This is a genomic window from Gordonia sp. 34D (assembly GCF_056682775.1).
Genome location: NZ_CM155293.1, coordinates 343,046 through 573,731, shown reverse-complemented (window position 1 = coordinate 573,731; position 230,686 = coordinate 343,046). Strand labels below are relative to the sequence as shown.

General features: G+C 62.3%; 192 protein-coding genes and 4 tRNA genes (2 of these 196 cut by a window edge). 82 read left to right on the top strand and 114 right to left on the bottom strand.

The window, feature by feature from the left end; all coding sequences use genetic code 11:
• Both AC1L34_RS02650 and cobC read right to left on the bottom strand, forming a co-directional pair.
• Nucleotides 1-961 carry the 5' portion of a Nif3-like dinuclear metal center hexameric protein gene (locus tag AC1L34_RS02650; protein WP_424325915.1) on the bottom strand. It extends 170 nt beyond the left edge of the window, so only the first 961 of its 1,131 coding nucleotides appear in the window; the start codon lies at nt 959-961; its stop codon lies beyond the left edge, outside the window.
• A gap of 19 nt (nt 962-980) precedes the next feature.
• Nucleotides 981-2,042, bottom strand: coding sequence for an Rv2231c family histidinol phosphate aminotransferase CobC (cobC, locus tag AC1L34_RS02645; RefSeq protein ID WP_424324161.1), 1,062 nt, complete (start codon nt 2,040-2,042; stop codon nt 981-983).
• Here cobC and AC1L34_RS02640 point away from each other — a divergent pair.
• Genes AC1L34_RS02640 through AC1L34_RS02630 form a run of 3 tightly spaced genes read left to right on the top strand, consistent with a single transcriptional unit; the run spans nt 2,041 to nt 4,238 of the window.
• Entirely contained in the window at nt 2,041-2,775 is a 735-nt protein-coding gene (locus AC1L34_RS02640) for an HAD hydrolase-like protein (RefSeq protein WP_424322526.1), read from the top strand. The two genes, cobC and AC1L34_RS02640, sit on opposite strands and share 2 nt — an antisense overlap.
• Nucleotides 2,768-3,256, top strand: coding sequence for a low molecular weight protein-tyrosine-phosphatase (locus tag AC1L34_RS02635; protein WP_424296740.1), 489 nt, complete (start codon nt 2,768-2,770; stop codon nt 3,254-3,256). The genes AC1L34_RS02640 and AC1L34_RS02635 overlap by 8 nt, the downstream gene beginning before the upstream one ends.
• A gap of 34 nt (nt 3,257-3,290) precedes the next feature.
• The gene (locus tag AC1L34_RS02630) at nt 3,291-4,238 is read left to right on the top strand and encodes an SURF1 family cytochrome oxidase biogenesis protein (RefSeq protein ID WP_424296742.1); all 948 of its coding nucleotides are present in this window, start codon (nt 3,291-3,293) and stop codon (nt 4,236-4,238) included.
• Between the two features lie 81 nt (nt 4,239-4,319).
• Here the strand turns inward: AC1L34_RS02630 and AC1L34_RS02625 are convergent, their stop codons facing one another.
• Nucleotides 4,320-5,270, bottom strand: coding sequence for a cobalamin biosynthesis protein (locus tag AC1L34_RS02625; protein WP_424325916.1), 951 nt, complete (start codon nt 5,268-5,270; stop codon nt 4,320-4,322).
• 35 nt (nt 5,271-5,305) lie between these two features.
• Here AC1L34_RS02625 and AC1L34_RS02620 point away from each other — a divergent pair, with 35 nt between their 5' ends.
• From AC1L34_RS02620 to AC1L34_RS02610, 3 genes are all read left to right on the top strand, one after another.
• Complete coding sequence (locus tag AC1L34_RS02620; protein WP_424322529.1) at nt 5,306-6,124, top strand: spermidine synthase; 819 nt, start codon at nt 5,306-5,308, stop codon at nt 6,122-6,124.
• Between the two features lie 58 nt (nt 6,125-6,182).
• Nucleotides 6,183-6,257: transfer RNA gene (locus AC1L34_RS02615), tRNA-Cys, on the top strand.
• 243 nt (nt 6,258-6,500) lie between these two features.
• The gene (locus AC1L34_RS02610) at nt 6,501-6,749 is read left to right on the top strand and encodes a hypothetical protein (protein WP_424296747.1); all 249 of its coding nucleotides are present in this window, start codon (nt 6,501-6,503) and stop codon (nt 6,747-6,749) included.
• 101 nt (nt 6,750-6,850) lie between these two features.
• Here AC1L34_RS02610 and AC1L34_RS02605 read toward each other — a convergent pair.
• A tRNA-Val gene (locus AC1L34_RS02605) sits at nt 6,851-6,925 on the bottom strand.
• Between the two features lie 139 nt (nt 6,926-7,064).
• On the opposite strand from AC1L34_RS02605, the gene AC1L34_RS02600 reads away from it, so the two are divergent.
• From AC1L34_RS02600 to AC1L34_RS02590, 3 genes are all read left to right on the top strand, one after another.
• On the top strand, nt 7,065-7,877 hold the full coding sequence (locus tag AC1L34_RS02600) for a maleylpyruvate isomerase family mycothiol-dependent enzyme (protein WP_424296749.1): 813 nt from the start codon (nt 7,065-7,067) through the stop codon (nt 7,875-7,877).
• Between the two features lie 130 nt (nt 7,878-8,007).
• A complete protein-coding gene (locus tag AC1L34_RS02595; protein WP_424324158.1) occupies nt 8,008-8,868 on the top strand; it encodes an SGNH/GDSL hydrolase family protein in 861 nt (286 codons plus the stop codon).
• Between the two features lie 176 nt (nt 8,869-9,044).
• Nucleotides 9,045-11,432, top strand: coding sequence for an acyltransferase family protein (locus AC1L34_RS02590; RefSeq protein ID WP_424325917.1), 2,388 nt, complete (start codon nt 9,045-9,047; stop codon nt 11,430-11,432).
• Nucleotides 11,433-11,556: 124 nt separating this feature from the next.
• Here the strand turns inward: AC1L34_RS02590 and AC1L34_RS02585 are convergent, their stop codons facing one another.
• The 3 genes from AC1L34_RS02585 to AC1L34_RS02575 form a co-directional block, all read right to left on the bottom strand.
• Nucleotides 11,557-12,021, bottom strand: a complete 465-nt coding sequence (locus tag AC1L34_RS02585) for a peroxiredoxin (RefSeq protein WP_424294256.1) — start codon at nt 12,019-12,021, stop codon at nt 11,557-11,559.
• A gap of 5 nt (nt 12,022-12,026) precedes the next feature.
• Entirely contained in the window at nt 12,027-12,413 is a 387-nt protein-coding gene (locus AC1L34_RS02580; protein WP_424294258.1) for a DUF3052 domain-containing protein, read from the bottom strand.
• A 205-nt stretch (nt 12,414-12,618) separates the two neighbouring features.
• Nucleotides 12,619-13,194: a hypothetical protein gene (locus AC1L34_RS02575; protein WP_424294257.1), complete on the bottom strand. Its 576-nt coding sequence runs from the start codon at nt 13,192-13,194 to the stop codon at nt 12,619-12,621.
• A 242-nt stretch (nt 13,195-13,436) separates the two neighbouring features.
• Here AC1L34_RS02575 and aceE point away from each other — a divergent pair, with 242 nt between their 5' ends.
• The 7 genes from aceE to AC1L34_RS02540 all read left to right on the top strand — a co-directional run bounded on the left by aceE (nt 13,437) and on the right by AC1L34_RS02540 (nt 22,901).
• The gene (aceE, locus tag AC1L34_RS02570) at nt 13,437-16,205 is read left to right on the top strand and encodes a pyruvate dehydrogenase (acetyl-transferring), homodimeric type (protein ID WP_424294259.1); all 2,769 of its coding nucleotides are present in this window, start codon (nt 13,437-13,439) and stop codon (nt 16,203-16,205) included.
• Nucleotides 16,206-16,398: 193 nt separating this feature from the next.
• Nucleotides 16,399-17,676 carry a PucR family transcriptional regulator gene (locus AC1L34_RS02565; RefSeq protein ID WP_424322387.1) on the top strand — a complete coding sequence of 426 codons (1,278 nt, stop codon included), beginning with the start codon at nt 16,399-16,401 and terminating at the stop codon, nt 17,674-17,676.
• A gap of 194 nt (nt 17,677-17,870) precedes the next feature.
• The gene (locus AC1L34_RS02560) at nt 17,871-18,779 is read left to right on the top strand and encodes an ACP S-malonyltransferase (RefSeq protein WP_424296170.1); all 909 of its coding nucleotides are present in this window, start codon (nt 17,871-17,873) and stop codon (nt 18,777-18,779) included.
• A 103-nt stretch (nt 18,780-18,882) separates the two neighbouring features.
• Complete coding sequence (gene acpM, locus AC1L34_RS02555) at nt 18,883-19,185, top strand: meromycolate extension acyl carrier protein AcpM (protein WP_424296172.1); 303 nt, start codon at nt 18,883-18,885, stop codon at nt 19,183-19,185.
• Nucleotide 19,186: 1 nt separating this feature from the next.
• Nucleotides 19,187-20,452 (top strand): KasA/KasB family beta-ketoacyl-ACP synthase, encoded by a 1,266-nt coding sequence (locus tag AC1L34_RS02550; protein ID WP_424296173.1) that lies wholly within the window; start codon nt 19,187-19,189, stop codon nt 20,450-20,452.
• A gap of 25 nt (nt 20,453-20,477) precedes the next feature.
• Nucleotides 20,478-21,929 (top strand): acyl-CoA carboxylase subunit beta, encoded by a 1,452-nt coding sequence (locus AC1L34_RS02545; RefSeq protein ID WP_424296175.1) that lies wholly within the window; start codon nt 20,478-20,480, stop codon nt 21,927-21,929.
• Nucleotides 21,930-22,382: 453 nt separating this feature from the next.
• Complete coding sequence (locus AC1L34_RS02540; RefSeq protein WP_424296177.1) at nt 22,383-22,901, top strand: DUF3145 domain-containing protein; 519 nt, start codon at nt 22,383-22,385, stop codon at nt 22,899-22,901.
• An 11-nt stretch (nt 22,902-22,912) separates the two neighbouring features.
• Here AC1L34_RS02540 and AC1L34_RS02535 read toward each other — a convergent pair whose 3' ends face one another.
• From AC1L34_RS02535 to AC1L34_RS02515, 5 genes are all read right to left on the bottom strand, one after another.
• On the bottom strand, nt 22,913-23,722 hold the full coding sequence (locus AC1L34_RS02535) for a serine hydrolase domain-containing protein (protein WP_424322388.1): 810 nt from the start codon (nt 23,720-23,722) through the stop codon (nt 22,913-22,915).
• Nucleotides 23,723-23,818: 96 nt separating this feature from the next.
• Nucleotides 23,819-24,709 (bottom strand): hypothetical protein, encoded by an 891-nt coding sequence (locus AC1L34_RS02530; protein ID WP_424325187.1) that lies wholly within the window; start codon nt 24,707-24,709, stop codon nt 23,819-23,821.
• Between the two features lie 142 nt (nt 24,710-24,851).
• A complete protein-coding gene (locus AC1L34_RS02525; protein WP_424293598.1) occupies nt 24,852-25,982 on the bottom strand; it encodes an NDMA-dependent alcohol dehydrogenase in 1,131 nt (376 codons plus the stop codon).
• 141 nt (nt 25,983-26,123) lie between these two features.
• Nucleotides 26,124-27,722 (bottom strand): fatty-acid--CoA ligase FadD5, encoded by a 1,599-nt coding sequence (gene fadD5, locus AC1L34_RS02520; RefSeq protein WP_424293599.1) that lies wholly within the window; start codon nt 27,720-27,722, stop codon nt 26,124-26,126.
• Nucleotides 27,723-27,762: 40 nt separating this feature from the next.
• Nucleotides 27,763-28,563: an enoyl-CoA hydratase-related protein gene (locus tag AC1L34_RS02515; RefSeq protein ID WP_424293601.1), complete on the bottom strand. Its 801-nt coding sequence runs from the start codon at nt 28,561-28,563 to the stop codon at nt 27,763-27,765.
• A gap of 176 nt (nt 28,564-28,739) precedes the next feature.
• Between AC1L34_RS02515 and AC1L34_RS02510 the strand changes: the two genes are divergently transcribed.
• Nucleotides 28,740-29,927: a TetR/AcrR family transcriptional regulator gene (locus AC1L34_RS02510; protein WP_424323920.1), complete on the top strand. Its 1,188-nt coding sequence runs from the start codon at nt 28,740-28,742 to the stop codon at nt 29,925-29,927.
• Between the two features lie 4 nt (nt 29,928-29,931).
• On the opposite strand, the gene AC1L34_RS02505 is transcribed toward AC1L34_RS02510, so the two are convergent.
• Nucleotides 29,932-30,702 carry a hypothetical protein gene (locus tag AC1L34_RS02505; protein ID WP_424325607.1) on the bottom strand — a complete coding sequence of 257 codons (771 nt, stop codon included), beginning with the start codon at nt 30,700-30,702 and terminating at the stop codon, nt 29,932-29,934.
• A gap of 139 nt (nt 30,703-30,841) precedes the next feature.
• Here AC1L34_RS02505 and AC1L34_RS02500 point away from each other — a divergent pair, with 139 nt between their 5' ends.
• The 4 genes from AC1L34_RS02500 (at nt 30,842) to AC1L34_RS02485 (ending at nt 34,582) form a co-directional block, all read left to right on the top strand.
• Nucleotides 30,842-31,981: an acyl-CoA dehydrogenase family protein gene (locus AC1L34_RS02500; protein ID WP_424295751.1), complete on the top strand. Its 1,140-nt coding sequence runs from the start codon at nt 30,842-30,844 to the stop codon at nt 31,979-31,981.
• Entirely contained in the window at nt 31,971-32,687 is a 717-nt protein-coding gene (locus AC1L34_RS02495; RefSeq protein ID WP_424324749.1) for a GntR family transcriptional regulator, read from the top strand. Before AC1L34_RS02500 ends, AC1L34_RS02495 begins: the two co-directional genes overlap by 11 nt.
• 71 nt (nt 32,688-32,758) lie before the next feature.
• A tRNA-Asn gene (locus tag AC1L34_RS02490) sits at nt 32,759-32,830 on the top strand.
• Nucleotides 32,831-33,007: 177 nt separating this feature from the next.
• Entirely contained in the window at nt 33,008-34,582 is a 1,575-nt protein-coding gene (locus tag AC1L34_RS02485) for a class I adenylate-forming enzyme family protein (RefSeq protein WP_424325608.1), read from the top strand.
• 69 nt (nt 34,583-34,651) lie between these two features.
• Here the strand turns inward: AC1L34_RS02485 and AC1L34_RS02480 are convergent, their stop codons facing one another.
• A complete protein-coding gene (locus AC1L34_RS02480; RefSeq protein WP_424323748.1) occupies nt 34,652-35,257 on the bottom strand; it encodes an HdeD family acid-resistance protein in 606 nt (201 codons plus the stop codon).
• A 186-nt stretch (nt 35,258-35,443) separates the two neighbouring features.
• Here AC1L34_RS02480 and AC1L34_RS02475 point away from each other — a divergent pair, with 186 nt between their 5' ends.
• Nucleotides 35,444-35,938, top strand: a complete 495-nt coding sequence (locus AC1L34_RS02475; protein WP_424325609.1) for an FBP domain-containing protein — start codon at nt 35,444-35,446, stop codon at nt 35,936-35,938.
• Here the strand turns inward: AC1L34_RS02475 and AC1L34_RS02470 are convergent.
• Nucleotides 35,924-37,093 (bottom strand): NAD(P)-binding domain-containing protein, encoded by a 1,170-nt coding sequence (locus AC1L34_RS02470; protein WP_480035084.1) that lies wholly within the window; start codon nt 37,091-37,093, stop codon nt 35,924-35,926. The two genes, AC1L34_RS02475 and AC1L34_RS02470, sit on opposite strands and share 15 nt — an antisense overlap.
• A gap of 97 nt (nt 37,094-37,190) precedes the next feature.
• Here AC1L34_RS02470 and AC1L34_RS02465 point away from each other — a divergent pair, with 97 nt between their 5' ends.
• Nucleotides 37,191-37,799 (top strand): TetR/AcrR family transcriptional regulator, encoded by a 609-nt coding sequence (locus AC1L34_RS02465; protein WP_424325846.1) that lies wholly within the window; start codon nt 37,191-37,193, stop codon nt 37,797-37,799.
• The gene (locus AC1L34_RS02460) at nt 37,796-39,436 is read left to right on the top strand and encodes an MDR family MFS transporter (protein WP_424322055.1); all 1,641 of its coding nucleotides are present in this window, start codon (nt 37,796-37,798) and stop codon (nt 39,434-39,436) included. Before AC1L34_RS02465 ends, AC1L34_RS02460 begins: the two co-directional genes overlap by 4 nt.
• 7 nt (nt 39,437-39,443) lie before the next feature.
• On the opposite strand, the gene AC1L34_RS02455 is transcribed toward AC1L34_RS02460, so the two are convergent.
• From AC1L34_RS02455 to AC1L34_RS02440, 4 genes are all read right to left on the bottom strand, one after another.
• Complete coding sequence (locus AC1L34_RS02455; RefSeq protein WP_424296304.1) at nt 39,444-40,814, bottom strand: ABC transporter permease; 1,371 nt, start codon at nt 40,812-40,814, stop codon at nt 39,444-39,446.
• Complete coding sequence (locus AC1L34_RS02450) at nt 40,811-41,575, bottom strand: ABC transporter ATP-binding protein (RefSeq protein WP_424296303.1); 765 nt, start codon at nt 41,573-41,575, stop codon at nt 40,811-40,813. Before AC1L34_RS02450 ends, AC1L34_RS02455 begins: the two co-directional genes overlap by 4 nt.
• Nucleotides 41,576-41,678: 103 nt before the next feature.
• Nucleotides 41,679-42,320 (bottom strand): response regulator, encoded by a 642-nt coding sequence (locus tag AC1L34_RS02445; protein WP_424296301.1) that lies wholly within the window; start codon nt 42,318-42,320, stop codon nt 41,679-41,681.
• Nucleotides 42,317-43,513 carry a sensor histidine kinase gene (locus AC1L34_RS02440; protein WP_424296299.1) on the bottom strand — a complete coding sequence of 399 codons (1,197 nt, stop codon included), beginning with the start codon at nt 43,511-43,513 and terminating at the stop codon, nt 42,317-42,319. The genes AC1L34_RS02445 and AC1L34_RS02440 overlap by 4 nt, the downstream gene beginning before the upstream one ends.
• 166 nt (nt 43,514-43,679) lie before the next feature.
• On the opposite strand from AC1L34_RS02440, the gene AC1L34_RS02435 reads away from it, so the two are divergent.
• Nucleotides 43,680-45,719 (top strand): hypothetical protein, encoded by a 2,040-nt coding sequence (locus AC1L34_RS02435; protein WP_424322056.1) that lies wholly within the window; start codon nt 43,680-43,682, stop codon nt 45,717-45,719.
• Nucleotides 45,720-45,815: 96 nt separating this feature from the next.
• Here AC1L34_RS02435 and AC1L34_RS02430 read toward each other — a convergent pair.
• Nucleotides 45,816-45,889: transfer RNA gene (locus AC1L34_RS02430), tRNA-Ile, on the bottom strand.
• A 103-nt stretch (nt 45,890-45,992) separates the two neighbouring features.
• Here AC1L34_RS02430 and AC1L34_RS02425 point away from each other — a divergent pair.
• Nucleotides 45,993-47,729: a vWA domain-containing protein gene (locus tag AC1L34_RS02425; RefSeq protein ID WP_424322057.1), complete on the top strand. Its 1,737-nt coding sequence runs from the start codon at nt 45,993-45,995 to the stop codon at nt 47,727-47,729.
• Nucleotides 47,730-47,738: 9 nt separating this feature from the next.
• Here AC1L34_RS02425 and AC1L34_RS02420 read toward each other — a convergent pair whose 3' ends face one another.
• Both AC1L34_RS02420 and dnaG read right to left on the bottom strand, forming a co-directional pair.
• Nucleotides 47,739-49,760, bottom strand: a complete 2,022-nt coding sequence (locus AC1L34_RS02420; protein ID WP_424296486.1) for an OPT family oligopeptide transporter — start codon at nt 49,758-49,760, stop codon at nt 47,739-47,741.
• Between the two features lie 82 nt (nt 49,761-49,842).
• Nucleotides 49,843-51,762 carry a DNA primase gene (gene dnaG / locus AC1L34_RS02415; protein WP_424296485.1) on the bottom strand — a complete coding sequence of 640 codons (1,920 nt, stop codon included), beginning with the start codon at nt 51,760-51,762 and terminating at the stop codon, nt 49,843-49,845.
• Between the two features lie 197 nt (nt 51,763-51,959).
• On the opposite strand from dnaG, the gene AC1L34_RS02410 reads away from it, so the two are divergent.
• The gene (locus tag AC1L34_RS02410; RefSeq protein WP_424322058.1) at nt 51,960-52,454 is read left to right on the top strand and encodes a DUF4262 domain-containing protein; all 495 of its coding nucleotides are present in this window, start codon (nt 51,960-51,962) and stop codon (nt 52,452-52,454) included.
• Between the two features lie 32 nt (nt 52,455-52,486).
• Here AC1L34_RS02410 and AC1L34_RS02405 read toward each other — a convergent pair whose 3' ends face one another.
• On the bottom strand, nt 52,487-55,525 hold the full coding sequence (locus AC1L34_RS02405; protein ID WP_424325847.1) for a hypothetical protein: 3,039 nt from the start codon (nt 55,523-55,525) through the stop codon (nt 52,487-52,489).
• A 260-nt stretch (nt 55,526-55,785) separates the two neighbouring features.
• Entirely contained in the window at nt 55,786-57,153 is a 1,368-nt protein-coding gene (locus tag AC1L34_RS02400) for an FAD-binding oxidoreductase (RefSeq protein WP_424322060.1), read from the bottom strand.
• 192 nt (nt 57,154-57,345) lie between these two features.
• Here AC1L34_RS02400 and AC1L34_RS02395 point away from each other — a divergent pair, with 192 nt between their 5' ends.
• Complete coding sequence (locus AC1L34_RS02395; RefSeq protein ID WP_424322061.1) at nt 57,346-58,188, top strand: alpha/beta fold hydrolase; 843 nt, start codon at nt 57,346-57,348, stop codon at nt 58,186-58,188.
• An 82-nt stretch (nt 58,189-58,270) separates the two neighbouring features.
• Here AC1L34_RS02395 and AC1L34_RS02390 read toward each other — a convergent pair whose 3' ends face one another.
• Nucleotides 58,271-58,966 carry a S1 family peptidase gene (locus AC1L34_RS02390; protein ID WP_480035083.1) on the bottom strand — a complete coding sequence of 232 codons (696 nt, stop codon included), beginning with the start codon at nt 58,964-58,966 and terminating at the stop codon, nt 58,271-58,273.
• Nucleotides 58,967-59,380: 414 nt separating this feature from the next.
• On the opposite strand from AC1L34_RS02390, the gene AC1L34_RS02385 reads away from it, so the two are divergent.
• The 5 genes from AC1L34_RS02385 (at nt 59,381) to AC1L34_RS02365 (ending at nt 66,134) form a co-directional block, all read left to right on the top strand.
• On the top strand, nt 59,381-60,109 hold the full coding sequence (locus AC1L34_RS02385) for a hypothetical protein (RefSeq protein ID WP_480035082.1): 729 nt from the start codon (nt 59,381-59,383) through the stop codon (nt 60,107-60,109).
• A 72-nt stretch (nt 60,110-60,181) separates the two neighbouring features.
• Complete coding sequence (locus AC1L34_RS02380; protein ID WP_480035081.1) at nt 60,182-60,619, top strand: hypothetical protein; 438 nt, start codon at nt 60,182-60,184, stop codon at nt 60,617-60,619.
• 57 nt (nt 60,620-60,676) lie between these two features.
• Nucleotides 60,677-62,134 carry a DUF3375 domain-containing protein gene (locus tag AC1L34_RS02375; RefSeq protein WP_424297338.1) on the top strand — a complete coding sequence of 486 codons (1,458 nt, stop codon included), beginning with the start codon at nt 60,677-60,679 and terminating at the stop codon, nt 62,132-62,134.
• Nucleotides 62,131-62,730 (top strand): DUF4194 domain-containing protein, encoded by a 600-nt coding sequence (locus AC1L34_RS02370; RefSeq protein WP_424297336.1) that lies wholly within the window; start codon nt 62,131-62,133, stop codon nt 62,728-62,730. The genes AC1L34_RS02375 and AC1L34_RS02370 overlap by 4 nt, the downstream gene beginning before the upstream one ends.
• On the top strand, nt 62,727-66,134 hold the full coding sequence (locus AC1L34_RS02365; protein WP_424323940.1) for an ATP-binding protein: 3,408 nt from the start codon (nt 62,727-62,729) through the stop codon (nt 66,132-66,134). The genes AC1L34_RS02370 and AC1L34_RS02365 overlap by 4 nt, the downstream gene beginning before the upstream one ends.
• Here AC1L34_RS02365 and AC1L34_RS02360 read toward each other — a convergent pair.
• Nucleotides 66,127-66,597 (bottom strand): MarR family winged helix-turn-helix transcriptional regulator, encoded by a 471-nt coding sequence (locus AC1L34_RS02360; protein WP_424297332.1) that lies wholly within the window; start codon nt 66,595-66,597, stop codon nt 66,127-66,129. The genes AC1L34_RS02365 and AC1L34_RS02360 overlap by 8 nt on opposite strands.
• A 107-nt stretch (nt 66,598-66,704) precedes the next feature.
• On the opposite strand from AC1L34_RS02360, the gene AC1L34_RS02355 reads away from it, so the two are divergent.
• Nucleotides 66,705-67,895: a lipid-transfer protein gene (locus AC1L34_RS02355; RefSeq protein ID WP_480035080.1), complete on the top strand. Its 1,191-nt coding sequence runs from the start codon at nt 66,705-66,707 to the stop codon at nt 67,893-67,895.
• A 44-nt stretch (nt 67,896-67,939) separates the two neighbouring features.
• On the opposite strand, the gene AC1L34_RS02350 is transcribed toward AC1L34_RS02355, so the two are convergent.
• From AC1L34_RS02350 to AC1L34_RS02340, 3 genes are all read right to left on the bottom strand, one after another.
• The gene (locus AC1L34_RS02350; protein ID WP_424294105.1) at nt 67,940-68,830 is read right to left on the bottom strand and encodes a type IV toxin-antitoxin system AbiEi family antitoxin domain-containing protein; all 891 of its coding nucleotides are present in this window, start codon (nt 68,828-68,830) and stop codon (nt 67,940-67,942) included.
• 95 nt (nt 68,831-68,925) lie between these two features.
• Nucleotides 68,926-70,953 (bottom strand): PhoX family protein, encoded by a 2,028-nt coding sequence (locus AC1L34_RS02345; RefSeq protein WP_480035079.1) that lies wholly within the window; start codon nt 70,951-70,953, stop codon nt 68,926-68,928.
• A 75-nt stretch (nt 70,954-71,028) separates the two neighbouring features.
• Nucleotides 71,029-72,777, bottom strand: coding sequence for a GNAT family N-acetyltransferase (locus AC1L34_RS02340; protein ID WP_480035078.1), 1,749 nt, complete (start codon nt 72,775-72,777; stop codon nt 71,029-71,031).
• A 49-nt stretch (nt 72,778-72,826) separates the two neighbouring features.
• Between AC1L34_RS02340 and AC1L34_RS02335 the strand changes: the two genes are divergently transcribed.
• Nucleotides 72,827-73,609: an alpha/beta fold hydrolase gene (locus AC1L34_RS02335; RefSeq protein ID WP_480035077.1), complete on the top strand. Its 783-nt coding sequence runs from the start codon at nt 72,827-72,829 to the stop codon at nt 73,607-73,609.
• A 125-nt stretch (nt 73,610-73,734) separates the two neighbouring features.
• On the opposite strand, the gene AC1L34_RS02330 is transcribed toward AC1L34_RS02335, so the two are convergent.
• Nucleotides 73,735-75,099 carry a GDSL-type esterase/lipase family protein gene (locus AC1L34_RS02330; RefSeq protein ID WP_424294109.1) on the bottom strand — a complete coding sequence of 455 codons (1,365 nt, stop codon included), beginning with the start codon at nt 75,097-75,099 and terminating at the stop codon, nt 73,735-73,737.
• A gap of 71 nt (nt 75,100-75,170) precedes the next feature.
• Between AC1L34_RS02330 and AC1L34_RS02325 the strand changes: the two genes are divergently transcribed.
• Entirely contained in the window at nt 75,171-76,286 is a 1,116-nt protein-coding gene (locus AC1L34_RS02325; protein WP_424294110.1) for a hypothetical protein, read from the top strand.
• Between the two features lie 235 nt (nt 76,287-76,521).
• Here AC1L34_RS02325 and AC1L34_RS02320 read toward each other — a convergent pair whose 3' ends face one another.
• Genes AC1L34_RS02320 through AC1L34_RS02310 form a run of 3 tightly spaced genes read right to left on the bottom strand, consistent with a single transcriptional unit; the run spans nt 76,522 to nt 78,376 of the window.
• The gene (locus AC1L34_RS02320) at nt 76,522-77,076 is read right to left on the bottom strand and encodes a hypothetical protein (RefSeq protein WP_424322070.1); all 555 of its coding nucleotides are present in this window, start codon (nt 77,074-77,076) and stop codon (nt 76,522-76,524) included.
• On the bottom strand, nt 77,073-77,825 hold the full coding sequence (locus AC1L34_RS02315; protein WP_424322071.1) for a hypothetical protein: 753 nt from the start codon (nt 77,823-77,825) through the stop codon (nt 77,073-77,075). Before AC1L34_RS02315 ends, AC1L34_RS02320 begins: the two co-directional genes overlap by 4 nt.
• Nucleotides 77,816-78,376 (bottom strand): hypothetical protein, encoded by a 561-nt coding sequence (locus AC1L34_RS02310; RefSeq protein ID WP_424322072.1) that lies wholly within the window; start codon nt 78,374-78,376, stop codon nt 77,816-77,818. Before AC1L34_RS02310 ends, AC1L34_RS02315 begins: the two co-directional genes overlap by 10 nt.
• 355 nt (nt 78,377-78,731) lie before the next feature.
• On the opposite strand from AC1L34_RS02310, the gene AC1L34_RS02305 reads away from it, so the two are divergent.
• A complete protein-coding gene (locus AC1L34_RS02305) occupies nt 78,732-81,329 on the top strand; it encodes a MucR family transcriptional regulator (RefSeq protein ID WP_424322073.1) in 2,598 nt (865 codons plus the stop codon).
• Between the two features lie 86 nt (nt 81,330-81,415).
• Entirely contained in the window at nt 81,416-81,754 is a 339-nt protein-coding gene (locus AC1L34_RS02300; RefSeq protein WP_480035076.1) for a CopG family transcriptional regulator, read from the top strand.
• 92 nt (nt 81,755-81,846) lie between these two features.
• Here AC1L34_RS02300 and AC1L34_RS02295 read toward each other — a convergent pair whose 3' ends face one another.
• Nucleotides 81,847-82,320 (bottom strand): NADAR family protein, encoded by a 474-nt coding sequence (locus AC1L34_RS02295; RefSeq protein ID WP_424296279.1) that lies wholly within the window; start codon nt 82,318-82,320, stop codon nt 81,847-81,849.
• A 139-nt stretch (nt 82,321-82,459) separates the two neighbouring features.
• Here AC1L34_RS02295 and AC1L34_RS02290 point away from each other — a divergent pair, with 139 nt between their 5' ends.
• Both AC1L34_RS02290 and AC1L34_RS02285 read left to right on the top strand, forming a co-directional pair.
• A complete protein-coding gene (locus AC1L34_RS02290) occupies nt 82,460-82,738 on the top strand; it encodes a DUF6953 family protein (protein WP_424296281.1) in 279 nt (92 codons plus the stop codon).
• Between the two features lie 31 nt (nt 82,739-82,769).
• Nucleotides 82,770-83,900 carry an aminotransferase class V-fold PLP-dependent enzyme gene (locus tag AC1L34_RS02285; protein WP_480035075.1) on the top strand — a complete coding sequence of 377 codons (1,131 nt, stop codon included), beginning with the start codon at nt 82,770-82,772 and terminating at the stop codon, nt 83,898-83,900.
• Between the two features lie 67 nt (nt 83,901-83,967).
• Here the strand turns inward: AC1L34_RS02285 and AC1L34_RS02280 are convergent, their stop codons facing one another.
• Together AC1L34_RS02280 and AC1L34_RS02275 are read right to left on the bottom strand one after the other, a co-directional pair.
• On the bottom strand, nt 83,968-84,750 hold the full coding sequence (locus AC1L34_RS02280) for a hypothetical protein (protein ID WP_480035074.1): 783 nt from the start codon (nt 84,748-84,750) through the stop codon (nt 83,968-83,970).
• A 120-nt stretch (nt 84,751-84,870) separates the two neighbouring features.
• On the bottom strand, nt 84,871-86,184 hold the full coding sequence (locus AC1L34_RS02275; protein WP_424322076.1) for a M23 family metallopeptidase: 1,314 nt from the start codon (nt 86,182-86,184) through the stop codon (nt 84,871-84,873).
• Between the two features lie 87 nt (nt 86,185-86,271).
• Here AC1L34_RS02275 and AC1L34_RS02270 point away from each other — a divergent pair, with 87 nt between their 5' ends.
• The 3 genes from AC1L34_RS02270 (at nt 86,272) to AC1L34_RS02260 (ending at nt 90,092) form a co-directional block, all read left to right on the top strand.
• Nucleotides 86,272-88,074, top strand: coding sequence for a sensor histidine kinase (locus tag AC1L34_RS02270; RefSeq protein WP_424322077.1), 1,803 nt, complete (start codon nt 86,272-86,274; stop codon nt 88,072-88,074).
• On the top strand, nt 88,071-88,721 hold the full coding sequence (locus AC1L34_RS02265; RefSeq protein WP_424322078.1) for a response regulator transcription factor: 651 nt from the start codon (nt 88,071-88,073) through the stop codon (nt 88,719-88,721). Before AC1L34_RS02270 ends, AC1L34_RS02265 begins: the two co-directional genes overlap by 4 nt.
• Before the next feature lie 129 nt (nt 88,722-88,850).
• Nucleotides 88,851-90,092, top strand: coding sequence for an alpha/beta hydrolase family protein (locus AC1L34_RS02260; protein WP_424322079.1), 1,242 nt, complete (start codon nt 88,851-88,853; stop codon nt 90,090-90,092).
• A gap of 35 nt (nt 90,093-90,127) precedes the next feature.
• Here the strand turns inward: AC1L34_RS02260 and AC1L34_RS02255 are convergent, their stop codons facing one another.
• The gene (locus AC1L34_RS02255) at nt 90,128-90,769 is read right to left on the bottom strand and encodes a YigZ family protein (protein ID WP_424322080.1); all 642 of its coding nucleotides are present in this window, start codon (nt 90,767-90,769) and stop codon (nt 90,128-90,130) included.
• Between the two features lie 146 nt (nt 90,770-90,915).
• Between AC1L34_RS02255 and AC1L34_RS02250 the strand changes: the two genes are divergently transcribed.
• Nucleotides 90,916-91,497 carry a hypothetical protein gene (locus AC1L34_RS02250; RefSeq protein WP_424322081.1) on the top strand — a complete coding sequence of 194 codons (582 nt, stop codon included), beginning with the start codon at nt 90,916-90,918 and terminating at the stop codon, nt 91,495-91,497.
• A 149-nt stretch (nt 91,498-91,646) separates the two neighbouring features.
• Here the strand turns inward: AC1L34_RS02250 and AC1L34_RS02245 are convergent, their stop codons facing one another.
• The 3 genes from AC1L34_RS02245 to AC1L34_RS02235 form a co-directional block, all read right to left on the bottom strand.
• A complete protein-coding gene (locus AC1L34_RS02245) occupies nt 91,647-93,494 on the bottom strand; it encodes a hypothetical protein (protein ID WP_424322082.1) in 1,848 nt (615 codons plus the stop codon).
• A gap of 107 nt (nt 93,495-93,601) precedes the next feature.
• On the bottom strand, nt 93,602-94,039 hold the full coding sequence (locus tag AC1L34_RS02240) for a hypothetical protein (protein WP_424322083.1): 438 nt from the start codon (nt 94,037-94,039) through the stop codon (nt 93,602-93,604).
• Nucleotides 94,036-95,064, bottom strand: coding sequence for a hypothetical protein (locus AC1L34_RS02235; protein ID WP_424322084.1), 1,029 nt, complete (start codon nt 95,062-95,064; stop codon nt 94,036-94,038). Before AC1L34_RS02235 ends, AC1L34_RS02240 begins: the two co-directional genes overlap by 4 nt.
• A gap of 513 nt (nt 95,065-95,577) precedes the next feature.
• Here AC1L34_RS02235 and AC1L34_RS02230 point away from each other — a divergent pair.
• Nucleotides 95,578-95,838 carry a DUF732 domain-containing protein gene (locus tag AC1L34_RS02230; protein ID WP_424322085.1) on the top strand — a complete coding sequence of 87 codons (261 nt, stop codon included), beginning with the start codon at nt 95,578-95,580 and terminating at the stop codon, nt 95,836-95,838.
• A gap of 142 nt (nt 95,839-95,980) precedes the next feature.
• Here AC1L34_RS02230 and AC1L34_RS02225 read toward each other — a convergent pair whose 3' ends face one another.
• Nucleotides 95,981-96,388, bottom strand: a complete 408-nt coding sequence (locus AC1L34_RS02225) for a hypothetical protein (RefSeq protein ID WP_424325729.1) — start codon at nt 96,386-96,388, stop codon at nt 95,981-95,983.
• Nucleotides 96,385-98,835, bottom strand: coding sequence for an AAA family ATPase (locus AC1L34_RS02220; RefSeq protein ID WP_424322087.1), 2,451 nt, complete (start codon nt 98,833-98,835; stop codon nt 96,385-96,387). The genes AC1L34_RS02225 and AC1L34_RS02220 overlap by 4 nt, the downstream gene beginning before the upstream one ends.
• Before the next feature lie 289 nt (nt 98,836-99,124).
• Between AC1L34_RS02220 and AC1L34_RS02215 the strand changes: the two genes are divergently transcribed.
• The 4 genes from AC1L34_RS02215 to AC1L34_RS02200 all read left to right on the top strand — a co-directional run bounded on the left by AC1L34_RS02215 (nt 99,125) and on the right by AC1L34_RS02200 (nt 110,921).
• On the top strand, nt 99,125-100,279 hold the full coding sequence (locus AC1L34_RS02215; protein ID WP_424322088.1) for a DUF6361 family protein: 1,155 nt from the start codon (nt 99,125-99,127) through the stop codon (nt 100,277-100,279).
• Nucleotides 100,263-102,029 carry a phospholipase D family protein gene (locus tag AC1L34_RS02210; RefSeq protein ID WP_424322089.1) on the top strand — a complete coding sequence of 589 codons (1,767 nt, stop codon included), beginning with the start codon at nt 100,263-100,265 and terminating at the stop codon, nt 102,027-102,029. Before AC1L34_RS02215 ends, AC1L34_RS02210 begins: the two co-directional genes overlap by 17 nt.
• Nucleotides 102,026-105,235 (top strand): C-terminal helicase domain-containing protein, encoded by a 3,210-nt coding sequence (locus AC1L34_RS02205; RefSeq protein ID WP_424322090.1) that lies wholly within the window; start codon nt 102,026-102,028, stop codon nt 105,233-105,235. Before AC1L34_RS02210 ends, AC1L34_RS02205 begins: the two co-directional genes overlap by 4 nt.
• Before the next feature lie 271 nt (nt 105,236-105,506).
• On the top strand, nt 105,507-110,921 hold the full coding sequence (locus AC1L34_RS02200; RefSeq protein ID WP_424322091.1) for a DUF4011 domain-containing protein: 5,415 nt from the start codon (nt 105,507-105,509) through the stop codon (nt 110,919-110,921).
• 927 nt (nt 110,922-111,848) lie between these two features.
• On the opposite strand, the gene AC1L34_RS02195 is transcribed toward AC1L34_RS02200, so the two are convergent.
• From AC1L34_RS02195 to AC1L34_RS02150, 10 genes are all read right to left on the bottom strand, one after another.
• Nucleotides 111,849-112,571 (bottom strand): M48 family metallopeptidase, encoded by a 723-nt coding sequence (locus AC1L34_RS02195; protein ID WP_424322092.1) that lies wholly within the window; start codon nt 112,569-112,571, stop codon nt 111,849-111,851.
• Nucleotides 112,558-115,644, bottom strand: a complete 3,087-nt coding sequence (locus AC1L34_RS02190) for a type I restriction endonuclease subunit R (RefSeq protein WP_424322093.1) — start codon at nt 115,642-115,644, stop codon at nt 112,558-112,560. Before AC1L34_RS02190 ends, AC1L34_RS02195 begins: the two co-directional genes overlap by 14 nt.
• A complete protein-coding gene (locus AC1L34_RS02185) occupies nt 115,637-116,527 on the bottom strand; it encodes a GIY-YIG nuclease family protein (protein ID WP_424322094.1) in 891 nt (296 codons plus the stop codon). Before AC1L34_RS02185 ends, AC1L34_RS02190 begins: the two co-directional genes overlap by 8 nt.
• A 50-nt stretch (nt 116,528-116,577) precedes the next feature.
• Nucleotides 116,578-117,825, bottom strand: coding sequence for a restriction endonuclease subunit S (locus tag AC1L34_RS02180; RefSeq protein WP_424322095.1), 1,248 nt, complete (start codon nt 117,823-117,825; stop codon nt 116,578-116,580).
• Nucleotides 117,822-120,254 carry a type I restriction-modification system subunit M gene (locus AC1L34_RS02175; protein WP_424322096.1) on the bottom strand — a complete coding sequence of 811 codons (2,433 nt, stop codon included), beginning with the start codon at nt 120,252-120,254 and terminating at the stop codon, nt 117,822-117,824. Before AC1L34_RS02175 ends, AC1L34_RS02180 begins: the two co-directional genes overlap by 4 nt.
• Nucleotides 120,255-120,682: 428 nt before the next feature.
• On the bottom strand, nt 120,683-121,762 hold the full coding sequence (locus AC1L34_RS02170) for a DUF262 domain-containing protein (protein WP_424322097.1): 1,080 nt from the start codon (nt 121,760-121,762) through the stop codon (nt 120,683-120,685).
• Nucleotides 121,759-122,604, bottom strand: coding sequence for an FRG domain-containing protein (locus AC1L34_RS02165; RefSeq protein WP_424322098.1), 846 nt, complete (start codon nt 122,602-122,604; stop codon nt 121,759-121,761). The genes AC1L34_RS02170 and AC1L34_RS02165 overlap by 4 nt, the downstream gene beginning before the upstream one ends.
• Nucleotides 122,605-123,198: 594 nt before the next feature.
• On the bottom strand, nt 123,199-125,817 hold the full coding sequence (locus tag AC1L34_RS02160; RefSeq protein WP_424322099.1) for a multicopper oxidase domain-containing protein: 2,619 nt from the start codon (nt 125,815-125,817) through the stop codon (nt 123,199-123,201).
• Nucleotides 125,814-126,965 (bottom strand): hypothetical protein, encoded by a 1,152-nt coding sequence (locus AC1L34_RS02155; RefSeq protein ID WP_424322100.1) that lies wholly within the window; start codon nt 126,963-126,965, stop codon nt 125,814-125,816. Before AC1L34_RS02155 ends, AC1L34_RS02160 begins: the two co-directional genes overlap by 4 nt.
• Nucleotides 126,962-127,639, bottom strand: coding sequence for a helix-turn-helix transcriptional regulator (locus AC1L34_RS02150; RefSeq protein ID WP_424322101.1), 678 nt, complete (start codon nt 127,637-127,639; stop codon nt 126,962-126,964). Before AC1L34_RS02150 ends, AC1L34_RS02155 begins: the two co-directional genes overlap by 4 nt.
• An 83-nt stretch (nt 127,640-127,722) precedes the next feature.
• Here AC1L34_RS02150 and AC1L34_RS02145 point away from each other — a divergent pair, with 83 nt between their 5' ends.
• Entirely contained in the window at nt 127,723-128,490 is a 768-nt protein-coding gene (locus tag AC1L34_RS02145) for a DUF2249 domain-containing protein (RefSeq protein WP_424322102.1), read from the top strand.
• Nucleotides 128,491-128,720: 230 nt separating this feature from the next.
• On the opposite strand, the gene AC1L34_RS02140 is transcribed toward AC1L34_RS02145, so the two are convergent.
• Together AC1L34_RS02140 and lplAB are read right to left on the bottom strand one after the other, a co-directional pair.
• Nucleotides 128,721-129,758 (bottom strand): hypothetical protein, encoded by a 1,038-nt coding sequence (locus AC1L34_RS02140; protein WP_424322103.1) that lies wholly within the window; start codon nt 129,756-129,758, stop codon nt 128,721-128,723.
• Nucleotides 129,759-129,843: 85 nt separating this feature from the next.
• Entirely contained in the window at nt 129,844-130,893 is a 1,050-nt protein-coding gene (gene lplAB / locus AC1L34_RS02135) for a lipoate-protein ligase LplAB (protein ID WP_424322104.1), read from the bottom strand.
• 691 nt (nt 130,894-131,584) lie between these two features.
• Here lplAB and AC1L34_RS02130 point away from each other — a divergent pair.
• Complete coding sequence (locus AC1L34_RS02130) at nt 131,585-132,787, top strand: TPR repeat domain-containing protein (protein WP_480035073.1); 1,203 nt, start codon at nt 131,585-131,587, stop codon at nt 132,785-132,787.
• A 1,006-nt stretch (nt 132,788-133,793) separates the two neighbouring features.
• A complete protein-coding gene (locus AC1L34_RS02125; protein WP_424322105.1) occupies nt 133,794-134,663 on the top strand; it encodes a hypothetical protein in 870 nt (289 codons plus the stop codon).
• Between the two features lie 384 nt (nt 134,664-135,047).
• On the opposite strand, the gene AC1L34_RS02120 is transcribed toward AC1L34_RS02125, so the two are convergent.
• The 6 genes from AC1L34_RS02120 to AC1L34_RS02095 form a co-directional block, all read right to left on the bottom strand.
• Nucleotides 135,048-135,587, bottom strand: coding sequence for a hypothetical protein (locus AC1L34_RS02120; RefSeq protein ID WP_424322106.1), 540 nt, complete (start codon nt 135,585-135,587; stop codon nt 135,048-135,050).
• A gap of 1,370 nt (nt 135,588-136,957) precedes the next feature.
• A complete protein-coding gene (locus tag AC1L34_RS02115) occupies nt 136,958-137,419 on the bottom strand; it encodes an LppA family lipoprotein (RefSeq protein WP_480035072.1) in 462 nt (153 codons plus the stop codon).
• A gap of 98 nt (nt 137,420-137,517) precedes the next feature.
• Nucleotides 137,518-138,993 (bottom strand): alpha/beta hydrolase, encoded by a 1,476-nt coding sequence (locus AC1L34_RS02110; RefSeq protein ID WP_424322109.1) that lies wholly within the window; start codon nt 138,991-138,993, stop codon nt 137,518-137,520.
• Nucleotides 138,994-140,042: 1,049 nt separating this feature from the next.
• The gene (locus AC1L34_RS02105; protein ID WP_424322637.1) at nt 140,043-140,870 is read right to left on the bottom strand and encodes a hypothetical protein; all 828 of its coding nucleotides are present in this window, start codon (nt 140,868-140,870) and stop codon (nt 140,043-140,045) included.
• A 1,532-nt stretch (nt 140,871-142,402) separates the two neighbouring features.
• A complete protein-coding gene (locus AC1L34_RS02100) occupies nt 142,403-143,209 on the bottom strand; it encodes a hypothetical protein (RefSeq protein WP_424322638.1) in 807 nt (268 codons plus the stop codon).
• Nucleotides 143,210-144,543: 1,334 nt separating this feature from the next.
• The gene (locus AC1L34_RS02095; RefSeq protein ID WP_424322639.1) at nt 144,544-145,032 is read right to left on the bottom strand and encodes a hypothetical protein; all 489 of its coding nucleotides are present in this window, start codon (nt 145,030-145,032) and stop codon (nt 144,544-144,546) included.
• Nucleotides 145,033-145,088: 56 nt separating this feature from the next.
• On the opposite strand from AC1L34_RS02095, the gene AC1L34_RS02090 reads away from it, so the two are divergent.
• Both AC1L34_RS02090 and AC1L34_RS02085 read left to right on the top strand, forming a co-directional pair.
• Nucleotides 145,089-145,565 (top strand): ESX secretion-associated protein EspG, encoded by a 477-nt coding sequence (locus AC1L34_RS02090; protein ID WP_480035299.1) that lies wholly within the window; start codon nt 145,089-145,091, stop codon nt 145,563-145,565.
• Between the two features lie 149 nt (nt 145,566-145,714).
• Nucleotides 145,715-146,347 carry a TM7S3/TM198-like domain-containing protein gene (locus tag AC1L34_RS02085; protein WP_424297366.1) on the top strand — a complete coding sequence of 211 codons (633 nt, stop codon included), beginning with the start codon at nt 145,715-145,717 and terminating at the stop codon, nt 146,345-146,347.
• Between the two features lie 55 nt (nt 146,348-146,402).
• Here the strand turns inward: AC1L34_RS02085 and AC1L34_RS02080 are convergent, their stop codons facing one another.
• The gene (locus AC1L34_RS02080) at nt 146,403-146,612 is read right to left on the bottom strand and encodes a CsbD family protein (RefSeq protein WP_424322640.1); all 210 of its coding nucleotides are present in this window, start codon (nt 146,610-146,612) and stop codon (nt 146,403-146,405) included.
• Between the two features lie 201 nt (nt 146,613-146,813).
• Between AC1L34_RS02080 and AC1L34_RS02075 the strand changes: the two genes are divergently transcribed.
• Nucleotides 146,814-147,563 (top strand): DUF6319 family protein, encoded by a 750-nt coding sequence (locus AC1L34_RS02075; RefSeq protein WP_424322641.1) that lies wholly within the window; start codon nt 146,814-146,816, stop codon nt 147,561-147,563.
• Between the two features lie 79 nt (nt 147,564-147,642).
• On the top strand, nt 147,643-148,626 hold the full coding sequence (locus AC1L34_RS02070) for an NYN domain-containing protein (protein ID WP_424297370.1): 984 nt from the start codon (nt 147,643-147,645) through the stop codon (nt 148,624-148,626).
• 77 nt (nt 148,627-148,703) lie between these two features.
• Here the strand turns inward: AC1L34_RS02070 and AC1L34_RS02065 are convergent, their stop codons facing one another.
• The gene (locus tag AC1L34_RS02065; protein ID WP_424325869.1) at nt 148,704-150,293 is read right to left on the bottom strand and encodes a class I adenylate-forming enzyme family protein; all 1,590 of its coding nucleotides are present in this window, start codon (nt 150,291-150,293) and stop codon (nt 148,704-148,706) included.
• 142 nt (nt 150,294-150,435) lie between these two features.
• Between AC1L34_RS02065 and AC1L34_RS02060 the strand changes: the two genes are divergently transcribed.
• The gene (locus AC1L34_RS02060) at nt 150,436-153,804 is read left to right on the top strand and encodes a DEAD/DEAH box helicase (RefSeq protein WP_424323851.1); all 3,369 of its coding nucleotides are present in this window, start codon (nt 150,436-150,438) and stop codon (nt 153,802-153,804) included.
• Nucleotides 153,801-154,970, top strand: coding sequence for an MFS transporter (locus AC1L34_RS02055; protein WP_424325870.1), 1,170 nt, complete (start codon nt 153,801-153,803; stop codon nt 154,968-154,970). The genes AC1L34_RS02060 and AC1L34_RS02055 overlap by 4 nt, the downstream gene beginning before the upstream one ends.
• A 6-nt stretch (nt 154,971-154,976) precedes the next feature.
• On the opposite strand, the gene AC1L34_RS02050 is transcribed toward AC1L34_RS02055, so the two are convergent.
• The 3 genes from AC1L34_RS02050 to AC1L34_RS02040 form a co-directional block, all read right to left on the bottom strand.
• The gene (locus AC1L34_RS02050; protein ID WP_480035298.1) at nt 154,977-156,209 is read right to left on the bottom strand and encodes a deoxyguanosinetriphosphate triphosphohydrolase; all 1,233 of its coding nucleotides are present in this window, start codon (nt 156,207-156,209) and stop codon (nt 154,977-154,979) included.
• A gap of 76 nt (nt 156,210-156,285) precedes the next feature.
• Nucleotides 156,286-156,783: a cold-shock protein gene (locus AC1L34_RS02045; protein WP_424296061.1), complete on the bottom strand. Its 498-nt coding sequence runs from the start codon at nt 156,781-156,783 to the stop codon at nt 156,286-156,288.
• A 298-nt stretch (nt 156,784-157,081) separates the two neighbouring features.
• Entirely contained in the window at nt 157,082-157,816 is a 735-nt protein-coding gene (locus AC1L34_RS02040) for a hypothetical protein (RefSeq protein ID WP_424323024.1), read from the bottom strand.
• Between the two features lie 258 nt (nt 157,817-158,074).
• Here AC1L34_RS02040 and AC1L34_RS02035 point away from each other — a divergent pair, with 258 nt between their 5' ends.
• Nucleotides 158,075-158,980, top strand: a complete 906-nt coding sequence (locus tag AC1L34_RS02035; RefSeq protein ID WP_424296021.1) for an alpha/beta fold hydrolase — start codon at nt 158,075-158,077, stop codon at nt 158,978-158,980.
• Between the two features lie 60 nt (nt 158,981-159,040).
• Here the strand turns inward: AC1L34_RS02035 and AC1L34_RS02030 are convergent, their stop codons facing one another.
• Nucleotides 159,041-160,492, bottom strand: a complete 1,452-nt coding sequence (locus tag AC1L34_RS02030; protein ID WP_424296023.1) for a WS/DGAT/MGAT family O-acyltransferase — start codon at nt 160,490-160,492, stop codon at nt 159,041-159,043.
• Nucleotides 160,493-160,670: 178 nt separating this feature from the next.
• Here AC1L34_RS02030 and AC1L34_RS02025 point away from each other — a divergent pair, with 178 nt between their 5' ends.
• Both AC1L34_RS02025 and AC1L34_RS02020 read left to right on the top strand, forming a co-directional pair.
• A complete protein-coding gene (locus AC1L34_RS02025) occupies nt 160,671-161,297 on the top strand; it encodes a pyridoxamine 5'-phosphate oxidase family protein (protein ID WP_424296025.1) in 627 nt (208 codons plus the stop codon).
• Between the two features lie 36 nt (nt 161,298-161,333).
• Entirely contained in the window at nt 161,334-161,876 is a 543-nt protein-coding gene (locus tag AC1L34_RS02020) for a maltokinase N-terminal cap-like domain-containing protein (protein WP_424296027.1), read from the top strand.
• A gap of 30 nt (nt 161,877-161,906) precedes the next feature.
• Here the strand turns inward: AC1L34_RS02020 and AC1L34_RS02015 are convergent, their stop codons facing one another.
• Both AC1L34_RS02015 and AC1L34_RS02010 read right to left on the bottom strand, forming a co-directional pair.
• The gene (locus tag AC1L34_RS02015; RefSeq protein ID WP_424323026.1) at nt 161,907-163,298 is read right to left on the bottom strand and encodes a glycine--tRNA ligase; all 1,392 of its coding nucleotides are present in this window, start codon (nt 163,296-163,298) and stop codon (nt 161,907-161,909) included.
• 117 nt (nt 163,299-163,415) lie between these two features.
• Nucleotides 163,416-163,895, bottom strand: a complete 480-nt coding sequence (locus AC1L34_RS02010; RefSeq protein ID WP_424296031.1) for a nitroreductase family deazaflavin-dependent oxidoreductase — start codon at nt 163,893-163,895, stop codon at nt 163,416-163,418.
• A gap of 88 nt (nt 163,896-163,983) precedes the next feature.
• On the opposite strand from AC1L34_RS02010, the gene AC1L34_RS02005 reads away from it, so the two are divergent.
• Complete coding sequence (locus AC1L34_RS02005; protein WP_424296032.1) at nt 163,984-164,319, top strand: ArsR/SmtB family transcription factor; 336 nt, start codon at nt 163,984-163,986, stop codon at nt 164,317-164,319.
• Nucleotides 164,316-164,735, top strand: a complete 420-nt coding sequence (locus tag AC1L34_RS02000) for a Fur family transcriptional regulator (RefSeq protein ID WP_424323027.1) — start codon at nt 164,316-164,318, stop codon at nt 164,733-164,735. The genes AC1L34_RS02005 and AC1L34_RS02000 overlap by 4 nt, the downstream gene beginning before the upstream one ends.
• Before the next feature lie 91 nt (nt 164,736-164,826).
• On the opposite strand, the gene AC1L34_RS01995 is transcribed toward AC1L34_RS02000, so the two are convergent.
• Nucleotides 164,827-165,693: a type IV toxin-antitoxin system AbiEi family antitoxin domain-containing protein gene (locus AC1L34_RS01995; protein ID WP_424296036.1), complete on the bottom strand. Its 867-nt coding sequence runs from the start codon at nt 165,691-165,693 to the stop codon at nt 164,827-164,829.
• A 91-nt stretch (nt 165,694-165,784) separates the two neighbouring features.
• On the opposite strand from AC1L34_RS01995, the gene AC1L34_RS01990 reads away from it, so the two are divergent.
• On the top strand, nt 165,785-166,519 hold the full coding sequence (locus tag AC1L34_RS01990) for a Clp protease N-terminal domain-containing protein (protein ID WP_424296037.1): 735 nt from the start codon (nt 165,785-165,787) through the stop codon (nt 166,517-166,519).
• Here AC1L34_RS01990 and AC1L34_RS01985 read toward each other — a convergent pair.
• Both AC1L34_RS01985 and recO read right to left on the bottom strand, forming a co-directional pair.
• A complete protein-coding gene (locus AC1L34_RS01985; RefSeq protein ID WP_424296039.1) occupies nt 166,516-167,319 on the bottom strand; it encodes an isoprenyl transferase in 804 nt (267 codons plus the stop codon). The genes AC1L34_RS01990 and AC1L34_RS01985 overlap by 4 nt on opposite strands.
• A gap of 13 nt (nt 167,320-167,332) precedes the next feature.
• Entirely contained in the window at nt 167,333-168,121 is a 789-nt protein-coding gene (gene recO, locus AC1L34_RS01980) for a DNA repair protein RecO (protein WP_424296041.1), read from the bottom strand.
• Nucleotides 168,122-168,230: 109 nt separating this feature from the next.
• On the opposite strand from recO, the gene AC1L34_RS01975 reads away from it, so the two are divergent.
• Nucleotides 168,231-169,115 carry a hypothetical protein gene (locus AC1L34_RS01975; RefSeq protein ID WP_424323028.1) on the top strand — a complete coding sequence of 295 codons (885 nt, stop codon included), beginning with the start codon at nt 168,231-168,233 and terminating at the stop codon, nt 169,113-169,115.
• 205 nt (nt 169,116-169,320) lie between these two features.
• Here the strand turns inward: AC1L34_RS01975 and era are convergent, their stop codons facing one another.
• The 8 genes from era to hrcA form a co-directional block, all read right to left on the bottom strand.
• Nucleotides 169,321-170,277 (bottom strand): GTPase Era, encoded by a 957-nt coding sequence (gene era / locus AC1L34_RS01970; protein WP_424296045.1) that lies wholly within the window; start codon nt 170,275-170,277, stop codon nt 169,321-169,323.
• A gap of 5 nt (nt 170,278-170,282) precedes the next feature.
• On the bottom strand, nt 170,283-171,620 hold the full coding sequence (locus tag AC1L34_RS01965) for a hemolysin family protein (protein ID WP_424325871.1): 1,338 nt from the start codon (nt 171,618-171,620) through the stop codon (nt 170,283-170,285).
• A gap of 5 nt (nt 171,621-171,625) precedes the next feature.
• The gene (gene ybeY / locus AC1L34_RS01960) at nt 171,626-172,204 is read right to left on the bottom strand and encodes an rRNA maturation RNase YbeY (protein WP_424296049.1); all 579 of its coding nucleotides are present in this window, start codon (nt 172,202-172,204) and stop codon (nt 171,626-171,628) included.
• Nucleotides 172,201-173,244 (bottom strand): PhoH family protein, encoded by a 1,044-nt coding sequence (locus tag AC1L34_RS01955; RefSeq protein WP_424296051.1) that lies wholly within the window; start codon nt 173,242-173,244, stop codon nt 172,201-172,203. The genes ybeY and AC1L34_RS01955 overlap by 4 nt, the downstream gene beginning before the upstream one ends.
• A 106-nt stretch (nt 173,245-173,350) precedes the next feature.
• On the bottom strand, nt 173,351-174,106 hold the full coding sequence (locus tag AC1L34_RS01950; protein WP_424296053.1) for an alpha/beta hydrolase family protein: 756 nt from the start codon (nt 174,104-174,106) through the stop codon (nt 173,351-173,353).
• Between the two features lie 19 nt (nt 174,107-174,125).
• Nucleotides 174,126-174,878, bottom strand: a complete 753-nt coding sequence (locus tag AC1L34_RS01945) for a 16S rRNA (uracil(1498)-N(3))-methyltransferase (RefSeq protein WP_424296055.1) — start codon at nt 174,876-174,878, stop codon at nt 174,126-174,128.
• Complete coding sequence (gene dnaJ, locus AC1L34_RS01940) at nt 174,875-176,029, bottom strand: molecular chaperone DnaJ (protein WP_424296057.1); 1,155 nt, start codon at nt 176,027-176,029, stop codon at nt 174,875-174,877. The genes AC1L34_RS01945 and dnaJ overlap by 4 nt, the downstream gene beginning before the upstream one ends.
• A gap of 34 nt (nt 176,030-176,063) precedes the next feature.
• Nucleotides 176,064-177,101, bottom strand: coding sequence for a heat-inducible transcriptional repressor HrcA (gene hrcA / locus AC1L34_RS01935; protein WP_424296059.1), 1,038 nt, complete (start codon nt 177,099-177,101; stop codon nt 176,064-176,066).
• A gap of 82 nt (nt 177,102-177,183) precedes the next feature.
• On the opposite strand from hrcA, the gene AC1L34_RS01930 reads away from it, so the two are divergent.
• Nucleotides 177,184-177,585, top strand: a complete 402-nt coding sequence (locus tag AC1L34_RS01930) for a type II toxin-antitoxin system VapB family antitoxin (protein ID WP_424296063.1) — start codon at nt 177,184-177,186, stop codon at nt 177,583-177,585.
• Nucleotides 177,586-177,727: 142 nt separating this feature from the next.
• Here the strand turns inward: AC1L34_RS01930 and hemW are convergent, their stop codons facing one another.
• Nucleotides 177,728-178,936, bottom strand: coding sequence for a radical SAM family heme chaperone HemW (hemW, locus tag AC1L34_RS01925; RefSeq protein ID WP_424325892.1), 1,209 nt, complete (start codon nt 178,934-178,936; stop codon nt 177,728-177,730).
• Between the two features lie 359 nt (nt 178,937-179,295).
• On the opposite strand from hemW, the gene AC1L34_RS01920 reads away from it, so the two are divergent.
• The 5 genes from AC1L34_RS01920 to AC1L34_RS01900 are packed head-to-tail and all read left to right on the top strand — an operon-like array spanning nt 179,296 to nt 184,762.
• The gene (locus AC1L34_RS01920; protein ID WP_424325891.1) at nt 179,296-181,017 is read left to right on the top strand and encodes a nitrite/sulfite reductase; all 1,722 of its coding nucleotides are present in this window, start codon (nt 179,296-179,298) and stop codon (nt 181,015-181,017) included.
• 10 nt (nt 181,018-181,027) lie between these two features.
• Nucleotides 181,028-181,768: a phosphoadenylyl-sulfate reductase gene (locus AC1L34_RS01915; protein ID WP_424293803.1), complete on the top strand. Its 741-nt coding sequence runs from the start codon at nt 181,028-181,030 to the stop codon at nt 181,766-181,768.
• Nucleotides 181,765-182,709: a sulfate adenylyltransferase subunit CysD gene (gene cysD / locus AC1L34_RS01910; RefSeq protein WP_480035071.1), complete on the top strand. Its 945-nt coding sequence runs from the start codon at nt 181,765-181,767 to the stop codon at nt 182,707-182,709. Before AC1L34_RS01915 ends, cysD begins: the two co-directional genes overlap by 4 nt.
• Entirely contained in the window at nt 182,709-184,052 is a 1,344-nt protein-coding gene (locus tag AC1L34_RS01905; RefSeq protein WP_424293801.1) for a sulfate adenylyltransferase subunit 1, read from the top strand. The genes cysD and AC1L34_RS01905 overlap by 1 nt, the downstream gene beginning before the upstream one ends.
• Nucleotides 184,049-184,762 carry a sirohydrochlorin chelatase gene (locus tag AC1L34_RS01900; RefSeq protein ID WP_424293800.1) on the top strand — a complete coding sequence of 238 codons (714 nt, stop codon included), beginning with the start codon at nt 184,049-184,051 and terminating at the stop codon, nt 184,760-184,762. Before AC1L34_RS01905 ends, AC1L34_RS01900 begins: the two co-directional genes overlap by 4 nt.
• A gap of 101 nt (nt 184,763-184,863) precedes the next feature.
• Here the strand turns inward: AC1L34_RS01900 and AC1L34_RS01895 are convergent, their stop codons facing one another.
• The 8 genes from AC1L34_RS01895 to lepA all read right to left on the bottom strand — a co-directional run bounded on the left by AC1L34_RS01895 (nt 184,864) and on the right by lepA (nt 194,806).
• Nucleotides 184,864-186,495 (bottom strand): AMP-binding protein, encoded by a 1,632-nt coding sequence (locus tag AC1L34_RS01895; protein WP_424294230.1) that lies wholly within the window; start codon nt 186,493-186,495, stop codon nt 184,864-184,866.
• 152 nt (nt 186,496-186,647) lie between these two features.
• Nucleotides 186,648-187,640 (bottom strand): sulfate/molybdate ABC transporter ATP-binding protein, encoded by a 993-nt coding sequence (locus AC1L34_RS01890; protein ID WP_424294229.1) that lies wholly within the window; start codon nt 187,638-187,640, stop codon nt 186,648-186,650.
• Between the two features lies 1 nt (nt 187,641).
• Complete coding sequence (cysW, locus tag AC1L34_RS01885; RefSeq protein WP_424294228.1) at nt 187,642-188,493, bottom strand: sulfate ABC transporter permease subunit CysW; 852 nt, start codon at nt 188,491-188,493, stop codon at nt 187,642-187,644.
• On the bottom strand, nt 188,494-189,351 hold the full coding sequence (gene cysT, locus AC1L34_RS01880) for a sulfate ABC transporter permease subunit CysT (RefSeq protein WP_424294227.1): 858 nt from the start codon (nt 189,349-189,351) through the stop codon (nt 188,494-188,496).
• A complete protein-coding gene (locus tag AC1L34_RS01875; RefSeq protein WP_424294232.1) occupies nt 189,348-190,364 on the bottom strand; it encodes a sulfate ABC transporter substrate-binding protein in 1,017 nt (338 codons plus the stop codon). Before AC1L34_RS01875 ends, cysT begins: the two co-directional genes overlap by 4 nt.
• 217 nt (nt 190,365-190,581) lie before the next feature.
• On the bottom strand, nt 190,582-190,782 hold the full coding sequence (locus AC1L34_RS01870) for a hypothetical protein (RefSeq protein ID WP_424294226.1): 201 nt from the start codon (nt 190,780-190,782) through the stop codon (nt 190,582-190,584).
• Nucleotides 190,783-190,884: 102 nt separating this feature from the next.
• Nucleotides 190,885-192,942: a M3 family metallopeptidase gene (locus AC1L34_RS01865; RefSeq protein ID WP_480035070.1), complete on the bottom strand. Its 2,058-nt coding sequence runs from the start codon at nt 192,940-192,942 to the stop codon at nt 190,885-190,887.
• Nucleotides 192,914-194,806, bottom strand: a complete 1,893-nt coding sequence (lepA, locus tag AC1L34_RS01860) for a translation elongation factor 4 (protein ID WP_424294231.1) — start codon at nt 194,804-194,806, stop codon at nt 192,914-192,916. The genes AC1L34_RS01865 and lepA overlap by 29 nt, the downstream gene beginning before the upstream one ends.
• Nucleotides 194,807-194,873: 67 nt before the next feature.
• Here lepA and AC1L34_RS01855 point away from each other — a divergent pair, with 67 nt between their 5' ends.
• Nucleotides 194,874-195,548, top strand: coding sequence for an alpha/beta hydrolase family protein (locus tag AC1L34_RS01855; protein ID WP_424322381.1), 675 nt, complete (start codon nt 194,874-194,876; stop codon nt 195,546-195,548).
• A 34-nt stretch (nt 195,549-195,582) separates the two neighbouring features.
• Nucleotides 195,583-196,005 carry a type II toxin-antitoxin system PemK/MazF family toxin gene (locus tag AC1L34_RS01850; protein ID WP_424322382.1) on the top strand — a complete coding sequence of 141 codons (423 nt, stop codon included), beginning with the start codon at nt 195,583-195,585 and terminating at the stop codon, nt 196,003-196,005.
• Here AC1L34_RS01850 and AC1L34_RS01845 read toward each other — a convergent pair.
• Entirely contained in the window at nt 196,002-197,108 is a 1,107-nt protein-coding gene (locus AC1L34_RS01845) for a sulfotransferase family protein (protein WP_424322383.1), read from the bottom strand. The genes AC1L34_RS01850 and AC1L34_RS01845 overlap by 4 nt on opposite strands.
• Nucleotides 197,109-197,348: 240 nt before the next feature.
• Between AC1L34_RS01845 and rpsT the strand changes: the two genes are divergently transcribed.
• Complete coding sequence (gene rpsT, locus AC1L34_RS01840) at nt 197,349-197,609, top strand: 30S ribosomal protein S20 (RefSeq protein WP_424322384.1); 261 nt, start codon at nt 197,349-197,351, stop codon at nt 197,607-197,609.
• 273 nt (nt 197,610-197,882) lie between these two features.
• On the opposite strand, the gene holA is transcribed toward rpsT, so the two are convergent.
• From holA to AC1L34_RS01820, 4 genes are all read right to left on the bottom strand, one after another.
• Complete coding sequence (gene holA, locus AC1L34_RS01835) at nt 197,883-198,839, bottom strand: DNA polymerase III subunit delta (protein WP_424296819.1); 957 nt, start codon at nt 198,837-198,839, stop codon at nt 197,883-197,885.
• On the bottom strand, nt 198,832-200,349 hold the full coding sequence (locus AC1L34_RS01830) for a ComEC/Rec2 family competence protein (RefSeq protein WP_424322682.1): 1,518 nt from the start codon (nt 200,347-200,349) through the stop codon (nt 198,832-198,834). The genes holA and AC1L34_RS01830 overlap by 8 nt, the downstream gene beginning before the upstream one ends.
• Nucleotides 200,346-201,386, bottom strand: a complete 1,041-nt coding sequence (locus tag AC1L34_RS01825; protein ID WP_424322681.1) for a ComEA family DNA-binding protein — start codon at nt 201,384-201,386, stop codon at nt 200,346-200,348. The genes AC1L34_RS01830 and AC1L34_RS01825 overlap by 4 nt, the downstream gene beginning before the upstream one ends.
• Nucleotides 201,387-201,482: 96 nt before the next feature.
• Complete coding sequence (locus AC1L34_RS01820) at nt 201,483-202,367, bottom strand: TetR/AcrR family transcriptional regulator C-terminal domain-containing protein (RefSeq protein WP_424322680.1); 885 nt, start codon at nt 202,365-202,367, stop codon at nt 201,483-201,485.
• 94 nt (nt 202,368-202,461) lie between these two features.
• Here AC1L34_RS01820 and AC1L34_RS01815 point away from each other — a divergent pair, with 94 nt between their 5' ends.
• Nucleotides 202,462-203,667, top strand: a complete 1,206-nt coding sequence (locus AC1L34_RS01815) for an FAD-dependent monooxygenase (protein WP_424296811.1) — start codon at nt 202,462-202,464, stop codon at nt 203,665-203,667.
• A 124-nt stretch (nt 203,668-203,791) separates the two neighbouring features.
• Here AC1L34_RS01815 and AC1L34_RS01810 read toward each other — a convergent pair whose 3' ends face one another.
• The 10 genes from AC1L34_RS01810 to AC1L34_RS01765 form a co-directional block, all read right to left on the bottom strand.
• On the bottom strand, nt 203,792-204,640 hold the full coding sequence (locus AC1L34_RS01810; protein ID WP_424297102.1) for a DegV family protein: 849 nt from the start codon (nt 204,638-204,640) through the stop codon (nt 203,792-203,794).
• A gap of 86 nt (nt 204,641-204,726) precedes the next feature.
• Complete coding sequence (gene octT, locus AC1L34_RS01805) at nt 204,727-205,437, bottom strand: diglucosylglycerate octanoyltransferase (RefSeq protein WP_424297104.1); 711 nt, start codon at nt 205,435-205,437, stop codon at nt 204,727-204,729.
• Between the two features lie 5 nt (nt 205,438-205,442).
• Nucleotides 205,443-206,156, bottom strand: coding sequence for a histidine phosphatase family protein (locus AC1L34_RS01800; protein WP_424297106.1), 714 nt, complete (start codon nt 206,154-206,156; stop codon nt 205,443-205,445).
• A complete protein-coding gene (gene rsfS, locus AC1L34_RS01795) occupies nt 206,153-206,572 on the bottom strand; it encodes a ribosome silencing factor (protein ID WP_424297108.1) in 420 nt (139 codons plus the stop codon). Before rsfS ends, AC1L34_RS01800 begins: the two co-directional genes overlap by 4 nt.
• A complete protein-coding gene (gene nadD / locus AC1L34_RS01790) occupies nt 206,569-207,222 on the bottom strand; it encodes a nicotinate-nucleotide adenylyltransferase (protein ID WP_424297109.1) in 654 nt (217 codons plus the stop codon). Before nadD ends, rsfS begins: the two co-directional genes overlap by 4 nt.
• A 29-nt stretch (nt 207,223-207,251) precedes the next feature.
• Nucleotides 207,252-208,655, bottom strand: a complete 1,404-nt coding sequence (locus AC1L34_RS01785) for a vWA domain-containing protein (protein ID WP_424322679.1) — start codon at nt 208,653-208,655, stop codon at nt 207,252-207,254.
• Between the two features lie 7 nt (nt 208,656-208,662).
• Nucleotides 208,663-209,598, bottom strand: a complete 936-nt coding sequence (locus tag AC1L34_RS01780; RefSeq protein ID WP_424322678.1) for an AAA family ATPase — start codon at nt 209,596-209,598, stop codon at nt 208,663-208,665.
• Entirely contained in the window at nt 209,595-210,854 is a 1,260-nt protein-coding gene (locus AC1L34_RS01775; protein WP_424322677.1) for a glutamate-5-semialdehyde dehydrogenase, read from the bottom strand. The genes AC1L34_RS01780 and AC1L34_RS01775 overlap by 4 nt, the downstream gene beginning before the upstream one ends.
• A gap of 25 nt (nt 210,855-210,879) precedes the next feature.
• Entirely contained in the window at nt 210,880-212,052 is a 1,173-nt protein-coding gene (locus tag AC1L34_RS01770) for a sensor histidine kinase (RefSeq protein WP_424322676.1), read from the bottom strand.
• Nucleotides 212,049-212,747, bottom strand: a complete 699-nt coding sequence (locus AC1L34_RS01765) for a response regulator (protein ID WP_424294162.1) — start codon at nt 212,745-212,747, stop codon at nt 212,049-212,051. Before AC1L34_RS01765 ends, AC1L34_RS01770 begins: the two co-directional genes overlap by 4 nt.
• A gap of 178 nt (nt 212,748-212,925) precedes the next feature.
• Here AC1L34_RS01765 and AC1L34_RS01760 point away from each other — a divergent pair, with 178 nt between their 5' ends.
• Nucleotides 212,926-213,537 carry a DUF305 domain-containing protein gene (locus AC1L34_RS01760; protein WP_424294163.1) on the top strand — a complete coding sequence of 204 codons (612 nt, stop codon included), beginning with the start codon at nt 212,926-212,928 and terminating at the stop codon, nt 213,535-213,537.
• A 21-nt stretch (nt 213,538-213,558) separates the two neighbouring features.
• Here the strand turns inward: AC1L34_RS01760 and AC1L34_RS01755 are convergent, their stop codons facing one another.
• The 4 genes from AC1L34_RS01755 to AC1L34_RS01740 all read right to left on the bottom strand — a co-directional run bounded on the left by AC1L34_RS01755 (nt 213,559) and on the right by AC1L34_RS01740 (nt 218,837).
• Nucleotides 213,559-214,347: an HNH endonuclease family protein gene (locus AC1L34_RS01755; RefSeq protein WP_424322675.1), complete on the bottom strand. Its 789-nt coding sequence runs from the start codon at nt 214,345-214,347 to the stop codon at nt 213,559-213,561.
• 64 nt (nt 214,348-214,411) lie between these two features.
• The gene (locus AC1L34_RS01750; protein WP_424294165.1) at nt 214,412-214,840 is read right to left on the bottom strand and encodes a CBS domain-containing protein; all 429 of its coding nucleotides are present in this window, start codon (nt 214,838-214,840) and stop codon (nt 214,412-214,414) included.
• Nucleotides 214,841-214,929: 89 nt separating this feature from the next.
• On the bottom strand, nt 214,930-217,209 hold the full coding sequence (gene recG, locus AC1L34_RS01745; protein WP_424322674.1) for an ATP-dependent DNA helicase RecG: 2,280 nt from the start codon (nt 217,207-217,209) through the stop codon (nt 214,930-214,932).
• Complete coding sequence (locus AC1L34_RS01740; protein ID WP_424294168.1) at nt 217,209-218,837, bottom strand: DAK2 domain-containing protein; 1,629 nt, start codon at nt 218,835-218,837, stop codon at nt 217,209-217,211. Before AC1L34_RS01740 ends, recG begins: the two co-directional genes overlap by 1 nt.
• A gap of 289 nt (nt 218,838-219,126) precedes the next feature.
• Between AC1L34_RS01740 and rpmB the strand changes: the two genes are divergently transcribed.
• Together rpmB and AC1L34_RS01730 are read left to right on the top strand one after the other, a co-directional pair.
• A complete protein-coding gene (rpmB, locus tag AC1L34_RS01735) occupies nt 219,127-219,318 on the top strand; it encodes a 50S ribosomal protein L28 (protein WP_424294166.1) in 192 nt (63 codons plus the stop codon).
• A gap of 123 nt (nt 219,319-219,441) precedes the next feature.
• A complete protein-coding gene (locus AC1L34_RS01730) occupies nt 219,442-220,230 on the top strand; it encodes an enoyl-CoA hydratase/isomerase family protein (RefSeq protein ID WP_424322673.1) in 789 nt (262 codons plus the stop codon).
• A 44-nt stretch (nt 220,231-220,274) separates the two neighbouring features.
• Here the strand turns inward: AC1L34_RS01730 and AC1L34_RS01725 are convergent, their stop codons facing one another.
• From AC1L34_RS01725 to thiL, 3 genes are read right to left on the bottom strand one after another with little or no spacing between them, the layout of a single operon-like run.
• Nucleotides 220,275-220,952 carry a uracil-DNA glycosylase gene (locus tag AC1L34_RS01725; RefSeq protein WP_424297163.1) on the bottom strand — a complete coding sequence of 226 codons (678 nt, stop codon included), beginning with the start codon at nt 220,950-220,952 and terminating at the stop codon, nt 220,275-220,277.
• Nucleotides 220,952-221,473, bottom strand: coding sequence for a gamma carbonic anhydrase family protein (locus tag AC1L34_RS01720; RefSeq protein WP_424297161.1), 522 nt, complete (start codon nt 221,471-221,473; stop codon nt 220,952-220,954). The genes AC1L34_RS01725 and AC1L34_RS01720 overlap by 1 nt, the downstream gene beginning before the upstream one ends.
• Nucleotides 221,474-221,491: 18 nt before the next feature.
• Complete coding sequence (gene thiL / locus AC1L34_RS01715; RefSeq protein ID WP_424322672.1) at nt 221,492-222,472, bottom strand: thiamine-phosphate kinase; 981 nt, start codon at nt 222,470-222,472, stop codon at nt 221,492-221,494.
• A gap of 79 nt (nt 222,473-222,551) precedes the next feature.
• Here thiL and AC1L34_RS01710 point away from each other — a divergent pair, with 79 nt between their 5' ends.
• Nucleotides 222,552-223,124 (top strand): DUF3515 domain-containing protein, encoded by a 573-nt coding sequence (locus tag AC1L34_RS01710; protein WP_424297158.1) that lies wholly within the window; start codon nt 222,552-222,554, stop codon nt 223,122-223,124.
• A gap of 58 nt (nt 223,125-223,182) precedes the next feature.
• On the opposite strand, the gene AC1L34_RS01705 is transcribed toward AC1L34_RS01710, so the two are convergent.
• Nucleotides 223,183-224,193 (bottom strand): NAD(P)H-dependent glycerol-3-phosphate dehydrogenase, encoded by a 1,011-nt coding sequence (locus tag AC1L34_RS01705; protein ID WP_424297157.1) that lies wholly within the window; start codon nt 224,191-224,193, stop codon nt 223,183-223,185.
• A 132-nt stretch (nt 224,194-224,325) separates the two neighbouring features.
• Between AC1L34_RS01705 and cofC the strand changes: the two genes are divergently transcribed.
• From cofC to AC1L34_RS01690, 3 genes are read left to right on the top strand one after another with little or no spacing between them, the layout of a single operon-like run.
• On the top strand, nt 224,326-225,021 hold the full coding sequence (gene cofC / locus AC1L34_RS01700) for a 2-phospho-L-lactate guanylyltransferase (RefSeq protein ID WP_424322671.1): 696 nt from the start codon (nt 224,326-224,328) through the stop codon (nt 225,019-225,021).
• A gap of 36 nt (nt 225,022-225,057) precedes the next feature.
• Nucleotides 225,058-227,265, top strand: a complete 2,208-nt coding sequence (locus tag AC1L34_RS01695) for an RNA degradosome polyphosphate kinase (protein WP_424296919.1) — start codon at nt 225,058-225,060, stop codon at nt 227,263-227,265.
• On the top strand, nt 227,265-228,164 hold the full coding sequence (locus AC1L34_RS01690; RefSeq protein ID WP_480035069.1) for an NUDIX domain-containing protein: 900 nt from the start codon (nt 227,265-227,267) through the stop codon (nt 228,162-228,164). The genes AC1L34_RS01695 and AC1L34_RS01690 overlap by 1 nt, the downstream gene beginning before the upstream one ends.
• 84 nt (nt 228,165-228,248) lie before the next feature.
• On the opposite strand, the gene AC1L34_RS01685 is transcribed toward AC1L34_RS01690, so the two are convergent.
• From AC1L34_RS01685 to leuC, 3 genes are all read right to left on the bottom strand, one after another.
• Nucleotides 228,249-228,905, bottom strand: coding sequence for an HU family DNA-binding protein (locus AC1L34_RS01685; RefSeq protein WP_424296916.1), 657 nt, complete (start codon nt 228,903-228,905; stop codon nt 228,249-228,251).
• 184 nt (nt 228,906-229,089) lie between these two features.
• Nucleotides 229,090-229,680: a 3-isopropylmalate dehydratase small subunit gene (gene leuD / locus AC1L34_RS01680; RefSeq protein ID WP_424296914.1), complete on the bottom strand. Its 591-nt coding sequence runs from the start codon at nt 229,678-229,680 to the stop codon at nt 229,090-229,092.
• A 26-nt stretch (nt 229,681-229,706) separates the two neighbouring features.
• On the bottom strand, nt 229,707-230,686 hold the 3' portion of the coding sequence (gene leuC / locus AC1L34_RS01675; protein WP_424322684.1) for a 3-isopropylmalate dehydratase large subunit. It continues 457 nt past the right edge of the window; the window shows 980 of its 1,437 coding nt (coding positions 458-1,437); the start codon falls outside the window, past its right edge — the gene reads right to left on this strand; it ends in the stop codon at nt 229,707-229,709.

The window sequence follows — 230,686 nt, the reverse complement described above, 5'->3', positions numbered from 1 at the left end:
ATTCATCGACCACGTGATGCCTCAAATCACCGGTCACGTATGCGTCGACACCGGCCGCCGTGGCCGCACCGATCAGCGAATCACCGGCACCGCCGCACACCGCGACGGTGCTAATCATGGTGTCGGGTGCGCCAGCACCGCGCACCGGCCAGGCAGCCTTCGGCAGCACCGCGCCAACATGTGCGACAAATGCGGCGAACGTTATCGGTTCGGTCAACGTGCCGATCCGGCCCAACCCAATATCGGAGTCGAGTGCCGCTTGCTCAAAGACGTCGAAGGCGGGTTCCTCATATGGGTGCGCATTGCGCAGCGCGGCGAGGATCGTGTTGCGGAGTTTTCGCGGAGCAACCATTTCCAGGCGCTGCTCATCGATGCGGGTGAGGTTCCCGATCGCGCCGATCGCTGGGGTCGCCCCGTCGATAGGCAGGAATTGTCCCGTTCCGACCACGCTCCACAGACAATCGCGGTAATCGCCGAGAGCACCTGCCCCGGCAGCGAACATCGCCGTACTCACTTGCTCGGCGTTGCCTTCGGGGACCATCACGATCCACTTGTCGAGACCATCGACACGGTATGGCTGCAGCGGTGTCGTGTTGTGCAAGCCGAGCACCTCGGCGAGCGCGTCCGACACTCCGCGCCTGGCCTTGTCGGCGTTGGTGTGGGCGGAGAGCAGGCCACAGCGCGCCCTGATCAGGCGATGAAGGATCCGCCCCTTGGCCGTATTAGCGGCCACGGTCGTCGCACCGCGCATGAGCAGCGGATGATGCGCCACGATCAGTTGGGTGCCTGTTTGCTCTGCCAGATCAACCACAGCATCGGTCACATCAACGCAGATCAGCACCTTTTCGGCGGGCTCGGCCGGATCACCACACACCAAGCCGACAGCATCCCAATCTTCTGCGAGATGGGCGGGATAGACCCGGTCCAACTCGGCGAGCACCTCACCCAACACGGGGCTCATAGTGCGTCACACTCCTCTGCTACAGATTCTTCATGGCATCAATTAGGGCGTCAGTCGACGCCGGGGGCCGAACCGCGATCCGCAAATAGTCGGGCCCGAGCCCAACAAAGTTGGCGCAACTGCGGATTCCGATCCCACGCTCTCGGAGTCTTGCCTTCAAGGTGAGCGCGTCATCGACCTTGATCAGAACGTACGGCGCGGACGGCACCGCCGCGGGCCTTACGTCGATCTCGGCGAGCCGCGACAGCAGATACTCGCGATCACCGACGACAGTCCGCGCCTCGCGGCGCGCGAAGTCTTGTCCCTGCGGGCCGAGGCATTCGATGAGCGCGACCAGCGAGAGGGTTCCGAGCGGCCAGTGTCGACGACCTTGGTCGAGGGTCCCGATGATCGAGGAGTCGGCAAGAAGGTAGCCCGCGCGAAGTCCGGCGAGGGCGAAGGTCTTGGTGATCGATCGGATCACGATGATGTCGGGCAGGCTATCGCTGGCGAGGCTCTCCGGCTCCACGACGTCGCCCGCAGCGTCGTAGGTCAGGTCCGCGAATGCTTCGTCGACGACGATGATTCGTCCGGGCCTACGCAATGCCAGGATCTGTGTCCGCGCGTGCAGGACCGAGGTCGGGTTGGTGGGATTGCCGATGATCACCAGGTCCGCATCGTCCGGGATGTTGGTGCCCTCAAGGCCCCACGGCTCCTGAAGAACCACGTTGGTGATGCGGATTCCGGCGGCGCGGAGCACCCGCTCGGGTTCGGTGAATGACGGTGCGATCAGCGCGGCATGCCCGGCACCGAGCTTGGCAAGGAGTTCAAAGCCTTCGGCCGCGCCCCCAAGCAAGAGGATGTTCGACGGCTCACGTCCGTGCAGGTCGGCGACCGCGCGTGTGGCTGCAGCGATATCGGTAGACGACGGGTACGCACCGAGGTCACCAATGCGGTCGCGTAGGGCGTCGGCGAGGAAGGGTTGGGGCCCCGGTCGCACGTTGACGGCAAAGTCCAGGACCCCGTCGGCCGTGTCTTCGTCACCGTGCCGGTGCGGGTCAAACAGTGTGCCCGCGGTGTCTGCGGCCGGGCGTTGTTCCATGACTGCCAACGATACGTGCACCATGGAGGCCGTGATTCCGCTACTCGATGACGCCGCGACCGCCCTGCTATTCGACCTCGACGGAACCCTCACCGACAGTTATGAAGGCATCACCCGCAGCTATGTCTATGCCTTCGAAAAGATCGGATATCCGGTGCCGTCGGAGGAGTTTTTGCGCAGCGTCGTCGGACCGCCGCTTCGGGAGTCGATGGGCAATTATGGACGCGAGTTCGGCCTTGACGACATGCAGATCACCGCCGCTATTGAGGCCTATTTGGAGAGATACCGTCGGATCGGTTGGCTTGAAAACCGGGTATACCCCGGCATCGCGGAACTGCTTGCCGACCTTGCTGCGTCGGGTCGTCGGATGGCCGTAGCAACTAGTAAGAATGAGCCCCTGGCGCGACAAATCGTCGGCCATTTTGGGTTGTCCGACTACTTCGACTTTGTCGCCGGTGCTTGTCCGGACGGCACACGCCCGACGAAAGCTGACGTCATCGCGCATGCGATTGACGGACTAGGCTGGGCAACGCCATCACATCCGATTGTGATGATCGGTGACCGATCTCACGACATCGTCGGGGCTGCCGCCCACGGTATCCCGGCAATTGGGGTCGCCTGGGGCTACGCTCTTCCCGGAGAACTTGAGAAGGCTCTGTCGATAACCGGTATAGCTACAGCCGACTTGATCGTCGAATCGGTCCAGGAACTGCGTGAGGAACTCGGTGTCTGACAACTCGCCCCACAAACTGCACGTGTGCTTCGTGTGCTCGGGCAACATTTGCCGTTCCCCGATGGCGGCGTCGATCTTCAGTTCGGCGATCGCCGATGCCGGGCTGTCCGACGTCGTCCGCATCAGCAGTGCTGGCACTGGTGGCTGGCACATCGGGGAGCCCGCCGACAATCGTGCACGGACCGAACTGTTGGCGCACGGCTACTCCGACAAGCACGTCGCCGCGCAGCTGACGCCCGACCACTTGTCCGCAGACCTCCTCGTGGCAGCAGATTCCGGGCACGTCACCGAGTTGGAACGCAAGCGGCTTGGCAATCGCGTGCAACTGCTGCGGAGTTTCGATCCGAACGCCGATAGCGCCGAAGTCCCCGATCCGTATTACGGCAGTCAGGCTGATTTTGCCGAGGTCCGAGAACAGATTGAAGCAGCAGTTCCGGGCCTGCTCGCGTGGGTCCAGAAGGCGTTGGCAGCGCGGGCTTAACCGGCTCGCCCGTTAAGCCACGTAACCTGGTGGTGTGCGTGTGCTGAAATCTTTCCTGCGTCCCGGTTGGCTGTTGCTGGCGGTGTTCACGGTCGCCTTTGCCGCAGCATGCTTTTGGGTTCTCGCTCCCTGGCAGTTGGGGAAAAATACCGAGACCGAGCACCGCAACAATCTGATCCGTTCCGCTGAGTCGACGGCACCGGTCCCGCTCGATGAGCTCGCCCCGAAGGGGAAGTCGTTCGACGCTGATACCGAGTGGCGCGAAGTCACCGTTTCCGGGAACTACTTGGACGACAAGCAGGTGTTGATCCGTTTACGCACAGCCGGCGAGCGACCGTCGGTTGAGGTCGTCACACCATTCCAGGTGGCGGGTTCGGATCGAGTGTTGCTGGTGAATCGCGGGTGGGTACGTCCCGAAGAGGGCAACGTCGTCAATGCTGAGCCAGGCCCCGCCGGGCAGGTGACCATTACCGCCCGCATTCGGAAAACCGAGGCAACCAGTCCGGGTAAAGAACCACGCGTCGAGAATGCCGTGTGGACTGCGTACACGATCGATACTTCGCAACTTGGCCGTGTCACGGCACTTCCATCTGAGGGCTTCTATCTGCAGTTGTCGCCGAATCAGCCCGGGTCGCTCGGCGAGATTGAGTTGCCGCAACTAGATTCGGGACCGTACTTGTCGTACGGCTTGCAGTGGCTCGCATTCGGGCTAATGGTGCCGCTGGGTGCTGGCTACTTTATTTACTCGGAGGTCAAGGCGCGGCGCGCGACGAAGGTCGCTGCGGAAGCCGACGAGTCATCGCCGCCCCCACCCGCTCCCCGCAAGGACCGCGACCGGATCCGCGAGCAACTCCGCGGCACCGGCACGGTCAGCGGCAACGACGTCCTCGCTAAGCAGACCGCGGAGATCGGCGGCGGCGCTGCAGGCGCCGAAACCGACGACGACGTCAAAGCCAAACTGGCACAGCGCTACGGGAAGTAGCCCGCGGGCGCACGGTGTACCGAGGAACCGCGACGATCAGCTGGCACCTAATGCACGATCATGACCGTCGTCGCCTTCTCGCTAGGCTGTGCCTGCGGAGCGACGCCGCACCAGCCCCGCCCGAATCAGCACCGCCCCAACGGCACTAACGATCTGCACTCTGCGCGACAGCGCGACCGCCGCTCTCAGGTCGGCGGCGGTCGGTGAACGCCCGTCGCCGAGCGTCGGTCGTTCCTCGATTCCGTGCGCATAAACGGTCCGGCCACCCAACTCGATGCCGAGGGCGCCGGCGAACGCCGCTTCCACGACCCCCGCATTCGGGCTGGGGTGGGCGGCGGCATCGCGTCGAATGGTTCGCCATACGACGCCGGGCTGGCCGCTCGCTGCGGCCACAATCAACGCAGTCACGCGGGCTGGTATTAGGTTGGCGACGTCGTCGGTCCGCGCGGCGGCCCAGCCGAAGTTTCGGTAGCGGTCGGAGCGATAGCCGATCATGGCGTCGAGCGTGTTGATGGCTCGATACGCGAGAAGCCCCGGTGCGCCAATTGCCGCGGCCCACACGAGCGGTGCGACTGCCGAGTCGGACGTGTTCTCCGCGATGGACTCGACGGCGGCCCGGCAGATCCCGGGTTCGTCGAGCAGATTGGGGTCGCGTCCCACGAGTCCGGAGACGAGTCTGCGGGCGCCTTCAATATCTCCTGCGTCGAGGGCATCGGCGATGTTGTCACCGATCCGGCAGAGCGACGTGCCACCCAGTGCAGTGAACGTGGCTGCAGCGGTACCTACGGTTCCAAGTCGTCCGGCCGCATCGCCGATACCGGCGGCCACCGCGACCCAGAAGGCGGTAAACCCCGCTCCGACAGCACGGCTGTCCGCGTAAACCACGGCTTCACTCCGTGAGACGGCAGAACCGAAGACTGCGACGGGATGCCCGCGTTGGGGGTCGGCGAAGACGGCGTCGGCCGTCGCTCCGAGAGCTAGGCCCCATGCGCCGGATTGGTCGAATCCGGTGGGCTGGAAGTTCTTGCGCATGGCCCTGAGCCTATCGACGGCTAGGATCGACCCCGATGGCCACTGCACGTGAAGAACCTGAATCAGGCTCTTATGAGATTTCCACCGGTACTGCCGAGCTGACCCCCGATCGCGAGGGTGGTTGGCTGCTGTCGGTCAATGGTGTGCAGAGCAGTCACATCGCTGACCGCCCCGACATACTCGATTTCGAGTACATGCGTCAGGCGGTCGCGGCCATCGAGGACCATTACGCCGACCGCGCGACTGGCTTGCGGGTGCTGCATTTGGGAGCCGCGGCATGCGCGTTGCCCCGATACTTGGCGCACGCCTACCCGCAGTCGCGGCACGTGGCTGTCGAGATCGACGCGGAGCTGGCGCGATTGGCTCGCGAATGGTTCGACCTTCCACGCGCACCCCGCCTCCGCATCCGCGTCGGCGATGCGCGCGACGTCGTCGTCAGCCTCACCGAACAGACGCGAGACGTCGTCATTCGCGATGCCTTCGCTGAGAGCGTGACACCGCTTCATCTCAAGACCGTCGAGTTCACCGAAGCCGTTCGCCGCGTGTTGACACCGGAAGGCCTCTATATCGCGAACTGTGGCGATCGCCGGGATCTGAAGTCGGTTCGCAGCGAGGTCGCCACCATCGGTGAAGTGTTCACCAACATCGAATTGATTGCTGATCCGTCGATGTTCAAGGGTCGACGCAGCGGCAACATCGTCGTGGTTGCTTCCGACGGCCCACTCCCCGACTCCGCCGAATTGGAGCGTCGTCTCCGCTCCGATCCGGAACCGTCGCGCCTGATGACCGCTACCGCAGCGAGGTCGTTCGGTTCGGGTCCAATCCTGCGCGACGCCCCGGCTCCCACCAATTGAACTCACGCCGACCGTAACCATGGTCACTTTCTGCCGTCCGCGACAAGGTGTAGGTACTGCGGGTGTGGCTGAGAGGCAAGGCAGCGGTCTGCAAAACCGTGCGACGCGGGTTCGAATCCTGCCATCCGCTCCATTTCGTTGCGCGCGTACCGTCGCGAACAGGATGAGTTGCTGTTCGGAAGAAGGCGGCACAGTCGCTAGCATTAAGCCGTCACCATTACCGGCGACCATTCACCGGCCACGCCACGTCACGGCGTTTCAAATGAACATTCTGATCGAGAGGGCACTCGTCCCTCACCTGCGGTGAATCCGCATCGGGTCCGCCGTCCCCGAAAAGACGGTGCAGCACTGCAGTATCTCGCCGAGTGGCGACGGCATGTCGAGTTCACGGAACGTCGCTTCCGCGACCGGGAGTACTACGACGACCGCTGGCCGTGCTGCGATGAAATGCCGCTGGCGGATGCCCGCGAAAGCGCTTGCACGACTGTTGCACCGCGACGGTCGACGAGCGCATCGACTGCGGGTTGCGATTGCGGAACTCGACGAGCGATTTCGTGCGGTGACCGTCGAACGCGGTACGTCCTGGCGTTCCACGAACTGGTGGCGCAGGCGGGAATTGCTCTAGCGCCGGAAAATTCTGACTTCGTACAGCCTGTCGCAACAGGCAGATGTTGACGAGCAACTGTTGACCAGCAGTTTCAAACGTCGTTTGACCTTCGCTAATCTTGGTGCGCGCAAAGGGATTTGAACCCCTGACCGCTGGTGTGTAAGACCAGAGCTCTACCGCTGAGCTATACGCGCGGGTGCCGAACATCATTCGACCCAACCCAAGATATCGGGTCGGACGCCACTACCCAAACTGAGTTCCGCCAATCCGGGCATCAGCGGGCAACTCCGGCTAGCGTGAGCGACAACCAGACACCCCGCGGAAGGACCCCCAGTGACGACCTTCGTCCCACAAGAACCGTTGATCGATGCGCTCGAAACCCAATGGCAGGCACTGCACGATCTCGTTTCACCACTGACCGACGAGCAGTGGACGACGGAATCGGTCCTGCCCGGCTGGCAGGTTCGCGACATCATGGCGCACATTGTTGGCACGGAGTCCATGATCAGCGGCCTGCAGCCCGACGAAACCGTCGACGTGAAGGAACGCGAACACGTCAAGAACGCGATCGGTGAACTCAACGAGCGGTGGATCGACCACTACCGGGCGCGCTCCCGTGATGCGCTGATGGCAGATTTCGCCTCGGTCACCGCCGGGCGCTTGAAGTCACTGCGCGGAATGACCGAAGGCCAATGGGACGCGGATTCAGCCACTCCCGTCGGCCCCGACACCTACGGTCGGTTTATGCGGGTCCGCGACTTCGACTGCTGGGTTCACGAGATTGATCTTCGCGACTCCCTGAATCTCGGCAAGCCCGAGAATGTTGCGCCAGCTCAATTCGCGATCCGTGAGATCGAAATGTCGCTGCCGTACGTCGTAGGGAAGAAGGCGCGGGCGGAGGTTGGGAGCGTCGTCGCCTTCGACATCACCGGCCTCTATCCCCTCACCATCTTCATTTCGACGGAAGACCGGTCTGCGGTAGTTCCCGCAATTGAGGGCAAGCCCGATGTGACCCTGAAACTCGACGCCGTCGACTTGGCCCGACTTGCAGGCAACCGCCCGTTGGCGAACCCGAAGAACGTGGAGATTATCGGCGACACCGACCTCGGCGTGGCCGTGGTCCGAAGCCTGCACTTCATGATCTAAACCGACGCACGAACTGTTCTGTGATCGATCCGCAATCCCTCCAGCCTTGCGGATCGTGTTGCTGATGATGTGCAATGACATCATTGTGACTGATGTGATTAGTGATTCCCCTTCACGCCTACGTGCTCGAATGCAACGAGGTGCCGTCGCCATCGCCAGCGCCGCCCTCCTGAGCACCAGCCTTGCGACCACCTCGCCCGCGTCAGCGGCACCGGCACAAACCGGGCAGATCAGCGCCACGCTGATCGATGCAGCCGGCCGACTCATCACACAGAACATCCCCGCACTCGGGACCACCGGCTCGTCGAGCATTGACCTACCCGGGCTGTTCAACATCCTGACCCCGCCGGGCGCCAACCCCCCGGGTGCCACCCCACCGAATCTCGCGCCAACCGGCGACCGACGTACCTCATGCCAGACCGTCGTCCACATCGGCGATTCCACCTCCGTCGGCATCGACAGCGCCCTCCGAATCCCCTCCGCAGCAGACCGTCTCACCGCCCAATACCAGCGAGTCGGCTCGAAGACGGTTGAATTGAACGCCCTTGGCGGTCGGTCAATCGTCGAGAAGGTCAACGACGAACCGAACGCAGTCGACGCCATCCGCACCGAGAAGTCCGCAGGCAAGAGCGGTTGTTGGGTGATCGCTATGGGCGTCAACGACGCCGCCAACATCGCCGTCGGCAGTGCAGTGAACGCCGACCAACGCATCGATCGCGTGATGTCCGAACTGACGGGCCAACCGGTTCTGTGGCCAACAGTAATGACCGGCAACGCCAGCAACGCCGCCTATTCCCCCGACAACATGAAGTCGTTTAACGCCGCCCTCGCACGCGCTACGGGCCGCTACCCGAACCTGAGGATCTACGATTTCGCCAGCGAAGCACAGCCCAGCTGGTACGTCGATGGCATCCACTACAACGAAACCGGTCTGGTTCAGCGCAACCGACTCTTCGCTACCGCACTCGCCACAGCATTCCCCGGACGGTAGGCCACCCAGCACCTTTCAGTGGCGCACATCACGTCCGAAATGTCGCTGAGCAGCGACTTTCGCTCATTTGACTGACTCGCATCGCGCGCTTCCTCGCCTAAAATGAGACCTCGGCACCGGACTCGATGCCACGAGTTCGTCTCAGCGACACGCTAGCTAGGGAGTTCCACCGCAGGATGCCACGTCCGATACATAACGCCTCGTCGTACCTGCCGGGGCTCGACGGCATCCGCGCCCTGGCCGTTACGTTCGTCATCCTGTATCACCTGTCGATCCCCGGATTCTCCGGAGGCCTGCTGGGTGTTGGCGTGTTCTTCACCCTGAGCGGGTTCCTCATCACCTCGCTGCTCATCTCCTCGCACGAGAAACACGGAAATCTAGGCCTCAAAACATTTTGGCTCCGTCGCGCGCGCAGACTCTTGCCAGCCGTCGCCCTCGTTTTGGTCACCACACTGGGCGCTGCGGCGATCGTCGTTCCGGCGAAGCTCGAACAGTACTGGTGGGAAGCCCTCAGCGCGTTCTTCTACGTCAACAACTGGCACACGATCGGTGCCAATCAGTCGTACTTCGACCGCTTCGGTGGCCCCAGCCCGCTGAGCCACATGTGGTCCCTGTCCATTGAAGAGCAGTTTTACATTGTGTGGCCCCTCTTGCTGGCCTTGATGTACCTGGTCTTGAAGCGACGCACTCTCATCACCGGCGTCATCGTCCTTCTGTCCCTCGGCTCGTTCTGGCTGCTGTCGGAACTCGCCACCGCGGGCTTCGATAACACCCGCGCCTACGAAGGCACCGATACCCGTGCAGGTGCCCTACTCCTCGGTGCCGCCCTGGCATTTTGGTGGCCAGCCCGCAAGCACCGCGTCACCCATAATCAGCGCTGTGTGCTCGACGTCCTCGGCCTAGCCGGACTCGCGACCATCACTTACCTCTGCCTCACCATGCCCGATACGTCGACCAGCCTGTACACGTGGGGACTCCTAGCGCTGACGCTCGCGACGATGGCTGTGCTGATGGCGGCCGTCGCACCGCAAACGCTCGTGGCATCACTGCTGTCCATCCAGCCGTTGCGATGGATCGGCGAACGCTCGTACGGCATCTACCTGTGGCACATGCCCCTCGTCGCGTTCCTCCCCGGACTGCTGCGCGCCGAATCGCTGTGGGTCAGTTCCGTCGCCGTCATCGCCGGGACCCTTCTACTGGCGACGCTGTCCTGGCGTTTCGTGGAGGACCCGATTCGCCGCCACGGCTTCCGCGCCGCCTTCACCACGCCCCGACCCGCGGAGGATAAGTTGCCCGCACAGTTCACGACCGCGCTCATCGCCTTCTTCACTCGCATCGTCGAGGCGCTCACCAACGCTCAGCGCAAGCGTTTGCAGGCGGTCGACGCTTTCACGCCGATCGATCCCGAAGTTCCCGCTGAGCCGCCAACTGAAGCTGCGGAGCGCCACACCAGTCCGCCGATTCACATCGAGCCCCTGCGTGAAGAGCCCGTCAGCCTGAACGACAGCGAGCAGGCAGTGGTGCCGGTGCCGCTGATTGAGGAGCACCTCGAACTCGAGGTAAGCAATCCCGAACCGACGGCCGAGCCCGAAATGTCCGCCGAGCTCGAAACTCATGTCGAAGCCGATTCGACTACCGAAGCCCTCGAGCCGCCCGCGGAGCCGACCACCGTCGAGCCGGTCGTCATGCCCGCCGACGAGTCCCGTCGCTCACCTGTCCGCGCCATGCTCACCGTTGGTGCCGTCGTCCTCGTCGGCATGGGCACAATGGTCGGTGTCAGCAAGATCAACCCTGACCTTCCGGTGATCAGCGCGCTCTCCACTGCGGGCGACACCGATGATGCCCCGTTGACCGAGAACGCTGGCCCCCCGCCATTGCGCACGGGCCCAACCCTGCCGGCCGCTCAGCGGAAGACCAAGTGCACCAAGCTATTGCATGTCGGCGACTCCACCTCAATCGGCATGAATGCCGCCGAACTCCAGACCAATCCGGCGCTCCGACTGTCGGGCCAGTACAAGTCGGTCGGCGTCAAAGACTACGAGTCCGACGTGGTTGGTGGCCGATCAAGCTTGGAGGAGGTTGACGGGCAACCGAATGCCCACGATTCGATCGTCGGCGACGTCTCCCGCGGGTTCAAGGGGTGCTGGGTGATGGCGATGGGTATTAACGACGCCGCCAACATGGAAGTCGGCGGTCCCGGGCCCATCGACATGCGGATCGACCGACTCCTGGCACCGCTGAAGGGCCAGCCGGTGATGTGGCCGACGATCATTACCAACAAGCTCAACCAGAACCCGGCATACAGCAATCAGGCGATGCAGCGGTTCAACCGTGCCCTGCTAAACGCGTGCAAGCGTTACCCCAATCTCCGCGTGTACGACTGGGCTGGCGAAACCCAGCAGAGCTGGTTCTCCACCGACGGCGTGCATTACACCGAGCCCGGCTACGTCGAACGCGCACATCGCTTCGCGATCGCGGTGGCAACGGTGTTCCCGGCCAACGACCTTCCACCCGCAGGGTGCCTACTGTCCTCAACGACGGCAGTCGTCCGCAACCCGGCCTAGCCCCGACCGCACAACCTCCCAGGGCGCGTTCTCGCATGATGCGTCGATTCCCGCTACACGTCGGACGTGTAGCGGGAATCGACGCATCATGCGAGAACAAGAAAATGGGTGGCAGACGCGCACCTCACAGAGCAGCTAGCGCCGCGTCCCACGTGTCGGTTTCACGCTTTTCACCTGGTCCGACCATCGACGAAAACTTGACGACCCCGTCGCTACCGACAAGGACGGTTCCGCGGTTCGGAAAGCCATGGCCGTCGTCGAAGACGCCATACTGCGCCGAGATGTCACCGTGCGGCCAAAAATCCGAGAGGATCGGAAACAGGAAGCCCTGCGCCGACGACCACACCTTGTGGGTTGGGGGCGGACCAACCGAAATTGCGACGGTCGACAACACGTCATTGTTGAAACGCGGCTCATTATCGCGAAGAAACCCCAATTCCCCCTCGCAGGTGCCCGTGAAGGCCAGCGGGAAGAACACCAGGAGGACATCGCCGTTAGCTGTCAGACTCGACAGCGAGACAATCTGGTTATTCTGATCACGAAGTTCAAACTCCGGTGCGCGCGAACCGACTTCGATAAGACCGGTCACGGCAATCAGCGCTTACCGGTACGAGCCTTGGGCGTCACCAGTTGGGCTCCGGACCAGTCGCCCAGCGAAACCACCGAGGTCTGCGTGAGACCCGCGGTCGGTGCGGCTTCAGCGATATCTGCCGGATCGACATATCCCGGGCGTCCGGTCTTTGGCGACAGAACCCAAATAAACCCGCCTTCGGCGAGTGGTCCGATGGCATCCATCAGCGCGTCGACCAAGTCGCCGTCTTGCTCGCGCCACCATAGGACGACAGCGTCCATGACGTCGACATCGTCTTCGTCGAACATCTCTGCGTCGATGGCATCTTCGATTTCTATTCGAAGGTCGTCGTCAGTGTCCTCGTCCCACCCGATCTCCTGCACCGACATACCGTTGGTGAAGCCGAGCATGAGGGCCTTGCCTTCTGGGGCGGTTACCACCGCGTACTTCCTCCCATTCGTTGGTTTCGCATCGCTGTAAGCGCATACGAAGCTCCGTCGTAGTGACGCAGCTTAAGGACAGCCTAAAGGCAAAATGCCTTCGCGCACAGAGTCTATCGACACGAAGTGTCGTATCTGCTGTTTCGCTACCATGTTGATCCTGAATTATCGCAGGTCAGTCGGATCCCGCGGGAAGGTACTCCGAGCATGTCGCCAAGAGCCGCTCCCGATCGGAACTCCATTTCTCCGATGCGGAATTCAAGGCGAGCCTACGTTGCCCTTCAATCTGCTCGGCCAGACGCTCCGAGCTCGTGACAAAATCCTGAACTTCGGCATCGATGTCTTCTGGGACGTCCGGTGCCACCATTTTGCGGACCTCATCAGCACCGGAGGTCAACGTGTCGGCGGCCCATTTGTCCTCCGACCCGATTTTGTCGTAGCTCTGAACCTGGTTGAGCCGCTTGATGAATGCGTTGTAGTCGCGCACCATCACACCCGCCGTCGTAATGACTTGCTTACACAATCGGGTGACCGCAATCTTTTCCGCCTCGGAGGCGCCCGCACGGGTAATCGTGGCGGTGACGGTCCCTGCAGGCGGGGTTGACGGCGCGGCATCGTCGGAGCCGCCACATGCTGAGGCCGGAATAATGCTCACGGCGATGATCGCGGACACAATGGCCCGAGCCACTCGGCCCACAGTTATCCCCTTCGATTCGCGGCCATTCCCGAGCCTGATCGGGGATAGCAACATTACGAAGGAGGCTACCGCACAGTATTGAATGTGACTCGCCACATCTAGCGCGATACCTCGTGATTTGCGGCACGATAGAAGGTAGGCCGCGTCCAATAAGTCAGCGGCAATATCCGGCCGCCCCACCCCGGCGGCCCCGACACGCAGGTGTGACGACGACCAGCGCCGCCTCACCCCTGCGAGATAGGTGGCATCTTGTGACCGATCAGCTTTCTGGATCCTCCCCCGCCAACCCTGACTCACTGGCGAGTCCCGGATCCTCACCAGCGTCAAGTGGTAGTCGTGTCCAGGTAATTCGCGACGGAGTCGCCTCGTACCTGGTCGATAACGACCCCACGGAAACTGACGAGTGGCTGGAATCGTTCGACGGGATGCTGGCCGATGCTGGACCCGAGCGAGCCCGGTATCTGATGCTGCGGATCCTTGAGCGAGCCGAAGACAAGCGAGTCGGTCTGCCTGCCTTGACGAATACCGACTACGTCAACACCATCCCCACCGAACTTGAACCGCAATTCCCCGGCGACGAGGATCTAGAGCGCCGCTACCGTGCGTTCATCCGTTGGAATGCCGCGATCATGGTGCACCGCGCCCAACGCCCCGGAATCGGCGTCGGCGGCCACATTTCGACTTACGCTTCCTCGGCGTCGCTGTACGAGATTGGCTTCAACTACTTCTTCCGCGGGCAAAACCACCCAGGCGGCGGCGACCAGATCTTCATTCAGGGCCACGCATCGCCGGGCATCTACGCGCGCGCATTCCTGGAAGGCCGGATCGACGAGCACCGCCTCGACGGTTTCCGCCAGGAACACAGCCACGCCGGCGAGGGCGGCGGCCTACCGTCGTACCCGCACCCGCGGCTGATGCCGGAGTTCTGGCAGTTCCCGACGGTGTCGATGGGCTTGGGCCCCATGAACGCCATCTACCAGGCACGATTCAACCGCTACCTGCATGGCAACGGCATCAAGGACACCTCCGACCAGCACGTGTGGGCCTTCCTCGGCGACGGTGAAATGGATGAGCCAGAGTCACGGGGTCTGTTGCACGTCGCAGCCACCGAAGGCTTGGACAATCTCACGTTCGTCGTCAACTGCAACTTGCAGCGCCTTGACGGACCGGTGCGCGGCAACGGCAAGATCATCCAGGAACTGGAGTCCTTCTTCCGCGGTGCGGGATGGAACGTCATCAAGGTGGTCTGGGGTCGCGAATGGGATTCGCTGTTCCGCGCCGACAACGGCGGCGCCCTCGTCGACCTGATGAACAGGACCGTCGACGGCGACTTCCAGACCTACCGCGCCAACGACGGCGCCTTTATCCGCGATCACTTCTTCGGCCGCGATCCGCGGACCAAGGAACTCGTCGCCGACATGTCCGACGACGACATCTGGAACCTCAAGCGCGGTGGGCACGACTACCGCAAGGTCTACGCGGCTTATGCGGCCGCGATGGCGCACAAGGGCCAGCCGACTGTCATCCTTGCGAAAACCATTAAGGGCTACACCCTCGGTAAGCACTTCGAGGGCCGCAACGCCACGCACCAGATGAAGAAAATGACGCTCGACGATCTGAAGGCGTTCCGCGACACCGCGCACGTTCCGATCACCGACGCGCAACTCGAAGCCGATCCGTACCTGCCGCCGTACTACCACCCGGGAATGGATTCGCCGGAGATCAAGTACATGCTCGACCGCCGAAACGAACTCGGCGGCTTCTTGCCCAGCCGGAAGTTCACCGCCAAGCCGCTGAGTCCGGACATTGCTCCCGCACTCAAGGCAGTCGCGGGCGGTTCAGGAAATCAGCAGGTCGCGACCACAATGGCACTGGTCCGGGTCTTCAAGGAACTCCTTCGCGACAAGGAGATCGGCAAGCGAATTGTCCCGATCATCCCCGACGAGGCCCGCACGTTCGGCATGGACTCGTGGTTCCCCACCCTGAAGATCTACAACCCGCATGGCCAGAACTACACGTCGGTCGACGCCGAACTCATGCTCGCGTACAAGGAGTCCGAGAGCGGGCGAATTCTGCACGAGGGCATCAACGAGGCCGGTTCGACGGCGTGCTTCACTGCTGTGGGAACGTCGTACGCGACGCACAGTGAGCCGATGATTCCGCTGTACATCTTCTACTCGATGTTCGGTTTCCAGCGGACCGGCGACAGCTTCTGGGCCGCCGCCGACCAGATGGCCCGCGGTTTCGTCGTCGGCGCGACCGCCGGTCGCACGACCCTGACCGGTGAGGGCCTGCAGCACGCAGACGGTCACTCTCCGCTGCTGGCGTCGACCAACCCCGGGGCCGTCTCCTACGACCCCGCCTTCGCGTACGAACTTGGACACATCGTCATCGACGGCTTGCGCCGCATGTATGGGCCCGATGCGGAGAACATCTTCTACTACCTGATGGTCTACAACGAGCCGATCACTCAGCCTGCCATGCCCGACGATCTCGATGTCGCTGGTCTACTCAAGGGCGCCTACCTGTACCGCAAGGCGGAGAAGCCGGCCGAGCATTTCGCGAACATCTTGGTTTCGGGTGTCACGATGGGCGACGCGCTGCTTGCTCAGGACTTGCTGGCCAAGGATTGGAACGTGGCGGCCGATGTCTACTCGGTGACCTCGTGGTCGGAGCTCTCGCGCAACGGAATCGCTGCCGACCGCGACGAACTCCGCGATCCGAGTTCGTCCCGTCGTCCGTACTTGACTGAATTGTTGCAGTACACGAAGGGGCCATCGGTAGCGGTCACCGACTTCATGCGTGCGGTGCCCGAGCAGATCCGCGCCTATGTGCCGGGCACCTATCTGACTCTCGGTGCCGATGGTTTCGGGTTCTCCGATACTCGTCCGGCCGCGCGTCGCTTCTTCAACATCGACGCCGAATCGATCGCCGTTGGCGTCCTGGTTGCGTTGGCACGTGACGGGAAAATCGATCGCACCGTCGCTGCCGATGCGGCACGGCAGTATCAGATCACCGATGTGTCAGCGGCACCCGAGCAGACCAGTGATCCCGGCGTAGCCTAATCACTCCTGCTAGCTGCTATTTCCGAACGCCGACGACCACCAGGTCGTCGGCGTTCGGCGTGCGGGTCCATCTATTCCTTATATATGGGGGTGTCCCACATACTTTGCGGTTGTTCACCACATGAGCTTTGTTACGCCTCGCCATCTCCACTGGACACCGCCTTCAGGTGCCGTCGCGGTCTACATTGAAGTCGTGCCCGACGATGAACTAGATCCGCGCCTGAGCAGTACGCGCGCCACCGACGTCTTCAGCGAGCGAGGAGCTGCCGTCCCCGCTCCCGCCACCGTGCACGACGCTCTCCCCGAGACACTGCTGCGGCGCATCAAGCAATACAGCGGCAGATTGGCCACCGAAGCGATTCATTCGATGTCCGAGCAATTGCCGTACTTCTCGGACCTTGACGCCGCTCAGCGCGCCAGCGTGCAGTTGGTTGTACAGACGGCAGTCGTGAATTTTGTGGAGTGGATCCAAGACCCCGAAGGCAACGTCAAGTTCACAGTTCAGGCCTTTCAAATCGTCCCGCAAGACTTGGCGCGGCGCATCACCCTCTTGCAGACGGTCGAAATGGTTCGCGTGGCGATGGAGTTCTTCGAGAAATGGCTCCCCCTGCTCGCCCGCAACGATGCCCAACTCCGCGCGCTCACCGAATCGGTCCTTCGCTACGGCCGCGAAATTGGCTTCGCCGCCGCTGCCATCTACGCTTCCGCCGCCGAATCGCGTGGTGCCTGGGACTCGCGAATGGAAGCCCTCGTCGTCGACGCCGTCGTTCGTGGCGACGACGGCCCCCAGTTGCTCTCACGGGCAGCCGCGCTGAACTGGGCGACCGATGCGGCCGCGACGGTGATCGTCGGATCTCCCCCGCCGGAACAGAATGTGACGGTCGCCCTGGCGATTCACAACACGGCAAGGCAGTACGACCGCGCCGCCCTTTCGGTGGTGCAGGGAAGCACCCTGGTTGCCATCGTCGAAGGCCCATTGAAGCCCAACGGCAAGTTTTTGACCGAGTTGCTTGCCAATTTCGCACCGGGCCCGGTGGTGATTGGCCCGACAACCCCGAATCTCGGGTCGGCTCATGCGAGTGCGGTCGAGGCGATGGCTGGCATGCGGGCTGTCGTCGGATGGCCGAACGCTCCGCGCCCGACGTATAGCTGGGACCTCCTACCCGAGCGCGCATTGAACGGCGACCGATCCGCCATCGAGACGATGGACGAGACCATCGTGCAACCGTTAAGCGATTCGGAGACCCTCGTTAATACCGTTGAGGCCTACCTCGACAACGGCGGGCAGGTAGAAACTTGTGCCCGCGCGCTGTACATCCATCCAAATACTGTGCGGTATCGCCTAAAAAAAGTGACAGACATCACCGGGCGTGACGCATCTAACGCCAGGGATGCCTTCGTTCTGCGGGTCGCCTTAACGATCGGCAGATTGACACGGAACCATCAAGGATCATCGTCTTCAACACCTTGAGTAACACCAGTCACCACATTTTGCCTGCATATGGCAGGTCAGAAAGTTTTTGCATCATTCGAGTAACGAATCTCGAATCAATGACGATGAGAACACCGAGAAAGTCTCTTTTGTAGGAACCCTACAAAGATCGCTCAAAAGGTTAGTACTCGCCAACACCCCTACGACGACCAGAAAAGGTGTTCTCTAGTCACGTGCTTTCATTGCTTGCGCCCGGCCAGGGCTCCCAGACACCCGGCATGCTCACCGAATGGTTGACCATGCCCGGTGCCCGCGACCGTGTCGCCTCGTGGTCCGACGCCACCGGCCTCGACCTCGAACGTCTCGGAACTACCGCTAGCGCGGAAGAGATCACCGACACCGCCGTCACGCAGCCGCTCGTCGTCGCCACCGCACTTCTCTCGTTTGAAGAAGCCAACCGCCGCCACGATCTCCCCGCCGAAGCGATCGTCGCCGGCCATTCCATCGGTGAAATTGCCGCAGCCGCCTTCGCTGGCGTCATCACCGCCGACGAGGCCATGGTCCTCGCAGGCATCCGCGGTGCCGAAATGGCCAAGGCATGCGCGCTCGAAGACACCACCATGGCCGCTGTCCTCGGCGGCGACGAAGCAGAAGTTCTCGCTTACCTCACAGAACTCGAGTTGATTCCGGCCAATCGCAATGCCAAGGGCCAGATTGTCGCCGCGGGATCAACCGTCGCAATCGAAAAGCTCGTCGCTGATCCCCCGGCCAAGGCCCGAACGCGTAAGCTCGCAGTAGCCGGAGCTTTCCACACCCACTACATGGCACCCGCGCAGGATGCCGTCGCAGTGGCCGCCGCGAAGATCACCCCCAAGGACCCCACCCGCACGCTACTGTCGAACTCCGACGGCAAAGCTGTGACAACTGGTGCGCAGGCCCTCGAAAAGCTCGTCACACAGGTTACGAATCCCGTTCGATGGGATCTGTGCAGTGACGCCATGCGCGACGCGCAAACCAGCGCCATCATCGAATTCACACCGGGCGGCACCCTCGTGGGCATCGCCAAGCGTGAACTCAAAGGTGTGCCGTCGCGTGCCGTCAAGGTTCCCAGCGATCTGGAGGACCTCCCAGGACTTGGATAGCGGTCGGCAGCACCCGACCCCCGGAAGGCCAACGCGCCCGTCCACTCAGCACACGCTGATTTCCGGAACCGAATAGCATCACCGAAATAGAAGGGACCACACCGTGGCCGCCACTCAGGAACAGCTCGTCGCAGGCATCGCCGAAATCATCGAGGAAGTCACCGGCATCGAGCCGTCAGAAGTGACGCTGGAGAAGTCGTTCGTCGACGATCTGGACATTGACTCGCTGTCGATGGTTGAAATTGCCGTCCAGGTTGAGGACAAGTACGGCGTCAAGGTTCCCGATGAGGACCTCGCCAACCTGCGCACCGTCGGCGACACCGTCGCTTACGTCCAGAAGCTCGAGGCTGAAAACCCCGAGACCGCTGCAGCGATCGCCGCTCAGATCGAGGCGAGCCAGGCCTGATATGACCGAACTTCGTGACTTTTCCACGCTCGGTGGAGAGTTCCCCTCCGTGGTGGTGACCTCGATGGTCGCCACCACGAGCCTGGGGGTTGATCTCGACTCAACCTGGGAAAATCTCGTTGCCGGCCAATCAGGCATTCGGGAACTGACCGACGACTTCGTCGAGAAGTACAACCTCCCGGTTCGTATCGGCGGACGCCTCCTTGAGGATCCCACCAACGAAGTGACACGCATCGAAGCACGCCGCATGGCGTACGTCGAGCGCATGTCGCACGTCATGAGCAAGCGTCTCTGGGCGCATGCTGGCACCCCCGAGGTCGACCCCGACCGCCTGGGCGTCGTCATGGGCACCGGTATCGGCGGCGCAGATGCGATGGTCGACGCCGAGAACGCTCTCGCCGAGACCGGCAACTACCGCAAGGTGTCGCCGCTCGCGGTGTCGATGGCCATGCCAAACGGCCCGGCGGCAGTCGCTGGGCTCAATGTCGGTGCACGCGCCGGCGTCATCACACCCGTTTCGGCCTGCTCCTCGGGCGCTGAAGCAATTGCACACGCATGGCGACACATCGTCATGGGTGATGCAGACATGATGGTGTGTGGCGGCGTTGAGGGACACATCGACGCAGTGCCGATTGCCGCGTTCTCCATGATGCGCGCAATGAGCACCCGTAACGACGATCCTGCTGGCGCATCGCGGCCGTTCGACAGTGACCGCGACGGCTTCGTCTTTGGTGAAGCCGCTGCCATGATGATCATCGAGCGCGAGGACCACGCCAAGGCGCGCGGTGCTCATATCCATGCTCGCATCCTTGGTGCCGGAATTACCTCTGACGGTTACCACCTCGTTGCACCGGACCCCTCGGGCCAGGGCAACACCCGTGCGATGGTTCGCGCGATGGCGACCGCCGGCCTCAAGCCGTCGGACGTCACACACGTCAACGCACATGCGACGTCCACCCCGATCGGTGACACCGCAGAATCGCTGGGCATCCAGGCAGCCGTGGGCAACCACGCCGCCATTTATGCGCCCAAGTCGGCTCTTGGCCATTCAATTGGTGCCGTTGGCGCCCTTGAAGCGGTCTTGACCGTGAAAGCGGTGGAAGATTCTGTCATTCCGCCGACGCTGAATCTCGAGAATCTGGATCCGGAGTGCGGCGACATTGACGTCGTACATGGCGAAGCTCGACGCGGTCAGATCGACTACGCGCTGAGTAACTCCTTCGGCTTCGGTGGGCACAACGTGGCCTTGGCATTCGGCCGTTACTGATCCGCAACCCCCAAAGGAGAACCCGATGACCACACTGGCACCCATCCCCGGCCATGAGGAAGCAACCGATCCTCGCGATCCGTTGCTGCGGTTGACTAGCTTCTTCGACGATGGAACCGTCGAGTTGCTGCACCCCCGAGACAAGTCGGGTGTGCTCGCCGCCATCGGCGACGTGAACGGTGTCCGCACCGTCTCGTACTGCACTGACGGCACCGTGATGGGCGGTGCCATGGGCATTGTCGGTTGCGCTCACATCGTGAACGCAATCGACACCGCCATTGCCGAGCAGACTCCGGTCGTCGGTATTTGGCACTCCGGTGGCGCACGTCTCGCCGAGGGCGTCGAAGCCCTGCACGCTGTGGGGGGCGTGTTCGAGGCGATGGTGCGCGCATCGGGTTACATTCCGCAGATCTCCGTGGTCGTAGGCTTCGCCGCTGGCGGCGCAGCCTACGGCCCGGCGCTCACCGACCTCGTCATCATGGCGCCGGAAGGTCGCGTCTTCGTAACCGGCCCCGACGTCGTCAAGTCGGTCACGGGCGAAGAGGTCGACATGGAGTCGCTGGGTGGTCCGCTCACCCACGGCAAGCGTTCGGGCGTCAGCCACATCACCGCCGATTCCGAAGCTGACGCCTACTGGCGTGCACGCCGACTGGTCGGCACGTTCTCGCAGCAGGGCCACTTCAACAAGGAGAAGGCCGAAGCTCGCGATACGGACCTGCGTGAGCTGATGCCGGAATCGGCTCGTCGCGCATACGACGTCCACCCGATCATCGAAGCTCTCGTCGACACGCAGCTCGCTGCCGACGAGAAGACCGAGATCACCACATTCGAAGAAATCCAGGCCAAGTGGGCACCCAACATCACGGTCGGCTTCGGTCGACTGTCGGGCCGTAGCGTCGGTATCGTCGCCAACAACCCGCTCCGCATGGGTGGCTGCCTGAACTCGGAGGCGGCCGAGAAGGCGTCACGTTTTGTCCGTCTCTGCGACGCATTCGGCATCCCGCTGATCGTCGTCACGGACGTCCCCGGCTACCTGCCCGGCGTCGGCCAGGAATGGAACGGCGTTGTCCGTCGCGGCGCCAAGCTGCTGCACTCCTTCGCAGAATGCTCGGTTCCGCGCGTCACGCTGGTGACCCGCAAGATTTACGGTGGCGCTTACATCGCCATGAACTCGCGCGCGTTGGGTGCGACGGCCGTGTTCGCTTGGCCGGGCTCCGAGGTTGCAGTCATGGGCGCCAAGGCTGCCGTCGGCATCCTGCACAAGAAGACCCTCGCTGCTGCTCCAGAGGAGGAGCGCGAAGAGCTTCACGAGCGTTTGGCAGTCGAGCACGAGCAGATCGCTGGCGGCGTTGGTCGTGCACAGTCCATCGGTGTCGTCGACGAGATCATCGATCCTGCTAAGACCCGCAGCACCATCGCCGAGGCTCTCGCGTCGGCTCCGGCCCGCCGCGGCCGTCACAAGAACATCCCCCTGTGACCCACGGCAGCCGCTGAAGTTTCATCCGACGATCCCCCGATTCGCCCCGCGCGATCGGGGGATCGTCGCATCTCCCCTTTTCTGTCACGTTTCGGCCTAACCGTCACCGATCCCCCCGTTTGGTGACGGTCTGGTCGGCGCACGACGACGACTCGTGACAGAAAAGGGATGGCACAATTCTGCGCTCTCCCTTTTCTGACGCAAGACGCGGCCGGCGACCGGCCCAACCGTCACCCATTGCCGTGTTTGGTGACGGTTGGGCCGAATCGTGACAGAAAAGGGGAAATTGAGCGGAGCGAGAACGGCGGGGCGGAAGGGAAACCTGAGAATAGACAGATTTAACTGGCGCAACACGCGACTCACAAGGCATACTTCGTATCAACAGTGTGATATCCGGTAGCGGCGATAGGTGCGCTTGGGGAAGACGTTCCTCGTCGAACCGGAGGTGAAAAGGTGCGCAATCTCAATCAGTTTGCGGACATGACGAGCGGTGTGGTGTACATCCACGCCTCTCCTGTCGCGCTATGCCCGCACGTAGAGTGGGCGCTCTCGTCGACCCTCAATGCGAGGGCCGACCTCAAGTGGACCGCACAAGACGCCGACCCCGGCCGCATGCGTGCCACCGTCGACTGGACCGGGCCCGTCGGAACAGGTGCCCGCCTGACGAACGCCCTCCGTGAATGGTCAGGTCTGGTCTTTGAGATCACCGAAGATCCGAGCGAAGGTGTCAACGGCGAACGCTTCTGCCAGGTACCCGGACTCGGCCTCTGGCACGGCGCCACCGGTGCCAACGGCGACGTCATCGTCGGCGAAATGCAACTTCGCGCCATGATGGACGCCCAACCCGACAGCGCTGGCCTCGCCGCAGAACTCGACACCATCCTCGGTACCGCCTGGGATCGCTCACTCGAGTCGTACCGAATGGGCGGCATCGGCACCGAAGTGACCTGGCTCAGCCAACGCGTCGGCTAGGCCCTGATCGACTAGCCCAACTCCTGTAGTACCGCCTGGTTGAAGTCGCTCCACAACGGCTTGGCCCAGGCACCGAACGGACGATCCGTCAGCACGACCGCCGCGGCTCGACGATCCGGATCTACCCAGAGGAACGTGCCGGCCTGGCCGAAATGACCGTAGGTGCGCGGCGAATGATCCGGGGCTGTCCAGTGCGGCGTTTTGTGTCCGCGGATTTCAAATCCCAGCCCCCAGTCGTTGGGGCGGTGCCTGCCGTAACCGGGCACAAATCCGTCAAGCCCGGGGAACTGCACACTCGACGACTCCCCCGCCAGTTCCGGCGAAATCAGTTGCGGCGCAAGCTGGTCTGCAGCAAACGCGGTTAGGTCGGCGACGGTCGAACGGGCCCCGTGTCCGGCAGGCCCAAACAAGCCGGTCGACGCCATCCCCAGCGGCTCGCACACCGCTTCACGCAGATAGTCCTCGAACGCGATCTCCGATTCCGCGGCCACCAGGTCGGCCAGCGTCTCAAACCCGGCGCTCGAATAGATTCGCTGCTCGGCCACTCCCGCCGCGGCCTCACGCTTATCGAAGGCCATGCCCGACGCGTGCGCCAACAAATGCGCGACCGTTGCGCCCGGCAGCCCCGCCGGCGTCGAAAGTTCCACCGCCCCTTCTTCTACAGCGACCAGGACTGCTTGCGCAACAAGCAGTTTCGTCACCGAGGCAAGTTCGTAGACGCGGCTGGTGTCGCCGTAGCTGCCGACCACACCGTCAGGTGTTACGACGGCGGCGGCAACGTTGTCGACGGGCCATTCAGCAAGCGCATTGAGAGTCCTCACGGTCTCGACCCTACTTCCCCACCAACGCGAAAAAGAGCAGTGTGCCCCGCGACCGTCGAAACGATCGCGGGGCACACTGCCGAATTACTTTTCTGCTTAGTTCGGCGCCACAGGCACGTTGGGCTCGTTACCCGGTGCCGGTGCCGGTGCGACGTTCGGCGCAACCTCGGTCTTGCCATCGGCGTCGGTGGTGAATTGGCCTTCGTCGAGCGTCGAGGTTGCGTCTTCGACACCGTTCAGGACCGCATCGACCTTTTGAGCAGGGATGCCACACTGGTTGATCGCTTCGCTGACCCACTTCTTGGTGAGACGATCCATTCCCGCAGCATGTGCCTCTTCCACGGTGCCGTCGAGGACCGCACTGGAGCGCTTCAGATCAGAAGCCTGAGCGCACACGTGGAACACCGACCCGGACTTGCTGTAGAACACCTCGTTCTTGCCGGTGAGCTGTTCGACGACATTGGTTTCAGTGTTGTACTGCTCCACTGACGGCGGCGTCCAGTCAGCGCTGGCAAGGCCCACAATCACGGCGATGGCAATCGCCACACCGCCGACGATGCCCTTCTGCTTACCATCCATGTCCTTGTTGAGGAAGATCATGACGATCAGCGGCAGGAAGGCAATGATCGTGATGATCACGCCGAGCTGGTTTTGGACGAAGAAGCGGACCTTATCCTTCTTGGACGCGGGGTCGTAGCGGTTGGCTTTCTTCCAGAGGAACGACCCGCCGAGCGCAAACACGCCGATACCGACGATCAGGCCAATCAGTAGCCAAATGTTGATTGGGTCTTGCTTGAGGACCCAGAAGATGGTGAAAAGCTCAGCGGCGATAGCAATGATCCAGAGGACCGCAGCAAAGATCCGCAGCTTCAGCGCCTTCGACTTCGCTTCGGGCGAGGCCTTCCATGCCCCACCCTTAACGGTTTCCTGCTCTGCGACTGCCGCACCACGTTCGGCACGCGTCCGCGAGCTCTTCTTCTCAGCCATTGTTCCCCTTGTTGAGCGCCAAATAGACGCTCTCAGATTAAGCCACGTATCCGACAACCGGTCGCTGCACACTCCGTCTGGACGGCAGAGGGCCCGCAAACACCGTTGTGTCTGCGGGCCTTCTGGGTGTGTCAGCTACGGCTTAGCGGTCGGCGTCGGTGTAGCGGATGACGCCGCGGATGTTGCGGCCTTCGAGCATGTCGGTGTAGCCCTCGTTGATCTGGTCGAGGCTGTAGGTGCGGGTGACCATTTCCTCGATCTTGAGCTTGCCCATCTTGTACATCGACAGCAGCTTCGGGATGTCGAGCTTGGGGTTGCAGCCACCGAAGATGGTGCCCTGCAGGTTCTTCTGCAGCATCGACAGCATCGACAGGTTCAGTGCGGTGTCGTTAGCCATCATGTTGCCCATGGCGGTCATGACGCAGGTGCCGTTCTTGGCGGTGATCGACATGTAGCTGTCGACGTCCTTGCCGAACACCTCACCGACGGTGACGATGACCTTCTGGCACATGCCCCATTCGGTGGCGTTGCCGATCTCGTTCATGGCCTCGTCAATCGACGCGAAGACCTGCGTGGCACCAAACTTGAGCGCCTGCTCGCGCTTCCATTCCACCGGGTCAATGACGAAGAGATTGCGGGCTCCAGCGGTCGCGGCACCCTGGATGGCTGCCGTACCGACGCCGCCGGCACCGATGACTGCAACGTCTTCGCCGGGGCGAACGTCTGCAGCGATGGTCGCCGAGCCGTAACCGGTGGGGACACCGCAACCGCACAGTGCGGCAACTTCGAACGGGATTTCCGGGTCAATCTTCACCACAGAAGCCTCGTGCACCACCATGTACGGGCTGAAGGTGCCCAGCAGCGTCATCGGGTAGACGGGCTCGCCGGCTGCGGTGTGGATGCGGAAGGTGTGGTCGGAGACGGCCTCACCCTGCAGCAGCATGGCACCGAAGTCGCACAGGTTGGCAATACCAGCGCGGCACGAGCGGCACTTGCCGCACGACGGGATGAACGACAGCACGACGTGGTCGCCGACTGCGAAGTCGGTGACGCCTTCACCGATCTCTTCGATGACGCCGGCACCTTCGTGGCCGCCGAGGATAGGGAAGCCACCCATGGGGATGCCTCCGGTCATCAGGTGATGATCGGAGTGGCACATGCCAGCGGCTTCCATACGGATCTTGATCTCGTGCGCCTTGGGGTCGCCGATTTCAATTTCTTCGATCTGCCACGGGCTATTCAGTTCGCGGAGGATGGCGCCTTTGGTCTTCACAGTCTCTGTTACCTCTTTTTCGAATCACGCTGCGGCACGGCCGCATCCAAGCGTCGGGTACGGCTCTGCACCGCATCTGCTAGTGAGGGTAGTCACTTGACGCCCAAAATGAAACACGTTCCAGTTTCCGCGTCGTATGGGTCAGTGAACGAGGCCCGCGTCCTTGCTGCCGTACTCCTCGCGCAACTGCGGCTTCACCACTTTTCCGCCAGCATTGCGCGGCAACTCGTCGACGATCACCAGTTCCTTCGGGTGCTTAAACCGTGCCAGGTTCTCGTTCAAATACGGCTCCATTTCGGCGAGCGAGAGACTGTCGACACCCTCAGCCAGCACGACCACCGCGACGGGCACCTCGCCCCACTTTTCGTGAGCCTTGCCGATAATGGCGGCTTCGGCGATGCTCGGGTGGCTAAACAGGGCGTTCTCCACTTCGGCGCAGTAGATGTTCTCACCACCGGAAATGATCATGTCTTTGGCGCGGTCGACGACGTAGAGGAAGCCCTCTTCGTCCTGGCGCACGAGGTCGCCGGAGTGGAACCAGCCGCCAGCAAAGGCATCGGCGGTGCCCTGCGGGTTCTGCCAGTAGCCGATCATCATGGTGGGTCCGCGGTAGACGATCTCGCCGACCTCACCCACGGCAACGTCGTTCATTGCGGCGTCGACGACGCGTGCGGTGACCGCCGGTACCACCTTGCCGATGGAACCCAGTTTGCGGAGCGCATCCTTGCCTTCCAGAGCGCAGGTAATCGGCGACATTTCTGTCTGCCCAAATACCGCAACGTTCATCGCATCGGGGAAGGTCTCGTTCATCGCGCGCAGCACGCTGTCGGAGGCGGGTGCCGCACCCCAGCTGACGACGCGGAGCTTCAGATCGCGAGGCTTCGCCTGTTGGGCAGCGCACACCGCCTGCCACTGTGCGGGCACCAGGAAGATCGACGTGGTGCCTTCCGCCTCGAGGAAGTCGAGCAGTTGCTCGGGGTCAAAGTTGCCGAGTGGGTGAATCACCGTGGTCGCACCCATGTAGATGGTCGGTGTCATGGCACCGAGGGCAGCGATGTGGAACATCGGGGCCACGCACGACGCGATGTCGTCGTCGGCGGTGTTGAGCGCCTGAATGCAGGTCAAGCCTTGGGCCTGCAAGTTGATGTGCGTCAGCATCGATCCCTTGGGCCTACCGGTGGTTCCCGAGGTGTACATGATGAGGGCGACGGTCTCTTCGGGGATATCAATCTCGGGGAGCGGGTCGCCCTCTTCGGTGATGAGGTCTTCGAACCCGAGGTGCGACTCGTTTGCCACATCGCCGACCGTGATGATCGTTTCAATAGATCCGGTGATTTGTGCGACGGCGTCGGCGAGCGGAGCCAGCATGGTTTCGGTCACGATAACTCGCGCCCCCGAGTCTCCGACCAGGAAGGCCACTTCTGCCGGCGCCATCCGAATGTTGACGGGAACCGGAATGGCCCCGATCAGGTTGGCGGCCAGGACCAGCTCGACGTACTCGGTGCGATTGAGCATCAGCACCAAAATACGGTCGCCAAACTGCACGCCGCGCCGCAGCAGCGCTGCGGCCAACGAGTGGGTGCGCTCGTCCAACTGACTCCAGGTGGTGCTGTGACCGAGGAAGCGGAAGGCAATGTCGTCGGGCTTCATCGAGGCATGACGGCGAACCTGGTTGTTCCAGTGGTTTCGGCGTGAACGCTGAGGCTCGCTGTTGAGGGCAAATCCGAGGATGTCAGTCATGGCGTCTCCAAGTTGGTTCGGGTGGGCGTTTGGTCAGAGGTTATGAGCGGTTAACGAAAGCTTTGATGGCCTCTTGAAAGGCTGGCGCCTGCAAGAGTTCTGTCTGTCCGACGATTTCGCGGCCCAGTGCGTCTGGAAGGCCGAGAAGGGCGTGCTCGTCGAGCGCAGCTTTGGTCCGAGCGAGGGCGGTCGGCGACGACCGCACCAGCCGTTTGGCGGTCCGTTGAACGGTGGCTTCGAGGCCGTCGACATCCTCCACCACCCCGTTAATCAGTCCGAATTCAAAAGCCTCGGCGGCCGACAGCTTTTCGCCGAGTAGCGCGAGTTGGTTGGCGCGGGCCCGCCCCATCGCGGCGGCGAAGATCGCGGTCGCTCCACCGTCGGGCATGAGGCCGATATTGACGAAGGCTAGGAGAAAGTACGAGCGACTGGTCGCGTAGACAAGGTCGGCGGCCACGGCGATCGACGCCCCAATCCCGACGGCAGGACCGTCGAGGGCGGCAATCACCGGCATCGGGAGGCCACGAACTGCCCGCACCAGATTGGATCCGTTTTCGATGATTGAGCGCGAAGCGGATTCGTCGAATCCGCCCGACCCTGCTGAGTCCGTCGCCATGCCGACAACGTCGGCGCCGGCGCAAAAGGCACCACCGCGCCCCGACAGGACCACGACACGAACATCGTCGCGGACCGCCCACTGGGTGCAGCACTCAATGATCCGGAGCGAAGCTCCGCCATCCAGCGCATTCAGGGCAGCTGGCCGGTCGATCTCGAGGCGCGCCACACCGTCTGCGTCGATACTTGTCCAGATGCCGTCACGAAGCTCGGCCTCGCTGATCATCGCACTCCTCGCGGTGGTGAGATTGCCTTGAATCGCCATCACAGTAACACCCCAAGTGAGATAAGTCATGCGAATGCTGATTAACTTTTATGACTCATACACAGTCTTGAACTGGGAGTATTGCGTTTCTGGAAAGATTGCTTGAAGAATGGCGCGATTCGTTAACATTGATCCTTATGACCGCAGGACCACATCCGACGAGCGCCGTCCGCACGCGCAAACGCCCGGCTAACCGTCGCGACGTCATCCTTGCGGCTGCCGCCCGAATCTTTGCCGAGTCGGGATTTCATGCGACCCACCTGAGCGCCATAGCCGACGCGGCTGGCATCTCCACACCTGCGCTGTATCGACATTTCTCCGGGAAGTACGAATTGTTTGCCGCGGCCCTCATCGAACTGGCCTCCGACCTCACCGCCGCTGCCGACGAGGCCCCGCAGCAAACTGACCCGGCGCTCGAGCTCGCCACGGTGGTCCGAGCGCTCACATCGGTGGCGCTCGACAATCGCGAGGCAGGCAACATCTATCGTCGTGAACCGGGCCTCCTCCATGGAGAGGACCGGATTCGATTGGCGGCCCTGTCCCGGCGGACCCGCGCACGACTGTCGACTCCCCTACGCACTCTTCGACCGGAACTCTCCGATCACGCCGTCGGCACTTTGGTGACAGCGACCCTATCGGTGGCTGCCAGCCCCGTGACGCATCGCGTCGCACTGGCACGCAAGGCCGCAGTCGACGTCCTCAGCGAAGCCGCGGACAGCGTCCTGCGGGTAACACTGCCTGAGCCCGGCCCCTCGGAGACCGCGCCCGGTCTCGCCCCGCTCGGCAAGCGCGAGGGCATACTCACCGAATCTATCCGACTGTTTGCCGAGCACAGCTTTCACGAAGTCACGCTGGAGCAGATCGGTGCCGCCGCAGGTCTTCCCCCATCCGGCGTCTACCGCCATTTCCCCTCCAAGCACGCCATCCTCAGCGCCGCGATGTGGCGGGCATCGGAACGGACTACCGCGGCAATCACCGACGGGCTCTCCCGCGCAACCACCCCGGCCGAAGCCCTTGTCGCCCTCGCCGCCCGCTACAGCGCCCTCTGCGTCGAAGATCCAGAAATCATGACCGTGTACCTGCGCGAAACGACAGTCCTGGAAGCCGCCGAATTGCGATCCCTCCGACTGCAGCAGCGCCGCAATGTCGATGAATGGGCAACTTGGCTCCAGCGTGCACGCCCCGAGGTAGCTTCGGCGGCTGCTCGCTTCCTGGTGCATGCCGCGCTGAACGTGGCCACCGACTTAGCGATCGGCTACCGCGGTATCGATGCCAAGACAGTCGGCGCGATCGTCGCGGCCGTCTTGCTCCCCGAACCAGCGTGAACTGTTACACCACCTCGAGGTTCGACAGCTTCCACTCGTCGGCATCGCGGGTCAGGGTGATCTTGACTCGCGATTGGTAATCGATACCGTCCTTCGCTAGTGCGGGCACCAGCGGACTCTTGACGTTTTGGTCTACCGCGACCAACACCTCTGCCGTGTCGTCGCTCATCGAAATCACGCCCGCCTCAAGCGCTTTCGCCGTTCCCGTCGCTTGGGCGGCATCATTGCCCGTGCGCGCCGCCTGTGAGGACTTTATGTACTGGTCGGCAAATTGCGGGGTGGAAATGCCGCGGATTCGACGGTCCAAATCCGAATAGTTACCGGACTGGTAGGTCAGCACGGTGGTTGCATAGTCCTTGGCGGTGTTCACTGCCTCTTGGCTGGCAGAGTCGTCGGACTTCGATGCCGACAGAGTGAACAGGACCCCCAGGACGATTGCCGCGATCGCCAGAATGATTGTCGACGCGGCCAGGACTCGCACCAACGTCTTCGACGAGGCCGCTCGCGTATCCGCCGGCCGCGCACCGGCGGGTTCGGTCCCACCAGCGGGTTCGGTCGCACCGGCACCACCTATGGCAGCACTGTCGCCGACAGCGCTGTCAGCGTCGTGCAGTTCACCGTCGACCCCCACACCGGTGCCGTTTTTACGCGCCGCCTTGGCCTCTTCGTCTTCGCGGAGTTGTGCTCGTCGCGCCCGATTTTCCGCGAGCAACCCCTCGCGGTCGAGACCAGCAGATCCGGCCTTCTCGTCACGCTCATCGCTGCCGTCGCCCATGCGCACCAACAGTAACGGGTAACAACCAAGAACTTGCTATGTGGTCTAGTTCACATATTTTGCTCGTACATATATGTGGTACACAGATAGTGATCTGTTTCATCCCCCCGCATTGTGGTTTACGCCTCGAGGAGCCCCCATGGTTGAGTTCACGCCCGAGCAAGAAGCATTCAAGAAGGCCGTCGGCGATTTCTGTGCCCGCGAGGTCGGTACGCGCGAGCAGCGCCTCGCGCTTACCAACAACGGGCAGGACGCGCACTCGGACGTGCTGTACCGCAAGATGGCCGAACTGGGCTGGGCTGGCATCAACGTCGCCGAAGAGTTCGGCGGTGCCGGCGCGGGCAACGTCGAAATGTGCATCTTCCTTGAGGAAGCCGTCCGCGGCCAGGCCCCGATCGGCGCCGTCGGCCCCACCCTGATCACCGCTGCCGCGTACGCCAAGTTCGCCAATCCGGACATGCGCAACGAAGTCCTCGCTGGCGTCGTCGCAGGCGATTCACTGTCTGTCTCGATGTCTGAACCGGAAGCCGGATCTGACGTTGGTGCGCTGACGTGCCGCGCGGAGAAGGTCGACGGCGGATGGAAGATCAACGGACAGAAGACGTGGTGCTCCAATGCGCACTTCTCCAAGAGCATCCTGCTGATCGCCCGCACCGAACGGTCGGAGAACAAGCACGAGGGCCTCACCCAGTTCCATGTCCCCGCCGATACCCCAGGCCTGGTCATCAAGGGAATCGACACGCTCGGCGGCCGCGAGGTCAATGACCTCTACTTCACCGATGCCTTCGTCCCCGATTCAGCGGTCGTCGGCGAGGTCGGCAACGGGTGGAAGCAACTGATGTCGGGCCTCAACTCGGAGCGCCTCATCTTGGCCGCGATGCAGTTGGGATTGGCGCAGCGCTCGTTTGACGACACTCTCGCCTTCATTACCGAGCGCAAGCAGTTCGGTCGGCCGATCGGCTCGTTCCAGGCACTGCGGCACCGGATGGCCGACCACGCCACCGAGATTGCCTGCACGCGCGAGTTGGTTTACAGCGTGGCGCGCGCCGCGGATGCCAATCCCAAGAAGATGATGCCGCGCGAGGCATCGATGGTGAAGCTCAAGGCCACCGAGGTCAGCAAGAAGATGACGATCGACGGCATGCAGATGATGGGTGGCTACGGCTACGCCACCGAGTTCGACGCCGAGCGGCTGATGCGGACCGCAATCATTTCAACCGTCTTCGGCGGCACCAATGAAATCCAGCGGGACATCATCGGAAAGACGTATGGCCTCTGATCCATCAGTGACTGATTCTTCGGCAGCTCGACCACGGCGGAAGCCTCAGCTGTCCGAGGAAGTTGCCTCGATTCTGCGGCACCAGATCATGACCGCCGAGCTTTTGCCCGGCGATCGGGTGCGGATCGACGAGACCGCCGCAGCGTTGGGAGTCAGTGTGACGCCGGTTCGGGAAGCGCTGTTGACGTTGCGGGGCGAGGGCATGATGCTCCTCGCCCCGCACCGCGGATACGAAGTCGCGCCGCTGACTCGGACCGACATTGACGACTTGTTCTGGCTGCAGGGCGAGGCGGCCGCTCGGATTGCGCGCCGGACCGCCGCTGTCATCACGTCGGCCCAGGTTGACGATTTGGCGTGGGCCAACGCCCAGTTCCGCAGCGCGCTGGCCGCTGCCGATACCCCGGCACTGACGGCTGCCGAGTTCGACTTCCACCGGACCCACAATCAGATCAGCGGCAACACCAAGCTCGCGTGGATCCTGCTCAACACCACGCGGTACACACCGCACGCCCTATACGCCGCCGACCCGGACTGGGGAAACACCACCGTCGAACTGCACGACGCACTCATTGCTGCCTATCGCACCGGTGATGCCGATGCTGCGGCCGACTGCATCCGCGCCGAGTTCACCGATGGTGCCGCTCGCTTGATTGCCCACTTGGAGACAACAGCCATCTGGCGCTCGCCCTCCGACTCCACCAACTAACCCCTACGACCAGGTGTTTTGCACTCCCGCAGATCGATACGATAGAGTCTGATCTCGTTCGCATCGAGCAATCCCCCATAGCTCAACGGCAGAGCACTCGACTGTTAATCGAGCGGTTATTGGTTCGAATCCAATTGGGGGAGCTTCCAGAAACCCGCCTCATTTTTGAGGCGGGTTTCTTGCTTTCTCCGGCACGGTCGCGGGGCTAAGGGGGTTAATGGCTCGCAGTCTGCGCCGCCGACAGTCGAAACGTCCCTCACGCCCCGCCGACTCGTCATACGGTGGCCTCACTCCTACCCGTACGAGAAGAGGCCCTCCCCGTGTCGTCGCTGCTTGACTCCGTCACCAACACCACCATCGGCCACGTCCTGGCCGATCGTGCCCGCACATTTCCGGATGCCCCATTCATTCACTTCGGCGACGACACCATCACCTTCGGTGAGATGCAGCGCCGCGCTGTGCGAGCCAGCGCCGGGCTGCGGGCCGCTGGAACTGGTCGCGGAGATCGGGTCGCGATCGCTGCATCGAATACCCCAGAATGGCTGATCGCGTACTACGCGACCGCTCGTATCGGCGCCATCTTGGTGACGCTTAATGTCGTCTACCGCGAGCGCGAATTTGTGTACATGCTCGGGCAGTCGGGATCCAAGATGCTTATCTGCGATGAGGAGGCAGGCGGCTTTCAATTCCGTCCGTTCCTTGAGGAGCTGGCACCGCAGATTCCAACCGTCGAACGCATCGCCTATCTCGGTGGCCACGACGACGCTTCGTGGGCCGCGCTCGTTGAAGCCGGCGGCCCCACCGACGATGCGCCAGAGGGCGACCCGAATATTGCGCCCGACGATCCCGCAGTCATCCTCTACACCTCTGGCACCACCGGTGATCCCAAGGGCGCTACCCTGACCCACCGCAGTTTGCTGGCGTCGGCCGCCATGCAGGCCGACCGATTCCACCAAACCGAGAAGGACGTCATCCTCGGCGTCCTGCCCTTTAATCATGTCGGCGGCATAACCTGCACCGCCGGGGCGAGCCTCGTGGCAGGTGGGGCGATCGTCTTACCCGCACGCTTCCAGCCAGACCTAGTGGTGGCCGCGGCCAATAAGCACCCCATCACTATCTTTTGCGGCGTACCGACCATTTACCGAATGCTCCTGGCGTCGGAAGCCTTTGCCGCATGCGATGTTTCGCACGCCAGACTCTGCGTCGTCGGCGGCGCCAATCTCGAACCGGCCTTAGCCGATGAAGTGACCGCACGCTTCAACGGTCCCCGCCTTGCGAATCTTTACGGCCTGTCGGAGTCGTCGGGCGCATGCATCATCTCCCCCGAAGACGACACCCTCGAACTGGTCTCGACATCCATCGGCACCACCGTCGACGGCGTCGAAGGCCGTGTTGTGGCCGACGACGGCACCGAACTCCCCCGAGGTAGTGTCGGCGAACTTCAGATCCGCGGCGCATGCGTGGCCGCAGGCTATTGGGACAAGCCCGCCGAAACTGCCACCACTTTCGGCACCGACGGATGGCTATCGACTGGCGACGTAGCCACCATGAGCGACGACGGCCACGTGGCGATCATTGCCCGCAAGAAGGAAATGTATGTGCGCGGCGGCTACAACGTGTACCCGGCCGAGATTGAGAATCTACTGGTGACCGATCCCAATGTGGCGATGGCGGCAGTGATCGGTGTCGGGGACGAAACGTACGGCGAGACCGGATACGCTTTCGTCGTCCCGGCCCCCGGCACTACGGTCGACACCGCAGCCCTCATCGCAATGTGCCGAAAGTCCTTGGCCGAGTACAAAATCCCCGACACCGTCGAAGTCGTCGATGCCCTACCGATGACTCCCGCAGGCAAGATCAAGAAGGTAGCCCTCGTGCCGTCGCAGAGTTCTTAATCGCGTACAAAACAATTCGCCCCAATCCCGTCGGCGGGATTGGGGCGAATTCCGTTGTTCAGACGACGGTTAGGCCACGAGACCGTGCGCCTTCTTTGCCTCCGACCGAAGCATGAAAGCGTTAACGACTTCGATGATGCCAACCACGATCAGCATGATGCCCGAGACCCACACGAGGGTTTCGATCGAGCTAATCGGCCAAATGATCAGGATGCCACCGGCAATGACGGTGATGATGCCCAAGAAGATGCCCCAGCCGCGGCCCGGCAGACCACTCTGCGCATCCATAAACACCGACAGTTCGGCGATGCCGCGGAAGATCCAGCTAATACCAATCCAGATCGCGAGCAGGATGATGCCGCTCATCAAATTACGGAAGGAGACGAACGCCAACAGAATGGAAATTGCACCCGACGCGAACGTAAGGAAACGCCACCAACCGTTGGGGTGCTGCACACCAAAGGTCGACGCGATCTGGAACAGGCCCGAGATCAACAGGTAAACGCCGAACAGGATCGCAGCAACGAGGAAGGTTGCCGTCGGCCACGCCAAAATAATGATGCCGAGGATGATCGACGCAATACCGATCCCCACGAGACTCTGCCACGTGCGCTGCGTGATCTCCTTGACGGCCGCAACCGTTGCTGGCCCTCCGAGCTGGTCGTTAAAAGTCATTGTTCTTGAAGCCCTTTCGTCATAGATAAGCGCGATGTCGATTACGCCGATCGGTGGGCACAGACCCAGCCCGACAAGATCGGAGCACGCGAAGTTTAGCGCTTTGGTCTGATTAATCAGTGGACAAACGCCGCAGTGATATCTGATCGACATCACCGAAAGCTGTGCGCTACCGTGGATTTCACGATGAAAACGATCACCCAAGAGCAGATCCTCGACTCCTTCCGCGGCACCACGCGCAGCGAAGTAAAGAAGGTGTCGTTTCCACTCGATTTTGACGACATCGATTTCGAACGCCGCGAGTTTTTCGGCTGGCGCGACCGCAAAATCCCTCGTCGCGCTTACATCACCGTCGAGTTCAACGGTGAGCTAGTGTCGTTGCTCCTGACTCGCGCTGACGCCAAGCCTGGACGCAAAGCCATGTGCACATGGTGCCGCGACGTGGAGATTACCGACGAAGCGGTGCTCTGGACGGTACGCCGCACCGGCGCCAATGGTCGCCGCGGCGACACAATCGGAGCCCTCGTCTGCTCCAACTTTTCCTGCTCAAAGAACGCCCGCAAGCTCCCTCCCGCGTACCACAAGGCGACAGACCTCAACGCCGTCCGCGGTGAGCAGATTGCCGAACTACAGCGCCGCGTGGCCGCATTCGTTTCCGAAGTCCTCTCAACCGAGGACTAGCTCGGGGTCGCCCACAGTGACGCGGACCGCAGCTTGGGCAGCGCGCCGCCCGGCCCGGGTGGCACCAAGGGTCGACGCGCTGCGCCCGTAACCCACAAGGAACAGGCCCGGAACTTTCACGACGCTGACGTCGTCGTCGGCCATTAGTACCCCGCCGGTCGACTCGCGCACACGCAACGGCGCAAGGTGCCCGATGGAGTGCCGAAAGCCGGTAGCCCAGATGATGGCGTCGACCGCTTCTGTGGTCCCATCGACAAATTCGACACCACCGGCAGTCAGCCGTGAGATGGGACCGCGAGAGGTCAGCACTCCGGCCTGCAATGCCGGCTCAAATCGCGAGTGCCGAGGTAGGCCAGTGGTGGCGACGACGCTCAATGGCGGCAATCCGGCACGGGTGCGTTCGGCGACGCGCCTTTCAACGTCACGCCCCCAAGTGACGTCGAAGGGGCTATCCCGCCAGCGTGGCGGTGTGCGCGTCGACCAGATTGGCCTCGCGCCCGCTTCGTCGAGCAGGATCACAAATTCCACGGCCGAAATCCCGCCGCCCACCACGAGAACGTTCTGACCTGCGAAGTCGCGCGGCTCCGGAAAGTCGCGCGTCGTGAGTTGCCGTCCGAGAAATTGGCCCGGGTACCAGGGGACGTATGGACGGTCCCAGGTGCCGGTCCCACTAATAACTGCGCCGGTTCGATAGGTACGGATTGCCCCGTCCGGATGCTGTGCACGGACGAGGAATCGGAAGCGATCCGATTTGCGTTGCGACATGCCGCTCTCCGCGGCATGTCGCAACGCAAATCGATCTCCGGCGATCGATTCGACTGCCACTACTCGCCACGGACGCGAGATCTTCAGATCCCGGTCGCGTTCGTAGCCTCCGTAATAGCGCTTGATGACCTCGCGCGCGGGTTCGTCCGGATCTGCGACCGGCTTCGGCGAGCCAGGAAGGTCGTACACCCCGTTCACCAGGCTGAACGTCAACGCGTCCCAGCGGTGACTCCACGCGCCGCCCGGTGTCGGGTTGGCATCGAGAATCTCGAAGTCGATGCCCGCGCGAAGCCCTTCCCGCTGCAGGTAATAGCCCGTAGAAAGTCCGGCCTGACCAGCACCGATGACTACAATTCGCCGGTCGATCACTGTTTCCGAACTTGGCCCCATGCCTCCGACAACCACTTCGATTAGCCCAATGTTCCACCCGAGTAGCGCTCGTCACACTCACGTAGCCAAGGTCTTGCACTCGTGCAATAATGCACTAGTGCAATATTCTAATTTGGGTTTACGGGAGCGCCAGCGCATCGACACTTTGAAGTCGCTGCGTACCGCTGCTGTCGAACTGGTCCGCGAAAACGGACTCATCGACACCACCGTCGCCGAAATAGCCGACCGCGCTGGCGTTTCTCGGCGCACCTTCTTTAACTACTACGCATGTAAAGAAGACGCGGTTCTCGGCGCGGGCCCAGCTAACATCCCCGACGACTTGGTCGACGATTTTCTGAACGCGCCGCCGGGACCGGACCGGTTAACGCGGGCCGTCGACCTAGTAATCGCCGTGGCGGCCAGCATTCGTCAAGGTGGCGGACTCCATGCCGACCACCGCGAGCTCGTGATCACGTACCCGCAGCTCGCCGAACGCATGCAACAGCACGGTGCCTCGGCCCAAGAACAATTGAGCACCAATATCATCGAGCGTTTTCACGATGCCGGTCCCGACGCGGTCAATAAGGCCCGCGCCACCATCATGTTGGCAGGCACCGTCCTTCGATTCGCTTACAAATCCGACCCGGACGTCCTCGATAACCCCGACTCCCCCGCTCTCGCCGAAGCCGTTTCCGTCTTCCGCAAATCCTTTAAGGACCTACTGTGACCACACTGATTGAAAAGCCGCCGGGCGACGACGCCAACCGGGCTTCCGCAGCAGAAGCCGCGAATCGTCGCAGCGTGCTGCTCCTTTTCATCGGCCTGATGATAACGATGCTGTTGGCGTCGTTGAACCAGACGGTGCTATCTACGGCGCTCCCGACAATCGTCGGCGAATTGCACGGTGTCGACCAGATGACATGGGTTATTACCGCCTACATTTTGGCGAGCACCGTCGTAATGCCGGTGTACGGCAAGATCAGCGACTTACTGGGCCGCAAGCCCGTCATCCTCACCGCCATCGTGCTGTTCCTGGCCGGTTCGGTGGTAGGTGCGCTGTCGCCCAACATCACCTGGCTGATTGCCGGTCGCATCCTGCAGGGTATCGGCGGTGGCGGTCTGATGATCCTGTCGCAGGCGGCCATTGCCGACGTAGTTCCTGCCCGCGAGCGCGGCAAGTACATGGGATTCATGGGTGCAGTGTTCGCGGTGTCGTCGGTTGCCGGGCCACTGCTGGGCGGCTGGCTCACGGAAGGTCCGGGCTGGCGCTGGGCATTCTGGCTCAACCTGCCGTTGGGTGCTCTGGCCATTATCGCGACCATCGCGTTCATGAAGTTGCCGAAGGTCGTCACCGAAGTGCGCCCGAAGCTCGATTACCTAGGCATGGCATTGGTTGCCGGTGCGACCACCGCACTGGTGCTGGTCTGCACCTGGGGTGGTCACACCTACGACTGGGCCAGCCCCCAGATCATTGGCCTGGGTGTCGCCACCGTTGTCCTCGCAATTGCCTTCATCTTTGTTGAGCGTGCCGCCGAAAACCCGGTGATTCCGATGTCGCTGTTCGCCGACCGCAACTTCACGTTGACGACGGTTGCGAACTTGATGATCGGTGTCGCCATGTTCGGCGCACTGGGTTACATGCCGACCTATATCCAGATGGTGACCGGTGTGGACGCCACCGTCGCCGGCCTCCTCATGATTCCGATGATGGGCGGCTTGCTGGTTTCGTCGATTGCTTCAGGTCAAGCTGTCGCCCGTAGCGGCCGGTACAAGATGTTCCCGATTGTCGGCACCATCATCATGGGCATTGGCCTGTTGCTGATCGCTTCAATGCACATTACGACGCCGACTTGGCTGATGTGCGCCTACTTGGCGGTCTTCGGTATCGGCATCGGTTTGTCGATGCAGATTCTGACGTTGATCGTGCAGAACTCGTTCCCCCTCAGCATGGTTGGTACTGCGACGGCGGCGAATAACTACTTCCGTCAGGTCGGCGCGACGCTGGGTTCGGCGATCGTCGGCTCCATCTTCGCTTCGCGTCTGATCGCGTTGATGCACGAAAAGTTGGGCAACAGCAGTGCCGGCGGTTCAGATACTCGCAACGCTCTGACGCCCGCCGCCGTGAATGCGATGCCGGACGCAATCCGCATCCCGATCATCGAGTCGTACAACGAGGCCCTGCTGCCGATCTTCTTGTTCTTTGTCCCGCTGGCTGCGATCGCGATGATCGTGCTGCTGTTCATCGATGAGAAGCCCCTCGCAACGACCGTCCGCAACGAGGCCGCCGAAGTAGTCACCGAGGAAGAACTCCTCACCGAGGCCGAGATGGTCAGCAACGACGCTGCCGCGGACCGTCGCGAGTAGCACAAACTCATACGACTGCCAGCGCGTCGATCGGTGTCACGGACACCGCTCGGCGTGCTGGCGGTAATGCGGCCGCCACTACCAGCACCACAGTCCCAGCGACGATCGCCGCGAACGCTCCAACGGGAAGCCCAATGGGGAATCCGGGGGTCATTGCGCCAATCAATGACTGGCTGCCGATGGCGCCGTAGAGAGTGCCTAGGACGAGCCCACTGAGCATGGCGGTTCCGGACAGCGCCACCGATTCGAGGGTGATCGTTTGCCGCACTTGGCGTGCAGTGAATCCCATGGCGCGCAGCATGCCGATTTCGCGGGTCCGCCCAATTACGGTGAGCGACATGGTCGACATGAAGCCCACGGCCGCGATCACCACGGAGATTACGATCAGTCCGACGAGCACCCACGTGGTCATCGACAGGATTTTCTCTTGTTCGACGAGCTCTTCGGCCGTCAGGTCCCATCGGTCAGCAGAGGTACGCAGCGACGTCATTCCCGCGATAACAGTGGTCACCAGAGTGACGCCGATGAAGAGGCCAATCGTTGAACGGGTGGTGCGGGCCGGGTCGGCGACCGCATTCTTGCGTGCCAGCATGGCGGCGGGCGTGCGGCCCAGGAGGCGACCGATTCCGGCGACCAGCGATGGCACAATTGACCGGGCACCGATGAGGAATCCGGTTGCGGTGATGGCGGTGCCAAAGAAGGCGGCGAAGAAGCCTTCCGTACTTCCGTTCTCACCGAGCACTGCAGCACCCACCAGCAGTAGCGCCCCGAACCCGATCAGGATCACCGCAACCGAATGGCGCAGCCACACCCGTGTGGCGCGTCCCCCTGTCACTGCCGCACCGCTCAGCGTCTTCCGTGTTCCGACTAGCGTGGCGCACACGGCAACTCCCACCACCACGACAGCTGCGAACAAAGCGGATGGTGGTAAGTAGCTGTAACGAATGTCGGGCAGGACATCGCGCGAGACCATGACGACGCGGGCGATGTCCGCAGCGACGACTCCCGCGACCAGTCCGATCACGCTGCCGATGGTTGCCACTTTCGCAACCCCGCGGGTGAGGCTCGACCGCAGTTGGCTTGAGCTGGCACCGATGAGGCGGAGCAGTTCGAGTTGGTTGCGTCGGCCCGCGATAACGGTGTCGACGCCGTTGCTGATGACCAGCGCCGCGACGAACAGCGCAATTAGAATGAAGACGCTGGCAACAACACCGAGAATGACCCCGAGACCGCCGTCAGCGTCGTCTCCGGCACGGCGCAAAATGTCACTAGCGGTGAGAATAGTGCCTGCATATCCCGCGGACAGTCCACATACGACCCCCACCGTGGAAACTTCCCGCAGGGAACCGGTGGTCAGACGGTAGTCGGTGGCTTTCATGCTGCCACCCCCTGCAGGTTGATGAGGAGGTCGGAAATCTGGTGGGCGTCGAGTCCCCGGTATTCTCCGACGATCCGTCCGTCCGCGAGCACCAGGATGCGGTCGGCGTATGCGGCAGCAACCGGATCGTGGGTCACCATGGCGATGGCTTGCCCGTATTCGCGGGCCGCCGTCGTCAGGAGTGCGAGGACCTCGCGGCTGGTACGAGTGTCGAGGGCCCCGGTGGGTTCGTCGGCCAGGATGATGGTCGGCCGTCCGGCGAGTGCTCGGACGATCGCGACTCGTTGCTGCTGACCGCCCGAGAGCTGGGAAGGCAGGTGGTCCATTCGGTCTCGCAATCCGAGCGATCCCACGAGATGCGCTATCCATGCCCGCTGTTCGGCGTCGGGTTCATGTCCGGCCAACACAAACGGGAGGCGGATGTTTTCTTCCGCGGTCAGCGTGGGGATCAGGTTGAACGACTGGAAGACGAACCCAATGCTGGTGCGCCGCAAGATGGTTCGGGCGGTGTCGCCGAGTCCGCCGAGCGGGGTGTCGCCGAGCCAGATCTGCCCGGCGTCGATGTTGTCGAGCCCGGCCATCACGTTCATCAGGGTCGACTTGCCCGAACCCGACGGTCCCATAATGGCGGTGAACTCGCGGCGTCGAATATCCACGGACACGTCGCGGAGGGCATGGACGGGATTGGCGGGATCCCCGTAGGTGCGGGAGACGTTCCGGAGAACGACGGCGGGCCGAAGGTGCGGATCTGGTGTAGTCATGACTGCCACGCTATGACGCTGACCAGAGCGTTCGCGTCGCCCAGAAGGCTCGTAGGGATGCGACGTCAGGATGGTTTCCCATCATCCTGAAGTAGTACGGGCGTCAGACGATGCCGTGTTCGTAGGCGTAAACCACCAGCTGCACGCGGTCACGCAACGACAGTTTCGCCAACACTCGCGAAATGTGAGTTTTCACCGTCGCTTCGGACAGGAACTCGGCTTCCGCGATCTCCGCGTTCGACAGCCCGTTGGCCGCCCGAACCATAATTTCGCGTTCACGCGCGGTCAGGGCGTCGTATTCGGGGCCGGGCGTCGCGGACCGATTTCCGTGCCGCTCAAACAGCTTCCGGGTCGCCGAGGCTGCCACCACCTGGCTTCCGTCGGCGACGGCCCGGACGGCTGCGAGGAGGAAGTCTGGCTGAGCGTCTTTGAGGACAAAGCCACTTGCGCCAGCTTCGATAGCGCGGGCGGCAGCTTCGTCGACGTCGAATGTCGTGAGTACCAAGACTTTTGGGGCGCTCTCACCAAGGTCTGCCACGAGCTGCGCGGTCGCAGCGATGCCGTCGATTCCCGGCATCCGGACATCCATCAACACAACATCGGGCTTCGTGATCCGCACCGTGCTCGCCAGGTTGACCGCCGATGAAGCTTGCGTGACGACACTGATGTCGTCCTGACTTTCCAGGATCATCGCGATGCCTCCCCGAAAGAGCGGCTGGTCGTCGACAAGGGCGACGCGGATCATGAAATTCCTTCCGGGCGTGCTGGTATCGACAGGTCGACGGTCCAACCGTGGTCGGCGGCAGCGCTGGTCAGCGTACCGCCAGCGAGTTCGGCCCGCTCAGCCATCCCGCGGACGCCGTGGCCAGCCCCGCCCGGCGCCAACGGCGTAGCCGAGAGCGCGTTGTGGACTGTCAGTCGGCAGCCCTCGCTCCAGTCTTGGCGAACCGTCACAGGGCTCCCGAGATCGCCGTATTTCAGTGCGTTGGTAAGCGATTCGGTGAGGATCGCAAAAGCGACGCGCACATTGAGAGGCGACGCGGCGTCTTCGTCACCGACCGAATCCGTCTGCAGGATCATCCCGGCCGCCCGCATCCGGGCGTACAGCTGGTCGCGGTCGGTTCGCGTGTACGCGGCAGTCGTTTCAGTGCTCCGTAGTTCCTCAAGAACGCCGCGGACATCGGCGAGCGCCTGCCGTGCCGTGTCGGCGATGACACCAAGAGACTCTTTGACGGCGTCGGGGTTGGCGTCCAACGAAAAGCGCGCACCTTCGGCTTGGGCAACCACCACCGCCAGGGAGTGGGCCACCACATCGTGCATGTCGCGGGCCAAGCTCGATCGTTCGGCCTGCTCGTCGTAGAGGTCGAGGAGGCGTCGTCGTTCGAGTTCAGAGATCTGCGCGGCAATGCGAGCTTCCTCGACTCGCTGACGTTGGTAGCGCACGAAGCCGACGGTCCAACTCCCAACGAGGAGCACGGCAATAGCGAAGAACGTCAAGACGTTTCCAGCCAACGTCGATGCATTGTCAGTTGGTCCGTAGACCGGCGATCGCTGGTAGGCCCAGGCTGCGAATCCCGAACCGATCACCGCGACGATGAGCGATCCGCGACGCACCCACTGATTGGGATGGTTTCCGGCCGTGTAGTAAAGCACCGCATACAGCAGCGAGGGACCAACCGCGATGTCGTAGGTGACGACTTGGATCGCCGCAGAAACCAGCGCAAACAGCATCATCAGCGTGGGGGCGGAACGACGGCACATAAGCGCCAGCCCAACGAGAACCGACACGAATTGCTGCGTCCCATTTAGGCCCGAAGCCATAAGCAGGAGCACACCCAGGACGACAAAACCGACGACAGCGTCGCCAATCGCAGATCGCCGCGACAGGTTCGGAAACGCGAGCGGATCCGTGAACAGCCCGTTGCGTGCCAATCTCATTCCCCTACCGTGCCACAGCCCGTTCCATTCACCCGATGAGGTGAATCACGAGTGGCTCCGAACACGACCCACGGTGGAAAGAGGCCCAAATCACCAAAAGTGCGATACACCTCATATGAGCGTTCTGTGAGACCCCCTCACAGAACAGATGGTCATTGGAGTGTTCATGCGCGGTCAGCATCGTAAGCCCCTCAAGAAGTCCACCGTGACTCGTGCCGCCACAACGGCCGGCGCCCTTGCTGCGACAGCGACGCTGGCACTCAGCACTCCCAACCTCGCGACCGCCGCGACGGCCCCGAACCACAGTCAGGTAATCAGCGACTTCTCGCACGCCCTCGACAACTTCCTGTCCGGCGCCAATAGCGCCAACCAGGGCGGCAACAGCATCTGGAATCCGATCGCCGAACAGAGCGGCGGGATTCTGCCGATTTTGAGAAGTGACTACAAAAAGACCGATCTGACTAACCTGACAGATATCAGCGGCTTGATCAGCGCCCTGAAGGACATCGTCGAGATGGACCTACCTTGGGGTACAACCCCCGGTGCCTTGCCCGACATCGTGCTGCCCGGTGGGCAAACCATCAACGTCGCAGACATCCTGCCAGGCAAACTTCCGGGTGTCGAAGCGCTCACTGGCGTACTCGACCTGCTCGACGGCCTGTTCACCTATCCAGTTCCGATCCTCGGCGTGACATTGGGTGAGGTCATTGGGAACCTTCCCATTCCAGCACTCGGCAACCTCATCAAGGGCCTTGAAATCACCCACAGTAGTTACGAATCCGGCTGGGACTGGGGCGCCCTCGGCGCAGGCAAGACCGATATCCAAAACAATCTGATCAAGACGCCCGGCCAACTGATTCTGGACCTGACGACGATCGACATCCTCAACAAACCGCTCACTAGCGCCCTTCTGGCGCAGCTCGGTTTGCCGTCCCTAGATATCCCCCTGATCGGCGGCTTGCTTCCCAGCATCAACGGCATACTCGGCAATGTTCCCGGAGTCGATCCCGGCAACTTCGAACTCCCAGGTATTAACTTGCCAACCGCGACTGTTTGGGTTCCTCAGGGCAGCGGCCAATACAACCTGCTCGGCTTCAATTCAGGTTGGTGGGCTGCAGTGCCCACCGCAGCACTTGCATTCCCGGCAATCCCCGGTGTCAGCGATCCTTTCGATCTCACAGTCTCGGTGCCGATCACGTCGGTCAGCGCCGGACTGCCGTTCGGCCTCGCCGAAGCGGGCAACATGCACATGACGGTGATGATGCCGCTTGACAACGGCCTGTACTCGCCGCTTGAATTCGACATGACCAACGTCAACACGGCGTTCGGCTTCGGCGTCACAAACATCAATATCAAGAGCAACAACTATCTCGGCACCAACGGCATCAACGTCAACAATGGCCAGAACGTCCTGCTTCTGCAGAACCCGCTACTACCAATCCCGATCGTCTATTCGCTCGGCGGATTCAACGTCGGCCCGGCAGGCGCGGGCATCTACATGCCGTCACTGTTCGGTGTCGCGTTGCTCCCGGACCTGCAGTTGGGCGACAAGCCAGCCGTCAAGCTCGGCCTTCCAAGGGGAGCCGACGACGCCCTCGCCGCACTGGGACTCGACGCACTTCTGAACAACCCGCTGGTCCCGACGTCGCTGCTCAACGTGACCGGCCTGCTGCCACTGATCGGACTGCCCAACGTCAACGGCTTCATCGGCGACGCCGAGGCCGCCCTCAGCCCCTTCTACCTCAATACCATTGGTGCGCTGTTGAGCCCGCTGTCGTCGTTCGCAACCGAACAGTACGGTCCGTTCATCAACGGCACGGGCACCAACATCTTGAAGGCATCGGAGATGTTCAAGGACATCGCCGAAAAGTTGGGTGGCACCCTCTCAGACGTGCAGGCACCGACCAACCTGCTTGCCACGCAGGATGTGTCGAGCGCGGTCGACGATACAACCGCTGGTAGGCACACAGTGGATCCGAGCAATCCGGATCAGATCCCGTTCGCCGACATCAAGGCAAACCTCACGCCCGAGACGGCGGTTACTCCGACCGCACCTGAGCCCATTCCGGACACGCAGGCACCGCCGGTCGAGTTCCCAGCGGACGTTGTTCCCCCGGTCGTCGACCAAGCCCCGGCAACGAGCGACGCGCCCGCTGCCCCCGCAGACCTGGCACCGGTAAGCGACCTGACCGAGCCCGCGGCCTAACCGCAACGCAAAAGGTTCCCGCACCCTTTCTGCTTGTCGAACTATGTTGCGTCATAGTGCGACAACCAGAAAGGGTGCGGGAACCTTCTTGCTAAGTGGGGCGAGCGGGGCTCGAACCCGCGACCAGCTGATTATGAGTCAGCGGCTCTAACCGACTGAGCTATCGCCCCCTGGGTCGGAAACGACCCGAGGATTGAGAATACCTTCACCCATACGGACGCTTGTGTCCGGATCACGAAGTCCCCGGATTCCCTCAGACTTACGGTTGGAGCCATGCGCGCAATCACCTTCAGGCGGAGCCAGCTACGAGCCACTACCCTGCTCGCACTAACTGCCGGTGTCACCCTGCTGCTCGGGGGCTGCTCAGCCCTGTCGACCGACGGCACACCGACCAAGTCGTCGAGCAATGGCGCACCGAACTCCGGGAATCAAGTGACACCGCAAGCCATTCCGACGGTGGTAGTCCTCGACGCATCCGACTCGATGAACACGCCAGACGCACCCGGGGTCCGCCTTGAGGCCGCAAAATCTGCGGTAACGGCCCTCGCCGGAGGCCTGCCGGCAGACACCGACTTCGCGGTCGTCGCTTTCGGCTCCGAACTACCCGCGGCACGCACCTCGCAGAACATCGGATGTACCGACGTCAAAACCGTGCTGCCGCTGGGCCCGCTCGACAAGTCCAAGCTGCAGATCGCCCTCACGGGCATCACCGCACAAGGATTCACCCCGATCGCGAATGCCCTCACCGAAGCATGGAAGCAGCTACCCCGCAGCGGACCAGCGTCGATTGTCGTCGTCTCCGACGGCGAATCCACGTGCGCACCCGACCCATGCCAAACGTCAAAGACGTTGCATTCGCAGCGCCCCGACGTCACCATCAGCGCCGTCGGTTTCCGCACGGATGCCGCCTCGCTGCAGTGTGTCGCCACTGAAGGCGGCGGCATCTTCATCACCGCCGACAATGCCGCCCAACTCAGCGCGCGCCTCGCCGCTGCACAAAATGCCGACAGCGCCGCAACACGACTATCGACCACCTCGCGCGGCACCATCACGCTCGGCGACACCCTCGACGACATCCGCAAAGCCAATCCCGGCTTCCCGTCGAACGGGACCAAGAGCGGCGACCGCACCATTTATCTGTGGGAAGACTGCACCTACGGCTTCGACGGCTCCGGCAAGCTCATCGAAATCGCCCCCGGCAACCCTGCTGGGAGCAGCGGCGTCACCATCGACGGTGTCGGCAAAGGCACTCCGGGGTCGCGGGCCATCGAACTCTACGGCGAGCCCCTGGAGGATAAGGACTCCGTCGCCACCTTCCCTGCCGACGTCAAAGCAGGCACCGCGTACAAACTCGGTTACGAAGGCGGCAAGGGAATCAAGGACGGCACCGTCACGACCGTCATCCTGTGCGGTTGCCTTCCCTCGACGACAGGCAGTTCCACAGCGTCCGGTACCTCAAATGGACCGGAGGTGGTGAACGTAGTCGCCGTCGACAAGAGCGGCAACCCGATTAACGGCTTCACTGTCGGTCCAGCAGGTGTCGCCTACTCCGGCACAGACTGCTATGGAATCGGAGCCGGAGCCTCGACGGCCGGCGTCTACCAGTGCGGCTCCACTGCCGACGCCTCGTACGCCTGTTGGCCGGGGAAAAACGGAACGCTCCTGTGCGCCGCATACCCGTTCGACAAGAAGCTCACGCCCCACAGTTTTTCCGGGTCGCTGCCCACCGCAACTCCGAAACCGAATGTCGACCCGTGGGCGCTAGAACTCGTCAACGGGGCGCAATGCCTAGTCAGGGTCGGCGGCGCGTGGCCATTCCCACCGACCGGATACGACTACGGCTACGGCTGCTCGTTGCCCAACAAGGAGCACTTCTTCGTCTACAAGAAGAGCGGGGCGGACCTGTTCAATAAGTCCGGCAAGGAGTGGACGGTATTTCACGGTGAGGATAAGTCGACCCCCACCCCTATCGCGGTGAAGAAGATCTTCTACTCGGCAGCTGAAAAGTAGCTGGCCGCCCTACTTCTTCGGCAACACCGATTGTGTCTCCGGGCCGTCACTCGCGAGCTTCTTGGTGTAGCTGTACAGCCATGTGATCCCGATGGCGAACACGACGACGCCGATGACCTGCATCCAGTTACCGAGGCCGTCGCCGACGATCGCGAGGGGGTCACTGTCGCCTGAACCGGCGACGATGGCCGCATAGATCACGCCGTAAAGGCTTTCGCCGACGATCAAGCCGGTGGCGAGCAGGACGCCGAGGCGCTTCTTGCGTTCGACGTCTCCGCCAGTACGGTCAGCCCACTTGTTGTAGGCGAGGCCGAGGAAGGCACCGATCGGAATGATCAGCGTCAACGACATTGGCAGGTACATGCCCATGCCGACGGCCAGGGGCGGTAGTTTCAAGTTCTTGGTGGTCCGCTTGAGAACTTCGTCGATGGCAATCACGACGGCACCGATGGCGGCACCGAGGCCAATCAGCGCCCAATTGAGGTCGCCACCGAAAACGCCCTTGGCGAGCGTCGACATCAGTGCGGCCTGCGGTGCCGCGAGAGCATTCTCGCCGGCACCTTCCATACCGACGAAACCGAACGCCGTGTTCATCAAGCCCAAAATCGGCGGAATGATCGCAGAACCGAACAGAACACCAATGATCAGCGCCACCTGCTGCTTCCACGGTGTCGCACCCACGAGTTGGCCGGTCTTCAGGTCTTGCAAATTGTCGTTCGAGATGGTCGCGACACCAAATACGACCGCCGCGGTAAACAGCGTGTAAGCGATCAGCGTTTCAGTCTCCGACGTACTGCCCGCTGGCCCATAAGTCAGCTTGATCAACAGCGCCGCGCACAGGACGACCAAGACACCGACACCGGAAATCGGGCTGTTCGACGATCCGATCAGCCCGGCCATGTAGCCGCAGACTGCGGCGACGACGAGTCCGATGACGAACACGAAGATCACCGAGACCACCACGATGCCGAGCGCGCTCCCCATGAGCGCGGTGTCTCGCAGGAAGTCCCAGAGCAGCCAAGCGATGGGAATCATCGCGACCACCACCGTCAGACCGACGTATGTAATAGGAATGTCGCGTTCGGTGACGTCGACTTCCTGACCTGCCTGGCGCTTACGGGCGCTCGCCCCGGCGTCGATGATGCCGCGAATGATGGGCCCGATAACAACGATCAGTGTCCACACGGCGGCCACTGCGATCGCGCCGGCACCCACCATGCGGACGTCGGAACTGAAGACGCCGCTGACCGCGTCGAGCAGGTCGCCCGACGGAATGGAGTTCCAGGTGCGGATCGGGAGCACAACAAAGAACGAGATCACCAGGCCGACGACCATCGCAATGCCGACAGCAATACCCACGAGGTGACCAACACCAATTAGCGCCATAGACAGGCTTGCGCCGATCATCGTCGCGCCGGAACCCACTTTGAAGGCTGCCGCAACGTTGGTCGACAGCAACTTCAGCGACCCGAGGAACGTAAACAGCGCCGATCCGATGGCACCGACGACGATCGCGCGCATACCGCCGCGATTGGCGTCGGGCGAGGTGTCTTCGGGGTCACGACCGGACGTATCCCCCACTTTGAGGACCTCGGCGGCAGCAATACCTTCCGGATACGGCAGGTCGGAACCCGTCACCAGGGCACGCCGCAGCGGAATCGAGTACATCACGCCGAGAATGCCGCCGATCGCGCACACCGCCACCGTCTCCCAGTACGGGAATCCCGTCCACCAGCCGATCATGATGAGGCCGGGCAGCACAAAGATGATCGCCGACAGTGTGCCTGCCGCCGACGCGATGGTCTGCACGATGTTGTTCTCGACGATCGAATGGTCTTGGAAGTACCGCAGGATCGACATCGAGATCACCGCTGCGGGGATCGCCGTGGCAAAGGTGATGCCCACCTTGAGCCCGAGATACACATTCGCGGCGGTAAAGACGAGTGTGATGAGCCCGCCCAGCACGACGCTGCGAAGGGTCAATTCACGAATTGAACTCCTCGGCCTTGGACTTGTTACCGACGTTGCCATGCGTGCTATCCCCATCCCACGACGCGTTAATTACGACAGGGATTTAGCTTACGGCCCGCGGCCCGACGCCGTACCGGGACTCCTAACCGATGGCGTCGGCGCCCGGCTCGAAGGCCTGCTCCAGCAAGCTCCGTCGGTACGACTCCAACGCCACGAGATCGCCAAACAGTGCGTTGTAGCCGTCGGGGTCATTGCTGGGCGACATGCGCCGCAACTTCGACTTGATGTCGGCAATCTGGGATCCCACCCAGATCTCCTGCGACCGCGCGAGCACGCTCGAAATGTATTGCGGGATCCGATCGTCTTCGACGGGAATCGGTTCGACGGCCAACTCCGTCACCAGCGGGGCGACAGCCGGATTGTCAATCAGTAGGTTGTGAACGGCGTCGACCCAGGCCGCACCACCGAGCCCGCTGGCCGCACCACCGGCGTTGGCGATGGCCTCGCGGATCAATAGGTACGACGGGTCGGTGAAGCACTCTCCGGGCAGCGAGTCGAAGACGGTACCCGCGATCGCCGGATACTGCAGCGCGGACTTGAGCGCTTCGCGTTGCTGCCACAGTCGCGGATCGTTCGGCAACGGTCGGGCGGTCGGCGGAGTCGACATCGCTTCCGGCCGCGTCCGCGAATCCCGCTGCTGCTGACGCGAATGTCCGCCCCTGCCGCGGCCGTACCGCTTGGCGTCTCCGCGCACACGCGAAAGCACCTGGGCCACGTCGTCCCAACCGACCCAACCGGCAAGCTGACGTGCGTACTCATCGCGGAGAGCAACGTCGCGGATCCGTGCGACGACCGGGACCGCGTCCCGCAGCGCAGCCACGCGCCCTTCCGCGGTGTCGAGATCTTGCTTGGCGATCAGCATCTTGATGGCGAACTGGAACATGGGGATGCGGCGGGCGATCAAGTCCCGCAAAGCGGGGTCGCCGGATTTCATCCGCAGGTCGTTGGGGTCCATTCCGTCGGGAGCGACGGCGACAAAGGTTTGACCCGCCACCGACTGCTCCCCTTCGAAAGCCTTCATTGCGGCGGCTTGACCTGCCGCGTCACCGTCGAAGGTATAGATCACTTCGCCGCGGAAATACGAGTCGTCCATCATCAGGCGACGAATCAACGCGAGGTGGTCCTCGCCGAAGGCGGTGCCACAGGCTGCGACAGCGGTGGTGACGCCCGCCAGGTGCATCGCCATGACGTCCGTGTAGCCCTCGACAATGACCACTTGGTGCCCCTTGGCGATGTCCCGCTTGGCCAGGTCGAGGCCGAACAGCACCTGTGACTTCTTGTAGAGCATCGTCTCGGGCGTGTTCATGTACTTGCCGAGTTGGTCATCGTCAAAGAGCTTGCGGGCACCGAACCCGATGACGTCGCCGCCCAGATTGCGGATGGGCCACAGGAGCCGACGGTGGAATCTGTCGATCGGCCCCATCCGCCCCTGTTTCGACAGGCCGGCCGCCTCCAGCTCAGAGAACTGGAAGCCTTGCTTGAGCAGGGCTTTGGTCATCACGTCCCACCCTGCGGGCGCATACCCGCAGCCGAAATGCGCCGCGGCTTTGGCGTCAAATCCCTTGGCGGTCAAGAAGTCCCGTGCCGCTTGAGCATCCGGGGTCGCGAGTTGTTCGGCGTAAAACTGCTGCGCCGCCGCATTCGCCGCGACCAGCCTTGCCCGGGTACCGCGGTCGCGCTTGATGGCTGCGCCGCCACCCTCGTAGTTGATCGTGTAGTTGAGGCTGTCGGCGAGTTGCTCAACCGCCTCGACGAAGCTGACGTGCTCAATCTTCTGCAGGAACGAGTAGACGTCGCCACCTTCACCGCAACCGAAGCAGTGAAAATGCCCCTGGTGCGGGCGAACATGGAAGGACGGGGTCTTCTCGTCGTGGAACGGACAGAGTCCGGTCAACCGGTCAGCGCCGGCTCGACGAAGGGTCACGTACTCGCCGACGATGTCTTCGATCCGCGTCTGTTCGCGTATTGCTGCGATGTCGTGATCGGGGATTCGGCCTGGCACGCGACCAGTCTATGCGCCCTGCCCGATTCCCCGGTGACCACTGTCCACAGGATCGACTTTGCCCACCTTTCCGCAGGTCGCAAACCACCTCCGGCGTTTCATCACAAAAATGTCAGATCCCCGATCTACTGTGAAATCACCAATCGAACATTTGAGCGAATAATTAATTTTCGCGAACCAACGCCAAGGAGGCCATCATGTGCGAGTTCGATCCCCGGTGCGACGGCTCGGACGACCTTGTCGGCGGCGCACTCGCCCTCATCGCGCAGGGCCGCTGGGCGGTCACGGGCGTGTTCGGCAGTGTGGGCCATCCCCCGTTGGCCTACACCACCGGACTCACCGAGTTGGGCTTGCCGGAGTTAGCAATCACCGGCCTGCCACCCGATCTCGCCTGCGTGTTGCTCAACCACGCCGCGCAAGCATCGGTCGACGGCACCGTGGTCGCTGCGGGTTCGCGTGTTCACGCGGGCATGCGGAAGCCCGTGTGGTTTGAGGCGATCGACGTGATCGACCTCGAACCGCTGCGACTTAGTCGGCTGATCTTCGGCCAGGGCTTCAGCACCGTGCAGTTGGTGTGGCCCGACCACGCCGACCGCTACCCGTGGCAGGTTGGCTACTCCATCCCGTCCAACGTTCAACCCTTGATGGGTGTGCCGACGGCACGCCCCTCCTCGGGCAACGCGGTCGCCTGAGGTACGCCGTCACCCGAGGTGCTGTGCGGCGTTTATCCGGTCGCCCGCATCTTGTCGAGGGCGTCCGCCCGCACAACCGCCGCGTTCGCGATCAACAGGTCTGCGGCCACCATCGCCGGACAGTAGTCGGCCAATGTGGCCCACATGGCCCGGGCTTCGTCGGTCAGGACCGGCGTCTTCAGACGGCCATAGGCCTGCAGACGTCCAATCGCCGCGAAAGCAAGGGACTGCATCGATAGGAGCATCCATGGATTACTGATGGTGTCGACGCCGTGCAGCGCTTCGTTGCGGGCCGCGATCATGTCGTACAGCTCGGGTGAGGATCGTCGCACGTCGCGCAGCGTTTTGTTTACGTAGCGGGGGGCTTCCGAACTGACCGGGTCAGTCATCCACTCGTCGCGCCGATGGAAGGCCTCAATGGTCGCCGCAGTCCGCATGTCGACATCAACCAACGGTCCGGGCACAATCCGGAAGGGCTCAAACATTGCTTCCACCTGGGCACGGTCCATGTTGTTGACGGCGAGAACGTTACGGTCAAACACGCCGGTGCGCGGGTCCTCGAGGCGTCCCGTCGCCAGAATGCGCAGCAGGTCTTCGCCACCACGCGCCGCCAAAAACGACTGCACATTGTCGCGTTGCGGAGCATCCTGATCCACTACCGCCGACGTCGCCAGAATGCAGCTGATGAATGGGTTCGGGTGCGGCCCAACGTAATCCGTCGGTGCCTCAAAGATCTGTTCAGCCAAACCCGAACGAATCAACAAAGCCGGAATGCGCGACGGTGCGACCGGGCTGTCGCCCAGCGCCTCGAGGGAGGCCGTCGGTTCAGCGGTCAGAATCTCATCGACCGGGGCAACGACGGCATTGATCGGAGTCGCCTCCGGCGTCGGCGCGTTCACTTCTTCGGCCTGTACCGTGTCCAAACGCAGCCACTGCGCGGTCAGTCCTTCACCGACGTGGTCGATGGTTTCCGGTGCCTCGACCGGCGCCGACCGCACGACAGTCGCGATTTCCGTTTCTTCGGTATCGCCATTCTCGTCCTCGATCAGCGCAACGAGGGTGCCGGTGAGCAATCGCTTTGCGGCATCGCTCACCGACTTGGTTGCCAGCGAGAACTCCACACCCGAACGCTCGTCGGCTTCCCACTCGCGCACAATGTCGGCATCGGCGTCGAGCAGCGCGAACGACACATCGCTCGCACCCGGCACGCGAACCGTCAACCGGCCAGGGCCCGCCTCGTCCACACCGATCGTCGGCAACGACGTCTGCCATGTCGCCGAATGGCCCGGATGCTCAAACCGGATCTCCGCATGCGGCGGGCACACCACCACATCGAGGGCCGTCTCGTCGGTCCGAATCACCGTCGCACGTTCGGTCTCGATTGCCTCGAACGACAGCTCCGGCTCGTCGATCGTCAACCCCTCGGATGCCAGCACCGTCACCGATGTCGACAATCCGTCCGCCTCCGGCAACCGAAGTACCGGATCATGGCTGCATTCAAGACCTTCCGCGAGCACCACGGACAGTCGTAGGTCGAGGCCGTACGAATCACCTGCGGCAATCTCATAGCGCCCGATCAGTGGCTCGGCGAGGCCGTCAAACGGGTCGGCCGACGTCACGTAGTCAGCAGAGGCCCACGGGTAGTCGATCGCCCAGTCCAGGTCGCCAACACGGCGGACCCGAACCCGCCACTCCTTCGTGTCGTCACCGTCGTGCGCCGGCAGATCCACCAGGGGACGTTCGGCATAGACGGGGTCCCCCGACCGCGCCACAATGCCCGAAAGGGCTTCTGGCATCGCAAATCCCAGGGTTTCAATCGGAAGCACGCGGCGCGCACGACCGTCCTTGCCGAGGCGCCGAGCCGTTAGTTCCGCGTGCCCGGCAAGGTCCACCGTCCGCAATTCCCAGCCACCCCACGGGGCCGGGCGGCAGTCGGTAATGGCGATCTTTGTCCCGACCTCGGAGACCAGGTCCGTGTCATTTGGCACCAAGACCAGAAGTTCGGTGGCGGGCAGCGACACGAACCGAGAGACAATCCGACCGTCCACGCCAAAGACGATCAGCGGGTCGGTTGGGTCGAAAAGCGGAACGATTCGACGGATACCCGTATCGAGGTTGATGAGTACGGTCTCGCGGACCACCGCGTCAATCGGCAGGGAGGCCGCTTCGTCGGCGGGGACCGCAATCTGTTCGGGAGCGCCGCCGGTCCAAACTCGCCACGTGGTGTCGGTGGCCGACTGCGGCACCAGCACTCGAATCTCACCGTCGACTGCGTCGATCCGGACTTCGGGGAAGCGACTGGTGCACAACGCAATCGCAGCCGTGTCGCCGTCGAGGAACGGTGCCGACCGCAGGCAGTCGATGGCTGCGCGAAGAATGCCTGTCGGCAGGTCGGCCGTGGTCGGCGTAATGGCGTCGAGCGTCCACGTCGTCGGATGTGCCACGGTAGCGACCAGCAGTTCGGTGAGCCGATTGAAGATCCCGACGGCCACCGCGGGTGCGTACTTGAGCAGGATGCGGAACTCGGCGGGAAGGTTCACCTGCCGATGCTTAAAGCCGTGCTCGGTAATGTTTTCCAGAATGGCGGTGCCGCGGGGATCGCGCCCGGCGCGTACATGTTGCTCCACCACTTTGACGAGAGCAGCGACGGTCGTCGCACTCAGGCCTGCGTGCAACTTCATAAGCGGGGCAATGCTCTTGGCACGGAGCGCCTCCACGTCGCGGAGGCCGCATTCGCGGAGCAGATCGCCAAGGAGTTGCGCGACGACGGCCTCGAACGCCTCGTCGCGGTCGCGGCCGATGGTCTTCCAGAAGCTATCCCAGTAGTCGGAGCCAGGCTCGGTGAGCGCCGCATGGCCGACCAACCCCGTGATCACCAACGCCGGGAACCGCATGAGCAGCGCGATGTGAGCACCCGCCGGAATCTCATCCATGAGGGCACCGATGTGGTCGCGTGCGCAGGCGTACTGCCGGGGATGAAGGTCAACCTCCAGTAGAAGGTCAACGCTGGTGAAGGAGTCCCGAAGCTCGGTCTCGAATCCGGTCGCACGATCCGTTACTGACGCCGTCATTCGAGCTGTCTCACCACACCTTTTCTCACGCTGGCACCGCACCGGTCGGGGGCCACCTGGACAGGGGGACATTACCTCTCGCGGACAGGTTTCTCCGCACCGGGATTCGGCTCTGTGTCGATGTTCACGCGGGCTTGACGAACCCCGTTTCTTGGCCCACACAAGTCCATCCGCGAGACCCCACGACAACTCCACGCGGATGCCGAGGTGGGCGATAGCTCACGGCGGCGTTGAGGTATACACGACCCCGCCGTCACCGTCTAGAACATCACTCCGGGATTCAATAGCCCGTCTGGGTCGACGGCCTTCTTGATCAGGCCCATTAGGTCCATGACGTCGTCGCCAACTTGGTCTCGGAGCCACCCCTTCTTGAGACGACCAACACCGTGTTCACCAGTTATGGTGCCGCCCAACGAGATTGCCAATTCCATGATCTGACCGAACGCCTGGTTGGCTCGGGCCGTCTCATCGGCGTCAGTGGGATCATGCACGATCAGCGGATGCGTGTTGCCGTCGCCTGCGTGCGCGATCACAGAGATCACGACACGATTTTTCGCTGCGATGGCTTCGACGCCGTCGATCAGATCGGGCAACGCTGGCAGTGGAACTCCGACATCTTCAAGCAGGAGTGCGCCGAGTTTCTCCACGGCCGGAATCGCCGCGCGACGGGCTGCGGTAAATGCTTCCGACTCCACCGCATCAGATGTTGAGAACACCTCTCCCGCGCCACACTCGGTAAAGGCCTTTTCGATGAACGCGACTTCGGCCTCACCTGCGGGGCCGGGGGCATCCGACTGGGCGACGAGCAGTGCGCCCGCAGTCCGGTCGAGCCCCATCTTCAACATGTCCTCCACGGCGTTGATGGAGATGGAGTCCATGAACTCCAACATCGCGGGCCGAATTTTCGCCGTCACGGCCACGACCGCTTCACTGGCCGCACGGACCGACGGGAACGACCCCACCACGGTGCATGCTGGCGGCTGCGGCGGCAACAGCCGCAGCGTCGCCTCGGTGACGATCCCGAGAAGACCTTCACTGCCAACGAACAGCTTGGTGAGGGGTAGGCCCGCTGAGTCTTTAAGTTGCTTGCCGCCAATGCGCACGGCACGACCGTCAGCGAGTACCACTTGCAACCCGAGGACATAGTCCACGGTCACGCCGTACTTGACGCAACACAGGCCCCCGGCATTGGTGGCCACGTTGCCACCAATGCTGCAGATCTCGAATGACGACGGGTCCGGCGGGTACCAGAGTCCGTGGTCGGCAGCGGCTTCCTTTACTTCCGCGTTGAGCATGCCGGGTTGGGTGACGACCGTTCGCGTCGCCGTGTCGACCGTCATTTGGCGCATTTTCTCGGTGGAGATCATGACGGCACCGTCGACGGCCGTAGAACCTCCGGACAGGCTGGTCCCCGCGCCCCGGGTGATGATTGGAACGCCTTGCGCGGCACACCATTTCACCGCTGTCTGAACGTGCTCGGTGGTCATTGGACGAACCAGTGCCAGTGGGATTCCGGCCGACGGATCGTTGGCTCGATCGAATCGGTACGCGCCCAGGATGTCCCGGTCGGTGATGACCATTCCCGCGGGCAGCGATTCGATGAGGGGTATTAGATCCGGTGCACTCATGGGTCCACGATAGATTCCCTGCTTCTCAACCATGCAGCTTCGTAACCATGCAGCCTGTCCGCGACATCTTGGCCCCAGCGTCTGGCCCCGGGGTCTTGACCCCAGGGCCGGGACAACATAGGTTCGCCGCAGAACGGATCTTTCCGTAACTCACTGTCACGGAAATCCTGGTGGACTAGTTCGGGAGTTGGCATGGAAACCTTTTCACGCGCAGGCCTGACCTTCGACGTCGTCGACTCGTCGGAGGACCCCTCTGTGCGCACCGACAAGGGGACCGTGGTTCTGCTTCATGGTTTTCCACAAACGTCGCATTCGTGGCGTCTGGTGACGCCGCTTCTGAATCAGCGCGGCTATCGAACGATCGCGCCGGACCAGCGCGGCTACTCTCCGCAAGCCCGCCCGCGCGGCCGATTTGCTTACCGCATCAGCGAACTCGTCAGCGATATTGAGTCGCTGATCATCCAGTCCGATGCTGGGAAGGTTCATCTCGTCGGACATGACTGGGGCGGACAAGTTGCCTGGGCCTTGGCTGCAACGCGCCCCGATTTGGTGGAAACGCTGACGAGTATCTCGGTGCCGCACCCCGCCGCATTCGTCGCCTCCATCAAGCAAAGCGACCAACTCCGGCGGTCGTGGTACATGGGCGCATTTCAATTACCAGCGCTCCCGGAGTGGATGGCGCAGGTGCGGCCGCAAATGTTCGAGAAGATGCTCACCGATACCGGTATGGATGAGGCGATGATCGCCGACACCTACGAGCGCGTGATCAATACGGAGTCCCTGACCGGCGGTATCAATTGGTATCGCGGCCTCCCTTTCGCGAATCCAAAGAAGACTGGACGACGCATTACTGTCCCGACTTCGCACGTGTGGGGTGCCGGCGACGGTGCCCTGACGCGTCGAGGCGCCGAACTCACCGGCAACTATGTGAATGCCGACTACCGACTTCACATCCTCGAACACGCCAGCCACTGGATCCCCGACCAGAATGCGTCGGAGCTAGCCGAGATCATCTTGGATCGCATCGAAAACTAGGTCAGCCGCCTCCACCCTCGGAGACCAAAAAGACGCGGGCCGGGTCTGTCTAGACCCGGCCCGCGTCGAACGTCGTGCTCGGTTACACCGGGCGGAAGCCGGAGCCGACCGCCGTGGTGCGGTTGAGAACCTTAACGATGTCGGTCATCTTGGTGGCGACCATCGGCGTGTAGATCGGAAGCGCCGGGTGGACGCACTCGATCGAGGTACCGGGGCCCGCGATAGTCAGCGCACCGTTAAGCATGCCGACAACGCGACCGTTCGAGATGATGGGGCCGCCGGAGTCACCGGGGGCTGCGCACACGTAATTGAATGCGGTGGCACCCTCGGAAACAAGAGTAGGGCCGCAGGTGTAGCCGGTGGTACGGCCCGACTTGCAGACATTGCTGAACGGCTGCGGGTAGGTGCCGACACGCGAAATGCGGGCGGGCCCCACCGATCGAACGGGGCGGACGCGGCTCGGATCGAGGCGGATCACAGCCACATCCCACGACTTGCTCTTGGTGACGATGCGTCCAATGGTGCCCGCGCCGCGATTGCGTTCCAGCGAGATGGGCGCACCGAGGTTTCCGCAGTGGCCTGCGGTCAGCCCGACGAGATTGCCGCTGCGGTCGTGGCCAACTGTCGTCATGGTGCACAAGTACTTGCCGCTGATGACGATGCCGGAGCCACCACCGACAGCTGTGGTCGGTGCCGCGTTGGCGACCGAGACGGCGGCCGGACTAAGCAGCATTGCCGCAGCTCCAACGGCAAAAAGTGTTCGACGAATGAGCTTCACTTGGTTCCCCCAATAGGTGTGAAATCAGTTGCTGTCCGATGCGCGGTAGTCCCGCAACCTCGAACGTGGAGGATCGACGACCCCCGCACGGAACCTGAATGCCCCCCAGATTCCTTCAGCAGTCAAACACACGGACGTCTATCTCCCAAACGGGGCACGCATGCGGTCACTCACACTCTTGAAAACGGTGTGTTGCAGCACGCCGGGGCCGCACCACCGGTCGCTCCGGTTCGATTCGGCCTGAAGCTGTCGGATCCTGGTGCTAGCTTCATCGCCAATACGGCAATTGGAACAGTGCCGCGAATTGTTAAACACGAACTAATCGCCACCGCGACGGACTACCGCGCACGCCCGCAACGGCTGCGCTTCGCCACTAGAGTGGTGGAGCCAACCCCAACCTGCGTTAGGAGTGTCGTGACCTCGCAACCGCGGAAGCCGTTGAGCGCAGATCTCGACCCCGACGGCATTGTCCGCTTGCGCCGCAGCAACGCATTCGCTGCTGCCCGCACCAGCCCCCACATGTCGGGCGCGCAGTTGTTGCCCGGTGGCCTTCCCATTGAGCAAGACATCGTGTGGGTATTCCCGGCGTTGATGTCAACGCCGATCACCCCGTTCACCGTGCGCACTCACGTCCGTCAGGCCTGGCAGTATTCGGTCGGCGCCGTCTTTCACCGCGCCATCATCACGCATGCCCGGTTTGGCCCAACATGGGTCGACGGACTACGGCACGCCGCCCAATTAGCGGTCAACGAACTGTATTCAATCCGAGTCACCGACCTGCCTGTCGTGGATGTGGTCGCGGGCCTCGAAACCTCGATCGACCTCTTCGGTCCACCAAACTCCGGCCTCCTCCACGGTGTCGAGTGGGGTTTCGGTGCCGAGTTCACCCTCGCGAGCGCCTATGGCGACACGTTCCGGCAATCATCGACCGACATCGTTCGGTACCGGTCGCGGCAGGCTGTCTTTGAGCAGGAATGGCCGCTCATGCAGCACCGACTCCCCCAACTCACGCAGCACTACATCGGTGGCGCCTACGACATCGTCGCGGCGTGGAACGACGACCGCAGCCTGTCGGCAAGCACCCTCCGCGACCAAGCCCGCACTCTCACCTACGACCTCCTCGAACGATTCAACCCAATCTGAAGATCGACGGAGGCCGCGACCGCGAGGGTTGTCAGAGCCCTGGCCTATCGTGTGCCGTACGAGAGGAATCGCATGACTAACCCCTTTAGCAACCCGTTCGAACCCCCGGACTTCGACGCGCCACAGACATCGCCGAGTGTCCCCACGCCGACGCCTGCGCAGCAGCGATATCCGGACCAGCCTGCCTACACCGGACAGGCCACTGGCCTGCCGCGCCCCGGCCAGACGCTACTGAAAGTGCTCGGCTGGGTCATCCTGCTGTTCGGCGCGTTGATCACGATCGCCGCACTCACAGACTGGTCCGAACCCGGAATGGCCGTCGCGATGACCTTCTTCGGGCTCGCCTTTATCGTCGCCGGTAGCACCATGATCTGGAAGAAACTCCCGTGGCGAATCGCAGGCCCGTCGATCGGAGTACTGGTTGTGATCTGCTTCGTCATCGTCGGTTTCACCGCGCCCGATCCCGACACCACTTCATCGACGCCAGCCCACAGCCAACTCATCCGATAGGACTCCCCAATCGAGGCACCGTGAGGCGCACCGTCGCCCGGTCGATACCCTGACCGAGTGCAATTCGACGAAATCGTCGCCGTTCGGAAGAGCAACGCGGCCTGGCGCCTCCTGCGCGCCGACAACGCACCCCTGCTGCTCTCGTTTCTCGGGCGCGTGTTTGTCGACGACAATGTCCGCGAAATTTCCGAATCAGCTCTGATCAGTCTGCTCGACGATGAGCTGTACAGCCTGAACAAGCGACTCGGCGAAGGAACGTATCCACGCACGCCAAAGGCGTACCTGGACGAATGGTCGGCCGCCGACACCGGCTGGCTCCGCAAGTACTACGTCATCGAATCCGACGAACCACACTACGACGCAACCATTGCCGTAGAACGCGCCGTCTCCTGGGTTCGCTCGCTCCGCGACCGCGGCTTCGTCGGCACCGAATCACGCCTCAACACCGTCTTCGATCTGCTGCGTCAGATTGTGTATGGCACCAGCACCGACGCTGAGATCCGCCTAGCCGAACTTCATCGTCGACGGGCCGCAATCGACGCCGAAATCGCCGCCGCTGAACGGGGCGATTTCCACGTCCTCGACGCCACCAGTCGCCGCGACCGCTACCAGCAGTTCGCCGACATCGCGCGGGCCCTCCTGTCCGACTTCCGCGAAGTGGAGTCAAACTTCCGCACCCTCGACCGGCAGATGCGCGAGCGAATCGCCACCTGGCGCGGCACCAAGGGCGAGCTACTCGACGAGATCGTCGGCAGCCGCAACATCATCAGCGACTCCGACCAAGGTCGCAGCTTTCAAGCCTTCTACGACCTACTTCTCAATGCCGAACGCCTCGACGAACTCGACGAACTGGTTCGCAGCGCGCAGGCCCTCGACGATGTCGCAGACGCCGATGTCCGCCTCACCAACATTCACCACGACTGGCTCGACGCAGGCACCCGAGCGCAAGGCACCGTCCGACGCCTCTCCGAACAGTTGCGGCGCTTCCTCGACGATCAAGCCTGGCTGGAGAACCGGCGCGTCATGGACCTGCTGCGGAACATCGAAACGTCAGCGTATGCCGTTCGCGAGCGACGCATCGACGACTTCACCATCGAGATCGACTCCCCCACCCCGAACGTTCACCTCCCCCTCGAGCGACCACTGTTTCGACCCTCCAGCAACGTCGAAGTGGCGAGCGATGGCATCGAAGAAGGCAACGCCGACGGCGAATCGGAGGCATTGTTCGAACAAATCCACGTCGATCCGGTACCCCTCATCGAGGGCGTCCGCCATCTGCTGCGCCGCCGCGATCAGGTGACCCTCGCCGACGTGATCGCCGACAAGCCTCTCGAGCATGGGCTGGCAGAGCTCATCACCTACATTTCACTATCCGACGAAGGTTTCTCGAAAGTCTTCGATGAGGACACGCACGAGTCGGTGACCTGGAACGACGACGCGGGCGGCACACGGACCGCCCACATCCCCCGCATCATTTACGCCCGTCGAAACCCGACCGATCAGGAGACCCGATGAGCCGGCCCGTGCCCCGCAACGAGCTCAACCTTCCGCTCGCGGTCACCTCGCTGATGAAGGGCGTCGTCTACCGCGATACCGCCGAATCGACGTGGCGCCATGTGCTCGGGCTGGCGTCGCAGGTCAGCGACTACGTCGCGACGCTGGGCCTCGCAGTGGTCATCGACGAGGCTGAGGGCTATGCCTTCCTACGGTCGAAGAGCGACGACGAACTCGCCGACCTGGGGATTCCGCGGCTTGTCGCACGGCACCAACTCCCGCTGCACACCTCGTTGCTGCTGGCCTTGCTGCGCAAGAAACTTGCCGAACACGACACCACCGACGCCGGCGAGCGGCTCATCTTGACCGGTGAACAACTCCGCGACCTGGTGAGTCCATTCTTCCCGGCCACCACCAACGAAGCCCGGACCATCGATCAAGCCGACACCGCCATCCGTCGCGTCGTCGACCTCGGCTTCCTGCGGCGCATGCCGGGCCAGGATGGCGAATACGAAGTCCGGCGCGTCATCAAGGCCTACGTCGACGCACAGTGGCTGGCCGATTTCGATGCCCATCTGGCGGAGTACGCCAGCATCTCCCGCGAGGAACAACTATGACGGGCCTGTTTGCCCCCACCGAATTGGAGAACCCGAGTTCAGCGCGGTCGGGGTTCCGGCTGCAGCGTTTTCAGGTCCTGAACTGGGGCACCTTCGACCAACGCGTCTGGACCCTCACGCTCGACGGCGAGAACGGCCTCCTCACCGGCGACATCGGCTCCGGCAAGTCGACGCTGGTCGACGCCCTCACCACGCTTCTGCTGCCCGCGCACCGCGTCGCCTACAACAAGGCGGCCGGAGGTGAGTCCCGTGAGCGCGACTTGCGGTCGTATGTGCTGGGCTACTACAAGTCCGAACGCAACGAAGTGACCGGAGCTTCGCGGCCCGTAGCGCTGCGCGGCATGAGCAACTACTCGGTGATCCTCGGTGTCTTCGCCAACGAGGGCTACGACGAAACGGTCACCCTGGCGCAGGTGTTTTCCATGCGCCACGACAGCGGCCAACCGGAGCGGTTCTTCACCGTCACCGACCGTGCCCTCGATATTGCCACCGACTTCGCCGACTTCGGCTCCGACCTCCGCGCACTGCGAAAGCGCTTGAAGGACAGCGATACTCGCATCCACGAGCACTTCCCCGAGTACGGCCGCGACTACCGTCGTTCGCTCGCGATCCGCTCCGAGCAGGCCATGGAACTGTTCCACCAGACGGTCTCGATGAAGGCCGTCGGCAACCTCAACGACTTCGTCCGCGACCACATGTTGGAGCCATTCGATTCCAGCGGGTGGGTCGACACGATGGTCGGCCACTTCGAGGATCTCACCGCCGCGCACGACGCTGTCGTCCTCGCACGATCACAGCTGGAACAGTTGGGTCCGCTGCTGGCCGACGACGACAAGTACCGTCGCCACACAGCCATGGCCGCCGAGTTGAAGGAACGACGCGGCGCTCTGCGGTCGTACTTTGCGCAGCAAAAGTACAACCTTCTCGCTGCCGACCTCGAAAACCACAACCGGGATCTCGTCGCCGCGCGCACCGCTCTGGAGACCGTCGACCGTGACCTGGCCGATCTGCGAATCGCATTGCGCGAGTTGGAGTTACGACAAGCTGGCCTCGGCGGCACCGACATCGCCGCACTCGAACAGCAGATCACCGAAGCCCAACGCCAACGAGAAGAACGGGCCGTCGCGCACGAGCGGTACTCGCGCCTCATCGACGACGCAGGCCTGGCCCCGGTGCAAGATCGTGGGCAGTTCGACCACCGTCGCACCGAGGTGTCCGACGCCGTAACCGCCCTTGACGCTGACACCGTCGAAGTCGAGAACTCGATCAACGAGGTCCGATACAGCCGCCGTGAACTCGACGGTGAAGGTCGTCGAGTGGCGAGCGAGATCGCTAGCCTCCGCGGGCGCACCAGCAATATTCCCGACCGCAATCTCCGAATCCGTGAACTCATTTGCACCGGTGTCGGCATCGATCACGACGAACTCCCCTTCGTCGGTGAACTCATTGGCGTCCGCGACGACGAGTCCCGCTGGGAGGGGGCCGCCGAGCGTGTGCTGCGCGGCTTCGGGCTGTCGTTGCTGGTTTCCACCGACCGCTACGACGAGGTTTCGGCCTGGATCGACGCCAACCACCTCGGTGGTCGCGTCGTGTATTTCAAAGTGTCCGACCATGTTTCGTCGAAGGGGGTGGCGACTCCCCCGGCTGGCGCGCTGGCCCACAAGATCGACATCAAGGAAGGCCCGTTTGAGCGGTGGCTGGAACGCCGACTGTTTGAGCGCGCTCGCCACCTGTGCGCCGAGACGCTCGAGGAGTTCCGCGCCGCCGAATTTGCGGTTACCGAATCCGGGCAGGTCCGCTCGGGCGGTGGCCGCCACGAAAAGGACGATTCGCAGCGCGTCGACGACCGACGCAACTATGTTCTCGGGTGGAGTAACGAGCAGAAGATCACTGCCCTTTTCACCGCCGGGCAGCGCGTGCAAGACCACCTCAATCGGGTCGACGCCGAGGTTACCGAGTTGGAGGAGCGTCGTCGGATCCTGATGAGTCGGCGCAATGCGCTGACCAGCCTCGACGCCTACCCGAGTTTCGACGCGATCGACTGGGCCTCGTCGGCCGCACGCATCGCGGAACTGACGCAGCGAAAGTCGGACTTGGAGCGGTCGTCGTCGGAACTCGCGGAGGTCACCGATGCGATTGCCGCGACCCGCGAGCAACTCTCGGCCGCCGATGCCACCCGAGATGGTCTGCGCGACAAGGTCTCCCGCCTGGAGATGATGCGCGACCAGGGCGAGAAGTCGCGCGCCGCCGCCCAAGCTGTCACCACCGAACCCGAGTTCGCCGACGCCGAACCCCATTTCGAGGCGATCGCGACGTCGGTGGCCGAGTACCGCGCCACCGTCGCGGAGGGATCCGCCGAGCCACTGACCGTCGCTGAGTGCGGCGAGTTGGAGGTCTCGATGACCGAGCGCCTAACTGATTCGTCAGAGCAGCACTCCTCACGCGCGGGCACCTTCGAGACTCGGGTGGTGGCGCGGATGTCGGACTTCAATCGCAGTCACCCCGTACTAACCACCGAGTTCGACGCCGATATCGCCTCGGCCGACGAGTACCGGGAACTGCACCGGCGTCTGGCCGAAGACGACCTGCCGCGTTTCGAGTCGGAGTTCAAGAACTACTTGAACACCAACGCGATCCGCGACATCGCGATCTTCGCCGCCAAGCTCAACAAAGAAGTACACCTGATTTCCTCGAAAATCGACACGATCAACGAGTCCCTCGCCGGCATCGAATACAACCCGGGCCGCTACATTCGGCTCGACGTGAACCCGACTGCCGCGCAAGATATTCGCGAGTTCCGCGCCGACCTTCGACGCTGCAGCGACGGCTCCCTCGAGGCCGACGCCGAAGGCGAAGAGACCACCGAAAGCTACGCCGAGGACAAGTTCCTGCTGGTGAAGGCGCTCGTCGAACGCTTCCGCGGCCGCGAGGGCTTCACCGATGTGGACCGCAAGTGGACCGAGTTGGTGACCGATGTCCGCAACTGGGTCACGTTCGCGGCATCGGAGCGCTACCTCGACACTGACGCCGAGTACGAGAATTACACCGACTCGGACGGTAAGTCGGGCGGCCAGAAGGAGAAGTTGGCGTACACGATTCTGGCGGCCTCGCTGGCGTACCAGTTCGATCTGAAGTGGGGCGCCACCTGCTCGCGCGACTTCCGCTTCGTCGTCATCGATGAGGCCTTCGGTCGCGGCTCCGACGACTCGGCACGCTACGCGCTCTCCCTATTCGCGCGCCTCGGCCTGCAACTCCTGATCGTGACCCCGTTGACGAAGATCTACACCATCGAACCCTTCGTCTCCGCCGTCGGCTACGTCGAAAACCGCGGCGGCAGCTACTCCCAACTCCAGTGCCTCACCATCGAGGAGTACCGGGCCCGCCGCGACGTCGTGGTCACGTAACGGTCCGCGCCTCGGCTTCCCGGTCGGCCGCCGCCACCACCTTCGACGACAGCGACACCAGCGCATCAATCTCGGCTTCGGTGAGCTGATCGGCGAACATGCGCTGGATCAGGGCAGCGTGGTCGGGGGCCGCAGCCTCCAACCGCTCGCGGCCGTGCGGCGACAACGCCACAACGATTCCCCGCGCATCTTCCGGCGCTGGCGACCGCGTGACCAGGCCCCGCTTATCCATGCGCGCCAGATGACGCGACAGTCGTGCCTTGTGCCAGGTCAACGACTTCGCGAGGTCGCGGGCCCGCATACTGTCGTCGCGTTGCGCGGACAAAGTCGTAAGGACGTCGTAGTCCGGCGCCGACAGCCCGTGACGTTCCAAATCGAACGCGATTTCGCCTTCCACGCGGATACGCAGCCACACATACGCCATCCACGCTGACATGCTGCGATCGTCGAGCCACTGGGTCATATACCCAGCCTATCGACCACACGTAGTCCGTCGATCAAGAAGCACTCGTAGCCCCCGCCCGATCACTAATGTCGAAGGACACCGGCAACCTGGTCAGGAGTCACAGAATGAGTAATCGCGTGTTCGTCGTCGGCGTTGGCATGACGAAATTTGAAAAGCCCGGATCCCGCGAAGGCTGGGACTACCCCGACATGGCCCGCGAGGCAGGGACCAAGGCCCTCGACGATGCTGGCGTCACCTACGACCAAATTCAGCAAGCCTACGTCGGCTACGTCTACGGCGACTCCTGCTCCGGCCAGCGCGCCGTCTACGAACTCGGCATCACCGGGATCCCTATCGTCAACGTCAACAACAACTGCTCCACCGGGTCCACCGCCATCTATCTCGGGGCCGAAGCGATCCGCGGTGGTCGTGCGGACTGCGTCCTGGCCTTGGGTTTTGAGAAGATGCAGCGCGGTTCGCTCGCCGCCGGATACACCGACCGCACCAGCCCGCTCGAAAAGCATGTGATGACGCTCGCCAAGCTGTACGAGCCGCAGCAGCCGATTGCGCCGTACATGTTTGGGGCTGCCGCCCGCGAGCACATGGAGCGCTACGGGTCCGCGCCCGAGCATTACGCGATGATCGGCGAAAAGAACCATCGCCACTCGGTCAACAACCCGTACGCCCAGTTCCAAGACGAGTACACGCTCGAGGAGATTCGCGAATCGCGCTCGATCTATGAGCCACTCACCAAACTGCAGTGCTCGCCCACCTCTGATGGTTCCGGGGCGGTCGTGCTGGCCAGCGAAACTTTCGTCCGCGCACACGACCTCGCCGACCAGGCCGTCGAAATCCTCGGCCAGGCCATGGTGACCGACACCGCGTCGTCGTTCGGCGACAGCGCCATCTCCGCGGTCGGCTTCGACATGAGCCGCAAGGCCGCCGAACTCGTCGTCGCCCAAGCCGACCGCAGCATCGACGAAGTCAACGTCATCGAACTCCACGACTGCTTCTCCGCCAACGAACTCATCACCTACGAGGCACTCGGCCTGGCGAAGGTCGGCGAGGGCCACAAACTCATCGAGAACGGCGAGACCACCTACGGTGGTCGTTGCGTGGTGAATCCGTCGGGCGGTCTCATCTCGAAGGGCCACCCCCTCGGCGCCACCGGTCTGGCACAGTGCAGCGAGCTCACGTGGCAATTGCGGGGCACCGCAGACCAGCGGCAGGTCGACGGCGCGCAATTAGCCCTGCAGCACAACATTGGCTTGGGTGGCGCGGTAGTCGTGGGGCTGTACCAGAAGGCTGTCTTGTAGTTTCGGCGAATCGCGTTGAGTTTGCTACGCATACGGTGGCAAACTCAACGCGATTCGGCTGCATCGGACAAGAGTGCCGCGACCTCTTCGATCGTCTCCGTTGGTTTCTCGTTCAACATGTGCCAGGTGTAGACCTTCTTGCGCCATTTGGCGTCCTCGAGGGCGTTCAGCTTCGCGCGGTCGGACCCGAAGCGGTCGTGCTGATAGTGAAAGGCCCAGCCGTCGATCTCGACCGCAACCTGCAGTTCCGGCCAGGCAAAGTCCAGTCGCCACCGACCAAACCGATACTGCTGCACCCAACCTGTGATTCCGGCTTCGCGCAGCAGGCGCACAAACAGTCGCTCAGCCTCCGACTCCGAATCCTCCGAAGCAATTCGCACGAGTTCGCGTGCTTCCGGCATACCGATGGTTCCCGCGTAGCGCTCCAGCATCGACACCAGCTCATCGACCCGGACCCGGCCCTGTTGCAGGACCCGATCGAGGAACCTGGTGCCGTCGTCAAGGGCGACCGCGGCGAACACTGCCGTCGCCGGCAGCGAGGTGACCGAAAGACCGCGAACCTCAACAACATCGACCGGGTGCAGAAACCGTCGAGATAGATCAACGTCACCGAACCGCCATCGCCCGGGGTGGATGCGGTTGGGAGCGGCAATCGTGAGTTGATGCGGCAGGTTGGGCAGCATGCCGTGCCACCACGCGGCGGTGGTTCGGTCGGCGACGCCTCGATGCGCCAGGACTGCGGCCCGGACCAACACCGCCTCCGTCAGCGGATGTGCCGCAGATCGAAAGATCGCCCGCGCCATCGGAACCCAGTCACCTTGATCGACCCGGCGCGCGATCTGTCTCCGCGTGAGACCACACTCCAGGGCCTGCGCCGTCGTAACGACGCCGTCTCGGGCTGCGAGCAGTTGTGCAATTTCCCCGTTGTACTCCACCCAAGTTGGACGCAGTGGCTACCCGTTCGGTTCCACAACACGCCGAGCGCGTTGAATTTGCTACGCATAAGGTCGCAAACTCAACGCGCTGACACCTACATGCCGATCGAACCGCCGCCCCTGCGCCAAACTGCGACCACCGACGGTCGTGGCTGGGAGCTTCCACCGTCGGGCCAGTGCGAGAAGGGCTTGTCCGCGGAGTGGTCGTCGTCTTCGCCCGGGTGCTGAACGCAGACGATGACGCGCTTGTCGTCGATGATCGGGCCGCAGGTTTCGCCGCCACGCGGGACCGTCAGGAACTGTTTGGTTTCGCCACGGCGGTCGCCGTCGAGGGCGACCGCAAACAGTCCATCGTTGCTGTCGAGAGCGTTGCCGTCGGTGGAAATCCACAGGTTGCCGTGCGGGTCAAACGCCACGTTGTCGGGGCACGAAATGGCGCTGACCTTCGTCTTGTCGAAGCCGCCGTAGTAGGTGTCGGCCTCCGCCGGGTCGCCGCAGACAAGGAGAAGGTCCCAGGTCAGACTCTCACCGACATGGTCGTCGGTGATTTCTAGGATCTGGCCGTTCTTGTTCTCGTTGCGCGGGTTGGTCGCGTCGCGTCCCGGCTTCCCGTCGACACCGCGCTTGCTGTTGTTCGTCAGCGCCGCGTACACCTTGCCGGTGGCCGGGTTGGGTTCGATGTCTTCGGGACGATCCATCTTGGTGGCCCCGACCTTGTCCGCGGCTTCGCGAGTGTAGACGGCAACCTCAGCCGCCGTCATGCCCTGGACGTGCGACGTCGCCGAACCGTCCGCGTTCACGGTCATCAACTTGTGCCACTTGCCAGTACCTGCGGCGTCGTCGACGGTGACGGGCCTATCGCTGGAGAACGACGCCACGTACAGGGTGCCTTCGCTGAGGATGCCCATATTGTGCCGCTTGTCGCCCTCTGTGATTTTGCGGCTGGAGACGAACTTGTAGATGTATTCGAAGCGTTCGTCGTCGCCGGAGTAGACAACGACGGTGCCCGCCGCGGGACCGTCGTTGACGACCCACACGGTCGCGGCCTCGTGCTTCAGGCGGCCCAGTGCCGAGTGCTTGAGCGGCGTCGACTGCGGGTCGTCGGGATCAACTTCCACGACGTACCCGAAACGGTTGGCTTCATTGGATTCTTTTGCGAGGTCGAAGCGCGGCTCAAACTGACCCCACTGGTGGTAGTCGGAGTCGTCCTCGAAGCCGTAGCGCTTCAGGTGCGCGGCCGCGGCCTTGTCGGTGACCTTGCTGGTGTTGGAGAAGTAGTTGTTGAAGTTCTCCTCGGCGGACAGCATGGTGCCCCAAGGGGTGATGCCGCCGGAGCAGTTGGCGATGGTGCCGAGGACCGTGGTGCCGGTCGGGTCGCCGGTGGTCTTCACCAGGTCAGTGCGGGCAGCCGGCCCGGTGATCCGGAACGGGGTGCTCGCGGTGATCCGACGATTGCGCGGCCCAACAACCGGCGTCAGCGAGCCGTCCTTGACGGAATCCGTGACCTCGAGAACTGTGATGCCGTGAGCGGCCATCGCGATCCGCGCCTGCTTCTCGGTCGGTTCCTTTTCCTTGTACCCGCGGAACATGAACTGCTCGGTCGTGTACTCCTGGTTCACCACCAGGTACGAATGCCCGGGCACGCCCGCAATCGGGATCAGACCGGCAAAGTCGTTGTTGAAGCCGAACTGGCCCGCCTGCGCTTCGGGTGTTTGATTGTCGAAGTCAAACTCGGGTGTGCCAGGTAGGACGGGATCACCCCAGCGGACCACGACCTTCTGGTCATAGCCTTTCGCCGTGATCAAGGCGTCGTCGGTGTTGGGCTTCACCGGGTCGAAGCGCATGCCGTCGTAGGGGCCGCTCGCGGTGGTCGTGGTGTCGTCGCCGCAGGCAGTCAGGAACGACGTCGCTCCCGCGGCCACGACCGCACCGACTGCGCCACGCAACACCGTCCGCCGTGACAACGCTGTCCGGGCGACGTCGCGGAAGTACCTGTTATCGCTGGTGTTGCCCGGTTCATGCCAGCACGCCTCACCGCACTTGTACTTGCAGGTGACGCGCGAGCGGGCGGAACGACCAACGTCGTCTCCACCAGCGGTAAACAGTTGTAACGGGATTCGCATGGGCCGACCGTAAAGTCGTCAGGTCACCAAACTCGATCGTCGGAGTGAACGCGAAACGAACAGCGGGTATCGCGCTTACAGAGTGCGCTTCAACCCGACATGCTCGGACGCGAACCCTGCCTTCGCATAGAACGCGCGGGCGCGTTCCCGCACCTCATCGGTCGTCACCTGCACCAATTGGGCGCCGTGGGCCCGACCATGGGCTTGCGCCCAATCGAGCATTGCCGTGCCCAACCCCTGCGACCGCGCCCCGTCCGCGACGCGCAAACCCTCGATCTGCAGCCGCGTGGTGCCGCCGCGCGACAGCCCTGGAATCACGGTCAGTTGCATCGTGCCGACGATCGCGTCGTCACCGTCGCGCACCACCGCCAGATAGTGCGAACGGTCCCGCGCGACGACGTCGAAAGCCGCCTCATACCGCTCCACTTCCGCACCTTCGCGAGTGCGACCGAGCTCATCGTCGGACAGGAGCGCCACGATCGCCGGGACGTCGGCGCGAGCGGCACGCTGCACGCGAAAGCGACGGCCACCGACATTGAGCACATCCCCCGCCGACGACCGCGCGCTCGCCTGCAGTCGGGCGACGAGTTCGTCGAGCCAGTGCCCGACATTCGTCCGCGCTTCCGCCGTGTCCGGATAGCGGCACCGGAGGTGGAGGCCGTTCTCGTCGAGGATGAACCACAGCATCACCCCGTTGGTGCGGATCACGGCCCCGACATACTGGGCGTCGATGCTCGAAGAGTCGACGCGAACCGGGAGGCGGCGCAGGTCGAGCCACGAAATCGCGAACATCCCAGGCGCTTCGGGCATGTCGCCGCCCCACGGTTGCAGGATGTCTTCCAGCGGCCACGACCCCCGGCTGACGGCCTCCCGAACGGCGCCCGTGCACGCACCAGGATCTGGATTGGCCGACGCCAGGACCGAATTGGTGATGAACCACCCGACGCACTCGTGCCAGGTTGCGTCATACCGACTGTGCACCGGGAACACGGCGCGCAGCGGTTGGCCGGCGACGTCGCGCGTCACGGCAGTCATGGCCGACACTGCCAGCGACAGCGTCGACACCCCGTCGTTCCGGGCCTGCGCCGAGAAGGCTGCACTGTCGTCAACATCGAAAACGTCGCGGACTTCGACGCGCTCGGACTGCATTTCCGGGGCACCCAGCGGGAGCGGGAACCGCGGCATCACATCACCACTGTCGGCGAGAATCTGCGCCCACCGATCACGGATTTCGGCCGGTGCCGTCGGGCGGTCGATCATGGCGCGCGCGTGGTCGACGAACGCGGGGACGACGCCGGTTAGGCGATGGTCGAGCGCGGCGAGCAGATCGCGGACAATCACCAGCATCGACCACATGTCGACGTGCGCATGGTCCGCGGCGACCACGATCGTCGGACCGGCAGTCGTCTCAAGAACACACAGCCGGTGCGACGGCCGCGAGTACGGCCGGCAATGCGCGTCGAAGACTTCACGCAGTGCATCGTTCACGGCCTGACCTGTGCCGATGTCGTGGTCTACCCACGTGCCAGCGCTGATCTCGACCTCGTGCAGGCGCGGGCCGTCGACCGTGGGAACGAACATCGTACTGAGGGTTCCGTGCCGCGCGATCACTGCCAGCCACGCCGCCGCCAACTCCTCACGAGGCACGGGCGCAGGCAGCCGGAACGACAGCGCCATCCACGATCCGGGACGGTCGCCCGCGCCGACGTGACGACGTTGGTCGAAGGAGATCGGGAGCTCGCGCCCGGGGTCGGCCACGGTGACGTCGTAGCCGAACAATCGCCCGAACGGAAGACGGAGGTGCCCGATGTTCGTCAGCCGCATGGCGCTACGCTACGCCTCATCGCGACGACCGCAATTCGGGAGGAATCCGATGGCAAAATTCACTGTTCCGGGGGCCGAACTCGACGTGTCGTTCAGCGATGAACACGGTCGTCCGGTGGTCCAACTGCACGGGTTAACGTCGAGCCGAGCGCGCGACCGTACCCTCGGGCTGGACTTGGGTCGCGGCCTCAGCGGGACCCGACTGTTACGGTACGACGCCCGCGCCCACGGGCGTTCAACAGGACGGCCCATCGCTGATGATTATCGCTGGCCGCAACTGGCCGAAGATCTCCTGCAGTTGCTCGACGCATGGTTTCCGGGTGAACGTGTGCACGGCGTCGGACCGTCGATGGGGACCGGCACCTTGCTGCATGCGGCGACCCTCGATCCCGAGCGGTTCTCGGGCCTGACCCTCGTCATTCCGCCGACCGCGTGGGCGACGCGGATCGCCATGGCCGACGGTTATCGGGCGGCCGCGGAGTTGATTGAGCGCGACGGTGTCGATGCGTTCGTCGAGGCCGGTCGTGCCGTACCGCAGCCGCCGACGTTGGCCGGTGTCGCTGAGACGGTGCCCGACATCGTCGCCAACCTGCTGCCGTCGGTGCTGCGCGGGGCGGCCGCGAGCGATCTTCCGTCTCCCGACATGATCGCTGGCATCCACGTGCCGACGTCGATCCTCGCGTGGGTCGACGATCCCGGGCATCCACTGTCGACGGCCGAAGTGCTCGTCGACCTGCTGCCGTCGGCGTCGTTGACGGTGGCCCACACCCCCGCTGACCTCGCCGCCTGGCCCGGCCTCCTCCACGCTCAGGTAGGCTCCGCGCGCCCCTGAATTTCCCCTTTTCTGTCACATCCGCGCCCTCCCGATCGCCCTTTCCGTCACCGATCGCGGTGTTTGGTGATGGGACGGTCGAATCGTGACAGAAAAGGGGAACGCCCGGAGGGAGAAAACCCGCCTTACCGGATCCCAGCCTCAAGCAGCACGCCTTGATCGGCGAGTGCGATCGCCAAGCCGCCGGCCGTCGTCGGGTGCAGCGGCGCCTTTCCGTCGAGCCCCTGGACAAACGGATCCGGCGAGCACAGGCCGTGGCCGTCAAACGACGGCTTGGCCGTCTTGAACGACGCCGACTCCGCGCCCTGCGCCAACACCGTGTTCAGCGATTCCAGCCAGCCGCGCAGCAGGTCGGCCTTCGCCGGGGTGATGCCGCGGTCGAGGATGCACGAACTGTCGCCGGGCAGCGGATCGTAATACTGGTTAATCACGACTACCGGCGGCTTCGGCAACGCCTTCAACTGCATCAAGAGCACGAGGTAGTCGCGGGTAAAGGTCGCGAGATTCTTATTAAAGAACGCTTGCCCGGCAGCGCCACCGCAGTCGGGCAGGGTCGCGCACAAGCCCACCATGTACGACCATCCGACGTCGTTTGCCCCAATGCTGATGATCAGCGCGCTCGGTTCTGCGGCCAGCGCGGCGGGCAGTTGGGGCGGCAGAGTCAGGTCGCCGCGCTTTTGCTCGCCGAGTAGGCCGTTGTGGATGGTCGCGCTGCTGCACGCCATATTGGTGACGTGCCATTCGGGCGAGCGGTCGAGGGCGACGGCGAACGATCCGCTGGTCCGTTCACACGCGGAATCTTGCGGTGTCGGATTCGGTAGTGGCGGGTTCCCGATTCCCGCAGCGGTCGAATCGCCAATCACCACCACGCTCCCCTGTTTCGGCAGCGGGCCCGGCGTCACCGGCGGTGGGACCGTCGCCGCACCCACCAACGACGCGAGCGAATCAATCCCGCGCAGGTCGTCGGCCGCGGAAATCGCTGTGGCCACGACGGCGCCGACGTTGATAGCCAAGGCGACGAGCACTCCCACGACGATCGTCACGATCGACGCCTTCAACGACAGCCGCTGCCAGCCGACCAGCGCACCCATCAGCAGGAGCGACACCCCAAGCACGATTAACACCTGAATGATCAGATAGTTGCGCCAGCCGTTGACGAGCGCATCGCGGAGGTCGTTTTGGGCGGCCTCACGGGACGCCGACGACGCGGTCGGGCCGACGAGGTCGCCCAACTCGCTCGACAGCTGCAGGTTCGTCAGTTCCAACCGCGGGCGCACCGGGCCAGGAAAGTCGATGACCGTCGGCAACGTCTGACCGAACAGGTCCACTTCTCCCGGTCCACTCCACGACCACGACGGTGCCGCCGCCCCCACCCGGACCGACTGTCCAACGGCCGTCGCTGTTTGCATCGGCGTCAGCCACAGCGAAACGGCAATCGAGATCGCCGCGATCATCACGATCGCAACCGCATTCAACACGTGCCGCAGCATGATTCGAGCATGGCACTTTTCTCCGCGCGGGACCCAAGACATCTGAGTACGCGGGCTACGACGGTGGGAGTGTGTCTGACGATTACGATTTCTTGGATTTTGAGTACGGGGTCGACGAAGACGCCATCCCCGCTGTCATCGCGTTCGATCAGTTGGCTCGCACGCCTGAGGTTGAGCACCGCTTCGCGATCGCCAAACAGATCACTGACGACCCGCATTTCTTCGATTCGTTCGCCGACCCGGAGATCACCGGGGCCGTCGTCACGATGATGCTCGATACTCTGCAGCCAGGCCGACCCGATCCAGGCTCGGGCCCCGCACCCACGGCCGCAGGCTACCGACTCGCGGTGAAGAGCTTGACCAATCGGGTCAAAATTCCCAACCCGTCGAGCCTGCAGTCCATTGCCATGATGGCCGCGATCAACGACCGCGATCCGGAAGCAGCCGAGGAGCTCGCCAAAACTATCGTGGCGTCGAACCCGAACGCGCTGGCCTCCCAACAGGTCCTGGGGACTTTCGCGTTGTTTCGCAATGAGTTCGCAACCGCTCGGGCCTACTTCCTGAAGGCTGGCCCCGACGTCTTTGAAGACACCCTCGCCGTGCTCGACGAGTTCCCAGATTCCAATGCGCCGACCCACCTCAGCGAGCAGCAGCGCAACTTTGCGTTGTGGACCAAGTTCAAGGAGTTCTTGGTCATCAGCAAATACAACCTCGACTACAACGACCTGTGTGACAAGCAGATCGACCGTCTACATCTCCCCGAGTTCGACGCACCGACGATGATGAACATTGACGTTTTGACGGACCTCATCCTCGTCGAGGGTGGTCTCGTCGAGGAGTTGATGGAGACCGCGGCCAGAATTCTTCCGGCCGACGACGTGAAAAGCGGCAAGGACCTGTTAGAGCGCGGGCGCACAGTGCTTCGGGTTGACTCGGTGACGCCGGGTGAAGGTTTCCATGCCACCGACCTTCGGACAGACAAGTCGGTCGAAATACGTTCGGCCGCCGTCCCCAAGAAGGGAGACCTGTTGTGCACTCGCGTTCTCCCCGAGGACGGCGCATTCGGCATGTACGGCGGTGTGGAACGGATCCGGCCAAAGGACGGCGAACCTCTCGTCGAACTCCTCAACGGCGAGCCAACGGCCTCCGGCGTTGCGCACCTGGTGATCAGGAAGGCCGACCGGTAGCGGCGCTCACGTCGCCTCGCCCCCGATCCCCGCGTAAGTCGGCGGAGCGAAGCAGAGCCGACGCATCGAGGAGCCCGTGACAACCCGCTGGCTCCCAGCCCGCGCAGCCCGAGCCGACACCTAACACAAACTCCTCGTCGCTCGAGTGACGCTCAAAATTCCGGGCGCCCCACCAACGACGACGGCTCGCCTCGAGCACATCGAGGCGAGCCGTCACGCTGGCACCCTTGTCACCTCATCCCAAGTCGGGCCACTGCACCCCAAAGTGCGATAGCCACGGCTCGAACGGCGTTCCGATCACACCCAACTCATCGCTAACAGGACTGGGATCTGCCTCGAGGTCAAGCAGCACCTGCGGATCAACACCGTAAAGTTCCGCCGCAGCCGCGGCCGGTTCAGCACCGGTGATCGCCCGCGCCGCCGTCGCCGGTTCCGGATCCTCGTCGGGGTCATGCACGTACGCCCGGTACACGCACTCACTCCCGGCCGGATCCAAACGCCACACCTGGAACAGGACCCCGTACTCATCGCCGTCCTCACAGATCACCGCACGTCCTGCCGGCGCCCCCGCGAAGAAGTCAGCCTCCCGACGATCAGCAACCATCCCCTGCACATTGATCGACACCCGAACACCGGCGTCCACGTCGACGACCTCGTACTCCAGGTCCTCAACCGGCGACTCACCAGCACCCCAACTCGCAATCAACGCCGCCTTCACTCGCGCCACCAACGCTTCAGCCGCGCCAGCATCTGGCAGATCAGCAACAACAACCAACCCGTACGTACTCACCACTGCACCTCCATTTTCGGAAAAATAGGATCAGGAATATCTTCCTCAGCAAGCCCAAACGCCCGCAATGAATCAAACCTCGTCTGCGCCAACAACTCCTCCACCGCAGGACGATCCGCAGCCTCCAACCGCGCAAACAAGTCCTGCCACATCGCCCGATTCCGAGCCTCACCCCGATCCGGACTGCGGTCCCCCAAAATCCCGAATGACGAAAACTCATCGTCGACCAAGACTCGACGGACATCAGAAACCAGATCCGGCAACGGCCTCGAACCGCACAACACTCGCAAAGAAATAAGGCGACGCAATGTCATTCCGCTGTAAATACGATCCTCATTGCCCCGCTCACAGTTGCGAACATAGTAGTCCTCCTCAACCTCCAGAGCTTTACTCACGTCAAACACCGGATCAAGCTTCAATCGAGAAGCCGTTTGAGCAAATTCTGCAACCACGCCTGGGTCACTAACATCCTTGAATCGCAGATCGGGGCGTTCGGGGTCGCGGAACTGCCCGCCAGTGACCCCACCCTGACCAGACTCACTCCCCGGCAGAGGTGCCGACAGAAGCCCCTGATACGCAACCAAACGACCGTTTGAGGTCGGTTCTTGATAGACCAGATGAAACAACCATTGAGGTCGACTCCGAACTAGGGCGGTATAGCGACCCTTACCTGCAACATGCCAGTCGTCGCCGAGAATTTCAGCCGATTCTGCAATCACCGATCGCCATTGCTTCACGCTTATTGCCACAGAATTTTCTCCTCGTCATATACCTGGGTGGGCCGGGGCAAACTCGGCCGCAGTTCCTGTATCGGGTCACCTAATTTTTCGCCTGGGATGCTGAAGATATCCCGCAGACTCCGCGCCCACGCCTTCGAAATCCCCGCCTTACCAGTCTTCAAATCGACGATGAGCACTAGGGTCTCCACTCCATCGATCAATTGCGTGACGATCACATCGGGACGGATCGTATTCGGTGTTCCGCGTGGTTCCCAGTCGATACTGCCGTCCTTGCCAATTCTGGGCGAACGTCCTTTTTCGATTGATTCCTCGGTATGGATGTTAAAGCCTTCACCAAGTACCTCCGCGATCTGGTCCGCCATCTCATCGACGAGGTTCTCAAACGCCTTGTGGACCTTTGTACCCCACACCTGCGCACTCAGAACGTCCTCCAAGGTCGCCTCAACGGCGGCGTGCGCGTCGTCTGCTATCGGCCCTAGAATTTCAAGGATCTGTTCCCGGACCGCCGGATCGTCCGCTGCAATGGTCTGCACGATCGCCGCTAATGCACGGCTGATCATCTCGGATATCTGATCACTCGGACTACCTGGGCGAACACGGTCGAGCGGAACATCGGGTGCCGCGTCGCCTTTCCGCCGGAAACCTCCTTACCCCCGATCTCCGAGTAAGTCGGCGGAGCGAAGCGGTGCCGACGCATCGAGGAGCCCGTGACAACCCGCTGGCTCCCAGCCCTGCGTCACCCCCACTGACAGGTTCCTTGCGTTAGGTGTCACTCAATCGCGTTGGGTGTCGATCAATACCGACACCCAACGCGATCGTCCGACACCTAACGCGAATTTCTCGTCGCTCCAACTCCCAGCCGCGGCTCGACGCGAGGATGCGCCAATTGGACACCGTCACCACTTACGTCCCCCTATGCGCCCTTCCTTCGAGTCAGTCCACGGGACGCTAGCGTCCGACGGTCATCGGGTGCAGTGTCACGAGTGTGGCGAGTGGTTTGCCGCGCTCGACAGCCACATTCGACATACCCACGGATCGAACGCTGACGCCTATCGCAAAGAGTGGGGCCTGGCACCGGAAGTGTCGTTGGTGGCCGACGAGACGCAGGTCCGGGCCCGCGCCAATGCTCTACAGCGCATCGATCAGGCCGGCCCGCTGAACACCCACAAGTTTGTGGCTGGCACCTACCCGCAGGACGGGGACGTCGCCGTCGAATATGACTCCCGCGCCCGAACACTGTGGAAAGAGCGGCTCGGTGCGTCGGGATGGTCGTCGTGGCAGGACGCCGTCGACTGGGCCCTAGACAACAACAAGACGTGGCCAGACATTGCCGCACGGATTGGCGTGACGACACAAGAAACACGCAATGCTGGCATGGCAGTCGGCACCGTTCTCCCACCAAAGTGGCAACGCATGCTCGCTCTCGCCGAGGCGCATGTCGCTGACACCGGCACTCTTCTCGATGCCACCGGTCCCCTCGCCGCATGGCTGAACACCAGTCGCGGTCATCTCAAGAGTGGTGATGCACCGCTCGCCGCAAAGGACCGACTCGATCAACTCGACCCCGACTGGCAACTCGACCATGCCGCCCGCATCGCTGCCGCCCACCGTCGCGGCATCACGGACTCCAAGCTGACGGGCTCCCCGTTCGCGCAAATCGTCGAGCGGATCCAATTCGCCGGGTTCGACGACATCACCGCCTTTGTTCGGTGGGCTGTCACCAGCGGGCAGACGACCGCGTCGATGGGTGAGCGCGTCGATATTCGCGGCGAGGACGTCATCCGACTCGTCACCGACGACAACCCCGTCGACCCGTTCGTGGCCACCGCTGAGTTCCGGTTGAGCACCTACGGCCATCTTGAGGACAACGGTCACCACCTCCAATGCCACGACTGCGGCATCTGGTTCCAACGCCTCAGCCAACATCTGACCGGTCATCGCGACGATGCCGGGGACCCGTTGACGCCCGCGTCGTACCGGGAACGGCACGGTCTCGACGACGACACTCGACTGAGCACTTCCGGGGCCGACGATCGGCCGAGCAGTCACTGGTCGCAGCGCTTAGCGATCGGCGGATTCGACTCGTGGCCCGATGTGGTGGCCTTTGCGGCACGGGCCCGTATCAGTCTCGCCGAGCTCGGCGACCTACTTGGTGCCCGCAGCGATGCCGTTGGCAATGCGTTGAAAGCCGTCGACCCGGCGGCGGTGCGGGCTGCCGTCGGCGAGTTTCAACTCAGCGTGCCCGGCACGTTGGCCACCGACGGCGACTACTCCCAATGCCACGAGTGCAGCTTGTGGTTCACCCGCTTGAGCCATCATGTGTCGTACACGTACGAGTCGTATCAGCGGGCGCATGGTTTGGGATTGTCGTCCCGGTTCGCGACATGGAGCGACGCACTCGCCTTCGCGGCCACCGAGTACTTGAATCCGGCGGAGCTGGCCGAGCATCTCGGAATGTCAGAGTTCGCGGTCCTTGAAGCTCTTGCTGACCTTCCTGATTCGGCGTGGAATGCGGCACGTCCAATCATGGAGAGCGTCGACGGGCACCTGGGCGCGCACGGCTCACGCGCGCAGTGCCACGAGTGCGGATTCTGGTTTGGTGCGCTCGACCAGCACGTTCGTACGCATCGGGGGTCGGACGGCAGGCACCTCGAAACGCTCAACTATCAGCGTCGACACGGACTGCCCGAGGGAAGTTCGCTGCGTTCGGTGTGGGCCGGGTACGACGATGTCTGGGCAGCGCGAATTGCCGATGCTGGGTTCGCGTCGTTCGACGATGCCCTGGTTGCTGCCGCGCGCAATCACGACGGCCTTGCCGAATTGTCTGTGGCGATGGGCGTCAAACGTGAGGCCCTCATCAAGTTTGCTCGTTCGCTCAAGTCCGACGACCCATGGGCAGCAACGCTTCCCTACCGCGAGAGTCGCGACGGTTTCCTGGCCTCTGATGGAGATCGCGTGCAGTGTCACGACTGCGGATTGTGGTTCGAGACCTTGGCCCCACACGTGAAGCTTCACTCAGGTGCGGACGGTGAATCGTTCACGGCGGTGACCTATCGGAAACAGCATGGACTGGCCCCGAAGTCGGCGATCGCAGTCCCGTCGAAGGCCAAGAGGGAACGCATGCTGAATCGTGTGAAGGCTGCGGGTTATGGGTCGTGGGAGTCGTTCATGGTGGCGGCGGTGAAGCGGTTCGACGGCGTGGCTCAGATGGCCGACGAGATCGGCAGTGGACGCGAAGAAGTGTGGTCGTATCTGGTGGAGAACTGCGGCCCCGACTGGCCACTCACGCAATCGATGACCGTGAGCAAGCCGGGATTCCTTGCCGAAAGCCACGACCGTTTGCAGTGTCACGTGTGTGGCCTGTGGTTTGCGGGCCTGGCCTCGCATGTTCCCCTCCACAACGACGCCAACGGCGTTCCCTTCACCAGCGCCTCCTATCGCAAACAGTTCGATCTCGACGACGATGTGTCGCTGTCGTTGCGCGTGCCGAAGGGGTTGGGGAAGCCCAGATGATCGAGCCCTTCACTTCTGTATTGCGGGCGCAAAACACTCGGACTGTCCACCTCCGAGCGCAGAGCCATGACAACACAGCGGAGTAGATGATGAGCAAATCTCGCAACCGCCTTGAGCAGGCACTCGCCGAAGCCGCCGATATCGAGGAGTCACCCGATCGCGTGGTGCGCACCGACGTTGTCACCACTCGTGGCGGTAGACGCACTCGGACTCTGCAGGTTCGCTTCAACGAGGACGGACTCGCAGATCTTGAGGCCCTCGCACGCGCCAGAGACCTGCCGGTTTCCACTGTTGCCCGCGATATCCTCCTCACCCAGATCTCCCAGATTCAGGCCGCGCCCAACTCCCCGTTGGCCGCGATCGATGAAGCAATCGAGGCGCTGACGCACCTACGCGAAATGGCTGTCGTACGGCCGTCGCGCTAGTCCCCAACGCCGCGATTGCCCACCCACGCCCTCACCTCAAGAACATCGCCGAGACACATCTACGGCTGAGTTATCGATGTCCGCGATTCGCTCTACCAAAGGGCCATGTCGCCAGACCACGTCGCGGTTGTCCGAATCACCATCAAAAGTTCGCCGAGCATGTTTGCACCCCGATCGACGCAATCGGGCGACCCACACACGCAGTCGCCCCAAAAGTTGTCGTGGTGCTCGTTGCCTTCGACGAGTTGCACCAGTCCCGTCGCCGAAAGTCGAGTGGCAAGGTCCGGGCTACTAAACTTTGCCGCTAACACCGACTGCATAGCCGCGACACGTCCACCAAATTCCCAGTCGGCCCGTAGCGGCGCCTCACGGCCGACGCGTTTCGTGTCGTGCGGCGAATCGGCTAGCAAGATCTCTGCCCTGGCCTCGAGGGCGTCGGTCTTCAATGCCTGGTAGGCGTGCTCGGCGCTCCGGACGTAACCAAGTCCCGGCACCTCGAACTCGCATCTGAAAAAGTTCGACAGGAAGAAGTAGTCTCCGCGGAACTTGGTGATTGCATCGGTCATGACACGAGACTCTCATCTGGGTCTGACATTTCTAGACGACCGACGCCAAGCAGATTTCGCTACCTAAGCCCGTCAATCGGTGCGACCCCCACCTTCTCGATTCCCCGTCCCGCCCCTTCCCCTGACTACTCTCAACACCATGGCAACGGAACAAGAAGTAGCTCAGTGGATGGTCGACGAGATCCGGCAATCCGGCCCGGTTGAGCAGGTCGCCGTTGTCGACGCGATCGAGGCGAAGTTCGGGGCTGAGTTCGTGTACGAGAAGAACGGGCACCGCGCCATCGCCAAGCCTGTGCTCCGCGAGTTCCGCAAGCTGCACGCCGGATCTATCGGATGGGAACGCGACGACCGCGCCTGGTACGTCCGCGAGGAGTCCGACAAGACCGAGGCGGACCAGGGCGAATCCGCCCCAGAGTAACCCGTCGGGGTCAATATGAGACCCTAAATATGTGACTCTTCCTCATGACGACATTGATCCGGACGGCCTGCTTGAGTACTCGGTGGTGTTCACCGATCGCTCACTGAACCACATGTCCAAGCGGTTTGTAGGCGTCATGCAGGAGCTCCTCGGCATCCTGCGCACCACCTACCAGGCCGACAGCGTCGCCATCGTTCCGGGCGGCGGCACCTACGGCATGGAGGCCGTCGCACGCCAGTTGGCGACCGGTCGCCGCGCACTGGTTGTGCGCAACGGACTGTTTTCGTTCCGGTGGTCGCAGATCCTTGAGACCGGCGGCATCACCGACCAGGTCACGATCTGCCAGGCCCGCCCCACCAGCGACGCCCACCAGGCACCGTGGACGCCCGCACCGATCGACGAGGTTGTCGCCGCTATCCGCGAGCAGCGCCCCGAGATCGTCTTTGCACCCCATGTCGAGACCGCTTCCGGCATCGTCCTGCCCGACGACTACCTCAAGACGCTGGCCGCCGCCGTCCACGAGGTCGGCGGACTGTTCGTCCTCGACTGCGTCGCCTCCGGCGCCCTCTGGGTCGACATGGCCGACCTCGACATCGACGTTCTCCTCACCGCCCCGCAGAAGGGTTGGAGCGGCACGCCTTGTGCCGGCTACATCATGCTGCGTGAGCGCGGCCGCGAGGCTGTCCTGAATTCGACGTCCACTAGCTTCGCGCTGGATCTGAAGAAGTGGCTGTCAATCAGCGACTCGTACGTCGACGGCGCGGCCCCGTACCACGCGACCATGCCGACCGACTCGCTCGCACACAACGTCGAGCTGATGCGCCAGACCGTCGACCTCGGCACCGAGGAACTGCGCCGCCGCCAGATTGAACTCGGCACCCGCGTCCGCGAACTCCTCGCAGCCAACGACATGCCGTCCGTGGCCGCCGAGGGCTTCGACGCCGCGACTGTGGTCGTTGCCTTCACCGACGACGCCACCCGCAAGACCGGTGCCGCGTTCAAGGAAGTTGGCCTGCAGATCGCCGCCGGCGTTCCGCTGCAGTGCGGCGAAGGCGAGGACTACTCGTCGCTGCGCATCGGCCTGTTCGGCGTCGACAAGCTGACCGACGTCGACGGAACCGTCGAACGCTTGGCTGCCGCGCTGGAAAAGCTGAACAAGTAGCAAATTCACGTAGCAAGGGACCGGGAGTTCGCTCCCGGGTCTTTTGCGTCGCTACTTTCAGCGCCCTCTATTCGGTGCCAGCTGTATCCGCGATCTGCCGCTTAATCTCCCGGTACCCCGCGACGCGCGCCAACACTTGATCGGCGGCACTTTCGCTCGGTGACTCGGTTGCCGAAGCTTCCGCACCGTAGAGCATGGTGCTCAACCTGCGGTGAAGCTCTTCACGCTGTTCTTCGGTGCGTGCTCGTTGGTCCTCATCACTCAGAGATTCATCGACGAGCGCAGCCTCCCGCGCACAGTCGGCGATCAGAGCGACGCGTGCCCGTCCGGCGTTTTCGAGTCTGTCTGTCGCGGCGACCGCATCGGCCAACAGTCGTCGATCTTCCGGACTCGGCTCCGGAAGATCTTTCAACTCGTTGGCGACCATTCGGAGTTCTTGCGCTCGCGCAAAGTCCGATTCGATACCTTCGATATCCGCGGCGAAGTCAACGTCGCCCAGCCACCCTTCGCGGGCCGCACGGGATTCGACGATCTGCTCGACGGCACTGCGCGCCAGGTCGACAGACCGCGCATTCTCAGACCCGAGTCGCTCCGTCCTCGCTTGCTTTTCCGCGACAGCAGCGGCCTTCCGTTGCTTCTCAAGCTCCACCGAACGCACTTGCTTCCGCTTATCGACCTCTTGAAAAACTATGACGCCAAGCCATGCCACGACTGCCAGGCCTGCGAGGACGCCCAACCCGATCCACACGCCTTTCGGAATCATCATCAAGCCGCCGATCACGAGGAACAACAGCATGAGGCCGCCCATCCCCAGGCAGCCGTCGTTTGAATCGGCTTTTTTACTAGACATCAGGCTCTCCGATCACCGTCGCGGCACCACAACCGCGACGCTCGATCGAAGAGTACAAATCACCTCTGACAAGTCCGACCATCGCTCATTCGGACAGGGCGTCAAACCAATTTCGCGTAGCTAATTCGCGAAGTTCACAATCGATTCGTTGAGCGGCAACTGATCGGTCCGGGTCTGCGGGGTGGTCGAGTGATGTGCGAAGTAGTCGCCGGTCAGGAAGTCGTCGGCGACACGGATGGCGGCGGGGTCGACGTAACCGGCGTAGTCGAAGGTATCGAACACGTATGGCAGGCCGTCGCTTCCCGCGAGGTCGGGGCCGTTCATCAACTGGAAGTGCAGGTGCGGCGCGTTGGAGTTACCGGTGTTGCCGAGTTTGGCGATCACCTGCCCCTTCTTAACCTTGTCGCCAGCCTTCACCTGCAGCGATCCCTTTTGCAGGTGGGCGTACATCGCCCAAGTCCCATTACCGAGGTCCAGGATGATGTGGTTGCCGTCGACATTCTCGATCGTCAGCTTCGCCGCGAGCACGGGGTCTGACGCGGGTAAGACGCCGGGAGCGTTGGCGTCCATGTCGTCGAGTGTCGACGACACCGTGCCGTCAGCGACGGCGTAGATGTTCTCACCGTACGACAGGTAGCTGTCGTTGTTGTTCTTGTCGCCGTCGTAGAAGCGACCCTGATCGTCGGTCCGCATCCAGTCGATCGCGAACCGCTGACTGTTCGACAGTGCGCCACTGAGCGGAGCCAGCGACGTGACGTGCGGGAAATCGGTGCCGCAGCAGCCGTTCTGGGCCAGCCAGTTGGTACCGCGCAGCGGCGGCGAGATCACCCGCGCGGTACCGGCGGCCACCTCTTTCGGAGCCACCGTGTACGTCACGTCAACCGGCGCACCGGGCCCCGGGTTCGCCGAGGCCTTAGCCGAAATTCGGTGCAGAACCGTCTGCGGCACGTCGCTCACCTGGTCGACGGCAAAGTCGACCAGGAATGCCCGAGATTGTCCGGGCGGAATCACCGCGTCGGGGGCGGGCGTCGACGGCAGTACGCGGAGTCGATTGCACTCGCCGGTTTCGCACTTCGGATCCGACAATGCCGGCCCACTGTAGGAGGCGAGGACAGCCGACGGCTTGCTAGCGTCCACCACCTCAACCTTCGTCAGCGTGGCGGGCGCGAGGCCCGCGTTGGTCAATTGCAGTGCGTACGCCACATGGGCACGACCGTCGCTGCCAACAAACGGGAAGGTCGGCGACCCCAGGTTCTCGACCGTCACCGCGGTGAACCCGGAGGTTACGTTGGCGGGCAGTCCGTAGGTGGAGTTGTCCCCCGCCGAGTTGTCACCCGACGAGTCGTCACTGCTCGAGCAGCCAGCGACCGTGAGCGCCAATGCCGCCGCGACCGCGACGGTCGCGAACAGAGTTCGATGCCTGTTGATTCTCATGCCTCGATGCTTCCGGACCCCGCCGGTGAAAGGAATAGACCCAGGCCCATGGTGTCGGTCGGTCCCGGCGACGCACAGTGTCCTCAAATGAGTACAGTTCCGCCACGCCGACTCACGACCGCGACCGATGCAGGCGACTTACGATGGCCCCATGAGCGGATCGAATTGATGGGCCCCGCATCGGCCTCGCGAACAGCGCATATGCGCTCGCTCGACCGCGCGCTCCTGATGCTCGGCGGTTCCGCAGCGGGCCTGGGTGCCCTGCAACTGGCGCTTACTCTCCCCGATTCGGGGTCACTGTGGTGGGTGCATCTCGTCATCATCGGCACGTTCGCGTGTTTCATCGTCGCGGGTCTACTCGCCTGGCAGCGGCGCCCCGGAAACCCGATGGGCATGATCGTCACCGTCGGCGGCTTCGCCGTCCTCGCCGGCACTCTCGGCAACACCGGCATCCCCGCTCTGGTGGCTGTCGGCTCGGTCACCGCCACGCTCGTGCTGGCGGTCACGGTCCACCTCTTACTGGCGTTTCCATCGGGTCGGCTCCCCGATCGAGCCTCGCGGGTCGTCGTCGTTGCAGCGTATGTGGTGTCGCTGGTTTTGGAAGCACCCCGATACCTGTTCGACGACCCTGCCGCGTCGATCGGCACGTGGCTCCAGCGTGTGGCAGGTGCTGTCGTCGTCGTGGCCTCCGCGGTGATTCTGGCGCGACGCGTCGCCCGCGCCCGCAGCGCTCACCGGCGGGTGCTGATCCCGCTGTTTGTGTACGGGATGCTCGCCTTACTGTCCGTTCCGCTGCGACCGGTGCTGTTGGAGCCACTGTTCGGGCCGGTCACCGCGGCGGTCGTACAGTTTGTGGTGATCGCCGGGGTGCCGCTGACCTTTGTGTTGGCCATGCTGCGGGGCGGCTTCGCTCGCGAAGGCGAACTCGAGGAGCTCGCCACCCAACTCGGTGACGGCGAACCGCGTAGGCCGTCCGAACTTCTGGCGCGGGCGCTCGGCGACAACTCAATCCAGGTCCTCTACTGGATCCCCGAGCAAGCCCAGTGGGTCGACGAGACCGGCGTCGTCGTCGATCTGCCCGACGATCGCGCCCACATCGAGATCACCCTGGCCGACGAACTCATCGGGGTCATCGTCTACGACTCGTACCTGATCGCCGACCCGGAACCGGTTCGCGCCGCCGGCCGCGTGCTGGCCCTCGCCTTGGAACGACGACGGCTGTCGGCGCAGTTGCTCGCCCAGCGCGATGCGCTCATCACCTCGCGGGCCCGCCTCGTGACGGCCGGTGACCAGGAACGACGCCGCGTCGCCCGCGCCCTGCACGATGGCCTTCAGGTGCGGATGGTCCTGCTGGCGTTGGAGGCGCAGCGCATCGCCTCCGACGCCACCGGCAGCACCCCCATCGACCGTGACCGCGTGGTTGCCCTGCGCCGCGAGCTCGACGAAACCGCGGGTGAGCTGCGCGCCTTCGTCCACGAATTGATGCCGCCAGCGCTGCTGGAGCGCGGTCTGTGCGCGGCCGCCGAGGATCTGGTGGATCGGATGCCGGTGCCGACCGCGCTGCACACCGAGATCGTCGACGGCTCACTGTCGGCCGACATCGAGAGCACCGCATACTTCCTCATCGCCGAGGGGCTCACCAACGCTCTCAAGCACGCGCAGGCGCAGCGGATGTCGGTGCGGATTGGTCGGGTTGCCGAGCGGGTGGTGGTCGAAGTTCACGACGACGGCGTCGGCGGTGCCGCCACCCGTCCCGGGCACGGCCTCCACGGTCTGGCCGACCGAGTCCACGCCCTCGGTGGGATTCTCCAGGTCCACAGCACCGCTGCCGACGGCACCCGTCTGCGCGCCGAATTGCCTTGTCGCACACACCAACCGGAGGCGCTGTGACCAGCGTTGTGATCGGCGAAGACGACCTTCTCCTGCGCCAAGGTCTGGAGTCGGTGCTCACTCGCGGCGGTTTCACCGTTGTCGCATCGGTGGGTTCGGCCGATGAATTGATCGCCGCCGTCGACGCCCGCCCACCCGATCTCGTCGTGACCGACATCCGCATGCCGCCCAACCACGCCGACGACGGCCTCGTGGCCGCCGCGCGCATTCGGGCGAAGTACCCGGACGTGGCGGTGGTGGTGTTGTCGCAGTACGTGCAACGCCGCTACGCCACCGAACTGCTGGCCGATCAGTCGGAGCGGGTCGGCTACCTGCTGAAGCAGCGGATCTCCGACCTCGACGACTTCCTCGGATCCCTGCACACGGTGGTCGACGGCGGCACCGCGATTGACCCGGAGGTCGTTGAGGTGATGGTGAACCGTGCCCGACTCGTCGACGGGCAACTGGCCCGTCTAACTCCGCGACAGATCGAGGTCCTCGCCTTGATCGCCGAGGGTCGCAGCAACGCGTCGATCGCCGCGCGTCTGGTGGTTTCCGAGAAGGCGGTGGTTCAGCACACGTCGCACATCTACGACGCGCTGGGCATTCCGGTCGATGCGAACGACCACCGTCGGGTGCTGGCGGTGGTGCGGTACTTGGCGCAGTAGCGGGTTCGCCCGAAAGCGACTTGGGTCTATGGCTGAACGGTGCCGTCGCGAAGAGACTGGGGTCACAGCGGCGTCGACGCCAGCGATCAAGGTGTCGGCGACGGTTCGGCTTTCCGAAAGGACTCAGTGATGAGCAGTAGCGCAGTCGTGTCTCGGAGCCGCGAGGCGTTGTTCAATTCCGATTTCCTCGACCGGTTTGGTCGGTGGCCGGTCGGCTTCATCGCGGCGGGCGGAGCGGAAATCGGTGACGTGGTCGCGGTGGCCGAGGCTGTCGACGACGGCGACGAGTCTGCGTTCTACGACGCCTTCGTCGCCTCGGGTGACGCCAAAGCAGCGGACGCCCGAGCGCTCCTGTCCAAGGGGCGTCGGCACAGTGCTCGGGACCGTTTCCTACGTGCCAGCTGCATGTATGGGGCGGCCTATCACCCGATCTACGGGGCACCCACCGACCCGCGACTGCTCGCGGCGTTCGACACGCAGATGTCGATGTTCCACGAGGCGATGCAATTGGGCGAGACTCCCGTCAGCGCGGTGAGCATTCCGTTCGAGGGCCACGACATGCCTGCCTACCTGGTTCCGGCGACGCATCGGTCTACCGAAGTACGACCGCTGCTGATCGTGAACAACGGCTACGACGCGACCATCACCGACATCTACTTCGCCATGGGCGTGGCCGCGCTGAACCGCGGCTATCACGTGCTGATGTTCGACGGTCCGGGACAGGGCGAGATGCTCTACCGTCACGGGATTCCGCTGCGCCCCGACTGGGAGACCGTCATCTCGGCGGTCATCGACTATGCCGAGACGATCAACATCGTCGACGCTGATCGGATTGCCCTGAGCGGCTGGAGTTTGGGCGGCTACTTTGCGCCGCGCGCGGCGTCGGGCGAGCCCCGTCTCGCGGCCTGCATCGCGGACCCCGGCCAGTGGGACATCTCCGAATCAGTCGGCTCCTTTCTCGCCGCCTTCGGTGTGAGCGATCAAGTGCCTCCTGCCGAGCTCGACGACGCTGTTCTCAACCAGATCATGCGGCACGTCCTCGACAGCAGGATCATGCGTTGGCAGATTGTCCAACGCGGGTTTTGGGCTAACGGCGTCAGCGACCTGCGCTCCTACTTTCAGTCGCTGTCGGAGTTCACGATCAAGGATCGCGTCGGCGAAATCACCTGCCCCACTCTGCTGACGTCGGCCGAGAACGATCCCCTCGCCCAAACCACACGCGAGTTCTTCGACGCCCTGACTTGCCCGAAGGAGTTGCTCACGTTCACCGCGGCACTGGACGGTGCTGGCGATCACTGCGAGATGGGCAATCGGTCGCTGCTCAATCAGCGGGTGCTGGATTGGCTCGATGAAACGCTCGCGGTGCAGTGAAGCTGTTTCAGGGCGTTAAGCCCCCGGTGACGCAGCTACTGAGCTCGGTCGATCCACCGAGTCCCCGCCGGTTCTACGGCGGATGTCCCCGAAGTCGCTTCAGCGACAACCACTTCCACTTGTTCAAGGCTCGTCGACGCCAGCAGCAGCGACACGTCAGCGCTGTACTCGGCGTCCAGCACTTCGATGCCGCGCGACCGTAGTTCGGATTCCACCCGACCGGCCTCGGCATGCGGCAAACTCACCCGCGACAGCATCCGTTCCTCGCGCCGCACCACCGGTGCCGATGCCAGGGCCAACGTCACCGCGTCGCTGTAGGCGCGCACCAGCCCGCCGGCACCGAGGAGCGTGCCGCCGAACCAGCGGACCACCACCGCGCACACATCGCTGAGTTCAGCGCCGCGCAGCACTTCCAACATTGGTGCGCCAGCGGTTCCCGACGGTTCCCCGTCGTCGTTGCTTCGCGTGACCTCACCTCGCGCACCCAGAACGAATGCCGTGCAGTGATGGCGGGCATCGCGAAACTCGCTTCGCAGGTCGGCGATCATTTCGCGCGCCTCGTCCTCGGTGTCGACACGACGGACGACGGCCAAGAACTTCGACCGCTTCACCTCAAGCATTTCCCGGGTTTCGACGTCGCGCTTCAACGTGAGGTAGGTGGCGGGTTCGCCGGGCATCAAGGCCTCCCCTTCTCACTGCTGTCGTTGGCGACGGAAATTGTCGTACCTCCATGATTGCCTGTCCTGTAATCGCGATGGCGATTGCGTGCCGAACCGCAACGGTAAGAACCCGGGAGGCGCTCGTACTCAGAGGAAGGCCGGACATGTTCGCTCGCGCAACCATTCTCGCCGGTGACCCCAACTCCCCCGTCATTCTGCACGTTCCGGTCGGCCCGCCGACGCTGTCCGCAAGCTCAGACCTTCCGGCCCACACTTCCACTGCGGGCGATCTGATTGTCGCCTCGGCCCGTCGTCACGCGACCGTGCGACCGCACGCCATCATCAATCGTTCCCCGCGCGACGACGCCGATGCGCCTCCACCCGACGCCAGCCGCAACCACACCCACCTCTGCGACCGACATGCGCTCGCACCCTCAGAATTCTTCGACGCGGTGGACCCGTACGCCCAACTCGTCAGCGACATCGTCAACGAACGCCTGTCGGCCACGGGTTCGGCGGTGCTGATCGACATTCGGCTCGTCGAAGACGGTCACCTCACGATCAGCGCCACTTCCGCCGCTTCGGATGTCTTTGGGCAGCATCCATGCGTCCAGCGCGTTGCGGTGTCCGTGCCCGGGGACGTCAACTCCGATGAGGCTGGTGAAGAGATTGTGGCCTTCCTCAATTCGACGACGTCTACCGATCGACCAGTGCTGACCAACTCCATCGCAAATCGCGCACCGTGAACGATCTACGTGTCGAGGTAGCCGCCGTACGCGTAGTGCATGAACACATGCAGATTTTCTGACTCGCGAAAGATGTAGCCGCGGGACTCAAGCTCCGAGAACAACTCGGCTTTACGATCCGCATAAAGGACGAGGCGTTCACCGTCGCCCTACCGACCAAAGAGCCTGCCGATGTTGAAGCCGCCCGAATCTGAATCCGAATCTTCGTCATCGCGGGCGGGATCGCTCAGTGCCGGCAACACCGAAGCGGGGACCAAGCCATGCTTCCTCATGTAGTCCAGCAGGGACGAGATCAGGTCGCGGCCCGCCGCGAGTCGTTCCAGGGTCGGCGACTTCGGGTCGCTGAACGGACTCAGACGATTGATCTGCGCTGAGAGTTCACTTTCGGCAATCATCACTCGCTCCCAAAGACCGGCGTCGAACGGTTCGCCCACACTCTTCAAGGAGTGTGCGATCGCGACCTGGATTGCGATGCTTGTGGGGTCCAGGACAACAGTATTGACTCCCGGTTTCGCAGTTGCTGCGGCGGCAGTGACCATTCCTCCCGTCCCTGCCAGTCCGCCAGCGATCGCCAAACCCCCCACCATTCCGCCCGGGCCGAACGCAGCGAGGCCACTCGTGATCGCGGCCGCACCGACGGTACCCGCGGCACCAGCCAGCACCAGACCAACGGGTGCCGCAGCGAGGAGCGCTACTCCAGCAGCAGCCATCGCCCAACGCGACTTGGTGCCAAGCGTCCGGCGTCGATCTTCCAAATGCGCATCGACGGATCGGACCGCATCTTGGACCTTCGATGCGATCCCGCTTGAGTAACCGAGTTGCCTCATCACCGACGAAATGGCGTCGATCGATGCCTCACCGGTATCAATCTCGTATGGGGCAACCGCATTCGAGTACGCGAGAACTACCACGTGCCTGATCGCGTCAGATAGATCCCATACACGAGGCAACGTCGGCAGACGTCCGTCGACCAATGTTTGCAGTTCAGGCGGCAACTGGCCTAGGTCGGATTGAGCCGTCAGCTCGGCGATATACAGATCCCGCACGACGCTCAACGCGTCGTCGAATCGCTCACGGGTGTCGACCTGCTTTTTCGGAATGTGGTCACCAACCGCATTAGCAAATTCGAGCGTCACCAATACCGTCACCTCGGCATCGGTTAAGCGGCGGACCACATCACCGCTTGCCGGAACTATCGCGGTCCCAGGGTTCACGACGGTGTCGATCAACGATGCCACCGCCCTGTTCTCCAGGTACTTGCTCGAGTCGTGGGTCTGCGCGCCCTTCAGCCAAAAGTCCTGTGCGCCGGGAAACAGCGACGCAAGTCCTCGGCCAGCAGTGACCCCGTCGAGCGGATCAAGGAAATTCGACCAATCGTCGACCCTCGAATACGGGAATCGCTTGAGGATCCGATTGCTATTCCGGTGAAGAACCGGACTGCCCGCAGGGCTACCAATCGTGATGAACCGGCGAACACGCATCGTTGTCGGCAGGTGGTCGAGAAGGTCGATGGCGACGACGCTGCCAAGACTGTGCCCGATCAGGACAATCTGATCGGTGTCTGGCAGGCGATCGAGAATTCGTTGCAGGACCGCACCACGAAGGCCTTCATCATCAAGGTAATTCTTGACTTGAGCGAGGACCTCGAGCGGAGCTGCCTCGATCAACGGCTCCTGGAGGCCATTCACCACCGAGTCAGACAGCTTGCCGAGGCCGAAAGAGCGGACGTCCTCCAGGTCGCGAATCTTGAGCTCGACCTGCCCCTGCCGCCGCTCGAATGCGCGCCGCGCATCCCGATCATTCTTCTCCGTGTAAGTCACCGCGGGATGCGTCGACTTCAGTGATGGGACTCGGAGCAGTGAACTGTAGCGAGGAGCGACGACATTCGCTTCGTCGACAGTCTTGGCACCGATAGCCGCCAGACCCCGGTTCAAGCCTTCGAACCACGTCATTTCGGGGTCGCCGTTGCCGACCCCGTGGAGGTACACAATATGCACGTCAAATCCTCAATTCCGACACATCTGATCTACTGCGTGAATGCTGATGGCCGCCCCTGGCAGTTTCGGCAGACAGGTAGCAGTACGTTGTTGCGAGGTTGTCGGGCTTAGAGTTCCCAGACGTGATCCGGATCGCCGAGCGCCGCGCGAATCTGACCAAGATCGCCGAGATCGGCGAGCGGCGACTTCTTCGCCACATCAACCACAGCGTTTACAACTTCAGTGACCATTCGTGGATCACCGGAATCCAGCGCCCGGTCCATGCGCTCGAAGAGCCCCTCGAACACTTCGCGACGCTCCGCGAAAGCACTGTCGAAATATGCCTTCAGCACCGACTCTGCAGCCTTGATCCTGGAGACTTCCATGTGCTCAATCGCACGGATCTGAGTACGCTTCGTCTTCTCGACCTCGTGAATCTCGGCAACCTCGCGGGCCGCGTCAACAATCGAGGTCAGCGCCTCAAACCCTTGCAACGCGCTCGGCGCTTGATCCTTGGCCACGCCAATGATCTTCCCAGTCAAGCTATGGTCCGGCTCTAGGCTCATGAGTTGTCCTCCACGACTACTTGCTCTTGTGATTCAGCTTGTTTCGGTAATTCGACGAAGCTTCGGTACCGCAAGACGACTGCTTGCCCAACACCGCTGACAGCGCCGTCGTCATCGACTACCTTGACTGCGGCCAACTCGGCGACGGCCTTCGTCATCGCCATCGCCTGTTGAAAACGCTCAGTGTGGAGCGTTGGCTCAAAATCTTCAGATTCGAGTACGTCGAGTCGATCGACGGCACGAGCAGTCACGCTGGTGAGGGTGTCACTGAGTTCTTTTGAACGTTCCTCGATGACGCCAAGTTCTGTGTCGAAGGCATCCAATTCCGCAATAGCGATGGCTACCTTAGCTTCGACCTCGGTGGCAGCAGTGTCCGCCTTCGTGCCCTGGCCTTTGATGACGAGACCGGTTACCAAGAGCGCGGGTCCGGCCACCACTGCGTTCAGAGCCACCGCGCCCGCAGCCATCCCGCCGCCACCCGACGCCAGCGACCCGCCCCCAAGCCAGGCCATCGTTGCATTCGATGCGGCTGCGCCAGACAGCGAGGATATTGAGGTACCGGTACTCGCTGTAGCCAAGGCACCCACTGCAGAGGTGGTCATCGAGCCAGTGGTCGCGCCAACAGTCGCGGCACCGATGATCCCGCGCGCCCACGACGTGAGATCAGCATCGACTCCGGTTGTCGTCGCTAGTTGGTTGGTGCTCGCCGAAGTAAGTCCGTCCAGCAGAATCCGCTCGGCATCACGAACCTTGTGCTGGTTTTTGACCAGGAAGTCGCGCATACGGACCACGACGTCTTGGAATGCCTGTTCCTGCTGCGATCCAAGCTTGCCCAACCGGCGATTGGCGTCGTCGATGCGCTCGTCCGAGTCGGCTCTGCGGATCGCGTACTCCTGGTTCGCCGCTGAGATGCGCGAATTCGCTCGCTTGATCTCGACCGCACCCCTGCCTCCGAGCACGGCCCCACCACTGCCGGTCACCACGCCGACGCCTACAGCGACCAATGGAATCAATGGCAGCACCATCGAGTTCTCCTTTCAAGGACGACGACCGTCGTTGGACATCCGTGGTAGCAGCCTGACTTGGTTCCGGACGTTGCATGACAAAACTCAGGGACCACACAGAGCGTCCATCTACTTCGGCACAACAACCTCTACCTTTGGCACGGGTCGGCCCATCCCAACAGCCATTGCGTCGTCCAAACCAAGATCTATGAGTGCAATAGTGCCGTACGGGTGTGACAACGCCGCGGGATCGATCGTTCGAACGACAGGCCGATCGGCGAGCTACAACGCAACGCGACGGATACCTTCATCGCCCGTAACCGCAATCCCGAGGCCAGACCGCACTATCTGCGGTGGTCACTTCTGGCCGGGCTCGTCGTCGTCGGCACTGTCGGCGCACTGCTCCCCGACTCCGCGTTGCAAACTGTCGACACCGCTACCAGCCCCAGCAGCACCCGAGCACACACCACGCCAGGTCCCGCCAGTAGGCCGGCTTCTAGCACCCCCGCGGCCGCGCCTCTCCAACCTCCTCCAATGAACGCCGAAGACCAACGTGCGTCAACGAAGAATCGTTCCTCGCAACCGTCCGCATGCACGGCATCTCAACAGAGTCCGGTCGCGCGGGGGGTACTGCGCCCCGGCTACCAAATCTGCCACTACCTCCGCAATGGCCACACGACCACCGAAACGGTTCTCCAAATAGTGTCCAAGACCTCGACGTGGACGCTCGAAGCAGCCGGAGCCGTTGTGGGTGCCGCGACTGGAACCCTCTGCGAAGACCAATGGATCGAGTAGGTCCCAGCATTCGCGCTGATGCCGCGATTACGTCTATCTAGACGACACCCGAAACGGCCCGAATTGCGAGCCCCGCTAGTACGTTGACTTCAACGAATCCACTTCTGGCGGAGCACTTCTCGCAAATTTCGGACTGTCCGCCTCAACGCAGTGCGCCGTGGTAGCCGCGGCTCACATTCTCAGCTACCGGCCATCTCCACCGCCCCGCCGCAGACGCCGCCACTGCGACGCACAGCCCGCGCACCTCGTTCACGGTGGGCGCCAACTCGTACGCATGCTGGTGACAGCACTCGCTGAGCCGATTCCACGCATAGACCAGATCCACGCCCGGGCCTTCAGCATCGAGGGATTTGAGGACAGATGATTTGGAACGCATCGTGCCCTCGGGACACGCGGCCCCGAGTTCCGCGCAACGATCGTCGATCAGAATCTCCGCGGCCTGTCTGGCGACGAACGCTGCAAGCCGCGCCGAATTGCCGGACGCCACCGTTGACTGCCCGGAGAGCAGTCCATCAGCATGCGCCAGGAGAACCAGAGCTGCGGAGTTCACGACTGATCCAAAATATCGTCGACGGTCTTCCGCAGATCGGATACTGACGCCTTGTCGAGAATCTGACCGTTGTGCACTCCTGCTGTGCAGACCGCGATTGTCGGCTGACGATATTGGCGGTGATGCACCCAGCCGGAAATCGTCCGAGCCGGGTCGCCGTGGACCGCAAGCGCTACCCGCGAGCCTGTCTTGCGTGCTTCCAACCAGACGGCTTCAGCACGTGCGGCACTGACCCCGTCTTTCGCCGAGTCCCGGAAGTAGCGTTGCCGTGCCGCAGACTCCACCGCGAAACGGAACAATCCTGGTGCTGCTTTGGCCTTCACGACGTCACTGACGTTGTCATCCACGATGAGCGCGAATGCGTCGTCAACGTATCGATGCGCGGGCGATTCAGCAGGTTTAGCGATCACTCTTGAGCCTGGCTCGCGGGTGACTTCCACCAGATCGGCCTCCACCGACAGCCGGCGGATCGCGGCTGGTAGGCGGTCGTCGTGCGAGAAGACGATGACCTGTCGGGTCTTGCCCAATTCCTGCAGCACTGACAGGAAGCCGTCGATCTTTGCTGGGTCCATGGCCTGGATCGGATCGTCCAGGACGATGAAGCCAAACGGGCTCGACGCTACGGTGGCGCGGGGAATGAACAGGGCCAGGGCCAAAGCGTGCAGTTCCCCTTGGCTCATCACCGAGAGGATGCCGGTGTCCTCGCCTTCCACCGATCCTTGGACGCTGACGTAACGCAGCTTCGACGTCCCCGCTCCCTCCAAGGTGATGCTGCCCAGGTCGACGCCACTCTCTTGACGCAGCTGCGCCCAGATCTCGCGGGCCTTGGAAGCAACCGGCTCCAGCCGTCGAGCACGAAGGACCTCCCCCTGCTCCTTCAGCCACAACTTCGCTGCATCCAGAACGTCGAGGCGGCTTTGCTTTGTACGAGCAGCCTGCTCTGCCTGGATCCAGGCAGCTACCTCAACAGCAACCGGTGCCCACTCGTCCTCAAGTTCATTCGCGTGTTGTTCTGCCTGTTCAGCAACCGCGGCACTTGTGGTGAGGGCAGTTGGCATCGTCGTTTCGAGATGTGCAGCCCACTCTGCGCTGTTCGTCGGTAGAGCTTGAGCGCTCGCAACCGCCGACGCATGGGCGGAGCATCCGTCCAATTCGACGTCGATATCGAACGGCCGTAGGCGCGCAACAAGCTCTGATGCCGAACGCTTGGCGTTAGTGAGTCGCGTCAGCGCTTGCCTGTGCTCGACGAGCTTCGCCTCCGATTCCGCCATTGCCTCCTCGACGCGCTCACCCCAGTCCTTCGCAAGCGGAGCCTCACAGACAGGGCAGTCGTCATCTCCTGTTGCAGCGACATAGGCTCGCGCCGACCGCAGCAACTCGGTGCGGTCGGCCAGCAACTGCAACACCGCGTCCGCACCATCGGCGACGGCTCCGTGTGCGGCGTTGAGTTCCGCAGTGCACGTGACAACGTCGTCGAGGGTCACCTGTTCAGTTGCGGCGTACTCCCGCAACGATTGAATGAGACTTGTCTGGGGTGACGCACTTCCAGTGATAACGCCAGCAATTAGGTCAAGGTCAAAGGGCCGTTGCTTGATCTCGGCGTGCACGGTCCTCGCACGACCGTCGTCACAGGCCGCGATCGTCTTCTTCAATTGACGCCACATGGCGTCAGCTGTTTTGCGTTCTTCACCCGCTGCTTTTAGTGCTGCGGCGATGTACTTCTCAGCGTTGCCGATCTCGTCGAGGCCCAGGATTTTGTTGAGCGCGTCGTAGAGGGCGGCGCGCCCGTCTTCGAAGAGGCCGCCGAGCTCGTCGTAACTCAGGATGGGCCGGTAGGTCTCGGCCGGCCGAGCCCATCCCAGCGCTTCGAGAGTGGTCCGTTCTCCACCGTCGCGTTTGACCCAGCTTTCGGCCTGATCGACGTCAGTAACCTCAGCCTTCCACTTGACGCCGACCTGCAGCGAAAATGCCTCGTCGGGTGACGTGTCGGACTGTCCGGCAAACGTGAGGCCGATCGTGGCCGGATGGCCGGCGTGTTTGTTGCGCCAGGACTCTTTCCAGTGGGCGGCTTTGCCTGTCCACCGGTAGCTTTTGCCGGTGACCGCGTACTCGAACGCCTCCGCGAAGCTGGATTTGCCCGACCCGTTGCGCCCGCTGACCACAGTGACACCGGGCCGCGGATTCACCGTCAGCGTCGACTTCGGTCCGATACCGCGGAAACCTTCGACGGAAATCGATTTGAGGTAGGCCTTCAGTGGCTCGGAATCGGCTTCGCCGCCCTCGGGACGTTGTTGCACGGACTCCTCGTCACCAAGCTGTGCGGCGAGTTCCGCATCGCCCTTCATCGCTGCGGCGACGACGTACGCGACCTCATCGGGAGTCTGCGTTTGATCAAAGAGGTCCCACACCTCTTCCTCGGTTGTCCGCGCACCACTCGCCTGACTCAAAGTTGTCTCCCCTCAGTCCAATTCACTTGCTGCACCACATTGTCATGTGACACTGACAGTTTTGGCCGCTGTTCAATTTTGTCGCCACAGTCTGCAGCTGTCGCCAATTCGCTGAGGGGAAGCTGTCATCTAGACGAACGAAACTTGTGCAGATGCCGGACCCACTACCCGTACAGGGGTTGACGTCGATCGAGTTCGGGGCAACATTAATCGAGCCCCATCGTCGCTGCGGACTGAACCAAATTCGTCGTCAGTTCAGCGCCCGTCACGCCCATCGCGGAAGGTCTTCATGTCGAGTCTCGCTTGGTTGGATACATCCCCCGAGGACGAGCGCCGCATGCGAGAGATTGTGAAGCTTTTCTCGGACACCGGGACGCTCGATGATCTCGGCATCGGCCAGGTCCGCGACGCCCTCGGAGACCTTCTGTTCCCTGGGACCTCGACCGTGCATGCCCGGGCCAGGTATTTTCTCTTGGTTCCCTGGGCATTCCAGAAGGCGGCGGCCAAGCACATCGGCACCTCGGTGCGCACCAAAGCGAATCTCATAGAGCGCTCGACGATCGAAACACTTCGCAATCCGGTTCCGGAAGCGGGGATGATCGGGGCCCAGGCTGGCAAGGCTATCCAGACATTGCCATCGAGTTTGTACTGGGCCGCACTTGGGCGATACGGGATTCTCGCAGATCCAAAGGCACTCACATGGAATGTACCAATCCCGGCGCCCGCCGGATTTCCGTACACAATCGACGAAGGGTTGTCGCTGACTTCGACTGAAGCCGAGTGGCTCAAGGAACGAATCGTCATGGCTGTACCTGATTCGTACTTGGCATACCTTCTGACCGACGGACTCCTCGCAGATCCCTACGAGTTTGACGCCCCGTGGGACCATCCGACCCTGGTGACAGCCCCCAGAAAGTTCCAGGATCAAATCGAGCATGCCCGCTTGTTCTCGCTCGCCATCAACGGTGCGGCGCTGATTTATAACCAACTGATTGCCACAAAATACGACGCACTACCAGACAGCGAAGATGGCTACTCCGACTTCTATTCCGAACGCATCGAGGCATGGGTCACCGAGATGGAGGCACCCAGGAACGAGAAAGCGTTTGAAAACTGGGACCGGCATGCGTTCTGGCAGACGGTTGCCAAGGGACGAACTCTCGGGCGCCCTGTCGCACCCGGCACCCGTTTATTCATTAATAACTGGATCGATATTGTCCAGGCCAACGGGGCGCGAGCTGTCGCGACCGACAACCAGGTGCGGCGCGCCATCACAGATCGCGAACGGCAGAACAAGGGGTCTCAGTCCCGACTACAAAACGAACGGCAGCTCAAGAACTGGGGCGGTTCGTCCGGCTCGAACAGGTTGATCTATCGCTGGCCCAACGTCCAAGTTCTTCTTGCCGATATCCGAGAGGGAATCGCTGATGCTACCGCCGGATAGTAGAACCACGCTGCTGAAACAGCTTGCACCCGAACCCGGCTCCGCGATCGAGTATTTGCTCGGAACCACGTTCACTCTCGACCTAGAAAGTGCACTGCTCCCCTGTCTTGCCCTCGCAGGAAGTGCAAGTCCGGACGCAGCGGATGCCGTCGAGAAAGTTGCCGCTATAACGGCCAGCGTTCAGAACGTCGACATCTTTCACCAGGTCGGCAAAGTTTCGGTGCCGAAGGATCAGAGCCCACTGTTCTCCCTTCTTGAGAATTCAATCCACGGGATCCATAGGCCGCACGGTCTCTTCCATCCCAAAGTCTGGATCGGGCAGTACCTCACTGACGACGGCGAGCAGACCATACGACTCCTCATCTTGAGCCGAAACCTCACCAAGGACCGGTCCTGGGACGTCGCACTCTCCGTTGATGGTGTAGTCGGATCCCGACGGAATCCTATGAACGTCCCGCTCGTGAACCTGCTCGCCTATCTCGGCGACTCCAACAGCCTGCCGGAACGCACGAGCCAGCGAATCGCTAGCCTTCGTGACTTAATCCTGAAGGCCGATTGGGACTTGCCACCCGGAGCGATCGATCTCGGATTTCATGTCTACGGACTGCCTGGCCGCAAAGCACCCCAACCCGATTTCTCGGGATACAAACACCTCGTCGTGTCCCCCTTCCTTACGGATGACGGCTTCGACCGGCTAACTAACGACGCGCGCGGACCGGTTTACGTCGTCTCGCGCCAAGAATCTCTTGATGGACTGAGCACGGAGAACGCCGACTGGATCGACGAGGCGTTCGTACTGTCACCTGATGCAGGGATTTCGAGTGAGGACGAGGACGCTTCGAGCAATTCGATCCTCAGCGGGCTCCACGCGAAGTTTTACGCGGTAGAGCGCAGCAAACGGAGCCATCTATTCGTCGGATCCGCGAACGCGACTGGTGCCGCATTCACCAGCAACGTCGAAATCTTGGCCGAACTTACTGGACAAACCAAGACCTTCGGTGTTGACGCATTTCTCGGGAAGGAAGGACTCGCATCGATCATCGCGGGTACAGACATCAACTCCGGGAAGACTGACCACGATGAAGTCCAGGCGAGGCTAGACAACTATGTCCGCGTTGTCGCTGGAATCCCGTTGACTGCCACGCTCATGGCCAGCGACGAGACCGCAATGCTTGCCGTCACCAGCGATGGACCCGTTCCGACCTTTGACGAGAACGTAAAGCTGTCACTGGCACTGCTAACCGATCAGGCGGCACGGCATGAAGTTGCCTGCGGAGCTCCGGTTCGGGTCGAGTTCCGCGACCTGAAGCTAAGCAACGTCACGGCTTTCCTCGTTCTCTCTGTCGAAATTGCTGACGGCACGACGGCCAAGACTGTGCTGAAAGCTGAACTCCTAGGAGACGATCCCCGACGCTACGACTCGATCGTTACTGCCCAGCTCGATTCACCCGAGGCCTTCCGTCGACTCCTCGCCCTGATCCTGGCATTCGGCGTCTCTCCCAGCTCAGATGACGGCGCCGGCGGCGAACCGCTCGGGGGCCAAGGCACGTCCTGGAAACAGTTCGACCAAGGCCTTTTCGAACTCGTCATGCGATCGTCTGTGAGTAATACGGACGGCCTCCGCCACTTGTCTGGGGTCGTGTCGTCAATCATTGCCAAGGGCGATCCAAACAGTGTTCTGCCAGAAGGGTTTTCAGAGCTTTGGGCAGCGGTCTCAGCAGCCACACAACTGGAAGGCGTCGAAGCGTGACCGACCAAAGGTTCTCCGCCGAGCCTTACCTAAACGGCCTCCGTGAGTTTCAGCGCCGCACCGTCGACAAGGTGGTCGACGTCTTCTACCGGAGTCGGTCCGGAACCAGGTATTTGGTTGCCGATGAAACCGGGCTAGGCAAGAGTCTGATCGCCCGAGGTGTCATCGCCTCTGCGGTCGAGGAACTCCAGGACGATGACAGCGTCGGACGAATCGACGTCGTCTACATCTGTTCAAACGCCGACGTTGCCCGCCAGAACATCAAACGCCTCAATGTGCTCGGCACTCCGGTCGAAATGTCGACGAGGTTGAGCCTTCTCGCGGTATCGAGTCATCAGTTGAAGACCCCGGTGACCAACGTTGGCAAACCGGTGAATCTGATTACCCTGACACCCGCAACATCGTTCCCGGACCGAGGATGGCGGACAGGATCGGCAGAGGAGCGCGCCCTTCTGTTTGTGATCCTTCGCGACCATATGGGGCTGAACATGAGACGGTCTGAGGAAACCGCCGCCCTTCGAATCCTGAAAGGTGGCATCGCCACGAAGGAACGGTTCCAGGACCGCATCGCGATGTTTGAGTCGCGATGGCGAGACGGTTCCGACGGAGGAGGCTACCTCGCCGAGGTTGTTGTCGAAAAATTCCGGGAACTTGCCAGGCAACATGAGCATGGGCAGCAATCAGTCCTGGAAGCATTCACCTCATTGATGGACCAAACTATCGGCAAACGAAGCATCCCTGGCGGTGACTCCGCAGCCGCCAATGTCGTGATTGGCCTTCGCAAGACGCTGGCAAGGGCTGGTGTGGAAGCGCTCGAGCCCGATCTGATTATTCTCGACGAGTTTCAGCGTTTCACCGACCTTATCGGCGGTGATCGACCCGTGAGTGAGCTAGCTCAGGAACTCTTTGGTTACGAAGGTGCTCGAGTTCTCCTGTTGTCCGCAACACCGTACAAACCATTCGACCTGGATGGGACGATCGATGGCAACCAAAGCGGGTCGGGCTCTCATCGCGATCAGTTCGAAGACACCTTGAGATTCCTTTCCGGCCCCGCGACTGGCTCGTCGTCCGACGACCGTGTCGCAGAGATCGCGCGGCTGCTCAATGAATTCCGCCAGTCCGTGACGTCGGAAGCCGATCCGCATGAGATCCGGGATGAGCTTCGCGAACGTCTCCTGTCGATCATGTGCCGGACTGAGCGCCCCTCCAATGTGACCGACTCCATGGTGCGCAAGGTGCACGTTCCCGCAGCTGCGGTGTCGATCAAGGACGTCGAGCAGTTCATCAAACTCACTGAGTTAGCACGGCTCGTCGACAGCTCGTTGCCGATGGATGTATGGAAGTCGGTCCCCGAACTGGTCCACTTCATGGATGCCTATCAAATTGGAAGGCGGACCCGAGACCATCGTGGTGATCCTGAAATTGCGGCAAAGCTCAAGGATCTGCAGAAGCTGGATCTGCAGGCACTAAAGCGGTTCGAGGAACTACCAAATGTGAATCCGCGACTCCGTGCACTCATCGACGAAACCACCGGCCATGGTTGGCAGGAACTGCTGTGGGTTCCACCATCGCTTCCCTACTTCACGCCCGCAGGCGCCTATTCGACCGTCGATGCACAAGCGATGACGAAGAAGCTCATCTTCTCTGAGTGGTCAGCGACGCCGACGGCCGTCGCCTCGTTACTGAGTTACGAAGCGCGGCGGCGCATCGCTCGCAAGGCTGGTCTCGGACACGAGTCGACTAACTGGCGCCTGCCCCTGAAGCGGGGCGATCTCTCCTCGATGATGAACTTCATCCCGTTCCTACCAATGCCGCAGATCGCGGATCAGACTGATCCGTTGCATGCCGCGAAGGTGACCGCAAGTCCCGCCGACCCCGGCTCAGCGGTGCAGATCGTTGCGGCATCCCTTCGCGCGAAGCTACCCAAGAATGCAGTTGAGTCACGGAGTCCAGAGTTCGCCGATCTTGTGTGGCGGTGGCCCCTCGCACTTGAAGGTGCCGGCTTCAAGGAATTTACAGGCAGTTCCACGGGCGAGTTCGACGCAGCTAAGTCAATGGGAGCAGACCGTCGGAAGGGGACATCTCCCGGCGTGGACACGGTCAGCGACTCCGACTCTGCGTCGGCAATCAGCGGCTACCTCGAAGCGGCTGTCGAGGCCAGCAGCGCGGTACCTCTCGACTTGGATCAACTTCCTCCTGCGCTGGCAGAGCGAGTCGCCAATCTGGCGATGCATTCGCCGGCCAACTGTGCTTGGCGATCATTAGGGCGTCTGGACGTCTCGACGGACGCGGTGTCCCGCGCTGGGAAATGGAGGGCTGCCGCTGTCCTGGCATCGGGGCTGCGGACGCTCTTCAGCCGTCCGGAGACCGGCATGATTCTCGACGGCCTGTATCCCGACAGCAGACCCTACTGGGAGAAGGTGCTTCAATACTGCGCTGACGGCAACCTTCAGGCCATGCTCGACGAGTACATCTTTCACCTGACTGCTGTCGAAGGCGACGCCATTGTCGACGACGAGTCCTTAATTGCCGTTGCGACCGAAGCTGCGCAAGCGATGCGCCTTCGTGAGGCGACCTACGAGGGTAAGGATCCAATGGACGGGAGCTCCATACCGTTCCCCTGCCGATTCGCACTTCGTTACGGCGATGCAAAGGTCGAGGAGGGATCGCTTCGTTCGTCTGAGGTTCGTGAAGCATTCAACTCCCCATTTGCCCCGTTCGTCCTCGTCACCACGAGCGTGGGCCAGGAGGGAATCGACTTCCACCCGTGGTGCCACAACCTAGTTCACTGGAATATCCCTGCGAGCCCGGTCGACTATGAGCAGCGTGAAGGCCGAGTCAACCGTTTCCGTGGTCACGCAGTTCGACGCAACATCGCACATACGCACGGCAGCACGATGCTCGGGGCAGCGAATCCCTGGCTGGCCGCATACAGCCTCGCGAAGGCGGACGCCCCCTACCAGGACGCATTGCCGGGTCTCGCTCCCGACTGGGTATACCCGGGACCACACCAAGTGATCCGGGAACTGATGCCATACCAGCTCAGTACAGATGAGGCGCGGATCGACCGCGTCCAAAAAAGAGTCGCGTACTACCGCCTCGCATTCGGTCAGGCCCGCCAGGAGGACCTGATCTCAGTCGTCAGCGCCGCGGGCGTTACCGACGACGAGGCAGAGCGATGGCGGGTCGACCTGGCGCCTGGATAAGTGAAGCCTAACGACGCTCGGGCACGTGCGGTGAACATTTAAGCTCCATGACCTGACGGATTATCGGGCTTCACCACTCGACGAGCCCAGGCATCCTTTCACAACCTTGACCCAATTTGCTCTAGTTTTGACAATTCTGACCCAAAACAATCGCAAAATCACCCGTTCGAAGGAATGGCCGAATACCCGCATTCAAGAATGTCAGTACCCCCGGCTAGCATCACGAATCTAAACAATTTGGCTATCACCAAAGATCAAGAATGGGGCACCAGTGGACGACGTCCAGGCAGCACTGAAGACGTGGCGCGACGGTCTCGTCGGACTGACGCGTACGAGTCAATTGATTGGCTTTAAACCACGAAAGACGTCGACGCTTCGAATCGACAGCCCAAGCCCCGACCATCTACTGGAAGCACTCCGTACGGGCACAGACCAGCGCCTCGTCGGAGACCTCGAGCCCGACGCTACCGACGGCACTAAGAAGCGCCCTTCCAATGCACACTTCCACTGTGCACGGCCCGACAGCGAGGTCGGCACAGTCGCTCGTTCGCTCATGCGCCGTGCGAGCTCCGACTACCTCGAACGTGGCGTATCCATCCTCTACATGTCGTTCGGACTGCTCGAATGGAAAGACATCGACGACAAGGACATGGTGTCGCCAATTCTGCTGCAACCGGTCGAATTGCACTCGCAAGGACCTAAGGCCACACCAACCATCGCGGAAGGTGACGACGGTGCCGTAATCAACCCCGCGCTCCTGCTGCGCCTCAAGGAATTCGGCATCGAACTTCCAGAAGCCGAGGACTTGGATAGCGAGAGCGTCACCGACGTCCTCGATCTTGTACGGACGAAGCTCGAGACCGCGGATGATGCCATCAGCCAATGGACGATGACAGACGATACCTATCTTGGAACCTTTTCATTCATGAAGGAGGCCATGTTTAGGGACCTCCAAGATAACGAAGCCGCGGTCCTTGCAAGTCCCCTGGTGCGAGCCCTCGCAACGTCGAACCCCAAAAAGCAGACGGCGGCATTTCGGTTCAACGCCATCCCCTCAGCCCAGATCGATGACCATTTTTCACCCGAGGTGACTCCGCTCGTCCTTGACGCCGACTCCTCTCAGCGTGCCGCGATCGCGGCCGCGCTGGCGGGGAAGTCCTTCGTCCTGGACGGGCCTCCGGGGACAGGCAAATCACAGACGATCGCAAACATGATCGGCTCTCTGGTTCACGCCAACAAGAGCGTCCTGTTTGTGTCCGAGAAGATTGCAGCGCTCGACGTGGTTCGTAACCGGCTGGCTGACGCAGGTCTAGCAAGCTACCTCCTCGAACTCCACTCGCATAAGGCCAGTCGCAAGGAGGTCGCCGTCGAGCTGATGAACACGTTAGACAACACTGTGCGGCCACCTCACGGAATGACACGCGGCGAGCGAAATCGGATCCGGCAACGCCGTGAGCAACTCAATGCCTACGCGGCAGCAATGAATGAGGTTCGGAAGCCGCTCAGCTTGGCGCTGCACGATGTGATTGGTAAGCACGACTTGCTATCAGATTCGCCAGCTGTCCCCGCCCCAGCGACCGAGCCACTCACGTTGAGCCAAGAGGACCTATTTGTAGTGGAGGAGACGCTAAGTCAGCTCGGCCGAGCTTGGCGTCCAGCGGTTCAGGGCGATTCGTTCACTTGGCGCGACGTCATCGTCGAACACCCGCTTGAGACCCAACTGGCGAGGGCGCTCGATGACCTCAGTGTCCTGCAGTCAGCGACATCCGTTAATGAAGCCCTAATGCGAGCCTTCAATTTGTCGCGGCCATCGGATGCACGGATGCTAGACGAGATCATCGGGCTTGCCACCCAGGCTGTCGGCGGTGAAACTTCGATGGGATGGTTGTCCGTACGGGACACCGAACCCATCAACACCTCGTTGAATACGCTGCGCCAGTTGGTCAGCGCCCGACGCAAATCCATCTCGACAGTCGAAGCTCTGATCGGCGGACAGTCGTGGACTTCAATTCCACAACAGGATCAAATTCCGCCGGAACCTAACCCGCTCCAGCTGACGCCAGCGGCGGTCCCGTTGCATACGCTGTCGACAAGACTCCTGACTCGCACCGCCAATACATTTGACAGCGACGCCGTCATGCTCGAAGACCATCGTCAGGCGCTGCAGGCAATCGCCAGCGAACTTGGACTGCCCACTGACATTAAGTTCTCGAGCCTTCCGCAAATGAGGGCGCTCCTCAACCTCAAATCGCGAGCGGTTCGGCTTGAGTCGACATGGTTCACTCCATGCGGACTCGAAGCTGCGCGTGCTGCAGCGCGACGGCTCAGCGCAAGGACGATAGAGCTTCGAACTGCCGAAGCCGCAGCGGCAAGCATGTTCACACCATCATCACTCGATCAGCCTTTGGCCGAGTTACAAGACCGGTTCCAGAACCTCCATCGCGGTTTGCGCAAACTCTCCGGAGCCTACCGGACCGACAAGCGCGCGCTCGCTGAAGTCTTGGTCGATGCTTCGCAGGTCAAGGTTGGAATCTCACGCCTCGACGATGCACTTCGGTGGAACCAAACGAGGACAGCATTCACGGTAGAAGCTGCAGAATCTAGTCATGCCCTCGGCCAGTACTGGGACGGCGCGAATACCGACTATCAGGCTCTTGATGTCGCGCTCAAAACTGTCGACGAGATCCTCCGTTACACCGGCGCAGACGTGCATCCGCGAACAGTCCAGTACTTCACCGGCGCAGGTTCGAGCGAGCCATATTCTAGCGTTCTCGGCCAGGCAGAAGCCGCCTTCGAAGCGTGGCGACGCACCCTCGCTGACCTCCCCACGCCGGCAGGGCGCCCTGCCCTCTATTTGGGCCTCGTCGAGGATGCAAGGACCTGGTTGTCGGCGAACGCCGAGGTCATGCGCGCTGCCGCAGCTCGAACAAGCGCAATCGAGGCTGCCCTCAGCGGAGACTGGACCCTGGGCAGCATCGCTGAGCTTTATGACGCACTCGGGCGTGCGCACGAGCACGATCAAGCGGTTTCCCAAAGTAAGCCGAAGCTCAGTCCGCACCTCGGGGCCTACTTCCGCGCCGAGGACACTCCGTTCGACGAAGCTCAGGACGCAATCGACTGGGTCGATCGATTTCGTGAGTTCACCGGGACGCCCCTGACCTCGGAACAGATTGAATCAGTGGCAAGTGCACAGCCAGCCGATAACTTGATCATTGCAATCGAGAACTGGGAACGCTCGAGTCAACGCATTATCACCTCGTTCGACGAGACAAGACAAGGCGAGATCGCCAGCGAACTCGACCATTACGAGCTGGGTCCGGAACTCCTTGAGGACTTAAAAGGCGATACCCGGGGGCAACTTGAGTGGTTCCAGTACGCGGCCGCTATGACAACCTTGAACAAGTTCGGCCTCGTCCCCGTCGTTCAATACTGCGCGAGCCAACGCTACGACGAGACAGTCATGCAAGGCGCAATCATGCGTTCGCTGTACGGAGCATGGATCGATTGGGTCTTCCGCGAGGACGACCGCCTGAATCCTAAACTAGCCAAAGACCGTACCGCTCTCGTTGAAGAGTATCGCGCCCTTGACCGCGACCTGACCACCGCCGCGACATCAGAAATCATCGAGTCTGCAAACGCCCGCCGAGCGACAAATAGCTCGTTCGGCGAACCCGGCATAATCCGTCGCGAAGGCGCGAAGCAGAAGAAACACAAGTCGGTGCGCGAACTGATGAATCTCACTCAAACAGTCACCCCGAGCATCAAACCAGTCTTCATGATGTCGCCTCTCGCTGTATCGCAGTTCCTGCCGCCAACTATGAAGTTCGATGTCGTCATCTTCGATGAGGCCTCTCAGGTGACACCGGGGGACGCCATCAACTGCGTATACCGCGGTGATGCCCTGATCCTCGCTGGCGACGACAAGCAGTTGCCGCCCACCTCCTTCTTCGCGCGTACAACCGACGACGAGGAAGACCCTGACACCGACGTCGCGGACTTCCAGTCGATCCTCGAGTTAGCCAAAGCATCGGGGGCACTCCAGAGCATCAGCCTCAATTGGCACTACCGATCACGTCATGAAGACTTGATTGCATTTTCGAACTACAAGTTCTACAGCGGCAAACTCATAACGTTCCCCTCTGCGCGCGCACAAGGATCCGACGTCGGAGTGGAGTTCTTCCACGCGGGCGGTACGTATCAGCGCGGTGGAGGTGCAATCAACCCGGTCGAAGCGCAGAAAGTCGCGCAAAGGGTCATCGATCACTACTCGACTCGACCTGACCTTAGCCTCGGCGTGGTGACATTCTCCGTGGCCCAAGCGGATGCGGTACAAAGGGCAATCGACGACGCCCGCACAGAGCGGCGCGATCTCGATGTCTACTTCGATACGGACGACCGACTCGATGGCTTTTTCATTCGCGCGTTGGAACAAGTACAGGGAGACGAGCGCGACGTCATTATCTTCTCGGTCGGGTACGGCCCAGATGAAGCTGGCAAGATCTCAACAAACTTCGGCGCATTGAACAGGGACAAAGGCTGGCGGCGACTGAACGTTGGCATCACCCGTGCCCGCCAGCGCGTCGAAGTCGTTGCATCGATGCACGCCCACGACATTCCTCCATCAACGAATGAAAATGTGGAGTACCTCCGTGCGTATCTCGACTACGCGGAGCGCGGACAGAAGATCCTCGCGGTCCCCTACTCCTCGACTGGCCTCGATGCTGAATCTCCGTTCGAGGAGTCGGTAATTGCGGCGATCCGAGGTTGGGGGTATGTCGTCGAACCGCAGGTCGGTGCGGCTGGCTATCGGATTGACATCGGAGTACGTCATCCATCGCGACCTGGAGCCTTCGTCTTGGGCGTGGAGTGCGACGGATTCCAATACCACTCAGCGCAGTCCGCACGCGACCGTGACCGGCTTCGCGACCAGGTCCTCACAGGCCTCGGATGGACCATGCATCGAATCTGGGGCACCGCCTGGTACCGAGATAAGCAGACCGAAGAGGCACGGCTGATCAACGCAATCGAGACTGCGATCAGAGAGCCAGAGAGTGCAGAACCGAAACAATTGCCGACGGTCGTGCGCGCAGAAGTTGAGACCGTAGAGACAATGGTTGTCGACATCCCTTCTTGGGTCATCGACTACTCGGCAGCGCCGGCGCAGAGTCTCCACTGGCGCGTTGAAGTCGGCGCTGCAGGTAGTCACCGTGACTTGATTGAGCCGTTAACGACACTGGTCACGCACGAGTCTCCTGTCCACATTAGTGTCATTGAGGAGCGGATCCGAGACTGGTGGTCGATTGGCCGAATCGGTCCGAAGATTCGACGAAACCTCGACTTGGCGTTGGAAGCGTCTGAGCTCATTGCGGACGGCGACTTCTACATTGCCCACGATTCGGAAGCTGTATCCGTACGTGGACCTGGCGAGTTTTCGAGGAAGGCAGAACATGTGCATGTCAGTGAAATCAGCCAGGCTATCACTCTCCTAGTCCGCGACGTGGGCTCACTTCCGCGACCAGAATTGATCACCGCGGTGAGGCAGATTTTCGGATGGAACAGATCCGGCGTCGTCGTCACCCGCAGGATCGAGGAAGCGCTCAAGTCACTCGTCTCAGCTGGAACAGCGATTGAGCAAGGCGGAGTTATCAGCGAGGCACAATCCGAGAAGCTAGCCAGCGCCACTTAACTCAGTTCCCACTCGCCAGTCTGCGGGATTATCAAAATTTCTTGTGCCCGAAATTCGGCACCCATTCTCGGTACCAGACACTGGCGGAGAATTTTCTATCAGGCCATTACAAACGACCATAAAAGAAAGGAACTCGACCAATACAGAAGTCCACTATCACCGAATCCCTCTCCGATAATTTCGCCATAGCGCCACCGAAAGGAATTCGCCAGATATTAATCGTAAAAATCCGACACGCAATCAGCTAATCAATCAAGAGTGAGGACCGACCTGAATGAACATTGGACTACTTCGACCCATCATTGAAAATTTCGATCGAACGGACTGGATCGAGTCCATGAGCGGCCATACCTAGACGCAGCGCTATTCAATAGCGGCGTATAAGAAGAATATCAACATTACCCTCCAGTGGGATTTCCCGTTTGAGGACTCGACCAAATTCGAGGGCGGCTTCGACAGCGACGTGTGCCTACTTTGGGCTGGGTCACCCATCCAACGGGCAAGCTATCATTACACCGAGGATTTCAGTCTAATCATTCCCGCGTGGATTGATCACAACGACGAGAGGGTTACATACAAGTCCAATATTGACCTGGTGCGCGCGGTACACGCACTAAGTCTGGAAGAATATGACTTCGACAAGGTCGTTCAGCGATTCGGGATCACGCATTTGGACATGTCCGCACTCGAGTGATTCGTAGCACCTTTGCTACCTTGATCGCTCCACACCAGGAGTGGCCCGCGGCCGCAGTAGCTTATCTCCTGCCCAACTCCGCTACACCGCGAGCCGCTCCGCCAACGGGTCCCAATGTCGGGACCCAAGACTCGGAATACGGCCTCGCACGGTCGTTGCGCGGCGAGTTCCAATCTGTGAACGCCCGCGCGATCCATCGATGCGTCGGTCGAGCCAAGCCCCTGCTGATTGCGTCATGCCCACAACTCCTCGGCGAGCGGCGCCTTGTTTAGTTGGTCTCGCCGGCTGCGCCAATCGGGCAAATACTTATCCATCAGACTGGTGAAACTCTCGCCGTGGTTGCGTTCGAAATAATGGGTCATCTCGTGGACAACGATGTATTCCAGGCAGTCGGGGTGCTTCTTGGCTAGTTCGGCATTGAACCAGATATGTCGACTCTCGCGGTTGCAGGAGCCCCACTTAGTCTTCATGCGCCGAATAGTCCACTTCGGGACCGTCGTGTTGAGCGTCTGCTCCCACTTGGCGATGAGCTCAGGAATCGCGCGCCGAAGCTGGTCGCGGTACCACCGGTCGAGATAGTCACGCCGCTGCTCTGCCGAGGTCTCGGCGGGCGCGTAGAGCACCAGCCTCTCGCCGTCGATCTCGAAGTGAACCCGACCTGGCCGCTCGACGACCTTGAGTCGGCGACGAACGCCCCACACGTAATGCGACTCACCGGTCACCATCTCGCGCTCGGTCTGACGTTCGGCGGAGCGCAGTTTGTCCCGCTGCCGCTTGATCCACGACAGTCGCTGAATCACGGCCAGGCGGACCGCATCGTCATCAAGTCGATCGGGTGCCGCAACTCGCACGCGGCCCAGCGGTGGATAGACGCCGATGTGCAGGTTCTTGATGTCTTTGTAAATGACGTCGATGTCGATGCCGCGGACGGTGAGGTAGGCGTTAGCGGTACTCATCGCGCGCCTTCACTAGTTCAAACAGTTCGTCGAGCCGACCGAAGCTGTCGGGCAAGACCCGGCTGATCGCACGGCGGACGACCTTCTCCTTCATCGTGTTGCCGACCCAGTCATACGGCTTGTTCCTCAGGATTGCAGTGTCGACCCGAATCGGCGTGCCCGGATCGGGCCAGCCGAAGTCAACCAGGGCGCGTCGTGCGCCGTTGTCCGCCCAGTCTGGATACTTCGTGTCCGACTCCTTGACACCGAGTTGCTTGGCGGCGTCGAGGAGCTTGGCCAGATACTCCTGGTAGTCGATAGCTTGCTGGCGGCGCTGTTCGATGATGGCGTCGAGCAGTTCGCTCATCTTGTCGTAGTACTTCGGGTTCAACGCGTGCTCGTCGATGATCACCTTGCGCATGTTGTTGGTGATGGTCTCGGCGACCGCCTCGGGGTCCTTCTTGATCCCGGCGGGCAGCTTGTCGATCGCACCAGCGCCGAGCCTGACGATCAGGTCAATCAGACCCGTGTCTTCGAAGTTGGAGACAACTTCGGAAGCGCCGGCCTGGATGTAGGTGTCGAGCAAGAACCGCATGCCGGCCTCGTACTGCTTGAAGTCGACATCCTCACCCGCACCGAGCTTCACCTCGGCACGCACGTCGACGTAGTGCGCGATCTCCTTCTTGATCGCCTCGGCCTCAGCCACGCTGTAGCCAGCGGCGGCCATGTCGTTGGCGAGGTTGGCGTAGGCACGGGTGACGGCCGCGACCGCCTTGTACAACTCGACGCGCTTCGGCTCGTTGGCCTTGAGCTGTTCGGCGTTGCCCTGCTCTACCGCGCAGAAGTACTGCTGGTACTGCAGCGTGTTCTTCGGTGGCGCAACAGGTTCGACGAGAGCGCGGATGCGTTCGAGGGCTTCGTCGAGGTTCTCGCGGGCCTTCTCGATGCGGTCAGTGAGCAGCCCCTCAATGTCACCCTTCTCGTACCCGTCCAGCGCACCTGAGGTGTAGTCGCCGACGGCGTCTTCGATGGAGTTGAACAGATCCTGGTAGTCGACGATGTAGCCGTAGTCCTTGTCGTCGCCGTCGAGGCGGTTGACCCGGCAGATGGCCTGGAACAGGCCGTGGTCGCGCATCTTCTTGTCGATATAGAGGTAGGTGGCGCTCGGCGCGTCGAAGCCGGTCAGTAGCTTGTCGACCACGATCAGCAGTCGCATCTGGCCAGGGTTCTCGATGAACTGGCGTTTGACGGCCTGCTCGAACTCCTCGACCTTGTTCACGGCGGTGTCTTCTGGTTCGTCGAAGTAGTCGGCCAGCATCTTGCGGTAGATGTCGTACTGGCGGATCTTCTCGGTTTTGCCGGCGCCGGAATCTTCCTTGGCGATATCGCTGGCGTTCGGGGTGTAGCTGGTGACAATGGCGCACTTGCCCTTGAAGCCGGCCGCGACGAACATCTCGTAGAACTTGCAGGCCTGGTAGATGCTCGAGCCGACGAGCATTGCATTGCCGCGCCCGTCCATCAGGCGGGGCTTGGTCTCCATATCGAGCAGGATGTCGTTGACGATCTGCTTGGCGCGCGGCTCGCTGGAGACGACCTTCTGCATGGTGCCCCAGCGCTTCTTGAGCTCGGCCTTACTGAGGTCGGTCATACCCTTGGTCTTGACCTCGAACCACTTGTCGACCTGTGCCGGGCTGGTCAGTTCCTGGTCGATGTTGCGAGCTTCGTACTGCAGGTCCAGGACCACACCGTCAGCCACCGCTTCATCGAACTTGTAGGTGTGGATGAACGAGCCGAAGGTTTCGATGCTGGTGGCTTTGTCGGCCTTCAGTAGCGGAGTGCCGGTGAAGCCGATGAACATCGCCTCGGGAAGCAGCGTTTTCATGGCGGTGTGCATCTTGCCGGACTGGGTGCGGTGGGCTTCGTCGACGAAGACGAAGATGTTGCCCTTGGCCTTGAAGTCCTTCGGAATGGTGGCGTGCAGTTCTTTGATGAAGTCGGCGGTCGCCTCCTCGTCTTCACCGGCGCTGTCAGCGGCGCGGAACTTGTGGACGAGAGAGCAGATCAGCCACTGCTCGCTGGCGTTGAGCGAGCTGATGAGATCGGCGCCGCTCTTGGTGCGGTAGATCTGCTCGTTGACGCCGTTGAAGACCTTCTCGATCTGGTCGTCGAGTTCGGTGCGGTCGGTGATCAGCAACACCCGGGCGTCGGGCTGGTTCTCGCGAATCCACTTAGCCAGCCACACCATCGTCAGCGACTTACCCGAGCCCTGGGTGTGCCAGATGATGCCGCCCTCACGCTTAGCGATGCGCTCCTGGGCAGCCTTGACGCCGAAGTACTGGTTGTGACGTGGGCCCTTCTTGACGCCCGCATCGAAGACAATGAAGTTGTGGATCAGTTCAAGCAGACGCGGCTTGCTGCACATCTGCAGCAGCGCCCGGTCGAGCGGGTCAGCGACGTCGGAGGATTCTTTCCACTCCAGCCAGTATTTTTCGGGAGTGTCGATGACGCCGTAGCGCGCGCCCTCGACATCGTTGCCAGCGAAGACGAACTGCACGGTCGAGAAGAACGACCGGATGAATTCGGGCTTCTGGTTGCCAATAGTCTGCCGGATGCCTTCCGAGACAGCGACTTTGGAGCGCTTGAGTTCCAGCGTGGCGAGGGCCAGGCCGTTGACGTAGAGCACCACGTCGGGGCGCTTGGTGTGTTGGCCCGCGATGGTGACTTCCTCGACGACAACGAAGTGGTTGGCGTCGGGGTTCTTCCAGTCGATCAGCCAGACGGTTTCGGTCTGCTGACCGACCCCAGGCTTGACCTTCACGCCGTAGCGCAGCAGCCCGTAGACGTCCCTGTTCGCTTCGTAAAGGTCGTGGCCGGCACCGACCGAGGCGGCTTTGCCGAGCTGGTCGAGGGCACGGTTGATGAGGTTGTCGTCGTAGCCGCGAGCGCGCAGGTTCTGCGTCAGTAGCTCGGTCTCGACGTTGGCGTTGCCCTCGCGGTACTCCCAGTTGCCGAGGTACTCGTAGCCGAGCTGGTCTCGAAACAGCGCCACCACCCGGTTTTGCGCCTTTCGTTCAATCTGTCCTACATCACTCATTGGTCACCTCCTGCTTCATCGCCTCCTCAACTCCTTCGGTTTCCCACTGTCCATAAGTTCTTCGTGCACCTTGTACCAGCCATTCGGTGCGGCCGTTAGCACTGCGGCCGGCCACAATGGCGGCGGCTGCGCTCGGGCTGGCAAATACGTGGTTGCGGGTGAAGCGCATCGCCGATCCGTCGGGTGTGGGCACGAGTGTGCCGTCCTGCTCCAGCTTCGTCCGCAGGCTGGTGTAGCTGTGTCCCTCGCCGCCCGTCCACTTCGGCCGGGCGCTGGAGCCTTCGATCACGGTGAACTCGCCGTCGACTTCTTGTGCGGTTGCGGTGATGCCGGACTTCTTCAGCGTCATCTCGAATACCGGCGAATCGGTGCGCGTACCCGCTACCTCAGTGTGCGGCACTGTCGTGGTCGTCGTTGGCGACCGGAAGAGGTTCACCCCGAGCACTGGCAGCACGATCTTGGCCTGCTCGATGAAGTACTCCATGTCCGACACATCGGCCTCGGGCAGGACGATCGGTGGCGGCGTGGTGCCGTTGGTGAGCCTCGCCCGGCTGGCCTGCAGCGCCAGCGTGATAAACCGACTTTCCAGGTAGCGGGCGTGCGCCTTGGTCAGGTTGGTGTCTTTGCTGGTCAGCACGATGGCTCGATCCCAGAAGTCTTTGCCGTTCTGGTCTTCCGAGCGAGCGTGCTGATACAGGCGCTTACTGACATCGTCACCTTCGCCGATGTAGGCCAACTGGCCACCCAGGCTGCTCGGATCATCGCCGAGCAGGATGTAGATGCCGGTGCGAGTCGCCTCAGGACGCTTCAAGAGCGCCGCCAGGTCAGAACGCGGTGCGGCAACGACATGACCAGTCCAGTTCATGATCTCGGCCGTCAGCAAACCACCAGGCGTGCCGTCTGCCAGGAACAGGCGAACCGATTTGCCACCACTCACGAAGCAGTCTCCAACGGCAGCCGCGTGCGGCCTGTCAGAAGCTGCTTCATCATGCCGGTCTTGACAGCACGAGCCTTGGTGAGGCGTGCTTCTAGTGTGTCTAGTTCATCGTCGGCATCCGTGAAGACATCGGCGATCCGCTTCTGCTCCTCAAGGCTAGGCAGGGGAATTCTGATGCGACCAAGTTCTGAACGCGCGATACGGGTCCGGGTTGATCCTCCACAACGTTCGCTCACCTCTTGAAACCATCCAGGTGTAGAGAAGGCAGCGACCAGAAAGCGACGATCCGCCAGCCCTGGATCGGGTCGATAGATGCTGACGTCAACAGACGTCAGCATGCGGCGTTCACCTATATCCTTCACGATGCAAGCCCGTCCGGCAGGCTCAGCAAGTCGACAGATCAAGATGTCTCCTGGCACAACTTCCTTGCACTTCAGCGTTGAAAATGACTCATCTGAGACGTAGCGCTTTGTACCGCGATCGAGCAATCGACCAACCCCGACGTTGCCAGTCTGGAGCAGGCGGTTTCCGGCGGTCGTAATGTGCTCTGACTCGACCCAATCACCATCGTTGAACAGGGTTCTTTGATTGTTCGCGAGCTGGTAGATACTGACTTCGGACCAGGGCTCGGTAAAGCCAGGGAAGCGCGTGCGGCCGGTCAGTAGCTGCTGCATCATGCCCTGCTTGATCGCCTGCTTCTTGGTGATGAGGCGTTCGAGGGTGGTGATCAGATCGTCAGCATCTCGAAGTGCCACTGAAACTGCACGCTGTTCATTGGGATCTTTCGGCATCGAGATCTTGAAGTCACGGATATCACGGGGACTAATGTGCGGGATGGCAGTGTGGGTCTTTACGTCATCGACGTGCTTTACAAAGTCTCGCGAGCCGATCCATTGATACAAGAGGTCTTGGTCTATCGCCTTGCCGCGCAATCGTGCAACTCGCTGGACTAGGTAAGCAGGGAGTTCAGCCTCGGTGATTCGGGCAAAGCTGCGCCCTACCAGGGCTCCATCCATTGCGATGACGATGTCGCCATCCCGAAGGACGAAAGCGCGGAGACTTGAATCGTGGTCAGACCAGTACCTAGCGATGTCTGACGACCAGTCGATGACTCCCCGCTTGACGTTGGAGCCGCGAATAAGGCGGATTCCTGTTTCCGCGAAAGCTGAGCTAGGGAACGGAAATCCGGTCAAGAACTCCGAAGCCTGGCCTACGGTTGTTTCAGTCCACCCGGTGAGACTCACGGACGTACCTCCATCGCAGCCAAATGTCCCGCGATCTTTGCCTCAAGTTTCTGTAGCTCAGAATCGAGATCCTCGACGGTCGTCGCATAGCGTTCACCGAGTTGCTGAATACGAACTACAAGATCACGCGTAAGTGCTTCAACCTCACCAGCGACGCGGCGTACAACTGTCGCCTGCCATTTATCGTCGAGCACGAGGGTCTTGATGTCATTCTCGGTCAGGTCGCCGTACTTCTTGAGCGTGGCGAGATCGAGCTCGCCTTGGGCGTCTTTGACAGCCTTCTTGGCGGTTGCTTCGGCGTTGTACAGCTTGGTGGCGTGTTGCAGTGCCTTGATTTCGTCGGGGTCGCCGCCGGTCTTGATCGCCTTTAATCGTGCGGCGACGAGCGCCTTGGAGATCTTGTCGTCATCCATAGCATCGGCAAGCAGTCCGTCTTCGACGGCATGTTCTTCGACGTATTCCTCGACAGCTCGGGTGGCTTCCTCGGCCGCAGCGGTGAGGTCGTCGATGGCGGCCTGTTCATTGGCGAAGTAGCGCGCCACGATCAGAGCCGGCGGAATCAGATCCATCTTGTATTTGGTGGCACTACGACCGGAACCGACCACAAGATCGGGCGTTTCGGAGAGCTTGCGTTCCTTGTCCTCGATGGTCTTGCGTGGCTTGGCGGCGTTCAGCCAGCCGTCCGCCATGACCAGGTAGGCGTCGTCGTGCATGGTGTCGTGCCAGTAGGTCATGAGCTGCTCATAGACGTCGTACTCGTCGAGCAGCGGCATCGGCTTGAAGCGCGACAGCAGGTCATCGCCAATGGCCGCGATGAGGTTGTTCGGCTTGGTGTCGGCAGTGATGCTGGCAAGGGTGTCGCGGTGCGCAGCGAACCAGTCTTCGACGATGCCGGTGGCTTCGTCGCGCAGCTTGTGGAAACCGGGTGCGTCGAAGATCGCCTGCTGCACGGCGCCCACGTCGATAGCCAAATCGCTGTAGCCCGGACGATTCGGCGCGAAGATCTGGCTGCGCAGCTGAGGGAAGGCGTCCCAGTAGCCCTGGAGTGCGTCGAGGTCGCGGTCGGGAATGCCGCCGTGCAAATGAGCGCTGAGGTCCTGCAAGTCTTCGGGTTCGGAGGAGTCGATGTAGCGCGGGATGTTGAGGTTGTAGTCGTTCTTGGCGTCGGCGATCTCGCTCATCGGGACCATGCGCGAGTAGCGGTCGATCTCGATCTGCTTATTGAAGGTGTCGACGACCTTGTGCAGGTCCTGGCTACGTAGGCGGTTCTTGTTGCCGTCTTTCATGAAGCCCTTGGAGGCGTCGATCATGAAGACACCGGTTCGGGCCTGGGCGTTTTCCTTGTCGAGGATGACCACGCAGGCCGGAATGCCGGTGCCGTAGAACAGGTTTGCCGGCAGGCCGATGATGCCCTTGATGAAGCCCTGCTTGAGCAGGCGGGTGCGGATGGTGGCCTCGGCGTTGCCGCGGAACAGGACGCCGTGCGGCAGGATGATCGCCGCCTTGCCGGTGCTCTTGAGCGAGGTGAGCGCGTGCAACAGGAAGGCGTAGTCGCCGTTCTTCTCTGGCGGGCGGCCGTACTCGAAGCGGCCGTAGTCGTTCTCGAGGCCGTTGTTCCAGGATTTCACCGAGAACGGCGGGTTCATGACAATGTAGTCGAAGGTCCGCAGATGGTCGCCCTTGGTGAACTGCGGGCTGGTGATGGTGTCGCCCTTTTCGATCTCGGCGATCTCGTTGCCATGCAGGATCATGTTCATCTTGGACAGGGCCCAGGTGGCGTTGTCCTTCTCTTGGCCGTAGATCGTCATGCCGCGCGGCGCTTCGGCGGCAGCCTTGAGCAATAGCGAGCCGGAACCACAGGCCGGGTCGTAGACGGTCTGGTCCTGGCGGGTATTCGGCCCAATGCCGACCACCTTGGCGAGGATGCGGGACACCTCGGCCGGCGTGTAGAACTGGCCCTTGCTCTTTCCCGACTCCGTAGCGAAGTGGCGCATCAAGTACTCGTAGGCGTCACCGAGTAGGTCGTCGCCCTCGGCGTGAGAGCCACGGAAGTCCAGGTCGTTGAAGATAGTGACCAGCTTGGAGAGGCGGTCCTGCATCTCCTTGCCCTTGCCGAGCTTCTCCTCATCGTTGAAGTCGGCCTGATCGATGACGTTCCGCAAATCGTTGGCCTCGGCGAGCTTGGCGATGATCTTGTTGAATCGGTCGCCGATCTCCTTGTCGCCCTTGGCGGCGAGCATGTCGTCGAACGAACCGCCGGAAGGTACCTCAATAAGGCTGTTCGCGTCGATTGTGGCCTTGTCGGACACGTACTTCACGAACAGCAGCGTCAGGATGTAGTCCTTGTACTGGCTTGCATCCATGCCGCCACGAAGCTGGTCGCAACTTGCCCACAGCGATGAGTAGAGGTCTGATTTCTTGAGTGCCACTGTTGGACGGACCCTTCAATAATGACGGTTGGGCATGGACGCCCGGTGAGGTCGATACCTCGTCTTTGGGCCACACCCACTTTACGACTGTAAGAATGGCAGGTGGGTCTGACATACCGACCCTGCGAATGTCGACAACGTCGCGGCGGGATGGTGAGCATTCCTAAAGTACCTGATCCAGGTTCGCTGCATGCCCGATGGCCACCACAAATCCCCTACGTCCAAGTCTCACCTCAACGCATACGAGATCGGGCATGCGTGACGCTATACCTGTCGCCACCAGCCCAGGCAGCCCACAGCACACGCGACAAAATGCTCCCGCCCCACCGGCACCGGCGCCCTTCGACGACTATGGACCCTGATCTGAACCGGGGAGATTAAACACATACAACTGCTGGCCACGGCCACCAACCCCTTTCGTCTCATGTCTACAAATAGCTCGCTATGAAATCACTCATTATTTCAGCCATTAGATAAACTGAGTGCGCGTCATTTGGGTTCCGCATGAGCCGGTTGTATTTAATCAGTGCATCCAACTCCCAGCGACCCACTTCACGAGACATGTTCCAGGTAGAGCCCTCAAGACGATCTAGGCCCCTCACCTCAGTCCTCAAATTGTCGAACGACTCAAGCGCCTCCCTGTTTGGCGGTTGAGTATTAGCTCCGCGAAATACCAGGTAATACACAGGCATCTGACCTTGCGTACTTAATAATGGATCACGCTCATCGAAAATATCAACCATCACATTGAGGGTCTCCATCACCGTATCCGCGGATGAAGCCAGATATCCATCATTGTCGTCACCACTTAAACCCGACCGAAAAAGCTCGTCAAGCTGCCTCTTCTTAAGATCTACAGGTCTTGCGGATGCCTCAAGTAGCAGTAGCTTCGCCGCCGCTTGATCGTGCGCTCGCCCCCTGTTCGAGAATTTCACACACTTGGAGAAGAACGTCGATGATGCGATACCTCGAACCAACTCCGGAACAATTCCATTCATCGCATTTCTTCGCTCTGCCGCCGTCAGAGGTTTACCACTATTTAATCGAACAAATAGTTCATTCACCATCTCCAACTCGTCGCTAATCACGCTCATCACAGGAAGATTGAAATTATCTACCTTCAAACGAAGATCTGGATACAATTCATTAAGTTCAGAATACCGGAGACCCGCTATCGGAACGTCCGGATCCGAGCGAAGGACAAAATCTGGCGGCAGCGAGAGCTCGTTGTCGAAATACTTAAAGATCGCAGAGAGCCGCTGCTTTCCATCGATGATCGCAAATCTCTTTCCTGATGTATTAAGATCAGACTTGAAGTAAGTAAAATCGGCGAGATAAAGCTTAGGCATATCAAAGTCATTAATGATCGTGTCAATCAAAAAACCTTGCCGATCCAACTCCCAGGCCGGGCCAGTTCTCTGATATGGCGGCTCAAAGTCGATGCTGTCACGGTTTCGATACCACCACGAAGCGGTCTTTGCCTCAAAAGGCCGCACTTCAAATGTCACAGTAGCCCACTCTCATCTAATCGTTCAACTAATTCCCGGGCCAACCCTGTTAAATCGGGGAATATCATTGATTGCGTGAATCCGAGATTTACCAATTCGGCACGAATCTGCGGGCGAGCGGCCGCCGGGATCGTAATCCTGAATAGCAAATCTTTACTCGAACATGAGCCAGCCCGCGCCAGTTCGCCAGCCTGATCCTCTATCGAACTTGTAGATAGACCCCCTAGCGTGAACACTCCACGCTGACTAACTATTCGCTTGGTATTGTGTACACCGTAAATACAAACGGGCGGGTCTGCGAGAACATCCCGTCGAGTCGCAGTCCAAGGCTGCATCGAATCTACCGTCTCAGAGTGAGGCGAAAGCACATTGTTGACGCTCCGCTGTTGAGAAAATACTAAATCGTTCCATTTCGCCGGATTCAATACCCAGATAGCGGCATCAAATTCGTCCGCCTTGCCTTGCACTGCAAACCAAAGTGCAACCAAAGCGCTTTCCGACCAGTCCAGGAGCCGGGTCGGAACTCCGTAATGCTGCATCTCGAAAAGGTAGTCAATCTTCACCACAGGCGATGGCCCCTCACGAAATGGTGCAGACCTCTCAGAAAATCGGTCAAGGAGCCATTCCTCGACGTCCAACAATCTATTAATTCCCAGAACCGGGCCGGAAGCTTCAGATTTAAGCCTATAAAGCGTAGGCTTCAGTTCATATTGGGTTGAGGAAATCCCCCGGAACCAGCGGACTGTTCCACCATCGTTCGGAGAACCAGCAATTTTCACGAATTCGGAAACGGACCCAACCTCGAAAGGCGGTGTTTGTGCGGTCAATTCTTGATTCCCCATTGCGGCTCTGATATATCCGGACAAATAATATCTCATACTTTACTACAGGTTGAGCGGCACTCCCAGCTAACAAGGATCTTGCAATACAGCGCCGGGGCTCCGGAAGTCGGTGCATGAGACTGCGACCTCGAACTTGCGCCTATTCGTCGGCGTGGCAGCTGGGACAGGAGTGGCTTGCGGGATTGGATGCAAATCGTTAGATGAACCGTCCAACAGCAAGGCGAAGCCCACACGCAATCTTCCACGATCACCTCTGCCATTGCCCCCAATTCGGAATTTACAACGGCTTCAGCCCGGATGAGTTCACCCTTACGCAAACTGTTCGCCCGCAAAGACGCCGGCGCCCTCGAGCTGCGATCGGTGGCCCTTCGCTGTTCGTGAGGAGAATCGGCGTCGGCCGAAGTTTCTAGCGGGTTCGATAAGGTGCGGTTGCCGTAGAGCCGATTGAGTGACCAACGCGGGCAGTAGGGCGGCTATCTACTACACACCAACTCGCCCCGCAGACCTAGTTTGGAAGACTAGGACTCTAGCCCACCGCCACCTCCAGAATTCGGTGCGACCCCTGCGGGATACCGCGCCTAACTCACCTACCCCTCACTCCACCTCAACCACCCCATGCGCCCCCTTCTCCGCATCCGCCATCGCATGCGTCACAAACGGATAGTGCCCAGCCTCCGGGAAGCTCAACTCCACAAACCCACCTTGCGCCGGAGCTAGATCCAGCACCTGCGCGCCGCCAGCCTCAGCATTCCCCGGCCGCAATGAGTACGAACCTTCCTTGAACACCGTGTCGAACTGACCACCCACAATGTGGAACGCGCTCCCCAGGTTCGGGCCCGCATCGACAACCCAAATGCGCACCCGTTCACCGACTTTCGCCTTCAGCGGAGCATGGTCGTACTGGTTGGCGTACCCATTGAAGACCACCAAGTCACGACGACCGTCGGCCACTTTCGCCGGATCGGCACCGTCCTTGCCGCCGAGGTACATCTCCGACTGCACCAGTACATACTCGCGATCCACTGCAGGCAGATTCGGCGGATCGATGATCACCGCACCGAACATGCCGTTCGCGATGTGCACTGACATCGGCATCGTCGAACAGTGGTACAGCCACGCACCGCTGCGCGTCGCCGTAAACCGGTAGACGAGAGATTCGCCCGGCTGAATCGTCCGCATCGGACCGTCCGGAGCCAACGCCCCGGCATGGAAATCGATGGAATGACCCATCGTCGCGTTGTTCACCAGCGTGATCTCAAACGAGTCACCTACACGACCACGCAGCGTCGGACCCGGCGCGCTCCCGGAGTAGTTCCCATCCGCGGCGACAATCCCGTACGGCCACTGCGTCTGCGTGACGCCGGGCGCCACCTCGCGCTGCACGTCGCGCACCTCAAACCGGTAGCGGTGCATCTTCTCCGGCGGAGCGGGCGGCAAGTTCGGATCCCGCGCCACAAACCCCGGACCCGGCGCAGCCTCCAGATCGACAGGCCCCGAGGGCATCTCGTGATTCATGGTCGGCTCGGTCGACTTCTCGGCGGGACTGCCAGCCACAACGATGTCGAGCACCATGCCCATCTGCCGATGCCCGGGCAGCGAACACCACGCCTGCTGCGTCGCACCAATCACGCCCGCGTCGAGGGTGGCCTTCTCCCCCGGCGACAACCGCGGCGTCCCACGACCGTCGGGCATCACAATGTCGTGCGTCTGCGTCCCCGTGTTAGTCAGGTTAATGACGAGGCGGTTGCCGCGCGGCACCTCGATCTTCCCGGGCGTAAACCGCATGCCCTTGATGCCGATGTCGACGGTGGTGGTCTGACCGGTCGCGACAACGGTCGACTTGTCGCTGCCCGGCAGTCCGACAGCCGCCGGATCCACCGCCACGCCAACCGCCGCAGCCACTACGACCGCCGCGACCCCAGCGGCGAGGGAACCCAGCACCACGCCGCCGGGACGTGCGGTGGGATTGGGGCGGGACCGCGCATCGTCGGGCAGGCGGAGCCCCTTGTAGGCACCCCAAATCACCAGCGGGATAAACGATCCCAGTGCGACGACGGCGACGGCCGCCCCCAGCGTGTGCGGCCAGCCCGACCCGGGCAGCGCCCACACCAGGAGGCCGGCGTTGGCCGCTCCCACGCGGGCGGGACCGGCGATGTCGAGGACGCGCATCGACGCCTGCGTGGCGATCGGCTTCTTCCCGAGCACGACGGGAATCAGGTAGCTGAGCGCACCGAGCAGCACCTGCGCCAAGAACCCGCCGAGCAGCGCGGTGGTGAGAATGTTGAGCCTGTCGTAGACGCTCTCCCAATCGGGGGCGGTCGCATAGGCAATGGCCCCGACAATCACCGACACGAACAGCCACAGCACACCGGCCAGCACCGACAGTCCGGCGAAGCTCGACGGCGTCTTGCGTCGCACCTCGTCGGCGTGCGACCACGCCATGTAACCGAACGCCGCCGCATACCCGAGCATGCCGATGGCCGAGACCACCTGCAGGCCGATCAACGCGCCGGTCACGATCACCACAATCGCGGCGCACAGCAGCGGCAACCCATTCTTGGCGGCCTTCTCCACACCGTCGGCCATGCGTGTCCGCAGGATGGTGGGCCACAGCGTCACGAGGGTGCCGATCACCGTGAGACCGATCCACCCGAACACGTTGAGCGTCGCGTGAGCGACGGCGAGGCGGGCGGGCCAGTCGCCGGGCAGGTCGCCGCGCGCGATCGTCGCCCCGAACCCGATGCCAATCAGCAGCATGGTCCCGGAGGCCACGTAGAAGTGCACCATCGGCCCAAAACGCGACGGCAACGCGGTCCTCACCCGCTGAAACAGGCTCGCCGAATGCCAGGCGATCGCCGCGAACGCGACCGTCGCCCCCGCCACAATGGCGTACCACAACGCGTGCGACACCTCCCCGCGCTGCGCCCCGATAATCCCGTACGAGACGACGACGGTCACGGCACCGATGTTGAACGCAATGAGTCGAACCGCGTGCTGAACCCGCTGCTCAGTGTGTGAAAGCCGCAGGACCGCCTCGGTGAAGTACCAACTCCAAATCAGGATCGCGTTGCTCGCGGCCCCGAGGCCCAGCAGATGGATCATCAGCCAATGCCCACCGGCCAGCGAATTGCCGGAGATGGTGACGCCAAGCAGCGCGATCAGCCATGCCAGGACGACGAGGCCGGCCCGCAGATTCCAGGTACGCATGGTCATGCCGTGGCCTCCTGCTTCGACGGTTCGGGCTTCGACTTCACGCGCGGCGTCATCAGTACCGACCCGATCGCGATCACCACAAACAGCAGCACCGCCACCACATTGCCGATGCCGCCCGCAGTGACCGCCCACAGCTGATCGGCACCGTCACCCACGACGATCCGCAGCAGCAACGTCGCATGCAGCACCACGGCTGGCACGTACATGACGGGGTGGTACGGCAGCGGGCGACGCAGGACGGCGGGCAGGATGATCGGCGCGTGCGCGAAGATCATCGACATCACGAACCCGAGGAACACCGCATGGGCCGACGCGTCGTACCCGGTGCCGTCGCGGACCGGTCCGACGACGAGCCAAATCCCGCCCGCAATCAGCAGCCAAAAGTAGCCGGCCAGCAGGCAGACGGCCGAGAAGCGCGTGAGGCCGGTGGAGCGGACGGTGCGGCGGGCAATGTCGTAGACGATGAGCCACACGGTGAACACCAGCAGCGCGCCGCCGAGCACGCGGTAGCCCGCCGTCGGCCACAGCAACGACGCTGGCACCGCGAGCCAAATCCCCGCGCACGCCACGAGCGCCCCGGCTTCGGCGTTCCCGACAGCGAAGGCGACGCGAGCCAGTTCGAGTCGTTCGCCACCGATGGTCAAGATCAGGTACCCGGCCAACCATGGCAGCAGGTATGGGATCGGGACACCGGACGCGAACAGGATCGCCCCGCCCAGCGCCAGGACCGCGCCGGCGGCTTGGACCAGCACGGCGGTCGCCGAATTGCGTTGCCACAGGGGCACATACACGGCGATCAGCATCGCCGACCCGAATGCGAGGAGCACTCCGCCGATCCACGACGGTTCGACGAAGATCAGCGCGAGCCCACCCAAGCCGAGGCTGGCGGGCGCCAGGAAGCCCCACAGTTTGCTCAGCGCGACGGCCCGTTCCAGCGCAACCAGGGTCCCCACGAAGCCGTAGACCATCAGCATGCCGTGCACGTCCGCGAGGCGTCCGACGGTGACGGGGGCGCCGACGCCGAGGAGCAAGAGTGCCGCGTCGAGTCCGGCGAGCAGTGCGAGTCCGCCGGGAATTAGCAGCGCCAGACGCAGGGCCGTGGGGCTGGGTTGGGCGGGTTTCGGTTTGGCAGCGCCGTCGTCGCTCATTCGTCGGCCTGCTCGTCGAGGCGCAGCAGGCAGCAGCCGGGCTTAGCGAACGGGGTCAGCACAGGTTTGAGATTAGTGTCGCCGACCACGTCCAGAGAGCCTTGGACCAAACCGACATGGATCTGGCATGTCACATCCGGGTATTGGCGTGCGGCGTCGAGCAGCGGGCAGCGCGTCAGAGCGATGGTGGCGGTGTCGTCGGACTGCGGCGCAAACCCGAAGTCGGTGAGGTGAGCGATCACCTGCGCGCGCGAATCCCCCTGCACCGTCCGCTTTTTCGCGATGTCCCTCCCCCACGTGCGGCCTAGTTCGCGGGCGGCGGCAGCGGGATCGTCGGACGTGGCTTTCAGGTGACCAGCCAGTGCGACGGCCATGCCTGCATAGGCGCGGAGGGTGGCGTCGGCATCGGCGGCGACGGCCTCGTAGAGCCAGGCTGGACGACCGCGGCCCGATGACTCAGCGCGGGTCCGTTGAGCGAGTCCGGCGTCGACGAGGGCGTCGAGATGTTCGCGAACAGTGTTGGCGTGCAAGCCCAAAGCGGTCGCGACGTCGACCACGCGCACGGGCCCGGAGACACCGCGAAGCTGCTCCAGGGCGGCCTGTTGCGCGGCGCTCAGCGCGGGCGCGGCGGTCGGCGTGGGAGCCGGTCCTTTGGCAGGCACTTTATTATTCACGGTTACTACCGTATTAAATAGAAGACAGATCGGCCACTGCACCCTCCGCATCCGGCCGACAACCATTTGGAAGGACACTCGCGATGACAAGCAACGACGTAGTGATGGCGTCCAACGCCGCCGACGCCGACACCCTGGAGCAGCAGCGACAGGCGGTCGCCGAACTGATGGGGCGCGTGGCGGCGCTCGACTCCGGCATGCTCAAGGCCGCGACCTCCGGCACCGGGGTCGACGAGGCACGCACCGCCGTCGCCGCGTTCGCGACCGGCGATGTGGAACCGTGGCTGGAGGCGGCCCGCAAGAAGTTGCTTCCCGAGGCGCTCAACGTTGGTCGTGCACGATTGCTGGTTGAGGGCCTCGCCGGCGAATCGCGGGTGATGAGTCAGCTGGTGAAGCGCGTGAACACTGCTGGCACTGACGCAGTGAATGCGGCCGCTGACACCACGGCACTGCGGGTGCTGATGGAGGTGTTCTTCGGCAAGGTCACCGACATGCTGATGCCTGCCCTCGCTGAGGACAGTTCGGTTTCGTTGGCGGATTTGGTCGCTGATTTGCCGACTGTTTCGGCAGCCCCCGCGCCTGATGCGGGTGGTCACGCCGGCTGCTCGTGCGGTGAGCACGACACCGAGGAGCCGGAACTCGACGTCCGTCAGATTCCGCACGCCATCCGTCACGCAACGGTGTTCGGCGCGTTCGACGCGGTCGCCGACGGCGAGTCGATGATCCTCGTGGCCCACCACGATCCGGTCCCGCTGCTCCACCAACTCGCCGACCGCAGCGGCGGCCACATCCAGGTCGAATACTTGGAGCAAGGCCCCGAGGCCTGGCGTTTGCGGCTGTCGAAGATTTAGCATCCCAATCTTCGAGTAAGCGGTCCGAGCGAAGCGAAGACCGCGCATCGAGAAGTCGGCGATCACAGGCTGGGCCAAAACCGTGCATTAGGTGTCACTTTCGTGCATTAGGTGTCGATCAAGTTCGTACCCCAATGCACGAAAGTGACACCGTATGCACGATCGTGTCGGACGTCCACGCGGAGCCCGTGAGAACCAACTGGGTCAGCCAGCTTCAAAAGCCCCGGCCGCTAAGCGGGCTTACCAACTTCGTCGGCCGTCTTCCCCTTGATCGTGATGACGGTCTTCGGGTCGACGGGCTCGAATGGCGGCGCCTTCTCGCCAAGGACCTTGCCCACCGATTCGACGCCGTCGAACACTTCCGGTGCGTCGAGGTCTTTGTTGTCGGCGTCGTAGTAGTCGAACCACGGGAAGCCGCGCTCGACGTAGGCGTCGCGGTCGACGGGAGTCGACGGCGCTTTCTCCCCCGTAATCGCGGTCCATTGGTCGGCGGAGCACAGGTGCACCACCACTTCCCACGAACGCTCGGGGTCGTAGTCGGTGACGGGCCGGGGATCCTCGTAAATCTCCTGCCGCATGCTTCCGCCTGCCCCCAGACCCATTGGCGCGCCAGTCGGCGGGGGCATCGGCGACGGCCAAGGCGAGTCCATCAGCGGCGCGCCCGAAGCTTCAAGCGCGTACACCATTTCACGCTCGGCCTCCGCCCGGGCGGCCTCCTCGCGACGGGCTGCAGCCAGCCCTGCGTCGGTGAGGCCGACCGCGCGCAACTGAATGCCGCCGTGAACTTCGACGCCCGTCACTTGCGCTTCCACCGTCGCCCCCAATCCGAGTGGGACAGCGACGAATTGGCGGATCTGCCCCTCGCCGGAATTGATGCCGTCGAGCCAAAGCTGTTCGGGTAGCGCCAAATAGTTCTGGGGCTCGCGCACGAGTTCAGGCGACCACTGCTCGCCGCTGACCGCACACACTTCACCAATTCCAACCTGTAGCGCGGCTGCGGGTTCCCGCGTGGAGAATGCCAACCACATGGCTTCGCGCTGGTAGATCGGGAGCATGACGCCGCCCCGAGCACGCCAGTCGGCGGGCACCGTGTCCGGGTAGTCGTCGACCCGTCGGAGTGGGAATCTCCCCATGCCGGGTGGAAGGTAGTGCAGACCTTTCTCGGGGATGCGCAGCGTCCGCTGGAAGTACACGCGCACCGGCCCGAGGCGCAGACTGTCGTGTTCGATACTCACGCCGGTTGTGCTGGCCACGGAGTCTTTCGTCATCGCACTCTCCTTCAACTCGCCGACTTGTCTGTGCCTTTAGAAGTACACGCACCCTCTGACAATTTCGGTCGGCTGTTTCCGGCGACTACGGCACGCGATACGTCCACTCCGGGGTGCTGAACTTGTCCTCCACCAGCTTGGTTGCCGCAGCGAGTTCACCCTCCGAGTATTCGGAATCATTCGTTTCGTACCAGGTCCGGAAGTGCTGTAGGAAAGCCTCGATGATGGCGTCGCGGGTCATGCCGGTTTGCGAGCGCATGGGGTCGACGCGCTTGCCGGAGCTGGTGATGCCTTTGTCGGAGATTTTTTCGCGGCCGATGCGGAGGACTTCGGTCATCTTGTCGGCGTCGATGTCGTACGACATCGTCACGTGGTGCAGAACGGCGCCCGCGACGATTCGCTTCTGGGCGGCGCCGCCGATTTTGCCGCGGTCGGAGACGATGTCGTTGATCGGCACGTAGTGGGCATTGACGCCGACGTCGGCGAGGGCACCCATCACCCAGCGGTCGAGGAACTCGTAGGACTGTTCAAAGTTGAGTCCGTCAACCAGCGACGTCGGCACCACCAGCGAGTAGGTGATGCAGTTGCCGGCTTCCATAAACATGGCGCCGCCGCCGGAGATGCGTCGGACGATCCCGAACCCGAGACGTTCCGCGGCTTCCTCATCGACTTCGTTGCGCACCGACTGGAATGAGCCGATTACCACCAGCGGGGTCGCCCAGTCCCAGAACCGCAGGGTCGGCGGGCGGGTTCCGTCGGCGACTTCCCGCATGATCACTTCGTCGAGCGCCACATGCATGGCGGGGTCGAGGACGACGGGTTCGATGACGTCGAAGGTGTGGTCGTGCCAGCTGGTCGCATGGCCGAGCGCGCGACGAATGGCTACGCCGACGGACTCCGGATCAAAACCGATCATCGCCACGTCGGCAGGTAGCGCTGCGCTGATTTTTGCCCCGAGGTCCTTCGCCGACGCCGCCGCAGGCGCACCCACGACTGCCGCCGTAATGAGCTCCAGGGCTTCGTCGGGTTCAAGAAAGAAGTCACCGGACAAGCTGACCTGCGCGAGCCGACCGTCTTCTATTTCGACGTCCGCGACAACCAATTTTCCACCGGGGACCTTGTATTCACCATGCACGCATCCAGAGTATCGACGTGGGGAGCTGACGGCGGCCATGCCTAGGTCGCATAGGGTAAACGGATGGTCAAAACGAGCCGTGGTGTTCCCCAACTGGCTGCCTTGTCGCGAGCAACAGTCCTCGCACTCACTGCTTGTTCAGTCTCCGGCAACGCCTCCGCGCCCGACCTGTAGGTGACGTCTGTGTCGCCCACGTACCCGAGAGTGAGAATCCGCTACGGGTTGACCAACTCTCAGATCCGGCAGAGGTCGATCAGACCGCACTTTTCGACTTCGTTCTCCTTCCGGAGACTGCCGATTGCAAGGTCTTGCCTTCAGTGGAAATACTGCACCGGCAGGCACCAGGGTCTCACGACGTGCCAATTCCATTGCTTCTTAGCGGGCCTCCAATGACAAGTCCGCAGGGGGCAGAACAAACGATTATCGGACCGGATAGACCAACGATCGTTCCCGTCGACAACAAAACCCCAGGGAACGGAGAACAGCCCCAAGCCCAGATCGACGCGGTGACGTGTACTCCTTACGGAACTAATAAGCATGAGGACGGCAGGGAGACAATTTCAAACCCGGAAGCACAGGCCAAAAGGGCCGCTGAAATCTTACGTAATCCGGACTCGAAACCGGAGGAGATCGAAGCAGCGAAGAAGCTCGTTGAAGTTGCTAGTGCGCTTCCCCCGAGCAACTGGCCACGATGTCAGGTGACGTCGACACGGAGGTCGAGCAAACAAAATACCGCTTCTCTACCACGTTCCTCACCGAACTTGGCGACAGCGACGGCGACAACGGCGTGTACCTGAAGAGGACACTAGATCAGCGTCCCGACCTAAGAACAGCAATTGGTCGGATGCTGGAATGGACATCGGATCCCAATGTCACCGCGAACGTAGACCCGGACGGAAACGGGAAGTTCAAGTTAGTTCGGGGTGGAGACCACAATATCCCTAAGGGCATTCGCCAATATTTCGATGGTCCCGTTGTATCCCAAGGTAGCAATGGGGATCATGTCGCCAAAAATTGGCATGAAAATTCATTTATTGCATGGGTCGCCGAAGGCGCGGAAGATGAATACAAGACAGGAACAGATCTCGACAAGCGTCTCTTGAATGTTGGTGCCGACCCTTCGAATGAAGATCAGGTCACCAATTATCTTGACCGGTCAGTAAACCTCCTCACGATCCTAATGGCGAATGGGGACAAGACCGGAAAGAAGACAAATCCCGTTCGCACGTCGATCATGAGGGTATTTGGGGCAAAGTATGAAGACTACCTGGCAAGCTACGGTCAACAGGACGACCGATCCGAATCCAACAGCGCACAGTTCCAGAAGGCCCCCCGTTTGGCCTCTGTCATAAATACGGCAGATCGCGAGTCGTTCATAACTAGTGGAATCAGTGCGACGGATATGGACTCAATCGCGGCCGCCATCACTGCACGAAATGAATCGGCCAAAAGCCTGATGTTTACATCCATGGGCGTTTTAGGAAAAATCGTTCCCTATGCAGATAAATTGGGAGCCCTCTCGAACGGCGTCAATTTCACATACGATACCGGTCAATATTTGGGTGACAACGGCAAGCCACTTCCGAGTACCAACGTTTCGACTCAGATGAGCCGAATTGATGAAGTGATCTATCCGAGGACTCGAGTACTGCGCGAGATTCCGAATTTGCGGGGAATGTTCGAAAAGGAAAAACCCGGCCAGAGTATAATTCCCAGAGTTCCGAATAGTAGAATATTTGACAGCTCTGGAAAGTTGAAGAGCGATGCGGAGATCGAGAAGGATGTTCCCTCAGCGGTCGAAAGGGAAATAATCTACGCAACACTCTTTGAAATGGCGTGTTACGACTACCCTGTTCGAACACCTGATATGGTGCCAACCACAGGCGGTGGGTAGTGTTTAAACTCGCGAAAAGCGCAGAGTATATCCAGTTCAGCCGCCTATTGTGTACAGTGACCCTTGTGGTCTCGCTCGCTTCCTCATGCAGCAGCGGAGAGGCGACCCCACTTCCGTCGGACTCTTCTGCGAACGAATCTAAACCGGCAGCGTCAAGCCCACCGCCGGTCCAGCGTTACTTTCAGTGGACCGTCAACCCGAACGTGGCAATTCCCCCAAGGAGTTACGAGGTCGTACGAGCCACCATTGAATCGGCAACCATATACGGAGGTATGCCGTGGGGCGGTTTCCCAGGTTATGAAGAGTCCTTCCTTGGAGGAATACCCAAGTCCGTCGATGATCCGCGTATCATCGACGGATCAATATCCAATGGATTCATAAAGAACTACTACGATTCCTATCCAAATTACCCTTGGTCCTTTAAGAACTGATTTATCAATATGAGGAGCGTGGCGACACAATCAGCGCAAGCGGATGCAATATCTCCTACGGGTCATTGCTTCCACCGGAGGGCGCGGATGATCTCCGGGATGATCTCCCAACTGCGACAGCCCTAGTTTTCAGCCTAGAATTCAAAGTAGATGACCTAAGTGATGTGGGGGCTAATGCGTTGACCCCCGAAGATCGCGGCCAACCGTTGCCGCGCTCAGCCACGTGGCGCCCGAAGATCAACGTATTTCGCGACTACCACATCACCCGATTCACCCTTGATCCGATACACCATGCGCCAAATCTAGGCCCTGCCTGTCGTGAATTTACAACAGCCACGTTTGGCAATGACGGACATTGGTCGTCAGACTTTACGTACGAACCATCACAAGCCGAATTTGAGCGTGAACGCGCAAATTTGCATAGCAGCCCTCGATGGATTCCAAACTAGGTCGTGGACGTAGCAGCTGCGTTGGCGGAATTAACTCCAATCGACTCCGCGAATTCCGTACACTGTTAGCACGAGACATCGCCAGTCTCGAACATAAAACAAGGCACCAACCCCGGGTAGAGGATCATGTTTGCACTGATGAAGGACGGCGGTGCCATCCGGCGGGGTCGGATCTTATTTGCGATGGTGATGACGTTGTCTCTGCTCACGTCATGTAGCTATGGCGAGCGGGCAACAGAGTCGTCGACCTCACCAGGCAACGAAGCAGAAGCAGCAGAGTCGAGCCCACCGCCAGCCCAACGTTACTTTCAGTGGACCGTCAACCCGAACGTGGCAATTCCCCCAAGGAGTTACGAGGTCGTACGAGCCGCCATTGAATCGGCAACCATATACGGAGGTATGTCGTGGGGCGGTTTCCCAGGTTATGAAGAGTCCTTCCTTGGAGGAATACCCAAGTCTGCCGATGATCCGCGTATCGTCGACGGATTGATCTCTAATGGATTCAGAAAGAACTACTATGAGTCGCTTCCAAATTATCCGTGGTCCTTTAAAGAACTGATTTATCAATACGAGGAGCGTGGCGACACAATAAGCGCAAGCGGATGCAATATCTCCTACGGGTCATTGCTGCCACTGGATGGCACGAACGTTCGCCCACCGGCGCGAGCCCTAGTTTTCAGCCTAGAATTCAAAGTAGATGACCTAAGCGATGCGGGAGCTAGCGCGTTGACCCCCGAAGATCACGGCCAACCGTTGCCGCGATCGGTCACATGGCGCCCGAAGATCAACGTATTTCGCGACCACCACATCACCCGATTCACCCTTGACTCGATAGACCACACCCCGAATCTAGGCCCTGTTTGTCGTGAATTTACAGCAGCCACGATTGGCAATGATGGACATTGGTCGTCAGATTTTAGATACGAGCCCTCGCAAGCCGAATTTGAGCGTGAACGCGCAAATTTGCATAGCAGCCCTCGATGGATTCCAAACTAGGTCGTGGACGTAGCAGCTGCGAGGAGGAATTAACTCCAATCGACTCCGCGAATTCCATACACTGTTAGCACGAGACATCGCCAGTCTCGAACATAAAACGAGGCACCAACCCCGGATAGAGGATCATGTTTGCGCTAGTGAGGGACGGCCGTCCCATCCGGCGGAGTCGGCTCTTGTTTGCGATGTTGATCATCTTGCCTCTCCTCACGTCATGTAACCATGGCGAGCGGGCAACAGAATCGTCGAGCTCACCAAACAGCGAACCAGAAGCAGCAGAGTCGAGCCCACCGCCGGTCCAGAGTTACTTTCAGTGGACCGTCAACCAGAACGTGGTAATTCCCTCAAGGAGTTACGAGGTCGTACGAGCCGCCTTTGAATCGGCGACTATTTACGCTGGCATTCCTTGGGGCGCGTTTCCAGGTCACCCGAGAGCAGCACCGCAGCCGCACTGTTGTCCCGCAAACCAGAGATAGACGAGTCGAATATGGCTCGTGCAGCACCGCTCGATTTACGGGCGACGATGATGTGCAAGCCAATGTCGCGTGCGTGCGGCAAGAGCGGGACCAACGGCGAAAATGGATTCAGCGCCGTTCCGGACGGCACCAGAACGACGTAGTCGTCGATAACTATAACCATCTCCGGGCCCTTCCACCAGCTCCGCTCACGCAGCTGTGCCGGGGTCACGTCCGGTCCAGACAAGCGGGCTCGCAGGTATTTATCGAGCGCCACAAACACTTCAGACGCCTGCTCCTGCGTCGTGACATATCGCCGCTGCGGCGGTGTCGGAACAAAGTCCAGCAACGACCGCCGCGGATCCACCACCACAACGTCGTTACTGAGCACGTCACGGCGCCGCACAATCTCACCAAGGGCCGCCTTCAGCAGGTTTGTCTTTCCCGCCTCCGTGTCGCGAAAGATGATCAAGTGCGGGTCTTCGCCGAAAATATCGAGCCCAGCGGCGACAGCGTCGCCTCTCTCTTGAGCATCCTCGCTACTTCTCTGGCCAACCTGGGATTGGGCTCAATGCCACCGGAGCTATAGTCTCCGGAGCCCCAAGCTGAGACCCTCGAATGGCACTGGGAATACTATCTAGGCTGGAAGGACACTCACCAATCCCGAGATCTTGGTTCGAAGTACTAATCCGCCACCCATCGAATATGTCGCTCGGCGGAACCCTACTATCTCCGCCAGTACCCCGATCCGTCGGATTAACGTCAAAATTTGGAATCAACTGGAAAACACTCGACTCGACTGTGGTACCCCAGTGCTCAAAAGTAGTCGGGTTCGTCTCCAACTTTTGCCTTACCCCGTCCGAATAATTGCACGAAAGAACTCGCCATCCCCACTCCATAGGGGTGAGCTTCAAACTGCGATAAGAGGTACCGTAGATTTCCCGAATAGTGTCACCTCCCCTACCAAACATATTCGGGTATTTTCTAAATTCACCAGAATCTTTCAAGAGGTTGACCCACCCTTGATAGGAAACACCCGAAACTGTTGAGAGGCTAATCGAGTTCGCCTCTACGAAAGCCCGAGCTACCTGCGCTTGTGGGCTCAAAAGATCACCGTCACCGTTCATAACCCACCGAAAAGTGGCATGATAATTCTGCGGCGGCATTGCCTGCCCACCGTTTGACGGATTATCACTGGTACACGCAGTCAGGAACAGCGGCACCATAGCAAAAAGCGCGTAACACCCGAATCGTAAAGATCGACTTCTGACAGACAAGTTTCTACCCACTCTACCCTGTTGAACTATTAACTCGACTTTCGAACTGACACCGGCAGTCGATCATTGATTACCTCCAGGCCACCCGGGAAACGTAGTGCGGGTAGGAACAGTCGTCAATGGCAACGTCGCAGGCGACAACCAACGCGACCCCGATGGCGTCGTCGACGAAGACACCGAAACCGATTGATCCGGAGAACCCGCACATCCAGACACCAAAACGACCGCGCCAGCAAGCGCAGACAGTGGCATCAGGCATCGATTCAAAATCATCCAGATACTCCTCGCGAAAGATTCTCCATCACCGGGCCGTTCGAGCGTGACATTATGACGCACCTTTCCAAATTCGCCGCCAATTTTGCCCTGGTCAACCCTCACAGAAAATGGCGTCTCATTTCGCTCATACGCCTCAACGATTTTCCGTGCCAAGTTTTCCTTCGAGTCTGACGATCCTCGGATTCCCAGGCCTTATACAAGGGGTTATTCTTGATATTAGGATCTTGCTGGACCATTCCCTCAATAACTTTGGGCATACGATATAGATCGTTATCTACCGTCTTCATCCTCAAATCCCAGCCTTGCGGCGGCACGGTCCCGCCCCGTCGACGGACGTCGCGACCTTGGATCCGAACGCAAAGGTGAAACCATCCGGGCTCGCGAATCTGACGTCGTAGTTCCCCGGTGAATTCTGTGGCGCGAAGTCGGGGACCGCGGAGTACTCGCGCGCAAGCAAGTCAGTGACCTCCGCCAGAGCTGCTGGCCAGGCCAGGTCCGGAATTGGACTATCGGAATAGTAAGAACCGGTAGACGGGAAAGCACCGTTAAACTGCTTATCCTTCAACAAGTCTCCACAGCCGGCCAACCCGCCTCGCCGACCTTCGGTGGTCGACCAACGAAACGCCGTCATCTCAGGAGCATGCTTGGCAACGATCCGACCGATCTCTTCAACGGTTCCTTTGAGTCGGGCGAGGAGCGCTTCGGCCGTCTCGGGATGGTCGAGTTGACGCCAGGAATCGTTGCTTGTCATGTCCGGCCCTTCATTGGAACTAGGCGTGATCGTCGAGCAGGCTGCCACGACGAAGGCGATCAGCCCGGCCGAAACCACAATTGAAATCCGTCGCATGATTAATCGCCTTCGATGAGATTGTCGGGCAACGACCCTAAGACGGCCGCCATGTTGTAGCCAGCCATCCGCATTTCGGGTGTCTGACCATCTGGACCGTATCCAACTCTCAGATAGTCAGAGTGCCCGGTACCTCCGATACGAGGAACGTTGGTTCTGTCCACGCCTGGATGGGTCGACAGCCGGGTAAAGCCGCCGGCGACCGATGGGTCGGGGCCGAAATGCCCGAAGTCGGCGACCAGGTCCTCCCCATTCTCGAGCAAATACATCCGATCGCTCGTGAGGTTGAAGTGCTTTGCCTCATAACGTGGCAGGTCATTCGGGTCGCCGCCTAGTCCCGGCGACCCATAGAACACCGCTTCATCAACCGAGCCACGAGTCTTGCGAAGCGCCTCGGCGGTGACTAACGAACCGTACGAGTGGCCGTACGCGACAATATGCGGGTCCTTTTTCACCGACGCAGCATCGAGTCCGTTGAAGAAATTCGCCAGCCGGGGCGCCGCCTCGTTGGCCTTGCCGGTTGACGCCACATCTCCGCCACCTCGGACGGTGTCAAGCTTTCCAGGCCCGGTCATGTTCGGTGCGTCGTATCCAAGCCACGCGATGGTGGAAACTGTTTCGTCGGGGCGTCCGGCAAGATCAAGCTGCCGACTTGTCTCCGCCCGTAGTTGCTGGGCTTCACCGACCATCCCGTCGGACGGGCGGCCACCGTCAAGCGCACCGCTAATCGTCGTCCCCAAGCCCGGAGTGGTCACCGCGACGTGATCGGCGGTATCGGGATTTCCGACTGCGACGGCGGCGTGGCCGCGCTCTCCCGACCGCATATCCAGCAGAAGGAGCAGCCTGGGTGCATCGGGCGTGCCTTTGGCGAGGGTGCTTTCTACGGTGTCGAGGTCCTTCAACTTCTCTTCGACATACCACTTCTTGGCGTCGTCGTTAGTGAAGGTTCCACCGAACCAGTTGTCGTCGAGGTTGCGTTGCAGTTGGTCACGTTCACGTTCGAGTCGGGCCCGTTCGATGGGGATCTGCGACCGGTTGGCACGATCGCGGTCCGTTGCCGCGATTCCGTCGATGTTGCCGACCCACTCGGGTCGCTCCTTCACGATCTTGTCCCGCTCGTCGCTCGGGAGATCCTTCCACCAAGTCGCAACAGCGTCAGGCTCTCCCGAAAGTTCTGCCGGCGGCTCTGACGCGGTCACATCGACGACCGGACTCTTCGGCTTCGGATTGTCAACAAGTGTCGGCTTCTGCTCCGGGATTACGCACATCGGGATGTCTCTAAATCCCGGCGTTCCCTTGGGCGCTTGTTCGCGCTCCCCCGATTTCACCGCCGACGGGCCGGACGGTTTCTCCGGACCCACACTTGGCGGCTCGCTTCCCGCTGCCGACGAAATGGGCACTGCCGGAGCTGCTGGCACCGAAGTTGGCGCGGCCTGAGCAGTTGGGGGCAGCGTCTTTTGCGATTCCGGACCAGCCATTAGCCTCGCGCTTCCATCGGCAGTGGGGATTACGTCGGCGATTCACTGCGAAACCACACCCTGCCGTGCAGAAATCCGTCTGCCTCGGCGGGAGCTACGGCAGTTCGAGCAGCATCATTTCCAAACTCGGACTTTACCGTCTGAATGCATCTGCCAACGGCCATCCGGGAATCACACGTTTGCTGTTCTCGATTCCGGTCAGATCAACAGCAGAGGCCCAAGCCTCGCAGCGATTCTTCAGATCATGCCGCCCAGAGGGAGTTACGATGGACTCAACAGTCCAATCGCCAAAGACGTTCGTCGAAGGGCGCCTCAGTGGCCCCGTTGTTGAACGCGCCTCAAACTGCCCCGGCCACACCTTTACCGCAAACGCCAGCACACTAGGGTCAGGAGCCGGAAGCGGTTCCGAGTTGAAACTCACATACCGTGTATCACTGCACACAAGATAGCTCGAGAGACCATTACTCGATTGTTCAACCCCCTGCACCGAGAGTGCGATAACTCCTTCAAATCGGTATCGCGCAGTGGGAAACCAATCAATATCAGTCTCACCATCGCTTACCGCCGCCTCAAATCCGGGATACACAGAAGCCAAAGCTGTCGCCTTATTCTCCGCAGAACCCAAGAGATAGTACGACTCCATAGACGCCCGCACCACCGCTCCAACCTGGGACGACAGGTCCACGACCGATCCCCGTTGATCCCAGTTAAAGTACGGCACAGGCCAGTCACTTGAAGCTTGCGTGGTTGCCCCCTCATCGGCAGCATGAGGCTGTGCTGCACATCCAGTTGCCAAAACAATAAGGACCGTCGACACCAACCCCAACTTTAGACTCCGCATCCCAAAACCACCGAAGTCAGCCATCACTGTTCCGCTTTCCTTTCCGCTTCTCTTGACATCATCACCACACCGGGGACCAATCCAGAGACACGTCACGAATCGTTCGATGTCCATCCGGAAACGGGCCCGGAATGTTCATAGACGGCTTCACACTAGAGGACGGACTCGGGAACCTCAACATGCAGTTAGCCTCAGTTTATGTGCAGAATTATTGCCACCCTGGACTCATGATCTGAGGCAACTTCTTGGCATCATGAACCCCCATCGGGTCTGCATTCAAGGTTGGATCATAAAGGTTCGCCGGAATCCGAGAAGGCACCTGCGAGCAAGGACTCCCGTTCGACCGATAACCGGGGGGAACTTGTGGGCTGCCCGCCCTTACCCCTGTGATAGTCCAACCCGTGAAGATGTCCCCTGTCGGCATTCTTCGCGGACCTGCACCTGCGTTGAGGTTCCGGCCGACATGTTGAATATCGCGGTGGATCTCAATCCAACCCTCGTCATACGCGATCCCAAAACTCTCGTATCCCTCACTCCCCGCAAGCTTCATTTTCTGGGAACCAGAGGGAATACAGATTCTAGCCATCCAGGTGTCCGATTCAATAGGCACCACTGTAAGGTTGGCAAAGGCAGTGCCTACAGTTGAGAACGGCACACCCGGGTCAGTTCCAGTCAAACCCGCGAGCTGATCTTCCAAACCTGACGCATAAATCATCTCGGAAAATCCCGGGTACTCGTACGTGCGTGCAGTCGCGGTCGCCAGCGCAGTTGCCTCAACAAATGCGCGCGCAATCTGCGCAGGCTCCGACTGAAGGTCCGTCCGATTGTCGAAACTCGACCAATCAAAAACAGATTGATAATATTCGGGAATCGCAACCTTGGCAGGCGTAACAGTCGGCACGGAGTCGTTGGACGAACATCCCGCGAAAATCACGCAGATTACGAAAATCAGTACCGAAAAAACTTCGGCCTTTCGCCGCCGCGCACGTCGCCGTTCGAACCCTACAGATCTCAATTCGTGCTTGAACTTCATCACTTCGCCGATTCCCTTACATCGCGTTCCCAATCGCTCTTGCTCTTTCCAAAGTCGAGAGCATTATCGACCGATGTTACCCCATTGGCATCGAGGTATTCGTCCACCCACGCGCTGAATAGCGCGCTGTCACCACGAGTTAACGTCTCGAGAGGCTTCAGATTTCCTTCGCGCGCCGCATAATCGAATCCCGGAAACCCAACTCCAACGTCCTCATACTCACGCAACGATTGCACAACCGCTCGAACGTATGTCCCGAGAGGGCTCATTAGATCCAGCGCTCCGGTCGGGGCCCACTGCCAAGTAGCTCGTGCCTTCGCCGCGGGATTCGCAGTACTTGGTGCTACCGCCTCCGGCTGCTGACCACCGGCACCGCATCCAGCGAGCCACAAGGCGATAGTGATGACACCAATCAATCGCGTCGATCGCCTTACAATCACTCTCACTTCGGCACCAATGCCTTCGGCTCTACCTCCAAGGCCTCTTATCAACGCCAAACGAAGCTCAATCCTTGCTTCCGGACGGCAGAAACCGTATCCAGCGATCAGACACTATTCGGCCGCCGACGGCCAACCCGGCTACGGCGGGTCGACTATGTGTGACGGTTGCGGATCCTTATCTTTAGCCGGAAAGGTATCAGCAATCCGCTGACATTCCGGCCCGAAATCGTGGGTGTGTACGACAATCTTCCCATCCGCATCGCGGGATGTTGAGATATCGACCACCGGACTTGAATAATAGGAACCAGCTTTCCAGCTACCGAACGGGGAAGTTGCAGGCAAGTTATTAGGACCCGGTGTTCCAGATTCCGGCTCATCCGTACCTGTCTTCAGGTATATCGAAGGTAATAACTTCGGAAGTTCCATAGTAGTATCGACCCGCCCTCGATCGAGTTATGAAATCCGTGTCGATCGCACACACAGTTACCGTCAATCTGTTCGCGGAATCATCGGTCGCCAGGACCTTCTTTCGACGCACTCCTGCCCCAAATTGCGAGCGCCCTTCAGCCTCCCACTGCCGCACATTGCCCTTCTCGACCCGAGCATAGTCAGGATGCATTGAATCCGAATAGCCCGGGAACATTTGGTCACTTAGGTACCAATTTTGCCGTCTCCAATCATGTGCCTCGACAACGCCGCGAACTACCGTCCCACTCGGACTAAGTAGGTCTAGCTCCGGAGATGGGATCCAAATGAAGGAGGTCGAAAAATCCGGTTGATTGACCACACTCTCGACAGCCCGCGGTTGTTCGGATAACGAACAACCAGCAGTCACAAGCATGGCAACTCCAAGGACTGAGGCCAATACCGAACAACCGACCGATCGATCATTCAACAATTGGCTGAAAATTCTTCGAAACCAACCTTTGATCATTAAAATCCAATTCTCCAGAATGCGAACAGTCACTCAGTCACCAGTCCCGCCACCACGACGACCGACATCAAGCGCCGCAACAACAGCGTCTTCATCGTTACTCCCGTCCGCGACCTAACAAATTAAGCATTCGATAACACAAGTCAGGCTCCCCCGAGACGTTACGAGTCGCAGTCGCTCGGCGAGTCGTATACCGTCGCCGCAAACTGATCGGGCGCCCCATCCTTGTGGCCAACAGAAATGGTGACGCATGTGTCCTTTGCGATCGCCTCATTAGCCGATTCCGTTATTGAGGGGCCGTACAAGTCTAGATCAATATCCCGAAATAGCGACGGAAGAGACTTGACGAGCTGGTCCCGCTTTGGCGTCAGCAACTGTGCCGACTCCGACTTCGTGAAACGATGCTCTTCCGTCTTGTCGTAGCCAGGAAAAGCGAACGAACGAGAATGACTCGGCGACGATGATTCCGACGTAGGCGTTTCCGATCCACACCCAACGAGGGCCATGCCAGCCGCAAAGGCCAGAACCCCAAGGGCGCCGCGCGTGGGATCCGCGGGGAACAACTCTCTCAACGCATTGGTGAGAGCCGATACGGAAGCCACAACTAGTGAACCTGCATTCAGGTTCCAGTTCGCCGAAGTTGTCCAATCTTCGCGGTCGTCCCGGACGGGTGAACTTCGCCCTCGAACACCGTCGAGTTGGTCAAGCAATTCAGAGGGCCCAAACAGCGCCTGGATCCGGCCCAGTGCAACTATCTGTCGCACAATTTCATCATCTTTCAACGGATCATCATCAGGGAATGAATCCTTCTGGACTAAGCTTGAAATCAACTCAATTTGCCTGATATTGAAGGTTTCTATCGCCGACTCGACAGCTACTTTCTCTGCTTCCGGATCAGATCTCAACCACCGAAAAAGGCACCACCAGGTGCCGATCTCCTGACCGAGAACCGTGCCCGTCGAATCCACCGAACTCAGATTAGCACGGCGATAATCATCACCACCCCGGACAGCTACCAGAGACAGGTCATGAATTGTTCGATGGCCAGAGGGAAACGAGCCCGAGATGTCCATAGGCGGTATCACACCAGAGGACGGACTAGGGAACTTTGAATCGAACCGTTCACGATCAGGTCCTCTATAAGGCACACAAGGTCTATTATTCCCACCTTGGAAACTGAGGTTGAAGAGGCTGTGGAACATCCGGGCCTTTTATCGCCAAATCACGGCCTTCCACGCCTACGACATGAGATTCCGGCAGCACCGTCGTCGCCCAATTCGCGCAAGCATAGGTCACATATCGCTGATCAGCTTTCATGGACGAAATATCCCAACCAGAGAAGACGTTGCCACTCGGAACTTGCCCCTGGTGCACACCCACTCCCGAATACTGATTCACGACAGCGGGATCACTATACGAACGTTCAGGATCGCCAGTCTCCCTGGCCACGTCTCGCCTATCGAATTCAATGTGGGAAGGGCTGATGATCCTGGCCTCGCTGACCCTAGTCCGATAATCGGGGTCCTCAGACGACCACCTACGAACCATACATAGGTCAGCTTCCACTCGGTCAGCAGTGACTACGAGTCCTGTAACGTGCACATAATTTGTTGCGTTCCAAGACAATTTCTCTTCCACCACATTCGGAAAAAATCCGACGCTCATATTTTCCCAGCTCGGAATTGAACCCAAATACCCGGGAAACGAATACTCCGACCCGTAATAGCTGCTCATCCAGAATGACTCATAAGCCGCTCGCACAAGAGATCCTGGATGGCTCCTAAGGCTCGCCAAACCTGGTTCCGACGACCAAACAGTCGTCCAACTCGGACTCCATCCGGCCTTCCACTTCGCACCAGGGTCATCACCGTCAGAACCTAACGAGCAAGCCGATAACGCGGCGAGCCCTACCACGAGAGAAAAAGCAACTCTCAAAAATCGCCTGAGCACACCGGCCCTCTGGCACTCTTTATCCATCGCTACTTCCAAACCACCGAGGCTTTATCAATGCTACTCATTGTTAGATTTCACACTAATGTATCCATCATCAACCATCCGGCCCTTACCGGTCATTTTGTCACCAGTGTCAGTAGAAGCATCTGGGAGTTTTCCAATTGCTTGATTCAGAGCTGCCCTGAGTTCAGCTTGGGGAACCGTTCTTGTCAATTCATCCAACGGACGCAGTTTGCCATCTTTATACAAGAAATTAGTATTTATGTCCCCACCCACATCAAGGTCGCTTACAGGAGCGGAGCTGAGTATCGGATAGTATAGTTTCGAAAAATCCGGTTCCAAGCTACTCTTAGGGTCGCCAGGAAGTGGAGTATCCCCAAATAATGGAATCCTTCAACGATTCACCGCCAAGGCTCACCGCATCCCCCATCGGACCGACCCTACCGATCATGTTGACTGCGGCATCGAAGGCTTCGGATTTTCGCTGGTGATTAGTTAACCCCTGCTTATAGTCATTCGCAATACCGGCATTCTCAGCCTTGGTAATTCCGACATCAACGATCCCTTTGAGCGTCCCGATCGAAGTCAAGTCGGTATTATTTCGCCCCTCTGCCGGAGCGGAACCATATCGAGTTTGCAGTTCCAAAATATGTCGATACGCTTCCGCATTGAGGGCCTTACCAGCTTTAGCATCAGTATTCAACACAGCAAATACATTAACCGAGCCGGCATGGTAACTCTTAAACGCTTTCGAAAAGCCCATCCAGTTAAACCCTGAGATTCCCGACTGCCCCGCCCCTGTTAAAGACGGGATATACGGTGAAATTGCACGTTGCATGCTTCGTGTAAGTCCCGCATTAATCTCCCCAACGGGGGGACTCGACAACTACACGCATTTGCGCCGTTCGTTCGTTCGACAAGGGCTACGTCGCGGTCCAACGACCCGGCGTCCCCGACGGGCAATCCTACGAGATGATCGATATCTTCGAGACACACGCCGTCGACCTGGCGAGGGCCGTCGTTGCCGCAGTGCCGTCAGCACCCGCTGGTTCATATGGCGACATCAACACTGATGAGCTCCGGATCGCGAGCCAGATGGGCGTTGATAGTCCATATCCCCTATTGTCAGCACCGTCCAGTGTCGTCGGAACCCTCCAAGTATGCGAAGGCCCGTCGACGGAGTGGCGAATGAGCGAGAGCGGCCCAGATCTGATTTGGGCGGACCGAGAAGGCCTTGGTCGGTACGTCCTGACGCGCGAAGCACGTCTCGCTTGCGACGACACCCGACTTGCTACCGAGATCAACAGGCACGTCAAAGTTGTCGTCGATCGGATACGCGAGAAACGGGAGCACTCGACGCTGACCGTCTAGTTGACGCTGGTTGACGTAGCTGGCCGGGGCGGGCACGGATAACGTCCGCTGACCATCCTGCGTCCACGCGATGTCGAGACAACAGATGGAACCTGACCAAACGCACGACAATCACCAATCAGGCTTGCTTCACCATTTACGCTAACCCCATGTCCAGCATCCTGATTGGCATCGTTGCCGTTCTTGTCGGTCTCCTGTTCTGCTTCCGCGGCGTGATCGCGTTGCGAATTATCCTCGCGGTGTGGGTCGGCTTCGTCGGCTTCGTGATCGGCGGGGTCGCGATCTCGGAGATCCAAAATGAGGACGTGGTGCTTAACAATCCGGTCGCCTGGATCGTAGCGATCGTTACTGCGATCGCGTTCGGCCTCCTCGCGTACTACCTGTACGCGGCGGCCGTGGTGATCGCGATGGCCTCGATTGGGTATGCACTCGGAATCGCTGTGATGACGGCGTTCGGCGTCACTTGGAGTTGGGCGATCATCCTGGTCGGCGTCATTCTCGGCATCGCCCTGGCAACCGCCACCCTGGTCTTCGATCTGCCGATGGTCCTGCTCGCCTCGCTCAGCGCCCTCGGCGGCGCGACCATCGCGACCGGCGGCATCATGCTGCTCACCAACACCATCGAAATGGACGACTTCAACCGCCGCACAGTCAGCAATGTGCTGCACGACAAATGGTGGTGGTACCTCGTCTACTTCGCCCTGGTCGCCGCCGGCATTCTGGTGCAAGCCCAATACTTGGCGCGACGCAACCAAGAACTCGACCGCCAAGACCCCTGGTAAACACCGAACCCGTCGCTGCCTGGCAGCGACGGGTTCAGATCGTTTCGAGCAGAGGTCAGTGACCGGTCAACTTATTCTTGACCGACTCAACGCCTTCCTTCAGCTTGTCAGCAACCTCGACCACCGTCTCCTTGATCCCGGCGTGCGCTTGGTCGACCTGACCTTCGGCTTTAAGCTCATCATCGTTGGTGGCTGCGCCCGCAGCCTCCTTGGCACGGCCAGTCAGGTCCTGCGCCTTGTTCTTTGCGTCATCGGAAAAGCTCATCGGTCCTCCTAGTATGTGGGACGTTCTGCATATTCCTTACTCATCGCCGTACGTTCAGACGATAGTTTCGACGGTACCGGGATCACGCGAGGTCTGCCGAGCAGGAGATCCAACGGCCACCGACCTCGCACACCCGTGCGAATCCGTCGGAGGCATATGCGATATTAGTAGTGAGAAAATCGTTCGACGAGAAAGGCAGTCATGCCACCGCGCCGCCGCTCAGCGCCCATCCCAGAGTCGTTGACCCCCGACAACCTGACCGCAATCGCTGCGGCCCTGGCTGACGGCAAACGCCCGACGGTGTATCTGCGCGAAGGCACCCCCAGCCTCGGCCTAGCACCGGGTGCCTCCGCTCGCGTGCTGTCGATCGACGGCACAACGCTGACGGTGAAACCGAGTGGCGTCAACGACGAACTCCCCTACGAGGCCGACGAACTCCGCATCACCAAGAACCCACCCCCCGAACCGGAGAAGCCGAAGCCGGCCAAGTCCGTCGCGCGCCCGGCAGCTGCCCGACGCTCCGCGCCCGTCCCCAGCGCTGCCGCGGCCACGAAACCCGCTGAGCCGAAGCCCGCCCCCGCCAAGTCGACCGCACCTGCACCCAAGCCAGCCACCACCCCAACCGAGACTGCACCGCCCGCTAAGAAATCCACCCGCCGCACCGCCGCACGGAAGGCACCGGCAGCCGTCACCGTCACCATCCACGGCTCCGCCGAGAACGAGTGGTCAGTTTCGGTGACCCGTGGCGGACGTAAACTCCCCCGATCCCGCAGTGTCACACCGGATTCCGTCGAATCCGCGATGGCCGAACTCGGCGACGAACAAGCACAAGCCGCCACGTCGTCAATCCTGAACGCGGCACGCGAGGAAGCCCAACGTCGCGTCGACGAACTCAGCCGCGAACTCGCCGCCGCCCGCGAAGCGCTCGCCATCCTCGACGGAAGCACCTAGCGAACCCTCAGCATTACTCAGAGGTAACGACCCGCCCGAACCGCGCCGAAACGGACTGGTCGCCTGACATAGTGGGCATATGCGTTCGACGTGCAGTCTCTATATCGATACCGGATATCTACTCGCCTCAGCCGCCACCAGAGTGACGGGAACATCGCTCCGAAGCAGCATTAACGTCGAATACCCGCACCTCATCGACAGCATCATGCAGAAGGCCGAACAACTTTCGGGCCTGCCCGTGCTGCGCGTGCATTGGTACGACTCCGCCGACAACGGCGTCCCCGGCCCCATCCAGCAACGCATCGGCGAACTCGCCAAAGTGAAGCTGCGACTCGGCCGCTTCGGCATGGACGGCGAACAAAAGGGCGTCGACCTCCGCATCGGCCTCGACCTCGTCGCCCACGCCCGCAACAACACCTCCGACGTATTCTTCCTCGTCTCCGGGGACGACGACCTCACCGAAGCCGTCGAAGAAGCCCAAGCACACGGCGTCGCCGTGGTCCTGCTGTCCGTCCCGAATGCCGACGGCAAATCGCACGGCGTGAGCCGTCACCTTCTTCGCGCCGCCGACGACCTCCACCTCATCGACGGCACCACCCTCGACCAGTCGATCCTGAAGGTCGAACGCCAAATCGCGCCCACCCCAACCGAACCCGTGACCGCCAAACCTGGGCCTACACCGGCAAAACCCGCGGCCCCCTCCCCTCTCGACGTCGCGACAGCCGCCAGGGCCCCGCATCCAGCGACACCGACGCCCGCCCCGGCACCAGCGATCGCCTACAGCTCAACAACCGGTTCGGTCAGCCACGTCCTTCCTGAATTCGACAATGCCGAAGATGCGGCCGTGATCGGCGACGTCGCCAACCGCGTCTTCATCGCCTTCCAAGCAACGGCCAGCCCCGAAGAAATCCGCGAGCTGGAGAAGAAGCGACCGTCGATCCCGCGGGACATCGACCGCGCATTACTCCTCGATGCCTCCGAAGCATTGGACCGCTACAGCGTCGACGAAGACACCCGGTACCGCCTCCGCGCCCGGTTCTGGAGTCGGTTCGACGAAGGGTGAGCGGCGGCGGCCCGGATCGCGTTGAGTTTGCTACCGAGAAGGTCGCAAACTCAACGCGATCCGCCGAGAACTCCGCCCTACTTCCGCATCAGGTTCTTCTGGACCTTGCCGGTCGCGGTCTTCGGTAGGGATTCGATGACGACCACAGACTTCGGGGCCTTAAAGCCGGCGAGGCGTTCGCGGGACCAGGCCTGGATTTCCTCGCCCTCCACCTCGGCACTTAGCACCACATAGGCGGTGACGGCCTCGCCCCAATGGTCGTCGCGCGTACCCACAACGGCAACCTCCGCGACAGCGGGATGCCCGAGCAGCACGCGCTCCACCTCCACCGACGACACGTTCTCGCCACCCGACTTAATGATGTCCTTCGCACGGTCGGTAAACCAGACGACGGCATCCTCATCGAGGTAGCCGATATCGCCGCCGTGGAACCATCCGTTCGCAAAAGCCTCGGTGTTGGCGTCCTTGTTGTTCCAGTACCCCTCCATGAGTTGCGGTGTCCGGTAAACGATTTCGCCTTCTTCGCCAGCGGGCAGCAAGCTGCCGTCACTACCCATGATTGCCACATCGGTACTGACGGTGGCGGGGCCCCACGAGTCATCCTTCACGCCCTGGTGTCCCTCCCACTGCAGTTCCGACGCCGGCGTGGTCTCCGTCTGCCCGGAGCCCAGGATGATCGCCGCATTCGGGAACTGGGCCCGCACCCGAGCAAGCAGCTCGGCAGGCATCGGCGCCATTGCATACAGGCCAGTAATGAGACTGTCGGTGTCGCCGTCGGCCAACTCGGGCTGCGCCAGCAGCGCCGCCCACATCATTGGCAGCATCGTCAGATGCGTGACGGTGTGCGTCGAGAACGTGCGGGCCACGGCCGCCGGATCGAACCCGCGCAGCAGCACGACCGTCGTACCCACGGCCAACGACGGCAACAGCAGCGCATCGAGAGCGGTCACGTGGAACAGCGGCAGCGCGATCGGCATCACGCTGGCCTTCACATCGGGCTTCAAACCGAGCCCCAGCGCCGAACCGAGCAGCGCAATCTGCACCGCAACGTGCGAGGTCACGACACCCTTCGGGCGTGACGTGGTGCCGGAGGTATACAGGCAGTGCAAGATGTCGCGGTCTTCGACTATCACCTCAACAGATGACCGGTCGGCCGAGAACACCGCGTCGTACGAGACGGCCGGAATACCAGCGACGTCGGTCGGGGCCTGCCCGGTCACGATCACCTCGGTAACCATGCCGCCCTCAGCTTCGGCGAGCGCAGGTCCCATGACACCCAGGAAGACGTCCTCGGTAATCACGCCACGGACGCCGCTGTCGGCGAGCTGGTAGGCGATGTCGGACGGCGACAGCAGGAGGTTCAGTGGCATCGCAACGACGCCGATCTTGGCGAAAGCAAAGAATGTGGCCACAAACTGCCAGCTGTTCTGCAGTTGCATCGCCACTGCGTCGCCGCGAACGTATCCGCGTTCCAGCAGGCCGCGGGCCAACGCGTTGGCGCGCGCATTGAGTTCGGCGTACGAGAGCTCGACGTCGCCGTCAACCAACGCCGTGCGGTCTCCGTAGTGCGCGGCACTGCGCGTGAGCATGTCGCCGACGCAAACGCGATGGGTCAAGTTGACGGTAAGGGGGTCGACTCCGGATAGATCGGGACGCATACCGGGCATTCGGCTTCTCCTTGCGATAGGGATGTTGAGCCGAACATAACCGAAAAACAATCTTGCGTGACTGTTTCGCCAGAAGTGACCGCAAACACCAGCAAGAGTGTGCCCACGGCGCTCGTCCAGGCATCCGACTATCCTGGACGCGATGACTTCCCCCGATTGGACCGCCGAAGAGACCGACACCGTTCTCGGAATCTTCGACAGCCGTACTCTGCAGCGCGCGCGGCAGTACGCGACCGCCGGGATGATTTTCGATATTGAGTGGTCAGATGGCATTTTGACCGGCACGTCGCGCGGGTCGGGCAGCGAACGCTATTCGTGCAATGTCAAGGTTCGCGGGTCGGGACCCACCATGAAAGCCTCCGCCAGTTGCACCTGCCCGGTCGCGATTCGCTGCAAGCATTCCGCGGCCCTGGTTTTGGCGGCCACCGCCGACGGTCCCGGAGCGCGCCGTCAACCCCCGACCACCACTGCCGCCCCGCTCTCCCGCTGGCGAACCTTGATCGATGAGGTCGAAAAGTCGACCAACATCGAGTCGACGGCCAACGACGGCATCCCACTGTCGTTGGGTCTGCAGTTCGAGGTGCACCGCACGTACAACTCCGACGACGTCACGGTCCGCCCGCTGGTTTTGAACGAGCAGGAACGCTGGGTCAAGACTCGTCTCACCTGGAAGATGTTGCTCTCCGGCCGAATCGCTGATCGTCATCCGGCCCCCGCGCTCGATGTCATGACTCGGCTGGCCTCGGCCCTGGCACTCAGTTGGCAGCGTGGCGCCCTACCCGATGAGATATCGCTGATGCACGCGCCGGTCAGCATTTGGTCGCTGCTCCAGGAAGCCGAAGACACCGGCATCCCGTTCTTCAACACCGGTAAGACGGAATCGACGGCTGTCCGTCTCGGCGATCACTTGAGCACTCAGTTGCACGTGCGACCGCAAAGCGCGGGCGTCTACGTGAACCTCGAGATCGTGGCAGACGGTCAACCCGTTCCCCCGACGCGCAACCTGGTCCGATTCGCGATCGGTCGGCCCCGCGCGCACGGCGTCGCGCAAGAATTTGAGCACACCCTGCACCTTGGGCCGCTCCCCAACCTGACCGCCACCGAGTCGATGCTGCTGGTCAGCGAGGTTCCCCTCGAGGTTCCCGATCAGGACCTCGCCGAGTTCCAAAAATCTCTGCCAAAGCTGCAGGCCGGGCGGCCCGTCGTCGTTGATCAGGATGCCTTCCCCGCGTCGACGCTGAGCGGCCCGTTCCCCGTGTTGCGCATCCGCACCGACGAACCCGCCGCCGCGAGTTGGGCCGCTGGTTACGAGGCCGACGGCCAAGTGCAGGAGTTCCCTGCGCGCGGGCCGTCGGACGGCCGATTCCGCAGCGCGGTGGCCGAGCGTGCCATGTGGGCGAGCATCCGCCAAGAGCTCGAGATGGTCGCGAAGGCCAATCCCCAGTGGGTCAAGGTAGCCGCCGAGCAGCTGCAGAAAGACCTGCATACCCACCGGTCCGACTTCCGTCGCTACAACCGCATGTACGCCGTCCTGCGCCAATTGCACGGTGGCGCAACGGTTTCGGCTGCCTTCGATTCGGCTCCCGACTATCAGACGATGACGGTCCCGCTGAGCCCACTGCAGGCCGCGATCATGGTGTCGGAAATTGTCCCGACCATCACCGACCTCGATCGTGTTCGCGTGATCGTGGAGGGCACCCCGCCCGACTATCGTCCCGCCGAAGCACCGCCTGTCTTGAGCTTTTCCGGCGATGCCAGCCGTGACTGGTTCGACCTCGAAGTGAGCCTCGACGTCGACAACCACAAGATCCCGATCACCACCATCATCGAGGCCCTCGCGTCGGGCGAGGAGTACATGCTGCTCGACGACGGCACCTACTTCTCGCTCGACATTCCCGCGTTGCAAACCCTGCGCGACCGTCTCGCCGAAGCCCGCGAGCTCGGCGAGCTTGACGGTGACCGGGTCTCCACCCACACGCTGAATGCGTCGCTGTGGGACGAGCTGCTGGAGTTGGGCGTCGTCGATCAGCAGTTGAAGCAGTGGCGTGACCGGATCGCACACTTGGCCGCGGCCAAACCGCCGCATCCTGTGGAGCCGCCAGCTGGCCTCAACGCCCAATTGCGGCCCTACCAGCAGGAAGGCCTCGAATGGCTCACCTTCCTCTGGGAGAACAAACTGGGCGGCATCCTCGCCGACGACATGGGCCTGGGTAAAACCGTCCAAACGCTGGCGCTGATGCAGCAGATCGTCGACGAGCAGCCGGACGCCCGCTTCCTCGTGGTCGCGCCGACCAGTGTGATTGCGAACTGGGCGGCCGAGTGCGCGCGCTTTGTGCCCGGAATGAAGGTCGTGGCCGCTACCGCCACCGAAAAGCGCATCGGAACCCCGCTGGCCAACCGCGCCGAAGGCGCGCAGATCGTCATCACCTCGTACGCCCTCCTGCGGATTGACTACGACGCGTTCGCCGCCGTCGACTGGACGGGGATCTTCTTCGACGAAGCCCAGTTCCTGAAGAACCATCAGGCCAAGACCTACCAGGCGGCACGACGACTGGACGCCCAGTTCAAAATCGCGATCACCGGTACTCCCATGGAGAACCGCGTAATGGAGTTGTGGTCGTTGGTGTCGGTGGTCGCGCCAGGTCTGTACAACTCGCCGAAGCTGTTCAAAGAACATTTCGCGGAAGCCATCGAGAGCGGCCAGGCACCCGAGCGGCTCGAGATTCTGCGCCGTCGCCTGCGTCCAATCATGTTGCGGCGCACCAAGGATCAGGTGCTGACCGACCTACCCGAGAAGCAGGAGCAGTTGCTGCCGATCGAGTTGGAACCCAAACACCGCAAAATCTACGACACCTACCTGGCCCGCGACCGCCAGCAACTCCTCGGCCTGCTCGACGACTTCTCCGGCAACCGGATCCAGGTGCTGCGCGCCCTCACTCGGCTGCGGCAACTGAGCTTGCATCCGGTCCTCGTCGACGAAGAACACAAGGCCATCAAGTCGGCGAAGATCGAATACCTGTCGGAACAATTGCCGATGCTGATCGACGAAGGTCACAGCGCCCTCATCTTCAGCAGCTTCACCGGCTTCCTGAAGCTCATCGCCGAAGAGCTCGACGCGAAGAAGATCGCCTACAGCTATCTCGACGGTTCGACGCCAATCACCGCGCGCGGCAAGCAGATTGAAGACTTCACCGGCGGCACCAACAAGGTCTTCCTCATCAGCCTGAAGGCCGGCGGTTTCGGTTTGAACTTGACGGCCGCCGACTACATCTTCATGACCGACCCCTGGTGGAACCCGGCGGCCGAGAACCAGGCCGTCGACCGTGCCCACCGCATCGGCCAGCACCGCGCCGTCACCGTGTACCGCATGGTGTCCACCGGAACCATTGAAGAAAAAGTCATCGACCTGCAAACTCGGAAACGGGAACTCTTCAACGCCCTCATCGACGACGGTGCCGCCTTCTCCGGAGCAATCACCGCCGACGACGTCCGCGGGCTCCTCGGCGAATGACCGTCGACGCCGACCGCCGCAATCTGCCGATCGTCCTGGCGCTGCTGTTCACCACCGGTTGGGCCACCAACCATTTCGTGGCGATGATGCCCGTCCTGCACGACCGCAACGGCATCGGCAATGCCGCCCTCGAAGTGGCGTTCGGCATCTATGCGATCGGCCTGTTGCCGGGACTACTGTCCGGCGGCGGCATCTCCGACAAAGTTGGCCGTAAACCCATTGTCTTGTTGGGCGCGACCGGCGCAGCGCTCGGCAACCTCCTGATGCTGCTTTGGCACACGGAGCCGGGTGTGATTGTCGGCCGGTTCGCTGTCGGACTTGGCGTCGGGTTGGCGGTCAGTGCCGGTACCGCCTGGTGCGCCGACCTTGGCGGAAAGCGTGGCACCGTGTTTGCGGGTGCGGCGTTGACCGGCGGTTTCGCGGCCGGCCCCCTGGTTTCCGGGTTGATTGCGCAGTTCGCTGGCGGTGCCGCGTTGACCGCACCGTTTGTGGTGACGGTTTCGGCATCACTCGCGGCGGTCGTAGCTGGTTTCCGGGTGCCGAGTTCGGGTCGGATCGCCGTCGAGGCGAGCGAGGTGACGCTGAATGACACCCCGATGGCGGCGCGAAGCCTGTCGCGGGCGTTGGTGACGAGCCTGCCGATGTCGGTGTGGGTGTTTTCGTCGATCACGATGTCGATTGTTGTGATGGCGGGCCGGATGACACAGTTCAACGGGCCGTGGGTGCCGGGTGTGGCCGCGGTGCTGGCGCTGGGGTCGGGATTCGTTATCCAAGTGATTGCGCGCCGCGGCGGGTGGGGCCCCCGGGCGGGCGTCATCGGTGCGATTGTTGCCGCGTCCGGACTCGCGGTAGTCGTGGGTGGTGGATCGGATCCAAGCCCGGCGGCGTTTATCGCTGCCTCAGTTCTGCTGGGCACAGGCTACGGACTTTGCCTTCGTGAAGGGCTGCTCGATGTGGAAACCTTTGCCCCGCTCGACAAACGAGGCCTGGCTACCGGAATCTTCTACGTCGGAACCTATCTCGGTTTCGGCCTGCCCGTTCTCCTCCGCTCCATCGCCCCCTCGGTCGGGATCACGGCCCCGATCTTGGTGTTGGCTCTCATGGCCGTCGCGAGTGCGGCAATCCGGGCCGGTCAGATCCGAGCCGGAATGCTCCGCGGACGCTGACTGCCGCTATCCCAGCGTCGCCTGTACGTCCGCGCCGGAACGGTCCAACCGCTCGAGCCGACCTTCGGTCATCGAGGCAATCTGATCAACGACCACACGCATACGCTCGTCGTCATTGTCTGCGACCTGCCAACGCGCGGCGAAGATGGGGTCGAGTCCGCCCGGTGCCGTGACCAGCAGCATTTCGGCGACGCGGTGAATCCGCTCGCGTTGCCGGTCTTGTTTGGCGCGGTGTCGCGGATCGGAAAAGATGAACCGGAGGGCCACCGTTTTGAGAACCGCGACTTCGGCGGCGACATCGGCGGGCACCGAAAGGTCGGCGTCATAGCGCCGCAGTGGCCGTCGCCCCTCGGCCTTGCGCGTCTCCGTGATAGCGGCAGAGGCGAAGCGGCCGATCAACTCACTGGTGAGCCGCTTGAGCCGAACAAACGAATCAAGCGAGCCATCGAACTCACCGAGCGAGGCGAAAATCTCCATCTCCGACAGTCGCTGCGCCGCATCAACCAGCGGCTCCGACGTCAGTCCGCCGAAATAACGCATGCCGAGATCGGCCAAGACCTGCTGGTCGTCGCGGGAACTCAACTGTCGCAAGTCAATTCGTCGGCCAATGACGCCGTCTTCGAGGTCGTGAACGGAGTAGGCAACATCGTCTGACCAGTCCATCACCTGAGCCTCCAGGCAACGACCACCGTCGGGTGCTCCTGCGCGAACCCACGCGAGCGCCGACTCATCTTCCACATAGGCGCCGTACTTGGAGCCCGGATCCTTGCGTGACCACGGGTACTTCAGTGTGGCGTCGAGCGCTGCCCGAGTCAGGTTGAGGCCCGCGCTGGATCCGTCGGGTCCCACGATCTTCGGTTCCAGCGACGTCAGAATGCGCAGGTTCTGCGCGTTGCCCTCAAAGCCGCCGCGCTCACCGGCAACTTCTTCCAACGCGCGTTCACCGTTGTGCCCGTACGGCGGATGCCCGATGTCGTGCGCCAGCCCGGCCAATTCCACCAAGTCTGGGTCGCAACCCAACCCCACGGCAATACCGCGGCCAATCTGGCCGACTTCCAACGAGTGTGTCAACCGCGTTCGCGGATTGTCGCCCTCGCGCGGCCCCACGACCTGCGTTTTGTCAGCAAGACGACGCAGCGCCGCACTGTGCAGAACGCGGGCGCGGTCGCGGGCGAAGTCACTTCGGTGGTCGGAAGCGGGCGACGCCCCGGCAGCAACCTTCGGTGCCTCGACGACCATGCGTTCTAGGTCGTGGGCATCGTAGGTCGCTACCGGGGCGTCGGAAGCCACAGCCGAATTATCAGCAGGGGTCAAACTATTCCCAGCCGCGCTGCGAGGCGAGATCGAGCAGGTTGCTGCGGATAGCGAGGATCTGACGCGCGGTCAGGTCGTTTGCGGAATCGAGCAGCAGGTCGGTGAGCTCGTTGGAGAGTCGGCCGCCACCGCGGGCCGGGCGACGTGCGCCACGATCGTCTCGACGATGATCGTCACGACGGTCACGGCGATCATCGCGGCGCTCGCCACGAGCGTCACGCTCACGGTCGCGGCTGCCGCGAGTATCGCGGGCCTGGACGCGCTCATGCAGGTGCTCTTCGCCTTCGGGAGCTTCCTTGGTGACCTTGACGTTCAGAGCCTTGGCGCCGCGATCGGTGCTCTCGACCTCGAACTCCACCTCGGCTCCCGGACGCAGCAGGCTCTCGTCGATGCCCACATCATTGATGTGCAGGAAGACGTCGTCGCCGCCTTCTGCGGGTGCCAAGAATCCGAAACCGCGATTGGTATCGAAGTGCACAACCTTGCCATTAACAGCCACCACAAACTCACTCTCTGAAGAACGTCCACCTCGCGAACCCCTTGCCCGCGCGACGCATACCTACAACTATGCCTTATTTTGCTGGTCAACCCGACCCGAAATGCCTGGTAGTGATCGAAATTTCAATTGAGAGGGCGACAGCGTCCGACGGCGCGGACAGGAAAGAAGAAAGGCATCGGCCCCCACCTGGATCACAAGTGGGAGCCGATGCACATAAGAGGTGTTACCCCCGGCCAGACACATTACCCCGCTACCACACGAAGCAAAATTCGGGGTCCGAACCGAGAATCAGCCCACTCTACTTCGCCGTTGCGATGCCAAGCGATGGGAAGAAGTAGCAGGTCGCATTGCCCTTCTTGATGGTTCCGTAGATCGCCGACAGGACGGTTCCAGAGCCGGTGTCGACGAGGCCGCCGCGCGCACCGTTAGCCGGGAGGATCTTCGCCAGAGGCAGCAGGAGCGTTTCTGCCACCTGCTCGGCGAGAGGAACACCCGCGCCATTGAGTCGCTTTGCTACCGCCTTGACGACAGTTTCACCGAGTCCGTCCATCGGCTCGGAGATCGAACCCTTCATCGTGTTGACGTTGAACCATGCGACGGACATACCCTTCTTGGATCCCGCGTCGTTGAAGACGCCGACCGGGACGAAGCCATAAAGCACCTCGCCCTTCTTCACTGCGTTGACGTCGTACGTCTTACCCAGGATTTCGTAGGTGAGATCCCCCATCAACGGCGTGTTCGGCCCAGGCATAGCGCCACCCAAAGCTGGCGCGAGCGTGAAGTCCGTACAGGCACCAACAGTCGGGGTAAACGGCGCGATGCCCATCTTCTTGAGCAGAGCGTTAGCTGCTTCGATCCCGTCGATTACCGACGCGGCGTCCGTGGCCTGCGGATGAATCGAATCGAGGGCCTGCTTAGCTGCGGCACCGTCGTTGTTGGGTGCGGCGTGGGCGATCGGTGCGGTCGCGGCACCGCCAATGAGCGCCGCCGAGGCGACGACTGCCGCGAAGGCGAGACGGAACTTACTGGTCACTGGGGACCTCCAATACTAAAGGGGCTGATGATGCTGAATACAACCAAAGTGCCAGGAGGGACTCGTGATGAGTATGGCCTCGAAACGACTCAAAATCGATTCCTGAGGCCAAACTGAGACCGCAATCAGACGCATCAGACAATCTCGCGAGTCGCAAAGGATGGCTTATGGCCAAGCCTCGACATCCGACATGGCATAGTGAAGTTCAATGCAACACGTTCTAGTTTCTGGCCTCGGACAGAAGCAAAGGGGTCATCGATGAATGCCACACGAACCGGTCTTGGCGCACGTTTGCCTGCACGGATCAAGCTGCCCCAGGTAGACGTCCCCGACGGCTACATGATGGAACTACCGGGGCGTGGCTCCACCTACGTCACCGACACTCCCGGACCGACGGCCGATGCACCCGCCATTGTTCTGCTGCACTCCCTGACCACTACCGGGCTGCTGACTTGGTTCCCCAGCATCCCGGCACTGTCGAAGAAATTCCGTGTCATCACCCTCGACCAGCGTTGGCATGGTCGCGGTATCCAGTCCGAGACCTTCAGCCTGCGCGACTGCGCCGACGATTCGGTCGCCGTCCTCGACGTCCTCGGAATCGACAAGGCAATGTTCGCCGGCTTCTCCATGGGATCGCTGATTGCCCAGCGCGTTTGGCGTCAGCACCCCGACCGCGTTGGCGGCCTAGTGCTTTGCGCCAGCACCGACGTCTTCCAGATGACGCCCACCGAAGCGTTCTTCCACAACGGTATGGACGGCATGTTCTCGCGGATCCGCGGTTTCGGCTCACCGTTGCGCGCCGCCCGCGTTCAGGCCAAGCAGGTCGACCCGAAGGAAGACATCTACCGCTGGGCGCTGAACGAGTTTCGCTCCACCTCCCCCCTTGCCGTCAGCAAGGCGATCGGCGAGATCGGCAAGCACCACACGCGCCCGTGGGTCAACCAGATCGACGTGCCGACCGCTGTCGTCGTGCCGCTGAAAGACAAGGCCATCCCGCCGGCCCGCCAGAAAGCAATGGCCCGTCGCATCAAGGGTGCAACCATCCACGAGGTCGACGGCGGTCACGCGTCGTGCGTGATGGATGCGGAGAAGTTTGTCCCCGTCTTTGTCCACGCCACAAACGAAGTCTTGGCTCGCTGGAAAGAACGCCAGCCCGCCGAGTAGCACCGAGGGAAAAGAAGGCCGGCCGCTGCGTGCGACCGGCCTTCCTTATTGTTCAGCTTGCTACTTCTCCGTCTCACTTGCGGGCGCGGCCTCGGGCTCGACCAGCCCGGCAGCCTCGACTTCCGCTTTGAGTCGAGCCAGTTCGGCCGGGAAGTGCTTCACCATGGTCTCCGGGTTCCGGACACTTTCTTCGCTCGCAATGATGCCGATGTGGACGACACCGTTGTTCGACAGCACGGTGATGTTGAGTCCGGCACCGTGGAACACCGGGCCAAGCGGGTACATGTGGTCGACGCGCGCACCCATGAAGTACAGCGGGATCGGCGGGCCGGGCACGTTCGAGATCACCAGGTTGTGGACCACCGGATGCTTTTCCGCCAACCGCATGTCGGCGTACGCGCGGACAGCGAGACCGAAGGTGCGCGGTGCGGCGAACTCAGCCCAGTCCTGCAGAGTGTCAGCCGGGATCGCGTTGTGGTGTTCCTTGGCCTGCAGGTTCGACTCGGCCATTGACCGCAGTCGCTCCAACGGATCCTCGATGTCCGTTCCGAGGTAGGTGAACAGCGCCGACACCTTATTGGCACCTTCGTCACGCTGCGACTCGCTGCGGACGGAAACCGGGACCGTTGCCAACAGCGAGCCTTCTGGAAGTTCGCCGCGTTCGAGTAGGTAGTCACGCAGCGCGCCACCCGCGATACTCAACACAATGTCGTTGACGGTCGCGCCGGTGGCCCGACGGACCTCCTTGATGTCTTCGAGCGACATGTCGGCAACAGCGATGGTGCGATCACCGGTAATGGTGCCATTGAACGACGTGCGCGGAGCCGTGAGCGGCGGTGCCATCGCAGTGCCCTTGCGTGCACGACTAATGGTTTCGGTGATGAGGTTGACGCTTGGTCCGAGCAGACGCGGAATCGACAGGGGCTTCGTAGCCGAGGCCAGCAAGCCGCGTCCCAACAGTTCCAGCGAGCTTGGCGAACTACCGTCCATGGTGAGTTCTTCCGTAGCCAGCGGCGGTGCGTCCGGTTCCAGGCTGCACAGGTGCGAAATCAGGTTGGCACCCGAAGCACCGTCGACTGTCGCATGATGCATCTTGGTAAAGACGACCAACTTCTCGACGCCTTCGGCATCCTTGTAGCCCTCGATGACGTCCATTTCCCACAGCGGGCGACCGCGGTCCATGGGCTGCCCAGCCAGGTGCGAGCACATTTCCATCAGCTCGGTGTAGCCCGCAGGCTGCGGAAGCGCCATCCGATGCAGGTGGTGGTCGACGGCAAAGTGTTCGTCCTTAACCCAGACTGGATGCCCAAGGTCGAGTGGTACTCGACGAATCTTGCGCGTGAACTGCGGTACTTTCCGAACCCGTTCGTCTAGCGTCGCGCGGAAGTTCGTAAAGCTGTAGCCGCCAGGTACCGTCAGCGGGTCAAGAATCATCACTGAGCAAACATGCATCAGCTGCGCGGGTGTTTCTAAGTACAAAAAGCTTGCATCCAAGCCGCTCAATCGCTCCATGAAGATAACGGTACCGCAGCAAACTAGAACTTGTTCTAGTTTTTTAATGAGTGTGACAAAACCCTCTTGACCGGCGGACTTACTAGGATTTCCAATTAATTGGGGTTTGCGGAGCATCGCTAAGAACTCCCCACCGGCAGAACCGGACCCACAATCGCCGCCGCGCTACTCTCGATCTGTGGGACAGCGATACCAGCACATTGCATTCGGAAAAGCAGCACTTGCCCGACAACGCGCCTCGGGAAGCGTCGGCGCCTACGGTTCCAGTCTCGACACCCCCGACGAAGGCCCCCAACAACTCACTTCACGTGAGATCCGGATGCTCACTGAGGCGTTCCAATTCCAGATGTCCACGGTGACCCCCGACGGCTGGCCTTATATTCAATACCGCAGTGGCCCAACAGGGTTCGTTCACCATCTCGGCGAGAACAAGATTGGATTCGCCGACTTCGCCGGGAACCGACAGTTCGTATCGGTCGGCAACCTGGAAACCAACGACCGCGTTGCCCTCTTCGTCGCCGACTACCCGCACAGGATGCGACTAAAGGTATTCGGTCGGGCTACCGTCTTCGACGCCACCGATCATCCCGACCTCGTCGAGCAACTGAGTCTCGTCAACGACGGCAGAATCGCTGCGCGCATCGAACACTGCATCGTCATCGACGTCGAGGCGTTTGACTGGAATTGTTCGCGCAGCATTGTCCCGCAGTACACCGCCGAACAAGTCCGCGAACGTGCGGAACCGTACATCGCCGAGATCGCGAAACTGCACGACGAAATTGCCGAACTCAAACGAAATCGGTGATGCCGCGATGGCGCAGGCGGGATTACTCTTGCGTGCATGGCATTGCTGCACCAGGCGACCATCTCGCCCACAAAACTTGAGTTCGTAACCGACTACCTCGACAACATGCCGTGGGGCGGCACGGGCGACGTTGACATGATCGGTGGCTACCGATTCGACGATCCAGCTGGCGAGGTTGGCGTCGAAGGACTGTTGGTGTCGCGCGACGGTCGCGTGCTCCACGTGCCGTGCACTTATCGCGGTGAAAAGCTTTCCGGCGCAGACGAATACCTCATCACCACCATGAAGCACTCCGCGCTCGGTGATCGTTGGGTTTACGAAGCGGCAGCCGACCCAGTCGCCGTCGACTGCTACCTAAAAGCGCTGCGCGGTGAAATCAGCCAAGCGCAGTTGGAGTTGGAAAAGACCGATGGGACAGTCGTGCCCGTGGAGTGGCCGGTTCGCCTAACCCTGCACGGCGACCCCGCCGACGGCACCGGACTCGTATTCAGCGACGAACTCGCCGCGCCCGTGTCGGGGCGGTCGTGGTTGGTGGCCGAATGGGATGGCGGGCAGGGCGTCGTCGCGGCACTGAGATAGTCCCGCGGTCGTCGCCCCGCCCGAGGCGCTTTAGGCGCCGACCAGCTTTCCGGCCAAGTACTCCACAACCTTGTCGAGGGCGACGCGCTCCTGCGCCATGGTGTCGCGCTCGCGGATCGTGACAGCGTGGTCGTCGAGGGTGTCGAAGTCGATCGTCACGCAGAACGGGGTACCGATCTCGTCCTGACGGCGGTAGCGCTTGCCAATGCCCTGTGCGTCGTCGAACTCGATGTTCCAGTGCTTGCGAAGCTGCTCCGACAGGTCGCGCGCCATCGGCGACAACTTCTCGTTACGCGAGAGCGGCAGCACGGCAACCTTGACCGGCGCCAGGCGACGGTCGAGCTTCAACACGGTACGAGTATCGGTGCCGCCCTTAGCGTTTGGCACTTCCTCTTCGGTGTACGCGTCGCACAGGAAAGCCATCATGGAGCGGCCCAAACCGGCAGCCGGCTCAATGACGTACGGCGTGTAGCGCTCACCGGAAGCCTGATCGAAGTACGACAGGTCTTCGCCCGAGGCCTCACTGTGGGTCTTGAGGTCGTAGTCGGTACGGTTCGCAACGCCCTCAAGCTCACCCCACGGGTTGCCCGAGAACCCGAACTTGTACTCAACGTCGACGGTGCTCTTCGAGTAGTGCGACAGTTTCTCTGCCGGGTGCTCGTACAGGCGCAGGTTGTCGGCGTCGATACCGAGTTCCACATACCAGTTGAAGCGGGCGTCGAGCCAGTACTTGTGCCACTCTTCGTCCTCGCCGGGCTTGACGAAGAATTCCATCTCCATCTGCTCAAACTCGCGGGTACGGAAGATGAAGTTGCCGGGCGTGATCTCGTTACGGAAACTCTTGCCGACCTGGGCGATACCGAACGGCGGCTTGCGGCGTGCCGTGGTCATCACGTTCTTGAAGTTAACGAAGATGCCCTGTGCAGTTTCGGGGCGAAGGTAGTGCAGGCCGGCTTGGTCGTCGACCGGGCCGAGGAACGTCTTCAGCAGACCCGAGAATGCCTTGGGCTCAGTCCACTGGCCCTTAACGCCACACTCGGGGCAGGTGATCTCGGCCATCGGCACCGAATCCGGATCGTCAAGACCCTTCTTCAGCGCGAACGCCTCCTGCAGGTGGTCCTGACGCTGACGCTTATGGCAGTTGGTGCACTCCACCAGCGGATCCGTGAAGACCTCAACGTGACCGGAAGCCTCCCACACGCGACGCGGCAAGATAACCGACGAGTCCAGGCCAACAACGTCATCGCGCGAGGTCACCATGGTGCGCCACCACTGACGCTTGATGTTCTCCTTCAGTTCGACGCCGAGTGGACCGTAGTCCCACGCCGAACGCGTACCTCCGTAGATCTCACCGCAGGGGTACACCAGGCCCCGCCGCTTGGCGAGGTTGACGACAGCATCGACATTGGACTGCACAGCCACGGTTTTCAGATCTCCACGACGTAGGGGGTAAGGACGTTGGGGTAACGACGTATCACTGCGCACGACGGTGGTCGTGCACGTCGCTATACAGGGTAGTCGTTGATGGGCGCCCCCTGCTCACACCCCTGACGATCTGCCATTCTGCGGGTGCTTGGCCAGCACGAGTTCGACGTACGGGATCGCCTCAATCGACCGGCCGGTCGCATCTTCGATGACGCCAGCGAGTTTGTCGTACGCCTTCGGATACTTGACGCGGTAGCGCTCCACAATCGCACTCGCTTCCTCAGCCGGAAGCGTGCGGGCCGTGGCCGCACGATTGCGGAGGAACCCAATCCACACGCGACAGTTCGGGTTCGCCTGCAGATTCTGATACCACTGGGACTTCTCACCGAAGCCGGACGCGATGATCACTCGATCTTTCGTTGGACGATCGACCGCCTCCAGCGCCACGAATCGCTCCCTCCCGGACTTGCGGCCGGTGTGCTCGAGTAGAAGAAGTCGACCACCGAACAGAAACCCGAAGCCCGCACGCATGAGCGGGATAGGCATCCGGACGAACCACCGAGTTCGGAGGGCTTTGGCACCGATGCTCACCATGATTCGACAGTACGCTGCAGCGACCCGGCCCACAGCAAATGAAAACCAATTCCTTTAGACTGGCCTCATCCCACCCAAAGGAGTCGCGATGCCTTCCTCGGTGACGCCGGAATCACTGGCCGCCGATCGCGTGGCGCACAGTGCTGCCAGCGAACTGTTGCGCGCCCTAGCCTCTCCTGCGCGCGTGTCGATTGTGATGGCTTTGAACGATCGACCAATGTGCGTTCACGAGTTGGTTGAAGACCTTGCGCTGAATCAGCCGCAGGTCAGCCAACATTTGCGCGTATTGAAAAAGTCCGGAGTTGTGGTTGGCAGTCGCCGCGGCCGCGAGGTGGAGTATTCACTCGCCGACGATCACGTGGCCCACATCGTTGTTGACTCGGTGACTCATGCGACCGAGCACTGCGGCAAGGGCGAGCGATGACTTCGCCTGTCGAGAAACCGGTCACCGGCCAGCGGTCCACCAAGCAACGAGCGGCGATCGCCGATCTCCTTGCCGACACCGAAGACTTCCTTTCGGCCCAACAACTGCACGACCGCCTGCGCGAACGAGGCGAGTCGATTGGCCTCACCACCGTCTACCGAAACTTGCAGGCGCTCACCGAGGCCGACCAGGTCGACGCGATTTGGGATGGTTCGGGCGAAACCCGCTACCGCCACTGTTCCCGCGGCCACCACCATCACCTGGTCTGCCGCAACTGCGGGACCACCGTGGAGATCATGGCCGACAAGGTGGAACGTTGGGCCGACAGCGTCGCCGCCGAGAACGGCTTCACGAACATCAGCCACACCGTCGAGATCTTCGGGCTCTGCGGCGACTGCGCCGCCGACGAAGCCTAGCGCCGGCACCGCACGGAACGAACGGGAGCGTCCCCGACAGCCCCGTCCGCCGACTATTTGTCAGCGGCACCCTCTCACGGGGACTCTCCCGTCAGTACCCGCGGCTGAGTCGCTCGGAGCGCTCCACAATCTCTCGAGCCCGTCGACTTCGAGGGCGATGTCGGCCCGCCCGCGTGAACTTTCGAATGTCCTCCAGGAAGTCATCCCAGCCCCACAGAATGTGATCGAGTGTGACCCGCATGCAGGTCCACCCGTCGACGACGGATTTGCGGTCACGGATTCGGTCCTTCCCAAACTGCTCCCGACTGGTGTGAAACTGCCTGCCGTCGCATTCCAGCAGCAGGGTTCCGATGCGTAGATCCGCCCACCCAACGCCATCGATAGCTGGCTGCACCACGACGTCAAAACCCAAGGACCGCAAGCGAACCCGCACTATGCTTTCGGTCCCGGATTGCGATCGACCATCCACCTTCTCGAGGAGGCTGTTCGTCAGGGCACCCCCATACGGTGCCATCAACGCGCGGAGCTCTTCGACGCCCGTGTCCGACGAGTTGAGGTAGGAGTCGCAGGCCGCAATCCAGGCCTCCGCTGTCATGCAACGCGCGGCGCAGGCCAGGGCATATGGAACCGGATCGACGGCCTCAACCGCCGCCGGGGGACGCCCAATCGGCGACGAGCATCCCGGCAACCCGGCCCCGCGTTTCGCTTTCGACCGCCGAACATGGCGGTCCCGATAGCCGGGAGCTACCCAGAGCCCGTGCCATTTGAGCGCCGACACACACCCCAATACTCCCCCGGCTCGAACCGCAGCTGCGACCTCAGGGTCGTGCATCCGGAACGCGTACCACGTGCGCCGCAACGGCTCGAGATCGCCCGAAGCCACCCCGCGGCGGATCGAGCGTTCGTCATAACCGAGCGCCACCAACTGCCGATACGTGAAAACTCCCGAATCCCCCATACAAATTAGACGCGGGCGAAGCCTGATCGGTTCCATCAAGATTCGTCAACCTAACGTTGACGAATCTGGATCGTCAACCTAGGGTTGACGCATGCCCGATAACACGCAAGCAGTCCCGCCCATCCGACTCGACGATCTCATCGACACGATCAAGAAGGTGCACGACGATCCGCTCGACCAACTTTCCGATGCCGTCCTGGCCGCCGACCATCTGGGCGAGGTTGCCGACCACCTCATCGGGCACTTCGTCGACCAGGCCCGCCGCACCGGCGCATCGTGGACCCAGATCGGAACCAGCATGGGTGTCAGTAAGCAGGCGGTCCAGAAGCGCTTCACGCCGAAGGATCCCGGTGCCGGAGACCAACTCGATCCATCACAGGGTTTCAATCAATTCACGCCGCGCGCACGCAATGTTGCCGCTGCCGCCCACAACGAAGCCAAGGCGGCAGGCAATCCTGCGGTAACTCCCGCACACCTCATCTTGGGCGTGCTCGACGACCCCGAATCACTGGCTTCGACGCTGCTCAAGAAGGGCGGGGTCGACCTCCCAGCCCTCGCCACTTCGCTGCGGGCAACGCTTCCGCCAGCCGCTGCGACACCCGAACTAATCCCCTACGACGCCGACGCGCGCAAGGTCTTGGAGCTGACCTTCCGGCAGGCAATTCGGTTGGGACACAACTACATCGGCACCGAACACATCGTCCTGGCACTCCTCGAAGGCGAAGCGACAGACGGCCCCCTTCACACTGCGGGCGTCGACCCGACGGCATTTGAGAACCAGCTGACCGGCCTCCTCGCCCAGGTCAGCACCGTCACCAACGACTAGGCACTGCCAAACCGGCGGTCACGCTTGGCGTATTCGAGGCAGGCGTCCCACAGGTCACGGCGGTCGAAGTCGGGGAACAACTTCTCCTGATAGACCATCTCGGCGTAGGCGCTCTGCCACAGCAGGAAGTTCGACAGTCGTTGTTCGCCAGACGGGCGCAGGAAAAGGTCGACGTCGGGCATGTCGGGTTCATCGAGGTACTTGGCGAAACTCGCTTCGGTGATCCGTTCGGGATCAATCTCGCCGCGGGCCGCCCGGCGTGCGATTTCCTTTGCGGCATCAGCGATTTCGGCACGACCGCCGTAGTTGACGCACATCGTGAGCGTCATGACCGTGTTGTTCTTGGTGAGCTCTTCGGCGGTTTCGAGTTCGGTAATAACGCTGCGCCACAGCTTGGGGCGCCTCCCGGCCCAGCGGACGCGGACGCCCATCTCGTTCATTTCGTCGCGGCGCCGGCGGATCACGTCGCGGTTGAAGCCCATCAGGAACTTCACTTCTTCGGGGCTGCGCGACCAGTTCTCAGTGGAGAAGGCGTACGCCGACAGGTGTGTCACACCCATTTCGATGCAGCCGCAAACGCTGTCCATCAGGACAGCCTCGCCGCGCTTGTGCCCCTCGGTGCGGGGCAAGCCGCGTTCCTGAGCCCACCGACCATTGCCGTCCATCACGAGCGCAATGTGCTTGGGGACAAACTCCGCCGGGATGGCTGGCGGCTTGGCGCCGGACGGGTGCGGGTCGGGCGGTCGTACCGTGGTGGGTGCGACGGGCGCCGACTTGGCGCGACGAGGCAGGCGAGCCATCAGATCCGGCCTTTCATGCGATTTCGTTGGCGGCGTCGGCGATCGACGCACGCTCGAGGTGACTGTGCGGCGCTTGCCGCTCGATCAGCGGCAACGTTCGCAGTTGCCGTTCCAAATGCCATTGCAGGTGCGCAGCAGTGAGACCGGTGGCTTGCCGACGCTGCGACTCGGTAGCGAGCGCGACATGATCCCATTCCCCTCGAGCGAGGGCCTCCATGAGGTCGAACACGCCGACCGACGGGGTCGCCGCCCCGGATGGGCGGCAATGGACGCACACTGCGCCACCCGCAGCGACGTGGAAGGCGCGGTGCGGGCCGGGCCCGGCACATCGCGCGCACTCGGTCAACGCGGGCATCCAACCGGCCGACGACATGGCCCGCAGCAGGAAGGCGTCGAGAATCAGTTGTCGGTCACGACGGTCTTGCGCGAGGGCTTCCAACGCCCCAACGGTGAGCCGATGCAGGTGCGGCGCGGGCGCTCGTTCTTCACCGGCCAGACGTTCGGCAGTTTCCAGGACCGCGCAGGCCGTGGTGTAGCGGCCATAGTCGGCGACGATGTCGTCGCTGAAGGCGTGCAAGCTCTCGACCTGCGTGATGATGTCGAGGTTGCGACCCGGATAGAAAAAGACGTCGACGTGCGCAAACGGTTCCAGTCGCGCACCGAACTTCGACCGCGTGCGTCGCACCCCCTTGGCCACGGCTCGGACCAGGCCGTGCTCGGAGGTCAGGAAGGTGATGATGCGGTCAGCTTCGCCCAGCTTGTGCTGGCGGAGCACCACTGCCTCATCCCGATAGAACCTCACCGCACCATTGTGTCACCGATCCCTGACAGGACCGGTTAGGCGTATCGAAAAGCGCGCCAGGCATTCCCCGCCTACCCTCGATGAGGAGCCCCCTTCGAGAGGAATCACTATGACAGCGCTGCTCGCCCTTGGCATCGCCACACGCACGATGTTCCGCGTCGAAGTCGCCGACGGCCGCAGCAAGATTCTGCACAAGGACTCCGCATACTCGCCCGACGGGGCCGTCCTGCTCGACGGCACCATCTATTGGACGACGATGGGCCGCCCCACACGGCTGGCCGGTATCGACGGTGAAGCCGCATTCGACTATTCCGCCCCGAATGGTGGTTTGCACGCGATGGGGGTTGACGGGACCGGCCGCCGAGATCTCCTTCCCGCGGGCACGGTGACCAGCGGAAAGCAGTTGGCGACCGACAATCGTGGCCGGCTGTATTGGGCCGACCGCGAAGGGATGCGAGTGGCGTCGTGCAGGTTGGACGGGTCGGAGTACGGCGATCTGATTGTGAACGCGCCCGAACCCGACCGCATGGCCGAATGCGTTGGCGTCGCCGTCGACGGCGACTACCTGTATTGGTCGCAGAAGGGGCCGTCGAAAGGTGGGCGTGGCCGGATCTTCCGCGCCGGTTTGACGGTGCCAGCCGGGGAATCGCCGGAGCGACGGTCGGACATCGAGACGCTGTGGTCGGGGCTCCCGGAACCGATTGACCTTCAGGTTGTTGACGGGATTTTGTACTGGACTGACCGTGGGGCCGAACCGGACGGCAATACGTTGAACCGCGCCCCGATCCCCGCGCCGGGCGAAGCTGGTTCGCCGCCGGAGATCATGGCGCGCGGCCTGCAGGAGGCTGTTGGTCTGGCCGTGGACCCGCGTGCTGGCCTTGCCTACGTTTCCGACCTCAGCGGCAGCATCCTGGCCGTCGCCCTAGACGGCACGGGCGATCGCGTCGTCGCCGACCTCGGCGAAATGCTCGCCGGCCTGACCCTGATCCGGTAGTCGGGTTTCGGCGCTCCGCCCACCGCCCCTTTTCTGTCACGATTCGACCAGACCGTCACCGATCGACGTGTTTGGTGATGCCTTGGCAGGCGGCCGACCGTCAAATGTGACAGAAAAGGGGAAATTCGGGGGCACGCGGGCCGGAATCCGCGAGGCACGCGGGCCGGAATTTGGGGGGGCACGCGGGTCGGAATTTGGGGCGGGGCTAGAAGCCCAAGCGGCCCAACTGTTTGGGGTCGCGCTGCCAGTCTTTGGCGACCTTGACGTGGAGGTCGAGGTAGATGCGGGTGCCCATGAGTTTTTCGATCTGGGTGCGGGCGGCGGTGCCGACCTGCTTCAGACGTGAACCCTTGTGACCAATGATGATGCCCTTTTGGGAATCACGTTCGACGTAGATAATCGCGTGGACGTCGACGACCTTCGAGTCTTCGCGGGGAATGATCTCTTCGATCACCACTGCGATGGAGTGCGGCAGCTCGTCGTGCACGCCTTCCAGAGCGGCCTCGCGAATGTACTCGGCCATCATGGTTTCTGCGGGCTCGTCGGTGATCTCACCATCGGGGTAAAACGCCGGACCCTCGTCCGACAGCGACACCAGCAGGTCCGTAAGCACGTCGATCTGCTTGCCCGACTTCGCCGACACCGGAATGACCTCGGCGTCCGGCCCCATCAGCTCCGACAGTTTCATCAGCTGGGTGACGACCTTCTCCGGTCCCACGCGGTCGATCTTGGTGACGATGCCAATCTTGCGGGTACGCGGCGTTGTGGCGTTGACCTCTTCGATGATGCGGCGGTCGCCGGGGCCGATCGCTTCGTCGGCAGGAATGCACACGCAGATGATGTCGACGTCAGCGTAGGTTTCGCGGACCAGGTCGTTGAGCCGCTGCCCGAGGAGGGTGCGCGGCCGGTGCAGCCCGGGCGTGTCGACCAAGATTAGTTGGGCGTCGGGCCGGTTGACGATGCCGCGAATCGTGTGGCGCGTGGTCTGCGGCCGATTCGACGTAATGGCCACTTTGTCGCCGACGAGCGCGTTGGTGAGCGTCGATTTCCCGGTATTGGGACGACCCACAAAACAGACGAAGCCGGAGCGGAATTCGCCGGGGGCGGAGTCGTCGGCCGTGATGTCTCCGTCGGGGGAATCGGCAGCGAAGTCTTCAGTCATGGGGGTCAGTTCTCCTTCATGGAAGCATCGTCGCCGACCTTCTCGTTCTTGTCGGTGGTTACCGGCTTCGACGACCGTCGTACCAGCACCGAGGTGATGCGTTGGCGACCGAGGCGGTTGGGTCCGCCTTCGGCGATCATCCGCAAACCGTCGACCTTCACCTTCGCCCCGGGCAACGGTACGCGACCCAAGCGTAGGGCCAGTAGTCCGCCAACCGTATCGACATCGTCGAGGTCCAGGTCAATTTCGACGTCGAAGAGTTCTTCGAGGTCTTCCACGGGCAGTCTCGACGACACCCGGTACACCTCTTCGTCGATCTCTTCGATGGGAGCGACTTCGTTGGTGTCGTACTCATCGGTGATCTCGCCGACGATCTCTTCCAGCACGTCTTCAATGGTGACCAGGCCTGCGATGCCACCGTATTCGTCGACCAGCATCGCCATGTGATTGCGGTTGGCCTGCATGTCCGACAGCACGTCGTCGAGCAGTTTGGAGTCGGGGACAAATACCGCGTCGCGCATTACGGCTTCCACCCCGACGCTGCGAGCGGCGCTCGACAGTTCCGGCAGGAGTCGCTCGACGACGTCCTTGAGGTACACGACCCCGACGATGTCATCGGGATTCTCGCCGATGACCGGGATCCGCGAATGCCCGGACCGGACTGCCAAGCTCATGGCTTGCACGACGGATTTGTCACTCTCGATCCACACCATTTCGGGGCGGGGAACCATCACTTCGCGGGCATCGGTCTCGCCGAACTCGAACACGGATTGGATCATGCGACGCTCGTCATCGTCGACGACGCCGCGTTCCTGTGCCATGTCGACGACTTCGCGGACTTCAATTTCCGTCGCGAAGGGACCGTTGCGGTAGCCCTTACCTGGGGTCAACGCGTTACCGATGAGGATGAGCAGTCGAGTAACCGGGCGCAGCAGCAGGCCGATCGCCGACAGGACCGGGCCGGCGACCAGCGAAATCGAGTAGGCGTTTTGCCGTCCCAGGGTGCGGGGCCCGACGCCCACGGCAATGTACGAGATCAGCGTCATCACGATGATCGTGACGGCAATTCCCCACCCGGTGCCAAACGAGTCGACGGCAACCACAGCAACCACAGCCGTGGCCGACACCTCGCACAAGACGCGCAGCAGAACCGCGAGCCCGATGTATGTGGAACGTTGATCCAGGACCGCCAACAGTTTGCGGGCACCGGCGCGCCCCTCCTTGAGGAGGTCCTCACTGCGGGCCACCGAGACCGTCGCCAATGCCGAGTCGGTCGCAGCGAAAACACCGGCCAACACCGTCAGGACGATCGCCACAATCAGCAGCACGATGTCACTGAACACGCTGGTCAGTGCCCCTCACCGTTGGGTGCGTCGCTCGACAGGCCACCGGCGATGCCGCCCGAGAAGCCGATGTTGTTCAGCAGGCGGGTGTCTTTCTCAGCCTGTTCCAGAAGGCGGTCACGATCGTCGCGGGCCGAATACCAGTCGGTGATGATCTGGCCCTGCAGCCCGAACATTTCGCGTTCCTCGTCTGGTTCGGCGTGGTCGAAGCCGAGAAGGTGCAGCACCCCGTGCACGGTGAGTACGGCCATCTCGTGCTCAAAGCTGTGGCGTTGCGAACGTGCCTGTTCGGCCGCGAACTCGGGGCACAGAACAATGTCGCCGAGCATCGCCGGTCCCGGATCATCGGCGTCGGGGCGGCCTCCCGGCGTCAACTCGTCCATCGGGAAACTCATCACGTCGGTGGGCCCGGGAAGGTCCATCCATTGCATGTGGAGTTCGGCCATGGCGGTGGTATCGACCAGTTGGATCGACAGTTCTGCCCCCGGATGCACTTCCATGCGGCGCATCGCAAAGCGCGCGGCCTCAATGATCAGCTGCTCGGGGACGTCAACGCCGGACTCGTTGAATAGTTCAATGCTCATCGGCCACGACCTCCCGACTGGCGCATGCCCGCCCGTCGATCGGCTCGATTGCCCGCCTGCTCCTCGGCGCGCCCGTAGGCATCGACGATGTCGGCGACGAGCCGATGTCGGACGACGTCGGCGCTGGTCAGGTTCGCGAAGTGAATGTCGTCGATGCCGTCGAGGATGCGCGCGGCCGCCCGCAGTCCCGACTGGGCCCCGCCGGGCAGGTCCACCTGGGTGGTGTCGCCGGTGACGACGATCTTGGCACCGAAGCCGAGGCGCGTGAGAAACATCTTCATCTGCTCGGTGGTCGTGTTCTGCGCTTCGTCGAGAATTATGAACGCGTCGTTCAGGGTGCGACCACGCATGTAGGCCAACGGCGCGACCTCAATGACACCCGACTCCATCAGCTTCGGGATCGCTTCGGGATCCATCATGTCGTGGAGGGCGTCGTAGAGGGGGCGCAGGTACGGGTCGATCTTCTGGTGCAGCGTGCCCGGCAGGAACCCGAGGCGCTCACCAGCTTCGACGGCCGGACGCGTCAGAATGATGCGGCTAACTTCTTTCGACTGCAAGGCCTGAACGGCTTTGGCCATCGCCAGGTACGTCTTGCCGGTACCGGCGGGCCCCAAACCGAAGACGATCGTGTTCTTGTCGATCGCGTCGACGTACCGCTTCTGGTTCAGTGTTTTGGGCCGAATCACCTTGCCGCGTCGCGACAGAATGTCGAGGCTCAGCACATCGGCGGGCGTCTCCGATTCACGCGAGGCGAGGATCGACAGCCCCTGCCGCACGAGGTCTGGGGTCAGGGTGGTGCCACCGCGGACTACGCGGACCAGTTCGGCAATCACGCGCTCCGATGCCGCCACATCGGCGGGTAACCCGCGCAAGGTAATGCGGTTGCCGCGGACGTGAATGTCGGCGGGGAGCTGCGTTTCCAAAGTCCGAAGGTTGGCGTCGACTGCTCCGAGCAGCCCCACCGCCAATTCCTGCGGTACTTCAATCTGCGAACTGGTCACCGCGGCGGTCGTAGGGTCGTCGCGGTTGTCGTCAGTCACTAAATTCGTCTCCCCAAGATCATGAAAGTGCCGGTTCGGATTCCGGATTTGTACCAGTCTATCGCCGGTAGTCGCGGCGTGCGACTGGGTATTGCTCTGGTCTCGATCACACGCCCAAGACCCGCAACGTCTGTCGATGGGCGATGCTTCGCGGGTCGATGAAGGCGTCGTGGCCGCCGGGGACTTCGTAAAAGGCTGCGCGTTGGCCGCGAGCCACCGCACCCTCAACGTAGAGGCGACTGAGTTCGATCGGAATCATCGTGTCGTCGACTCCGTGGATGGCGGCGACGAGGGCGTCGAACGGGGGCTGCGATGCGGGCGAGGCAGCCGCGTACCGTTCGGGCATCTCCGCGTAACTGCCACCCATCAGAGCCTTCAGCGATGGTCGGTCGGTGTTACCGATCGTGAGGTCCAAGACTCCGCATTGCGCGACCACCGTCGCAATGTTGAATGCGCCGACCCTAGCGCCGAGTTGCGCGACGGCCCAGACTGCGAGGTGCCCACCCGCCGAATGTCCGACGACGGCGACGTTCCGGCCGTCGACCCGCACTCCGTCGATCGCCAACTGTTCAGCGACGGGACCGTCGAGCGCACTGATCGCGGCGATTACGTCGCGCCCGGTGCCCGGCCAGCCACCACCGCTCTCTTCCACGCGGCGGTATTCGACGTTCCAGACGACGACGCCGCGTTGCGCCAAGTCACGGGCGATCGCCGTGTACAGGACGAGAGTGAACTCGGTAGACCAGTAACCGCCGTGAACGAGGACGACCACCGGAGGGCAGTCGTTGGGACCAACGTCGGGCAGGTACAGGTGCCCGAAGTTGCTGTCGTGGTCGCCGTAGCGAATCTTCTTGCGCCGCACTGAAGTTGCTTTCCGGGAGCTATCGGGACCAACGGTCGGTGACTGCACCGAGCGCGCCGAGCGCCACGGCCCCGGCAGCTGCGGTCCGCAACACTTCCGGTCCCAGGACCACCGAGATCGCACCGAGCGCGGTGAGGTCGGCGATCTCGGCGTCGGCGAGCCCGCCTTCCGGCCCAATCACCAGCACCACTTCCGCGGCATCGGCGAAGTTGATGGATCGGAAGGGGACGGCACCGGCTTCGTGCAGCAGGGCCACAATGCCGCCGTCGGCCACCACGCGTGCCGTCAGTGCCCGCACATCGGTGGTGCCAGCGAGATCAGTGACCTCCGGAATCCACGACCGTCGCGCCTGCTTGGCTGCGGTCGCCGCCGTGGTCCGCCATTTCTCGACGCCCTTCGCCGCCTTCACGCCACTCCAGCGTGCAATGCTCCGCGACGACTGCCACGGCACAATGACGTCGACGCCCGCTTCGGTCATCAAGTCGACGGCCAGTTCGCTGCGTTCGGCTTTGGGCAGCGCTTGCACGACCGTCACCAGCGGCTTGGGCCGCGGATCCACTTCGACTCGGCTCGCCCGCACCGTCAGCGTGTCTTTGCTTTCGACGTCGATGACCTCGCAGTGCGCGGTGCATCCACGACCATCACCGAGGAGAACCGTCTCCCCCGCTTTGATACGCGTGACGGTGACGGCATGCCTGCCCTCCCGGCCCGACAGTGACGCGAGGTCACCTGCGCGCGGCACGTCGTCGACCCAGAAGAGCGGTGGCGTCATCGTCCGGCGAAAGCGTTGCGGAGCTTGGAGAACAGGCCGCCGCGGGCGGCCGCCTTCGACGCTGCGGTGACGAGTTCGACGACGTCGCCGGAAGCTTCCTTGAGTGACTTGAGCAGGTCGGCCTGGTTCGAGTCGACCTTCTTCGGTACCACAACTTCCAGGTGCGCGTGAAGGTCGCCGCGGACACCCGAGTTCAGATGCGGCAGTCCGACGCCACGCACCCGCACGACAGTCCCCGGTTGCGTTCCGGCTTCGACGTTGATGGTGGCGGTGCTGTCGAGGACCGTCGGAACTTCGAGGTCGGTTCCGAGAGCGGCGTCGACCATCGGCACGCGCACCGTGCAGTGGAGGTCGTCACCGTCGCGGACAAAGACGTCGTCTGCCTGCTCGGAGATTTCGACGTACAGGTCACCTGCGGGACCGCCACCAGGGCCAACTTCGCCCTGGCCGGACAGGCGCACTCGCATGCCGTCCTGAACGCCGGCCGGGATCTTGACGGTCATGGTGCGACGCGACCGGACACGACCGTCGCCCGCGCATTTGAGGCACGGGTCGGGAATCGTTTCGCCGACGCCGCGGCACTCGGGGCATTCGCGGACGGTCATGACCTGACCGAGGAACGACCGTTGCACGGCCTGGATCTCGCCGGCCCCCTTGCAGGTTGCGCAGGTTACGGGCTTGGAGTTGTCGCGGGTACCGGCGCCCTGGCAGGTGTCGCACAGGATTGCGGTGTCGACGGTGATCTCTTTGCGGGCACCGGCGGCGATCTCTTCGAGGTCGAGGCTGACGCCGACCAAGGCGGGCTCACCGGGACGTACCCGTCCGCGCGGTCCGCGGCCGCCGCCGAAACCGCCGCCGCCTCCCCCGCCGAAGAAGGTTTGGAAGATGTCGCCGAGGCCACCGGACCCGAACGGGTCACCGCCGAAGCCGCCGCCGGGGCCACCGAGTGGATCGCCACCGGCGTCGACGATGCGTCGCTTTTCCGGGTCGGACAGCACCTCGTAGGCGGTCGTCACCTCTTTGAACTGCTCCTCGGCATCGGGGTTGATGTCGGGGTGCAGTTCGCGAGCCAACTTGCGGTAGGCGCGTTTGATCTCCTGATCGGACGCGCCTGCAGCCACGCCGAGAATGTCGTAATAGTCACGAGCCACAGTGAAAAAGGTCCTTACACAATCGAGAAATCAACTAACGGTCGGAGAGAACTTCGCCGACGTATTTGGCAACAGCCGCCACCGAGGCGATTGTTCCCGGGTAGTCCATCCGGGTGGGACCGACCACACCGACGCTTCCGAACACGGTGCCCGATGCACCGTACCCGGTCGACACGACGGAAGTACTCCGCAGGTTCTCGGTGTTGGTTTCCTCACCGATTTGAACGGTCACGGTGCCCGTCCGTTGAGTATGCGCCAGCAACTTCAGCACCACGACTTGCTCTTCGAGGGCGTCGAGCACAATGTCCATACCGCCGAGATTGGGTGAGAAGTCGGCGGCTGACCGCGCCAGGTTCGACGTTCCGCCCAGCACGAGGCGATCTTCGCCGCGTTCGACGAGGGTTTCCACGAGGACCGTCGCGATCGTGATGATCGGTTCGCGGAGGTCGGGGTCGGCGTTGTTGGCGAGTTCAGCGACGGCGGCGGATGCGTCTTCGAGCCGCTGGCCGTCGAGCGCGGCGGAGAAAAGGTCACGGACGCGAGCGAGATCGTCGTCGTTGATGGGCGCCGCGAGGGCCACCATCCGCTGTTCGACGCGGCCGGTGTCGGTGATGACCACCAGCAGCAGGCGGCTCGGCGAGAGTGCGACGACCTCGACGTGGCGAACGCGCGCCATCGACAGGACCGGGTATTGGATCACCGCGACTTGGCGGGTCAGCTGTGCGAGCAATTTCACTGAGCGGCGCAGCACGTCGTCGAGGTCGACCCCGTTGTCGAGGACCGACAGGATGGCGCGACGTTCGGCCGATGAGAGCGGTTTGATCTCGCTGATGCGGTCGACGAACAGTCGGTAGCCCTTGTCGGTGGGGATCCGTCCGGAGCTCGTGTGCGGCTGCGCGATGTAGCCTTCGGCTTCCAGGACGGCCATGTCGTTGCGGACGGTGGCACTGGAAACTCCCAGGTGGTGGCGCTCGACGAGGGCCTTGGAGCCGATCGGTTCTTGGGTGTCGACGTAGTCGGTGACGATGGCTCGAAGGATCTCAAAACGTCGATCGTCTGTCGACGATGCCATCGCGAACACCTCTCTTTGCCACATTTTTGCTTACAGTGGATAAAACCATTCTACGAAACTGCGGAAAGGCCATGTGACGGCGATGATCTTCAAGGGCGTGCGTGACGGCAAACCCTATGCTGATCATGGTCTGACGTCGCGGGATTGGGCGCAACTTCCGCCGCAACAGTTTCGGCTTGATCAGTTGACGCCGATCACCACGGTGCTGGCCCTCGACAAACTGCTGTCGGAGGATTCGACGTTTTACGGCGACCTCTTCGCGCACATCGTGCGGTATCAGGGAAACCTGTATTTGGAGGATGGGATTCACCGGGCCGTCCGGTCGGCGCTGCGGAACCGGACGATCATTCACGCCCGCCTCTTCGACTTAGACGAGCACCTGGCCCGCACTAACGCCGAGTCGGACGTCGAAATCACCGCCCCACTCCCCCCGGTCGTGACCTATCCCCGCCCCCGCGTCGGCGGCGCACACCGCATCGACTAGCGGCGTCGTCGTCGCCCGAAAAAACCACCCCGCCCGGGGTTCTCGCATGATGCGTCGATTCCCGCACTATGTCAGACATAGTGCGGGAATCGACGCATCATGCGAGAACGCAACCGGACGGGCGACGGGGCGAGCGCCTTGGTTAGTCGACCAGGATGTCGCGAATGATGCCGTCGGCGAGTAGGCGGCCGCGGTCGGTCAAGACGTAGGCGTTGTCGACGACGTGGAGCAGGCCCTTGGCCACGACTTCGTCGGCTCGGGAACATTCGCCGTCGGTCAACTCTGCCGCCGCGAGGCCATCGCGCATGCGCAGGCGCAGCATCACCGTCTCAGTGTGGCGGTCCTCGTCGGTGAGAATTTCCTGGCCGCCGATGGGCAACGCGCCTCCGGCGAGCGACGCCGAGTAGGTGGCCGGATGCTTCTGGTTCCACCAGCGCACGCCGTTGACGTGCGAGTGCGCGCCAGGCCCAATGCCCCACCAGTCGTCACTGCGCCAGTAGGCCTCATTGTGTCGGCACACCGAAGCTGGCAGCGGAAGCGAATCCGATCCCGCAGTGGCCCAATTCGAGACCTCGTACCAGGTCATTCCGGCCTCGGTGAGACGCGCGTCAATCATTTCGTAGCGGGCGGCGAGGACATCGTCGTCGGGCATGGGAACCTCACCGCGACGCACCATGCGCGCGAAGGCCGTTCCATCTTCGACGATCAGCGCGTAGGCGGATACGTGGTCGACGGGGACGGAAAGCACGGCGTCGAGCGAAGCCTGCAAGTCCTCATCGCGCTCACCGGGCGTCCCGTAGATCAGATCCAGATTGAGGTGTTCAAATCCTGCGGCAGCGGCCTCGCGGGCGGCATCGAGCGCACGCCCCGGAGTGTGCGTACGTTCCAGAACGGCGAGCACATGTTTCGCCGCAGATTGCATTCCCAACGAAATCCGGGTGAATCCGGCCTCGCGCAACGTGCCAAAAAACTCGGGCGACGTAGACTCCGGATTCGACTCCGTTGTCACTTCAGCGCCAGGTGCCAAGGTAAACGAATTGCGTACCGCGCCAAGGACATCGGCAAGGCCTTGCCCGCCGAGGAGCGACGGAGTGCCACCGCCGACAAAGATCGTCGAGACTTGACGATCGTCGTGCAGGAGGGTCGCTGCGGCGTCGAGTTCGGCGCGAACGCCCTCGAGCCAACTCTGCGGCGATGACGTCGTCCCCAATTCACCGGCCGTATAGGTGTTGAAATCGCAGTACCCACAGCGGGTCGCGCAGAACGGGACGTGGATGTACAAACTGAGGGGCCGCGATGGGTCAGCGGTCGCGAGGGCTTCGAGTGCACCGTCCGAGAAAGGCTCGGGGATGCGGGGACTGCCGACACGCGTTGTACTCACTTCTCCATCATGACTCAATCCTTGTCAAGGGTATTAATCTCACGGTGACGAAAAATAATCCCAAGTAGACGGGCCGCACTTCTCCGTGGCACGATGGCTCTCGTGACCAATTCAGGAGTGTGGCTCGCCCAACGGCGCCATATCGATCTCAAGCGCGTGTGCAGCGCGTTCTGTCGGCTCTAGCCACAGAAGAATTTCGGCCGTTCCGGCGTTCTAGTCCCGGATCCCGCCACAGCCCGGCGGAGTTTCCCGGCGCCGAATCTTTCGTCACACCTGATCTCAGCCCAACCCTTTTTGTGCTGCCGTGCGCAGCATGCCCAGGAGTCTTGATGACGCTCACCACACCCACCACCGTTGAGCAGCCGACCGAACCGGTCGCCGCCCCGGCCCGACGTCCGCGCCCCAAGAAGCGCAAGGCCGAAGGCCAGTGGGCGCTCGGCTACCGGACGCCGCTGAACGCCAACGAGCAGTCCAAGCGCGACGACAACCCGTTGAATGTGCGCCAACGCATCCTCGACACCTACTCGAAGGTCGGGTTCGACGGCATCGACAAGGCCGACCTTCGCGGTCGTTTCCGTTGGATGGGCCTCTACACCCAGCGCGCCGAAGGCTACGACGGCACGTACAGCCACGACGACAACATCGACATCATCGAAGCCCCGTACTTCATGATGCGAGTGCGTACCGACGGCGGGCAGCTGAGCATGCCGCAGGTCCGGACTCTCGCGTCCATCTCCCGCGACTTTGCACGCGGCACCGCCGACGTGACCGACCGCCAGAATCTGCAGTATCACTGGATCGAGATCGAGAACGTCCCGGAAATTTGGCGTCGCCTCGAAGAAGTTGGTCTGGAAACCACCGAGGCCTGCGGTGACTGCCCGCGCGGCATGCTCGGATCGCCGCTGGCCGGCTTGTCGACCGATGAGGTCCTCGATGCCAGCCCGGCGCTCGCCGAGATCAAGCGTCGCTACATCGGTGACCCCGAGTACTCGAACCTGCCGCGCAAGTTCAAGACGGCCGTCTCCGGTCTGCAGGATGTTGTTCACGAGATCAACGACGTCTCGTTTGTCGGCGTCGAACATCCGGAGCATGGTCCTGGCCTGGACCTGTGGGTCGGTGGCGGTCTCTCGACCAACCCGATGCTTGCGCAGCGACTCGGCGCCTGGGTGCCCCTTGATGAGGTCCCCGACGTGTGGGAAGGCGTCGTCGCGATCTTCCGTGATTACGGCTACCGCCGCCTGCGGTCGAAGGCTCGCCTGAAGTTCCTGATCAAGGATTGGGGCCCGGAGAAGTTCCGCCAGGTCCTTGAGGACGAGTATCTGCACCGCAAGCTGATCGACGGCCCGGCACCGGTCGCGCCCACCCAACCGATCGACCATGTCGGTGTCACCAAGCAGAAGAACGGCAAGTACGCCGTCGGTTTCTCCGCCGTCTCCGGCCGGCTCACCGACGAAGTGCTCTACGCGATCGCTGACGCCGCAGAGAAGGCGGGCAGTGACAGCGTTCGCTTCACGCCGTACCAAAAGCTTGTTGTCGTCAATGTTCCAGAAGACAAGATTGGCCAACTCGACGCCGATCTGAGCGCTGTCGGCCTGCAGTCGAAGCCCTCGGTGTGGCGACGCAACTTGATCGCTTGCACCGGCTTGGAATTCTGCAAGCTGTCGTTCACCGAGACACGCAGCCGCTCGCAGGGCTTGGTCCCCGAGTTGGAAGCACGTCTCGGCGAACTCAATGAGCAACTCGATGTGCCGATCACGATCAACTTCAACGGTTGCCCAAACTCCTGCGCTCGCGTGCAGGTTGCCGACATCGGCCTCAAGGGTCAGCTGATCGACGACGACGGGACCCCCGTCGAAGGCTTCCAGGTGCACCTGGGCGGCAGCCTCGGCTTCGACCTCGGCTTCGGCCGCAAGCTCCGCCAGCACAAGATCTATGCCAGCGAGGCCACCGAATACATCGAGCGCTTGGTGCGTAACTTCATCGCGGGCCGCAACCCCGGGGAACGCTTCGCCGAGTGGGTCACGCGCGCCGACGACGCCGAATTGCAGTAAGGACACGGCCATGACAACCACCACCGAAAGCCACACAGGCCTCGACGAACTTCGGGCCATCGCCGAGGCCGGTGCCGCCGAACTGGGACCGGATGCCACCGCCGAGCAGTTGCTCGCGTGGACCGCAGAAACCTTTGGCAGCGACTTCATCATCGCCGCCAATATGCAGGACGCGGTGCTGATCGATGTCGCCGACAAGGCGATCACCGATAAAGAAGCCGTCGGCGGCAAGCTGAAGGCACTCTTCCTCGACACCGGCTACCACTTCGCCGAAACCCTCGGCACCCGTGACGCCGTCGAGCAGGTTTACAACCTGGACCTGCACAATGTGACGCCCGCCCAAAGCGTTGCCGAACAGGACTCGACAGTCGGCAAAAACCTCTTCGCCAGCGACGCAGCCGAGTGCTGCCGCCTGCGGAAGGTCGTGCCGTTGACGGCGGCACTGGCACCATTCCGAGCCTGGGTGACCGGTATCCGCCGGGTGGAGGCCCCGACTCGCGCCAACGCGCCGTTGATCTCGTTCGACGAAGGCTTCGGCCTGGTCAAGATCAATCCGCTCGCCGCCTGGAGCGACGAGCAATTCCAGGAGTACATCGATACCCACGGTGTCCTCGTTAATCCGCTGGTTGATGAGGGCTACCCCTCCATCGGGTGCGAACCGTGCACCAAGAAACCAGCTCCCGGAGAAGATCCGCGCAGCGGCCGTTGGGCTGGCAGCGCCAAGACAGAATGCGGGTTGCACGCGTCATGACTATTTCCGAAAGCACCATTCCCGAAAGCACGATCGCGGCGGCGGACGACCGCTTCGACACCCTCGATGCCCTTGAGTCCGAAGCCATCCACATTTTCCGCGAGGTGGCTGGCGAGTTTGAGCGTCCGGTGATTCTCTTCTCGGGTGGCAAGGACTCGACGCTGCTCCTGCACCTGGCGTTGAAGGCGTTTTGGCCAGCGCCGCTGCCCTTTACGTTGCTGCACGTCGACACGGGCCACAACCTGCCGGAGATCATCAAGTTCCGCGACGAGATCGTGGAACGCTACGGTCTGCGGTTGCACGTGGCGAGCGTCGAGGAGTACCTCGCCGACGGTCGTCTCACGGAGCGTCCCGACGGGATCCGCAACCCGCTGCAGACCATTCCGCTGCTCGACGGCATCAGCGAGAACCGGTTCGACGCAGTCTTCGGCGGGGCCCGCCGCGACGAAGAGCGCGCCCGCGCGAAGGAACGAATCTTCTCGTTGCGCAATGCCTTTGGCCAGTGGGACCCGAAGCGTCAGCGCCCTGAACTGTGGAACCTGTACAACGGTCGCCACGCACCGGGCGAGCACGTGCGCGTGTTCCCGCTGAGCAACTGGACCGAGCTCGACGTGTGGCGCTACATCACCCGCGAGCAGGTACTCCTGGCACCGCTGTACTACGCGCACGAGCGTGAGGTCTACAACCGCGACGGCATGTGGATGACCGCTGGCCCGTGGGGCGGCCCCCGCGAGGATGAGACCGTCGAAACCCGGTTGGTGCGGTACCGCACCGTTGGTGACGGTTCCACCACGGGTGCTGTCCTGTCCGACGCGACCGACAACGACGCCGTTCTCGCCGAGGTCGCCGCGTCGCGTCTGACCGAACGCGGTGCCACCCGCGGCGACGACCGCGTCTCCGAAGCAGCCATGGAAGACCGCAAGCGCGAAGGATATTTCTGATGAGTCAGTCCACCTCCACTCCAAGCAGCTTGAACGCGGGCGCAGACCTGCTGCGGATCGCCACTGCGGGGTCGGTCGACGACGGTAAGTCGACGCTCGTCGGCCGCCTGCTGTACGACACGAAGTCCGTTCTCGCCGACCAGATCGACGCCGTAACGAAGGCGTCGGTGGACCGCGGCATGGACACGCCCGATCTGTCACTGCTGGTCGACGGTCTGCGCGCCGAGCGCGAGCAGGGCATCACCATCGACGTTGCCTATCGTTACTTCGCGACGCCCGCTCGCTCGTTCGTGCTGGCCGATACGCCCGGTCACGTGCAGTACACGCGTAACACCGTCTCCGGTGCGTCGACCGCACAGTTGGTGATTCTGCTGGTCGACGCCCGAAACGGGGTCGTCGCGCAGACTCGTCGTCACGCGGCCGTTATGGCCCTGCTCGGGGTGCCGCGTTTGGTGTTGGCGGTCAACAAGATCGACCTCGTCGACAACCCGGCCGAGGTGTTTGCCCAGATCTCGGCCGAATTTAACGAGATCACCCGATCGCTCGGCTACTCCGCCGATCAGGTGCAGGAAATCCCAGTTTCCGCGTTGCACGGTGACAACGTCGCGATCCGTTCGGAGAACACCCCATACTACGACGGTCCCACGCTCATCGAGCACCTGGAGACCGTGCCGAACGTGGCAGGCCAGACTGCCAAGGCAGCCGACGTTGGCCTGCGTTTCCCGGTCCAGTACGTGATCCGTCCGCGGACCGCCGAGTACCCGGATTACCGCGGCTACGCCGGTCTGGTCGCGGCGGGCACCGTATCGGTCGGCGACGAGATTGTCGTGCAGCCGTCAGGTTTGCGGTCGACGATCGCCAAAATCGACACGCCCGACGGCGAACTGGAGACGGCGCACGCCGGTCGGAGCGTCACCTTGCTGTTGGCCGACGACATCGACATCTCGCGCGGCGATCTGATTGCTGCCGTCGCCGATGCGCCGGAGCCGGCACAGCAGTTCACCGCGACGGTGTGCTGGCTCGCGGAGAAGCCGCTGCGCCCCGGAGCTCGTCTACTCCTCAAGCACGGCACCAAGACCACGCAGGTCATTATCGGTGGCCTTGAGGCACTGTTCGACGAGCAGAACCTGGCCCTCGTGGACGCCCCGGAAACGGTTGAACTCAACCAGATTGGGCGACTGTCGTTGACGACCGCCGAGCCGGTCGCCGCCGATGACTATTCGGTGAACCGCGAGTCGGGCAGCTTCCTGCTGATCGACCCGCAGGGCGGCAACACTCTCGCCGCCGGGCTCATTGGTGACGCGTTGAGTCCCCTCGAACTGTCGGCTCCCGCACTCGCATGACGCTCGTCCTGGCCGCGCACGGCAGTCGCGATCCGCGGTTCGATGTGACGGCACGCCGCGTCGCGGATGCGGTTCGCGTGGCACTGCCGGGCGTCCGGGTGGAGCTGGCCTACCTCGACCTGACCGCTCCCCTGCTCGGCGATGTGCTGAGCGAGCTGTCGGGCGAGGTAGTGGTGGTACCGCTGCTGTTCGGCGATGGATACCACAGCAAAGTGGATCTGCCCGCGCTGATCGACGCGGCGGTCGTGGCGAACCCGTCGGTCCGCGTTACCCAGACACCGATCGTCGGACGGTATTCACCGATTCCGGCGCTCGTCGACCGGCTTGACGAGGTCGGTTTTGGTGCTGGCGACGGGGTCTTGATGCTGGCTGTCGGATCGTCGGACGCCGGTAGTGATGACTACATTTATGAGCGTGGGCGCGAACTGTCGGGCGTGCTGGGCTGCGAGGTCCAAACACTGTTTGCGACCCGCCTAGGACGTGACGGCGACGCCGTCCGATTGGCTGTCGATGCGCTGCAGTCTCGAGGGGTGCAGCGTGTCGCAGTCAGTCCCCTGTTCCTGTCTGCGGGCCTCCTGACCGACCGCGTTGAACGCTTCCTGGACGCGTTGGACGTGCCCGTGGTGGTGGCGGGCCCGATTGCCGAACACCCCAGTCTCGTCAGTGCCGTAACGCGGATGTGGGCCGCCGTGCCCGTCGCCGTTGGCTAACCCAACCCCGCCCGAACCCGTTCTCGCATGATGCGTTGATTCCCGCACTACGTCTGACGTAGTGCGGGAATCAACGCATCATGCGAGAACGGACGGGAGCGTCAGCCTTGGATGCGTACCTTTGCGTTGCCCCAGGCTTCGTCGCGCAGCTCGTTCTTCCGGATCTTGCCCGTTGATGTCTTGGGAAGGTCGACAACAAATTCGACGGCGCCGGGGGCCTTGTACGACGCGATCTGTGTCTTCACATGGGAGATCACGTCAGCCTCGGTGGCTTCCTGGCCGGGACGCAAGACGGCGTACGCCTTGGGCCGCTCGCCCCACTTCTCGTCGGGCACGCCGATCACAGCCACATCCAAGACGGCGGGATGACTCAGGACGGCCTGCTCCACCTCGATCGTCGAAATGTTCTCGCCGCCGGAAATTACGACGTCCTTTGCCCGGTCGAGGAGTTGAACGTAGCCGTCGGGATGCATCACACCCAGGTCGCCAGAATGGAACCAGCCACCAGCAAATGCCTCGGCGGTCCGTTCTGGGTCTTCGAAGTAGCCCTTCATGACGACGTTGCCGCGCATCACAATCTCGCCCATCTCAACCCCGTCGCTCGCGACGTCGATCAGGGAGCCGTCCTCGGCCGCTTCGGGCCGCACGACGCGCAGTCGATCTGCGGTCAACATGCCAACACCCTGGCGGGCCATGCGGACCGCACGATCGTCGGCAGATAGATCGGCCCAGGACGGCTTGGCCTCACACACCGAGTACGGGCCGTAGGTTTCGGTAAGTCCGTAGACGTGAACGATGGTGATGCCCAGATTACCGATGGCGCGAATGATCGTCGGGCTGGGCGGCGCGCCAGCCGTCGCGATCGTCAGCGGGCGGGTCATGGCGTGGGCTTCGCCAGCGGTCGCGAGGGTGGTGAGAACGGTGGGTGCACCGCTCATTTGATTGACGTTCTCGGCGTCGATGAGCTGCCACATGTCGGGGCCGCGGACCGCGCGCAGGCACACGTGCGTGCCCGCCGTCGAAGTGACGCTCCACGGTCCACACCAGCCGTTGCAATGGAACATCGGAAGTGTCCACAGGTAGCGCGTTTCGGCCGAGAACCCCTGCGTGACGGCATTGCCAAGTGACGATAGATAAGCGCCGCGGTGGGTGTACATCACGCCCTTGGGCTTGCCGGTGGTTCCGGACGTGTAGTTGATGCTGATGATGGCATTCTCATCGGCAACGTCCCAGCTCAGCGGACTATCGTTGCCGCGGTCGACGAGCGCGGAATACGGCAGATGCGGGCCGACGAACTGTCCGTCCAGCGTCGGGGTTTCGACGATCTCGCCGACGGTTTGGAAGCTCACGTCGGCCAGCGGCGCCAACAGCGACGCTTCCCCGACGAGGAGTTTGGCCCCGGAGTGATCGCAAATGTACTGGACCTCGGCGGCGGCGAGGCGCGTGTTGATCGCGACGAGAACGCCACCGGCGAGCGGCACGCCGAAGTGTGCGACAAGCATCTCGAGGGAATTGGTCGCGAGGTAGGCCACCCGATCGCCGGCCTCAATCCCGGAAGCGCGCAGGGCATGCGCCAACCGAGTGGCCGCAGCAGCGAATTCACCGTAGGTCAACTGCCGATCGCCGTCGATCACCGCTTGCTTTTCCGGATGAACTTCAGCGGCGCGGTCGAGGAATCGCAGCGGCGTTAATGGCGTATCCAGTCCCGACATTGTCGGCGCGGTGCTGGTCATGAGATTGATCCTCCTGGCGTATCAGCGGACCTCTGCCAAGGCCCTTAGTCACCCCAGTATTGTCCTCAACGTCGCCCAACGAAATTTACCGATCAGTATGTTCGGCTCACAGCGACGAGCGGTCGCTTGGACATGGTGAACGGCCAGGCGTCCTACTGGTCGAGCGCAGGCACCTTGGTCGCGCGCGCGTAGATGTGTTCCCCGGGCACCAACCCCAGTGCATTCTGATCGCCGCGGGTGATCTGCGCGATGAATTCCTCGCCGGTCGCCGCAGCAACCAGTTCAACACGGGTTTCGAAGCCCAAGTTCACCACGCGGTTGACCGTCGCTTTGATGACACCGGTATCGAGCGAGGCGTCGACCGGCGGGTACACCATGTCGAGCGAGCGGCCCAGGCGGATGTCGTGCGGGCGGACGAACTCGCCGTTCAGCCGCGAAATGGACCCGAGGAACGACGCGACGAACACATTGTCGGGACGGTCGTAGAGGTCGTCGGGCGGACCAACCTGCTCAATCCGACCATGGTTGAGGACGGCGATTCGATCGGAAACGTCGAGCGCCTCCTGCTGGTCGTGCGTCACCAACACCGTGGTCACGTTCATCTCGTCGTGCAGGCTGCGCAGCCATTTGCGCAGGTCTTCGCGGACCTTCGCGTCGAGCGCACCGAAGGGCTCGTCGAGCAGCAGCACTTTGGGGTCGACGGCGAGGGCTCGGGCTAGAGCCATGCGCTGGCGTTGGCCGCCGGAGAGCTGTGCCGGGTACCGCTTCTGGAACACGGTCAGGCCGACGATGTCGAGGAGTTCGTCGACCTTTGCCTTCACTTCAGCTTTGGGTCGCTTGCGGATCTTGAGGCCGAACGCGATGTTGTCGCGAACCGTCAGGTGCTTGAACGCCGCGTAATGCTGGAAGACGAATCCAATGTCGCGTTGCTGCGGCGATGCACTCGAGACGTCGATTCCGTTGATGCGGACCGTTCCCGAGTCGAGTTTGTCCAGGCCCGCAATCGCACGCAGGAGCGTGGATTTGCCCGACCCCGACGGCCCCAACAGCGAGGTGAGAGACCCCTCCGGAATCTCTATCGACACGTCGTCGAGGGCCGCGAAATCGCCGTAGCGCTTGTTGGCGCCGGTCACCGAGATCGACATATCAGTTCTTCTCCTTCACGGGAACAATGTCCTCGCTGGCATCGGCGAGCTTGCCCTTGGCGCGGCGTTCAATCAGGGTCATCACCACGAGTACCAGGATGGCCACCATCATCAGCAGGGTTGCGGCCGCGTAGGCGCCGTACTCGTTGTAATCATCGGTGTATCTGGAGTTCACGAGCAGCGTCAGGGTCTGCGAGACGCCCGGGAAGTTCGACGACACCATCGTCACTGCGCCAAACTCGCCGAGGGCACGGGCGATGGTCAGAATGACACCGTAGGTGAGGCCCCAACGAATCGCGGGCAACGTGATGCGGCTGAACGTCTGCCACCCGGTTGCCCCCAGGGTGGCGGCAGCCTCTTCCTGCTCGGTGCCGATCTCACGCAGCACCGGTTCCACCTCGCGCACCACGAATGGCAGTGTCACGAAGATGGTGGCCAGGACCATGCCCGGTATCCCGAAGATGATTCGGAAGCCGAGGGATTCGATCCCACCGAACCAACCGCTACTCCCCCATAGCGCAATCAGCGCGACGCCGACCACGACGGGCGAGACAGCAAACGGAAGGTCGACGACCGCCTGCAGAATCCCCTTGCCGCGGAAGTTGCCGCGGGCCAGGGCGATCGCCGTGAGGATGCCGAAGACCACGTTGAGTGGCACCACTATTGCGACGATCAGCAGCGTTAACTGCAACGCGGAAATCGCGGCGGGCGTGGTGATCCACTCCCAGAATTGACCGAGGCCGTGTTCAAACGACCGCCAGAAGATAAGTGCCACCGGCACCACCAGCAGGACAGCGAGGTACACCAGCGCGATAGTGCGCAGCGACAGTTTCGTGAACCGAGAGACGATCATTTACGAGTCCTCTCGACGTGACTGGAACTTAGCGACCACGCGCAGCAGGAACAGCACCACGAACGCGATGAGGAGCAAAGCTACCGAGACGGCAGCCGCGTTGACGGGCTCGTCGATCTCGATCTGCTGCTGAATGTACTGGGACGCCACCTGCGTCTTGCCGGGGATGTTGCCACCGATGAGGACCACGGAACCGAACTCGCCGATCGCTCGCGTGAAGGCCAAGCCAGCACCGGACAGGATGGCCGGGAGCAACGCGGGCAGGATGATCTTGGACCAGATAATCCGGTTGTTGGCACCCAGGACAGCCGCGGCTTCCTCAACAGACTGGTCGAGTTCCATCAGCACCGGTTGCACCTGGCGCACCACGAACGGCAGCGTCACGAAGGTGAGTGCCAGGATGACGCCGGGCTGGGTGGCGGCGAGGTGGATGTCGAACGGGCTGTTTGGTCCGTACAGCGACAGCAGCACCAGGCTGGCGACGATGGTCGGCAACGCGAACGGCAGGTCGATGATCGCGTTGACGAAGCCCTTACCGGGGAACTCGTCGCGGACCAGGACCCACGCGATGATGGTGCCGAAGATGACGTTGACGATGGCGACGATGAACGACGCCGCGATCGTCAAACCGAGGGTCTCCAGGGCAGCTGGTGCGGTAATGCCCGCCCAGAAGCCGCTGGGACCGTCGTCGAAGGATTCGGCGAGGATGGCCGCGAGCGGCAGCAGCACGATGATCGACAGCCACAGGCCCGCTACCCCCAACGACAGCGGGCCGTCGGGGCGCCAACCGCGACGCGGTGCGAGCGGAACCGTGTCAACGCCTTCGCGGTCCGGCGCGATAACCGGTTTGGTGGTCATCCGCCGACCTCCTCGTTGTAGATCTTGGTAATCGCGCCGTCGCTGCCGAAGAGTTCCTTGTCGACCAGCTTCCAGCCGCCGAGGTCGGCGATGGTCCACAGCTTTGCGATGTGTCCGGGGAACAGGTTTGCGGTGGCACTCACGACCGCGGGGTCGACGGGCCGGAAGCCTGCCTTGGCCCACAGTTCTTGGCCAGCGGGCGAGAATAGGTAGTCGACGAAAGTCCGGGCTGCTGGCTTGTTGGAACTCGTGTTGACGATGGCGACCGGATTTTCGATCTTGAACGTCGTTTCCGGCAGCAGGTAGTCAATGCGGTCGGCAGGCGCTGCGGTCGCATTTTTCCGCGACAGCATGATGGCCTCGTTCTCGTAGCTGATCAGCACGTCACCCTGTCCCTGGTGGAACGCCGAGGTGGCCTCACGACCGGACTTCGGCAGGACCTTGACGTGGTCGCGGACCAGCTTGGTGATGTAGTCGAGACCGGCCTGCGGGTCGGCACCACCGTTGCTCTTCGCCGCGTAGGGCGCGAGAAGGTTCCATTTGGCCGAACCAGAGCTGCCCGGGTTGGGGGTAATTACTTCGACGCCCGGCTTCAGCAGGTCGTCCCAGGTGCGGATGTTTTTCGGGTTGCCCTGCCGCACCACGAGTGCCACGACCGACCCAAAGGGCACCGAGTTGTTCGGGAACTGGGTCTGCCAGTCTTTGTCGACAACATCAGCTTTCACCAGGCGAGTCACGTCTGGCTCAACGGAAAAGTTCACCACGTCGGCGGGGAGACCGCGCGCCACCTTGCGTGATTGGTCACCCGACGCACCGTACGACTGCGAGAAGCCAATGTCGCTGCCCTGCGGGATTTGTCGGAAGGCTGGGAGCACCACGTCGAACCCAATTTTGGGGGTCGCGTAGGCAACCAAGTTGAGGTGCTGACTGCCGGAGGAAATATCGATTCCGCCTGGAACGTCGGTGGATCCGCCGCCGCACCCGGTGAGCGCCGCGACGAGGACCGACACCATCGCCAAGCAGACCGCAGTGGCGGACGCGCGCTTTCGGGTTCGGGTACTCACCCGAAGAACCTAACCGTCTCCGGCACTGCCGCTCAACGTCTGCGATCACCGTGCGCCAAGGATGTGCCCGCGCACCGTCGATGTGCTATCGCAGAATGAGCCAGGCCAGGAGAACCAACACCAGGAGCGCGACGAGCGCGAGTGTGACCTTGGAACGAAACATCAGTTAGATACCCAATCCGTGATCGTCGTCCGCCTCTGCGCGACCGAGCTTTGAGAAGAGCCGCCCGACCAGGTAATTCACGCCGGACGCGGCAACCGTCGCCAGCGGAATCAAGACGATGGCGGTGACAATCAACTGCGGGATGAAGGGTAGGCCGGTAAGCCATTCCTCCACGCCATCCCACCAGGACAGAATCCCGTTCACTGCCGGATCACCTCATCTACCGCAGACGTGCATGGTTACACCCATGCTGATTTCAAACCCTACTCGCCGGGACCGTGCGACCGGTGTCACGCCGCTCCTGCACTACGCGAGGCCACGTCGAACGAGGAGCGGTTCGATCCGTGCCGGATGCCCAATCATGTTGGCGTGCGCGGCAACTGGGTCCACGCTGTCGCCTCGGGAGAGCACCGCGTCAGCGAACGCCGCACCCAGCTCCGGTTGCAGTCCGCCGCCGGCGAGGAACCACTGCTCGGTCTCTGCGTCGAGGATCTCCGACCAGATGTACGAGTAGTACGCCGACGAATAGCCACCGCCGAAAACGTGATTGAAGTAGGTGCTGTGGTAGCGGGGCGGAATCAGCGGCGACGCTAATCCGGCTTCCGCGAGTGCCTTCGCCTCGAACTCCAAGACGTCACTGGGGATTTCGTCTTCAGCGAGACGATGCCAAGCGAGGTCGAGCGCGGCCGCAGCCAGGTATTCGATGGTCGAATGTGCCGACTCGGTGCCACCCGAAGCGCGTACCGCATCGAGCAACTCTGGCGTAGCGGGTTCACCGGTCGCATGGTGGCGGGCGTAGCCATCGACGACGTCGGGGTGCAATGCCCACATTTCGTTGACCTGCGACGGGAACTCGACAAAGTCACGCGGGACCGACGTGCCCGACTGCGAGGCGTACTCGACATTCGACAGGAGTCCGTGGATCGCGTGCCCAAACTCGTGGAACAGCGTGGTGAGCTGGTCCAGCGACAGCAGGCATGGTTCCCCCGGCTCCGGCTTCGTCAGGTTCAGAACATTGACGATGATCGGTGCGGTCCCAAGTTGGTTCGACTGGTCGACGATGTTGTTCATCCACGCCCCGCCACGCTTGGACGGTCGGGCGTAGAAGTCGCCGAGGAACAGGCCGATGCCGGTGCCGTTGCGGAACACTTCCCAAACGCGCACGTCGGGGTGGTAGCCGGCCAGGTCGTCGCGTTCGGTGAAGCTCAGCCCGTACAGGCGGCCCGCCGCGGCGAACACACCGTCGTGCAGAACGGTGTCGAGTTCGCAGAAGTTTTCGAACTCGTCGATGTCGACGGGGCTGTCGGCTTCGGCGGCACGGGCCTTCTGGTCGGCGGCGAGATAGAACGTGACGTCGGCCGCAGCGAGGGGATGTCCGGCACGTTCGGTGAGGCGGGCCAGTTCGGCTTTACCGGCCGTCATGGCGGCGGCACCGAGCTCGGCCAGCAGGTCGGCGACAGCGGCCGGGGTTGGTGCGGTCTCCTCGGCGATCACATACTCGGCGTGACTGTCGTACCCGAGGATGTTGGCCCGGCGGGCCCGCAGGGTCACGATTTCGATGATCATGGCGCGGGTGTCGAACTCGTTGCCGCGGGCGCAACGGGTCGTCGAAGCGTCGAAGATTCGTTGGCGCGCAATGGGATCGGTGAGCTTAGCGACCGTCGACTGGCTCGTCGGCAGTTCCAAAGCCACCAGATAGCCGTCGCGGCCAGCATCAGTTGCAGCGCGGGCTGCGGCCGCAATCTCCGACGACGACAAGCCGTCCAGCTCGACGGCATCGGCGAAGTGGACCGCCGAGGCGTTGGTGTCGTCGAGCAAGTGCTGACCGAAGTCGGTCGTCAGGGTGGCAAGTCGCCCGGAAATCTCACGCATCTGCGCCTGACCGGCCTCATCGAGGGCCGCACCGGCGCGCACCGCGTCGCGGTAGCGCTGCTCCAACACCCGCGTCTGGGCAACGCTGAGGCCGAGGTCCGCACTGTGGTCGTAGAGGTTGGCGATCCGCGCAAAGAGCTGCTGGTTCATGGCGATCGCGTTGCCATGCTCGGTGAGCTTGACCGCGAGGACCTGGGCGATCTTGGCGCGTGCCGGGTTGCTGTCTGGGCCTTCAAGGTTGAAGAAGATCCCGTTGGCCCGCGCCAGGTCGCGGCCAGCAGCTTCGAGGGCACCGAGCGTGTTGTCGAAGCTCGGCGGTTCGGTCGACGTCGCGATCGCGTCGACCTCGGAGAGGTGATTGGCGAGGGCAACGTCGTAGGCCGGGAGGAAATCGTCGTCGCTAATGGAGCTGAAGTCGGGCAGCCCGTACGGCAGGTCCGACGCGGCCAAAACCGGGTTCACGCTACTTCTTCCCCTTGTCGCCCAACTCATCGGTCGACAGCGCCGCCACGAACGCATCCTGCGGCACTTCCACGCGACCGATGGTCTTCATGCGCTTCTTGCCTTCCTTCTGCTTCTCGATCAGCTTGCGTTTACGGCTGATGTCGCCGCCGTAGCACTTCGCGAGCACGTCCTTGCGGATGGCGCGAATGTTTTCGCGGGCAATGATGCGCGAACCGATGGCGGCCTGGATCGGCACCTCGAACTGCTGACGCGGGATGAGTTCTTTGAGCTTGAGGGCCATCCGGTTGCCGTAGGCGTATGCGGCGTCCTTGTGGACGATCGCGCTGAAGGCGTCGACGGCTTCGCCCTGCAGCAAGATGTCGACCTTGACCAGCTCGGCTGCCTGCTCGCCGGACTCTTCGTAGTCAAGGCTGGCGTAACCGCGGGTGCGGGACTTCAGAGCGTCGAAGAAGTCGAAAATAATCTCCGCCATCGGCATGGTGTAGCGGAGTTCCACCCGCGTTTCCGACAGGTAGTCCATGCCGCCGAGTTCGCCGCGTCGGGTCTGGCAGAGCTCCATGATGGCGCCGATGAACTCGCTCGGCGCGATGATCGTGGTGCGGACCATCGGCTCGAAGATGTCGCGGGTCTTGCCGGTCGGCCAGTCGGACGGGTTGGTGACGATGTGCTCGCTACCGTCGTCCATCACTACCCGGTACACCACGTTGGGGGCGGTCGAAATCAGGTTGAGGTCGAACTCGCGCTCAAGCCGCTCACGCGTGATTTCCATGTGCAACAGGCCGAGGAAGCCACAGCGGAAACCGAAGCCGAGGGCCACGGAAGTCTCCGGCTCGTACGTCAGCGCGGCGTCGTTGAGCTGCAGTTTGTCGAGCGCTTCGCGCAGCACCGGATAGTCGGAGCCGTCGACCGGGTAGAGACCCGAGTACACCATCGGGCGCGGTTCACGATAGCCGCGCAGCGGTTGTTCCGCACCGTTCCGGGCGGTGGTGACGGTGTCACCGACCTTCGACTGTCGCACGTCCTTGACACCGGTGATCAGGTAGCCGACCTCACCAACACCGAGCCCGGCACTGGCCTTGGGCTCGGGTGAGACGATGCCGACTTCAAGGAGTTCGTGCGTGGTGCCGGTCGACATCATCTGGATCTTCTCGCGCGGCATCAGCTTGCCGTCCACCACACGCACATAGGTGACGACGCCGCGGTAGGTGTCGTAGACGGAGTCGAAAATCATGGCGCGCGCAGGAGCATCCGAATCACCGACCGGAGCCGGAATCAGGCGAACAGCTTCGTCAAGCAGCTCCGCCACGCCCATGCCGGTCTTACCGGAAACGCGGAGCACATCTTCGGGTTTGCCACCCACAATGTGCGCGATCTCTGCCGCGTAACGGTCCGGATCGGCAGCAGGCAGGTCGATCTTGTTGAGGACCGGGATGATCGTGAGGTCGTTCTCCATCGCCAAGTACAGGTTGGCGAGCGTCTGCGCCTCGATGCCCTGCGCGGCGTCGACCAGCAGGATGGCACCTTCACATGCTTCGAGGGCGCGCGAGACCTCGTAGGTGAAGTCGACGTGGCCGGGTGTATCGATCAGGTGCAGCACGAACTCGTCGTCGCCGACCTTCCACGGCAAACGCACGTTCTGCGCCTTAATGGTGATGCCTCGCTCGCGCTCAATGTCCATGCGGTCGAGGTACTGTGCGCGCATCTGGCGGTCTTCGACGACGCCCGTCAACTGCAGCATCCGGTCGGCCAGGGTGGATTTACCGTGGTCGATGTGAGCGATGATGCAGAAGTTACGGATCCTCGAGGGATCGGTGAACGTCTTGTCGGCGAAGCTGGGAATCTCACTCACTCCTTGCGCGGCGGGCCCCGGGTCGGGCCCGGTACAGATCATCCTCCAGTTTCGCACGACTACCGCCTCCGCTTCACCTTGCCGCTCGGGCGATAGGCTCGGATGTGACATGAGCATCGACCGATCGACCATCGAAACCGACCTCGTCGCCGCCGACCTGGCACGCCCCGACGACGCGATCGCACTGGTGATTTTGGCGCACGGGGCAGGCAGCAACCGCGACGCCGTCATCCTGCGCACAATGTCTGACGTTCTCCTCGCGCGCGGAGTGGCCGTGGCGCGGATCGACCTCCCCTACCGGCAAGACCGCCCCAAAGGACCGCCATCACCGTCGAAGGCCGCCCGCGACCGCGACGGCATCCGCGCCGCGATTAATGCCCTCGCACCGCTCGTCGACGGGCCCCTCATCATTGGTGGGCACTCGTATGGGGGCAGGCAGGCGTCAATGGTCGTCGCTGAGGGTACCGACGGCGTCGACGGATTGTTGCTGACGTCATATCCGCTGCATCCGCCAGGCAAACCTGAACGGGCCCGCACCGAGCACCTCCCCGACATCACGATCCCCACGTTGATCGTGCACGGGCGCAGCGACGCCTTTGGGACATCCGCCGAGTTCACCGATGCCGTCGAACTATTCGGCGGCCCAGTTCGCCTGCTGGAAATCGACAGGGCAGATCACAGCTTGAAACCCGACCGCAGTGGCGTCGGCGATCTCACCGCCGATGCCGTAGTCGACTGGCTGCTGCCGACAATCGCTGACCAGCCACCGAACCAGACCGTGTGACCCGAACCAAGCCGTGTGACCCGAAGGAGACCGCGTGACCCCGAAACCCCAGAAACCGAAGCAGCCGGGTCGGCCCACCGGCGAGTACGCCCGATCGATCGTCTACGCCCCCGATCTCGACGGCGCCGCCGACCCCGGTGAAATCGTGTGGACGTGGGTGCCGTTTGAGGAAGACGAGACCCAGGGCAAGGATCGACCGGCGCTGGTGGTGGGTCGCGACGGCTCCGATCACATCCTGGGGCTGATGCTGTCGAGCCAGGACTACCACCGCGACGACCCCGACTGGTGTCCCATCGGTACCGGCAGCTGGGACTCGGAGCGCCGCGACAGTTGGGTGCGACTCGACCGCGTCCTGCACATCGAGGAGAACGGCATCCGCCGCGAAGGCGCAGTCTGCGACAAAACCAGGTTCGACGAAGTCGCGGACCAGTTGCGTACCCGCTTCGGCTGGAGCTAGCGGGTCAGCCGCCTGCGGACTCGCCTCACAACGTTGGCCACCCGCGTTTTGAGAGCCGGCCGGTGGATCGGGACCGGTGCGGTTTTGGCCCACAGCGCGATCGCGTCGAGGGCCGCGTCGAGCGCGTCGTCGGACGTCACCGGTGTTGGCGCGGCGCCAGTACCGGTCGCGGCGACGCGGAGGTCGTCGAGCGTGCCGGAGACCGGGTACCCCCCATCGACGAGGGTCGCCACCATTTGTGCGGACTTCTCGGCCGTCCAGGCGAGTTGCTCGCCGGTCAGCGCTTCAGGACTCCCCTCGCGCGTTTCGAAGAGATATTCACCGATCAGGACGCCCTTCACGAGGCCCTCATAGCGGTGCCATTCGATGTCGGTGGGCTGGAGCCTGTCGTTGAGGCGACGCAGCAGTTCCGTCTGCCCGGCAGAGAGGGACTTGTTGGAACTGGGTACCTGCGCAGTGACGTCGGCCGGATTTACGCCGAGTACCCGAACAAAGCGTTCCCACAGGCCATCGCCTTCACTGGCAGTTCCCGGTGCAGGCACGGTGACAATGTGGACGCGTTCGGCACCGACCACAGCCGACCAGTCGGCGACGATCCGTTCGTAGTCCTGGAACTCCCAGAATGGCTCGGTGCCCGTTCCCGTACCTGCAGCGTCGGCGGCGATGGCGTCGACGAACTCTGGCAGCGTCGCGCGACGCTGGTTCTTCACGTTTTCCTGCCACACCGACGGGACCTGGCGAGCCAGATCGCGGACGGTGAGGACAACGTGAACTTCGTCGGCGAAATCCAGGTCGTCGACTAGTTTGCGAATGTGCGCGGGGCCGGCGTTGGCGAACAATTCGTGGGAGACCAGTGATGCCTTCGGCCACGCTTTCATCTGCGCGAGCATGGCTGGCCACACGTCGGCGTGAGCGGGGTCGGCCCAGTCGAGGTACCGCTCGGGTTGCAGGTGCGCGGCGGCGTGAAAGTGATCGTCGATCCGGTTGCCCGGGTAGAGGAGGCCAGCGTGCGTCAGGGCTAGGTCGCGGTTGCGCCAGAGCCGGTCTTGCAGGTGCGTGGTTCCAGTTTTGGGGAGCCCTACGTGGACATATACGACAGACATAGTGAATCCACCCTAGTGTTGTCGGGTGTCCGTCGCCGCACGCGGCGCGCATCCGGCGGCCGGCAGTTGATAGGGTTGACGATGGTGGCGGTTGCCGACGATTTTGGTGCTTCTGTCTGCGCTGGTATCGTCGAACGCTGTTGCAATGGACGCTGGCCGATAACCCGACCGCTCCATTGTTGATAGGTACACAGAACATTCGGCCCCCGGGCCGCAACGGACGTCAGAAGAGGACATCGCGTGGCTAATATCAAGTCTCAGATCAAGCGGAACAAGACCAACGAGAAGGCTCGTCTGCGCAACCAGTCGGCTAAGTCGACCCTGCGTACGGCACTGCGTCACTTCCGCGAGACTGTCGCTACCGGCAACAAGGCCGAGGCCGCAGCCCTCCTGGACGTCACCGCGCGCCAGCTCGACAAGGCTGCCTCGAAGGGCATCATCCACAAGAACCAGGCTGCCAACAAGAAGTCGGCTATGGCTCTCGCGGTCAACAAGCTCTGATGCTTCCGCGGCCCCGGCCGCACCGCGCTCCCCAACGGTGAGCGCACAATCACATAGTTCTTCTGCAAACACCTCGATGACGGGCCACGAAGTCATCGAGGTGTTTGTCGTCTTCCGCCGCCGCCGCACATTTCCCGCGCCCCCGCGCCCGCCGTTCTCGCATGATGCGTCGATTCCCGCACTATGTCAGACATAGTGCGGGAATCGACGCATCATGCGAGAACGGATTGGGGAGGTGACGCGTGGGTGGGTGGGTGGGTGGGGACCTGGGGTTTACCGTCGGCGGGGGCGTAGTTGGGCGACGGTCGACACGGCGTGCTCGAGGGCGTAGTCGGCGTCGGCGGCCTGACCTTTCACGTCGCCATTGAGTTGTGCGACGACGAGCAGTGCCTCGCCGATGGACTGCGAGTCCCAGGCGCGAGCCTGCGTTTGGACTTTTCCAACGCGACCCGGCGACATGCCGAGTTCGGAGGCGAGGGAGTACTTGTCGCCGCCCATCGAGCGGACGCGCGCGATCGAGTGCACGGCTTCGGCCAGGGCGTCGGCCAGCAGGACACGCGCCGTCCCGTGGTGTTGGGCCCAGGCGAGCGATTCGAGGGCACCGGCGAGATCGCCGGTGACAGCCTTGTCGGCGACTTCGAAGCCGGTCACCTCGGGCCGTCCCGTGTAGTAGAGTCGCACGGCGTCGGCGGTGACTTTGTTACCGGTGTCGGCGACGAGTTGATGACAGGCGGCAGACAGTTCCCGAAGGTCGGAGCCGACCATATCGGTGACGAGGTCGACCACTTCACCGTTCACGCGGGCACCAAGGAGTTTGAATTCGGCGCGGACAAAGTCGGCGCGTTCGTTGGGCCATTTGGGTGCGGCGCAGTTGAACTCTTGCGCCCCGGCCTTCTTCAGCTCTCCCACCATCGACTTTTGGCGGCCGCCCCCGGTGTGGATCACCATCAGCGTGATGCCCTCGGGGATCGACTTCGCCGTGGCTGTTACCAGCGCCGCCGGTTCTTTGCCAGCTTCTGCGGCAGCCGAAATCACGACGATTCGCTCTTCGGCGAACAGCGACGGACTCAGCAGTTCAGCCATTTCGGGAACGGTCATTTCGCCAGCGCGGACCCGAGTGACGGGAACGTCGGTCCCGGCGTCGCGGCTGCGTTCAGCCGTCACCTGCGAGATAACTCGTCCAGTCAGGAAGTCATCGTCGCCGAGCAGCAAGAACAGCCGATCATTCACCCTTGCCATGGTGCCAGACGGGTACGACACGGCGGTCGTCGCCCGCCACGCGACGCACATGCCAAATACCCCAGCAGGCACCGGTCACGAGAATTAGGACGAATCCAAACCACGCCGGGATGGTGATGCTGGCCCAGCCGGGTGCGCCGAGCCAGTCCGCGACGACGATGAGCCAACGCGTCGGTGGGCCGGCTGCCCGAATCAGAAATTCGGCGAGAACCCCACCGGGGCCGTAGCGCGGTCCGAGCGCCCCAATCACGGCTGCTGCGGTACCGAGCAGGCCGGCCATCCCAACAACCGGCACCGCCAGCAGATTCGCTGGCACCGCAAGCACGTTTACCGTGTCGGTGATCAGGACCAGCAGCGGCGTCGTGAGGATCTGCGCGGCCAGCGTCATCGCTGCGAGGGTTGCCAGCCACTCCGGTAGTCCGCGTCGAACCAGGGCCCGGCGGATCGGGACCGCCCACAGAACCAGGCCCAGCGTCGCCGCGACGGAGAGGGCAAACCCGGGTGACAGCGCCATCTGTGGCCACAGCAGTACGACGATGATCACCGCAGTCCCCAACGCGGGCAACGCTTGCGCCCGCCGTGAACCGAGTCCGGCGGCCAAGCCAACGGACCCCATCACCGCCGCACGCAGCACACTGTCGGTTGGGCGAACCAGAATAACGAAGCCGACGATGGTGAATGCCCCCAGCACGACCACCGTCTTCGCCGAAGCACCCGTCATCCGGATCCCCAGAATGACGGCACCGCACACGAGCGCGAAATTGCTCCCGGAGACAGCAATCAAATGAGATAGTCCGGCAGCACGAAAGTTATCGGACGTCTCCTGATCGAGGCCGCTGGTATCGCCGAGGACCAGTCCGGGAAGCAGCCCGGCAGCCCGTTCGGGGAGGCTCAACGCGGAAATGTCGCGGAGTCGCTCGCGCACCCGACCGGCCACCGACTGCCACCAAGGTGGGCCACGAACCAGGCGCAGCTCCCCCACAGCGCTGAGCCTGGCCGCGCTCAACCGGTTCGACGGTCCGGGTTTTGGCGGTCGTGCACGGACCCGAACCCGATACCGTTCACCGGGCAGGGGATCCACCGGTCCGGCCGTCGCCGCCAGTTGCGCTGCGACCGGCCGTTGGTTGCGTCCACTTAAGGTCCGAATCTTGACTGGCAGAAGCATCTGACTGTGCGGCAGATACTTTGGGTCGCCCGTCACTTCCAGCTCCACGACCGGTTTGCCTTCCGCCGCACGGATCGGCGCGGCGTCGACGGCCACGATCCGCAGTGTCACCGCCACGGCAGACGCCGCCGTCACTCCGCACGCGGCGGCGATGGTGACAGCCCATTCGCGTTTCGACTCAGACTCTCGCCACCCCCACGCCGCGACCGCACATCCGACAACCGCCAGCACACCTGCCAGCGCAACATTGACGGCGATTGGCGCAGCCAGAGCGGCGGCGGACGCTGCCCAGCAGCCCGCAGCAGGCAGCGCGAGGCGAAGGTCGGAGGTGTTCATCCGACGGTGACGAGCGGCGTCAGTTTCGCTAGGCGCGCCGGGCCGATCCCTTCGATTTCCGCGAGTTGCTCAACTGAGGAGAACCGTCCGTTGGTGTCGCGCCAGGCGAGGATTGCGGCCGCGGTAACCGGACCGACCCCGGGGAGCGCGTCGAGTTGTTCGGCGGTCGCGGAGTTGAGGTCGACCAGGTCCGTCCCCTGCGCAGGCACGCTCCCTCCAGCGGGGGTTTGACCGGGGTCGGTTGGTGCGCCGCTCGTTCCGACCACCGCGCTCTTCACCAACCCGTCGCCAGCTTTGCCGACGAGAATTTGCTCGCCGTCGCGCAGCATCTGCGCCATATTGAGGCTCAAGAGGTCCGCTCCGGGGCGTGCGCCACCGGCCCGATCAATCGCGTCGGCGACCCGTGCCGACGGCGGCAGTCGTACCAGGCCGGGGTGTTTCACCATGCCCACTACACTCACCACCATCTGGCCGTCCGGCGCAGTACTCGCCGCTGGCACCGACTTCGGGGGATTCGATGGTTCGCGTGGCCCCGCACTCGATTCAAAAGCGACCAGTGGCGCGACCGGCTCATTGCCTTTCAGCAGCGAGAACCCCGCGATCCCGCAGGCGATGAGCCCGACAATGATCAGGCCGATGGCCGCGGGTGGGAGCATGGTGAGCCGGTTCTTTGGTGGCGTCCATTCCTCCTCCCAGTCGTCTTCGTCGTCACCGTCGCCGAGGGAATCCAGCCCGGCACGACGATGATGTGCGACCCCAGACGCTTCGAGATGGTCGTCGCTCCCTGGCCAATCGTCACCACCGTCGTGCCAGCCGTCGCCTTGCGAGTCTTCCGTCCCGCTTTGCTCGGCGTCGTCGAGGCACTCGAACTGCTCGTGCTCGGCCCACGCCTGCCTTCCCGGCGGGGTGTCGAGCCAGTTTGGCATTCCCGTCACGCCCCACGGTGATTCGACTGGCGGGGCGGCCGGCGGTGCCAGTCGCGCCAAAGGATCGGGCCCACTTCTGCGGTTGCGGCCCACCCGCTGCTTGTTCCCCATGGCCGAAGGCTAGGCGAATCTTCCGATAGCGGGCGGCCCATGACCTGGCCTTATGGGAATCTGTGGAACGATTTCCGGTTGTCCACAGAAACGCCACTAGTTGGGCGACGTACTCGCCAAGTCCGCACTCAGCCCATCGAGAAACCGCCGCAGACCGGTCTCAAAGAGAACATCTTGGTTGTACGGGTAGCCGAAGTTAATGATTGCACTGATGTTGGGAAAATCGGCAGACGGCGCCATTCGGCGCAGGTCGGCGATCTGGGTGTCCATCCATTCATCGTTGGTGAGCCCGGTCTCGGCTTGGTCGGCGAGTTCGGGTTCCGCCGAAAGCCCCAGTCCCCTAATCAGATTCAGCAGGCACAGGTAATCGGTGAAGGCCTGTACCGGCCCCAGGCCCGCGATGCGAAGGCTTTCCAGCATCGACTCGGTCAGCGGCACCGCATTCGGCATCAACGCGGGACGCGTCAACGACAGCGCGCCCGCAAGCCACGGGTGCTTCACCATCGCTGAGCGCAAGGCACGTGCGGCGGCTTCGAGGTCCGTACGCCAGTTGCCGGACCGGACTGGAAGTTCGATCTCCCCCATCACCGCGTCCATCATCGCGAACTCGAGTTCGTCACGGCTGGGAACATAGCGGTACACGGACATCGTCGGAATCTCGAGGGCGGCGGCCAAACGACGCATCGACAGCGCCGACAGCGATTCCGCATCGGCGATACCGATCGCTACTCGGACGACGCCCGCGGCCGTCAGGACCGCGGGATCCTCACCACCGGGTGGCCGTACCACGCTGCCGCGCCCCCGTTTCGATTCGACCAGACCGTCGGCTTGCAGCAACGACAGCACGCGACTGGCGGTGGCCATGGCGACGTTGTGGTCGCGCATGATGGCGCGCGTGGATGGGACCGGGTCGCCGGGGTGCAGTTGCCCCGTCATGATCCGCATGCGAAGTACTTCGGCAATCTGTTCCGCGCGGCCCACGGGAATCCCTTCGACGGGTGCTCTAGTGCACTTTCGGTGAAATACCTTGTCAACACCGTATCGAAGTGCACTTCGTACGGCGTAGTTTCACGGCATGAAGAAACTCAACGTACTCATCAGCGGCGCATCAATCGCCGGCCCCGCAACCGCCCTTCTGCTCGCTCAGCAGGGGCACCACGTCACGATCGTCGAACGCGCACCAGCCTTACGGCCGGGAGGTCAGACCGTCGATTTGCGGGGTGCGGGCCGCACGGTCGTCGAACGGATGGGCCTACGCGATCAAACCGATGCCCGACTGCTTCATCAGCACGGCATCGCGACTGTCGACGCAAAGGGCCGACGCCGGAGTGCGCTTCCGGTCGAAGCCTTCGACGGCAACGGCATCGTCTCGACCCACGAGATTCTCCGCGGCGACCTCGCCGAAATCATTGTTGACGCACTCCCTACCTCGGTGGAGTTCCACTGGGACGACACCGTGACCGCAGTCAGCGAGGATGACGATGGCGTGACGGTGTCGTTCGAGAAGGCCACCGATCGTCGTTTTGACATGGTGATTGGCGCAGACGGACTCAGCTCCGCAGTTCGGCGCGCCGTGTTCGGACCCGACACCAGGCACCTCCACCCAATAGGACTGCGCTACGCGTGGTTCACCGCGACCGTCGATCAAGACCTTGATGGCTGGTACTTGCTCCACACTGCGCCCGGCGGGCGGGCCGTGTCGCTACGCCCCGACAGCACCGGCACCACGGTGAAGGCGTCGCTGGCAGTGCGCGGCACCGACACCGTTCCACTCCGGGATCGCGAGAGCCAGTGGGCCATGCTGGAATCCGCATTCGACGGGACCGGGTGGGTAACACCGTCACTCCTCGAGCAGATGCACGACGCGCCGGATTGGGCGTATGCCGACCTCGCGCAAGTCCACATGGAGGAATTTGTCACGAAGCGCGTTGCCCTCGTGGGAGACAGCGGCTACTGCCCGACACCACTCACCGGTCTCGGTACCACGCTCGCCTTGGTGGGCGCGTACATTCTGGCCGGTGAGCTCAGCAGGTCCGACGACATCTCAACCGCACTCGCCCGCTACCAAGCAGTGATGCGCCCCTTCGCTGCGAATGCGCAGCAATTGCCGCCCGGCGGCGCTGGCGGTTATGCGCCGAAGAGTCGTCTCGCCGTGATCCTGGGCCGATTCACCTACACCCTGATGAATCACTGGCCACTGCGGCCACTGTTGGCCGCACAATTCGCGAAAGCCGACGGGATTGATCTGCCCGAGTACCCGGCGTTGGACTCCGTGCGTTGATTGGTGCCACAGCCAGCTTCAACGGTCACAATCAGATCGTCATCCGCATGGCCCGCCCTACCCGCCAGCAAAAGCGACTCTTCAGCAATACACCTCGATAAGCGCTGCGGGGGCCGGCGAACTCTCAGTTGATCGGTGTCAGTCCGTACCCGAGCGTAATTCCCACGGCACCCGGCCCCACGTGCGTGCCGAGGACTGCGCCCAAATCGACGACGATGCTCGACGTGATCTTCTCGATGCGCTCGCTCGCCCGCTCAAGGACTTCCGCCGCGAGTTCGGGGTTTTGGCAATGTTGAATTCCGACAGTCACAGCGTCGTCGCCAGCAAGTTCCACGGCGGCGTCGAGCATCTTGGCGATCGCCTTGGTCGACGTGCGGTGCCGTTCTCGGAGGGCGAGGAGACCGTCGGACATATGCAGGATCGGCTTAATCGACAATGCCGAGCCGAGCAGATGGCTCGCAGTGCTGATACGGCCGCTCGCACGGAGGTGGTCCAGAGCTTGGACGCAAAGCATCGACTCGGCGGTCGCCGCCGCGCGCACCGCTGCCTCGTACGCGGCATCGCGGCTGGCACCACCTTCGGCGGCCTGCGCCGCAGCGAGTGTCGTCAACCCGACAGAGATCCCGACCGACCGCGAGTCGACCACGCGGACTTTGCCGTCCATGTCGTCGGCGACCATGCGCGCCGCACCCCAGGTGCCCGACAGTCGCCGAGACATGTGAACGGCAACAACGCCGTCACCGTCGCTGGCCTCCCACGCCCGCTTGTAGGCCTCGGTGAGGTCGGCAAGGTTGGCACCGGACGTCGTGACCTTCGGCATGCTGATGATGTTCTCGGGCACGTCAGGCCCGCCTTCGGCATATTCGGCGCCATCCTCGGTCCGCAGATACAGCGGAACCTGCAGGATCGAGTGCTCGTCAAGGAGTGACGCTGGCAACCGCGAGGAAGAATCGGTGACGACAACAACAGGCACCTCTATACGGTAGCCGGTCGAGCCTGCGGAACCGATTCGGTGTCGGTTAGTTAACCGCCCGCCTGCCCTTAACCACCGGCCTGCCGCTAACCGACCGCCTGCTTCACCGCGGGCGCAAGGACCTCAGCGATCCGGACGTGGGTGTCCAGTCCCCAGTGGATACCGTCGGGATTCATTTCGACGTCGTCGTTGGCGAAGTCCTCGGCGGTGACCGGGTAAAAATCAACGGTCGGAAGGTCGTGCTCGGTAGCCCACTGACTAATCGCGACCGTGGTCGGGATGCGCCCGGGGTGCACGTTGCCGTAGTACGGGCTGTCGTGGGTGGGCGGGAGGCACACGATGATCGGCAGGTCGGGGCGCAAATGCTGCAGCGCGGCACGGATCTTCTCGTAGTAGTAGATCGTCTCCGACGGCGGGATCGCCATCGGCCAGCCAATCGGCGACAGTCGCGGCTGCAGCCAGCTGTACGCACCGCGCACTACCTGCCGCAGCTTTTCTGGACGGACGTATCGGATTTGCTCACGCAGCGCGGTCGGTAGCGGTGACGGCAGCGAGTCCATGCCGCCGAATGCCAGAATCAGCAAGTCAGCTTTGGGGAGGGCCGCCCAGATCCGGGGATCCTGAGTGATGGCCCACCAGACATCGCGGCTGGTCCAGCCGATGCGCGCAAATAGTTCCACGTCGCGACCCGATTCCGCGCCGACCAGATTCGGCCAAATCTGCGGGTCATCGGCGGAGAGGCCACCCTTGTTGCCGTAATAGGAGAGCGAGTCTCCCAGCACCATAATCGAACCCATCGCTGCTACTGCACCGTGCTCTCTGCGGATTCGGCCGACGCATTCCACACGTCCAGACGCCACACGGGCGCCTCACCGGGAAGTGCATGACCAGATAGTTGGACCCAACTCGTGTTGGCTAGTCCCCCGAAGATCGGCCAATTCGCGACCGGCAACGCCAGCAAGCCTGCGGTCAGCGCGGCGATCACGCCGCCATGCGCTACCAGAATTACCGGCGCTTCGGCATTCTCCCCTTGGCCCCAATCGCTGATCTGCTCGACGAGTTCGTGCACCACGGGCACCGACCGTGCCGCCACCTGCACGCGGGATTCACCGCCGGGTGGGGCCCAGTGAGCATCGTCGCGCCAGTTGCGGCGGGCACCGGGATCAATTGCGTCGACCTCGGTGTGCGTGCGCCCCTGCCACTCCCCGAGGTGCGTTTCACGCAGTCGCGGATCCGTGACTACGTCCTGGCCGGTAAACGACGCCAAAGCGAGCGCCGTGTCGTGTGCGCGCCGCAAGTCCGACGACCGGATGATCCGCGGGCCACGCGTCGCGAGGGCACGACCCGCCACCTGCGCCTGCTGGACGCCGACGGCCGACAGGTCCGTGTCGAGTTGTCCTTGCATGCGCCGACCAGCGTTGTATTCGGTCTCGCCGTGTCTCATCAAAATGAGTCGGCGAACGACCGGCGTCAACCGTTCGACGCTGGTGTCACCGGCGTCGGGTTCAGGGATCATTCGCCTGAGCCAGCGAGGTCCGGATCGACCTCGTTGGCACGGTCACGCGACGGTGCCTCGATGCCCTCGATCTCCATCGCTGGGCAGTCTTTCCACAGCCGTTCGAGGCCGTAAAAGTCGCGTTCGTCGTCGTGTTGAACGTGCACGACCAGGTCGCCGTAGTCGAGCAGGGCCCAGCGACCCTCGCGGGTGCCTTCACGTCGCAGCGCCTTATGCCCCGACTCCCGGAGCTTGTCCTCGATTTCTTCGATGATCGAGTTCACTTGGCGTTCGTTGTCGGCAGAGGCGATGAAGAAAGCATCGGTGATGACGAGGGTGTCGGACACGTCGAGGGCGACAATGTCGGTGGCACCTTTCTCAGCTGCGGCAAGTGCGGCAATCGCCACCATTTCGCGGGCTTCGGGTGCAGCAGTCACGCTGGTTCCTTTCGGTACAAACCGTGTTTGGCGATGTACTGGACGACGCCATCGGGCACCAGGTACCAGACGGGGCGGCCGGCAGCGGAGCGCACACGGCAATCGGTTGAGGAGATCGCCAGCGCGGGGATCTCCAGCATCTGCAGGGCATCGGCAGGCTTAGTAGCCAGATGCTCAGTTAGATGCGTGGCATTCAGTTCGTATCCGGGCCGTGACACCCCGATAAAGTTCGCGAGTTCAAACAGGTCTTCCCAATCATGCCAGGAAAGGATCGTTTCTAGCGCGTCCGCGCCCGTGATGAAGTAGAGATCATCGTCGGGATACGTGCGTCGCAGATCGCGGAGCGTATCGACGGTATAGGTGACGCCCTCGCGGTCCACGTCCACGCGACTGACCGTGAACTGCGGGTTCGAGGCCGTCGCGATGACCGTCATCAAATACCGGTGCTCGGCGGCACTAACCTGGCGGTGGGGGTCGGGAGCGTGATCGCCCTCCTTCTGCCACGGGCGACCCGTTGGCACAAAGATCACTTCGTCGAGATTGAAGCGGTGCAGCACCTCACTACCGGCCACGAGGTGCCCATTGTGGATTGGATCGAAGGTGCCGCCCATCACGCCAATGCGGCGGGGTTTGCGTTCGGCCTGTGACATGGCGGTTGAGTTTACCCGTGGGTGAGCCGCTATACCGGCAGCAGGTCGGCGATAACCTTCGAAAGTTGGTCCGCATTGCGGCATTCAAACATCTCGATCACGTCCGCATATTTACTGGCATCGGAGTCGCCGGTGTCCCACGCGGTTTGGCGTTCGGGATTGAGCCAGTAGGCGTTGCGAACGCGGTCCCGCATCTCGGCAAGCGCGTCCGCATGGGTTGGCCGGAAGTTGTTGCGAGCATCGCCAAGGATCAGCAGCGCGCTCCGATGCGTCAATGAATCGCCATAACGCTGATTGAAACCCTTCAGCATGTGCCCGTAGTCGGAGTGTCCATCGCGCGTACTGATCGATGCCTCCGTCAGCATCCGGTGCATGCGTTCGCCGAACTGCTCATCACTGTTGCCGCGGTCGAAGAATTCGGTGACCTCGTCGACGGTGTCGACGAAGGCAAACACTCGAACGTGGGAAAACTGTTGCCGCAGTGCGTAAACAAGTTGGAGGGTGAACTGGCTAAAGCCGGAAACGGAACCGGAGACATCGCAGATGACGACCAGTTCCGGCTTACCCGGTCTCGGCTTGCGACGACGCAGGTCGATCGGCACGCCACCGGTCGACATTGACGCTCGGAGCGTGGCTCGCACATCGACTGCGGCATGTTTGTTGCGGCGGCGCCGGAACTCCAGTTTTGCTGCCAGTAGGCGGGCAATCGGGTCGATCGTTCGCCGCAGTTTCGACATGTCCTGCGGGCTGGCCGAGAAGAAGTCGATGAGTTCGGGCAACTTCGGAACCGCGTACTCGCCGACCGCATCGCGGCCACGAATTTCCGCCATCCGACGCTGAGTTTCGGTAGTGACGGCGTCGCGGAGTTGCTCGGTCGCGGCACGGGCAGCGCGACGATTCAACGGATCGGTACCGGCACGCTCCCCCGATTGCGTGTCTTGGCCGCCGGCCATCGCCGCGGCGATCCGCGCAATCAGGGTTTGCGGCGAGATCGCCGTCATCGCCTGATACACCGAATACGATTCGCCGCGGGCCGATTCGTACTGTCCCACTTCACCGACGATCATCGCGACCAACTGGTCGAAGCGGCCGTCGGTCATCGCGTCGGGGTCGGCCAGCAGATCGGCGGTCAGGTCTCGCAGCGCCGCGACGTCGATGTTGCCGTCGTCGTCGCGCGGGACCTCGATGGCACCGCGTCGAGCCGCTGAACCCAGCGGGAACCACAGTTCAAAACACAGGTCAAAAGTGTCTCGGTGCATGTGGTCACTGAGCAGTGTGGCCGCCAAACCCTCCCGCAGAGACTCCCGGTCGAGAAGGTCGAGGACGCTCATCGCTTGTCCCGCGTCGATCAGGCTCGACGGCCCCACGGTGATGCCGCGGGTACGCAGGTCTTCGACGAACCCGGTGAGCGTATCGACCAGTTGTGCCGTCATGCCGAACTCAACCCAACTTGAGTTCGCGCAGCGCCGTCTTCACATCGGGACGATGCTTCAGCACAACGCCGAGCGTCCGCGCGACAAGCGAATCGTCGATCGTTCCCGCTTCGGCTTCGGCGGGCGTCGTCATCGCCAAGAGCGTGTTGCCCCAGTCGATGGTTTCGGCGACCGACGGCTTCTTCCGAATATCGAGGGTGCGGAGCACACCGACGACCCGGACGATCTCGGCGGCCAGGCGCTCGGGGAGCTCGGGGACGCGGGAGGCGAGAATTTCCCGTTCCAGAGCCGCATCGGGAAAGTCGATGTACAGGTAGAGGCAACGCCGCTTGAGTGCCTCGGAAAGTTCACGGTTCGCGTTCGACGTCAACAAAACAATCGGTCGACGAGCGGCGGTCACGGTCCCCATCTCCGGAATGGTGATGGCGAAATCGCTGAGGATCTCGAGGAGCAATCCTTCAATGTCGACGTCGGCCTTGTCGATCTCGTCGATCAGCAGGACTGTCGGCTCGGAGCGGGAGATCGCGGTCAGCAGCGGTCGTGCCAGGAGGAACTCTTCGGAGAAGATGTCACCCTTGGTCGATTCCCAGTCGCGTTGACCGGCGGCCTGGATCGCGAGGATCTGCTTCGCGTGATTCCACTCGTAGAGGGCGCGGGCCTCATCGATGCCTTCGTAACACTGCAGGCGAATCAGTTCCGAGCCGGTGGCTTGCGCTAAGGCGCGCGCCAGTTCGGTCTTGCCAACACCGGCAGGCCCCTCCACCAGCAGGGGCTTCCCGAGTCGGTCGGCTAAGAAAGCTGTCGTCGCCGTGGCTTCATCAGCCAGGTACCCGGTTTGCTTCAACCGAGACCGGACATCATCGACATCGGTAAAGACCGGCGCAATGTTTGCGGTATCGGTGGTGACGTTGCTGCTGCCCTTGGTGATGTTGCTGCCCGTCACGCTGGCCGCACCTGTCCGTTGCCCCACACCAGCCATTTGGTTGAGGTGAGTTCCGGCAATCCCATCGGGCCGCGGGCATGCAATTTCTGCGTCGAGATACCGATCTCGGCACCGAACCCGAACTGCTCGCCATCGGTGAACGCGGTGGACGCATTCACCATGACGGCGGCGGCGTCGACGCGGTCGGTGAACTCCGTCGCTGCGGCGAGGTTGCCGGTGATAATGGCTTCGGTGTGCCCCGTGCCGTAGGTATCGATGTGGTCGATCGCGGCGTCGATGTCGTCGACCACCTTGATGGCGATATCGAGCGAAAGGTATTCGCGGTGCCAGTCTTCTTCGGTGGCCGGTTCCATACCCGGCTCCTCACCGTGAACCACGACGCCCTGAGCTTGCAGAGCTTGCGTGATCGAAGCGAGTGCGGTGTCGGCGATCGCGGAGTCGATCAGCACCGTCTCGACGGTATTACACACGCTCGGCCTGCGGGTTTTTGCATTCAGCACTACCCGTGTGGCGATGTCGAGGTCGGCGTCGCGATGCACAAAGATGTGGCAATTGCCGGTACCGGTCTCGATCGTTGGGACCTTGGCATTCTCGACAATCGCGTTGATGAGTCCCGCACCTCCGCGCGGAATCACCACGTCGACGAGGCCGCGGGCCTGGATTAGCGCAGTAACCGACTCGCGGGATTCACTCGGCAGCAGCGATACCGCATTGGGGTCCAATTTGTGGGCTTCCACCACCTCTCGCAAGACCTTAACGAGCGCAGCGTTGGAACTCGCCGCGGACGACGAGCCGCGCAACAGCACGGCATTGCCTGATTTGAACGCAATACCAAAGCCGTCGACCGTCACATTTGGTCGCGCTTCATAAACGAAGCCGACCACGCCGAGCGGCACGCGGACCTGCCGAAGTTCCAGACCATTCGGAAGCGTCTTTCCGGACAACACCTCGCCGATGGGGTCAGGGAGGCCCGCGACCTGCCGCAACCCGCTGGTGATACCCGCGACACGCTCTGCTGTCAGGCGGAGACGATCGACGAGCGACGATTCCGTCCCTTGGTCTTCGGCGCGCTGCACATCGATCGCGTTGGCGGCAAGGATGTCATCGGATGCGGCATCGATCGCCTCGGCGGCAGCCAGGAGGACAGCGTTCTTATCTGCGGTGGTCAACGACCCGAGCGTGCGTGCCGCCTTCTTCGCGGCGGTAGCGAGCTCGGTAACCACGGCGGTCACGTCAACGGTGGTGGGTGCACTCATGTCTCCAGGGTAGCCGTGCGGCCACTCACGCCACCGGCAGGCGCATGGTGAACACCGCGCCCGCACCTGGGCCGTCACTCGCCGCCCACAGTGTGCCGCCATGCTCTTCGACGAGGGCCCGCGCGATGGTGAGTCCGATGCCGCTCCCGCCGTGGTCGCGATCGCGGGCGGTGTCGGCTCGGTAGAAGCGGTCGAAGACGTGAGCCAGGTGTTCTGGTGCGATGCCCTCGCCGGTATCGGACACGGAGATCAGGACGTGGCCCGAGCCCGATGAGTTAGAGCCCGCCTTCCACGGCTTGACGTGAGATGGCTCCTGCTTCGACGACACTCGCACAAGGCCGCCGGTCGGCGTGTGCCGGAGCGCATTGTTCAGCAGGTTTCCGAGGACCTGCCCCATGCGTGCCGGGTCAACCTCGATGGTGACGGCTGGCGCGTCGTCCAGTCGCAGCGCTACTCCCTTGGCCGCGTACTTTTGAGCAGCCGCGGCGATCGCGGTCTCCTGCAAGGCGCGGTCAGTGGTGCGGACAGGAATCACCGACAATGCCCGCTCTTGTGCCCGCGACACCGATGAGACGTCTTCGGCAAGTCGCCGCAAACGGTCGGTTCCGGCGTGCAGAATCGCCATCGTGTCACCGTCGGGTTGTCGCACCCCATCGTCAATCGCTTCCAGGTACGAGTCGATGGTTGCCAACGGCGTCCGCATCTCGTGCGCCAGATCTGACAGCATGCGCCGGCGCGTGGCCTCGCTGGCTTCCAACTGCTGGGCGAGTCGGTTGACGGCGTCGGCGAGATCGTCGAACTCGCGTCCCAGCCCGCCGTCTGCGACCCGGGTGTCGTAGCGACCGTCGGCGATCTGCGCGGTCGACGCCGCCACGGCGGTGACCGTCCGCTGCACCCGTCGAGCCAGGTACCAACTCAAGGCCAGCGCCAAGATTGCGGATACGACTGCCGCCAACCCCCACGACAATCCCACCGCGTCGGTGAAGGCACGCTCCACGTGCATCGCCTGATTGGAGTTCTGATCAATCCCCGCCTGATGGAGATGGTCGTGGAAAATATTCGGTGCCATCAGCCATGCGACCAGAAGCGCGCTACCGGCGGTGGCCAGCACTACCACCGTCATCGCCAGCATCAACCCGGTTCCGACCGCGAACCGCCATGCCCGCCGACCCGGAGGCGCTTGGGGTGACTCGGTCATTCGCCGGTCCCCATTCGGTAGCCCACGCCACGGACGGTCCGCACGTACCGGCCGCGAGCGGCATCGTCGCCGAGTTTTCGACGCAAGTGGCCAATGTGCACATCAACCATGTGGTCGTCACCGACCCACTGCGGTCCCCACACGGTGTCGATGAGGAGCGCCCTGGAGTAGACCGTTCCCGGAGACGACGACAAGGCCGTCAGAATGTCGAACTCGGTGCGGGTCAGGTGGATCGATTTGCCCGCGACCATCACTTCCCTACCCGGCACATCAATCGCCAGATCACCGAAGACGCGCGACTGCTCGCTCGCTCCCGCCCCGGTGAACCCGCTACGCGGTCGACGCATGCGGGCTTGGATTCGGGCAGTCAACTCGCGCGGGCTGAACGGTTTCGTCATGTAGTCGTCCGCACCAACCGACAGTCCGACGAGGGTGTCGACTTCGTCGGCGCGCGCAGTCAGCATCACCACGTAGGCGTCGGAGAAGGTCCGCAGTTGCCGGCACACTTCGACCCCGTCCAAGCCTGGTAGGCCTAGGTCAAGGACCACCACATCCGGATCAACGCTCCGCGACATCGCGACAGCCGCGATGCCATCGCCGGTCACGCTCACCTCGAACCCGGCACGCTCCAAATACTGCGCCACCAACGACGCCAACGCCGCCTCGTCTTCCACCACCATCGCCCGTGCTGACATGCCTTCATCATCACCGGTATCCGCCGTGCGGGGCACCCTCGCCCGGTGCCGGGCACCGACATCTTGAGCAAACCTTTACTTAACGACTAACGAACCCGCCGAGTCCATCGGGCACACTGGCTGGCATCAAGCCTCCATGTTGTATGCATCGGAAATCGTCTACTGAAGGATTGTCATCGTGAGAACTCGTCCCGTCGTCACCGCAATCGTCGCCGTCGCGGTAGCCGTTGGTGTTGCCGCCTGCAGCCCCAACGAAGAACCCTCGGATATGCCGCACGATATGTCGACGATGTCGACGCCCCATCACATGCCTTCGGCCAGCGCGCCGGCAACCGGCGAGCACAACGCCGCCGACACGATGTTTGCGCAGATGATGTTGCCGCACCACGAACAAGCCCTCGTGATGAGCGACATCATTCTCGGCAAGTCCGACATTCCGCAGCAGGTGACTGATATCGCCAAGCAGATCAAGGACGCCCAGGGCCCGGAGATCGCCCAGCTGAAAGAGTGGCTGACCACATGGGGCGAGCCGGTCAGCGTGCCGATGGACCACGAGATGGACGGCATGCTGTCGGAGGCTGAACTGCAGCAGTTGCGTGAGGCTCAGGGCAATGCCGCCGCCAAGCTGTTCCTGGAGCAGATGATTGAGCATCACGAAGGTGCCGTCGACATGGCCGAAGACGAGATCGAAGACGGCAAGAACGCCGACTCGATCGCCATGGCACGCAGCATCGTCGAATCCCAGCAGAAGGAAATCGACACCATGAAGGAAATGCTCAAGGGCCTCTAGTCGGCCCGCAATTGCGTTACGTCAGCAGTTTCCTAACGCCGATTTCAGCGTCTTCTTTGATGGCGCGTCGATTGGCAGTTGGTAGGCGATGAGCACAGAGATGAACGCGACAGCGTACTGGCAGTGAAAGCCGCGCAGCGGTGGCATCCAGCGGGCCGGTTCCGCGTCGGACTTTTCCTGGTTGCTCGCGGCATCGGTCGCGACGAGGTTCGCGGGGTCGTTGGCCATCGCCCACCGTTTACCCGCTGGCCAGTCGCGGGCACCCATGTCCCAGGCGTAGGCAAGCGGTACGACGTGATCGATCTGCACTGACGCGGATCCGCGTCCCCGCGCGAAGATCACCCGACGACCGGTGTATGGGCTGGTGAAGCTTCCGGCCGCAACGGCTTCGGGGCACGAATTGATCGGTGTTCGCGCCGTTACCGCCAGGTCCCGGGACAGGATGTCGTTTCGGGTGTCGCAGGCATTGCCCGCTCCGACGACGGACGCGTCGTCGGTCCATGCCGGACCAAAGCTGGCTCTGTTGTAGTTGCTGTCGTGGGGTGGGCGATGGTCGCGGACCGTCAACGAGTCCAGGTCCGTCCGGGCTGCGGTAACCGTGGCCGCTGGCAATCTCTGCGACTGCGGCGCGACGTGCGTTCCCCACGCAACAAACAGCGAGACCGCTGCAAACGCGGCGAGGCCAATCCATTGCCGAGGGGCCAGTCGGATTTGACCTGTCCGATGGTGCGATTGCATCCACTTCCAGCGTTGCCTTGATCGCCACCAGCTTTCGCGGACCACTCGGCGCACATCTGAGAACCAGCGCATGCCCTTTTAGACGCACGCGGGCACCGTTCGGTTCCACAACACGCCGCAGGCGCACCAAACCGGGTCAGTGCTGGATGTACTGAACGAGATGCTCGCGTTCGGTGACGAGTTCGTCGATCGCGCTCTTGACCACATCACCGATGCTGATGATGCCAACGAGTTGCCCGTCGTCAAGGACCGGAAGGTGCCGGATGCGGTGCTCAGTCATCGTTTCCCGCAGGCCTTCAATCGGGTCGTTCGGCGAGCATGTGTGCACAATCGGGGTCATGATTCCGGAGATTGGGCCATCGAGGACCAATGCACCCCCGGAATGTAGGCGTCGGACGATGTCTCGTTCGGACGCGATACCGGCGAGGGCCCCGTTCTCATCGAGCACCACCACCGCCCCGATATTCCATTCATCAAGGGTTGCGAGCAGGCTCCGCACCGTCGCGCTCGCGCGCACGGTAATGACGCCGCTTCCCTTTCGCATCAAGATTCTCGAGATCCGCATGGCCGTCCTCCACCCCGCGTGAGCTGACTTCGACACCTATAGAATCCGCCATTTGTGCCGAAAAGGCCAGGGTGCCGACCAGATTGGGTCTACGACTTTTCGAGGTACCCGGCGCGCGACGGCAGCAGAATTGACTGGACGAGTTCGGCAAGCGGCTGGTGCGCAACAAGTTCCGGGTCGGCGAGCACAATCTCTTCGGCAAGCTGGCGGGCATCGGCAATGACATCGGTGTCATCGAGCAGCGACAGAAAACTCAGCGAGCTCTTGCCACCCGACTGCAGCGAACCGAGGACGTCGCCCTCCCGTCGCTGCATCAAGTCGACACGCGCCAACTCAAAACCGTCGGTGCTTCCTTCGACGGCGCGGAGTCGTTCCATCGACTGGCCCATCTCGGAGGCCGACGTCATGAGCAGGCAAAGTCCGGCGTGCTGACCTCGCCCGACGCGACCGCGCAACTGGTGCAGCTGACTGACGCCGAACCGCTCGGCGTTCACGATCACCATCATGGTGGCGTTCGGAACGTCAACGCCAACCTCGATGACGGTGGTGGCGACCAAGACATCGATCTCGCCGCGGGTAAACGCATCCATTACGTCGGTCTTCTCGTCAGCTGGCAGCCGACCATGCAGAATCCCGATTCGGCGTCCGGCAAGCGGTCCGCCCGCCAATTGATCGGCCATGTCGAGGACCGAGATGGTGTCGTCTTCAGGTTCGGGCCCGTCCGCCTTCTTGACACCCTTCTTCTTCGCGGCCTTCGCGTTGGTCTGCTCGTCGCCGATCTTGGTGCACACCACATACACCTGACGACCCTTGTCAATTTCTTCGCCAGCTCGGGCCCACGTGCGGTCAACCCACGACTGCTTGCCCATTTGCACCACGCTCGTGGTGATCGGTTGACGCCCGCGAGGCAGTTCGGTCATCGTCGACGTGTCTAAGTCACCGAAGGTAATCATGGCGACAGTTCTCGGGATGGGCGTCGCCGTCATCACGAGGAAGTGCGGGCGGGTCGCGTCACGACCTTTTCCGCGCAGGACGTCGCGTTGTTCCACGCCGAAGCGGTGCTGCTCGTCGACCACCACCATGCCGAGGTCGAAGAATTCGACGTGTTCCTCCAGGAGCGCGTGGGTGCCGATAACGATGCCCGCTTCGCCAGTCACCGCGTCAAGAAGCACCTGCCGTTTGGCTGCGGTCGGCAGCGAACCGGTGAGGAGCCCGATGCGGGTCGCGCCGTCGGCGGCTCCGAGTTCACCGGCGCGAGCGAGATCCCCGAGCATCGTCATGACGGTCCGGTAGTGCTGTGCGGCAAGCACTTCCGTGGGCGCCAGAATGGCGCACTGGTGGCCGTTGTCGACGACGCGGAGCATCGCCAGCAACGAAACGAGAGTCTTACCGGAACCGACCTCACCCTGCAGTAGTCGATTCATCGGATGCTCGTCGGCCAGGTCTTCGCCGATCTCGGCGATGACGTCTTTCTGACCACTTGTCAGTTGGAATGGCAAGGTGGCGAGGAGTTTGTCTTCCAACCCGCCCGGCACATGGCTGCACGGCCGCGCCGTCTCGTCGACGACACTGAGACGTCGGCGCGCGAGTTCAGTCTGAATGGCGAGCGCTTCATCGAACTTGAGCCGGTCACGGGCGGCGTCAATATCGTCGAGCGAGTCGGGCAAGTGGATCCGGTGGATAGCTTCGTCGCTGGTGATGAGGCGACGTTCGGTCCGTTCCTGATCGGTCAGCGGATCGGCGGCAGGAATCGTATCGGCGAGAACCTGGCGGACAGCGCGCCAGATCTCCCACGTCTGTACTTCTTTGGTTGCCGGGTACATCGGGATGATGTCGCGAGAAAAGTTCGCCACATCGTCAGGGGAAGCAGTAGACCCTGACTTCGACCCGCCCGCATCGGCTTCGTCGGCCTGGAGTTCATTCAGCAGGGAGGGGCTGCCAACGACGTCGATCCCGTCGTCGTCGGGCATCACCATCCAGTCGGGGTGCGACAGTTGGATTTGGTTGTTGAACAGTTTCACCGTGCCAGCGAGCGCCACCCGAGTACCGGGCTTCATCTTGCTCTGGATCCAATGGGCGTTGAAGAAGCTGGCTTCGTAGCGGGCACGACCGTCGTTGACGACAATCTTCAGGAACTTGCCGTACCTGCGCTTCATCGAAATCATGTCGGACTTCTCGACGCGACCGATGACGGTAATCCATTCGCCAGGTTCCGGGCGCTGGGATTCCGAGAGATGGCCACGCCGAATGTATCGGCGCGGCACGTAGCGGAGGAGTTCACCGACCGTCGTGAGTTCCAGGCTTGCGAGCTTCTTCACCAGCGCCGCTTCGACGCCGGAGTCGGTGAGCGGTGAGGTCATCGTCAACATCACTCGATCCCCACCTGTAGCAGGTCGGAGGTTTGACCAGTTTGGTACATGGCGAGTTCGATGCCCGGGTAACTCGCGTGGAGGTGTTGGGCGATGCGCTCACGCGACGACTCATCAAGGTCGCGGCCAGCGAGCACCGTGACCATTTCACCGCCGGTCGCGAGCATGAGGTCGAGCAGCGCCGTCGCGGCCTGCCATTGCTCAGGCGCAATAACCAGGACGTCGGAGCCGATTAGGCCCAGCGTGTCACCAATTTCGCAGGTACCTGCGAGCGTCATCATTTTGCTATTCGAGTGGACCAGCGATCCCCAGCGGGTGCCCGCTGCGGCCTCAGCCATGGCGAATGCATCAACGTCGGGCTCGCCGTCTGGGTCGTGGACGGCCAGAGCTGACAGGCACTGCACCATTGACAGGGTCGGCAGAAAGACAACGGACCGCTGCGTGGAGCGGGCCTCGGCACCCACTTGCACGAGGTCTTGGGACGACATCATGCCGTTGCCCATCACCACCACGTGCGCACTGTCGGTGTCGAGGATCGCCTTTGTCAGGGTTGCCGGGTGGATACCGTGATCGGCGCGCACCGCGGACGCGCCCGCTTCGGCGAACAGTTCGGCGGCACCGTCGCCGGTAACGAGGGCGACAACCGCCCGCTTGAACCGGGCTGGCGGCTCGTTGGCACCCGGCGCGGCGCGTATCGCGTCGAGGGCAAAGCAACTAATGCGAATGTCGGTGAGGCGACCTAGTGCCGCACCGACTTCGACGACGGCACCGGGATCGTTGGTGTGGATGTGAACCGAGAATCGTTCGGCTTCAGATGAACTGTCGCCGACGATCACGATGGAGTCACCGAGTTCGGTGAGGCGTTCGCGCAGGGCACCGATCTGCGCCCCCTCGGCTCCGTCGAGCAAGTACATGACTTCGAAGTCGGTGTCGCCTGCTCCCTCGCACGAATGGTCGTGACCGGTACCGCCGCCACCCGCGGTGAGGATGCCCCGGTATGACCGGCGTTTGTTTGAGACTCCCGTGATCACCAGGACGAGGGCATCGGCCATCACCAAGAAACCGCGTGCACCGGCATCGACGACGCCAGCATTCGCCAGTTCCGGTAACTGTTCGGGCGTTAACTCGAGCGCTTCGGCGCAGTTATCAGCGATTGCGCGCGCAAAATCGGCGGGTGATTCGGAAACGTTGTTCGATGCCGTTTCGGCGGCGACGCGAAGAATGGTGAGAATGGTGCCCTCGCGCGGGGCACTGACCGCTCTGCGGGCACCGAGCGCAGCCAGTCGCAGTCCAGTGGTGCACAGTCGATTGAAACTGGGGTCGTCCTCGACTACCGCGAGGTCGGCGGCGTCGGCCAATCCGACCAGGATCTGCGACAAGATGATGCCGGAATTGCCGCGGGCATTCGCCACGGCGGCATCGGCCAGAGCGCGGGTGACAGTGGCGGCACCAGCGTCTGTTGGCAGGTCGGCGAGGACTTCGACGGCCTTGGTCATGGTGTTCGCCATGTTGCTGCCGGTGTCGGAGTCCGGAATGGGGAAGACGTTGAGGTCGTTGATTTCTGACCGCATGGCAGTCAGGCCCTCGGCGCAGGCCTGCGCCCAATCGCGCAGCAAGTGCGGATTCATCGCAGTGCTGCCATCACCGGATCCTGTCACCACAGCCTTTCCGTCCCCACCAAAATCGGTGTGCCTATTTCGGTGTGCCGTCTGTGTGTCCGAGGCTACCGTCTGCCTCCGACAACGGTGCGCGCCTCCCCTTCGGCGTACGCGGGCGATGGCCAGCGGCAATGGGCCCGATTTGAACTGTCACCGATATCCCAGTTACTCTTGTCTGGTTGCCGATTAGTGCTGCGCTCTTTGCGCGCTCGAGATCGGCGGAACATTGACCACGATTTTCTACCAAGGGAGTACGACCATGGCTGCAGTTTGCGATGTTTGCGGCAAGGGCCCCGGCTTCGGCAAGTCGGTTTCGCACTCGCACCGCCGGACCAACCGTCGCTGGAACCCGAACATCCAGTCTGTGCGCGTTGAGGTCGCCCCGGGCAACAAGAAGCGCAAGAACGTCTGCACTTCTTGCCTGAAGGCCGGCAAGACCGTCTCCGCCTAAGGCTCTTAAGTTTTTACCAAAATCGCCGCCCGACGACATGTCGGGCGGCGATTTTATGTTTGACAAATTATCGCCTCCCGCCCACTCACCTCCCCCTACCGAGCGTTCCGTAAAGTTGTCGCCATGGCTTCCGATCTCATCAACGTCAACGACGCAGGCGTCCTCACCCTGACCGTGTCCACCAGCGCAGCGGGCACTTCCCTCGATCATGAACTCGTGATGGAGTCCCGTGAAGCACTGCGTTCAGTGACTCGCGGCAAGCTCGACGCCGGGGCCATTGTGTTGCGCGGCGCGGGCAAGAACTTCTGTGCGGGCGGCAATGTCGCTAAGTTCGCCGACGCTCCCGATCGTGGCGACTACCTGCGCGGCTTGGCCGACGATATGCACTCGATGATCGAGTTCCTGTGGGAAACCGAATTGCCCGTCGTTGCGGCGGCACAGGGTTGGGCCGCCGGTGCGGGAATGAGCCTGGTTCTGCACGCGGACGTTGCTATCGGCGGCACATCGACCAAGATGCGTCCGGCCTACCCCGGCATTGGCTTGTCTCCCGATGGCGGTATGTCGTGGCTGCTGCCGCGGGTAGTTGGCGCGGCCCGGGCGCGCCACATCATCATGACCGACCAAATCCTCGACGCCACTCGCGCTTTGGAACTGGGGATCCTGTCGGAGGTCGTCGAGGATGACTCCGTAGTCGACACCGCCTACGACACCGCAGCCCAACTCGCCGCGGGTCCGCGCGGATCGTATTCGGCAATCCGCAAGCTGTTGCAGGCCTCGGCGACCAATTCGCTGACCGATCACCTCGCCGCCGAAGCCGCGTCTATCTCGGCACTCGGAAATACGGCCGAGGGTATCGAGGGCATCAACGCCTTCCTTGAGAAGCGGCGCCCCGACTATCCCGGCGTCCGCTAGACCAGCGGCGTCGCGGGTGGCGAACCCCGGGAGTCTGGATGAGCTTAGGGAAGCCGCCAGTCGACGGGGTCGCCGCCCAGATCCATCAGTTCTTCGTTGGCGCGGGAAAATGGCTTTGACCCGAAGAATCCGCGTGACGCCGACAGCGGCGATGGGTGCACCGATTCGATGGTCGGAACATCGGGTAACCATTCGGCGAGGCTGCGAGCATCATTGCCCCACAGGATCGCGACGAGCGGCTCATCGCGGGCAGCGAGGGCCCGAATCGCGCATTCGGTGACTTCTTCCCACCCCTTTTTGCGGTGCGATGCGGGCTCGCCCGGCGATACCGTCAGTACGCGATTGAGCAACAGCACGCCCTGCCGTGCCCATGGCGTCAGGTCGCCGTTGGTTGGCATGGGGAAGCCCAGGTCGTCGCAGTATTCCTTGTAGATGTTCTGCAACGATCGTGGCACCGGTTGCACATCGGGCGCGACGGAGAAGCTCAGGCCAACGGCATGCCCGGGCGTCGGATAGGGGTCCTGCCCGACGATCAGTACGCGAACGTCGTCGAAAGGGTCGGTGAAGGCGCGCAAGACGTTGGCTCCTGCGGGCAAATACCTGCGGCCGGCCGCATTCTCTGCGCGCAGGAAGTCGCCCATTTCCGCGATCTTGGCTTCGACCGGTTCCAGGGCCACCGCCCAACTGGGGTCAATGATCTCGGCGAGGGGTTTGGCACTCATCAGTCGAGCCGCCGCAGGTTCTCGCGGTAGAACTTCGCATTCTCGAAGTACAGTTTCGCGTTCATCTCGGTGTGATTCTCGGGAACTTGATAACCCTCGCGAATCTTGGCTGGCACGCCGAGCGCCATGGACCGCTCTGGGAGTTCAAAACCGTAGGGCACGACGGCACCGGCACCAATCACCGAGCCGGCACCGATCACCGAACGGTTCAGCACGATCGATCCCGACGCGATGAGGCAGTTATCGCCGATAACTGCTCCTTCGATGTGGGCGTTGTGTCCCACTACGCACTGGGCACCGATCTCTGTGTGCTCAGAGAAGGTGCAGTGGATGATCGTGCCGTCTTGAATGTTGGTGCGTCGGCCGATCGTGATGGAGCCATAGTCGCCGCGTAGTACCGCCCCCGGCCACACCGAGACCCCGTCCTCGAGCGTTACCGAGCCGATGACGGTGGCATCGGGATGAATAAAGACGTCTTCGCCAAGCGTCGGCTCGCGATCGCCGAGTGCATATACAGCCATGCGGTCGATCTAATCAGGTCAGGTACTGGTGAACGACTGCCACCCACGAATATTGCCGACTGGTCGACCGTCGATGAAGGCACCCGGCTCCCCCTCGGTGGCGACCCCGACGACTGTCCAGCCGTCCGGGACCGTGCCGGGCGCGAAGGACGCCAGGAGTTCGTGCTCCTCACCGCCGGCCAGGGCCCAGCGATGCGGTTCGACCCCCAGGGCACCACCCAATCGGTCCAGATCCTTCGCGTGCGGGACTTTGTTCGCATCGACGTCGAGCCGAACGGTGGAGGCCTGGGCCATGGTGATGAGTTCTTCAACGAGGCCGTCGGAGATATCAGTCATCGCGTGCGCACCAACTTCGGCGGCGATGCGGCCTTGCGCAAGGTCGGGCTGAGGCAGTCGATACTGCGCCACCAGTGACGAATACTGCTGGAGAAGGACCGGGTCCGCGCCGTGGTCGACGGCGGCAAGCGCCGCCAGTCCCCCGGCCGGGCCACCGAGTGGCCCGCTGACCGCGAGGACGTCACCCGCGAGTGCCCCTGCGAGCGTGACCGCAGGTCCGGCCTGCAGCACGCCGAGCGAAGTCACGGTCAAGATCACCTCTGACGACGAGACGAGGTCGCCGCCAAGCACGCGAGCACCGTAACGGTGGGTCTGTGCAACGATGCCCGCGTTGATTTCCAAGACTCGGTCGACGGGAGTGGCGGGCGGACAGCCAATCGAAACGACCACCCCCGTTAAGACACCGCCCATGGCACCGATATCAGCGGCGCTTTGCACCACGGCACGCGAGCCAATCTGGCGCGGACTCGACCAATCGAACCGGAAATGACGACCGGAGACTGCGGTATCGGTGCTGACCACAACCGGGCCTGGTGCGGTAAAGACGGCGGCATCGTCACCGGAGCCAATCACCACATCGGTCGAGTCACGAGCGCTTGAGCGTGCCGCTTGCGTGAACATCGCGATCAGCGCGCGCTCCCCGACTTCTCCGACCGTCTTCACGGCCCCGATGCTACCGCTAGCCCGTTGCTCGCCTATCTCTCGATTTCACCCAGCAGACAACTTCGACCACACTTGAGGCATGAGCGACGGCACTGACAAGCCCACGACGGACAGCCCTAAAGAGACGCCCGAAGAGCCCAAACTGAGCCCGGCCCTGATCGCGACATTGGTGGCAGTCCCCACGATGGTGATCATCGGGTTCCTGGTCTACGCGGCCATGAACTTTTCCTCGGCCCCGGACGAAGAGAAGGCGGCACCGGTCGAGTCGTATGGCACCGTCCAGGCCGACGTCGCCAAGTGCACCGAGTTCATCAAGGTGCTGCCCACAACGTTGGGCGACTACTCCGAACGCACGATCGACGGCACGACTGTCCGGTGGGATAAGCCCGGCGAGCAACCGGTGGTTCTCCGCTGCGGGGTCACCCGCCCCGCAGGGTTGGCACCGACGAGTTCGTTGCAGGTCATCAACCCAATCCAGTGGTTCATGACCGACTCGGTCGAAGGCGAAGGCCAGGCATACGTGAGCGTCGACCACCGGCCCTACGTTGCGATGTGGGTTCCGGTCGGCGCGGGCAACGCACCGATCACCGATGTTTCAGCATTGATCGATCAACACCTGCCGCGCGCACCCCTCGACTTCGGTCCCGCGTAGGAAAAATCCCCGCGCTGGCAGAGTCCCCGAAGTAGGCAGAGTCCCCGAGTGGGCAGAGCTAGGCGGGCCCGTAGACCTCTGGCTTGGTGCTGCGTCCGAGCAGCGAGCTGACCATCTCCGGGACCGACATGCCCTCGTGGCACACGCTGTGGACCGCTTGCGTCAATGGCATCTCAACCCCGTGCAGTTCGGCGAGCGCCAGCACCGACGACGATGATTTCACGCCCTCGGCGACCTGACCGTTTGTGGCCGCCTGCGCTTCTTCGAGCGTGGCACCCTCGCCCATGCGGGCACCAAAGCTTCGGTTCCGCGACAGCGGTGACGAGCAGGTGGCGACCAGGTCGCCGATGCCCGCGAGTCCGGCGAGCGTGGTGATGTCGGCACCGAGCGCCATTCCGAGACGGATCGTTTCGGCCAGTCCGCGGGTGATGATGGTCGCCAGGGTGTTCTCCCCAAATCCCATGCCGGATGCCATTCCGCAAGCCAACGCGATCACGTTCTTCGCGGCACCGCCGATCTCGCAACCGATGACGTCGGTGTTGGTGTACGGACGGAAGTAGCCGGTCGCGACGGCTTCCTGCACCCGCTTGGCCTGATCTTCGTCAACGCACGCGACAACCGTCGCGGCTGGCTGCCCCTGCGCGATCTCTTTGGCAAGGTTAGGTCCGGTCAGGACCGCAATCTGGCGGGCCGGGAAGCCGGTGACTTCGCCGATCACTTCGCTCATTCGCATCCCGGTACTCGTCTCGACGCCCTTGGCGAGGGACAGCAGGATGGCGTCAGCGGGCAGATGCTCGCGCCACTGCTCAAGATTGCCGCGCAACGACTGCGACGGCACCGCACACACCACCAGATCGGTATCGGCGAGCGCCTCGGCTACCGAGGTGACGCCGCGGATCCCGGAAGGCAGTGTGATGCCCGGCAGGTAATCGGAGTTCTCGTGATTGGAGTTGATCTGGTCGACGAGATCGCTGCGCCGTGCCCAGATCTTGACGTCGTTGCCCGCATCGGCGAGAACTTTCGCCATCGCGGTCCCCCAGGATCCTGCACCCATCACTACTGCACGCAACGTCGCACTCCTTCACTGACCTGTGCCGAACCCATGGCACCTTCCGAGACGAATATCGCTCCAGCCTATCCGCAGGGGGCACAGTCCGCGCCGAGTACCGCATGCCGAAGGCGGTACTGCACCATGGTGACTATGCCCGTGAAGTCTTCGGTGGCCGTCGTCCTCGCCGTCAAAGCGCTGGACGCTGCCAAATCACGTCTGTCACAAGAGGTTCCGTCAGACGTCCAGCGCCGCGAGGTGGTCGCGGCCATGCTGGCCGACACCATGGCCGCGGTCAGGGGTGCCGAGGTGAAGCGCTTCACCGTCGTCAGTCCCGACCCGGCAGTGCACCGTCTTGCCCAGGAATTCGGCGGTCTGGGCATCGATGAGCCAGCACTCATCAGTGGTTTGTCGCCATTGAATACGGCACTGCTGACCGGGATCGCTGCCAGCGCCGCGACTGCGGATCTGGCCGCCGCACTGCAGGCCGATTTGGCTGCCCTCGACACACCAACCCTCCGGCAGGCACTCGCGGCAGCGCGTACCGCGATCGACAGCGGCGCACCAGCCGCCTTTGTCGCCGACCGGTCTGGCGAAGGGACCGCACTACTGGTGGTCCGCACCAGCGGCCCGTTGACGCCCCGATTCGGGCCCGGTTCGGCGGCGGCGCACCGGGCGGCAGGAGCAGTCGAACTCGATCCGAACCGACTGCAGTGGCCACGACTGCGGACCGACGTCGACACGCCGGAAGACCTCGCTACCGCGCGGGAGCTGGGGCTGGGACCGCGAACGGCGGCGGCATTGGAGGGGTCAAACCGACACGCGCGAGAGACCAAACCGGCCAGCTGACGAGACAGCACCGGGCCGATAGTTCACAATTGACCCGTGAGTGCCACGGACGAGATTGATGACGAGACCCAAACTGCCCTACCTACCGCGCTGCCTGCGGAAACCGTGGATCCCGATGAGGCCGCCGATCTACCCGTCGACCGATATTTCAACCGCGAGCTGAGCTGGCTCGATTTCAACTCGCGGGTGCTGGCGCTCGCCGAAGATGTATCGCTGCCCCTGCTGGAGCGGGCCAAGTTCCTGGCGATTTTCGCCTCGAACCTCGACGAGTTCTTCATGGTGCGAGTCGCTGGCCTGAAGCGGCGCGACGAGACCGGACTTTCGGTGAGGTCCGCTGATGGCCGATCCCCGCGGGAACAGCTGCAAATGATCGCCACTCGCGCGCAGAAGATCGCCGACCGGCAGGCGCGCACCTTCCGCGAATCGGTGCTGCCCGCATTGCACGCCGAGGGCATCAAGATCGTCGGCTGGGACGAGTTGACGCTGCCCCAGCGCGAACGGATGCAGGCGCACTTCCACAATGAGCTATTCCCCATCCTGACTCCCCTGGCCGTCGACCCGGCTCACCCCTTCCCCTATATTTCTGGCCTGAGCTTGAACCTTGCCGTCACCGTCAAGGGCTCCGGTGATTCCAACAACGGCAACGCGGGCCAGTACGACGGCGAGCACTTTGCGCGAGTGAAGGTGCCCGACAATGTGAACCGCTTTGTGCGCGTCGACCAACTGGTGCCGTCAGATGCCCCTGACGTCTCTCAGCCCGCACTATTCTTGCCGGTCGAGAACCTCATCGCGGCCAACCTGTCCGAGTTGTTTCCCGGCATGGAAATCGTTGACCACCACGTGTTCCGCGTGACTCGCAATGCCGACTTCGAGGTTGATGAGGACCGCGACGAGGACCTGCTGCAGGCACTCGAGAGGGAGTTGGCTCGACGCCGCTTCGGTTCACCGGTCCGCTTGGAGGTGGGCGACGACATGAGCGAGCACATGCTCGACCTGTTGCTCCGCGAACTCGACGTGAACCCGGCCGACGTCATCACGGTGCCCGGGTTGTTGGATCTGACCTGCCTGTGGCAGATCTACGGCATCGACCGCCCGCAGCTTAAGGAGCGGCCTTTCGTTCCCGCGACGCACCCGGCATTCGGCGAGCGTGAAACCCCCAAGAGTATCTTCTCCACGCTCCGTGAGGGCGACGTCCTCGTCCAGCACCCCTACGACTCGTTCTCCACGAGCGTGCAGCGCTTCATCGAGCAGGCCGCTGCCGACCCGCACGTGCTGGCGATCAAGCAGACCCTCTACCGAACGTCGGGTGACTCACCGATCGTCGACGCCCTGATCGACGCGGCCGCCGCGGGCAAACAGGTCGTTGCCCTCGTGGAACTGAAGGCCCGCTTTGATGAGCAGGCCAATATCAAATGGGCACGCGCGCTGGAACAGGCCGGCGTGCACGTCGTTTACGGTCTCGTCGGACTGAAGACGCACTGCAAGACGTGCCTGGTGATCCGTCGCGAAGGTTCCACACTGCGCCGCTACTGCCATATCGGTACCGGCAACTACAACCCGAAGACTGCCCGACTGTACGAAGACGTGGGCCTGTTCACTGCGGCCCCCGAGATCGGGTCCGACCTGACCGACCTGTTCAATACGTTGACCGGCTACTCACGCAAGCAGGAATATCGGAACCTGTTGGTGGCTCCGGCGGGCATCCGGACCGGCATCATCGACCGCATCAACGGGGAGATCGCCGCGAAGCGTGCGGGCAATATCGAAGCACGCGTCCGACTCAAGGCCAACGCGCTGGTCGACGAGCAGGTGATCGACGCACTGTATCGGGCATCTCAGGCTGGCGTACCCGTCGAGGTGGTTGTCCGCGGCATCTGTGCCCTGCGGCCGGGCGTCGAAGGCCTCAGCGACAACATCGTGGTCCGGTCGATCCTCGGCCAGTTCTTGGAACACTCACGCATCCTGCATTTTGGCACGCAGGGCGAATACTGGATCGGTAGCGCCGACATGATGCACCGCAACCTTGACCGTCGCGTTGAGGTGATGGTGCAAGTCCGCGATCGCCGACTGACCGCCGACCTGCAGGATATTTTCGATTCTGCACTCGATCCGCGCACCCGGTGCTGGGAGTTGCAGGCCGACGGTTCGTGGCAGGCACAACCCGCGGCGGGCGAGCAAGTCCGAGATCATCAGCGCCAGATGATGATTCGCAAGCGCCACCGCGCCGAGTCGACCAAGTCGTAATGCCCGATCCAACACGCATCGTATGGGCCGGAGGAGGGGTCCTGTGGAAGCCGAGCAAATCAGCGGGCGTCAAAGTCGCGCTGGTGCACCGGCCCAGCTACGACGATTGGTCGCTGCCAAAAGGTAAAGCCGAGCCGGGTGAGATCCTGCCGGTAACTGCGGCTCGGGAAATCGTCGAAGAGACCGGCTATGAGGCTCGGATGGGCCACTACCTGCAAACCGTTGGTTACAAGCTCGGTTCCGGCGTACCCAAGCGGGTCAGTTACTGGGCTGTCGAAGCCGTGGGCGGAAGTTTCCGAGCCAGCCGCGAATGCGACGATCTCAAGTGGCTTCCCATTCCCGACGCGATCGACAAGGTCAGCTATGCCGCCGACGAGGCCGTCCTGCACACCTTCGCGGCGCGACCTATCTTGGAGTTGCACACGATGGTCGTCGTGCGGCATGCCTGGGCCGGGACACCCGAAAACTGGGCTAGCGACGACCGCGACCGACCGCTCGACAAACGCGGGACCAAGCAGGCTGCCGCGTTGGCGAAACTGCTACCACTTTTCGGCGTTCACCGGTTGCACGCGGCAGACATGCTGCGCTGCATGCAAACACTGATGCCATTGGCCGAAGCACTCCGCGCCGAAATCAAACCCGAGCCGACCCTGTCGGAAGTGGCGTTCGCCGCCGACCCCGAAGCCGGATACGAGCGGATCCGGAAACTCGGCAACAAGACCGGCGCCATTCATGCCGTATGCAGTCAGGGCAGAGTAATCCCGCCGGTGCTGCGGCGGTGGGCCAACGTCGACGGGGTACGGCTTCCCGACTCCGATAACGGCAAAGGCAGCGTCTGGATTCTCACCACGCACGACGGCGATCTGATTGCTGCCGACTACATTCCCAGCACAATCTAAAGACAGACGCGACGGCTACCTTCACGCCGCGACTTATCGCCTATTCGTCGTAAAAGCCCGCGGGCGTAACCCGGAAATCCACTGCTACTTCGCAGTGGTCTTCTTTGCGGTTGTCTTCTTTGCTGGGGTCTTCTTTGCCGGAGTCTTTTTAGCAGCGGCTTTTGATGCCGCAGTTTTGGTTGCGGCAGCGGTCTTGGCGGCAACCTTTTTCGCCGGTGCCGCCTTCTTCGCCGCCGACGTCTTCTTCGCGGCCGTCTTTTTCGCTGCCGTCTTCTTCGCGGCAGTCGCCTTAGCTTCTGGCGCCTTAGCTGCTGGCGCCTTCTTAGCTGCCGCAGTTGTCTTGGTCGCGGCCTTCTTCGCTGCTGTCTTCTTGGCCGCTGTCGGCTTTGCTGGGGTCTTACCGGCCGGGGCGTCAGTCTCGGCCGAAGCGCGTTTGACCGCGGGCTGGCCTGCCTTCAGCTTTTGCTTACCTGAGACGATTGCCTTGAACTGTGCACCCGGCCGGAAGGCGGGGACAGACGTGGCCTTCACCTTCACGGTCTCGCCGGTCCGGGGGTTGCGAGCTACACGTGCTGCGCGACGGCGCTTTTCGAAAACTCCGAAGCCGGTGATTGTGACGCTTTCACCTTTGTTCACGGCGCGAACAATGGTGTCGATCACCTGCTCCACATAGTTAGTCGCGGTCTTTCGATCCGCGTCGAGTCGCTTCGTGAGTTCCTCGATGAGCTCTGCCTTGTTCATCCGTACCTCCGGAGGTCGCGCTGGCCGGGACGCACCAGCTAACCCACACGGTAAACGGATTGGCGGAAAAATTGCGGAAACCAGCACAAATTCCTACGAAAAGTTAGCTGGCAGAACAGAACACTCACAGATAAAGCCGAATTCGACTCTCTCCGTGAGTGTTCTGAATGCCCCGCGAGTTAAATCACGGCAGGGTTGTGGGTTTGAACGAGGGCCGGCGCTCTTCGTACGCGGTGATCGCATCCGTCTCGCGGAGGGTCAAACCAATGTCGTCGAGCCCCTCGAGCAGGCGCCAGCGCGTGTAGTCGTCAATCTGGAACGGGACCACGAGGTCGCCAGCGGTCACCGTCTTGTCTTCCAGACTGACCGTGATTTCCAGACCGGGCTCAGCGTCGAGACGCTTCCAAATCAGGTCAATATCCGACTGATCTACTTGTGCCGCAACCAGTCCGGCCTTACCCGCGTTGCCACGGAAGATGTCGGCGAAGCGGGAGGAGATCACCACGCGGAAGCCGAAATCCATGAGTGCCCACACCGCGTGCTCGCGAGATGAACCGGTGCCGAAGTCAGCGCCGGCAACGAGCACCGAGCCCTTGCTCCACGGTTCGTTGTTGAGAATGAACGACGGGTCGCCTCGCCAGCCGGCAAACAAGCCGTCTTCAAAGCCGGTGCGCGTGACGCGCTTCAGGTAGACGGCCGGGATGATCTGGTCGGTGTCAACGTTGCTGCGCTGCAACGGGACTCCGACACCGGTGTGAGTGATGAACGGTTCCATGTCAGGTCCTTGTCTTTCGTCGCGAGTCAGCTGAGGTCTGCCGGGGCCGAGAGGGTTCCGCGCACGGCGGTCGCGGCGGCAACCGCAGGCGACACCAGGTGCGTCCGTCCGCCGTTGCCCTGACGTCCTTCAAAGTTGCGGTTCGACGTCGACGCGCAACGCTCCCCCGGAGCCAACTGATCGGGATTCATGCCAAGACACATCGAGCAGCCCGCCATGCGCCACTCAGCGCCAGCCGCGGTGAAGACCTCGCCGAGGCCTTCTTCTTCGGCCTGCGCGCGAACCTTCATCGAACCCGGAACCACCAGCATGCGCATGCCTTCGGCAACCTTTCGGCCACGGAGCACCTCGGCTACCGCACGCAGGTCCTCGATGCGGCCGTTGGTGCACGACCCAACGAACACCGTGTCGACCTTGACCTCGCGGAGCGGGGTGCCCGGCTTCAGGTCCATGTACTCCAACGCCCGTGCGGCGGCCAGGGATTCAGCCTCGTCGACAATGTCTGCCGGATCCGGGACATTGGCACCCAGCGGCAGACCCTGGCCGGGGTTGGTACCCCAGGTGACAAACGGGGTGAGCTCGGAAGCGTTGATGTGGACTTCGCGGTCAAACACGGCGTCGTCGTCGGTGCGAAGCGAATCCCAGTACTCGACGGCGGCATCCCATTCCGCGCCCTGCGGTGCGTGCGGGCGGCCCTTGAGGAATTCGTATGTGACGGCGTCGGGGGCAATCATGCCCGCGCGAGCGCCAGCTTCGATCGACATGTTGCAGATCGTCATTCGGGCTTCCATCGACAGCTTTTCAATAGCGCTGCCGCGGTACTCCAGGACATGGCCCTGGCCGCCGCCGGTTCCGATCTGGGCGATGATCGCCAGGACCAAGTCTTTGCTCGTGACGCCGTCGGGCAGTTCGCCGTCGACGGTGATCGCCATCGTCTTGAACGGGCGCAGCGACAGCGTCTGCGTCGCCATGACGTGCTCTACCTCAGACGTGCCGATGCCCATTG

What these genes read in the sequence shown, in the direction of transcription:
- AC1L34_RS01830 (WP_424322682.1), bottom strand. Translation starts at nt 200,349, where the DNA reads ATGAACACCTCCGACCTTCGCCTCGCGCTGCCTGCTGCGGGCTGCTGG.
- AC1L34_RS01865 (WP_480035070.1), bottom strand. Translation starts at nt 192,942, where the DNA reads ATGAGTTGGGCGACAAGGGGAAGAAGTAGCGTGAACCCGGTTTTGGCC.
- AC1L34_RS02275 (WP_424322076.1), bottom strand. Translation starts at nt 86,184, where the DNA reads ATGAGAATCAACAGGCATCGAACTCTGTTCGCGACCGTCGCGGTCGCG.
- AC1L34_RS02190 (WP_424322093.1), bottom strand. Translation starts at nt 115,644, where the DNA reads ATGAGTGATGTAGGACAGATTGAACGAAAGGCGCAAAACCGGGTGGTG.
- AC1L34_RS02155 (WP_424322100.1), bottom strand. Translation starts at nt 126,965, where the DNA reads ATGAGCGACGACGGCGCTGCCAAACCGAAACCCGCCCAACCCAGCCCC.
- AC1L34_RS01765 (WP_424294162.1), bottom strand. Translation starts at nt 212,747, where the DNA reads ATGTCAGCACGGGCGATGGTGGTGGAAGACGAGGCGGCGTTGGCGTCG.
- cofC (WP_424322671.1), top strand. Translation starts at nt 224,326, where the DNA reads ATGCCCGTGAAGTCTTCGGTGGCCGTCGTCCTCGCCGTCAAAGCGCTG.
- AC1L34_RS01945 (WP_424296055.1), bottom strand. Translation starts at nt 174,878, where the DNA reads ATGACGCCACCGCTCTTCTGGGTCGACGACGTGCCGCGCGCAGGTGAC.
- AC1L34_RS01730 (WP_424322673.1), top strand. Translation starts at nt 219,442, where the DNA reads ATGGCTTCCGATCTCATCAACGTCAACGACGCAGGCGTCCTCACCCTG.
- fadD5 (WP_424293599.1), bottom strand. Translation starts at nt 27,722, where the DNA reads ATGACTGACATCCTCGGATTTGCCCTCAACAGCGAGCCTCAGCGTTCA.
- AC1L34_RS02475 (WP_424325609.1), top strand. Translation starts at nt 35,444, where the DNA reads ATGAAAACGATCACCCAAGAGCAGATCCTCGACTCCTTCCGCGGCACC.
- AC1L34_RS01710 (WP_424297158.1), top strand. Translation starts at nt 222,552, where the DNA reads ATGAGCGACGGCACTGACAAGCCCACGACGGACAGCCCTAAAGAGACG.
- AC1L34_RS02340 (WP_480035078.1), bottom strand. Translation starts at nt 72,777, where the DNA reads ATGCGGCTGACGAACATCGGGCACCTCCGTCTTCCGTTCGGGCGATTG.
- AC1L34_RS01890 (WP_424294229.1), bottom strand. Translation starts at nt 187,640, where the DNA reads ATGTCGATCTCGGTGACCGGCGCCAACAAGCGCTACGGCGATTTCGCG.
- AC1L34_RS01915 (WP_424293803.1), top strand. Translation starts at nt 181,028, where the DNA reads ATGACAACCACCACCGAAAGCCACACAGGCCTCGACGAACTTCGGGCC.
- AC1L34_RS01825 (WP_424322681.1), bottom strand. Translation starts at nt 201,386, where the DNA reads ATGGGGAACAAGCAGCGGGTGGGCCGCAACCGCAGAAGTGGGCCCGAT.
- rpmB (WP_424294166.1), top strand. Translation starts at nt 219,127, where the DNA reads ATGGCTGCAGTTTGCGATGTTTGCGGCAAGGGCCCCGGCTTCGGCAAG.
- AC1L34_RS02055 (WP_424325870.1), top strand. Translation starts at nt 153,801, where the DNA reads ATGACCGTCGACGCCGACCGCCGCAATCTGCCGATCGTCCTGGCGCTG.
- AC1L34_RS02010 (WP_424296031.1), bottom strand. Translation starts at nt 163,895, where the DNA reads ATGGTGAGCATCGGTGCCAAAGCCCTCCGAACTCGGTGGTTCGTCCGG.
- AC1L34_RS02450 (WP_424296303.1), bottom strand. Translation starts at nt 41,575, where the DNA reads ATGACTACACCAGATCCGCACCTTCGGCCCGCCGTCGTTCTCCGGAAC.
- cysD (WP_480035071.1), top strand. Translation starts at nt 181,765, where the DNA reads ATGACTATTTCCGAAAGCACCATTCCCGAAAGCACGATCGCGGCGGCG.
- AC1L34_RS01685 (WP_424296916.1), bottom strand. Translation starts at nt 228,905, where the DNA reads ATGAACAAGGCAGAGCTCATCGAGGAACTCACGAAGCGACTCGACGCG.
- AC1L34_RS02260 (WP_424322079.1), top strand. Translation starts at nt 88,851, where the DNA reads ATGAGCAGTAGCGCAGTCGTGTCTCGGAGCCGCGAGGCGTTGTTCAAT.
- cysT (WP_424294227.1), bottom strand. Translation starts at nt 189,351, where the DNA reads ATGACCACCAAACCGGTTATCGCGCCGGACCGCGAAGGCGTTGACACG.
- AC1L34_RS02580 (WP_424294258.1), bottom strand. Translation starts at nt 12,413, where the DNA reads ATGCTCGGCTTCACCAACGGTATGTCGGTGCAGGAGATCGGGTGGGAC.
- AC1L34_RS02305 (WP_424322073.1), top strand. Translation starts at nt 78,732, where the DNA reads ATGCGCCCTTCCTTCGAGTCAGTCCACGGGACGCTAGCGTCCGACGGT.
- AC1L34_RS02335 (WP_480035077.1), top strand. Translation starts at nt 72,827, where the DNA reads ATGGCAAAATTCACTGTTCCGGGGGCCGAACTCGACGTGTCGTTCAGC.
- AC1L34_RS01990 (WP_424296037.1), top strand. Translation starts at nt 165,785, where the DNA reads ATGCCCGATAACACGCAAGCAGTCCCGCCCATCCGACTCGACGATCTC.
- AC1L34_RS02435 (WP_424322056.1), top strand. Translation starts at nt 43,680, where the DNA reads ATGCGCGGTCAGCATCGTAAGCCCCTCAAGAAGTCCACCGTGACTCGT.
- AC1L34_RS02230 (WP_424322085.1), top strand. Translation starts at nt 95,578, where the DNA reads ATGAACGCCGAAGACCAACGTGCGTCAACGAAGAATCGTTCCTCGCAA.
- AC1L34_RS02345 (WP_480035079.1), bottom strand. Translation starts at nt 70,953, where the DNA reads ATGCGAATCCCGTTACAACTGTTTACCGCTGGTGGAGACGACGTTGGT.
- AC1L34_RS02060 (WP_424323851.1), top strand. Translation starts at nt 150,436, where the DNA reads ATGACTTCCCCCGATTGGACCGCCGAAGAGACCGACACCGTTCTCGGA.
- AC1L34_RS02380 (WP_480035081.1), top strand. Translation starts at nt 60,182, where the DNA reads ATGACTAACCCCTTTAGCAACCCGTTCGAACCCCCGGACTTCGACGCG.
- hrcA (WP_424296059.1), bottom strand. Translation starts at nt 177,101, where the DNA reads ATGGCATCGTCGACAGACGATCGACGTTTTGAGATCCTTCGAGCCATC.
- AC1L34_RS02625 (WP_424325916.1), bottom strand. Translation starts at nt 5,270, where the DNA reads ATGCGCAAGAACTTCCAGCCCACCGGATTCGACCAATCCGGCGCATGG.
- AC1L34_RS01905 (WP_424293801.1), top strand. Translation starts at nt 182,709, where the DNA reads ATGAGTCAGTCCACCTCCACTCCAAGCAGCTTGAACGCGGGCGCAGAC.
- AC1L34_RS01845 (WP_424322383.1), bottom strand. Translation starts at nt 197,108, where the DNA reads ATGTCTGTCGTATATGTCCACGTAGGGCTCCCCAAAACTGGAACCACG.
- AC1L34_RS02595 (WP_424324158.1), top strand. Translation starts at nt 8,008, where the DNA reads ATGCAACGAGGTGCCGTCGCCATCGCCAGCGCCGCCCTCCTGAGCACC.
- AC1L34_RS02115 (WP_480035072.1), bottom strand. Translation starts at nt 137,419, where the DNA reads ATGACAAGCAACGATTCCTGGCGTCAACTCGACCATCCCGAGACGGCC.
- AC1L34_RS02145 (WP_424322102.1), top strand. Translation starts at nt 127,723, where the DNA reads ATGACAAGCAACGACGTAGTGATGGCGTCCAACGCCGCCGACGCCGAC.
- AC1L34_RS02445 (WP_424296301.1), bottom strand. Translation starts at nt 42,320, where the DNA reads ATGATCCGCGTCGCCCTTGTCGACGACCAGCCGCTCTTTCGGGGAGGC.
- AC1L34_RS02495 (WP_424324749.1), top strand. Translation starts at nt 31,971, where the DNA reads ATGGCCTCTGATCCATCAGTGACTGATTCTTCGGCAGCTCGACCACGG.
- AC1L34_RS02290 (WP_424296281.1), top strand. Translation starts at nt 82,460, where the DNA reads ATGGCAACGGAACAAGAAGTAGCTCAGTGGATGGTCGACGAGATCCGG.
- AC1L34_RS02085 (WP_424297366.1), top strand. Translation starts at nt 145,715, where the DNA reads ATGTCCAGCATCCTGATTGGCATCGTTGCCGTTCTTGTCGGTCTCCTG.
- AC1L34_RS02005 (WP_424296032.1), top strand. Translation starts at nt 163,984, where the DNA reads ATGCCTTCCTCGGTGACGCCGGAATCACTGGCCGCCGATCGCGTGGCG.
- recG (WP_424322674.1), bottom strand. Translation starts at nt 217,209, where the DNA reads ATGTTGACGATGACCTCACCGCTCACCGACTCCGGCGTCGAAGCGGCG.
- AC1L34_RS02370 (WP_424297336.1), top strand. Translation starts at nt 62,131, where the DNA reads ATGAGCCGGCCCGTGCCCCGCAACGAGCTCAACCTTCCGCTCGCGGTC.
- AC1L34_RS02365 (WP_424323940.1), top strand. Translation starts at nt 62,727, where the DNA reads ATGACGGGCCTGTTTGCCCCCACCGAATTGGAGAACCCGAGTTCAGCG.
- AC1L34_RS01785 (WP_424322679.1), bottom strand. Translation starts at nt 208,655, where the DNA reads ATGACGGCACAACTGGTCGATACGCTCACCGGGTTCGTCGAAGACCTG.
- AC1L34_RS02360 (WP_424297332.1), bottom strand. Translation starts at nt 66,597, where the DNA reads ATGACCCAGTGGCTCGACGATCGCAGCATGTCAGCGTGGATGGCGTAT.
- AC1L34_RS02420 (WP_424296486.1), bottom strand. Translation starts at nt 49,760, where the DNA reads ATGGCAACGTCGGTAACAAGTCCAAGGCCGAGGAGTTCAATTCGTGAA.
- AC1L34_RS02075 (WP_424322641.1), top strand. Translation starts at nt 146,814, where the DNA reads ATGCCACCGCGCCGCCGCTCAGCGCCCATCCCAGAGTCGTTGACCCCC.
- cysW (WP_424294228.1), bottom strand. Translation starts at nt 188,493, where the DNA reads ATGATCGTCTCTCGGTTCACGAAACTGTCGCTGCGCACTATCGCGCTG.
- AC1L34_RS02030 (WP_424296023.1), bottom strand. Translation starts at nt 160,492, where the DNA reads ATGGAGCGATTGAGCGGCTTGGATGCAAGCTTTTTGTACTTAGAAACA.
- AC1L34_RS02530 (WP_424325187.1), bottom strand. Translation starts at nt 24,709, where the DNA reads ATGGCTGAGAAGAAGAGCTCGCGGACGCGTGCCGAACGTGGTGCGGCA.
- ybeY (WP_424296049.1), bottom strand. Translation starts at nt 172,204, where the DNA reads ATGAGCATTGAACTATTCAACGAGTCCGGCGTTGACGTCCCCGAGCAG.
- AC1L34_RS02080 (WP_424322640.1), bottom strand. Translation starts at nt 146,612, where the DNA reads ATGAGCTTTTCCGATGACGCAAAGAACAAGGCGCAGGACCTGACTGGC.
- AC1L34_RS02240 (WP_424322083.1), bottom strand. Translation starts at nt 94,039, where the DNA reads ATGAGCCTAGAGCCGGACCATAGCTTGACTGGGAAGATCATTGGCGTG.
- AC1L34_RS02410 (WP_424322058.1), top strand. Translation starts at nt 51,960, where the DNA reads ATGTGCGAGTTCGATCCCCGGTGCGACGGCTCGGACGACCTTGTCGGC.
- AC1L34_RS02470 (WP_480035084.1), bottom strand. Translation starts at nt 37,093, where the DNA reads ATGGGGCCAAGTTCGGAAACAGTGATCGACCGGCGAATTGTAGTCATC.
- AC1L34_RS02425 (WP_424322057.1), top strand. Translation starts at nt 45,993, where the DNA reads ATGCGCGCAATCACCTTCAGGCGGAGCCAGCTACGAGCCACTACCCTG.
- AC1L34_RS01995 (WP_424296036.1), bottom strand. Translation starts at nt 165,693, where the DNA reads ATGGGGGATTCGGGAGTTTTCACGTATCGGCAGTTGGTGGCGCTCGGT.
- AC1L34_RS01900 (WP_424293800.1), top strand. Translation starts at nt 184,049, where the DNA reads ATGACGCTCGTCCTGGCCGCGCACGGCAGTCGCGATCCGCGGTTCGAT.
- AC1L34_RS02550 (WP_424296173.1), top strand. Translation starts at nt 19,187, where the DNA reads ATGACCGAACTTCGTGACTTTTCCACGCTCGGTGGAGAGTTCCCCTCC.
- AC1L34_RS02000 (WP_424323027.1), top strand. Translation starts at nt 164,316, where the DNA reads ATGACTTCGCCTGTCGAGAAACCGGTCACCGGCCAGCGGTCCACCAAG.
- AC1L34_RS02165 (WP_424322098.1), bottom strand. Translation starts at nt 122,604, where the DNA reads ATGGGGAATCAAGAATTGACCGCACAAACACCGCCTTTCGAGGTTGGG.
- AC1L34_RS02280 (WP_480035074.1), bottom strand. Translation starts at nt 84,750, where the DNA reads ATGTCTAGTAAAAAAGCCGATTCAAACGACGGCTGCCTGGGGATGGGC.
- AC1L34_RS02210 (WP_424322089.1), top strand. Translation starts at nt 100,263, where the DNA reads ATGCTACCGCCGGATAGTAGAACCACGCTGCTGAAACAGCTTGCACCC.
- leuD (WP_424296914.1), bottom strand. Translation starts at nt 229,680, where the DNA reads ATGGAACCGTTCATCACTCACACCGGTGTCGGAGTCCCGTTGCAGCGC.
- AC1L34_RS02065 (WP_424325869.1), bottom strand. Translation starts at nt 150,293, where the DNA reads ATGCCCGGTATGCGTCCCGATCTATCCGGAGTCGACCCCCTTACCGTC.
- AC1L34_RS02125 (WP_424322105.1), top strand. Translation starts at nt 133,794, where the DNA reads ATGTTTGCACTGATGAAGGACGGCGGTGCCATCCGGCGGGGTCGGATC.
- AC1L34_RS02235 (WP_424322084.1), bottom strand. Translation starts at nt 95,064, where the DNA reads ATGGTGCTGCCATTGATTCCATTGGTCGCTGTAGGCGTCGGCGTGGTG.
- AC1L34_RS02610 (WP_424296747.1), top strand. Translation starts at nt 6,501, where the DNA reads ATGTCGAGTTCACGGAACGTCGCTTCCGCGACCGGGAGTACTACGACG.
- AC1L34_RS02140 (WP_424322103.1), bottom strand. Translation starts at nt 129,758, where the DNA reads ATGACGAAAGACTCCGTGGCCAGCACAACCGGCGTGAGTATCGAACAC.
- cobC (WP_424324161.1), bottom strand. Translation starts at nt 2,042, where the DNA reads ATGGAACAACGCCCGGCCGCAGACACCGCGGGCACACTGTTTGACCCG.
- AC1L34_RS02300 (WP_480035076.1), top strand. Translation starts at nt 81,416, where the DNA reads ATGATGAGCAAATCTCGCAACCGCCTTGAGCAGGCACTCGCCGAAGCC.
- AC1L34_RS02310 (WP_424322072.1), bottom strand. Translation starts at nt 78,376, where the DNA reads ATGATCAGCCGTGCATTAGCGGCGATCGTGCAGACCATTGCAGCGGAC.
- octT (WP_424297104.1), bottom strand. Translation starts at nt 205,437, where the DNA reads ATGGGTTCGATTATGGTGCTGGGAGACTCGCTCTCCTATTACGGCAAC.
- AC1L34_RS01690 (WP_480035069.1), top strand. Translation starts at nt 227,265, where the DNA reads ATGCCCGATCCAACACGCATCGTATGGGCCGGAGGAGGGGTCCTGTGG.
- AC1L34_RS02575 (WP_424294257.1), bottom strand. Translation starts at nt 13,194, where the DNA reads ATGTTGCTATCCCCGATCAGGCTCGGGAATGGCCGCGAATCGAAGGGG.
- AC1L34_RS02215 (WP_424322088.1), top strand. Translation starts at nt 99,125, where the DNA reads ATGTCGAGTCTCGCTTGGTTGGATACATCCCCCGAGGACGAGCGCCGC.
- AC1L34_RS02050 (WP_480035298.1), bottom strand. Translation starts at nt 156,209, where the DNA reads ATGGTCGTCGAGGCACCGAAGGTTGCTGCCGGGGCGTCGCCCGCTTCC.
- AC1L34_RS02510 (WP_424323920.1), top strand. Translation starts at nt 28,740, where the DNA reads ATGACCGCAGGACCACATCCGACGAGCGCCGTCCGCACGCGCAAACGC.
- AC1L34_RS01920 (WP_424325891.1), top strand. Translation starts at nt 179,296, where the DNA reads ATGACGCTCACCACACCCACCACCGTTGAGCAGCCGACCGAACCGGTC.
- AC1L34_RS02035 (WP_424296021.1), top strand. Translation starts at nt 158,075, where the DNA reads ATGAATGCCACACGAACCGGTCTTGGCGCACGTTTGCCTGCACGGATC.
- AC1L34_RS01750 (WP_424294165.1), bottom strand. Translation starts at nt 214,840, where the DNA reads ATGCGGATCTCGAGAATCTTGATGCGAAAGGGAAGCGGCGTCATTACC.
- AC1L34_RS01800 (WP_424297106.1), bottom strand. Translation starts at nt 206,156, where the DNA reads ATGATCCCTGAACCCGACGCCGGTGACACCAGCGTCGAACGGTTGACG.
- AC1L34_RS02640 (WP_424322526.1), top strand. Translation starts at nt 2,041, where the DNA reads ATGACTGCCAACGATACGTGCACCATGGAGGCCGTGATTCCGCTACTC.
- nadD (WP_424297109.1), bottom strand. Translation starts at nt 207,222, where the DNA reads ATGTCACAGGCCGAACGCAAACCCCGCCGCATTGGCGTGATGGGCGGC.
- AC1L34_RS02250 (WP_424322081.1), top strand. Translation starts at nt 90,916, where the DNA reads ATGTTCGCTCGCGCAACCATTCTCGCCGGTGACCCCAACTCCCCCGTC.
- AC1L34_RS01875 (WP_424294232.1), bottom strand. Translation starts at nt 190,364, where the DNA reads ATGGTGTCGGTCCTCGTCGCGGCGCTCACCGGGTGCGGCGGCGGATCC.
- AC1L34_RS02480 (WP_424323748.1), bottom strand. Translation starts at nt 35,257, where the DNA reads ATGACTTTTAACGACCAGCTCGGAGGGCCAGCAACGGTTGCGGCCGTC.
- AC1L34_RS02330 (WP_424294109.1), bottom strand. Translation starts at nt 75,099, where the DNA reads ATGCTGCGGCACGTGTTGAATGCGGTTGCGATCGTGATGATCGCGGCG.
- AC1L34_RS02270 (WP_424322077.1), top strand. Translation starts at nt 86,272, where the DNA reads ATGAGTACAGTTCCGCCACGCCGACTCACGACCGCGACCGATGCAGGC.
- AC1L34_RS02440 (WP_424296299.1), bottom strand. Translation starts at nt 43,513, where the DNA reads ATGAGATTGGCACGCAACGGGCTGTTCACGGATCCGCTCGCGTTTCCG.
- AC1L34_RS01855 (WP_424322381.1), top strand. Translation starts at nt 194,874, where the DNA reads ATGAGCATCGACCGATCGACCATCGAAACCGACCTCGTCGCCGCCGAC.
- AC1L34_RS02400 (WP_424322060.1), bottom strand. Translation starts at nt 57,153, where the DNA reads ATGAGTGCACCGGATCTAATACCCCTCATCGAATCGCTGCCCGCGGGA.
- AC1L34_RS01775 (WP_424322677.1), bottom strand. Translation starts at nt 210,854, where the DNA reads ATGAGTGCACCCACCACCGTTGACGTGACCGCCGTGGTTACCGAGCTC.
- AC1L34_RS01770 (WP_424322676.1), bottom strand. Translation starts at nt 212,052, where the DNA reads ATGACCGAGTCACCCCAAGCGCCTCCGGGTCGGCGGGCATGGCGGTTC.
- AC1L34_RS02395 (WP_424322061.1), top strand. Translation starts at nt 57,346, where the DNA reads ATGGAAACCTTTTCACGCGCAGGCCTGACCTTCGACGTCGTCGACTCG.
- AC1L34_RS01755 (WP_424322675.1), bottom strand. Translation starts at nt 214,347, where the DNA reads ATGCGCTGGTTCTCAGATGTGCGCCGAGTGGTCCGCGAAAGCTGGTGG.
- AC1L34_RS02020 (WP_424296027.1), top strand. Translation starts at nt 161,334, where the DNA reads ATGGCATTGCTGCACCAGGCGACCATCTCGCCCACAAAACTTGAGTTC.
- AC1L34_RS02355 (WP_480035080.1), top strand. Translation starts at nt 66,705, where the DNA reads ATGAGTAATCGCGTGTTCGTCGTCGGCGTTGGCATGACGAAATTTGAA.
- era (WP_424296045.1), bottom strand. Translation starts at nt 170,277, where the DNA reads ATGACTGAAGACTTCGCTGCCGATTCCCCCGACGGAGACATCACGGCC.
- AC1L34_RS01930 (WP_424296063.1), top strand. Translation starts at nt 177,184, where the DNA reads ATGATCTTCAAGGGCGTGCGTGACGGCAAACCCTATGCTGATCATGGT.
- AC1L34_RS01725 (WP_424297163.1), bottom strand. Translation starts at nt 220,952, where the DNA reads ATGAGTGCCAAACCCCTCGCCGAGATCATTGACCCCAGTTGGGCGGTG.
- AC1L34_RS02130 (WP_480035073.1), top strand. Translation starts at nt 131,585, where the DNA reads ATGTCAGGTGACGTCGACACGGAGGTCGAGCAAACAAAATACCGCTTC.
- AC1L34_RS02405 (WP_424325847.1), bottom strand. Translation starts at nt 55,525, where the DNA reads ATGACGGCGTCAGTAACGGATCGTGCGACCGGATTCGAGACCGAGCTT.
- AC1L34_RS01895 (WP_424294230.1), bottom strand. Translation starts at nt 186,495, where the DNA reads ATGACCAGCACCGCGCCGACAATGTCGGGACTGGATACGCCATTAACG.
- AC1L34_RS01985 (WP_424296039.1), bottom strand. Translation starts at nt 167,319, where the DNA reads ATGGCTCGCCTGCCTCGTCGCGCCAAGTCGGCGCCCGTCGCACCCACC.
- AC1L34_RS02545 (WP_424296175.1), top strand. Translation starts at nt 20,478, where the DNA reads ATGACCACACTGGCACCCATCCCCGGCCATGAGGAAGCAACCGATCCT.
- AC1L34_RS01975 (WP_424323028.1), top strand. Translation starts at nt 168,231, where the DNA reads ATGACAGCGCTGCTCGCCCTTGGCATCGCCACACGCACGATGTTCCGC.
- AC1L34_RS01815 (WP_424296811.1), top strand. Translation starts at nt 202,462, where the DNA reads ATGAAGAAACTCAACGTACTCATCAGCGGCGCATCAATCGCCGGCCCC.
- AC1L34_RS02515 (WP_424293601.1), bottom strand. Translation starts at nt 28,563, where the DNA reads ATGATCAGCGAGGCCGAGCTTCGTGACGGCATCTGGACAAGTATCGAC.
- AC1L34_RS02195 (WP_424322092.1), bottom strand. Translation starts at nt 112,571, where the DNA reads ATGAGTACCGCTAACGCCTACCTCACCGTCCGCGGCATCGACATCGAC.
- AC1L34_RS01720 (WP_424297161.1), bottom strand. Translation starts at nt 221,473, where the DNA reads ATGGCTGTATATGCACTCGGCGATCGCGAGCCGACGCTTGGCGAAGAC.
- AC1L34_RS02590 (WP_424325917.1), top strand. Translation starts at nt 9,045, where the DNA reads ATGCCACGTCCGATACATAACGCCTCGTCGTACCTGCCGGGGCTCGAC.
- AC1L34_RS02160 (WP_424322099.1), bottom strand. Translation starts at nt 125,817, where the DNA reads ATGACCATGCGTACCTGGAATCTGCGGGCCGGCCTCGTCGTCCTGGCA.
- AC1L34_RS02095 (WP_424322639.1), bottom strand. Translation starts at nt 145,032, where the DNA reads ATGCAACGTGCAATTTCACCGTATATCCCGTCTTTAACAGGGGCGGGG.
- AC1L34_RS02295 (WP_424296279.1), bottom strand. Translation starts at nt 82,320, where the DNA reads ATGACCGATGCAATCACCAAGTTCCGCGGAGACTACTTCTTCCTGTCG.
- AC1L34_RS01740 (WP_424294168.1), bottom strand. Translation starts at nt 218,837, where the DNA reads ATGAATCCGCACTTGCTGCGCGATTGGGCGCAGGCCTGCGCCGAGGGC.
- AC1L34_RS02500 (WP_424295751.1), top strand. Translation starts at nt 30,842, where the DNA reads ATGGTTGAGTTCACGCCCGAGCAAGAAGCATTCAAGAAGGCCGTCGGC.
- lepA (WP_424294231.1), bottom strand. Translation starts at nt 194,806, where the DNA reads ATGATCTGTACCGGGCCCGACCCGGGGCCCGCCGCGCAAGGAGTGAGT.
- AC1L34_RS02505 (WP_424325607.1), bottom strand. Translation starts at nt 30,702, where the DNA reads ATGGGCGACGGCAGCGATGAGCGTGACGAGAAGGCCGGATCTGCTGGT.
- AC1L34_RS02455 (WP_424296304.1), bottom strand. Translation starts at nt 40,814, where the DNA reads ATGAAAGCCACCGACTACCGTCTGACCACCGGTTCCCTGCGGGAAGTT.
- AC1L34_RS02620 (WP_424322529.1), top strand. Translation starts at nt 5,306, where the DNA reads ATGGCCACTGCACGTGAAGAACCTGAATCAGGCTCTTATGAGATTTCC.
- AC1L34_RS02070 (WP_424297370.1), top strand. Translation starts at nt 147,643, where the DNA reads ATGCGTTCGACGTGCAGTCTCTATATCGATACCGGATATCTACTCGCC.
- AC1L34_RS02255 (WP_424322080.1), bottom strand. Translation starts at nt 90,769, where the DNA reads ATGCCCGGCGAACCCGCCACCTACCTCACGTTGAAGCGCGACGTCGAA.
- AC1L34_RS02110 (WP_424322109.1), bottom strand. Translation starts at nt 138,993, where the DNA reads ATGGCTGGTCCGGAATCGCAAAAGACGCTGCCCCCAACTGCTCAGGCC.